This window comes from Bradyrhizobium sp. I1.14.4 (assembly GCF_050435825.1).
In the GTDB taxonomy this organism is placed as follows: domain Bacteria; phylum Pseudomonadota; class Alphaproteobacteria; order Rhizobiales; family Xanthobacteraceae; genus Bradyrhizobium.
Window position 1 is genome coordinate 110,397 of record NZ_JBNDLA010000006.1, and the last position, 228,819, is coordinate 339,215.

Annotated in this window: 206 protein-coding genes, 4 tRNA genes and 3 pseudogenes (2 of these 213 running past the window's edge); 86 read left to right on the forward strand and 127 right to left on the reverse strand. The window is 64.3% G+C overall.

Annotated features, from left to right (window positions below; translation table 11 throughout):
* Nucleotides 1-76, forward strand: partial view of a hypothetical protein gene (locus tag ABIB78_RS14805; RefSeq protein ID WP_429025581.1) — the end only. It extends 182 nt beyond the left edge of the window; the window shows 76 of its 258 coding nt (coding positions 183-258); its start codon lies beyond the left edge, outside the window; its stop codon occupies nt 74-76.
* A gap of 162 nt (nt 77-238) precedes the next feature.
* Here ABIB78_RS14805 and ABIB78_RS14810 read toward each other — a convergent pair whose 3' ends face one another.
* Together ABIB78_RS14810 and ABIB78_RS14815 are read right to left on the reverse strand one after the other, a co-directional pair.
* The gene (locus tag ABIB78_RS14810) at nt 239-493 is read right to left on the reverse strand and encodes a hypothetical protein (RefSeq protein ID WP_429025583.1); all 255 of its coding nucleotides are present in this window, start codon (nt 491-493) and stop codon (nt 239-241) included.
* 101 nt (nt 494-594) lie between these two features.
* The gene (locus ABIB78_RS14815) at nt 595-795 is read right to left on the reverse strand and encodes a DUF3072 domain-containing protein (protein WP_429025585.1); all 201 of its coding nucleotides are present in this window, start codon (nt 793-795) and stop codon (nt 595-597) included.
* A 61-nt stretch (nt 796-856) separates the two neighbouring features.
* Between ABIB78_RS14815 and ABIB78_RS14820 the strand changes: the two genes are divergently transcribed.
* Both ABIB78_RS14820 and ABIB78_RS14825 read left to right on the forward strand, forming a co-directional pair.
* Nucleotides 857-1,189: a hypothetical protein gene (locus ABIB78_RS14820; protein ID WP_429025587.1), complete on the forward strand. Its 333-nt coding sequence runs from the start codon at nt 857-859 to the stop codon at nt 1,187-1,189.
* 99 nt (nt 1,190-1,288) lie between these two features.
* Nucleotides 1,289-1,507: a hypothetical protein gene (locus tag ABIB78_RS14825; RefSeq protein ID WP_429025589.1), complete on the forward strand. Its 219-nt coding sequence runs from the start codon at nt 1,289-1,291 to the stop codon at nt 1,505-1,507.
* A 14-nt stretch (nt 1,508-1,521) separates the two neighbouring features.
* Here the strand turns inward: ABIB78_RS14825 and ABIB78_RS14830 are convergent, their stop codons facing one another.
* Nucleotides 1,522-3,510 (reverse strand): PAS domain S-box protein, encoded by a 1,989-nt coding sequence (locus tag ABIB78_RS14830; protein ID WP_429025592.1) that lies wholly within the window; start codon nt 3,508-3,510, stop codon nt 1,522-1,524.
* Nucleotides 3,511-3,785: 275 nt separating this feature from the next.
* Here ABIB78_RS14830 and ABIB78_RS14835 point away from each other — a divergent pair, with 275 nt between their 5' ends.
* The 5 genes from ABIB78_RS14835 (at nt 3,786) to ABIB78_RS14855 (ending at nt 15,864) form a co-directional block, all read left to right on the forward strand.
* The gene (locus ABIB78_RS14835) at nt 3,786-10,076 is read left to right on the forward strand and encodes a HAMP domain-containing protein (protein ID WP_429025593.1); all 6,291 of its coding nucleotides are present in this window, start codon (nt 3,786-3,788) and stop codon (nt 10,074-10,076) included.
* A 16-nt stretch (nt 10,077-10,092) separates the two neighbouring features.
* Nucleotides 10,093-11,586: a sensor histidine kinase gene (locus tag ABIB78_RS14840; protein WP_429026148.1), complete on the forward strand. Its 1,494-nt coding sequence runs from the start codon at nt 10,093-10,095 to the stop codon at nt 11,584-11,586.
* 85 nt (nt 11,587-11,671) lie between these two features.
* Entirely contained in the window at nt 11,672-12,829 is a 1,158-nt protein-coding gene (locus tag ABIB78_RS14845; protein WP_429025596.1) for an HlyD family secretion protein, read from the forward strand.
* Nucleotides 12,826-14,439 (forward strand): DHA2 family efflux MFS transporter permease subunit, encoded by a 1,614-nt coding sequence (locus tag ABIB78_RS14850; RefSeq protein WP_429025598.1) that lies wholly within the window; start codon nt 12,826-12,828, stop codon nt 14,437-14,439. Before ABIB78_RS14845 ends, ABIB78_RS14850 begins: the two co-directional genes overlap by 4 nt.
* An 81-nt stretch (nt 14,440-14,520) precedes the next feature.
* Nucleotides 14,521-15,864, forward strand: coding sequence for a PQQ-dependent sugar dehydrogenase (locus tag ABIB78_RS14855; protein ID WP_429025600.1), 1,344 nt, complete (start codon nt 14,521-14,523; stop codon nt 15,862-15,864).
* A 56-nt stretch (nt 15,865-15,920) separates the two neighbouring features.
* On the opposite strand, the gene ABIB78_RS14860 is transcribed toward ABIB78_RS14855, so the two are convergent.
* Nucleotides 15,921-16,178 (reverse strand): hypothetical protein, encoded by a 258-nt coding sequence (locus ABIB78_RS14860; RefSeq protein ID WP_429025602.1) that lies wholly within the window; start codon nt 16,176-16,178, stop codon nt 15,921-15,923.
* Between the two features lie 202 nt (nt 16,179-16,380).
* Here ABIB78_RS14860 and ABIB78_RS14865 point away from each other — a divergent pair, with 202 nt between their 5' ends.
* Entirely contained in the window at nt 16,381-17,199 is an 819-nt protein-coding gene (locus ABIB78_RS14865; RefSeq protein WP_429026150.1) for an aminoglycoside phosphotransferase family protein, read from the forward strand.
* A 13-nt stretch (nt 17,200-17,212) separates the two neighbouring features.
* On the opposite strand, the gene ABIB78_RS14870 is transcribed toward ABIB78_RS14865, so the two are convergent.
* Nucleotides 17,213-17,380 (reverse strand): hypothetical protein, encoded by a 168-nt coding sequence (locus ABIB78_RS14870; RefSeq protein WP_429025605.1) that lies wholly within the window; start codon nt 17,378-17,380, stop codon nt 17,213-17,215.
* An 83-nt stretch (nt 17,381-17,463) separates the two neighbouring features.
* Nucleotides 17,464-17,922: a winged helix-turn-helix transcriptional regulator gene (locus ABIB78_RS14875; protein WP_429025608.1), complete on the reverse strand. Its 459-nt coding sequence runs from the start codon at nt 17,920-17,922 to the stop codon at nt 17,464-17,466.
* Nucleotides 17,923-18,069: 147 nt separating this feature from the next.
* On the opposite strand from ABIB78_RS14875, the gene ABIB78_RS14880 reads away from it, so the two are divergent.
* A complete protein-coding gene (locus ABIB78_RS14880; protein ID WP_429025610.1) occupies nt 18,070-18,978 on the forward strand; it encodes an alpha/beta fold hydrolase in 909 nt (302 codons plus the stop codon).
* Nucleotides 18,979-19,067: 89 nt separating this feature from the next.
* On the opposite strand, the gene ABIB78_RS14885 is transcribed toward ABIB78_RS14880, so the two are convergent.
* The 6 genes from ABIB78_RS14885 to ABIB78_RS14910 all read right to left on the reverse strand — a co-directional run bounded on the left by ABIB78_RS14885 (nt 19,068) and on the right by ABIB78_RS14910 (nt 23,380).
* Nucleotides 19,068-19,700, reverse strand: coding sequence for an SGNH/GDSL hydrolase family protein (locus ABIB78_RS14885; protein WP_429025612.1), 633 nt, complete (start codon nt 19,698-19,700; stop codon nt 19,068-19,070).
* A gap of 807 nt (nt 19,701-20,507) precedes the next feature.
* Nucleotides 20,508-20,945 carry a DUF5658 family protein gene (locus tag ABIB78_RS14890; protein ID WP_429025614.1) on the reverse strand — a complete coding sequence of 146 codons (438 nt, stop codon included), beginning with the start codon at nt 20,943-20,945 and terminating at the stop codon, nt 20,508-20,510.
* Between the two features lie 1,016 nt (nt 20,946-21,961).
* Nucleotides 21,962-22,318 carry a hypothetical protein gene (locus ABIB78_RS14895; RefSeq protein WP_429025616.1) on the reverse strand — a complete coding sequence of 119 codons (357 nt, stop codon included), beginning with the start codon at nt 22,316-22,318 and terminating at the stop codon, nt 21,962-21,964.
* A 234-nt stretch (nt 22,319-22,552) separates the two neighbouring features.
* Complete coding sequence (locus ABIB78_RS14900; protein ID WP_429025618.1) at nt 22,553-22,735, reverse strand: hypothetical protein; 183 nt, start codon at nt 22,733-22,735, stop codon at nt 22,553-22,555.
* A 133-nt stretch (nt 22,736-22,868) separates the two neighbouring features.
* Entirely contained in the window at nt 22,869-23,129 is a 261-nt protein-coding gene (locus ABIB78_RS14905) for a hypothetical protein (protein WP_429025621.1), read from the reverse strand.
* Nucleotides 23,130-23,170: 41 nt separating this feature from the next.
* The gene (locus ABIB78_RS14910; RefSeq protein WP_429025623.1) at nt 23,171-23,380 is read right to left on the reverse strand and encodes a hypothetical protein; all 210 of its coding nucleotides are present in this window, start codon (nt 23,378-23,380) and stop codon (nt 23,171-23,173) included.
* A 1,022-nt stretch (nt 23,381-24,402) separates the two neighbouring features.
* Here ABIB78_RS14910 and ABIB78_RS14915 point away from each other — a divergent pair.
* Entirely contained in the window at nt 24,403-24,642 is a 240-nt protein-coding gene (locus tag ABIB78_RS14915; RefSeq protein WP_429025626.1) for a hypothetical protein, read from the forward strand.
* 125 nt (nt 24,643-24,767) lie between these two features.
* Here ABIB78_RS14915 and ABIB78_RS14920 read toward each other — a convergent pair.
* Together ABIB78_RS14920 and ABIB78_RS14925 are read right to left on the reverse strand one after the other, a co-directional pair.
* Nucleotides 24,768-24,857, reverse strand: a tRNA-Ser gene (locus ABIB78_RS14920).
* A 293-nt stretch (nt 24,858-25,150) separates the two neighbouring features.
* Complete coding sequence (locus ABIB78_RS14925; protein WP_429025628.1) at nt 25,151-25,330, reverse strand: hypothetical protein; 180 nt, start codon at nt 25,328-25,330, stop codon at nt 25,151-25,153.
* Between the two features lie 1,076 nt (nt 25,331-26,406).
* Between ABIB78_RS14925 and ABIB78_RS14930 the strand changes: the two genes are divergently transcribed.
* A complete protein-coding gene (locus ABIB78_RS14930) occupies nt 26,407-26,610 on the forward strand; it encodes a cold-shock protein (RefSeq protein WP_076865209.1) in 204 nt (67 codons plus the stop codon).
* Between the two features lie 1,250 nt (nt 26,611-27,860).
* The gene (locus ABIB78_RS14935) at nt 27,861-28,199 is read left to right on the forward strand and encodes a low molecular weight phosphatase family protein (protein WP_429025632.1); all 339 of its coding nucleotides are present in this window, start codon (nt 27,861-27,863) and stop codon (nt 28,197-28,199) included.
* A 106-nt stretch (nt 28,200-28,305) separates the two neighbouring features.
* On the opposite strand, the gene ABIB78_RS14940 is transcribed toward ABIB78_RS14935, so the two are convergent.
* Nucleotides 28,306-28,776 carry an NUDIX domain-containing protein gene (locus tag ABIB78_RS14940; RefSeq protein ID WP_429025635.1) on the reverse strand — a complete coding sequence of 157 codons (471 nt, stop codon included), beginning with the start codon at nt 28,774-28,776 and terminating at the stop codon, nt 28,306-28,308.
* A gap of 234 nt (nt 28,777-29,010) precedes the next feature.
* Between ABIB78_RS14940 and ABIB78_RS14945 the strand changes: the two genes are divergently transcribed.
* A complete protein-coding gene (locus ABIB78_RS14945; protein WP_429025638.1) occupies nt 29,011-30,261 on the forward strand; it encodes a matrixin family metalloprotease in 1,251 nt (416 codons plus the stop codon).
* Nucleotides 30,262-30,978: 717 nt separating this feature from the next.
* Nucleotides 30,979-31,887, forward strand: a complete 909-nt coding sequence (locus ABIB78_RS14950) for a septal ring lytic transglycosylase RlpA family protein (RefSeq protein ID WP_429025640.1) — start codon at nt 30,979-30,981, stop codon at nt 31,885-31,887.
* 18 nt (nt 31,888-31,905) lie between these two features.
* On the opposite strand, the gene ABIB78_RS14955 is transcribed toward ABIB78_RS14950, so the two are convergent.
* Nucleotides 31,906-32,841 (reverse strand): alpha/beta fold hydrolase, encoded by a 936-nt coding sequence (locus tag ABIB78_RS14955; RefSeq protein WP_429025642.1) that lies wholly within the window; start codon nt 32,839-32,841, stop codon nt 31,906-31,908.
* A 162-nt stretch (nt 32,842-33,003) separates the two neighbouring features.
* Between ABIB78_RS14955 and ABIB78_RS14960 the strand changes: the two genes are divergently transcribed.
* The 8 genes from ABIB78_RS14960 to ABIB78_RS14995 all read left to right on the forward strand — a co-directional run bounded on the left by ABIB78_RS14960 (nt 33,004) and on the right by ABIB78_RS14995 (nt 40,997).
* Nucleotides 33,004-34,263, forward strand: coding sequence for a D-alanyl-D-alanine carboxypeptidase family protein (locus ABIB78_RS14960; RefSeq protein ID WP_429025644.1), 1,260 nt, complete (start codon nt 33,004-33,006; stop codon nt 34,261-34,263).
* Between the two features lies 1 nt (nt 34,264).
* On the forward strand, nt 34,265-34,951 hold the full coding sequence (gene tmk / locus ABIB78_RS14965; protein ID WP_429025645.1) for a dTMP kinase: 687 nt from the start codon (nt 34,265-34,267) through the stop codon (nt 34,949-34,951).
* A complete protein-coding gene (locus tag ABIB78_RS14970) occupies nt 34,948-35,988 on the forward strand; it encodes a DNA polymerase III subunit delta' (protein ID WP_429025648.1) in 1,041 nt (346 codons plus the stop codon). Before tmk ends, ABIB78_RS14970 begins: the two co-directional genes overlap by 4 nt.
* Nucleotides 35,989-36,061: 73 nt before the next feature.
* Nucleotides 36,062-38,029, forward strand: a complete 1,968-nt coding sequence (gene metG / locus ABIB78_RS14975; protein ID WP_429025650.1) for a methionine--tRNA ligase — start codon at nt 36,062-36,064, stop codon at nt 38,027-38,029.
* Between the two features lie 14 nt (nt 38,030-38,043).
* On the forward strand, nt 38,044-38,835 hold the full coding sequence (locus ABIB78_RS14980) for a TatD family hydrolase (protein ID WP_429026153.1): 792 nt from the start codon (nt 38,044-38,046) through the stop codon (nt 38,833-38,835).
* Nucleotides 38,832-39,638, forward strand: a complete 807-nt coding sequence (locus tag ABIB78_RS14985) for an MBL fold metallo-hydrolase (protein ID WP_429025652.1) — start codon at nt 38,832-38,834, stop codon at nt 39,636-39,638. Before ABIB78_RS14980 ends, ABIB78_RS14985 begins: the two co-directional genes overlap by 4 nt.
* Nucleotides 39,639-39,787: 149 nt before the next feature.
* The gene (locus tag ABIB78_RS14990) at nt 39,788-40,546 is read left to right on the forward strand and encodes a nitroreductase family protein (protein WP_429025655.1); all 759 of its coding nucleotides are present in this window, start codon (nt 39,788-39,790) and stop codon (nt 40,544-40,546) included.
* Nucleotides 40,527-40,997: a MarR family winged helix-turn-helix transcriptional regulator gene (locus ABIB78_RS14995; protein ID WP_429025657.1), complete on the forward strand. Its 471-nt coding sequence runs from the start codon at nt 40,527-40,529 to the stop codon at nt 40,995-40,997. The genes ABIB78_RS14990 and ABIB78_RS14995 overlap by 20 nt, the downstream gene beginning before the upstream one ends.
* A gap of 10 nt (nt 40,998-41,007) precedes the next feature.
* Here ABIB78_RS14995 and ABIB78_RS15000 read toward each other — a convergent pair whose 3' ends face one another.
* The 3 genes from ABIB78_RS15000 to ABIB78_RS15010 are packed head-to-tail and all read right to left on the reverse strand — an operon-like array spanning nt 41,008 to nt 45,610.
* A complete protein-coding gene (locus ABIB78_RS15000; protein WP_429025659.1) occupies nt 41,008-42,657 on the reverse strand; it encodes an acyl-CoA synthetase in 1,650 nt (549 codons plus the stop codon).
* Between the two features lie 24 nt (nt 42,658-42,681).
* Nucleotides 42,682-44,568: a TRAP transporter large permease subunit gene (locus tag ABIB78_RS15005; RefSeq protein WP_429025661.1), complete on the reverse strand. Its 1,887-nt coding sequence runs from the start codon at nt 44,566-44,568 to the stop codon at nt 42,682-42,684.
* 22 nt (nt 44,569-44,590) lie between these two features.
* The gene (locus tag ABIB78_RS15010; RefSeq protein WP_429025663.1) at nt 44,591-45,610 is read right to left on the reverse strand and encodes a TRAP transporter substrate-binding protein; all 1,020 of its coding nucleotides are present in this window, start codon (nt 45,608-45,610) and stop codon (nt 44,591-44,593) included.
* Nucleotides 45,611-46,035: 425 nt separating this feature from the next.
* Here ABIB78_RS15010 and ABIB78_RS15015 point away from each other — a divergent pair, with 425 nt between their 5' ends.
* Nucleotides 46,036-47,283 carry a DUF763 domain-containing protein gene (locus tag ABIB78_RS15015; protein ID WP_429025665.1) on the forward strand — a complete coding sequence of 416 codons (1,248 nt, stop codon included), beginning with the start codon at nt 46,036-46,038 and terminating at the stop codon, nt 47,281-47,283.
* 20 nt (nt 47,284-47,303) lie between these two features.
* Here the strand turns inward: ABIB78_RS15015 and ABIB78_RS15020 are convergent.
* Nucleotides 47,304-47,462: pseudogene (locus tag ABIB78_RS15020) on the reverse strand (enoyl-CoA hydratase/isomerase family protein); the annotation flags it as partial.
* A 74-nt stretch (nt 47,463-47,536) separates the two neighbouring features.
* On the opposite strand from ABIB78_RS15020, the gene nthA reads away from it, so the two are divergent.
* From nthA to ABIB78_RS15035, 3 genes are read left to right on the forward strand one after another with little or no spacing between them, the layout of a single operon-like run.
* Nucleotides 47,537-48,166, forward strand: a complete 630-nt coding sequence (nthA, locus tag ABIB78_RS15025) for a nitrile hydratase subunit alpha (RefSeq protein WP_429025668.1) — start codon at nt 47,537-47,539, stop codon at nt 48,164-48,166.
* Nucleotides 48,163-48,822 carry a nitrile hydratase subunit beta gene (gene nthB, locus ABIB78_RS15030; protein ID WP_429025670.1) on the forward strand — a complete coding sequence of 220 codons (660 nt, stop codon included), beginning with the start codon at nt 48,163-48,165 and terminating at the stop codon, nt 48,820-48,822. The genes nthA and nthB overlap by 4 nt, the downstream gene beginning before the upstream one ends.
* The gene (locus ABIB78_RS15035; protein ID WP_429025672.1) at nt 48,822-49,196 is read left to right on the forward strand and encodes a nitrile hydratase accessory protein; all 375 of its coding nucleotides are present in this window, start codon (nt 48,822-48,824) and stop codon (nt 49,194-49,196) included. Before nthB ends, ABIB78_RS15035 begins: the two co-directional genes overlap by 1 nt.
* Nucleotides 49,197-49,536: 340 nt before the next feature.
* Here the strand turns inward: ABIB78_RS15035 and queC are convergent, their stop codons facing one another.
* Nucleotides 49,537-50,265: a 7-cyano-7-deazaguanine synthase QueC gene (gene queC, locus ABIB78_RS15040; RefSeq protein ID WP_429025673.1), complete on the reverse strand. Its 729-nt coding sequence runs from the start codon at nt 50,263-50,265 to the stop codon at nt 49,537-49,539.
* Nucleotides 50,266-50,431: 166 nt separating this feature from the next.
* Here queC and mazG point away from each other — a divergent pair, with 166 nt between their 5' ends.
* Entirely contained in the window at nt 50,432-51,286 is an 855-nt protein-coding gene (gene mazG, locus ABIB78_RS15045; protein ID WP_429025675.1) for a nucleoside triphosphate pyrophosphohydrolase, read from the forward strand.
* Between the two features lie 173 nt (nt 51,287-51,459).
* Here mazG and mgtE read toward each other — a convergent pair whose 3' ends face one another.
* The 8 genes from mgtE to dusB form a co-directional block, all read right to left on the reverse strand.
* Nucleotides 51,460-52,830, reverse strand: coding sequence for a magnesium transporter (gene mgtE / locus ABIB78_RS15050; protein WP_429025677.1), 1,371 nt, complete (start codon nt 52,828-52,830; stop codon nt 51,460-51,462).
* Between the two features lie 155 nt (nt 52,831-52,985).
* Nucleotides 52,986-54,368: a GTPase HflX gene (gene hflX, locus ABIB78_RS15055; RefSeq protein ID WP_429025680.1), complete on the reverse strand. Its 1,383-nt coding sequence runs from the start codon at nt 54,366-54,368 to the stop codon at nt 52,986-52,988.
* An 11-nt stretch (nt 54,369-54,379) separates the two neighbouring features.
* A complete protein-coding gene (gene hfq / locus ABIB78_RS15060; RefSeq protein ID WP_006020546.1) occupies nt 54,380-54,628 on the reverse strand; it encodes an RNA chaperone Hfq in 249 nt (82 codons plus the stop codon).
* A gap of 377 nt (nt 54,629-55,005) precedes the next feature.
* Nucleotides 55,006-56,376 (reverse strand): sigma-54-dependent transcriptional regulator, encoded by a 1,371-nt coding sequence (locus ABIB78_RS15065; protein ID WP_429025687.1) that lies wholly within the window; start codon nt 56,374-56,376, stop codon nt 55,006-55,008.
* A gap of 17 nt (nt 56,377-56,393) precedes the next feature.
* On the reverse strand, nt 56,394-58,841 hold the full coding sequence (locus ABIB78_RS15070; RefSeq protein WP_429025690.1) for an ATP-binding protein: 2,448 nt from the start codon (nt 58,839-58,841) through the stop codon (nt 56,394-56,396).
* 178 nt (nt 58,842-59,019) lie between these two features.
* The gene (gene ntrC, locus ABIB78_RS15075; protein ID WP_429025692.1) at nt 59,020-60,462 is read right to left on the reverse strand and encodes a nitrogen regulation protein NR(I); all 1,443 of its coding nucleotides are present in this window, start codon (nt 60,460-60,462) and stop codon (nt 59,020-59,022) included.
* A 9-nt stretch (nt 60,463-60,471) separates the two neighbouring features.
* Entirely contained in the window at nt 60,472-61,647 is a 1,176-nt protein-coding gene (locus ABIB78_RS15080; protein ID WP_429025694.1) for a two-component system sensor histidine kinase NtrB, read from the reverse strand.
* On the reverse strand, nt 61,644-62,645 hold the full coding sequence (gene dusB / locus ABIB78_RS15085; RefSeq protein ID WP_429025696.1) for a tRNA dihydrouridine synthase DusB: 1,002 nt from the start codon (nt 62,643-62,645) through the stop codon (nt 61,644-61,646). Before dusB ends, ABIB78_RS15080 begins: the two co-directional genes overlap by 4 nt.
* Before the next feature lie 285 nt (nt 62,646-62,930).
* Here dusB and ABIB78_RS15090 point away from each other — a divergent pair, with 285 nt between their 5' ends.
* From ABIB78_RS15090 to ABIB78_RS15100, 3 genes are all read left to right on the forward strand, one after another.
* Nucleotides 62,931-64,127, forward strand: coding sequence for a bifunctional 2-C-methyl-D-erythritol 4-phosphate cytidylyltransferase/2-C-methyl-D-erythritol 2,4-cyclodiphosphate synthase (locus ABIB78_RS15090; protein WP_429025699.1), 1,197 nt, complete (start codon nt 62,931-62,933; stop codon nt 64,125-64,127).
* Nucleotide 64,128: 1 nt separating this feature from the next.
* Entirely contained in the window at nt 64,129-64,728 is a 600-nt protein-coding gene (locus ABIB78_RS15095; RefSeq protein ID WP_429025701.1) for a CinA family protein, read from the forward strand.
* Between the two features lie 171 nt (nt 64,729-64,899).
* A complete protein-coding gene (locus ABIB78_RS15100; RefSeq protein ID WP_429025703.1) occupies nt 64,900-65,295 on the forward strand; it encodes a BA14K family protein in 396 nt (131 codons plus the stop codon).
* A gap of 162 nt (nt 65,296-65,457) precedes the next feature.
* Here the strand turns inward: ABIB78_RS15100 and ABIB78_RS15105 are convergent, their stop codons facing one another.
* From ABIB78_RS15105 to lipA, 3 genes are all read right to left on the reverse strand, one after another.
* Nucleotides 65,458-65,913, reverse strand: a complete 456-nt coding sequence (locus tag ABIB78_RS15105; RefSeq protein ID WP_429025705.1) for a type II toxin-antitoxin system RatA family toxin — start codon at nt 65,911-65,913, stop codon at nt 65,458-65,460.
* Complete coding sequence (locus tag ABIB78_RS15110; protein ID WP_429025706.1) at nt 65,913-66,452, reverse strand: DNA topology modulation protein; 540 nt, start codon at nt 66,450-66,452, stop codon at nt 65,913-65,915. Before ABIB78_RS15110 ends, ABIB78_RS15105 begins: the two co-directional genes overlap by 1 nt.
* Nucleotides 66,453-66,530: 78 nt before the next feature.
* Nucleotides 66,531-67,490 (reverse strand): lipoyl synthase, encoded by a 960-nt coding sequence (lipA, locus tag ABIB78_RS15115; protein WP_429025708.1) that lies wholly within the window; start codon nt 67,488-67,490, stop codon nt 66,531-66,533.
* Between the two features lie 189 nt (nt 67,491-67,679).
* Between lipA and ABIB78_RS15120 the strand changes: the two genes are divergently transcribed.
* Nucleotides 67,680-68,285: a DNA-3-methyladenine glycosylase gene (locus tag ABIB78_RS15120; protein ID WP_429025709.1), complete on the forward strand. Its 606-nt coding sequence runs from the start codon at nt 67,680-67,682 to the stop codon at nt 68,283-68,285.
* A 17-nt stretch (nt 68,286-68,302) separates the two neighbouring features.
* On the opposite strand, the gene ABIB78_RS15125 is transcribed toward ABIB78_RS15120, so the two are convergent.
* The 6 genes from ABIB78_RS15125 to ABIB78_RS15150 all read right to left on the reverse strand — a co-directional run bounded on the left by ABIB78_RS15125 (nt 68,303) and on the right by ABIB78_RS15150 (nt 75,240).
* Nucleotides 68,303-71,182 carry a valine--tRNA ligase gene (locus tag ABIB78_RS15125; RefSeq protein ID WP_429025712.1) on the reverse strand — a complete coding sequence of 960 codons (2,880 nt, stop codon included), beginning with the start codon at nt 71,180-71,182 and terminating at the stop codon, nt 68,303-68,305.
* 187 nt (nt 71,183-71,369) lie between these two features.
* Entirely contained in the window at nt 71,370-72,101 is a 732-nt protein-coding gene (locus ABIB78_RS15130) for a PopZ family protein (protein WP_429025715.1), read from the reverse strand.
* A 334-nt stretch (nt 72,102-72,435) separates the two neighbouring features.
* Nucleotides 72,436-73,839, reverse strand: a complete 1,404-nt coding sequence (locus ABIB78_RS15135; protein ID WP_429025717.1) for a TolC family outer membrane protein — start codon at nt 73,837-73,839, stop codon at nt 72,436-72,438.
* Between the two features lie 212 nt (nt 73,840-74,051).
* Complete coding sequence (locus ABIB78_RS15140; protein ID WP_429025719.1) at nt 74,052-74,717, reverse strand: protein-L-isoaspartate O-methyltransferase family protein; 666 nt, start codon at nt 74,715-74,717, stop codon at nt 74,052-74,054.
* A 135-nt stretch (nt 74,718-74,852) separates the two neighbouring features.
* Nucleotides 74,853-75,032 (reverse strand): hypothetical protein, encoded by a 180-nt coding sequence (locus ABIB78_RS15145; RefSeq protein ID WP_028331942.1) that lies wholly within the window; start codon nt 75,030-75,032, stop codon nt 74,853-74,855.
* 133 nt (nt 75,033-75,165) lie between these two features.
* Nucleotides 75,166-75,240 (reverse strand) — tRNA-Asn (locus ABIB78_RS15150).
* A gap of 273 nt (nt 75,241-75,513) precedes the next feature.
* On the opposite strand from ABIB78_RS15150, the gene ABIB78_RS15155 reads away from it, so the two are divergent.
* The gene (locus ABIB78_RS15155; protein ID WP_429025721.1) at nt 75,514-75,669 is read left to right on the forward strand and encodes a hypothetical protein; all 156 of its coding nucleotides are present in this window, start codon (nt 75,514-75,516) and stop codon (nt 75,667-75,669) included.
* A 224-nt stretch (nt 75,670-75,893) separates the two neighbouring features.
* The gene (locus tag ABIB78_RS15160; RefSeq protein WP_342711317.1) at nt 75,894-76,076 is read left to right on the forward strand and encodes a hypothetical protein; all 183 of its coding nucleotides are present in this window, start codon (nt 75,894-75,896) and stop codon (nt 76,074-76,076) included.
* A 43-nt stretch (nt 76,077-76,119) separates the two neighbouring features.
* Here the strand turns inward: ABIB78_RS15160 and ABIB78_RS15165 are convergent.
* The 6 genes from ABIB78_RS15165 to ABIB78_RS15190 form a co-directional block, all read right to left on the reverse strand.
* A tRNA-Cys gene (locus ABIB78_RS15165) sits at nt 76,120-76,193 on the reverse strand.
* Nucleotides 76,194-76,248: 55 nt separating this feature from the next.
* Complete coding sequence (locus ABIB78_RS15170; RefSeq protein ID WP_429025723.1) at nt 76,249-76,974, reverse strand: tRNA-uridine aminocarboxypropyltransferase; 726 nt, start codon at nt 76,972-76,974, stop codon at nt 76,249-76,251.
* 37 nt (nt 76,975-77,011) lie between these two features.
* A complete protein-coding gene (locus ABIB78_RS15175; RefSeq protein ID WP_429025725.1) occupies nt 77,012-80,116 on the reverse strand; it encodes an efflux RND transporter permease subunit in 3,105 nt (1,034 codons plus the stop codon).
* Entirely contained in the window at nt 80,113-83,241 is a 3,129-nt protein-coding gene (locus ABIB78_RS15180) for an efflux RND transporter permease subunit (RefSeq protein WP_429025727.1), read from the reverse strand. The genes ABIB78_RS15175 and ABIB78_RS15180 overlap by 4 nt, the downstream gene beginning before the upstream one ends.
* A gap of 48 nt (nt 83,242-83,289) precedes the next feature.
* Nucleotides 83,290-84,723: an efflux RND transporter periplasmic adaptor subunit gene (locus ABIB78_RS15185; RefSeq protein WP_429025728.1), complete on the reverse strand. Its 1,434-nt coding sequence runs from the start codon at nt 84,721-84,723 to the stop codon at nt 83,290-83,292.
* Entirely contained in the window at nt 84,713-86,182 is a 1,470-nt protein-coding gene (locus tag ABIB78_RS15190) for an efflux transporter outer membrane subunit (RefSeq protein ID WP_429026155.1), read from the reverse strand. Before ABIB78_RS15190 ends, ABIB78_RS15185 begins: the two co-directional genes overlap by 11 nt.
* A 604-nt stretch (nt 86,183-86,786) precedes the next feature.
* Here ABIB78_RS15190 and ABIB78_RS15195 point away from each other — a divergent pair.
* Nucleotides 86,787-87,821: a cysteine synthase A gene (locus tag ABIB78_RS15195; RefSeq protein ID WP_429025730.1), complete on the forward strand. Its 1,035-nt coding sequence runs from the start codon at nt 86,787-86,789 to the stop codon at nt 87,819-87,821.
* Between the two features lie 63 nt (nt 87,822-87,884).
* On the opposite strand, the gene ABIB78_RS15200 is transcribed toward ABIB78_RS15195, so the two are convergent.
* The 4 genes from ABIB78_RS15200 to ABIB78_RS15215 are packed head-to-tail and all read right to left on the reverse strand — an operon-like array spanning nt 87,885 to nt 92,399.
* A complete protein-coding gene (locus ABIB78_RS15200) occupies nt 87,885-88,625 on the reverse strand; it encodes an amino acid ABC transporter ATP-binding protein (protein WP_429025733.1) in 741 nt (246 codons plus the stop codon).
* A gap of 11 nt (nt 88,626-88,636) precedes the next feature.
* Nucleotides 88,637-90,157, reverse strand: coding sequence for an amino acid ABC transporter permease (locus tag ABIB78_RS15205; protein WP_429025735.1), 1,521 nt, complete (start codon nt 90,155-90,157; stop codon nt 88,637-88,639).
* Nucleotides 90,154-91,359: an amino acid ABC transporter permease gene (locus tag ABIB78_RS15210; RefSeq protein WP_429025738.1), complete on the reverse strand. Its 1,206-nt coding sequence runs from the start codon at nt 91,357-91,359 to the stop codon at nt 90,154-90,156. The genes ABIB78_RS15205 and ABIB78_RS15210 overlap by 4 nt, the downstream gene beginning before the upstream one ends.
* Before the next feature lie 23 nt (nt 91,360-91,382).
* Nucleotides 91,383-92,399 (reverse strand): amino acid ABC transporter substrate-binding protein, encoded by a 1,017-nt coding sequence (locus ABIB78_RS15215; protein WP_429025740.1) that lies wholly within the window; start codon nt 92,397-92,399, stop codon nt 91,383-91,385.
* Between the two features lie 335 nt (nt 92,400-92,734).
* On the opposite strand from ABIB78_RS15215, the gene metC reads away from it, so the two are divergent.
* The 5 genes from metC to ABIB78_RS15240 all read left to right on the forward strand — a co-directional run bounded on the left by metC (nt 92,735) and on the right by ABIB78_RS15240 (nt 98,538).
* Nucleotides 92,735-93,931: a cystathionine beta-lyase gene (gene metC, locus ABIB78_RS15220; protein WP_429025743.1), complete on the forward strand. Its 1,197-nt coding sequence runs from the start codon at nt 92,735-92,737 to the stop codon at nt 93,929-93,931.
* A gap of 284 nt (nt 93,932-94,215) precedes the next feature.
* Nucleotides 94,216-95,019: a Flp pilus assembly protein CpaB gene (gene cpaB, locus ABIB78_RS15225; protein ID WP_429025746.1), complete on the forward strand. Its 804-nt coding sequence runs from the start codon at nt 94,216-94,218 to the stop codon at nt 95,017-95,019.
* 13 nt (nt 95,020-95,032) lie between these two features.
* The gene (locus ABIB78_RS15230) at nt 95,033-96,502 is read left to right on the forward strand and encodes a type II and III secretion system protein family protein (protein WP_429025749.1); all 1,470 of its coding nucleotides are present in this window, start codon (nt 95,033-95,035) and stop codon (nt 96,500-96,502) included.
* 33 nt (nt 96,503-96,535) lie between these two features.
* On the forward strand, nt 96,536-97,273 hold the full coding sequence (locus tag ABIB78_RS15235) for a CpaD family pilus assembly protein (protein ID WP_429025752.1): 738 nt from the start codon (nt 96,536-96,538) through the stop codon (nt 97,271-97,273).
* Nucleotides 97,270-98,538, forward strand: coding sequence for an AAA family ATPase (locus tag ABIB78_RS15240; RefSeq protein WP_429025755.1), 1,269 nt, complete (start codon nt 97,270-97,272; stop codon nt 98,536-98,538). The genes ABIB78_RS15235 and ABIB78_RS15240 overlap by 4 nt, the downstream gene beginning before the upstream one ends.
* 27 nt (nt 98,539-98,565) lie before the next feature.
* Here the strand turns inward: ABIB78_RS15240 and ABIB78_RS15245 are convergent, their stop codons facing one another.
* Nucleotides 98,566-99,390, reverse strand: a complete 825-nt coding sequence (locus ABIB78_RS15245) for a tetratricopeptide repeat protein (RefSeq protein WP_429025757.1) — start codon at nt 99,388-99,390, stop codon at nt 98,566-98,568.
* A gap of 139 nt (nt 99,391-99,529) precedes the next feature.
* Nucleotides 99,530-99,775, reverse strand: a complete 246-nt coding sequence (locus tag ABIB78_RS15250; RefSeq protein ID WP_429025760.1) for a PilZ domain-containing protein — start codon at nt 99,773-99,775, stop codon at nt 99,530-99,532.
* Between the two features lie 254 nt (nt 99,776-100,029).
* Between ABIB78_RS15250 and ABIB78_RS15255 the strand changes: the two genes are divergently transcribed.
* Nucleotides 100,030-101,727: a Na/Pi cotransporter family protein gene (locus ABIB78_RS15255; RefSeq protein WP_429025762.1), complete on the forward strand. Its 1,698-nt coding sequence runs from the start codon at nt 100,030-100,032 to the stop codon at nt 101,725-101,727.
* Between the two features lie 49 nt (nt 101,728-101,776).
* Here the strand turns inward: ABIB78_RS15255 and ABIB78_RS15260 are convergent, their stop codons facing one another.
* The 7 genes from ABIB78_RS15260 to ABIB78_RS15290 all read right to left on the reverse strand — a co-directional run bounded on the left by ABIB78_RS15260 (nt 101,777) and on the right by ABIB78_RS15290 (nt 115,001).
* On the reverse strand, nt 101,777-103,579 hold the full coding sequence (locus ABIB78_RS15260; RefSeq protein ID WP_429025765.1) for a M23 family metallopeptidase: 1,803 nt from the start codon (nt 103,577-103,579) through the stop codon (nt 101,777-101,779).
* Nucleotides 103,580-103,778: 199 nt separating this feature from the next.
* Nucleotides 103,779-104,117 carry a lipid-A-disaccharide synthase N-terminal domain-containing protein gene (locus tag ABIB78_RS15265; RefSeq protein ID WP_429025766.1) on the reverse strand — a complete coding sequence of 113 codons (339 nt, stop codon included), beginning with the start codon at nt 104,115-104,117 and terminating at the stop codon, nt 103,779-103,781.
* Nucleotides 104,117-104,860 (reverse strand): glycosyltransferase family 2 protein, encoded by a 744-nt coding sequence (locus ABIB78_RS15270; protein WP_429025769.1) that lies wholly within the window; start codon nt 104,858-104,860, stop codon nt 104,117-104,119. Before ABIB78_RS15270 ends, ABIB78_RS15265 begins: the two co-directional genes overlap by 1 nt.
* A 66-nt stretch (nt 104,861-104,926) precedes the next feature.
* Nucleotides 104,927-105,772: a phosphatase PAP2 family protein gene (locus ABIB78_RS15275; RefSeq protein WP_429025772.1), complete on the reverse strand. Its 846-nt coding sequence runs from the start codon at nt 105,770-105,772 to the stop codon at nt 104,927-104,929.
* Nucleotide 105,773: 1 nt separating this feature from the next.
* A complete protein-coding gene (locus tag ABIB78_RS15280; RefSeq protein WP_429025775.1) occupies nt 105,774-107,516 on the reverse strand; it encodes an ArnT family glycosyltransferase in 1,743 nt (580 codons plus the stop codon).
* 82 nt (nt 107,517-107,598) lie between these two features.
* On the reverse strand, nt 107,599-109,797 hold the full coding sequence (pbpC, locus tag ABIB78_RS15285; protein WP_429025778.1) for a penicillin-binding protein 1C: 2,199 nt from the start codon (nt 109,795-109,797) through the stop codon (nt 107,599-107,601).
* The gene (locus ABIB78_RS15290; protein WP_429025781.1) at nt 109,794-115,001 is read right to left on the reverse strand and encodes an alpha-2-macroglobulin family protein; all 5,208 of its coding nucleotides are present in this window, start codon (nt 114,999-115,001) and stop codon (nt 109,794-109,796) included. Before ABIB78_RS15290 ends, pbpC begins: the two co-directional genes overlap by 4 nt.
* 289 nt (nt 115,002-115,290) lie before the next feature.
* Between ABIB78_RS15290 and ABIB78_RS15295 the strand changes: the two genes are divergently transcribed.
* The 4 genes from ABIB78_RS15295 (at nt 115,291) to ABIB78_RS15310 (ending at nt 117,635) form a co-directional block, all read left to right on the forward strand.
* Nucleotides 115,291-115,367: transfer RNA gene (locus tag ABIB78_RS15295), tRNA-Arg, on the forward strand.
* A gap of 180 nt (nt 115,368-115,547) precedes the next feature.
* Nucleotides 115,548-115,697, forward strand: coding sequence for a hypothetical protein (locus ABIB78_RS15300; RefSeq protein WP_429025783.1), 150 nt, complete (start codon nt 115,548-115,550; stop codon nt 115,695-115,697).
* Nucleotides 115,698-116,063: 366 nt separating this feature from the next.
* The gene (locus ABIB78_RS15305) at nt 116,064-116,534 is read left to right on the forward strand and encodes a DUF992 domain-containing protein (protein ID WP_429025785.1); all 471 of its coding nucleotides are present in this window, start codon (nt 116,064-116,066) and stop codon (nt 116,532-116,534) included.
* A gap of 627 nt (nt 116,535-117,161) precedes the next feature.
* Complete coding sequence (locus ABIB78_RS15310) at nt 117,162-117,635, forward strand: hypothetical protein (protein ID WP_429025787.1); 474 nt, start codon at nt 117,162-117,164, stop codon at nt 117,633-117,635.
* 95 nt (nt 117,636-117,730) lie between these two features.
* Here the strand turns inward: ABIB78_RS15310 and ABIB78_RS15315 are convergent, their stop codons facing one another.
* Complete coding sequence (locus ABIB78_RS15315) at nt 117,731-118,144, reverse strand: SRPBCC family protein (RefSeq protein ID WP_429025789.1); 414 nt, start codon at nt 118,142-118,144, stop codon at nt 117,731-117,733.
* Between the two features lie 273 nt (nt 118,145-118,417).
* Here ABIB78_RS15315 and ABIB78_RS15320 point away from each other — a divergent pair, with 273 nt between their 5' ends.
* Nucleotides 118,418-118,723 carry a hypothetical protein gene (locus tag ABIB78_RS15320; RefSeq protein ID WP_429025790.1) on the forward strand — a complete coding sequence of 102 codons (306 nt, stop codon included), beginning with the start codon at nt 118,418-118,420 and terminating at the stop codon, nt 118,721-118,723.
* 31 nt (nt 118,724-118,754) lie between these two features.
* Here the strand turns inward: ABIB78_RS15320 and ABIB78_RS15325 are convergent, their stop codons facing one another.
* The gene (locus tag ABIB78_RS15325) at nt 118,755-119,390 is read right to left on the reverse strand and encodes a 2-dehydro-3-deoxy-6-phosphogalactonate aldolase (protein WP_429025792.1); all 636 of its coding nucleotides are present in this window, start codon (nt 119,388-119,390) and stop codon (nt 118,755-118,757) included.
* On the reverse strand, nt 119,387-120,313 hold the full coding sequence (locus ABIB78_RS15330) for a 2-dehydro-3-deoxygalactonokinase (protein ID WP_429025794.1): 927 nt from the start codon (nt 120,311-120,313) through the stop codon (nt 119,387-119,389). The genes ABIB78_RS15325 and ABIB78_RS15330 overlap by 4 nt, the downstream gene beginning before the upstream one ends.
* Before the next feature lie 568 nt (nt 120,314-120,881).
* Between ABIB78_RS15330 and ABIB78_RS15335 the strand changes: the two genes are divergently transcribed.
* A complete protein-coding gene (locus ABIB78_RS15335; RefSeq protein ID WP_198964853.1) occupies nt 120,882-121,058 on the forward strand; it encodes a hypothetical protein in 177 nt (58 codons plus the stop codon).
* Between the two features lie 94 nt (nt 121,059-121,152).
* Here ABIB78_RS15335 and ABIB78_RS15340 read toward each other — a convergent pair whose 3' ends face one another.
* Together ABIB78_RS15340 and ABIB78_RS15345 are read right to left on the reverse strand one after the other, a co-directional pair.
* Nucleotides 121,153-121,458, reverse strand: coding sequence for a hypothetical protein (locus tag ABIB78_RS15340; RefSeq protein ID WP_429025796.1), 306 nt, complete (start codon nt 121,456-121,458; stop codon nt 121,153-121,155).
* 142 nt (nt 121,459-121,600) lie between these two features.
* Entirely contained in the window at nt 121,601-121,777 is a 177-nt protein-coding gene (locus tag ABIB78_RS15345; RefSeq protein WP_429025798.1) for a hypothetical protein, read from the reverse strand.
* A gap of 187 nt (nt 121,778-121,964) precedes the next feature.
* On the opposite strand from ABIB78_RS15345, the gene ABIB78_RS15350 reads away from it, so the two are divergent.
* Together ABIB78_RS15350 and ABIB78_RS15355 are read left to right on the forward strand one after the other, a co-directional pair.
* Nucleotides 121,965-122,186, forward strand: a complete 222-nt coding sequence (locus ABIB78_RS15350; RefSeq protein ID WP_429025800.1) for a hypothetical protein — start codon at nt 121,965-121,967, stop codon at nt 122,184-122,186.
* Nucleotides 122,187-122,392: 206 nt separating this feature from the next.
* Nucleotides 122,393-122,749, forward strand: coding sequence for a DUF6481 family protein (locus ABIB78_RS15355; RefSeq protein ID WP_429025801.1), 357 nt, complete (start codon nt 122,393-122,395; stop codon nt 122,747-122,749).
* A gap of 56 nt (nt 122,750-122,805) precedes the next feature.
* On the opposite strand, the gene ABIB78_RS15360 is transcribed toward ABIB78_RS15355, so the two are convergent.
* Nucleotides 122,806-123,039 carry a pentapeptide MXKDX repeat protein gene (locus ABIB78_RS15360; protein ID WP_429025803.1) on the reverse strand — a complete coding sequence of 78 codons (234 nt, stop codon included), beginning with the start codon at nt 123,037-123,039 and terminating at the stop codon, nt 122,806-122,808.
* Between the two features lie 323 nt (nt 123,040-123,362).
* Between ABIB78_RS15360 and dctP the strand changes: the two genes are divergently transcribed.
* Genes dctP through ABIB78_RS15375 form a run of 3 tightly spaced genes read left to right on the forward strand, consistent with a single transcriptional unit; the run spans nt 123,363 to nt 126,291 of the window.
* Nucleotides 123,363-124,385: a TRAP transporter substrate-binding protein DctP gene (gene dctP, locus ABIB78_RS15365; protein WP_429025804.1), complete on the forward strand. Its 1,023-nt coding sequence runs from the start codon at nt 123,363-123,365 to the stop codon at nt 124,383-124,385.
* A complete protein-coding gene (locus ABIB78_RS15370; RefSeq protein ID WP_429025806.1) occupies nt 124,382-124,936 on the forward strand; it encodes a TRAP transporter small permease in 555 nt (184 codons plus the stop codon). Before dctP ends, ABIB78_RS15370 begins: the two co-directional genes overlap by 4 nt.
* Nucleotides 124,933-126,291, forward strand: a complete 1,359-nt coding sequence (locus tag ABIB78_RS15375) for a TRAP transporter large permease (RefSeq protein ID WP_429025807.1) — start codon at nt 124,933-124,935, stop codon at nt 126,289-126,291. The genes ABIB78_RS15370 and ABIB78_RS15375 overlap by 4 nt, the downstream gene beginning before the upstream one ends.
* Nucleotides 126,292-126,318: 27 nt before the next feature.
* Here ABIB78_RS15375 and ABIB78_RS15380 read toward each other — a convergent pair whose 3' ends face one another.
* The gene (locus tag ABIB78_RS15380; RefSeq protein WP_429025809.1) at nt 126,319-126,456 is read right to left on the reverse strand and encodes a hypothetical protein; all 138 of its coding nucleotides are present in this window, start codon (nt 126,454-126,456) and stop codon (nt 126,319-126,321) included.
* A 117-nt stretch (nt 126,457-126,573) separates the two neighbouring features.
* On the opposite strand from ABIB78_RS15380, the gene ABIB78_RS15385 reads away from it, so the two are divergent.
* Nucleotides 126,574-126,750 carry a hypothetical protein gene (locus tag ABIB78_RS15385; RefSeq protein WP_429025811.1) on the forward strand — a complete coding sequence of 59 codons (177 nt, stop codon included), beginning with the start codon at nt 126,574-126,576 and terminating at the stop codon, nt 126,748-126,750.
* Here ABIB78_RS15385 and ABIB78_RS15390 read toward each other — a convergent pair.
* Entirely contained in the window at nt 126,747-127,595 is an 849-nt protein-coding gene (locus ABIB78_RS15390) for an SMP-30/gluconolactonase/LRE family protein (protein ID WP_429025814.1), read from the reverse strand. The genes ABIB78_RS15385 and ABIB78_RS15390 overlap by 4 nt on opposite strands.
* Before the next feature lie 300 nt (nt 127,596-127,895).
* Between ABIB78_RS15390 and ABIB78_RS15395 the strand changes: the two genes are divergently transcribed.
* Nucleotides 127,896-130,118, forward strand: coding sequence for a transglycosylase SLT domain-containing protein (locus tag ABIB78_RS15395; protein ID WP_429025816.1), 2,223 nt, complete (start codon nt 127,896-127,898; stop codon nt 130,116-130,118).
* A gap of 123 nt (nt 130,119-130,241) precedes the next feature.
* On the opposite strand, the gene ABIB78_RS15400 is transcribed toward ABIB78_RS15395, so the two are convergent.
* The 13 genes from ABIB78_RS15400 to eno form a co-directional block, all read right to left on the reverse strand.
* Nucleotides 130,242-131,210 (reverse strand): tripartite tricarboxylate transporter substrate binding protein BugD, encoded by a 969-nt coding sequence (locus ABIB78_RS15400; protein ID WP_429025818.1) that lies wholly within the window; start codon nt 131,208-131,210, stop codon nt 130,242-130,244.
* 79 nt (nt 131,211-131,289) lie between these two features.
* Nucleotides 131,290-132,531 (reverse strand): threonine synthase, encoded by a 1,242-nt coding sequence (locus ABIB78_RS15405; RefSeq protein ID WP_429025821.1) that lies wholly within the window; start codon nt 132,529-132,531, stop codon nt 131,290-131,292.
* Nucleotides 132,532-132,707: 176 nt separating this feature from the next.
* Nucleotides 132,708-134,129 (reverse strand): dihydrolipoyl dehydrogenase, encoded by a 1,422-nt coding sequence (lpdA, locus tag ABIB78_RS15410; protein WP_429025823.1) that lies wholly within the window; start codon nt 134,127-134,129, stop codon nt 132,708-132,710.
* Between the two features lie 18 nt (nt 134,130-134,147).
* Nucleotides 134,148-134,390, reverse strand: a complete 243-nt coding sequence (locus ABIB78_RS15415; RefSeq protein WP_429025825.1) for a hypothetical protein — start codon at nt 134,388-134,390, stop codon at nt 134,148-134,150.
* The gene (locus tag ABIB78_RS15420) at nt 134,391-134,567 is read right to left on the reverse strand and encodes a hypothetical protein (protein WP_429025827.1); all 177 of its coding nucleotides are present in this window, start codon (nt 134,565-134,567) and stop codon (nt 134,391-134,393) included.
* Nucleotides 134,568-134,579: 12 nt separating this feature from the next.
* Entirely contained in the window at nt 134,580-135,944 is a 1,365-nt protein-coding gene (locus ABIB78_RS15425) for a pyruvate dehydrogenase complex dihydrolipoamide acetyltransferase (protein WP_429025829.1), read from the reverse strand.
* A gap of 2 nt (nt 135,945-135,946) precedes the next feature.
* Complete coding sequence (locus ABIB78_RS15430; protein WP_024583574.1) at nt 135,947-136,252, reverse strand: DUF5076 domain-containing protein; 306 nt, start codon at nt 136,250-136,252, stop codon at nt 135,947-135,949.
* A gap of 5 nt (nt 136,253-136,257) precedes the next feature.
* Nucleotides 136,258-137,652, reverse strand: coding sequence for a pyruvate dehydrogenase complex E1 component subunit beta (locus ABIB78_RS15435; protein WP_429025832.1), 1,395 nt, complete (start codon nt 137,650-137,652; stop codon nt 136,258-136,260).
* 45 nt (nt 137,653-137,697) lie between these two features.
* Complete coding sequence (gene pdhA, locus ABIB78_RS15440) at nt 137,698-138,717, reverse strand: pyruvate dehydrogenase (acetyl-transferring) E1 component subunit alpha (protein WP_429025833.1); 1,020 nt, start codon at nt 138,715-138,717, stop codon at nt 137,698-137,700.
* A gap of 159 nt (nt 138,718-138,876) precedes the next feature.
* The gene (locus ABIB78_RS15445; protein WP_021079258.1) at nt 138,877-139,194 is read right to left on the reverse strand and encodes an FtsB family cell division protein; all 318 of its coding nucleotides are present in this window, start codon (nt 139,192-139,194) and stop codon (nt 138,877-138,879) included.
* A gap of 45 nt (nt 139,195-139,239) precedes the next feature.
* Nucleotides 139,240-139,791, reverse strand: a complete 552-nt coding sequence (locus tag ABIB78_RS15450; protein ID WP_429025836.1) for an NADPH-dependent FMN reductase — start codon at nt 139,789-139,791, stop codon at nt 139,240-139,242.
* A gap of 169 nt (nt 139,792-139,960) precedes the next feature.
* Nucleotides 139,961-141,097, reverse strand: coding sequence for a zinc-binding dehydrogenase (locus tag ABIB78_RS15455; protein WP_429025838.1), 1,137 nt, complete (start codon nt 141,095-141,097; stop codon nt 139,961-139,963).
* Between the two features lie 48 nt (nt 141,098-141,145).
* Nucleotides 141,146-142,429: a phosphopyruvate hydratase gene (eno, locus tag ABIB78_RS15460; RefSeq protein WP_429025840.1), complete on the reverse strand. Its 1,284-nt coding sequence runs from the start codon at nt 142,427-142,429 to the stop codon at nt 141,146-141,148.
* 121 nt (nt 142,430-142,550) lie between these two features.
* On the opposite strand from eno, the gene queF reads away from it, so the two are divergent.
* A complete protein-coding gene (gene queF, locus ABIB78_RS15465) occupies nt 142,551-143,027 on the forward strand; it encodes a preQ(1) synthase (protein WP_429025843.1) in 477 nt (158 codons plus the stop codon).
* A gap of 12 nt (nt 143,028-143,039) precedes the next feature.
* On the opposite strand, the gene ABIB78_RS15470 is transcribed toward queF, so the two are convergent.
* The gene (locus tag ABIB78_RS15470; RefSeq protein WP_429025846.1) at nt 143,040-144,248 is read right to left on the reverse strand and encodes an MFS transporter; all 1,209 of its coding nucleotides are present in this window, start codon (nt 144,246-144,248) and stop codon (nt 143,040-143,042) included.
* 16 nt (nt 144,249-144,264) lie between these two features.
* A complete protein-coding gene (gene kdsA, locus ABIB78_RS15475; protein WP_429025849.1) occupies nt 144,265-145,122 on the reverse strand; it encodes a 3-deoxy-8-phosphooctulonate synthase in 858 nt (285 codons plus the stop codon).
* Between the two features lie 281 nt (nt 145,123-145,403).
* Here kdsA and ABIB78_RS15480 point away from each other — a divergent pair, with 281 nt between their 5' ends.
* Nucleotides 145,404-145,739, forward strand: coding sequence for a PAAR domain-containing protein (locus ABIB78_RS15480; RefSeq protein ID WP_429025852.1), 336 nt, complete (start codon nt 145,404-145,406; stop codon nt 145,737-145,739).
* A gap of 157 nt (nt 145,740-145,896) precedes the next feature.
* Here the strand turns inward: ABIB78_RS15480 and ABIB78_RS15485 are convergent, their stop codons facing one another.
* A complete protein-coding gene (locus ABIB78_RS15485; RefSeq protein WP_429025853.1) occupies nt 145,897-146,223 on the reverse strand; it encodes an NIPSNAP family protein in 327 nt (108 codons plus the stop codon).
* A gap of 168 nt (nt 146,224-146,391) precedes the next feature.
* On the opposite strand from ABIB78_RS15485, the gene ABIB78_RS15490 reads away from it, so the two are divergent.
* The 3 genes from ABIB78_RS15490 (at nt 146,392) to ABIB78_RS15500 (ending at nt 149,307) form a co-directional block, all read left to right on the forward strand.
* A complete protein-coding gene (locus tag ABIB78_RS15490) occupies nt 146,392-147,066 on the forward strand; it encodes a response regulator transcription factor (RefSeq protein WP_429025855.1) in 675 nt (224 codons plus the stop codon).
* On the forward strand, nt 147,063-148,442 hold the full coding sequence (locus ABIB78_RS15495; protein WP_429025858.1) for a sensor histidine kinase: 1,380 nt from the start codon (nt 147,063-147,065) through the stop codon (nt 148,440-148,442). Before ABIB78_RS15490 ends, ABIB78_RS15495 begins: the two co-directional genes overlap by 4 nt.
* Nucleotides 148,443-148,641: 199 nt before the next feature.
* Nucleotides 148,642-149,307, forward strand: coding sequence for a class I SAM-dependent methyltransferase (locus tag ABIB78_RS15500; RefSeq protein ID WP_429025861.1), 666 nt, complete (start codon nt 148,642-148,644; stop codon nt 149,305-149,307).
* A 19-nt stretch (nt 149,308-149,326) separates the two neighbouring features.
* On the opposite strand, the gene ABIB78_RS15505 is transcribed toward ABIB78_RS15500, so the two are convergent.
* A complete protein-coding gene (locus tag ABIB78_RS15505) occupies nt 149,327-150,958 on the reverse strand; it encodes a CTP synthase (protein ID WP_429025863.1) in 1,632 nt (543 codons plus the stop codon).
* Between the two features lie 167 nt (nt 150,959-151,125).
* The gene (secG, locus tag ABIB78_RS15510; protein ID WP_429025866.1) at nt 151,126-151,515 is read right to left on the reverse strand and encodes a preprotein translocase subunit SecG; all 390 of its coding nucleotides are present in this window, start codon (nt 151,513-151,515) and stop codon (nt 151,126-151,128) included.
* 203 nt (nt 151,516-151,718) lie between these two features.
* On the opposite strand from secG, the gene ABIB78_RS15515 reads away from it, so the two are divergent.
* Together ABIB78_RS15515 and ABIB78_RS15520 are read left to right on the forward strand one after the other, a co-directional pair.
* Entirely contained in the window at nt 151,719-152,285 is a 567-nt protein-coding gene (locus ABIB78_RS15515) for a helix-turn-helix domain-containing protein (RefSeq protein ID WP_429025867.1), read from the forward strand.
* A gap of 3 nt (nt 152,286-152,288) precedes the next feature.
* Entirely contained in the window at nt 152,289-152,822 is a 534-nt protein-coding gene (locus ABIB78_RS15520; RefSeq protein WP_429025870.1) for a GNAT family N-acetyltransferase, read from the forward strand.
* Here ABIB78_RS15520 and tpiA read toward each other — a convergent pair.
* Nucleotides 152,819-153,571: a triose-phosphate isomerase gene (gene tpiA, locus ABIB78_RS15525; protein ID WP_429025873.1), complete on the reverse strand. Its 753-nt coding sequence runs from the start codon at nt 153,569-153,571 to the stop codon at nt 152,819-152,821. The two genes, ABIB78_RS15520 and tpiA, sit on opposite strands and share 4 nt — an antisense overlap.
* 240 nt (nt 153,572-153,811) lie before the next feature.
* Here tpiA and ABIB78_RS15530 point away from each other — a divergent pair, with 240 nt between their 5' ends.
* From ABIB78_RS15530 to ABIB78_RS15550, 5 genes are all read left to right on the forward strand, one after another.
* A complete protein-coding gene (locus ABIB78_RS15530) occupies nt 153,812-155,713 on the forward strand; it encodes a SurA N-terminal domain-containing protein (protein ID WP_429025876.1) in 1,902 nt (633 codons plus the stop codon).
* A gap of 70 nt (nt 155,714-155,783) precedes the next feature.
* Nucleotides 155,784-156,797, forward strand: a complete 1,014-nt coding sequence (trpD, locus tag ABIB78_RS15535) for an anthranilate phosphoribosyltransferase (RefSeq protein ID WP_429025877.1) — start codon at nt 155,784-155,786, stop codon at nt 156,795-156,797.
* Nucleotides 156,798-156,808: 11 nt separating this feature from the next.
* Nucleotides 156,809-157,630, forward strand: a complete 822-nt coding sequence (trpC, locus tag ABIB78_RS15540) for an indole-3-glycerol phosphate synthase TrpC (protein ID WP_429025878.1) — start codon at nt 156,809-156,811, stop codon at nt 157,628-157,630.
* 4 nt (nt 157,631-157,634) lie between these two features.
* Nucleotides 157,635-158,174 carry a cyclic pyranopterin monophosphate synthase MoaC gene (gene moaC / locus ABIB78_RS15545; protein WP_429025881.1) on the forward strand — a complete coding sequence of 180 codons (540 nt, stop codon included), beginning with the start codon at nt 157,635-157,637 and terminating at the stop codon, nt 158,172-158,174.
* A gap of 141 nt (nt 158,175-158,315) precedes the next feature.
* On the forward strand, nt 158,316-158,981 hold the full coding sequence (locus ABIB78_RS15550; protein ID WP_429025883.1) for a transposase: 666 nt from the start codon (nt 158,316-158,318) through the stop codon (nt 158,979-158,981).
* Nucleotides 158,982-159,242: 261 nt separating this feature from the next.
* On the opposite strand, the gene ABIB78_RS15555 is transcribed toward ABIB78_RS15550, so the two are convergent.
* Nucleotides 159,243-160,595 (reverse strand): S41 family peptidase, encoded by a 1,353-nt coding sequence (locus ABIB78_RS15555; protein WP_429025885.1) that lies wholly within the window; start codon nt 160,593-160,595, stop codon nt 159,243-159,245.
* A 183-nt stretch (nt 160,596-160,778) separates the two neighbouring features.
* Nucleotides 160,779-161,972, reverse strand: a complete 1,194-nt coding sequence (locus ABIB78_RS15560; protein WP_429025887.1) for an NADH:flavin oxidoreductase/NADH oxidase — start codon at nt 161,970-161,972, stop codon at nt 160,779-160,781.
* Between the two features lie 432 nt (nt 161,973-162,404).
* Between ABIB78_RS15560 and ABIB78_RS15565 the strand changes: the two are divergent.
* Nucleotides 162,405-162,587 (forward strand): annotated as a pseudogene (locus tag ABIB78_RS15565) (hypothetical protein); the annotation flags it as partial.
* Nucleotides 162,588-162,693: 106 nt separating this feature from the next.
* Here the strand turns inward: ABIB78_RS15565 and ABIB78_RS15570 are convergent.
* The 4 genes from ABIB78_RS15570 to ABIB78_RS15585 form a co-directional block, all read right to left on the reverse strand.
* Nucleotides 162,694-162,843, reverse strand: coding sequence for a hypothetical protein (locus tag ABIB78_RS15570; protein ID WP_429025889.1), 150 nt, complete (start codon nt 162,841-162,843; stop codon nt 162,694-162,696).
* Nucleotides 162,844-163,280: 437 nt separating this feature from the next.
* Complete coding sequence (locus ABIB78_RS15575) at nt 163,281-164,324, reverse strand: ABC transporter substrate-binding protein (protein WP_429025892.1); 1,044 nt, start codon at nt 164,322-164,324, stop codon at nt 163,281-163,283.
* A 232-nt stretch (nt 164,325-164,556) separates the two neighbouring features.
* Nucleotides 164,557-165,468 (reverse strand): amino acid ABC transporter substrate-binding protein, encoded by a 912-nt coding sequence (locus tag ABIB78_RS15580; protein WP_429025895.1) that lies wholly within the window; start codon nt 165,466-165,468, stop codon nt 164,557-164,559.
* Nucleotides 165,469-165,576: 108 nt separating this feature from the next.
* Nucleotides 165,577-166,512, reverse strand: a complete 936-nt coding sequence (locus tag ABIB78_RS15585; protein ID WP_429025898.1) for a DUF2380 domain-containing protein — start codon at nt 166,510-166,512, stop codon at nt 165,577-165,579.
* A 238-nt stretch (nt 166,513-166,750) separates the two neighbouring features.
* On the opposite strand from ABIB78_RS15585, the gene ABIB78_RS15590 reads away from it, so the two are divergent.
* A complete protein-coding gene (locus tag ABIB78_RS15590; protein WP_429025900.1) occupies nt 166,751-168,160 on the forward strand; it encodes a histidine kinase in 1,410 nt (469 codons plus the stop codon).
* Complete coding sequence (locus ABIB78_RS15595) at nt 168,157-168,819, forward strand: response regulator (protein WP_429025902.1); 663 nt, start codon at nt 168,157-168,159, stop codon at nt 168,817-168,819. Before ABIB78_RS15590 ends, ABIB78_RS15595 begins: the two co-directional genes overlap by 4 nt.
* A gap of 157 nt (nt 168,820-168,976) precedes the next feature.
* On the opposite strand, the gene ABIB78_RS15600 is transcribed toward ABIB78_RS15595, so the two are convergent.
* Both ABIB78_RS15600 and ABIB78_RS15605 read right to left on the reverse strand, forming a co-directional pair.
* Nucleotides 168,977-169,273, reverse strand: a complete 297-nt coding sequence (locus ABIB78_RS15600; protein WP_429025904.1) for a hypothetical protein — start codon at nt 169,271-169,273, stop codon at nt 168,977-168,979.
* A 231-nt stretch (nt 169,274-169,504) separates the two neighbouring features.
* Nucleotides 169,505-171,172: a winged helix-turn-helix domain-containing tetratricopeptide repeat protein gene (locus ABIB78_RS15605; protein WP_429025907.1), complete on the reverse strand. Its 1,668-nt coding sequence runs from the start codon at nt 171,170-171,172 to the stop codon at nt 169,505-169,507.
* Nucleotides 171,173-171,339: 167 nt separating this feature from the next.
* Between ABIB78_RS15605 and ABIB78_RS15610 the strand changes: the two genes are divergently transcribed.
* The 7 genes from ABIB78_RS15610 (at nt 171,340) to ABIB78_RS15640 (ending at nt 179,040) form a co-directional block, all read left to right on the forward strand.
* A complete protein-coding gene (locus ABIB78_RS15610; RefSeq protein ID WP_429025909.1) occupies nt 171,340-173,001 on the forward strand; it encodes an amidohydrolase in 1,662 nt (553 codons plus the stop codon).
* A gap of 1,194 nt (nt 173,002-174,195) precedes the next feature.
* A complete protein-coding gene (locus tag ABIB78_RS15615; RefSeq protein WP_429025911.1) occupies nt 174,196-174,348 on the forward strand; it encodes a hypothetical protein in 153 nt (50 codons plus the stop codon).
* Nucleotides 174,349-175,198: 850 nt separating this feature from the next.
* Nucleotides 175,199-175,825: an HAD family hydrolase gene (locus ABIB78_RS15620; protein ID WP_429026157.1), complete on the forward strand. Its 627-nt coding sequence runs from the start codon at nt 175,199-175,201 to the stop codon at nt 175,823-175,825.
* A 26-nt stretch (nt 175,826-175,851) separates the two neighbouring features.
* Nucleotides 175,852-177,063: a molybdopterin molybdotransferase MoeA gene (locus tag ABIB78_RS15625; protein WP_429025913.1), complete on the forward strand. Its 1,212-nt coding sequence runs from the start codon at nt 175,852-175,854 to the stop codon at nt 177,061-177,063.
* Between the two features lie 232 nt (nt 177,064-177,295).
* Nucleotides 177,296-178,000 carry a transcriptional repressor LexA gene (gene lexA, locus ABIB78_RS15630; protein WP_429025916.1) on the forward strand — a complete coding sequence of 235 codons (705 nt, stop codon included), beginning with the start codon at nt 177,296-177,298 and terminating at the stop codon, nt 177,998-178,000.
* 238 nt (nt 178,001-178,238) lie between these two features.
* A complete protein-coding gene (locus tag ABIB78_RS15635; protein ID WP_429025918.1) occupies nt 178,239-178,667 on the forward strand; it encodes a hypothetical protein in 429 nt (142 codons plus the stop codon).
* A 145-nt stretch (nt 178,668-178,812) separates the two neighbouring features.
* Nucleotides 178,813-179,040 (forward strand): hypothetical protein, encoded by a 228-nt coding sequence (locus ABIB78_RS15640; protein ID WP_429025920.1) that lies wholly within the window; start codon nt 178,813-178,815, stop codon nt 179,038-179,040.
* A 10-nt stretch (nt 179,041-179,050) separates the two neighbouring features.
* Here ABIB78_RS15640 and ABIB78_RS15645 read toward each other — a convergent pair whose 3' ends face one another.
* Nucleotides 179,051-181,336, reverse strand: a complete 2,286-nt coding sequence (locus ABIB78_RS15645; RefSeq protein ID WP_429025922.1) for a ComEC/Rec2 family competence protein — start codon at nt 181,334-181,336, stop codon at nt 179,051-179,053.
* 432 nt (nt 181,337-181,768) lie between these two features.
* Here ABIB78_RS15645 and ABIB78_RS15650 point away from each other — a divergent pair, with 432 nt between their 5' ends.
* Nucleotides 181,769-183,097: an MFS transporter gene (locus tag ABIB78_RS15650; protein ID WP_429025925.1), complete on the forward strand. Its 1,329-nt coding sequence runs from the start codon at nt 181,769-181,771 to the stop codon at nt 183,095-183,097.
* 236 nt (nt 183,098-183,333) lie between these two features.
* On the opposite strand, the gene ABIB78_RS15655 is transcribed toward ABIB78_RS15650, so the two are convergent.
* The 3 genes from ABIB78_RS15655 to ABIB78_RS15665 all read right to left on the reverse strand — a co-directional run bounded on the left by ABIB78_RS15655 (nt 183,334) and on the right by ABIB78_RS15665 (nt 186,136).
* Nucleotides 183,334-183,696 carry an SPW repeat protein gene (locus tag ABIB78_RS15655; protein ID WP_429025927.1) on the reverse strand — a complete coding sequence of 121 codons (363 nt, stop codon included), beginning with the start codon at nt 183,694-183,696 and terminating at the stop codon, nt 183,334-183,336.
* A gap of 330 nt (nt 183,697-184,026) precedes the next feature.
* Nucleotides 184,027-184,413 (reverse strand): YybH family protein, encoded by a 387-nt coding sequence (locus ABIB78_RS15660; RefSeq protein ID WP_429025930.1) that lies wholly within the window; start codon nt 184,411-184,413, stop codon nt 184,027-184,029.
* Nucleotides 184,414-184,456: 43 nt separating this feature from the next.
* Nucleotides 184,457-186,136, reverse strand: a complete 1,680-nt coding sequence (locus tag ABIB78_RS15665; protein WP_429025932.1) for a glutamine--tRNA ligase/YqeY domain fusion protein — start codon at nt 186,134-186,136, stop codon at nt 184,457-184,459.
* 165 nt (nt 186,137-186,301) lie between these two features.
* Here ABIB78_RS15665 and gltX point away from each other — a divergent pair, with 165 nt between their 5' ends.
* Nucleotides 186,302-187,723 (forward strand): glutamate--tRNA ligase, encoded by a 1,422-nt coding sequence (gene gltX / locus ABIB78_RS15670; RefSeq protein ID WP_429025935.1) that lies wholly within the window; start codon nt 186,302-186,304, stop codon nt 187,721-187,723.
* Nucleotides 187,724-187,883: 160 nt separating this feature from the next.
* A complete protein-coding gene (gene gltA / locus ABIB78_RS15675) occupies nt 187,884-189,185 on the forward strand; it encodes a citrate synthase (protein ID WP_429025937.1) in 1,302 nt (433 codons plus the stop codon).
* 30 nt (nt 189,186-189,215) lie between these two features.
* Here gltA and ABIB78_RS15680 read toward each other — a convergent pair whose 3' ends face one another.
* From ABIB78_RS15680 to lpxA, 5 genes are all read right to left on the reverse strand, one after another.
* Nucleotides 189,216-189,551: an ArsR/SmtB family transcription factor gene (locus ABIB78_RS15680; protein ID WP_429025940.1), complete on the reverse strand. Its 336-nt coding sequence runs from the start codon at nt 189,549-189,551 to the stop codon at nt 189,216-189,218.
* 5 nt (nt 189,552-189,556) lie between these two features.
* The gene (locus tag ABIB78_RS15685; protein WP_429025943.1) at nt 189,557-190,216 is read right to left on the reverse strand and encodes an SRPBCC family protein; all 660 of its coding nucleotides are present in this window, start codon (nt 190,214-190,216) and stop codon (nt 189,557-189,559) included.
* 114 nt (nt 190,217-190,330) lie between these two features.
* Nucleotides 190,331-191,509 (reverse strand): lipid-A-disaccharide synthase, encoded by a 1,179-nt coding sequence (gene lpxB / locus ABIB78_RS15690; RefSeq protein ID WP_429025946.1) that lies wholly within the window; start codon nt 191,507-191,509, stop codon nt 190,331-190,333.
* A complete protein-coding gene (locus ABIB78_RS15695) occupies nt 191,509-192,366 on the reverse strand; it encodes an LpxI family protein (protein ID WP_429025949.1) in 858 nt (285 codons plus the stop codon). Before ABIB78_RS15695 ends, lpxB begins: the two co-directional genes overlap by 1 nt.
* Before the next feature lie 19 nt (nt 192,367-192,385).
* On the reverse strand, nt 192,386-193,180 hold the full coding sequence (gene lpxA, locus ABIB78_RS15700) for an acyl-ACP--UDP-N-acetylglucosamine O-acyltransferase (RefSeq protein ID WP_429025951.1): 795 nt from the start codon (nt 193,178-193,180) through the stop codon (nt 192,386-192,388).
* Nucleotides 193,181-193,329: 149 nt separating this feature from the next.
* Here lpxA and ABIB78_RS15705 point away from each other — a divergent pair, with 149 nt between their 5' ends.
* A complete protein-coding gene (locus ABIB78_RS15705; protein ID WP_429025952.1) occupies nt 193,330-193,653 on the forward strand; it encodes a KTSC domain-containing protein in 324 nt (107 codons plus the stop codon).
* Nucleotides 193,654-193,674: 21 nt separating this feature from the next.
* Here the strand turns inward: ABIB78_RS15705 and fabZ are convergent, their stop codons facing one another.
* From fabZ to ABIB78_RS15770, 13 genes are all read right to left on the reverse strand, one after another.
* On the reverse strand, nt 193,675-194,133 hold the full coding sequence (gene fabZ, locus ABIB78_RS15710) for a 3-hydroxyacyl-ACP dehydratase FabZ (RefSeq protein ID WP_016841580.1): 459 nt from the start codon (nt 194,131-194,133) through the stop codon (nt 193,675-193,677).
* Nucleotides 194,133-195,194 carry a UDP-3-O-(3-hydroxymyristoyl)glucosamine N-acyltransferase gene (gene lpxD / locus ABIB78_RS15715; protein WP_429025957.1) on the reverse strand — a complete coding sequence of 354 codons (1,062 nt, stop codon included), beginning with the start codon at nt 195,192-195,194 and terminating at the stop codon, nt 194,133-194,135. Before lpxD ends, fabZ begins: the two co-directional genes overlap by 1 nt.
* A gap of 32 nt (nt 195,195-195,226) precedes the next feature.
* On the reverse strand, nt 195,227-197,770 hold the full coding sequence (gene bamA, locus ABIB78_RS15720; RefSeq protein WP_429026159.1) for an outer membrane protein assembly factor BamA: 2,544 nt from the start codon (nt 197,768-197,770) through the stop codon (nt 195,227-195,229).
* Nucleotides 197,771-197,942: 172 nt separating this feature from the next.
* Nucleotides 197,943-199,094: an RIP metalloprotease RseP gene (gene rseP / locus ABIB78_RS15725; protein ID WP_429025960.1), complete on the reverse strand. Its 1,152-nt coding sequence runs from the start codon at nt 199,092-199,094 to the stop codon at nt 197,943-197,945.
* Between the two features lie 45 nt (nt 199,095-199,139).
* The gene (gene dxr, locus ABIB78_RS15730; protein WP_429025962.1) at nt 199,140-200,366 is read right to left on the reverse strand and encodes a 1-deoxy-D-xylulose-5-phosphate reductoisomerase; all 1,227 of its coding nucleotides are present in this window, start codon (nt 200,364-200,366) and stop codon (nt 199,140-199,142) included.
* Between the two features lie 4 nt (nt 200,367-200,370).
* Entirely contained in the window at nt 200,371-201,237 is an 867-nt protein-coding gene (locus ABIB78_RS15735) for a phosphatidate cytidylyltransferase (protein WP_429025964.1), read from the reverse strand.
* On the reverse strand, nt 201,234-201,992 hold the full coding sequence (locus ABIB78_RS15740) for an isoprenyl transferase (RefSeq protein ID WP_429025966.1): 759 nt from the start codon (nt 201,990-201,992) through the stop codon (nt 201,234-201,236). Before ABIB78_RS15740 ends, ABIB78_RS15735 begins: the two co-directional genes overlap by 4 nt.
* Nucleotides 201,993-202,013: 21 nt before the next feature.
* A complete protein-coding gene (frr, locus tag ABIB78_RS15745) occupies nt 202,014-202,577 on the reverse strand; it encodes a ribosome recycling factor (protein ID WP_028334007.1) in 564 nt (187 codons plus the stop codon).
* A 52-nt stretch (nt 202,578-202,629) separates the two neighbouring features.
* The gene (pyrH, locus tag ABIB78_RS15750; RefSeq protein ID WP_429025967.1) at nt 202,630-203,346 is read right to left on the reverse strand and encodes a UMP kinase; all 717 of its coding nucleotides are present in this window, start codon (nt 203,344-203,346) and stop codon (nt 202,630-202,632) included.
* Nucleotides 203,347-203,416: 70 nt separating this feature from the next.
* Nucleotides 203,417-204,340 (reverse strand): translation elongation factor Ts, encoded by a 924-nt coding sequence (gene tsf / locus ABIB78_RS15755; RefSeq protein ID WP_429025969.1) that lies wholly within the window; start codon nt 204,338-204,340, stop codon nt 203,417-203,419.
* Nucleotides 204,341-204,467: 127 nt separating this feature from the next.
* Nucleotides 204,468-205,460 (reverse strand): 30S ribosomal protein S2, encoded by a 993-nt coding sequence (locus ABIB78_RS15760; protein WP_429025970.1) that lies wholly within the window; start codon nt 205,458-205,460, stop codon nt 204,468-204,470.
* A gap of 218 nt (nt 205,461-205,678) precedes the next feature.
* Entirely contained in the window at nt 205,679-209,200 is a 3,522-nt protein-coding gene (gene dnaE, locus ABIB78_RS15765; RefSeq protein ID WP_429025972.1) for a DNA polymerase III subunit alpha, read from the reverse strand.
* A 462-nt stretch (nt 209,201-209,662) separates the two neighbouring features.
* On the reverse strand, nt 209,663-210,397 hold the full coding sequence (locus ABIB78_RS15770) for an outer membrane protein (RefSeq protein WP_429025975.1): 735 nt from the start codon (nt 210,395-210,397) through the stop codon (nt 209,663-209,665).
* A 291-nt stretch (nt 210,398-210,688) separates the two neighbouring features.
* Between ABIB78_RS15770 and ABIB78_RS15775 the strand changes: the two genes are divergently transcribed.
* A complete protein-coding gene (locus tag ABIB78_RS15775; protein WP_429025978.1) occupies nt 210,689-210,985 on the forward strand; it encodes a DUF3551 domain-containing protein in 297 nt (98 codons plus the stop codon).
* A gap of 119 nt (nt 210,986-211,104) precedes the next feature.
* Complete coding sequence (locus ABIB78_RS15780) at nt 211,105-211,374, forward strand: DUF3551 domain-containing protein (protein WP_429025981.1); 270 nt, start codon at nt 211,105-211,107, stop codon at nt 211,372-211,374.
* Between the two features lie 100 nt (nt 211,375-211,474).
* Here ABIB78_RS15780 and ABIB78_RS15785 read toward each other — a convergent pair whose 3' ends face one another.
* The 10 genes from ABIB78_RS15785 to ABIB78_RS15830 form a co-directional block, all read right to left on the reverse strand.
* Nucleotides 211,475-212,173: an ABC transporter ATP-binding protein gene (locus ABIB78_RS15785; protein WP_429025983.1), complete on the reverse strand. Its 699-nt coding sequence runs from the start codon at nt 212,171-212,173 to the stop codon at nt 211,475-211,477.
* A gap of 9 nt (nt 212,174-212,182) precedes the next feature.
* Entirely contained in the window at nt 212,183-213,463 is a 1,281-nt protein-coding gene (locus tag ABIB78_RS15790) for a lipoprotein-releasing ABC transporter permease subunit (RefSeq protein ID WP_429025986.1), read from the reverse strand.
* 71 nt (nt 213,464-213,534) lie between these two features.
* The gene (proS, locus tag ABIB78_RS15795) at nt 213,535-214,854 is read right to left on the reverse strand and encodes a proline--tRNA ligase (protein WP_429025989.1); all 1,320 of its coding nucleotides are present in this window, start codon (nt 214,852-214,854) and stop codon (nt 213,535-213,537) included.
* Nucleotides 214,855-215,018: 164 nt separating this feature from the next.
* The gene (locus ABIB78_RS15800) at nt 215,019-216,611 is read right to left on the reverse strand and encodes a copper resistance CopC/CopD family protein (RefSeq protein WP_429025991.1); all 1,593 of its coding nucleotides are present in this window, start codon (nt 216,609-216,611) and stop codon (nt 215,019-215,021) included.
* A gap of 3 nt (nt 216,612-216,614) precedes the next feature.
* The gene (locus ABIB78_RS15805; protein ID WP_429025993.1) at nt 216,615-217,142 is read right to left on the reverse strand and encodes a YcnI family protein; all 528 of its coding nucleotides are present in this window, start codon (nt 217,140-217,142) and stop codon (nt 216,615-216,617) included.
* A 7-nt stretch (nt 217,143-217,149) separates the two neighbouring features.
* The gene (locus tag ABIB78_RS15810; RefSeq protein ID WP_429025995.1) at nt 217,150-217,677 is read right to left on the reverse strand and encodes a copper chaperone PCu(A)C; all 528 of its coding nucleotides are present in this window, start codon (nt 217,675-217,677) and stop codon (nt 217,150-217,152) included.
* A 33-nt stretch (nt 217,678-217,710) separates the two neighbouring features.
* Nucleotides 217,711-218,208 (reverse strand): TlpA family protein disulfide reductase, encoded by a 498-nt coding sequence (locus tag ABIB78_RS15815; protein WP_429025998.1) that lies wholly within the window; start codon nt 218,206-218,208, stop codon nt 217,711-217,713.
* Nucleotides 218,205-219,431: an exo-alpha-sialidase gene (locus ABIB78_RS15820; RefSeq protein WP_429026001.1), complete on the reverse strand. Its 1,227-nt coding sequence runs from the start codon at nt 219,429-219,431 to the stop codon at nt 218,205-218,207. Before ABIB78_RS15820 ends, ABIB78_RS15815 begins: the two co-directional genes overlap by 4 nt.
* A gap of 11 nt (nt 219,432-219,442) precedes the next feature.
* Complete coding sequence (locus ABIB78_RS15825; protein ID WP_429026004.1) at nt 219,443-221,842, reverse strand: TonB-dependent receptor family protein; 2,400 nt, start codon at nt 221,840-221,842, stop codon at nt 219,443-219,445.
* 84 nt (nt 221,843-221,926) lie between these two features.
* Nucleotides 221,927-222,298 carry a DUF2946 domain-containing protein gene (locus ABIB78_RS15830; protein WP_429026007.1) on the reverse strand — a complete coding sequence of 124 codons (372 nt, stop codon included), beginning with the start codon at nt 222,296-222,298 and terminating at the stop codon, nt 221,927-221,929.
* Nucleotides 222,299-222,777: 479 nt separating this feature from the next.
* Between ABIB78_RS15830 and ABIB78_RS15835 the strand changes: the two are divergent.
* The 4 genes and pseudogenes from ABIB78_RS15835 to ABIB78_RS15850 all read left to right on the forward strand — a co-directional run.
* Nucleotides 222,778-223,007, forward strand: a pseudogene (locus ABIB78_RS15835) (globin); the annotation flags it as partial.
* Between the two features lie 371 nt (nt 223,008-223,378).
* Nucleotides 223,379-224,413, forward strand: a complete 1,035-nt coding sequence (locus ABIB78_RS15840; protein ID WP_429026008.1) for a sugar ABC transporter substrate-binding protein — start codon at nt 223,379-223,381, stop codon at nt 224,411-224,413.
* A gap of 9 nt (nt 224,414-224,422) precedes the next feature.
* Complete coding sequence (locus ABIB78_RS15845) at nt 224,423-225,925, forward strand: sugar ABC transporter ATP-binding protein (protein WP_429026010.1); 1,503 nt, start codon at nt 224,423-224,425, stop codon at nt 225,923-225,925.
* Between the two features lie 12 nt (nt 225,926-225,937).
* On the forward strand, nt 225,938-226,972 hold the full coding sequence (locus ABIB78_RS15850; RefSeq protein WP_429026012.1) for an ABC transporter permease: 1,035 nt from the start codon (nt 225,938-225,940) through the stop codon (nt 226,970-226,972).
* A 921-nt stretch (nt 226,973-227,893) separates the two neighbouring features.
* Here ABIB78_RS15850 and ABIB78_RS15855 read toward each other — a convergent pair.
* The 3 genes from ABIB78_RS15855 to mtnK all read right to left on the reverse strand — a co-directional run.
* Entirely contained in the window at nt 227,894-228,121 is a 228-nt protein-coding gene (locus tag ABIB78_RS15855) for a hypothetical protein (RefSeq protein ID WP_429026015.1), read from the reverse strand.
* 174 nt (nt 228,122-228,295) lie between these two features.
* Nucleotides 228,296-228,472 (reverse strand): hypothetical protein, encoded by a 177-nt coding sequence (locus ABIB78_RS15860; RefSeq protein ID WP_429026017.1) that lies wholly within the window; start codon nt 228,470-228,472, stop codon nt 228,296-228,298.
* 134 nt (nt 228,473-228,606) lie between these two features.
* Nucleotides 228,607-228,819, reverse strand: the final stretch of a protein-coding gene (gene mtnK, locus ABIB78_RS15865; protein WP_429026019.1) for an S-methyl-5-thioribose kinase. It continues 1,092 nt past the right edge of the window; only the last 213 of its 1,305 coding nucleotides appear in the window; its start codon lies off the right edge, out of view; the stop codon is at nt 228,607-228,609.

Here is a 228,819-nt window from a genome sequence, read left to right on the forward strand (position 1 = left end):
GGCCGGTAACGCCATGCTGACGGTGCAAGCAACCAACGCGCTGCGGATGCTGTTCGTCCGCGCAAAATTGCTTTGAAGAAGAAATGGGCCGCCTTGGCCCTCCGAGGCGGCCCGAGATAGCAGCCGAAGCGCGTTGCGCATCTGGCCGACGCGTGTACCGCCGTTACCTTGTTTGCGGCCATAACGAACAGGGCCTTACGCAACAACCGCCGATTCGGCTGTAGCTGCCACGCAACAATCAGTGGCCGACGTCGTCGACCAGGCGGTCATACACAAGGGCAGAGCGCAGGTTCATCGTTGCGATCTTCAGATAGCCCGGCTCGCGCATGGCGTTGTTGAACATCATGATCGCCGTCTTCCAGTAACCGCGCTCGCGCTGATCCATATTCAGCGCGGACAGATAGTCCGCCGCATCGCCAACGGTTGCGAGCGTTCGCCCGTCCTTCAGCGCAATCGGGAACGCAAGCGGCGATCGCTTCTCCAACTCCAGCACGTCAGGCTCCCCCAAGGCAAAGCGGCAACAACAGGAACAGAACTAGCTGCGCCGCTATATCAAAGCCTTAAGAGGGTGTCCGGCCGGTTGGGGTCGGCGGTTCAGAAAGTGTCCGCCAGCGCGATCTCGGCCTTCAGGGCATCAATGCGTCGTTGCGCCTCCTCGGACGTCAGGTCACGCGCGTACTGGTTGGGCTGATAGGCCTCCTCGGCGAGGCTCCTCAACCGGAGCGCCTGGGCACGGGTCATCAGCCCGCTAAAGTGCTCCGCGACACCGCCAAATCTCACCGCTGCCATGCTCATCGCTCGCCTCGCTTCCTGGATCGTGACTTGACAATATGTTCTATTTTTGTTCTAACAAGCCATGGACAACAAAATCAATGAAATTCGTCGAAAGATCAGTACTTTGCGGGCCGAGATGACCCTCGTCGAGGCGTCAATTCGGGATCAGGTCAATCGCGACCTCGATTGCAGCGAAGCGTCATACCGGCTGATGGCGATGCGCGCTGAGGTAGCCAAGCTGATCGGTCGCTGGAAGGCTGCCGGCGGCGGCGACCCCCTCCCGACGGTTCGGGAGCGGCTGAGCCGAAGCTACGAGGAGCGCGACGGTCCTAAGGTCGGGTTGGACAAGGCGAGGCCGGTGCCAGCCAAGGTAATGCCAGGGTGTAAGCCGGCCAATCGATCGAACGGGAGCTGACGCCGTTTCCGGCCAAATCAGGTTTCAGGGCGGGAACCCGAGCCGCAGGATCTGCATTTTCTTGTGGTGAGAGCCAACACCATAGCATCGCCCAGCGCCATGATCGCCGATCCGACCGCGCCACCGCGGGCATCGATGAATGACGATCGCAGTCCGCTGCTGACGCTGATCTCCTGCATCAGCTGCAACAGGACGATGCGGCTCGAGAGCAGCCATCCGGGCAGCGAGGGCAGGGATATTCTTCAATACCGCTGCGAACAATGCAACCGCATCGAGCGGGTACAACTGGTCCGGCGAAGCTGGCCCGCGGAACGCTAGCCGTTCGGTTTGAACTAGGAGCCGGCTCTTGCTTTTGGTCGGGACGCAACGTCACCCGCCGCGGAATCGACCTCGCGAGAAACGTCTGCTGACGGGCTGCTCGTCGCGCCGCCGAAGCTTTGCCCCGTCAGCTTGGAGAGCTCACGGCCGAGCTCGTGAATGTGATACGGTTTGCGCAGCACCGGAAAGTCCGACATTACGTCACGCGCACTCTCGCTGTAGCCTGTCGTCAGCAGGATCGGCAGCGCGGGATTCCTGTCCCGGATCGCGCGTGCCAGCTTCAGCCCGTCCATCCGGCCGGGCATGACGATGTCACTGAACACCACATCGACCCCGTTGGCGTCGATTTCCGATAAGGCAGCCTCAGCGTTCGACGCCCAGCGCACGGCGTAGCCGAGCTGTTCGAGCAGGCCCGTGCTCGCATCGGCCACGGCGGGATTGTCCTCGATCAGCAGAACGGTGGCGGAGCCACGCGCGCTGGGGCCCGCGGCGGTGCGTTTTGCGGCCGCGGTCCCGCGCGGCAGATAGATGCTGACCGTCGTGCCCTTGCCAAGTGCGCTTGCGATCTCGACCCGGCCATCAGCCTGGTGCGCGAAACCGTGGACCTGGGACAGCCCGAGGCCGGTCCCTTTGCCGACCGGCTTGGTGGTGAAGAACGGATCGAACACCTTGCTCAGCACGTCGTTGGGAATGCCTTCACCGGTATCGGTCACGCTCACGGCCACCTCGGCTTTGGCGGGAACGTTGCGCACCGCGATGGTCAGCGTGCCGCCGTCCGTCATCGCATCCCGCGCATTGACCGCGAGGTTGATCAGCGCAGTCTCAAACTCGGTCGGGTCGACGAAAATCGGCCAGACGTCCGGCTGGACCTCCGTGCTGAGCTTGATCATGCCGCCGAGCGCGCAGGCCAGGACCTCGCGCACCGCGGTGATCCGGTCAGCGACGTTGACGGTCTGCGGATTGACGCTCTGACGCCGCGCGAAGGTAAGGAGCTGGCTGGTCAGCGATGCGGCGCGCTGAGACGCGGTTTCGATCGCGCCGAGCGCACGCTGGCCGCGCTCACTCGTCACCTCGCGTTTGATCCGGTCCAGATTGCCCGAAATGATCATCAGCAGGTTGTTGAAGTCATGCGCGACGCCGCCGGTCAACTGGCCCAGCGCATCCATCTTCTGGGATTCCGCAAGCTGGCGCTGCACCTGTTCAAGCTTCTGTTGCGCCTCGCGCCGTTCGGAAATGTCCCGCGTGATCTTGGCAAAGCCGACCAGGCTGCCATCGGCTTCGCGGATCGGATCGATCACGACGCTGGCCCAGAAGAACGAGCCATCCTTGCGGACCCGCCAGCCTTCCTCCTCGTAATGCCCAGTCTCTTCTGCGATCTTGAGCGCGCGGGCCGGCTTGCCCGCGGCCTGGTCGGCGGGCGTATAGAACCGCGAGAAGCTCTGGCCAATGATTTCGGCGGGCGAATAGCCCTTGATGCGCTCGCCGCCGGCATTCCAGTTGGCGACGATGCCGGCCGGCGTCAGCATATACAGCGCATAATCGGTGACGCTACTGACCAGCAGGCGGAACTGGCTTTCTCTTGGCTCGAGGTCGGCGCGCTCCTGCCGGCGCTCGGTGATGTCGCGAGTGGCCAGCGCGTAGCCCACGAGCTTGCGCTTCTCGTAGATCGGATCGATGACGATCGAAGCGTAGAATTGCGATCCGTCCTTGCGGACACACCAGCCCTCCGCCATGGCAGGCCTTTCCCTCCGCGCGATCTGTAACGCTTTCGCGGGAAAGCCCGATGCACGATCCTCCGCGGGATACAAGATCGAGAAGTGCTTGCCGAGGATCGCCTTGGCCGGATAGCCGGTGATGCGTTCGGCGCCCTTGTTCCAGTTGATCACCCGTCCATCGGGGGCGAGCATGCAGATGGCGTAGTCAATCGCACTTCCGGCCAACAGCCGAAAATTGCGCTCGCTCTCGAAAATACCTCGTTTGAGCTGATTTGATTTCTTAACCATCACAAACCCTGCAGCGCCCGAAACGTTTGGGGGAGCCCAAACGTTCCAGACGATCGTATGAGGACCAACCAAGACGAACGACCTACGCTGCTTCGCAAGAAAGTTCCGAAGGTTGTGGGAACCTTTGGTTCCATTCGCGATTAAGGTACTCGGTTTGCGTCACAAATCGCGCTTCTGGCGTTTTCCCGCTTGAATAGATCAAGGGCAGTCATTCTTATGGTCGCACTGGCTTTTCCGAGTCTTCGGATTCATGGCCAGCGTGTAGGGGAATTTACATGACCGATCTCGGTTCGCCGCCTCGTCCCCGTGCTGATACACGCCGCGCCCAATCATCGAACGGAAGCCTCGATTCCTCGCACGATCTGCTGCAGTCCCTGCAGGCAATGCGCGCCGGCGACTTCTCGGTTCGGATGCGCGGCGACTATCTTGGTATCGACGGAAAGATTGCCGACGCCTTCAACGAAATCGCAGCCGCCAACGAGCGGATGGCGCAGCAATTGGCGCGCGTCGGACAGGTGGTCGGCCGTGAGGGGCAGACCCGCCAGCGCGTCAATTTCGGCCTCGCCAGTGGCGCCTGGGCCGACATGGAGAGCTCGGTCAACACCCTGATCGACGATCTGCTGTGGCCGACCCGCGAGGTCACCCGCGCGGTCGCTGCGGTGGCGCAGGGCGACCTGCTGCAGACGGTGCAGCTCGACGTCGAGGGCAGGCCGCTGCGCGGCGAATTCCTGCAGTCGGCAAACATCGTCAACACGATGATCAAGCAGCTCTCGGTGTTCACCTCCGAGGTCACGCGCGTGGCGCGCGAAGTCGGCACCGAGGGCAAGCTCGGCGGCCAGGCCCAGGTGCCGGAAGTGACCGGCGTCTGGAAGGACCTGACCGAGAGCGTCAACTCGATGGCCAACAACCTGACCGGCCAGGTCCGCAACATCGCCGAGGTGACGATCGCGGTCGCCAACGGCGACTTGTCCAAGAAGATCACGGTCGACGTCCGCGGCGAGATCCTGCAGCTGAAGGAGGCCATCAACACGATGGTCGATCAGCTGCGTTCATTCGCATCGGAAGTGACGCGCGTGGCGCGCGAGGTCGGTACCGACGGCAAGCTCGGCGGTCAGGCGATCGTGCCCGGCGTCGCCGGGACCTGGAAGGACCTGACCGACTCGGTGAACGCGATGTGCGGCAACCTGACCGCCCAGGTCCGCAACATCGCCAACGTGACCACGGCCGTGGCGCGCGGCGACCTGTCGCGCAAGATCACGGTCGATGTCAGCGGCGAGATCCTCGAGCTGAAAGACACCATCAACACGATGGTGGACCAGCTCAATTCGTTTGCGTCGGAAGTGACGCGCGTGGCGCGCGAGGTCGGCACCGAAGGCAAGCTCGGCGGCCAGGCCCAGGTGCCCGGCGTGGCCGGTACCTGGAAGGACCTGACCGACAACGTCAACTTCATGGCGTCGAACCTGACCGCCCAGGTCCGCAACATCGCCGACGTCGCGACCGCGATCGCGGGCGGCGACCTGTCGAAGAAGATCACGGTGAACGTATCGGGCGAGATCCTTCAGCTGAAGGAAACGCTCAACACCATGGTCGACCAGCTCAACGCCTTCGCCTCCGAAGTTACGCGCGTGGCGCGCGAGGTCGGCACCGAAGGCAAGCTCGGCGGCCAGGCCAACGTGCTCGGCGTCGCCGGCACCTGGAAGGATTTGACCGATAACGTCAACTTCATGGCGTCGAACCTGACCGCCCAGGTCCGCAATATCGCCGGCGTCACCACCGCGGTCGCCAATGGCGACCTGTCGAAGAAGATCACGGTGGACGTGCGCGGCGAGATCCTCGAGCTGAAGGACACCATCAACACCATGGTGGACCAGCTCAACGCCTTCGCCGGCGAGGTGACGCGCGTGGCGCGCGAGGTCGGTACCGAAGGCAAGCTCGGAGGCCAGGCCGAGGTGCGCGGCGTGGCGGGCACCTGGAAGGATCTGACAGACAGCGTCAACTCGATGGCCTCGAACCTGACCGCGCAGGTCCGCAACATTGCCGAGGTCGCGACCGCGGTGGCGAAGGGCGACCTGTCGAAGAAGATCACGGTGAATGTGTCGGGCGAAATCCTTCAGCTGAAGGAAACGCTGAACACGATGGTGGACCAGCTCAACGCCTTCGCCGGCGAAGTGACGCGCGTGGCGCGCGAGGTCGGCACCGACGGCAAGCTCGGCGGCCAGGCCGAAGTGCCCGGCGTCGCCGGCACCTGGAAGGATCTGACCGACAGCGTCAATTCGATGGCCGGCAATCTCACGGCGCAGGTCCGTAACATCGCCGAAGTGGCGACTGCGATCGCCGGCGGCGACCTGTCGCGCAAGATCACGGTCGACGTCCGTGGCGAGATCCTTCAGCTGAAGGAAACGCTGAACACGATGGTCGACCAGCTCAACCGCTTCGCGGGCGAGGTGACGCGCGTGGCGCGCGAGGTCGGCACCGACGGCAGCCTCGGCGGCCAGGCCAACGTGCCGGGCGTCGCCGGCACCTGGAAGGACCTGACCGACAACGTCAACTCGATGGCCGGCAACTTGACCGCCCAGGTCCGCAACATTGCGGAAGTGACCACTGCGGTGGCTCGTGGTGATCTGTCGCGCAAGATCACCGTCGACGTGAAGGGCGAAATTCTCGAGCTGAAGAATACCATCAACACGATGGTCGACCAGCTCAACGCTTTCGCGGGCGAGGTGACGCGCGTGGCGCGCGAGGTCGGCACCGAAGGCAAGCTCGGCGGCCAGGCCGAAGTGCCCGGCGTCGCCGGCACCTGGAAAGACCTCACCGACAACGTCAACTTCATGGCGTCGAACCTGACCGCGCAGGTCCGCAACATCGCCGAGGTCGCGAGCGCGATCGCCGGCGGCGACCTCTCGAAGAAGATCACGGTGGACGTCCGCGGCGAGATTCTGCTGCTCAAGGACACCCTGAACACGATGGTCGAGCAGCTCCGCTCGTTCGCCGCCGAAGTGACGCGCGTGGCACGCGAAGTCGGCACCGAAGGGCGGCTGGGCGGCCAGGCCGTGGTGCCCGGCGTCGGTGGCACCTGGAAGGACCTCACCGACAACGTCAACCTGCTGGCCGCGAACCTGACCACGCAGGTTCGCAACATCGCCGAAGTCACCACCGCCGTGGCGCGCGGCGACCTGTCGCGCAAGATCACGGTCGACGTGAAGGGAGAAATCCTCGAGCTGAAGAACACCATCAACACGATGGTAGACCAGCTCAACGCCTTCGCCGGCGAGGTGACGCGCGTCGCGCGCGAAGTCGGCACCGAGGGAAAGCTCGGCGGCCAGGCCGAGGTGCGCGGCGTGGCCGGCACGTGGAAGGACCTTACCGACACCGTCAACGTCATGGCGGCAAACCTGACCGAGCAGGTGCGCGGCATCGTCAAGGTGGTGACCGCGGTCGCCAACGGCGATCTGAAGCAGAACCTGACGGTGAAGTCGAAGGGCGAGGTGGCCGCGCTCGCCGACACCATCAACAACATGACGGAGACACTTGCGACCTTCGCCGAACAGGTCACCAGCGTGGCGCGTGAAGTCGGCGTCGAGGGACGGCTCGGCGGTCAGGCCAACGTGCCCGGCACCGCCGGCACCTGGAAAGACTTGACCGGCAACGTCAACCTGCTGGCGGCCAACCTGACCTCCCAGGTACGCGCGATCGCGGAAGTGGCAACCGCGGTGACCAAGGGCGACCTGACGCGCTCGATCCAGGTCGACGTGCGCGGCGAGGTCGCGGAGCTCAAGGACAACATCAACACGATGATCGGCAACCTCCGTCTCACGACGGAGCGCAACACCGAGCAGGACTGGCTGAAGACCAATCTGGCGCGCTTCACCAACATGCTGCAGGGCCAGCGTGACCTCGCGACCGTCGGCCGCCTGTTGCTGACCGAGCTTGCGCCGCTGATCAACGCGCATATGGGCGTGATCTACCAGGTCGACAATCCCGAGAATGCGCAGCTGCGCCTGCTCTCAGCCTATGCCAGCGACAGCAGCAATCCGCATCCGCAAATCGTCCAGTTCGGCGAGGGATTGATCGGTCAATGCGCGCTCGACAAGCACCAACGCCTCGTCTCGGACATTCCCGGCGACGCGGTGCCGATCAATTCGGCATTGATGCGGATCATGCCGAAGAATCTCGTCGTATTCCCGGTGCAGTTCGAGAACCAGGTCAAGGCCGTGATCGAGCTGTCCTCGATCTCGTCGTTCACGACATCGCAAATCACCTTCCTCGAACAGCTGACTGACAGCATCGGCATCGTGCTCAACAGTATCGAGGCGACGATGCAGACCGAGGCGCTGCTCAAGCAGTCGCAACAACTCGCCGGCGAGTTGCAGACCCAGCAGAAGGAATTGCAGCAGACCAACGATCAGCTTGAGCAGAAGGCCCAGCAGCTCGCCGAACGCAACGTCGACGTCGAGCGCAAGAACCAGGAAATCGAGCAGGCGCGGCGCGCGCTGGAAGAGAAGGCGACCGAGCTATCGCTCACCTCGAAGTACAAATCCGAATTCCTCGCCAACATGTCGCACGAGCTGCGGACGCCGCTGAACTCGATCCTGATCCTGGGCCAGCAGCTCACCGAGAATCCGGACGGCAATTTGACCGGCAAGCAGGTCGAATTCGCCCGCACCATTCACGGCGCCGGCACCGACCTGTTGAACCTGATCAGCGATATTCTCGATCTCTCCAAGATCGAGTCCGGCACGGTGACGGTCGATGCCGAGGAAATTCTCACCTCGAGCCTGCTCGAGACCGTCGGACGGCCGTTCCGGCACGAGGCGGAGAACCGACATCTTTCCTTCAGCATCGATGTCGACGCCAATCTTGCGCGCAGCATGGTGACCGACTCCAAGCGGCTGCAGCAGGTGCTCAAGAATCTGCTGTCGAATGCCTTCAAGTTCACCGCGGATGGCGGCGTCAGCCTGACTGTATCGGCCGCGCTCGGCGGCTGGAGCGTGGAGCATCCGATCCTGAATGCAGCGCCCGCCGTCGTGGCGTTCGAAGTGTCGGACACCGGCATCGGCATTCCCCAGGACAAGCAGAAGCTGATCTTCGAGGCGTTCCAGCAGGCCGACGCCGGCACCAGCCGGAAATACGGCGGCACCGGTCTTGGTCTGGCCATCAGCCGTGAGCTGGCGAGCCTGCTCGGCGGCGAGATCCATCTGCGCAGCGCACCGGGCAGGGGCTCGACCTTCACGCTCTATCTGCCGCTGAAATATGCCGGACCGTCGGTGGCATTGCGCCCGCATGCTCAGCCGATACCAATGCCGCACACGGCGGCACCGTCGCTGCAGGCATCAGGCACGCAGGAGCGTGTGATCGAGCAGCTTCCGGACGACCGGCTCAATCTCGAGCCTGGCGACACCATCCTGCTGATCGTCGAGGACGACCCGCATTACGCGCGGGTCCTGATCGATCTGGCACGCGACAAGGGCTTCAAGGTTCTGGTCGCGAGCCGCGGCGCCGAGGCGCTTGATCTCGCCAAGCAGTTCCAGCCAAGCGCGGTCTCGCTCGACGTCTTCCTGCCCGACATGCTCGGTTGGACCGTGCTGAGCCAGCTCAAGCACAATCCGCTGACCCGTCACATTCCGGTTCAGATCATTACGCTCGACGAGGATCGGCAACATGCACTCGCACGCGGCGCCTTCTCCTTCGTCAACAAGCCGACCACGACCGAGGGCGTGAGCGCGGCGCTGTCGCAGATCAAGGAATATGCGAGGCCGCGTCGCAAGCGTCTCTTGATCGTCGAGGACAATGCGGCGGAGCAGCTCAGCATCACCGAATTGCTCGGGCATGGGGATATCGAGATCGTGACCAGCGGTACCGGGGCAGGGGCGCTGTCGACGCTGCGAGAAAATCCATGCGACTGCGTCGTGCTCGATCTGCGTTTGCCCGACATGAGTGGCTTTGAGGTGCTGGATCATATCCGCAAGGACGAGACGCTCTCCAATATTCCCGTTGTCGTGTTTACGGGCCGGGAACTTTCCGCTGAGGAAGACGCGGAACTGCACACGATGGCGCGCAGCATTGTCGTCAAAGGTGTGGAGTCGCCAGAACGCCTGCTCGACGAAACGTCACTGTTCCTGCACCGTGTGATCACGGAATTGCCGGTCGAAAAACAGAGGATGCTGGAGAAGCTCAATAGTTCCGATGAGGATCTTATTGGCAAGACCGCGCTCCTGGTCGACGACGACGCCCGCAACATCTTCGCGCTGTCGAGCGTGTTGGAGCGGCGAGGTATGAAGGTGTTGACTGCGACAACCGGTCACGAGGCGATCTCGCTGGTCGAATCCAATCCGAAGATCGCGATCGTGCTGATGGACATCATGATGCCGCAGATGGACGGTTACCAAACCATCGGCGCGATCCGGCAAAATCCCGCCTTCGCGCGGCTGCCGATCATCGCGCTCACAGCGAAAGCGATGAAGGGCGACCGGGAGAAATGCCTGGAAGCAGGCGCGTCCGACTATCTGGCGAAACCCGTGAACACAGAGCAACTGCTGCTGGCGATCCGCATGTGGCTGCACCGCTGATCGGCGATCGAACATGATGGACCACGAAAAGGTGAACATCCTTCTGGTCGATGACCAGCCGGCCAAGCTGCTGGCCTACGAAGTCATCCTGAAGGAATTGGGCGAGAATCTGGTCGCGGTATCATCGGGCCGCGATGCGCTGGAATTCCTGCTCAAGAACGAAGTCGCGGTCATCCTGGTCGACGTCTGCATGCCCGAGCTCGACGGCTTCGAGCTCGCGGCGATGATCCGCGAGCATCCGCGTTTCCAGAAGACCGCGATGATCTTCATCTCGGCAATCCAGGTCAGCGATATCGACCGGCTGCGGGGCTACGAGATGGGCGCGGTCGACTATGTTCCGGTGCCGGTCGTGCCCGAGGTGCTGCGCGCGAAGATCCGCGTGTTCGCCGAGCTCTACCGCAAGACGCGGCAACTCGAGCGCCTCAACGCCGAGCTCGAGGACCGCGTGCGCGCGCGCACCGCCGAACTCGAGCGGTCGACCACGCGGCTGGTCGAAAGCGAGGCGCGCCGCAGCATGGCGATTGCCGCGGGCAAGATGGGCTCGTGGGACTGGGATTGGGTCAACGGTGACTGGATGTGGGACGAGGGGCAATACAAGATCTTTGGCGTCGACCCGAAATCCTTCGCGCTAACTTCCGACAATATCCAGTCGATGTTTCATCCAGACGATGTCGAAGAACTGCGTCAAGCCTGGGTCGGCTTCGGCAACGGGCAGACCTCCTATGAAGCCGAATTCCGCATCATGCGGCCGGACGGCGAGGTGCGCTGGTGCGTCGGCACGGCCGCTGCCACCAGCGACAGAAACGGCAGCGTGGTGCGGGTGAGCGGCGTCACTATCGACATCACCGATCGCAAGAAGGCCGAGGAGCGGCAAAACCTGCTGACCCGCGAAGTCGATCATCGCGCCAAGAACGCCCTCGCGCTCGCGCAATCGATCGTGCGGCTGACCCGCGCGCAGAATGTGACTGCGTATGTACGTGCGGTCGAGGGCCGCATCACGGCGCTGGCGCGCGTCCACACCGTGCTGTCGCTGTCGAGCTGGCAGGGCGCCGAAATCCGGCGGCTGGTGACCGAGGAGATCGCACCTTATTCCGATGCGGGGCAGATCCAGATCGACGGCGGTGAGGTGCAGTTGCAGCCGGCCACCGCGCAGACGCTGGCGCTGGCGCTGCATGAGCTCGTCACCAATTCGGCCAAATATGGCAGCCTGTCGGTGCTGTCGGGCCGGCTCGCAATTACCTGGGAAGTGCACGACGACACACTGATCCTGGCCTGGGTGGAAACCGGCGGACCTGCGGTGACCAAGCCGAAGCAGAAAGGTTTCGGCACCAGGAGCGTCATTGCCAGCATCGAGACCCAGCTCGGCGGACGGGCTGACTTCGACTGGCGCACCGAGGGCCTGATCTGCCGGCTCACGGTTCCTCTCAAGCCACCTGTCGGAGAGACAACGGCCTACCGCGATCTGGCGACAGCTGAGCGCAAGCCTCTGCTCAGTTCCCGCGCCGTGTAGCGGCGATCTTTCGGGCAGGAACCAAGCCTCGTACGGAGCAATTAACAAGGGTTGATCGCTTCCGTTCGTAGCTTGAGGTGCTGCCGTGGATGCCCAAACTCAACGGCGCGGGCCGTCCGCGGAACAGCCGCGGCAGCCCGAGCGCGCTCCTGAACAAAAATCCCGGCCGGATTCCGCGTCCTCGTCGCAGCAAGCCACCGACAACAAGCGCTCGATGCGCGACCGGTTGCACGAGCATTGGATACTTGCGACTGCCGGCGCCTGTCTGCTGCTGCTCGCACTCGTCGGTGGCTTGAGCTACTGGCTCAACATCCGTCACTATGAATCGACCGATGACGCGTTCGTGGCGGCGCGCAGCTTTGCCGTAGCCACAAAGGTCGGCGGCTATGTCGTCGAGGTCCCCGTCACCGACAACCAGCACGTCAATGCCGGTGATCTCCTCGCGAGGATCGACGAGCGCGATTACAAGATCGCGGTCGATCAGGCCAGCGCGCAGGTCGCGGTCGCCGAAGCCAATATCGCCAACGTCCAGGCGCAGATCGACAGTCAGCAGGAGCAGATCAAGGAAGCCAGGGCGCAGCAGCAGCAGGCCGAGGCGCAATTGAAGTTTGCGCAGGAGGAGGCGGACCGCGCCCAAAACCTCGTCGAGAAGGGGGCAGGCACGGTGCAGCGGCAGCAGCAGACGCGCTCGGATCTCGACGCCCAACAGGCCAATGCCAGCCGCACCAGGACGGCAGTGACCGCGGCCGAGCTCGGCGTCAAGACGCTCGAGGCTCAGCTCAAGAGCAGCAAGGCGTCGCTGGAGCAGGCGCAAGCGCAGCTCGATCAGGCCAAACTGAACCTGCAATATACCCGCATTGTCGCGGCGCAGTCCGGACGCGTCGTCAAGCTGAGCGGCGCGGTCGGCACCTACGTCGCGCCGGCGCAGAGCGTCATGATGTTCGTTCCTGACGAGGTCTGGATCACCGCCAACTACAAGGAAACGCAGCTGGCGGACATGCGTCCGGGACAGCCGGTCGAGATCAGGATCGATGCGTATCCGGGGCGCAAGCTCACGGGCCACGTGGCGTCGGTTCAGCCGGGCTCGGGAACCGCGTTCAGCCTGCTGCCGGCAGAGAACGCGACCGGCAATTTCGTCAAGGTCGTGCAGCGCGTTCCCGTGAAGATCGTGGTCGACAACTGGCCGGCGGATGTGCCGGTTGGGCCGGGCATGTCGGTCGTGCCCTGGACCAGGGTGCGATGAGCGACGTCGCGGCAGGCGGCGGCACGTCCTGGTCGCCGGAGCGTTCGGCTGCCGGTGGACATAATCCCTATCTGATTGCCTTCGTCGTCTCGATCGCGACGTTCATGGAGGTGCTGGACACCACGATCGCCAACGTGGCCTTGCGCCATATCGCGGGCGGCCTGGCCGTCGGCATCGACGAGAGCACCTATGTCATCACCAGCTATCTCGTCGCCAACGCCATCGTGCTGTCGATCTCGGGCTGGCTGTCGACTGTGATCGGCCGCAAGCGGTTCTACATGATCTGCGTCGGCACGTTCGCGTTCGCCTCGCTGCTCTGCGGGCTTGCATGGAGCCTGCAGGCCCTGGTCCTGTTCCGGATCATCCAGGGCCTTGGCGGCGGCGGGATGGCGACGAGCGAGCAGGCGATCCTCGCCGACTCCTTTCCACCGGCCAAGCGTGGCCAGGCCTTCGCGATCTACGGCGTCGCAGTGGTGGTCGCTCCCGTGATCGGGCCGACGCTCGGCGGCTGGATCACCGACACCTATACCTGGCACTGGATCTTCCTGATCAACGTGCCGATGGGCCTGCTCTCGTTATTTCTGGTCGGGACCCTGGTCAAGGAGCCGTCCGGCGCCGAAGAGGAGCGCAAGGAACTACTGAAGGAGGGCCTGCACGTCGATTACATCGGCTTCGTGCTGGTCGCGATCGGGCTCGGCTCGCTTGAATTCGTGCTCGACGAGGGACAGCGCAACGACTGGTTCGGGTCCGACATGATCGTCGGCTTCGCGCTCGCTTCCGCAGCGTGCCTGATTGCGCTGATCCCGTGGGAATTGACGCGCAAGGATCCGATTGTCGACCTCCGCCTGTTGGGACGGCGCCAGTTCGGATCGTGCTTCCTGGTCATGCTGTGCACCGGTGCCGTCCTGATCTCGTCGACGCAGCTTTTGCCGCAGCTGTTGCAGACCGAGCTGAACTATACCGCGCTGCTTGCTGGACTCGCGCTGTCACCCGGCGGCATCGTCACGCTGATCTTGATGCCGGTGGTCGGCAATCTCGTCAGTCTCGTCCAGCCGAAATATCTGATCGCGATCGGCGGCTGCATCGTCGCGTTCTCGATGTGGCATCTGACGGGACTGACCGGCGACATCACCTATGGCTATGCCGCGCTCGCACGCATCTTCCTCTCCGCAGGACTCCCGTTCCTGTTCCTTCCGGTTACGACGGCGTCCTATGACGGTGTGCCGCCGGACAAAACCAACCAGGCGTCGGCGCTGATCAACGTCGCACGCAACATCGGAGGATCGATGGGGGTCGCGCTGGCCCAGACCGCGCTGGCCCAACGCCAGCAATTCCACCAGAGTCGGCTCGTCGAGCATGCGGCGCCCCCCGATATCGGGTATCAGCAAACCATCGACACGATGACGCGCTACTTCCAGGCGCAGGGTTCGAATGCATCAGACGCTGCGTCGCAAGCAATCGCCTGGGTCGGCCAGACCCTGCAGCAGCAGGTCGATCTTCTCGCCTATATCGACGTGTTCTGGATGCTCTCGATCATCGGCCTTGTCATGATCCCGCTGGCACTGATCATCAAGCCGGTCGATTTAACGGCGCCGCCCAAGGGGCATTAGAGCAGACGACATTGTGAACGCAGATAGCGGTCGAACCGCGCTATGAATTGCGTGGCTGAATGGACCTCACGCGAGGAGCATATGCTTAGGACAAAGCTTGTCGGCGCGAGTCTGTCCGTCGTCTTCCTCGCAGCAATCGGCATCACCCGATCGGGCGCCGAACCCGTATTGAAAGGTGCGGAGGCCTTTGGCGACTGGCAGCGCGACAAACCGGGCACGGTGCGCCTGATCACGCCGCAGGACTTGCCCAAACCGGGGGCCACGGCCTCTAGCAGCAACCCGCCGCGCGTCGTGCCGCGACCCGCATCGGCGGCGCCCCAGGTGCCGGCGGGGTTCAAGGTCGAGCTGTTTGCGAGCGGGCTCAGCGGGCCGCGGATCATCCGGACTGCACCCAACGGCGATATCTTCGTCGTGGAAACCAGCTCCAGCCGCATCCGTGTCCTGCGCAGCGACAACGGCGCCACCAAGTCCGCAACCAATGAAGTCTACGTAACCGGATTGAACCGCCCGTTCGGCGTCGCGTTCTATCCGAGCGGCGACCACCCACAATGGCTCTATGTCGCCAACACCGACGGCGTCGTGCGCTTTGCCTACCGCACCGGCGATCTCAAGGCGTCGGGTAAGCCCGAGACAATCGTCGCCCAGCTGCCACACGGCTACTACCATTTCACGCGTGACATCGTGTTCACCCCCGACGACAAGCGGATGCTGGTGTCGGTCGGCTCCGCTGGCAACGCCGGCGAGGGGCTAGGCCGGCCTCGGCAAGGCATTGAGGCCTGGAGCCGCGACCACGCGCTCGGCGCTGCCTGGGGCGCCGAGACCGATCGCGCCGCCGTGATCGCCTTCGATCCCGACGGCAAGAACCAGAAGCTGTTTGCCACCGGGATCCGCAACTGCGTCGGACTAGCAATCCAGCCTGGAAGCGGCACACCGTGGTGTTCGACCAACGAGCGCGACGGCCGCGGCGACGACCTCGTGCCAGACTACGTGACGCGAATTCGCGAAGGCGCGTTTTACGGCTGGCCCTGGTACTATATCGGTGCCAACGAGGACCCCGCGCATGCCGGCGAGCGGCCCGATCTGAAGGACAAGGTGACGGTTCCCGATGTGCTGTTGCAGGCTCACTCGGCGTCGCTTGGCCTGGCCTTCTACACCGGCAGCAGTTTTCCGTCAGAATATCGCGGCGATGCTTTTGCCGCCGAGCATGGCTCGTGGAATCGGTCGAAGCGCACCGGCTACAAGGTCATTCGCATCAAGCTGAAGGACGGTGTGCCGACCGGTGAATACGAGGATTTCGTCACCGGCTTTGTCATCGGCGACAATGTGGTCTGGGGCCGTCCGGTCGGCGTGACAGTGGCGCGCGACGGCGCACTGCTGGTCTCCGAAGACGGCAACGGCACGATCTGGCGCGTCAGCCACGAGTAACCGTCCGGTCTCGCTGGCCTGGGCGCCGGGCCGATGAGCGGGCCGGGGCGGCGGCGCTATCCTAGTCCGTCCTTGAGGCCGTATTCCTCGTAGATGGTCAGGGGATTGGTGTCGGGAAATAATCGGCACTTGGCTTGCGCAAGGTGCAGCGTGACGGCTCCGGCCTCGCATCTCGCGGTCAGGAGTTTCCGGACATCCTCCATATGCGCGCGCGGTTGATGCTTTGACGGGAGCTGTTCAAGGGCAACCAGCGCCGTGGCCAGGGCCTCCGTCACCACCCATTCGTCGTGTCCGGTAATTCCCTTTCGCGGCATCGCCACATCCTCCGTAGCACCGGCTGTGACATTGTAACGCGAGAAGGGTGGGGGCTGTCATCAGCCAACATGGGCAGGTCGGCAGGGAACTGATTGGCGCGGCCCTGCCACGATGCGCCGCAGGGAACCATCGTGGCAGCGCGCGGAAGCAATGATTAGAACCACGAGTCGCGTTTCCTCATCCCCCAGTCGGTCCGCCCAAATGTTCACCTCCTATCTCTCGGCCTGGAGCCTCATCCCCGACGGCGACCCGATCGTGACGCACGCCGCGCGGTTACTGCCGGTGCGGCGGCACGGCGAGCCGGCAATGCTCAAGCTCTCGCACGGGCCGGACGAACGCCTCGGCGCCGTCGTGATGGAGTGGTGGGACGGAGACGGTGCGGCGCGCGTTCTTGCCCGTGACGGCGACGCACTCCTGCTCGAAAGGGCGACGGGATCGGCTTCGCTCGGCGAGATGGCGCGAACCGGCCGGGACGACGAGGCCTGCAGAATTCTCTGTGCAACCGCGGATCGGCTGCACGCCCGGAGAGTGAAACCGCGGCCGGATTTGACGCCGCTGGCGCACTGGTTTCGCGAGCTTTGGCCCGTGGCCCCGGTGCATGGCGGCATCCTGAACCGATCGGCTGAAATTGCTGAAACTCTGCTGGGCGATCAGCGCGAGATCGTGGTGCTGCATGGCGACCTGCATCATGATAACGTGCTCGACTTCGGTGCGCGCGGCTGGCTCGCGATTGATCCAAAGCATCTCGTCGGCGAGCGCGGCTTCGACTTCGCTAACATCTTCACCAATCCGGATCTTGCGGACCCGATGCGGCCGGTCGCGACCGAGCCCGGACGCTTTGCGCGGCGTCTCGACATCGTCGTGGAAGCAGCACGGCTCGATCGCCGGCGCCTGTTGTCATGGATTGTCGCTTGGACCGGCTTGTCGGCAGCGTGGTTCCTGGGCGACGACGATCCGCTCGCCGAAATCGACCTGCAGATTGCTAACCTTGCCGCGGCCGAACTCGACCGAACCGCGTAGGGGCGCGCAACGACTACGCCGCCGCGGCACTGGCTCCAGTCAGCGACACACTCAAAATCCGCCACTTCGATATATCGAAGAAGTAGGCGGCCTTGATGCGCGCGGAGGCGGGGTCCGGCGCCTGAATAACCGTGTGGAATTTCCGCGTCCCATCGCTCAGCGAAATCCGGAATGTCTGCATTGGTCGAACCTCCACGCGCGGATGCTGCGGCACGGAGCGTTAACATCTGGTAGCTGTCGACGGCGCGCGCGCACGCTCGCTTCTCACTCAGGTGAAGCCGGCGGCAACCGCACCATCGTGTCTTCCGCGCCGACGACGCGTCCGTCCTGCGCTCTCAGCTCGAGCCGCCGCACTGGCAGACCATTCTTGCGGTCCACCAGGAGCACGTGGGCCTCGTCGGGTTCGAAGAAGAAATCCTCACCCCACTGCCGGAGCGCGACAAGGAGAGGGAACAGCCCGCGTCCCTTTTCGGTCAACACATATTCCTGGTAGGGGCTGCCGTCGGCTGCGGGCACCGTCTCCATGATCCCGTGTGCCAGGAGATTGCGGAGCCGGGCCGCGAGGATGTTCTTGGCAAGCCCGAGGCTCTTCTGAAACTCGCCGAACCGGCGCAGCCCGTCAAACGCATCGCGGACGATCAGAAGCGACCACCAGTCGCCGATCGCATCCAGCGGCCGGGCGACGCCGCACACCGAGTCCCTGTGGCTCACTCTCTTGGCCATCGCGATTCGCCTGACGCTCCTCATCACGCGGGTCGATCGACCCGATGGCGCGGGTGGAGGGAGCGCCGTGTATTCGATATATCGGTTGCAAAGTAAAACCTCAAGCGATACACGATGGTTTCAAATTAAAACCACGAGAGGGCTGCCGTGATCCAAGCCGACGCCACGTTCGACGGCACCTTTCCTTTCGCGCCCCATTTCAGCGCGGCTCCAGGCTTCCAGATGCACTATGTCGACGAAGGTCCGCGGGGCGGCGATGTGGTGCTTTGCCTGCACGGTGAACCGACCTGGGGCTATCTGTTCCGCCACCTGGTGCCGATCCTGTGCGCGACGCACCGCGTGGTCGTTCCGGATCACATGGGCTTTGGTAAGAGCGCGACACCGGCGCATCGCAGCTATTGGCTGCAGGACCATGTCGACAATCTCGAAGCGCTGGTCCGCGCGCTTGATCTCGGCAACATCACCCTGGTCATGCATGATTTCGGCGGTCCGGTCGGCATGGGGTTCGCGGCCCGGCATCCGGATCGCATCCGCCGCATCATCTCGGCCAATGGGCCGACACCGTTCGGGCAGAGCGATCTGTTTGAGCGCGTCACGGCAAATGCGCAGGCCTCACCCTGGTTTCAATGGATTGCTAAAGCCGAGGCGGGCGGCGACCTCGAGCCGGTTCTTGGACAGCTCGGCTTCAACATCCTGAGCACGCTCAAACTCAACGGCTTCGAGAACAACGCCGTCATCACCGATGCCTGGCTCGCGCCCTTCGCGCGTCCGGCCGACTGCCTCGGCGCGATCGGATGGGCCAAGGGCTTTGCGACCGGCGCGCATGCGTTCGAGACGCCCGATCCCGTCGCCGACCGCTCGATCCGCAGCAAGCCGGCGCTCGCCATCTGGGGTGAAGCGGACCGTACGCTGCGCGCAGAGCATTTCCTGCCGCTGTTTTCCGCGATCTTCCCGGCGGCACCGGTCAAGCGCCTTGCCGGTGTCGGGCATTACTGCTTCGAGGACGCCCCGGCAGAAATCGGCGGCCTGATCGCGGAGTTCATCCGGCAGACCTGAGTGTTCGATCGAATGCCACGGGCAGGGCAGAACAGACGATCAAACGTTGCTGCATTGCGGGTCGTGCAGCCCGGTTTGGCCCTCGCAGATTACATCGTGCATTCTGCCGAGATTGCCGCCTCGAGTGCTGGCACCCAGGCTCCGTAGCCGGCAGCGGTGAAGTGAATGCCGTCGGGCATCTTCGCGCCAGGTGGCAAAAGCGGGTCAATGAGCCGAATGCCACCCGCAACTGCGGACGCCTCGATCGCCTGATTGGTCACTGCGTCGGCTGCGACGGCGATGGCCACCAACGGTCGCATCGACAGCGGCTTGACGGTCTCGACGAGGTCGGCGAAGTCGCGTTGTGCCTTTGGCGATCCTGCGTCGTTCGCGCCCACCGCGAGGACGAGCAAGAACGCGTCTTGATCGTCGAGCAGGCGCCGGGCAAGCTGCTTCGCCTCCCGGATGGTCTGGCCGCCGACGCCGGCATTGATGATCGGACGACCGCAAAGCTGCCGCGGCAGCGGAGCCATTTCAGTCACGCTGTCGCCAAGCACAACGATCGGAGCCGGCGCGTCGGCGAGCGCTGCGCGTATCATGAATTCGCGCACCGCCGCATGATCGTGAAAGGCGTGCTGAGACATTTCACCGAAGCGGTTGCGCATCCTTTGCAGCTCCGCAAAAGAAGCGACAAAACCAACCAGAAAAATAATGGCCAAAACCCACGGAAGCGCGCGACGCATTGCTTCTCAGAGGTACCATCGCGGCTGAAGTCCGAGCAATACTCAGAAACAATCGCGTCGTGTCGCCGCGATCACTTTCTGCGGATCGCGCTTCCGAGGGAGGTTACCGGATACGGTGGCGCGCAGCCCGTTACCTCTGTTACGCCGTCTGGCCCAGTCCATAGCTCGTCCTGGTGAGCCTCACAGACTCAACCGGTGTCGTCGCAGAGGGATGCACCGCGGTTCGCTCATCGCATGAGCCCGAATAGTTCTTTGACCTCGCTCAACCGCAACTTGGTGCCGGCCGGCATGTGCTTGAGGAGCATGTGCCTGGTGCCGATCCTATTGCGTCGGTCGTCATCCTGCTCCGCGTTGATATGTCTGCATGTCGGCGGCAAACTCCCGCGTCGGCTTCGCCGAGGTTTGTTCTAAAAAAGCGCAACGCCGCCCGTTTCAAAATACATACGGACGGCGCTGGCTCTAGCCCCAGGAAGGTGTGCAAAATCCTGACGAATATGGGTCTGCACGATGTGGGCCAAAGGTTCATGACAATATGCCCGTATGACTACGGTGCTCCGTGGGAGCGCAAGCACGCAATCTCGCGCTGCCGCACCTTCCCGGTGTTCTATTTGCCACTTTATTCCCGAGTACACGGCGGCCTCGGGCAAGGCGGGAACGGCTCCGGCGCTCACGACATCACGCCGGAGCCGTTCGACGAGTCAAGCAGCCGAGAACGGCTTTTAGCTCGGGACGCTTCGGCTGAAGTTGATCGCCTCGCCCATCAGTCCAGCCTGATGTCGACGCGGGTGGGCGGCGATTGCGATTGCGTCAGTGTGTGCTGGCGATGATGAGGAGATTGTTCAGCACCGGCGTACAGCAGAACGCCACCACGATAGCGATGTTGTAAGGATTGTTGCTGCGCCAAAGCAACCACATCATCATATAGGTCAAACCTAGCTTCGGAATAAGCCACCAAGAGCCGAGCCACGTCTGAGCAATGTGCATGAACGGGTTCAACTCGCCGAGACCGAGATTTAGGATCGTGTTTGTGGTGTAGAGGTCGGCGACTCCGAGAAGCAGAACGGAAAGCACCAGGAATGTCTTAGCCAAGTAGCGTCGCCCTAAAATGATTTCGTAAGCGAAGGCGATGGCCTCGTGGTCGTTTTGCTCAAACCAAGCCCGCGCGGCCTCGTTGGTTGCGAAGACCTTCAGGTGCTGCGGGTCGCCAACGACCTTGCTCTTATCGGTAAAAATCCAGACTTTCATCGCATCATCTCGAATAACTCCCTGACCTCGCTCGACCGTAGCTTAATGCCGGCCGGCAGGTGATCCAAGAGCTTGTGCCGGGTGTCGGCCGCGATCCGCCGCAAAACTGGCGGACGACCTCCGGCGGGATCTCTCGAGCGGCTTTCGCGTGATGGGCATCCAAAAAGATGGATTTCCAAGCTACGCTGCAGATCAGCCGGAGACGCCTTTCGCAAAATAGACCAGCACGGTCTTGAAGCCGGCGTTGCGGTCAACGGGGCCGGCACAGCATCTGAGGAAACCAGCGGGCTTTGTGCGCCAAGGCATGCGCGATGATCGCGCCGATCGCCTGCGATGAGAAGCGGCTAGGGATTGGCCCAAGCTATCGAGGAGACCGCCACGAATTGGTCAATTCGCTCCCAAGTGGGCGGGACCGTCGCTCCGTTGGGCGCGAAGCGGCGATCCCTTATCGCGCGATGTGCATGGTCGTCGGTGTGTGGGCGGCGGCCAATCCGCACGACTAGGGATATAGTAAATACGCAGATGCCCGCGGCAATTGCCATTCTGAACTAGCTCTAACTAACAGATCTAGCGGCAGTCAGCCCCTGTGGCGCAAAAGTAGTAGCGCGCCGCAGCACCGCGAATTTCGGTGGATCAAATTCCGGAAATGGTCGTAGCTTGGGCGCACTGGAGGTTGGCCGCCCCAATCTCCGGAGCCGCGTTAGCCCCAGCTCACAGCCCCCCGAGCTGGGGCGACGGCGTGGCAGATGTCTAAAGGCCGCGAGTAAGCTAACGGCGAGAACTAGACGGATCACTCTCCCCTCCAATGAATGGAAATTGGTGCGCAACCAGAGGGAGCGTAAAGGCCTGGGACCAATTTAGAAGATACCCCAATATTGCCAGGAAGGGCGAGCGGCACAATCGCGCCCCAAATGGCGCCCAATGTAAGCAGCGTTATTCATCACTCAAGCTTGCCGCTTTCGAGGCTTTTGTCGTCGAGTGCTTCGGCGGCTGCGTGGCCGTCCGCCATCGCTTCATCACCCTTGCTGATCAGACATTCCGAAGGACACGCTCTCTCTCACGCGACGCCGCCGCGGCCGCACGCCCGGTCGCTGGTCCATCGCCGCCGCCACCCCGTGCGCTTGTTCGGTGATCCGCTGTTCAAGAGCGGCAATGGTCATCTTGATATTGTCTCTCCGCTCGATCAGAGACCTCGCCAGCATCGGATATTTGGGGTCGGATCGGTCCGAAATACTGACGCGTTTTTCTTCGGCCGCGATGTCGGATTCGATCAGTTCAAGGGTGCCGACAAGATCAGCCAGTATCTTACTGACTGCCGCGACCTGTCGTATTTCGCTTGCGCGAGCTGTCTCAAAGCGAGGCTGGATATTCATTTGCTTGCTCCGAATGTCTGAGGTCGGCACACAAGGAATAGCTGGCGCCGAACCGTTCACGCACGCATCGCAAGTTGCCTGCCAATGTCGGCCCGTAGGAACACGGTCGTGCCAGTCGCCGGGGTTAAGTCGGTTGCGCGGTCGGTGGATGGATGGAGCGCGAAAGCTGTCCCGGGTGGGGGTAGCTGCTTTCAACGAAAGGCGGGCAGGCTCCGCGGAGTTAGGAACAGCGCGCTAGCGCGGCTGGCCCGTATTTTCCTGCCACTTCGCCGAGTGCTCAGAAATCCACTTCGTCGCGTCGTGTTCTGTGACAAAGCCCTTGATGACTTCCGTTTCGCCATCGGGCCACAGAATATCGATCGTCCAGCCGGTGCCGGGGTTTTTGCAAGCCATGAAGGCTGGTCGCTGTTCGATCATTCGGTGAGTATGCGCCGCCGGTGGCCAGCTACAAGCCAGTGATCCTGCCACACTTCGCTTTTTGGCCAGCAATCCTATTGGGGCTTGAATCCCGATCTCAGGCCGATCCTTTCGTGGTCGGGAGCTCCGGTAGTCATCCCTCGATAATGAGGCGACCCAGGAACGCATTGCAGGCCCGCTCGGCTTCATCGAACGTGCCGAAGGGCGATCCGGACACTTGAGCCGCCGGCATATTCAGAAAGTCTGGGCGATATGACGCAACAAAACCGGGCTCTCCATGCAAGCCAGGTCCGCTTCGGCTCTCGCTGGTGATAACGAATGAATAGTCGTCGCTGCTTGCGATCCAAATTTCCAGATCGTCAGCAGTATCCACGCGGCGAAAGTGCAGGGCCATTTCACCCTCCACCAGGCAGAGGTCCGCTTGGTCCTCCGCGGTCATCCAGATGGACGCTTGACCTGCTTTTGTCGGGCTGCTTCAGCCTCCCGCGCCAACCGTTCCGCCCTCAGGCGTTCTCGATTATCATCGAACACTTTTTGCGCTTTGGCGTAATCGGTCAAAGCTTCCTTCGCCTTGACCGCTTTGAATACCTTGTGAGCTTCGCGTTCTGCAGCTGTCGGTGCCCGTCGGTTTCGGTCGTTAATCATTGTTGACCTCCCATTTGGGCTTGGCGAGTTAACGCATAGATATGGTTTTCGATCCTGTCGTCTAGCGGGCAACTTGAGGCCAAGGTCAACGGCGGCTCTTTCCTGGCCTGGAGTCAAGAAGATCCGGCAGCGGTGGCAGTTGGGGACGCGGATCGAGGCTCGGCTCTGTGGCGTTCGCCCCGGACCTTGTTGCCGGCGGCTGATCACAAGGCCAACTAGGCCGACCACTACCAGCACCGCTCCTGCCGAGCATCAGCCAGTGTGGTAACTCCAGCCATCCTATCGCGGTCTTGACCGTATCCAATCTACTTCTTCACCTTGAGCCCGATCTCGACCAAGCGGCGGATGGCTTCGGACAGGTTCGGGACTGGCTTTTGCTTCGCCCGCCAGCTTTCGACTGCGTCGATCATCTCCTGAGTGAAATCGATGATCTTCTCAATTGGGTGTGCTTCTCGACGACCTTTCATTTCGCCTATGTCAAATGATCAGCCGAGGGAAACCGCAAACTTTCTCCTCGGCCCTTAACCCGAGCAAAACCCCGCCGGTTCATGCTGGCCGCCTTTGTTTGGCGGACAGCCGGCGGTGGCGGCCCCTTCAATGGCGATGATGCCCCCAACCATAGTGGTGGCCGCGGCCCCAGCCGTAATGATGCCCACGACCGCCGCGATGGCCCCATCCATGGCCATGGCCGCCTTTGACCTGAATGACAGTATCGGTGCCGCCGAGCGCGTTCGGCGTTGCGGAGGGTAGGGCGGACGCCGCTCCTGCCGCAGCAAGGCTACCGAGGGCAGTGAGTGCAATAAGTGCAGATTTGAGTTTCATGAGGCGTCTTTCCTTTGGCGTTATGAAGGCGCCACACCGTAAGAACTCCAATGTGAACCTGGGATGAGTGGTGTGGTCAAAGCTAGAGGACTGTTGCTTCCCGAAACTCAGCATCAAGTGCGCGTGAGATGTAAGGCCGTTCACATTTGAAAGGCGCGATTTGATCTAACCACGGCGCAGCCAGTGTCGGGAGAATCGCGATGCTATTGTCCAGCAGCCAGAATTGGGGTGGAACAAGCGCCAAGCTGGCCGTGGCCCTTCTCGTCACGCTCGTGCTTGGTTTTGCGCTCGTTCACTATGTGGAATGGTCGTCGAACGCTCGTTTTGCGGAATTCATAGACGTGGCCGACGCTTCAGCTCCGATTCTGCCTCACAAGGGGCGCACGGGCTGCGAGCAGGGTAACAAATCACTGCCTTCGGAGCTTCAACCGCTCAACTGACCCGGTTGGTGGCTAACAGATTGAGGTCGGCCGCCCGCCGATTTCTGCCGGCGGGCTTTCATTGTGCAGTGATCTGTGCGCTCAGGCGGTGAAATCGAAGTTTTTACAGCGTTTTCAATTGGTTTTGGCGGAAGGGGTGGGATTCGAACCCACGGTACCCTTGCGGGCACGCCGGTTTTCAAGACCGGTGCCTTAAACCACTCGGCCACCCTTCCAAACCTACAATTTCAAGTACTTAGCGGCAGGGTCGAAGAGAACGAACCGCGAAATTGCCACCCGATTGGCACCTAACGCGCCAGCGCCGCATTGAGCGCCGCCGCCGCCTTGCCGTCGTCGTTCCTAAACAAGTGGGCGTAGACACGCAAGGTGATGTCCGGCTTTGCGTGGCCGAGACGCTTGAGGTGGTGACAATAATCGCGCCGATCGCACGCGGAGAGAAGCCGCTAGCAATCGCGGCGGTGACCGCTTGATCAACAAGGGATTGGTCAAGGCGTGGAATTAAACGCCATCACGCGGCGGCATCGACGGTCGCAATTACACTGCGCATGTCGCAGGCTAGCTGGCGGTAGTGTGCCCCCAAGCGCAGATAAAGCTCTCGCTTGCCTCCATCCGCCTCCCGGCCGGCGATCAAATCGCATTCCATGGCGAGACTCTCAAATCGTTCCAGCTTGGCCAGCAGAGCAGTCATAGCGGTGGTCCCCTGAACGCTTACTGAGGGACCAACCACGCTACACCTTTGGATTAGTTCTCGATGAACATCGTTATTGAACAGAACTATTTTTGTTGTCGGGACCGGAACGGCTCTTTCGCGCGGCGGATAGTCCGTTTGGGCCATGGTTCTTCGGCCCCGGAGGGTGCAAACTTTGAGCCATCAGGATTTTGCACCACCTTCCTGGGCCCAGAGCCAATGGCCGCCCGCACGCATTTTAAGCGGGAGCTGCTCTGCCGATGAACTGAACGGCCCGTTGCAGCATCCCGCTCCCGCGCACGGAGGGCCCGGGCCCGTCAATGGACAAACGACCGATACCCATCGGTGAACAAATCATCACCATCGTCTTGCTGGTGATCTTCGCGCTCGTGATTTGGTACGGCGCGATGATCTGAGACTGGTCGCCCGAAGCGATGCGGAAATTGCTGCTTTTCTGCGGGGGGCGCCGAAGGTGCTTGGGGGTGGCGTCGTTTCAGGCCGCCCAGGCGATGCTATGATGGCGGAGAGCCTGTGGCGGCTCTCATTGTTCCGGTTTCAACGGCTTGGGCCAACTAGGGGCTTGCTTGTCTTGAAAGGGGACGCCGCCGGTCTCAGAAATACACGCCCGGCGGCGTTTTCTTCCTAAACTGGGACGCTGAAATCCCCAGCACAGTTTAGATTGCAGGGCCTATGCCATAGAGGTTCACGCTGGCGGCATTTGGCGGCAAGTCGTAAAGACAAACCCAGCCTTGCTGCATTGCCACTCACTGCCGAGCGCAGAACTCGATACTTGGTGAGGAGCGGCCATCGCCAACAGCACGGCGGCCCCGGCCAGCAAATTTACGACAACCAGCATGCGTACATTGCGAGTCCACGCTGAGTTCATCATGGCCGTCGCTCCTTCTGGATGAAGGAAAGCTAGGCCGGGTTTGTTTCGAGACCACTTCACGGCTTGCGCAAAATGGTTTCGTCGACAGGTGGTCGGGAGCGAACCGCCCAATTATGCTGCTGGTTCCGCTTGCGATGCACCGCGCTAGCGCTAGGCTGCCTATCTTACTTCAAGCGGGAGAGACGACGTGGCTACAGGTACTGTTAAGTGGTTTAATCCAACCAAAGGATACGGATTCATCCAGCCCGACAATGGCGGCAAAGACGTATTCGTGCACATCTCGGCCGTAGAAAAGGCCGGTCTCAGCAGCCTCAACGAAGGCGCCAAGGTGAGTTACGAAGAGAGGGAAAACCGGGGCAAGACCTCTGCGGAAAATCTGAGAGTCGGCTAACGACGGTCGGAGGCAATTCCCCGCCGGTATTTACCGCCCGGCGGGTCTTTCTTTGATGACGGCGCCCGTCAAAGCCGCAGGCGGAAAACTGGCTAGGAGCCAATCACCAACGGCGATATCCGCGGTGATACCCGTAACCCCGATGCACGCCATAGCCATAGCGGCGAACACCGTAGCCGTACCGTCGGTAGACGGGCGCGGTGCGGACACAACCGCGAGGGCCGCAGACCACGGCGACGTTCTCGACGTTTGAAGCGGCGGAAAGTGGGGCAGCCGGCATAGCGGACGCTGTTCCTCCCGCGGCAAGGCTACCGAGTGCCGCAAGTCCAACAAGTGCAAATTTGAGCTTCATGGTTTCCCTCCTCTGGCATTCTAGGGCGTCGCGCACAGTAGGAGGGTCAAAGTGAACCGGGGATGAGCGACTAGGGATGGCGCCGCGTCGGGCCTCTAAGTTGGCGGGCGACTATATCGCCTTTGATGACGACAAAAACTTCGCTCGCGCGCATGCTTTGCGAACGGGCGAGGTTGATTCGGCCATGGAGCTGGAAGCCCTAGTATCGCTGATGGGACTAGGCGTTTGCGCCTTGCTGCTCATTGCCTTCTGGGGGCTTACGTCCCGCTAACACGAAAAACATGTGCCGCCAGGCTCGAAATACATTGTCCCGGCGGCGCCATTTCAGCTGACCCGCAATCCCCAGCGCCGAAAAGATTAGCGGGGCCTACGCGACGCGCGTATGACGTGATTCACAACTCAATGAGGAGAGGTTAGGCCGGGTTTGTATCCAGCCTTCACGGCTTCGGAAAATGGTTTCGGCGATGGATCAACGAGATGCTGCGCAATGGCTGCGTTGTGTCTATCTTTGGCACCGCAATTGGCACCCAACTGAACAAAACGGGCACGGACCCTCGAGTTACCAGCGGACCCGAACGCATCGAAAAACATCAACAAGACAGGATTGTCGCGGACGGTCGGGGGCTGGGAGGACAGCGAAAACTGTATCTCAAGACCGGTGCCTTAAACTACTCGGCCACCCTTCCGGATCAATCGGATCAGGCCCTTACCGTAGGGCGACGCCGAACGCAACGCGAACTTGGCAACGAAACCGGCGCCGGTTGGTCATTTTCCCGATACGCGAGCCCAAAGGGGCCGATTTGATCGGGGATGCCGGCTCGGCTTTCTGCCCGACGCCAACGAACCGGCGCCGCAAATCAATCGCACATGCGCGCAACGCCGTTGACCGCGAGGGCCGATGTTGGTCATCATGATGCCCATGAAGCGCGTCCTGTTCCTTTGCACCGGCAACTACTACCGAAGCCGATATGCGGAAGAGCTGTTCAACCATCTCGCAAAGGCCAAACAGCTGGCGTGGCGCGCATCCTCCAAAGGCGCGGCCGAGCGAGGCTCGCCCGACAATGTCGGGCCCATGTCAGCCTTCGCTGATGACCGTCTCCGCGCAGGGGGTATCGTTCCGGAGGGTGCAACGCGCTTTCCGCAGCCATGTTCGCTGGCCGACTTCGACGACATCGACCTCGTGATCGCGCTCAAGGAAATCGAGCACCGTCCGCTGATCGAGGGGCGGTTCCCCTAGGTCGCCGACAGGGTGACGTATTGGCACGTGGACGATACCGACGTGGCCCATCCTTCAGTGGCGCTGGCGATGCTCGACGATCGCGTCCGCGAACTGGTTGCGTCCCTCAGGTAACCGGTTCGCGCTTCAGGAATATCTCGAGCGCGTACTCCGCCGGGCGCGCAAGCATGCCGCTGATACGTTCGAGGTCGTCCATGGCGACAATCTCGAGATGGCCCTCAGTCACCGTCAGCTGATCGATGGGCACGTCTCGCGCGAGGAACACCTCGCCGTGCAGGGTGCCGTTCGGTGTCAAATGATCCGTTCCGGAATACTGGCCGATCAGTTCAAAGCGCTCGGGCGGCAAATAGTAGCCGATCTCCTCATGGATTTCGCGAACGACGCACTCAAGGAAGGACTCCGTTCCCTCTCGCCGACCACCAAAGAGACTGATCTTCCCGGCATCGGAGACGTGCGGAAGATCATCGCGTAGCTGCATGAGCAAGCGACCGTCGGTGCTGATGAGAAGCGCAGATGTTCCCTGTCTCACGCGGTGGCTCATCCGTGAACCTTCTTCCTCGGGCAGGCCTGGATCCATATGATCTCACGCTCATGATGTTGTTGGGTCCAGACTCCTTGACGTCATTGGGCGCCAAGCCAGGCTGGAAAGCTCGGATAATACTGTCAAGATGAGAAGCGCGAGCATGGCCAGAATCGACAATCGTCGGTAGAATTATGCATTGGGCAGTGGTTGATTTAGTGCGTTTCCTTGGCAATGAATGGGACTTTCCCTCAAGCCACGGAGCATTATTGAGCCAGGGGCATTGGATAGATGACTGATTACGTTCTCGAAGGCTTCAAATGGGGCTCCAGCGCACTTGGCACGACCTCCGGTGAGATTGATTGGAGCTTCGCAACAGCCAACTTCACTGGCCAATTCATTCAGTTCGATAGCTTCCTGACCGGGATGTTCCAGACCGAGATCAGGCAGGCATTCGACAGATGGGAAGCGGCAGCCAATATCGACTTTCATGAAGTATCCGACGCCGCAGCGAATCAAATACGCCTTGGACTGAGCCACATCGATGGTCCGAACAATATCGTTGGCCAGGAACAGAGCTCGTATTGGAGCGGCTCGGAGATTGCCGCTGACATCACCTTCGACATGGATGAGGGCTGGCATCTCGTCAATGGTGAGCTTGTCAGCAACGGCGGAGCCTCATTCTACCTCGTTGCGCTCCACGAGATCGGACATAGCCTTGGACTGGATCACTACAATGTCAGTCCGGCGGTCATGAACGCGGTCATAAATCCTGCGGTCGCCGACCTCACTCAGTCGGATATCGACGGTGTGCGTGCACTTTACGGGGTGCTTCCCGGCATCGCCGTTTCGACCGCCGCCCAGCTCGCCGACGGACGTCTGGATTTCCTGCAATACAACTCGTCCGGACACCTCACGAGTACATTCCTGACGCAGCAATCGTTTTGGAAGGTCGTCGGCAATGTCGATTTTGCCTCGAACGGAAATCCAGACGTTATCACCCAGTCCAATGGCCAAATTGACCTGCTCAACTTCAGTGCCGGTCAGCTATCAAGTTCGCTGCTGATGACCGGGAGCTATTGGGACGTCAAAGGCGCCGGTTTGTTCAGCGGAGCCGCGAAGGCCGAATTCGTCACGCAGTCGTCGAACGGTCAGATTGACTTCCTGGGTTTCAACAATGTGGGCACGCTCACCACGAGTGCGCTAACGGGCCAGGCATTCTGGAATGTCGTTGGGGTTGCAGACGTCAATGGAGACGGCCACGCCGACGTCGTAACGCAGTCTTCGTCGGGCGCGATCAATCTACTCTACTTCGACAATTTCAAGTTTGTTGCGAGTAACCTGCTACCGGGCAGCTATGACCCGGTTCTCGATGTCGCCGACATGAAGAACGGCTCGGCGATTCTTCTGACTGAGAGCGCATCAGGAATAATGACCGAACTGGTCTTCGACGGCATCCACGTCTCAAGTACGCATCTATTGGATGCCACCGGCCTTACCCTTGTTCATGCGGCAAACGCGGCCGGCCATTTCTTTACCTGATCTTTACCTGAGAATTCGTCGGCGGCCTTGCGCGGCGCGCGCCTCAAACGCGTTCAGCCGAAAGCGAACGCCAGCAGGCTCGAGCACAGCAGCACGAGGCTTGCTGCGGTCAGGGTCAGAAATCCGTCGGAGACCAAATCGTGATTACGCATGACACACCTGCCTTGACCCGATGCTCATCCGAATTGATTAAAGCTTTCCGAACATTCTCTCCTGGAAAGAGGTGACGCGTCTTTCCGCCTTCAACGGACTGTCAGGCCCGATACCGATAGCCTTCCACGGCATGCGCCAAGAAGATCGCCGCACTCACCAGGCCCATCACCGCTGTAACCGTCTCGATCATCGCAAACTTCCCTTGCGCCCCACGTCGAGAGAGAACGATTGCAGCCTTGCACAGTCAAAAAGATTCAATTGTTGGAATCCAAGATGCGCCCCAACTGATGATTTGCTGCAACAGTGTGTCTGATAGCGGGACAGGCGGGGGCGTTCTGCGCGGGCGAGGGTCCGTAGAACGACGGAGCAGGTGCAACAGACCATTCACCAAGACGCCACCGCCCGACGGCTCTCCCCATTTCCGCCGTGTTCCGGTTGCGATATCTTCAAGCTGTGGTGCGGAGGTGGGCCGCACAGTGACGAAAGCGACCCCGACGTCTCGGAGTAGGCGCGGGTCCGGCAGAATGGTACTTGGGGCAGATGGGGATTAGACGGCCAGATTCGATGATCCGGACGGCGCGCGGCGCCGTTGCGGTGGCGACATGCCTCGTCCTCGCCAATTGCGCCTCCTCCAACAAGTTCGCCAGCCGGGTCGACCCCAAATACGGCGTGTCGTCGAGCCCGCGCGTCGTGGCGCTCGGCGACCCCGTGCCGAAGGGCGGTGGGACCTACCGCATCGGCAAGCCCTATGTCGTCGCCGGCCGCACCTATGTGCCGGAGGAGAACGAAGACTACCGCGCCGAGGGCATGGCGTCCTGGTACGGCGACGATTTCCATGGCCGCCTGACCGCCAATGGCGAGGTGTTCGACATGGGCTCGCTCACGGCCGCCCATCCGACCCTACCGATGCCGAGTTACGCGCGCGTCACCAATCTTAGCAACGGCCGATCACTCGTCGTGCGGGTCAACGACCGCGGCCCGTACCACGGCAACCGCCTCATAGACGTCTCGAACAAAGCTGCCGAACTGCTTGATTTCAAAGGAAATGGTGTCGCCCGCGTCCGTGTCGAATATGTCGGCCGGGCGCCGCTCGAAGGCTCGGACGACCGGCAACTGATGGCGACCTTGCGCACCGGCACGCCGGCGCCGTCACCGTCCATGGTGCGGGTCGCTTCCGCACGGCCGTTCGTGCCCGAGATGTCGTCCTCGGCGGGCCGGATCCGTGGCGACGTTCCGCTGCCCGAGGGACGGCCTTATAGCCTCGGCAACACCCAGGCCGACTATGCCTCGGTCAGCGCCACCTCCGAAATGTCGGCCTCGAGCCGGCCGCACCGCCGCGCCCTGAACAACCCGCGCGAAGTCTCCTACGAGAGTGACGCGCGCTACGCCGCAACCCCGAGCCCGGCGGCGGCCTATGTGCCGATCGACGCGCGGGGACCCGCCGAAGTCCTGAGCGGGCGCGGGCTCTACTGAATCAGGCACTTCTTCCGATTATTTCAGAAACGCGATCAGCGCCGCGTTGACTTCATCGGGCCGCTCCTGCTGGATCCAGTGGCCCGCCCCCTCGATAGTCAGCTTCTGCTGCAGGTTCGGCAGCACGCGCTCCATGTCCGCAACCCGCTTGGCACCGATCAATCCGGCAATCACTGAATCATTCGAGCCGGCAATGAACAGCGAAGGCTGATGGATCTGCGCGTCCTGCCAAGGCGCGGTCAGCTCCCAATTGCGGTCGAGATTGCGGTACCAGTTCAAGCCACCGCGGAAGCCAGACTGCCGGTAGCCCTCGGCGAATTCGGCGATGTCGGCCTCGGTCAGCCATGCCGGCAACGGCATTCCGGCCGGCAGCTTGTCGAGGAAGCCCTTGGCCTCGTCGACGAACATCGAACTCGGATCGGAGACGCCGCGCCCCAGCACGAGCCGCATGGTATGGGCGATTTCCCGCTCGAACTCCGCCTCCGCCACGCCGGGTGGCTGGAAGTACTGCCAGTAGAAATTGGTGATGCCGTTGTCGCGCAGAGTCTCGAGCGGACGCCCGCGGCCGCGGAAGGGCGGCGGCACGCTGAGGCCGGCAACCTTCGTGAAGATATCGGGGCGGAACAGGGCCGCGTGCCAGGCGACCGGCGCGCCCCAGTCATGGCCGACGATCGCAGCCTGCTGCTCGCCGAGCGCGGCAACCAGTGCGACCATGTCGCCGACGGTATCGAAGATCGTGTACGCGCCCACGTCGGCCGGTGCGCCGGTCCGGCCGAAGCCGCGCATATCGGGGGCGACGACCCGAAAGCCCGCTGTGGCCAGCGCGGCGATCTGGTGCCGCCATGAGTAAGACAGTTCCGGCCAGCCGTGACAGAGAACGACAAGCGGGCCTTGGCCGGCCTCGCGCACTAACATGTCGATGCCGCTGGCGGAGACGGTACGGGTGGATGACATTCGCGTTTCCGCCTTGTTTGCCGGTTCTGCTGTCGTTAGCTGGTTCCAAGGATACGAACGTTCAACGCAGCCGGCAATCCAGCCGGCCGTATACAAGCGCTGAAACCTCAGTTGTTTGCGATACTTCCAGCTGTTAGAACGCAGCCTTTCAGGACATCGCCGATGGCAGCCCAGACCGCAGTTTCCCGCACGTTCGCCGCTCGCGCCGGGCGCTGCTGGCGAAGCCTGGTCGCGGCCGCGGTCGCACTTGCCATCGGCTGCGGCGGGGTGGTCTATGCCGCCAACAACAGCGTCCAGGGTGCCAAGAAGGAAGAGGGCGGGTTCGACGGCGATGCGCCGACCGCGATCCTGATCGAGGCCACCAGCGGCAGCGTGCTGTTCGAGAAGAACGCCGACGAGCTCCGCGCACCCTCCAGCATGATGAAGCTGATGACCGCCGAAGTGGTGTTCGATGCCATCAAGAAGGGCGACATCAAGCTGTCAGACGAGTACCGGATCAGCGAGAACGCCTGGCGGCGGGGCGGTGCGCCGTCCGGGACCTCCACGATGTTTGCCGCGATCAACAGCAAGGTCTCGGTCGACGATCTCCTGCATGGCGCGATCATCCCGAGCGGCAACGATGCCTGCATCGCGCTCGCCGAAGGCATTGCCGGCAACGAGCATATCTTCGCGGCCGACTTCATGACCAAGCGCGCCCGCGAGCTCGGCATGACGAAGTCGACTTTCGGCAATTCCAACGGGCTGCCAGACCCGGCCAACAAGATGACGGTGCGGGAACTCGCAATGCTGGCGCGCCACATCATCCTGACCTACCCGGACAGGTACAAGCTGTTCGGCGAGAAGGAATTCACCTGGAACAAGATCCGTCAGCAGAACCGCAATCCGCTGCTGAATGCTTTGCCTGGCGCTGACGGCCTAAAGACCGGCTACACCAAGGAAGGCGGATACGGCATGGTCGGCTCGGCTGTGCAGAACGACACAAGGCTGATCGTCGTGGTCAATGGCCTCGAGGATTCCGAAGACCGCGCGACCGAAGCCAAGAAAATGCTGGAATGGGGGTTCCGCAGCTTCGAGACCCGGATATTGATCGCAGCCAACCAGCCGGTCGGCTACGCCCGGGTGTTTGGCGGTGAAAGCCGCTCGGTCAAGCTCGTCAGCCCCGATCCGATCAAGGTGATGGTGTCGAAGAACGGCAACGACAAGCTGCTCGCGCGCGTCATCTATAGCGGCCCGGTCAGGGCGCCGATCACGGCCGGTCAGAAGATTGGCGTGGTGAGAGTTTGGCGCGGCGCCAATGTCGCGATGGAAGCTCCGGTGTTCGCGGCGGATGCCGTCAGCACGGGTTCGACGATGCGCCGTGCGCTGGACGGCGCCCAGGAACTCGTCATCGGCATGTTCCGCGCAGGGGTCGAGAAGCTCTGACATGGCGGAAGCAGCAGTCCAACGGCCGAGCCTGCGCGGTCGCTTCATCACCTTTGAGGGCGGCGAGGGGGCGGGGAAATCGACCCAGATCCGCAAGCTCGCCGAACGGCTCGATACCGCCAAGCTGCGCGCGATCGTGACCCGCGAGCCCGGCGGCTCGCCGGGCGCCGAGATCATCCGTCACGTCGTATTGTCGGGGATGGGCAAGCTGCTCGGTCCGGAGGCCGAAACCCTGCTGTTTGCCGCCGCGCGCGACGATCATGTCCGCACCGTGATCCTGCCGGCGCTCAATCAGGGCATCTGGGTGCTGTGCGATCGCTTCTTCGATTCCACGCGCGCCTATCAGGGCCAGCTCGGGCAGGTGCCGACCGGCCTCGTCAACGCCATGCAGCGTGTGACCATTGGCGATCTGAAGCCCGATCTGACCTTCATCCTCGATGTGCCGGTCGAGGTTGGACTGCAACGCGCCGCCGTGCGCCGCGGCAGCGCGACGGCCGATCGGTTCGAGGCCGAGGGCATCAAGTTCCATCAGGATCTGCGTGATGCATACCGCCGGATCGCGGCCGAAGACCCTGAACGCTGCGTCCTGATCGACGCCACAGCGGATCCGGATGCGGTTGCGGCCACGATATGGGCCGCGCTGCGCGAACATCTGCGCGCGACGCTCACGGCGGCCGGTACCGCATGAGCGCGCGCAAGGTCGAACGGGAGAGCGCCGCGCGCCACCCGCGCGAAACGCCCGATCTGTTCGGGCATCGCGAGGCGGAGACCGCCTTGCTCGATGCCTATCGCAGCGGCCGAATTCCGCACGCCTGGCTGGTCGGCGGCGCGCAGGGCATCGGCAAGGCGACGCTGGCCTATCGCATGGCGCGGTTCGTGCTGGCGTACCGCAATCCGAAGTCGTCCCAGGTGCAGCAGGCGCCGACGCTGCGGGTCGATCCTTCCGATCCGGTGGCGCGGCAAATCGCGGCGGGCGCCCACGGTGGTCTCCTGGTGCTGGAGCGCGGCCTCAACGACCGCGGGGTGATGCGCACCGTGATCACGGTCGACGAGACGCGGGAGACGATCTCGTTCTTCGGCTCAACGGCCGCGGTCGACGGCTGGCGCGTCTGCATCGTCGACACCGTCGACGAGCTCAATCCCAATGCCGCGAATGCGCTGCTGAAAATCCTCGAGGAGCCGCCGCAGCAATCGCTGTTCCTCTTGGTGAGCCACGCGCCGTCGCGGGTGCTGCCAACCATTCTGTCCCGCTGCCGCAAATTGCTGCTGCGGCCGTTGGAAACGAGCGACGTTATGCGCGCAGCCGCGGCGGCAACCGATATCGAGGCTGACGACCCGGCGCTGACGGAAGCCGCGTCAGCATCCGAAGGCAGCGTCGGGCGGGCGCTATCGCTGTTCGGCGGCGACGCGCTGAAACTGCAGCAACGCACGGCCGCGCTGCTCGCGACGCTTCCAAGCGTCGATCCGCGCGAGTTGCATGCGCTGGGCGATGCGCTCGGCACCAGCGACCGCGTCGCGCTCGCCGCTTTCATCGACGGCATCGATCGCTGGATGAGCGAGCGCATGCGCACCGGCGACGCCAATGCCAATCTGCCGCGCCTTGCACGGCTGGCGGAGGTATGGGAAAAGATCGTCCGCGCCGCGCGCGATACCGAGGCCTACAATCTGGAGCGCAAGCCGCTGGTTTTCTCGGTGTTTTCGATGCTCGCGGACGCGACCCGATAGACGCTTCGTGTGAAAGCACATCTGTCTGACAACACTCCCGACAATCTCGTTTCGATCTGCAAAGGATTCCGTGGTGGCGACCGCTAAGAAGAAATCGTCAAAGAAAGCCAAGAAGACGAAGAAGGCATCGCCCGCTCGCGCGACCAGTAAAGCCACGGCGAAGTCGCGCGCGGCCAAGAAGGCTGAGCGCGTCACCAGGACGGCAAAGAAGGCTGCCAAGGCCAAGACGGGAGCCAAGGGCGCCAAGAAATCGGCTGCCAAGAAGGCCGCCAAAAAGTCCGTCAAGAAGGTTGTGAAGAAGGCCGCCAAGAAGGTTGCCGCGAAAGCCACCAAGGCTCCGCCGAAGAAGGTAGTTGCTGCGGCCGTCGCACCGGTTGCAAAGAGGCCCGCTCCTCCCAAGCCTCCGGCTGCCGAGAAGGTCTCGAAGGCGGCAACGGTTCGCGCGCCGAAGCAATCCAAGGCCGCGACAGCGCCTGCATCCATTTCCGCGCCCGCCACAGACCGCCGCAACGTCTACTACATCACGACCGCCATCGCTTATCCGAATGGCCAGCCGCATATCGGCCACGCCTATGAGGCGATCGCGACCGATGCACTGGCGCGCTTCCAGCGGCTCGACGGCAAGGACGTGTTCTTCCTGACCGGCACCGACGAGCATGGGCAGAAGATGATCCAGACCGCGCAGGGCGAGGGGCTGACGCCGGACGCGCTCGCGACCCGCAACGCCGCGCGCTTCAAGGAGATGGACGAGCGGCTCAACGTCTCGTTCGACCGCTTCATCCGTACCTCGGAGCCTGCGCACCACAAGTCGGTGCAAGCGATCTGGCGCCGCATGCAGGAGAACGGCGACATCTATATCGACGCCTATGCCGGCTGGTACTCGGTGCGCGACGAGGCCTATTACGCTGAAGATGAGACCGTCGTCGGCGAGGACAATGTCCGCCGCGGCCCACAGGGCACGCCGGTCGAATGGGTCGAGGAGAAGAGCTATTTCTTCAAGCTCTCGGCCTATCAGGACAGACTGTTGCATCTCTATGAGAGCCAGCCCGATTTCGTCGGCCCGGATTCGCGCCGCAACGAAGTGATGAGTTTCGTGCGGGGCGGACTGAAGGATCTCTCGATCTCGCGCACCACCTTCGACTGGGGCGTCAAGGTCCCGAACGATCCCGAGCACGTGATGTATGTCTGGGTCGATGCGCTGACCAACTACATCACCGGCGTCGGCTACCCCGACGAGAGCGATGCGCGCTGGCGCTACTGGCCGGCCGACGTGCACATCATCGGCAAGGATATCATCCGCTTCCACGCGGTGTATTGGCCGGCCTTCCTGATGTCGGCCGGCATTCCCTTGCAGAAGCGGGTCTATGCGCACGGTTTCCTGTTCAGCAGGGGCGAGAAGATGTCGAAGTCGGTCGGCAACGTGGTCGATCCCTTCAATCTGGCCAACCAGTATGGGGTCGACCAGGTGCGCTACTTCTTCCTGCGCGAGGTGCCGTTCGGCCAGGATGGCAACTACAACCATGAGGCCATCGTCGCGCGCATCAATGCCGACCTCGCCAATGATTTCGGCAATCTCGCGCAACGCTCCCTGTCGATGATCGCCAAACAACTCGGCGGCCTGCTGCCGGAACCCGGCGAATTCAGCGAGAACGACAGAGCGATCCTGGCGCAGGCCGACGCCATGCTGGAGACCTCGCGGACCGCGATGGCGACGCAGCAGATCCATCAATGGCTCAACACCGTCTGGGCCGTGGTCGCTGAGGCCAACCGCTACTTTGCGGGCGAGGCGCCGTGGGCCTTGGCGAAGACCGATCCGATCAGACAGAAGACGGTGCTCTATGTCACCGCCGAAGTCGTGCGTCAGATCGCGATCATGGCGCAGGCCGTGATGCCGGAATCCTGTGGCAAGATGCTCGACAGCCTCGGCATCCCAGCGGATGCGCGCAGCTTTGCCACCATCGCCGAGCGGATCAGACCGGGTACGGTTCTGCCGGCGCCCGTCGGCGTGTTTCCGCGCTACGTGGAACCGAAGTCCGAGTGAGCGGTTCGAAATTCATGCTGGTCGACAGTCACTGCCATCTGGACTTCGCTGACTTCGCCGACGATCTCGACGGGATCGTCGGACGCGCCGAAGCGGCCGGCATCGGCCGCATGGTCACGATTTCGACCCGGGTGAGGCGGCTCGGCGGCCTGCTTGCAATCACGGAGCGCTTTCCCGACGTCTACTGTTCGGTCGGCACCCATCCGCATCATGCCGATGAAGAGGACGGCATCCCGGCCAGCGAACTGATCGAGCTGACGAAGCATCCGAAGGTCGTGGCGCTTGGCGAGGCGGGGCTCGACTATTTCTATGAGCATGGTTCGCGCGAGGCCCAGGAGCGCGGCTTTCGCGCCCATGTCGCCGCGGCGCGCGAAACCGGCCTGCCGCTGGTCATCCACACCAGGGAAGCCGACGAGGATTGCGGCCGCATCCTGGAGGAAGAAGTCGCGAAGGGCCCGTTCAAGGCCGTGCTGCATTGCTACACCGGCGGCCGCGAGCTCGCGATGAAGGCGATCTCGCTCGGGCTGTCGATCTCGTTCACAGGCATCCTGACCTTCAAGAAATCTGACACCCTGCGCGCGCTGGCGGCCGAGCTGCCGGCCGACCGCATCATGGTCGAGACCGACGCGCCGTATCTTGCGCCCGGAAAATTCCGCGGCAAGCGCAACGAGCCGTCCTATGTCGTTGAGGTCGCCAGGGTGCTTGCCGAAACCCGCGGTGTCTCCCTGGAGGAGATCTCGCGGCAGACCACTGAAAACTTCTTCCGGCTGTTCTCCAAGGTGCCGGCGCCGAGGAATACTGCATGACGCTGACACTGACCGTCCTGGGCTGCGGCTCATCCGCCGGCGTGCCGCGCCCGGCGCTCGGCTGGGGCGCCTGCGATCCCAACAATCCCAAAAACCGCCGCCGCCGCTGCTCGATCATGGCGGAACGCGCGATGGAGCACGGCACGACGCGGGTCGTGATCGATACCTCGCCCGACCTTCGCGAGCAGCTGATCGACGCCGATGTCGAACATATCGATGCGGTGTTCCTGACGCACGAGCATGCCGACCAGACCCACGGCATCGACGATTTGCGCTCGGTCGTGCTGCACCAGCGCCGCCGCATCCCGGTCTACTTCAACCAGTCGACCGCCAAGGATATCATGGCGCGGTTCTCCTATTGCTTCATCTCGCCGGAAGGCAGTGACTATCCGCCGATCCTCACACGGCATTCGATCGAGGCCGGCGACAGCCACACGGTCCAAGGGAAGGGCGGCCCGCTGAAGCTCGAGGCCTTCCTGGTGCAACATGGCCAGATTCCGGCGCTCGGCTACCGCATCGGCGATGCCGCTTACACGCCGGATCTGCACGACATACCCGAGGAGAGCTGGCCGGCGCTTGAAGGTCTCGATCTCTGGATCGTCGACGGCCTGCGCTACGCGCCGCATCCCAGTCATTTCAGCGTCGCCGATGCGCTGTCGTGGATCGAGCGCTTCAAGCCGAAGCGCGCCGTCATCACCAACATGCATTCCGACCTCGACTACGAGGTGCTGCGGCAGAGCTTGCCGGCCGGCGTGATCCCGGCCTATGACGGCATGCGGCTAACGCTCGATCGGGCAGGCTGAAAACTCAATAGTCGTGAGCTAGTCGGACCTGTCGCGCCTACCGCGCGCGGGTTCCGCTCGTCAGGATGATCGACCGACACTGCAATCGGCCATTGACCTTTTGCGCATTGTCGATATCGTTATGATCATAACGATATCGGGAGGCCTCAATGGCGGAAGCTGTGGCAGTGCGGGATTACACCGACCGCACGCGATATGACGCGCTGATGGACGTCGTGAAGAACCGGCTGACGACCCGGGCATTCGACTCCAGCTACGTGATGCCGTCGGAGCATTACGACATGATCCTGGAGGCGGCGCGCCATGCGCCGTCGGGCGCGAATGCCCAGCCTTGGCACTTCATTGCCGTCACCGATCAGGATCTGAAGAACAGGATCACGGAATATTTCCGCGAGGAGCAGGTCGCACGCGCCCGGCTCAAGATGAAATTTCCAACGCCCGATTATCGCGGCCTCGCATCCGCCCCCGGCTTCATCGTCGTCGCCAGCGACTTCCGCTGGGTCAAGGCGTTTCCCGTGCTCAACGACGGCTCCGAACTCGACAAGATGTACAAGGAGAATGCCGAGCGCATTCTGCTGCAGAGCGTGGCGGCCGCGACGATGTCGGCGCATCTCGCCGCAGCTGCCCTCGGCTATAACGTCTGGTGGGTGACCGCGATCGGGCAGGAGAAGGCGCAGCAGGCGATGAAGCCGCTGCTCGGTATCCCCGATGAATTATCCGTGCTCGACATCATGTGCTTCGGCCCGCCGGCCAAGCCGCCGTACAAGCGCTGGAAGAAGAGCCTGGCCGATATCAGCAACTGGAACAGGTTCGATGCCTCGCATTTCATGACCGAAGCCCAGATCGACGAATGGGTTTCGACCACGCGCCACAGGGTGATGTACCGGGATGCAGAGAACGTCGACTAAGAAGGCGGCGGCGCCAGCCAGGCGCCTTGCCACGGGCTACAGGCTGGAAGATCAGATCGGCTTCCTGCTGCGCCGGGCCTATCAGCGCGCCTCGTCCAATCTCGTCGACCGGATCGGATCCTACGACCTGACGGCCCCGCAATACGCCACGCTGGCCCGGCTCTACGAGCGCGGGGCACTGTCGCAGAACCTGCTCGGCCGCCTCGTCGCGATGGAGCCAGCCAACATCCGCGACGTCGTGCTGCGGCTGAAGAAGCGGCGCCTGGTGGCGACCCGGCGGGACCCGACCGACAAGCGGCTGATCCTGATCGATCTGACCGCGGCCGGCACAGGGCTGCTCGAGCAGTTGATCCCAATCGAGATCGAATGCACCGCGACGACGCTGGCGCCGCTCAAGGCCGACCAGAAACGGCTGCTGTACGAACTGCTCGGCCGCCTTGCGGAGGGCTGAGCGCCGTCGCTCAGGCCGAAATCGCCTTTGCCGACCCAACCTCGTTGCGCAGCAGGAATTTCTGGATCTTGCCGGTCGACGTCTTCGGGATCACGCCGAACACCACTGATTTCGGCGTCTTGAAGCCCGACATGTGCTCGCGGCAATAGGCGACGATCTCGGCCTCGGTCGCCTTGGCGCCGTCCTTCAGCTCGATGAAGGCGCAGGGCACTTCGCCCCATTTCGGGTCGGGCTTTGCCACCACCGCCGCGAACAGCACCGCCGGGTGCTTGTAGAGGATGTCCTCGACCTCGACGGAGGAGACGTTCTCGCCGCCGGAGATGATGATGTCCTTGGAGCGGTCCTTGATGATGACGTAGCCGTGCGCGTCGAGCACGCCGAGATCGCCGGTGTGAAACCAGCCGCCGGCGAACGCTTCCTGCGTCGCCTTCTCGTTCTTCAGGTAGCCCTTCATCACGATGTTGCCGCGGAACATGACTTCGCCGATGGTCTCGCCGTCGCGCGGCACCTCGCGCATGGTCTCGGGGTCGAGCACCGTGACGCCTTCCTGCAACGGATAGGACACGCCCTGACGCCGCTTCAGCTGCGCGCGCTGGTCGGCCGACAGTTCGTCCCAGCCCGGCTGCTCGGCGCAGACCGAGGCGGGGCCATAGACCTCGGTCAGCCCGTAGACATGGGTCAGCTTGATGCCGATGCGCTCGGCGCCTTCGAGCACCGCAACCGGCGGCGCCGCGCCCGCGATCAGACCGACGACCGGCTTCGCCTTGCCGCTCTTCGGCGCATCGGGCGCGTTGATCAGCGTGTTGTAGACGATCGGCGCGCCGCACATGTGGGTGACGCCGTGCTTGGGGATCAGCTCGAAGATCTTCGCCGGATCGACCTTGCGCAGGCAGACATTGACGCCGGCGGTCGCTGCGATCGTCCAGGGAAAGCACCAGCCGTTGCAGTGGAACATCGGCAGCGTCCAGAGATAGACCGGATGCTGGCCGAGATTGCCGGCGAGGATATTGCTGACGGCGTTGAGATAGGCGCCGCGGTGATGGGTGACGACGCCCTTGGGATTGCCTGTTGTGCCGGACGTGTAGCTCAGCGCGATCGCATCCCATTCGTCGGCCGGCGGCCGCTCCACGAAAGCAGGATCACCTGAGGCGACCGCCGCCTCGTACTCGATCTCGCCGATCCGCTTGCCGCCGCTGAAGGCGGCGTCATCGACGTCGATCACGAGCGGCTTTGGGCCCTTCATCAGGATCAAGGCTTCCGCGATCACACCGGAAAATTCGGGATCGACCAGGATGATCCTGGCGCCGCCATGGTCGAGTTGGAACGCAATCGACGCCGCATCGAGGCGGATGTTCAGCGCGTTCAGCACTGCGCCGGTCATCGGCACCGCAAAGTGCAGCTCGTTCATCGCCGGGATGTTCGGCAGCATCGCCGCGACCGTGTCGCCATGGCCGATGCCATGGCCGGCGAGATAGGACGCAAAGCGCTTGCAGCGCTCGTAGGTCTGCTTCCAGGTGAAGCTGCGGCCCTCATAGACCGCGCTGAGATGGTCGGGATAGACGGCGGCCGAGCGCGCCAGGAAGCTCAGCGGCGTCAGGGGCACGTAATTGGCGGGCGTCTTGTCGAGCCCGATCGAGTACTGGTTTTGAGCTGCACTCATGGCTCTATCCCATCCGCAAGGTGCTTAGAGGAAACCGATCGATATCCAGGGGAAGATGGCGACGATGATCAGGCCGATCAACAGCGCCAGCATGTAACCCCAGATCGGCCGGATACCCTCGGCCGGATCGACGCGCCCGATGGCGCAGGCGGCATAATAGCCGACGCCGAACGGCGGCGCGAACAATCCGATCCCCATCGCCAGGATGATGATCATGGCGTAGTGCACCTCGTGGACGCCGACCTGGTGCGCAATCGGAAACAGCAGCGGCCCGAACAGCACGATGGCCGGAATGCCCTCCAGCACGCTGCCGAGGATCACGAAGGCCAGGATCGAGACCGCAATAAAGGTCGCCGAACCGCCGGGCAGCCCGGTCATCGACGCCGCCAGCGCCCGCGAGAAGCCGGACTGGGTCAGGCCCCAGGCCATGCCGGTGGCGGTGCCGATGATGAACAGGATCGCGCCCGACAGGCAGGCCGTGTCGATCAGCATCGGCAACAGCCGCCGCCAGTTGAACTTGCGGTAGATCAAGAGGCCAATGACGAAGGCATAGACGATGCCGATCGTCGAGACCTCGGTGGCGGTCGCGATGCCTTCGACCACGGCGTAGCGGATCACGAAGGGCAGGGCCAATGCGGGCAGGGCGAACACGAACGCCTTGCCGATCTCGTTGCCCGTGGCGCGCTGCACGTGGCTCAAGTTCTCGCCGCGGTAGCGCCACCACACCAGCCCCGACAGCGTGATTGCCAGCACCACACCCGGCAGCAGACCGCCGGTGAACAGCGCCGAGATCGAGACGCCGGTGACCGAGCCGATCGTGATCAGCACAAGGCTCGGTGGAATGGTTTCGGTCTGTGCGCCGGTGGCGGCGAGCAGGGCGACCAGATCGCCCGGCTTGGCGCCGCGCTCCTTCATTTCCGGGAACAGCACGGGTGCGACGGCGGCCATGTCGGCGGCCTTCGATCCGGAGATGCCGGACACCAGGTACATGGCGCCGACCAGCACGTAATGCAGGCCGCCGCGGACGTGCCCGAGCAGGCTCGCCAGGAACGCGACCATCGCGCGCGCCATGCCGGTCATCTCGATCAGGAGGCCGAGGAAAACGAACAGCGGCACCGACAGCAGGATCAGATGGCTCATGCCCTCGTCCATCCGGCCGACCAGCACCATCAGCGGCGTCCGCGTCGTCAGCGCCAGATAGCCGAAGATCGCCATGCCGAAGGCAAAGCCGATCGGCACGCCGGCGAACACGCAGAAGCCGACCACACCGACGAAGAAGATGATCAGATTGAGATTGCCGAGCGGCCGCAGCATCGGCTGCGCCAGCCAGAACACCCCGATCAAGGCAGCCACTGTGAGCGCGGCCAGCAGGAACGTCTTGAAGTCGCCGACCCGCGCCAGCCGCAGCAGGGCGAACAGCGCCATCAGGCAGGTGCCGACCGGCAGCGCCGCCGCACGCCAGGTGTTGGAGATCTGCAGTGCCGGCGTCGTGATGAAGCTTTCCTCGTAGGCGTATTCATAGGCCGGCCGCACGATCAGGATCAGGAACGCCAGCGCGGCGCAGGTCGCGACCACGTCGAGATAAGCCCACAGCCTCGGTCCAGCGCTTGCGACCAGCGCCGTCATCCGCATGTGCTCGCCGCGGCGGAACGCCACCGCCGATCCCAGCATGGCAAGCCACAGAAACAGGATCGACGCCAGTTCGTCCGACCAGATCAGCGGCGCATGGAGCACGTAGCGCGACACCACGCCGGCGAACAGGATGACGACCTCGGCGACCACAAGGATCGCCGCCGGGATTTCCACGAGCAATCCAAGCGCAGCGTCGACGGAACCGAGAACAGAGCGGCGGCGAGGGGGCTGTGACGCCGCCTCGCCGGCCACGGCCGGCGTCATCTCGACATGAGCCATGGCAAGCCTCCCGCTTGATCGATCAGGACAGTTTGCCGACGGACTTCTCGAGCAGCTCCCAGGCCTTCTCGCCGTACTTGCCCTTCCACTCGGCGTAGAATCCGGCGGCGCGGAGCTTGTCGCGGAACGGCCCGACCTCGGGCTGGTTGAAGACGAGGCCCTTGCCCGTGAGCTCCTGCTTCACGGTGGCGTTCAGCTTCTCGGTGTCCTCACGCTCCTTCACCGCCGCCGCATTGACGTTCTTGGCGACGATGGTCTTGATATCGTCCGGCAGCGCCGCCCAGGCGCGACGGTTCATCAGGAACCAGAAGCCGTCCCACATGTGGTTGGTGAGCGAACAGTATTTCTGCACCTCGTACAGTTTCGCAGCCGAGATCAGCGCCAGCGGGTTCTCCTGGCCCTCGACAATCTTGGTCTGCAGCGCCGAATAGACCTCGCTGAAATTGATCGAGGCGGGCGAGGCATCGAACGCCTTGAACATCGAGGTCCACAGCGGCGACACCGGAACGCGGATCTTGAAGCCCTTGAGATCGTCAGGACCGGTGATCGGCTTGGTCGACGACGTGGTCTGGCGGAAGCCGTTGTCCCAGATCTTCTCCATGACCTCGAGGCCGGCCTTGTTGATCTCGCCGCGCACATAGGCGCCGAGCTCGCCGTCCATGGCCTTCCAGACCGTGGGATAATCCGGGAATGCGAAACCGATGCCGTTGATCGAGGCTGCCGGCACCAGGGTCGCCAGGATCAGGCCGGACAGCGTGAAGAACTCGACGCCGCCGGAGCGCACCTGGCTCAGCATGTCCGTATCGGAACCGAGCTGGCTGTTCGGGAACACCTGCAGGTCAAATCGGCCGTTGGTCTCGGTCTTGATCGCCGCGGCCATCTCGCGAGCGCGCGCCACGAACGGATGCGACTCCGGCAGGTTGTTGGCGAACTTGTAAGAGAACTCGGCCGACTGGGCGCGCGCGACATACGGCGCGCCAATTCCGCCGAGGACGGCGGAAGCGGCGGAGACCTTCAGCAGCGTGCGTCGTGAAAAGCTCATTGGTTGCTCCCTCAAGAGGCTTGTTGTTGTTCTGAGATGCCATCCTATAAGGACCTGATGCGGCGGGGTCACCAGCGATCTCTGCACAGCTGGGGCTTATTGCAGCGTCCGTACGCCGCGGCAATATCGGCTTTCTGGCGAGATGCGTGCGGCTGGATTGCCGTGCCGTCCGGACCAGCCGGACGCATGATCGAATGAGCTCGGGACCGACGCCAAGCTGCGGGTCGGTGCGAAGATTTCCAACTAAATATCTGATCTAATTGTAGATATAAATATTCCATAATATACCTTATGCGAATTGCGGATATCGGCGTCCGGATCACTTGACGACGGTGCTCGCGGATTTGCCTGATAGTCTGCCCCCGACTCAGCGACGCCGGATCGAGGCTTGATCGAAGGCTTCTTGATCCAAGGTTTGGAGACCGATGGCACGACGTACTGGCAGCGCCGATCTGCCCCTGCATGGTGGACGCGTGCCGCCGTGGCTGGCGGAGCGCATGGCGACGCTGGGGGCGATCGTCACGCAGGCCGTGGTCCATCATTACGGCCGTGACGCGTTCCTGCAGCGGCTCTCGCATCCGTTCTGGTTCCAGTCGTTCGGCGCCGTGATGGGTATGGACTGGCACTCGTCGGGCATCACCACGAGCGTCGTCGGCGCGCTCAAGCGCGGGCTCGCGCCGCTGCAGGACGAACTCGGCATCTACGTCTGCGGCGGCCGCGGCAGGCACTCGCGGCGCACGCCGGACGAACTGTCGGCGTTGGGCGAACGGACCGGCTTCGACGGCGTTGCCCTCACCCGCGCCAGCCGTCTGGTCGCCAAGGTCGACAGCGCCGCGGTCCAGGACGGTTTCGAGCTCTATCTGCACGGCTTCTTCGTCACCGCGGACGGCAAATGGACCGTGGTCCAGCAAGGCATGAACGATCACAAGCGGCAGGCGCGACGTTATCACTGGCATTCGGAGGGGCTTCGCAGCTTTGTCGACGAGCCGCACAGCGCGATCGACGGTCCATCGCAGGGCGAGATCGTCAATCTCACCGACCACCGCGCGGACGCTTCGCGCCAGGCTCAGCTCGATTTGCTCGCCGCGCTCGGTCCCGATGGCGTCGCGCGTGAATATGCCGAACTGACCGAGAAAGTGGAGGCGCAGGGCGATCTCTTGCACCTGATCATGCCTGATCATCACGATGTGCGCTCGAGCGATGTCTTCATCCGCCGCCTGCACGGCACCCTCGCCGCCGTGGCGGAGCGCGGGCCGCTTGATTTCCCTGAGTTGCTGCTCACGCCTGGCGTCGGCGCCCGCACCGTGGAGTCGCTCGCCATGGTCGCCGAAGTCGTCCACGGTACGCCGTACCGTTTCCATGATCCGGCGCGGTTCTCGCTCGCGCATGGCGGCAAGGACCGTCATCCGTTTCCGGTGCCGATCAAGGTCTACGATGAGACCATCGGCGTGCTGAAATCGGCGGTACGGCAGGCCAAGCTCGGCCGCGACGAGGAGTTGCAGGCGCTGAAGCGGCTGGATGACCAGGCCCGCAGGCTGGAGCTGACCGCAACCGGGCCGTCCTTCGATGCCTACGTCGCCAACGAGCGCGCGCGTTCGCCTGACCTCGACGGCCGCTCGGTGTTCGGTTGGGAGGCTGACCTCGCCGGCCGCGACGGCGTCACCAAACGCTAGGCGGCGCATGTTCGATCTGCCGAGGTTTCGCCGTCGTCCTCGAAACTGCGCGCCGCATCGGTCAGGTGCCGCAGCGCCGCCGGCGACAGCGCGTTGATACCGTCGCCGCGGTCGAACCGCACCACGGCGATGCGGCCCTCCGGTCCGAGGCCCTTCTCAATTGCCACATCGTCAACCACGCATACCTCCCTGCTCGCATTGTTGTGTACTGCTTGCCTCGACATGGCACGGCCGTTTCGCCTATTCTGTGGACATGAGCGAACATGATCATCACCACCACGATCACGACCATTCCGAACTGTCGGACACAGAGCTGCGCGTCCGCGCGCTGGAATCGATCCTGACCGAGAAGGGTTATGTCGAGCCGGCTGCACTCGATGCCATCGTGCAGGCCTATGAGACGAAGATCGGGCCGCATAACGGCGCCCGGGTCGTCGCCAAGGCCTGGACTGACCCCGCTTTCAAGAAGGCGCTGCTCGAGGACGCCAGCAAGGCGGTCGGCACCCTCGGCCATGTCAGCCGGGTCGGCGACCATCTGGTCGCGATCGAGAACACGCCCGGCCGTCACAACATGGTCGTCTGCACATTGTGCTCCTGTTACCCTTGGGAGATGCTCGGCCTGCCGCCGGTCTGGTACAAGGCCTCGCCGTATCGCTCGCGCGCGGTCAAGGATCCGCGCGGCGTGCTCGCCGATTTCGGCGTGAGCCTGCCGAAGGAGACGGAAATCCGGGTCTGGGATTCGACCGCCGAGACTCGCTTTCTGGTGCTGCCGATGCGGCCCGAAGGCACCGAGGGCTGGAGCGAACAACAGCTTGCCGAACTCGTGACGCGCGATTCCATGATCGGCACCGGCTTTCCCCGGAAACCGGGAGCTCCATCGTGAACGGCGTCCACGACATGGGCGGCATGGACGGGTTCGGCAAGGTCGAGCCCGAGCTGAACGAGCCGATGTTCCACGAAGAATGGGAATCGCGCGTGCTCGCCATGGTCCGTGCGATGGGCGCGGCCGGCGCCTTCAACATCGACGCATCGCGCTTCTATCGCGAGACCCTGCCCCCGCAGGTCTATCTGTCGAGCTCCTACTACAGGAAATGGCTGCTCGGACTGGAAGCGCTGCTGCTCGACAAGGGCTTCATCTCGCAGGACGACGTCGCTGCCGGACATTCCGTCGCGCCGGCGAAGTCGCTCAAGCACGGCAAGTTCTCCGTGGCCGATGTCGAGCGCATCATGGTGCGCGGCAAGTTCGGCCGCGCAGCACCGGCGGCCGCGAAATTCAAGACCGGCGATCGTGTGCGGGCGAAGAACATTCATCCCGCCACGCACACGCGGCTGCCGCGCTACGTGCGTGGTCATGTCGGGGTGGTCGAGCGTGATCATGGCTGTCACGTCTTCCCCGACACGGTGGCGAACGACGCTGGCGAGCATCCGCAATGGCTGTACACCGTCGTGTTCGACGGACGCGAGCTGTGGGGACCGGACTCCGATCCGACCATCAAGGTCTCGATCGACGCGTTCGAGCCGTATCTGGAGGCCGTGTGATGGATGCAGCCACCGCACGCGCCACCAGCGCCGTCTCCAGCATTCCCCGCGACCAGGACGGCCCGGTGTTCCGCGCGCCCTGGGAAGCGCAGGCCTTCGCGATGGCGTTGAGCCTGCATGACCGCGGCGTGTTCACCTGGAGCGAATGGGCGGCCGCCCTCGCCGATCAGATCAAGCGCGCGCAGGCGGCCGGCGATCCCGACACCGGCGAAACCTATTACCAGCATTGGCTGGCGACGCTCGAACACCTCGTCGCCACCAAGGGCGTCACGACACCAGAGACGCTGCACCGCTACCGCGACGCCTGGGACCGCGCCGCCGACCGTACCCCGCACGGCAACCCGATCGCGCTGACGGCGGGGGATTTTGGGTAGCGGTCCGCTCTTCTCGTCGTCATTGGCATGCTCAAACAGCTGGTTCAGTGTCATCACCCGCGCATGCGGGTGATCCAGTATTCCAGAGACAGGAGTGCTGGAGCCGAGAAGCCGCAGCGTACCGGGTTGCCCGGTCGAGCCTCGCCTGCACTATTTCTGAATAATAGAAGACTACCGCTGATTTGCCCGACGCGTCAAGTTTCAGTGTCGAACGCCGGCGGCCGCCAGCACCTTTGCATGGGGTTGTTTTCGATATTTTGGTAGAGCCCCTGCGGAGGGCTATCAGCCCACGTTCCATGCCCGCAAGCGGCAGAGGGAGCGCAGCTCCGATGCGGAAACGTCAGCCGCTGGCGCGATCGCCCTGCGCGACATATTCCCGCCAGCCCTTGGCCCGCAGGCTGCACGCCGGGCATTCGCCGCAGCCATAGCCCCAATCGTGCTGCGCGCCGCGTTCGCCGAGATAGCAGGTGTGCGAGTGCTCGCGGATCAGATCGACCAGCCCTGCCCCGCCGAGCTCATGCGCGAGCCGCCAGGTCTCGGCCTTGCCGAGCCACATCAGCGGCGTGTGCAACTCGAAATCCCTGGCCATGCCGAGGTTGAGCGCGGACTGCAGCGCCCTAATGGTCTCGTCACGGCAATCCGGGTAGCCGGAATAGTCGGTCTCGCACATGCCGCCGATGATGTGACGGATGCCGCGCCGGTAGGCCAGCGCTGCGGCGAAAGTGAGGAACACCAGGTTGCGGCCGGGCACGAAGGTGTTTGGCAGCCCGTCGGCCCCCATTTCGATGGCGACGTCGCGGGTCAGCGCGGTGTCGGAGATTTCAGACAGCGTCGGGATCGCAAGCGTATGGCTGTCGCCGAGTTTCGCCGACCAGTCCGGCCGCATGTCCTTGATCCCGGCCAGCAGGCGGTCGCGGCAGTTCAGTTCGACGGCATGGCGCTGGCCATAGGAGAAGCCGAGCATTTCGACGCGCGCAAAGCGCGACAAAGCCCAGGCGAGGCAAGTGGTGGAGTCCTGGCCGCCGGAAAACAGCACCAGCGCGGTGTCGGAATTGATCGGTTCGCTCATGAGAGGCGATTTAGCACCCCGGATGCGATTTGGCATCCCGGATGCGATTTGGCATCCTATGACGTCGTGGCCAATCGGTGGACGGCACCGTGATTTTGGCGCGTTTCGCTGGGATAGGAAGGGTCGATTTGGCATAAAGCCATAACCCTTCATGTTCCGGTGCTCCATGACCCCTTCCCGCGACATTTCCCGCCTGATCGAGATCATGGCCGCGCTGCGCACGCCGGTGACCGGCTGTCCGTGGGACCTCGAGCAGGATTTCGCGACCATCGCGCCCTACACGATCGAGGAAGCGTATGAGGTGGCGGATGCGATCACGCGCGGCGATCTCGACGATTTGCGCGAGGAGCTTGGCGACCTCCTGCTCCAGGTGGTCTATCACGCCCGGATGGCGGAGGAGCAGAACGCCTTTGCGTTCGGCGACGTGGTCGAGGCGATCACGAGGAAGCTGATCCGCCGTCATCCGCACGTCTTTGCCGACAAGGACGGCAACATCCAGCCCGCCGGCGTCAAGAGCGCCTGGGAGCGCATCAAGGCCGAGGAGAAGGCCGAGCGCGCGGCGCGGCGGGCGCCGGAGGACACCACGCACACATCGCTGCTTGCCAGCGTGAAGGCGGGCCTCCCTGCCCTGACGCGTGCGATGGAATTGCAGCGCAAGGCGTCCACGGTCGGCTTCGACTGGAACGACCCGCGCGCCGTGCTCGCCAAGATCCGCGAGGAAGCCGACGAGATCGAGGCCGCGCTCGACCGCAACGACAAGCAGGAGATCGCGGAGGAAACCGGCGACCTGATGTTCGCGCTGGTCAACCTCGCCCGCCACGTCGACGCCGATCCGGAAACGGCGCTGCGCGCGACCAACGCCAAGTTCGAGCGGCGGTTTGCGTATATCGAGAAAGCGCTTGCGGCGAAGGGACGATCGCTCGATGGCGCGACGCTGGAAGAGATGGACGCGTTGTGGAACGAGGCGAAGACCGCAAACGCTGCCGTCGTCCCTGCGAAAGCAGGGACCCATACCGCGTGATCTAGCGGTTGGCCGACGGTGCCAGTACAGTGCAACTCATAACCATCCACAGTTGCGATGAAGAACTGCGACCGAGCTCAAACATGATGATCGGTGACTATGGGTCCCTGCTCTCGCAGGGACGACAGCGAATATGCGGAAACGATCGCGCCAAAAACGCGGAGCCCTTCTGTTTACAACAGCGTGCCGTGCAGGATGACGGCAGCAACGCCGAAATAGATCACGAGGCCGGTGACGTCGACCAGCGTCGCGACGAACGGCGCGGATGCGCTGGCCGGATCGAAGCCGATGCGCTTGAGAATGAACGGCAGCATCGATCCGGACAGCGAGCCGAAAGTGACGATGCCGACCAGGGCGGCACCGACGGTCGCAGCCACAAGTACCCAATGCGGACCGTAGTCGAACAGGCCGAGGGTCTGCCAGAGGGTGATTCGGATAATGCCGATCAGGCCGAGAATGGCGCCGAGCACGAGACCTGTCGGCAGTTCGCGCATGGCGACACGCCACCAGTCGCGCAGCCGCACCTCGTGCAACGCCAGCGAGCGGATCAAGAGCGAGGTCGCCTGTGAGCCGGAATTGCCGCCGGAGCTCATGATCAACGGGATGAAGAGCGTCAGGACGATCGCCTTCTCGAGCTCGCTCTGGTACGACTGCATCGCGGTCGCGGTCAGCATTTCCGACAGGAACAGCGCACACAGCCAGCCGCCGCGCTTCTTGATCATTTCGAGGAAGCCGATCCGCAGATACGGCTCGTCGATTGCTTCCATGCCGCCGAACTTCTGGGCGTCCTCGGTGGATTCCTCGACGATGGCGTCGATGACGTCGTCGACCGTGACGATACCGAGGATATGGCCCGGACCGTCGACCACCGCGACCGCGAGCAGATCGTAGCGCGAGATCAGCCGCGCCGCCTCCATGCGGTCGGCCTCCGGCGAGATCATCAGCGGCTTTCGCGCCGGCGCCGCGGTCAGGACGCTGGCGTGCGGATCGCCGGAGATCAGGCGGCGCAGCGGCACGGCCTGGATCAGGGTCTTCTTGACCGGGTCGATCACGAAGATCGAGTAGACGGTCTCGCGGGTGCGCTCGACCATCCGGATGTGATGCAGGACCTCGGCGATGGTCCAATTCGAGGGCACGCTGACGAATTCGGTCGTCATGATGCTGCCGGCGCTGCGCTCGGGATAGGCTAGCAGCCCGGAGATGACATTGCGGGTATCCGGATTGAGGCCGTTCAGCAGCGTGGTGCGCAGCGGCTCGACCAGTTCCTTGAAGATGTCGGCGGCGCGGTCGTCGGAGACGCCTGACAGCAGCGACACCGCCGCGTCCTTCGGCAGCTCGGCCAGTATCTCGCAGGTGTTGTCGAGCCCTGGCAGGTCGAGCACCTCGATCGCCTTCTCGGCGGGCAGCGATTGCAGCAGCTTCGCGGCGTCCGCCGGCTCCCGGGCGTTGAGGGCATCGACGATCTCGGGCGCCCGCGCATGGGCAAGATCACCGTTCTGGCCGGCGAGCGTCTCGTTCGTGTTGGCTTCGCGGGTGTCCTGCATCGATCGGCCTCGGCTTTGCGTCCAGCAGCGCAATGAACCAAGGCGGCCCGGATTTCAAACAGAAAGTGCGGCGGCACGTCGCAGGCGCACTGGAGTGAGGCCGCGTCACGGCACCGTCATATTTCGGGAGATTGCAAGGCGCCCCGCGTGCCGGCTTACGCCTCGTGGGGCACTGCGGCGAACCGGCTCACCACGATGTCGCGCTTGGTCTCGTCGACCCGCACCGTCATGTCGAAGCGCTCGCCGTGCAGCTCCTTGTTCAGCACCTCGGCATTGCGGTGCAGCCAGCTGATGCCGGCGCCGTCGGAGGCGTCGATCGAAAGCTGCAGCGTCAAGCGCTTGGCCGCGAGGCGATCCTCGATCGCAGCGAGCAGCACGTCGATCCCCTCGCCTGTGACGGCCGAGACCAGGAAGCAGGGCCGCTCCGGCGGACGGCGCGCGGCGATGTTGCGCAGATTATCCCGCTCCTCGGGATCGAAGCGGTCGATCTTGTTCCAGACCTCGATGATGCGCTGGCCGCCATCGGCTTCGGGATCGATCCCGAGCTGGCGCAGCACGCCCTCGACGTCGCGCTCCTGCGCTTCGGCATCTTCATGCGAGATGTCGCGGACGTGCAGGATGATGTCGCCCTCCAAAACCTCCTCCAGCGTGGCGCGGAACGCGGCCACAAGCTGGGTCGGCAGATTGGAGATGAAGCCGACCGTGTCCGACAGCATCGCCTTGCCGCCATGCGGCAGGTTGAGCGCGCGCAGGGTCGGGTCGAGCGTCGCAAACAGCATGTCGGCGGCCTGCACGTCGGCGCGGGTCAGGCGGTTGAACAGGGTCGATTTGCCGGCATTGGTGTAACCGACCAGCGCCACCACGCGGTACGGCACGCGCTGGCGGCCGGCGCGATGCAGCCGCCGCGTCGCCTGCACCTTCTTCAGTTCGCCTTCGAGCTTGGTGATGCGGTCGCCGATCAGGCGGCGGTCGGCTTCGATCTGGGTTTCGCCGGGACCGCCCATGAAGCCGAAGCCGCCACGCTGGCGCTCGAGATGGGTCCAGGACCGCACCAGGCGGCTGCGCTGGTAATTGAGATGGGCAAGCTCGACCTGCAACGCGCCTTCCTTGGTCTTGGCGCGGCGGCCGAAGATTTCCAGGATCAAGCCGGTGCGGTCGAGCACCTTGGTGCTCCAGGCCTTCTCGAGATTGCGCTGCTGGATCGGCGACAGCGCGCAATCCATCACCACGAGCTCAACCTCGTTGCTGGCGACGAGGCCGTTGATCTCCTCGACCTTGCCTTTGCCGAGATAGGTCGCGGGCCGGATCTGGCTGATCGGCGCGATGACGGATTCCACCACGCTGAGGTCGATCGCACCGGCGAGGCCGGCGGCCTCATCGATCCGCGCTTCGTAGTCGCGGACAGAGGAATCCCTTTGCGCATCGCCGTCGCCACGGCGCGTGCGCAAATACGGGCCGATGACGATCACCCGCCCGGTGCTGCCGTTCCCCGCCGACCGCGGACGGTCGGCGCCCCCTTCACGATTGAAGGGTTCCAATCAGGTCACTCTCAAGCCGGTGCGTCCTCACCACCTTCGAACAGCTGAATCGGAGCTCCGGGCATGATGGTCGAGATCGCGTGCTTGTAGACCAGCTGCGAGTGACCGTCGCGCCGCAGCAGCAAGCAAAAATTGTCGAACCATGTGACAATGCCCTGCAGCTTTACTCCGTTGACCAGAAATATCGTCAGTGGCGTCTTGGTTTTACGAACGTGATTAAGGAAGGTGTCTTGTAGATTTTGTGCGCGGTCTGCCGCCATTGTTTTTGTCCCGCAAGCTTGTGCTTCTTTTTATTGAACCGGTTGTTGCTCTCTGACGGAGCCTCCTCCGGCTGCCCACCTGCGCTGAGATCCCCCTCTGGCAGGCGTAGCGGTAGGATTAGAGGCTACGCGCGGTTTTTAGGCAAGCCGGTTCGCGGTGCAGTCGGTAGGAACACGGTGGCAATTCTAAGAAAGGGCGGGCAAAGAGACGAATATTCTCGTGGAGAGTGGATAAATCCCCGGTTGTACCCGCCCCGCCTCGCCGGCCCACCCACCCCGTCCCGAGAGCTGGGCCCGGCTTCCCGGCGGGTTAATCGCCGGGGTTTCGTTCCAGGCTGCCGGCCGATCGCCGGCCGGGGGTGTGCCGCCCCCGAGCGTCAACCAACCCCGAGTGCCTTCAGCTTGCGATGCAGCGCCGAGCGCTCCATGCCGACGAACTCCGCGGTGCGCGAGATGTTGCCGGAGAAGCGGCTGATCTGGGCGATCAGATAGTCGCGCTCGAACACCTCGCGCGCCTCGCGCAGCGGCAGGCCCATGATGTGCTCGCCATTGTTGGAGGTCGGCATAGCCGGCACCATCGAGCCGACGTCCTGCGGCAGCATGTCGGCGGTGATGATCACCTCCGGCCCGCCGCCGGCCAGGATCATCACGCGCTCCACGTTGTTGCGGAGCTGGCGGACGTTGCCGGGCCAGACATGCGACTGCAGCACGGCCATCGCGTCCTGCCCGATCTGCCGCTTCGGCAGGCCGGTGGCAGCCGAGATCTGGTCCATGAAATAGTCGATCAGCTCGGGGATGTCCTCGCGGCGCTCTGACAGCGGCGGCACCCGGATCGGCACCACCGAGAGGCGATGATAGAGGTCCTCGCGGAAACGGCCCGCGCCGATCTCCTCCTCGAGATTGCGCGCCGTCGAGGAGATGATGCGGACGTCGACATGGACCTTGCCGGTGCCGCCCTGGCGCTGGAAGGTCTGATCGACGAGGACACGCAGGATCTTGTTCTGCGTCTCGCGCGGCATGTCCGAGATCTCGTCGATGAACAGCGTGCCGCCATGCGCCTCCTCGAGCGCGCCGGCCTTGCGCTGCTGCTCGCCGTTCGCCCCCTCGATGCCGAACAGCTCGACCTCCATGCGTTCCGGCGTGATCGCCGCCGCATTGATCACCACGAACGGTCCCTCGGCGCGTCCGGAGGCGTTGTGCAGCATGCGTGCGGCGAGTTCCTTGCCGGAGCCGGAGGGACCAACGATCAGGATGCGGCTGTTCGCCTTGGCGGCGCGGTCGATGGTCTGGCGCAGCTGGTTCATGCAGGCCGAGCGGCCGGTCAGAACACTCGCCGCCGGAGCCAATTGCTTGAGCTCTTTCACTTCGCGGCGGAGCCGCGAGGTCTCCAGCGCCCGGGTCGCGACCAGGATCAGCCGGTCCGACTTGAAGGGCTTCTCGATGAAGTCGTAGGCGCCACGCTTGATCGCGGCGACCGCGGTTTCGATGTTGCCGTGGCCAGAGATCATCACGACCGGCAGATCGGCATTGTCCTTCTTGATCTGCTCGAGCAGCTGCAGGCCGTCGAGCTTGGAGCCCTGCAGCCAGATGTCGAGGAAGACCAGGTTCGGCCGGCGGTTGGCGATCTCGGCGAGCGCGGAATCGCTGTCGCGTGCGGTGCGCGTGGAAAAGCCCTCATCGTCCAGAATACCCGCAACGAGGTCGCGAATGTCAGCTTCGTCGTCGACAATCAGAATGTCACTTGCCATGGGTTACACCTGCGTTGTCAGTCGCTCGTCGCGGCTTTGAATTTTGGCTGTTGCGCATTTGGCTCTTGATTATTTGGTTCGGGATTATCGGATTCTTGGATTTTCGGTTCATTGTTGGTCGCCTGTGCCGGGCGGTTGGTCGGCTCCTCCGGCGGATTTATTTCACTGTCGGGTTCGGTCCTTTCCGGTTTCACGTCCGGCTTTTGGTCCTTGCTCTCGGGCTTGTTCTCAGGCTTGGCCGCCTGGCCCGTCACGGCAAAGCGCAGCCGCATCCAGGCACCGCGCTGGCCGTCGCGGAAATCGGAGGCATCCTTGAGCTCGATGCGGCCGCCATGGTCCTCCAGAACGCGGCCGACGATCGCAAGTCCAAGCCCGGTGCCCTTCGCCCGCGTCGTGACATAGGGCTCGAGCAGGCGCGCACGGGCGACCTTGGGCAGGCCGATGCCGTTGTCGACGACGTCGATCAGGATGTCGTCGTTCTCGCGCTGCGCCACGACGTCGATGTGGCCCTTGCCGAGCTCCTCCCGCGGGACCTGCTCGATCGCCTCGGTCGCGTTCTTGATGATGTTGGTCAGCGCCTGCGAGATCAGCCGGCGGTCGAACTGCGCGGGCAGCGGCGATTGCTTGATGTCGGCCTCGATGTCGAGATCGGGATGGGCGACCTTCATCAGGAACACCGCCTGGCGCACTACGTCGGCCACGTCCTCACCTTCCATGACGGGTTTGGGCATCCGCGCGAAGCGTGAGAATTCGTCCACCATCCGCCTGATGTCGTCGACCTGACGCACGATGGTATCGGTGCACTGCTCGAAGATCGACTTGTCCTTCTCTTCGGTGATGGTCTTGCCGAACTTGCGGCGGATGCGCTCGGCGGAGAGCTGGATCGGGGTCAGCGGGTTCTTGATCTCGTGGGCAATGCGGCGGGCGACGTCGCCCCAGGCCGAGGTACGCTGCGCCGACACCAGCTCGGTGATGTCGTCGAGCGTGATGATGTAGCTGTCGCGCGACTGGCTGGTCTGCTCGGCCGACACGCGAACCGACAAATTGCGCTCATTGCCGTCGCGCAGAATCGTGACCTGCCCCTGCACCAGGCGCTGCGTTCCCTCCCGCGCGGTCTTCATCATCTCGTCGAGCTCGGGCAGCACGTCGGAGAGCGGATGGCCGAGCGTCTCCGACTCGGCATGCCCGATCAGCTTCTCGGCCGAGCGGTTGAGCACGCCGATGGTGCCTGAGGCGTCAACCCCGATGATGCCGGCGCTCGCCGACGACAGCACCGCTTCGATGAAGCGGCGGCGGCTGTCGATGGTCTCGCTGGCGTCGACCAGCTCGTTGCGCTGGGTGCGCAGCTCCTGCGTCATCTTGTTGAAGATTTCGCCGAGCAGCGCGAGGTCGCTTGCCGATTTGTGGACCGGCACCTGGACATTGAGGTTACCGGTCGAGACCTCGCTCGCCGCGCCCATCAGCTGGCGGATCGGCGCCACCAGCCCGTTGGCGAAGTTGAGGCCGATCAGCACCGAAGCCATCAGGATGGTCAGCGCGATCACCGCGAACATCAGTGCGAATGCCACCTGGATGCCGAGCCGGCGGGTCTCGAGCTGGGCATACTCGGCGGCGCTGGTCTGGGTCTGCTTAAGCTGGGCGACCACGGCCGGATCGAGCAGACGCGCAACGTACAGGAACATGTCGTCATAGGCCCGCAGGCGGACCACGGAGGCGACGTAGTTTTCAGGGAAGACCGAGATCTTCGGCTCGGTCTCGTTGATGTCCTTGAGGATGTCGGGCGGCGGCGCTTCATAGTTGAAGCGAACGCCGGTTTCCGCGCTGGCGACGATCTTGCCGTCCTTGTCCATCAGCACCGCAACTGGGAGGTTGCGCGACTCTGCGCCGGCCGTCATCAGCTGCAGGAACGTCATGCGATCCTGATCGTAGAGCGGCCGCGCATGGGCGAGATCATTGGCCATCGCCAGCGTGTCGCCGTTGATGAGTTGCGCGTGCTCCTGCATGTAGGCGCTGGCGATCGTCAGCGAGTTCTGGATCACTTGCTTGGTGGGACCCGAGAACAGCCGGTCGAGGCCGCGCTCGATGGTGACGTTGGCGACGATCGACACCAGCACGGCGGGCAGCACCGCGATCACCGAGAACAGGCCGACGATCTGTACATGCAGCCGTGCCGCCGCCCGGCCCCGCCGCCTCGCCTGCACCATCTGCCAGACTTCCCGGACGATGATGCCGACCAGCAGCAGGATCGTGCCGGCGTTGATCATCAGGAAGGAGCGGACCACCTCGGAGGTGGGCTCGATCGGGGTCAGGCCGGTCAGAACCACGAAGGTGAGGAAGGCGGACAGCAGCGCGATCGCCACGGCAAACGGCGCCAGCCAGCGCCGCAGCGGAAAGCCCCGAGCCTCTGCGTTGGGTTCGGCCGGTGACGCGTGTAACGTTGAAGCGGTGGTGTCTGCGCTGGTCATACCGGCAATTGAGCTGAGAGCGATCGCCCGCTGGAATTGCGAACTGATGCAATCATATCACAATGTTGCCGAATTGCGACATTTCCGCGGCGCAAACCGCAGTGCGGCGCCGTGTCCTCAAAACCATTCGTGACTATCAATAATGGTAGCGAGGCCCTCGCCCCGGCCCGTCAGCCCCTTACCCGCCGCTCCGGTAGACCTGGATATCGAGGTCGCGGATCTTCTTGCGCAGCGTATTGCGGTTCAATCCGAGCAGGTCGGCGGCCCGGATCTGGTTGCCGCGGGTCGCTGCCAGCGCGGCGGTCAACAGCGGGATCTCGATCTCCTTGAGAATGCGGTGGTAGAGGCCCGGCGGCGGCACGCCGTTCGGGAAGCCGGAGAAGTGCGAGGACAGATAGGCCTCGACCGCGCCGCCGAGATTGTCGACGCCGACGGTCGCGGTGCTGCCCGAGCTGACCGCCGGCGGCGCCAGCTCGCCGTCGATGACCGAGGCGGTGATGACATCCTGCGGGTAAAGCGCGGCGAGCCGCCGGGCGAGGTTTTCCAGCTCGCGGACGTTGCCCGGCCAGCGGTGCTGCTTGAGCCGCTCCAGCGCCTGGGCGTCGAGCTTCTTCGGCGGCAGGCCGTCCTTCTCGGCGAGCGAGAAGAAGTGCCGGATCAAGTCGGGCAGATCCTCGATCCGCTCGCGCAGCGGCGGCAGCCGCAGCGGCACCACGTTGAGGCGAAAGAACAGGTCCTCGCGGAACAGGCCCTGCTGGATCAGGATGCGCAAATCCTTGTTGGAGGCCGCGACGATACGCACGTCGGTCTTGATCGGGGTGCGGCCGCCGACGGTGGTGTATTCGCCCTGCTGCAACACGCGGAGCAGACGGGTCTGCGCCTCCATCGGCATGTCGCCGATCTCGTCGAGGAACAGCGTGCCGCCCTCGGCCTGCTCGAAGCGGCCGGATGCGCGGGTGTTGGCGCCGGTGAACGCGCCGCGCTCATGGCCGAACAATTCGGACTCGATGAGGTCGCGCGGGATCGCCGCCATGTTGACCGCGACGAACGGGCCGTTGCGGCGCCGGCCATAGTCGTGCAATGCGCGGGCGACCAGCTCCTTGCCGGTGCCTGACTCACCCGAGATCATCACGGTGAGGTCGGTCTGCATCAGCCGCGCCAGCACGCGATAGATTTCCTGCATTGCCGGCGAGCGGCCGACCAGCGGGATCGAGTCGAACTCGCCGTCGTCGGCCGCACTGGAGACGCGCTCCTTCGGCTCGGCCAGCGCGCGGCCGACGATGGTGATCAGCTCCTTCAGGTCGAACGGCTTCGGCAGGTATTCGTAGGCGCCGCGCTCGGAGGCGCGGATCGCGGTCATGAAGGTGTTCTGCGCGCTCATGACGATGACCGGCAGATTCGGCCGCATCTTCTTGATCCGCGGCAGCAGGTCGAACGCGTTCTCGTCCGGCATCACGACGTCGGTGATGACGAGATCGCCCTCGCCCTGGCTGACCCAGCGCCACAGCGTGGCGGCGTTGCCGGTCAGGCGCACCTCGTAGCCAGCGCGCGACAGCGCCTGGTTCAGGACGGTCCGGATGGCGGTGTCGTCGTCAGCGACAAGTATGCTACCTGCAGGCATTGGTGTTCCTCATCGTGCATCCTGAGAGGCAGGCGAGGACGTACCCGGAACGTCATCGCGGTTGCTCTGGTCGTGTTGCTTGGCGGCGCTGTACATCGGCATCAGCACACGGAAGGTGGTTTTGCGCGGCTGCGACTCGCATTCGATGATGCCGCCGTGATCGCCGACGATCTTGGCGACCAGCGCGAGGCCGAGCCCGCTGCCGGTCTGCTTGGTGGTGACGAAGGGATCGAACAGGTTCGGAAGCAGGTCTTCCGGCACGCCTGAGCCATTGTCCCTGACGCAGAACTCCAGCGGCAGCGAGACCCGCGATTTCTTGCCGGGTACCGACAGCCGCACGCCCGGCCGGAACGCCGTGGTGAGGTGGATCTCCGCATCGGTACCGAGATCGGCGACCGCTTCGGCTGCGTTCTTCACGAGATTGAGGAACACCTGGATCAGCTGGTCCTGGTTGGCGAGCACCGGCGGCAGCGACGGATCGTAGTCCTCGATGAAGCGGACGTTGCGGGCGAAGCCGGACTGCGCCAGCCGCTTCACATGGTCGAGCACGGAATGGATGTTGACCGGGCCGCGCGCCACTGGACGGTCGTCGCCGAACACTTCCATCCGGTCGACCAGCGTCACGATGCGGTCCGCTTCGTCGCAGATCAACCGCGTCAGCAGCCGGTCCTCGGAGGACGCCTGCTGCTCCAGGAGCTGCGCGGCGCCCCGAATGCCCGACAGCGGATTCTTGATCTCATGGGCGAGCATTGCGGCCAGCGCGATCACCGATCGCGCCGCGCTGCGGTGGGTGAGCTGGCGGTCCATCTTGTCGGCGATGGTGCGTTCCTGCAGCATCACCACGATATGCCCGGGCCGCTCGGTCAGCGGCGCGACGTGCAGGTCGACCTGGCGATCGCCGCCGATCCGCGGCGTGCCGAGATCGACCTTGTATTCGTTGACCGGCGAGCCGCTCGCCCGCACCTGCTCGATCAGCGCCAGCAGCGGGCTGCCGAACGGCACCAGCTCCTTGAGGGACTGCCGGCGCAGGAACTGGGTCGAGATCTCGAAGAAGGACTCGGCTGCGATATTGGCATCGACGATCCGGCCGTCGGGCGCGACCAGCAGCACCGGATTGGGCAGCGCGTTGAGGATGGCCTCGCCGTCGGTGGGCACGGGCCGTCGAAATTCCATGGCTGACGTCATGCGGCAGCACTCCAGGCAAAATCGTCGTAGGCGTCCTCGAGCGCGCGATGCACGCTGGACGGCTCCTCCGAGGTCAGGATCGCTTGCCGCCAGGCCTTCAATGTTGCCGCCGGCGCGCAGCTATGGGCCGCAGCGGTCTCCAGCCCCCAGCCGAGATGCTTGCGCGCATGCTTGAGCCCGACACGCAGGCCGTAATGGCTGCAGACCTCGTCATAAAGCGCGCGAACATGCTTGAGCTGCTCCGCCAGCGACGGCGCGGCCTCGGCGACCCCGGTCTCCAGGCGGCGTCCGATCTGGCCGGGCAGCCAGGGCTGCCCCTGCGCGCCACGGCCGATCATGACGGCGTCCGCGCCCGACATCTCCAGCGCGCCGACAGCCTTGTCGAACGAGGTGATGTCGCCGTTGACCACGACCGGGATCGTGACGGCATCCTTGACCGCGCGCACGGCGTTCCAATTCGCCTCGCCCTTGTAGAACTGGCAGCGGGTGCGGCCATGCACGGTGATCATCTGCACGCCTGACGCCTCGGCGCGGCGCGCCAGCTCGGGCGCATTGAGCGAGCGGTCGTCCCAGCCGAGCCGCATCTTCAGCGTCACCGGCACCCTGACCGCCGACAGCGTCGCCTCGATCAGCGTGACCGCGTGGTCCAGATCGCGCATCAGGGCCGAGCCGGACTGGCCGCCGGTCACGTGTCGTGCCGGGCAGCCCATGTTGATGTCGATGATGTCGGCGCCGGCGCCTTCGGCGATCCGCGCACCCTCCGCCATCCAGCGGGTCTCGCAGCCCGCGAGCTGGACCACGTGCGGCCCGATCCCGGCTGCCTCGCAACGCAGCTCCGACATCGGCTTGCCGTTCACCAGATCGTCGCTGGCGGTCATCTCGGAAACCACCAGTCCGGCGCCCAAGCGAGCGGCGAGTCGACGGAAAGGCGCGTCGGTGATCCCGGACATGGGCGCGAGGAGAACCCGGTTAGCGACAGCAATATCGCCTATCTTCAATGGGTTACGAGGATTACTTTGCACGCCGGTCACAGCCGTCTCGTCGTTCTGTCAGCCACGCCATTGCGGCCGACGTCGTCTATTCTGCGCACAATTCTTGTGCAGTCAAGGTTCATGCCTACGGTTTAGACATTTCTAGCACCTACACAGTTGCACTGCAACAAAATCTGCTTTTCCCACAGTCATCGGCAAACGCTCTGTTTTTGCGCAGCCGTCATGCTAAGGGCTGTGCGCGGCGATCCTCGCCGCCCCCCTCATCCCCGATTCGTCTATCACTGGTTCAAAATGCCGAAGTCTGAGCGTACCGCAGCTATCCTTGTCGCAGCCGGCCGTGGACTGCGCGCCGGCGCAGGCGGACCGAAGCAATACCGGACGATCGGCGGACAGACGGTGATCTACCGCGCCATGGAGGCGTTCTCCGGACATCCGGATGTCCTTGCAGTGCAGCCAGTGGTCAATCCGGACGACGCCGCGCTGTTCCGTGAGGCCGTTGCCGGCTTGCGCCATCAACCGCCAACATCAGGCGGTGCGACCCGGCAGGCCTCGGTCCATGCCGGGCTCGAGGCGCTCGCAAGCGAGAAGCCCGACATTGTTTTGATCCACGATGCCGCGCGCCCCTTCGTCACGTCGGCCGTGATCTCGCGCGCGATCGCCGCGGCCGGCCGGACCGGCGCTGCGATCCCCGTGATTCCCGTCACCGACACGATCAAGCTCACCGGCGATACCGGCGACGTCGAGGCGACACCGGAGCGCGCGCGCTTGCGGATCGCGCAGACGCCACAGGCTTTTCGTTTCGACGTAATATTGGAGGCGCATCGTCGCGCTGCGCGCGAGGGCCGCAGCGATTTCACGGACGATGCCGCGCTTGCTGAATGGGCGGGATTGACGGTTGCGACGTTTGAAGGCGATCCTGCCAACATGAAACTGACCACACCCGAAGACTTCGTGCGCGAGGAAGCGCGGCTCGCAAGCCAGCTCGGCGACATCAGGACCGGCACCGGCTACGACGTGCACGCCTTTGGCGATGGCGATCATGTCATGATCTGCGGCGTACGCGTGCCGCACACGAGAGGATTCTTGGCCCATTCCGACGGCGATGTCGGGCTGCACGCGCTGGTCGACGCGATCCTCGGCGCACTGGCCGATGGCGACATCGGATCGCATTTCCCGCCGAGCGACGCCAAGTGGAAGGGCGCCTCCTCCGACCAGTTCCTGAAATATGCCGTCGAGCGCGTCACCGCGCGCGGCGGACGGATTGCCAATCTCGAAGTGACGCTGATCTGCGAGCGCCCGAAGATCGGCCCGCTGCGCGACACCATGCGGGCGAAGATCGCCGAGATCTCCGGCGTTCACATTTCGCGCGTCGCGGTCAAGGCTACCACCAGCGAGCGGCTCGGCTTCACCGGCCGCGAGGAAGGCATCGCGGCCACCGCGAGCGCCACAGTCCGCCTCCCTTGGGATGAAAAAGGCTGGAGTGCCTGACATGGGCGGCAGCGACGCTCGTGCCCTCTCCCGCTCGCTGCTCGACCTGTGCCGGATGCGCAAGCTGACCATCGCGACCGCCGAATCCTGCACCGGCGGCCTGGTCGCGGGCGCGCTCACCGATATCCCCGGCTCTTCCGACGTCATCGATCGCGGCTTCGTCACCTATTCGAACGAGGCCAAGCGGGTGATGCTCGGCGTCAAGGCGGCGACGCTGGAGACGTTCGGCGCCGTCAGCAAGGAAACCGCGACCGCGATGGCGATCGGCGCACTGGAAAAGGCCGGCGTCGACCTTGCGGTCTCGATCACCGGCATCGCGGGCCCTGGCGGCGCGACGCCCGGCAAGCCGGTCGGCCTGGTGCATTTCGCCGTCGCCGCGCGCGACGGCCGCATCATTCATCGTGAGCAGCGATTTGGCGCGATCGGCCGCAGCACGGTGCGGCAGCGCTCCGTGGTCGAAGCGCTGCGCATGTTGATGGAGCTCGCGCGCCCGCCGCAGGCCGCAAAGCCCCGCCGCGAGACCGCCAGCCGGTTGCGGCCACGAGTGGCGCGTTCGCCGCGAAGCCACGCCGCGAAACGGCGGCGGCCGCCGCGCGGATAGGTCTACTCAAGTCGAATCGCGCGAAGCCCAACGTCGCACTACCCTGTGTCAATTGCGACCCAGTGCCACCTATCTCAGGTGGAACCTTGACGTCGCTTCGCCGCTTTATGTTGTTCCAACTCTGCCGTTTCAATTGTTCTTCGAACGGCAAAATCCCACAACAAGGAGAAAATGATGAAGTTGGGAGCTTTGGTCGTGGCCGCAGTCACCGCTGGCGCCATGACGCTGACGACTGTTGCCCCCTCGTTCGCCGCACCGCTCGCGCCCGCGCGGTTGCAGGACCAGCCCACTTCCGTCGAGCATGTGCAGTACCGTCACTGGCACGGCGGCCCACGTTACGGCTACCGTGGCGGTTATCGCGGCGGCTATTATGGCGATCGCTACCGCGGTGGAAACGGCGCTGCGATCATCGGCGGACTTGCAGCCGGCGCGATCATTGGTGGCGCGATCGCAGCAAGCCAGGCAAAGGCCAATAACGACGCCTATTGCTCCCAGCGTTTCCGCTCCTACGACCCGGCTTCGGGCACCTACATCGCGTCCGGCGGCGTGCGTCGTTCCTGCCCGTAATCGAGCATCGCTTCCGTCATGGCCGGGCTTGTCCCGGCCATCCACGTCTTTCCATCTACACCGGCGACGAAGACGTGGATGCCCGGCACAAGGCCGGGCATGACGAATGGAGAGAGTGACCTTAGTTTTGGATAGTCGCACCTGTGGTCAGGTCGAGGAGACCTAAGGCTTACCGTAGACCTGGTCCGCGCGCTTCTCGAACGCGTGGGCAAACCGCCCGAAAGCCGCGTCGAACACCGAGCCCATCAGCATCGCCAGCATCCGGCTCTTGAATTCGTAATTCAGGAAGAAGCCGACATCGCATTCGGCCTCCGACTTCGGCTCAAACGTCCAGCGGTTCTCCAGATTGCTGAACGGGCCGCGCAGATATTCAACAAAGATCGTCAGATTGGGCCGATCAAGCGTCACCTTGCTGGTAAAGGTTTCCCGCACCAGCTTGAAGGAGACCGTCATGTCGGCCACCACGACCTCAGTGCCATCGTCCTTGGGTGTACGCTGGCGGATCCTGAGCGCCTGGCACAGCGGCACGAATTCCGGATAGCGCTCGACGTCGGCAACCAGGTCGAACATTTGAGGTGCGGTGTGGCGGACCCGCCGCTTGCTTGAGAATCGTGGCATCAGTGGATACTCGCACGGTTTTGCTGCAGTGCGAGGCTCTTCAGATAATCGTCCGCCTGGGTCCGATCGGTGAAGCAGACCAGCGATTGATCGGGGCGCAGTCCTGAAAAGTATTCGATCAGCTTCGGCCGCTGCTGCTGGCGATAGGTCCAGACATAACGGAAGAATTCCAGATCGATCTTCTCCGGGCAGCCTTCCGCCATCTCGGGGCGGACCTGGCCATGGCTGCCGGCAATGCGCCCCAGGATTCCGAGCATGCAGGTCGACCGCGGCAGGTCAAACCAGATGATCGTATCGGAGAGCTCACGGCGCAGTTCACCTGCACCGCTGCTCATGTAGTTCCCATCCATGATCCAGCGTGGCTCTCGCGCTGCTTTGATCATGCGGCGCTCGAATACGTCCTGGCCGGACGCGACCCAGCCCGGCTTCCAGAACAGCGCGTCGATCGAGACGGTCGGGATGCCCGTCACGGCGGACAGCCGCCGCGCAAAGGTCGACTTCCCGGATCCCGACGATCCCATCACCAGAACGCGCTGCATTGGTCCAGTCCAAAGCTCGATCAAGGCTCGATCAAGCAACGGCGCGTGATGGCGCCGGCTTACCGCCGCTTGCAAAATCTAGCGGCCGCGCGCCGTGCGTGCCGCCTGCAGTTTCGCAAAATCCTCGCCCGCATGATGCGACGAGCGTGTCAGCGGGCTCGCCGACACCATCAGAAATCCCTTGGTGTAGGCGACCCGCTCGTAGCCCGCGAATTCGTCCGGCGTCACATAGCGCATCACGGCGTGATGCTTGCGTGTCGGCTGCAGGTACTGGCCGATGGTCAGGAAGTCGACTTCGGCCGAGCGCAGATCGTCCATCACCTGAAGCACCTCGTGCCGCTCCTCGCCGAGGCCGACCATGATGCCCGACTTGGTGAAGATGGTCATATCCATCTCCTTGACCCGCTGCAGCAGCCGGATCGAATGGAAATAGCGGGCGCCGGGACGGACCGTCAGATAGCGCGACGGCACGGTTTCCAGATTGTGGTTGAAGACGTCGGGCTTGGCCGCGACCACGCGCTCGAGCGCGCCGTCCTTGCGCAGGAAGTCCGGCGTCAGGATCTCGATCGTGGTGGTCGGGCAGCGCGCGCGGATGGCGCGGATCGTCTGCGCAAAATGCTCGGCGCCGCCATCGGCGAGATCGTCGCGATCCACCGAGGTGATCACGACATGGCTCAGGCCCAGTTTCGCGGTCGCCTCCGCAACATATTCCGGCTCGCTCGCCTCGAGCGCGCCGGGCATGCCGGTCTTGACGTTGCAGAACGCACAGGCGCGGGTGCAGGTATCGCCCATGATCATGAAGGTGGCGTGCTTCTTGTCCCAGCACTCACCGATGTTGGGGCAGCCCGCCTCCTCGCACACCGTGACGAGGCCGTTCTCCTTCACGATCCGGCGCGTATCCGCATAGCCGCGCGTGTTCGGCGCGCGAACCCGGATCCAGTCCGGCTTCGGCGGCGAGGCGGCATCCGGCCGGTTCACCTTTTCGGGGTGACGCGGGCGGAGCTGAGTGGTGGAGATGGTGTCGACGATGGTGACCATTTGTGCCTGCAAGTCGCGAGAGCATGATCCGGAAAAGTAGAGGCCGGTTTTCCGAAGAAATCATGCTCCCATACCAAAGGGCTTAGCTAATCGGTGTTGGCGCGGCTCGCAACCCGCGCCGCGACCCTAGCAGATCAGCCCAGATATTGGCAGTCTTGCGGTCCGTTCCATGCCGATTCCCACCTCAAAATGGCTCAAAAACCCCGATCGACCCGTGCGACCGCGCCGCGCCTCGGCAAGGCGCTGAAGCGCTCCTTCTTCGATCGCAGCGTCCACGAGGTCGCGCCCGACCTGATCGGCACGACCTTCCTGGTCGGCGGCGTCGGCGGCATCATCACCGAGGTCGAGGCCTATCACCACACCGAACCGGCGGCCCACTCGTTCAACGGACCGACCCCGCGCAACCGGGTGATGTTCGGCCCGCCGGGCTTCTCCTATGTCTACCGCTCCTACGGCATCCACTGGTGCGTCAACTTCGTCTGCGAGGGGCCGGGCTCGGCCAGCGCCGTCTTGATCCGCGCGCTCGAGCCGACCCATGGGCTCGCCGCGATGCGGCGGCGGCGCGGTCTGGAAGACGAACGCGCATTGTGCTCGGGGCCCGGCAAGCTCTGCGAGGCGATGGGCATCACCATCGCGCACAGCGAATTGCCGCTCGATCGCCCGCCGATCTCGCTCCATGCGCGGACCGAAACGCCCAACATCGTCACCGGCATCCGGATCGGCATCACAAAGGCGGTCGAGCTGCCTTGGCGCTACGGGCTGAAGGGATCGAAATTCCTCAGCAAGCGGTTTTGAGCGCCACGCTGCAACCGTTATGACGCCTTCTTCAGCCGCTCGATCGCCTCGAGGATCTTGGCCCGGCGCTCCATCGCGGCCTCGCGCTTTTCCTTCTCTTCCTCGACGAGCTCTTCCGGTGCGTTGGCGACGAATTTCTCGTTGGAGAGTTTGGCGTCGACCCGCTTGATGTCGGCGTCGGCCTTGCCGAGCTCCTTCTCCAGCCGCGCCCGTTCGGCCGCGAGATCGATCACGCCCTTCAGCGGCAGCGCGACGACTTCACCGCGGACGAGAAGCTGCATCGCCCCTTCCGGCGCAGCGTCCGCGAAGGAGATGTCCGACAGCCGCGCGAGGCGCTTGATGGTGTCGTTCCAGCGCTGCGCGCGGTCCCGGGTCTCGTCGGAGTTGGTCACGATCACGAGCGGCGTCAGCGTCGACGGCGGAATGTTCATTTCCGCCTTCACCGAACGCATAGCAGTGACGAGATCCACCACCCACCCGATCTCGGCTTCGGCTGCGGGGTCGCTGAACTCGTCCGCGTCGAGCGCAGCAATGACCGGCGGAATGATCGGATCGACCACTGGACCTGCGGTCGCGATTGCGGCCAGCTGCTCGCCGGTCACGCCCGATTTGCGCGGCCAGGAGGCCAACACCAGGAGGCCATCGCGCTTTGCGGTCACGGCCCACAGCTCTTCGGTGATGAAGGGCATGAACGGGTGCAGCAGCTTGAGGATCTCGTCCCGCGCCCAGGCGATCATGGCGCGGGTCTCGGCTTTCGCCGCGCCCTCCTCGCCCATCAGCACGGGCTTTGCCAGTTCGAGATACCAGTCGCAGAACACGTTCCACACGAAGCGGTAGATCGCGCCCGCGGCATCGTTGAAGCGGTGATCCTCGATCGTCTCGGTCACCTCGCGGGTGACGCGCGAGGTTTCGTGCGCGATCCAGCGGTTCAACGTTTCCTTCAACGTTTCTTTGGCGCCCTTCGGATCGAAACCATCCGGCTTCACGCACTCGTTCATCTCGGCGAAGCGGCAGGCGTTCCAGAACTTGGTCGCAAAATTGCGGTTGGTCTCGACCAGATGCGGCGACAGGCGGATGTCGTGGCCCTGCGCCGCCTCGCGGGTCAGCGCGAAGCGCAGCGCGTCGGCGCCGTATTCGTCGATCACGCCGAGCGGATCGATGACGTTGCCCTTCGACTTCGACATCTTCGCGCCCTTCTCGTCACGGACGAGGCGGTGGATGTAGACGGTCGAGAACGGCGCTTCCTTCATGAAGTGGAGGCCCATCATCATCATGCGGGCGACCCAGAAGAAGATGATGTCGAAGCCCGTGACCAGCGTGTTGGTCGGGTAGTAGCGCGCGACCTCCGGGGTGTCGTCCGGCCAGCCCAGCGTCGAGAACGGCCACAGCGCCGACGAGAACCAGGTGTCGAGCACGTCTTCGTCACGCGTGATGAAGCCCTCGCGCTTGGCGGGGTCGACCGCCATGTCGTGGCCCTGCTCCGGCGTGATGACTTCCTGCTCGACATAGTAGCCGAGCGCGTTGCCGACTGCCTCTTCCTCGATCTCGGCCACGAACACCTTGCCGTCGGGTCCGTACCAGGCCGGAATCTGATGGCCCCACCAGAGCTGGCGCGAGATGCACCAGGGTTGGATGTTCTCCATCCACTCGAAATAGGTCTTTTCCCAGTTCTTCGGCACGAAGGTGGTTTCGCCCGAGCGCACCGCAGCGATTGCCGGCTGCGCCAGTGTCTTGGCGTCGACATACCACTGGTCGGTGAGATACGGCTCGATCACGACGCCGGAGCGGTCGCCATGCGGCACCATGTGGGTATTGGGCTCGATCCGCTCGAGGAAGCCGAACTCCTCCAGCCGCGCCACGATCTTCTTGCGCGCGGCGAAGCGCTCGATCCCCTGAAACTCTGCCGCGAACTCGCCGGCGCCCGTCGGCAAGCCGCGCAGATAGTCCTCGTTGTCGACCAGGCTGAGGCAGCCTTCCTGGTCGAGCACGCTGATCTGCGGCAGGCCGTGGCGCTTGCCGATCTCGAAGTCGTTGAAGTCGTGCGCCGGCGTCACCTTGACCGCGCCCGAGCCCTTTTCCGGATCGGAATAGTCGTCCGCAACGATCGGAATCCTGCGCCCGACCAGCGGCAGGATGACGTGCTGGCCGACGAGATCGGTGTAGCGCTCGTCGTCCGGATGCACCGCGACCGCGGTGTCGCCCAGCATCGTCTCGGGTCGCGTCGTCGCGACCACGATGAACGACTTGGGATCTTCGGGGCTGAAGCTGCGGCCATCGAGCGGATAGCGCAGGTACCAGAGATGGCCCTTGACCTCGACCTGCTGCACTTCGAGATCGGAGATCGCGGTGAGCAGCTTCGGGTCCCAGTTGACCAGGCGCTTGTCCTTGTAGATCAGGCCCTGGCGGTGCAGTTCGACGAACACCTTGACGACGGCGCGCGACAGGCCCTCGTCCATCGTGAAGCGCTCGCGCGACCAGTCGCAGGACGCGCCGAGGCGCTTGAGCTGGTTGACGATGGTACCGCCGCTCTCGGCCTTCCACTGCCAGACCCGCTCGAGGAATTTGGCGCGTCCCATGTCGCGCCGTCCCGGCTCCTGCCGTTCCATCAGCTGACGCTCGACCACCATCTGGGTGGCGATACCGGCATGGTCGGTGCCGGGCTGCCACAGCACGTCACGGCCGCGCATCCGCTCGAAGCGGCACAGGATGTCCTGCAGCGTGTTGTTGAGCGCGTGGCCCATGTGCAGCGAGCCGGTCACGTTCGGCGGCGGGATCACGATGGTGAAAGGCGCGGCATCCCTGCGCTCAGGCCGGCCGGCCTTGAACGCGCCGCTCTCCTCCCAGATCTGGGCCATCCGGAGCTCGATATCGGCGGGCTGGTAGTTTTTCTCGATCATGACAATGCGCTGTGGACCATGGGGAAAGGCTAGAAAGCCGCCGGAGCGCACCAAGTCAACCGGACCGGCACGTCAAAACGGCGTTTAGGGCATTTGGGGAGCTGAATGGGGGCCGCCAGGCCACTGCGGCCGGGGGCACAACCGCCCGGCCCGGAGCTCTCGCCCACGGCGCTAGCGCCCGGTGGAGCTACCGCCCACGGGATACCCGTTCGATCTCGGCCTTGACGATCCGCTCGACCAGGCCCGGCAGGTTGTCGTCCAGCCAGGACTTCAGCATCGGTCGCAGCATTTCCTTGACCAGATCCTCCAGCGTCCGGGCATTGCTGCTCAGCACGGTGTTGGCCAGCGAGTTGAAGGCGGACTCGACCGCCCGCATCGTGGTTCCCGAGATGATCTGCTGCATCGGCGCGGTCTCGATCGGCGGCTGTTCCCGGATCGGCTCTCGAACCGTCTCCCGGCTCCGGGCCTCCGTGAACTCGACATCGTCCTGCGGCTCGACCTTGCGGAACGACGGCGTTGCCGCCGCCGCGGGGGCCGGGTCCGGCAGCGCCATGTCGTCGGTGAGCTCGAACACATCGGCTTCGGGTTGCGGCGACGGCCTGATCTCGGCCGCGGGTGTCGCCTCGTCGAGGCTAGCCAAGAGCGAATCGATGTCGTCCTGACTGTTGCTGGCCGGCGCGGGCGACGGTGATTTCGGCGCGGGCGCGGCCTTCGCGGCCGGTGGCGCCGCGGGCGGCGGGCTCTTCATCGCGGGCTTGGCTGCTGGTGGTGGCGGCTCGATCTTCGGCGGCGGCGGTGCAGCGGCAACCGCAGGCTTCTCTGACACGGCCGGCTTCGCTTCGTCGTCGGCAATGATGCGACGGATCGACGCCAGGATCTCCTCCATCGAGGGCTCTTGGACCTTCGCAGGTTGCGTCATCTCCGACTCCACATCGAAACGATTTTACATCAAGCCCGAGAGGATTCGCCGGTTCCGATGATGCGGGCGGAGATTTTCGTTGCTCCCGCCCGACTTGTCCCCAGATCAAGCCCGCCCGAGGCTTTGTGCAAGCTTCGTGTCGCCCAATGCAGCGTGATCATAGGTGGCGTCGCACCTGTCATCACGCTACTGCGGCGCGCCGCGAATCGCCTTGCTGCCCGACAAAACGGTATGTCAGGCCAATTATCGATTGCAAGCAAACGCGCCTGTTTGTGGTCCTGATTAACTCAGGACCACAAACATGGCGCGACAAGCGACGATGACGTGAAGGTGTTTAGCGGCCGTCGGGCGTGCGTACGCCGGCCCAGTTGTCACGAACCTGCTGATAATGCACGCTGGGATCGTAGACATTGGTCGAAAGGCCCATCACCTGCGGCGACAACCGGCCGATGTAGTTCAGCACATTGTAGGACGCGACGACGCGATCGTGCTGCGCAGTGACGAGCGAGTTGCGGGCATTGACCAGCGCCTGCTGCGCATTGAGCACGTCGAGCGTGGTGCGCTGCCCGGCCTTGGCCTCTTCACGCACGCCGTTCAGCGCGATCTCGGACGCGGCCACCTGTGCCTGCGCCGACGCCACCTGCGACTTGCCCGCGACCAATTGGCCCCATGCCGTGACGACATTGGCGCGTGCCTGATCCCGGGTCTGTTCCAGAACGAGGCGCTGCTGCGAGAGCGATTCCTTCGACTGGCGGATCAGCGAGTATTCCGTGCCGCCCTGGTAGATCGGCACCGACAGCTGGACCGCGGCCCCCGCACTGAACGCGCGCTGCGTGATCATGGTCTGCTCGTATTGCTGCTGCGCTGACGCCTGCAGCGTGAGCGACGGGAACAGCGCGCCTTCGGCGACCTTGACCTGCAGGAAGTTGATATCGACGCCGAACATTGCCGAGGTGACGTTCGGGTTCTGGGTCAGAGCCAGTTCGACGGCAGACGCGAGCGTCGTCGGCAGGAACCGGTCGACCGGTGAGCCCGGCGCGAGATTCTGCGGCTCGTTGCCGATGATGCGGCGGTAGTTCGACCGCGTCGTCGTGAGCTGCGATTCCGCGGTCAATTGCTGGGTTCTGCCGGCCGCGAGCTGCGCCTCGGATTGCGCGACGTCGGTGCGTGTCACTTCGCCGACATTGAAGCGGTCCTGGGTCTGCTTCAACGTCTGCTCGAGCACGCGCGTATTGCTGCGCTGAACTTCGACGATCGCGGCGTCGCGGAGATAGTCCATATAGATCGTCGCCGCGCTCAGGAGCACGGTCTGCTCCAGCACGCGCAAGGCCTCGCGCGCCGAGGATACCTGGCTTTCAGCCTGGCGCACCTTGGGGGCGTTTTGCGCATTGAACAGCGACTGGTTAACCGTGAGACCCGCACTGCGCGGCGCGTTGGCGCCATGGATATCGGTGCGCAGGACTGCGGTCGGTGTACCGCCCTGGGTCGTAAGCGTGTCGGTGTACTGATACCCCGCGCTCGCCGTCAGTGCGACTTTCGGGCGATAACCCGAGAGCGCCTGCGGAACGTTTTCGTCGGTTGACCGCACCTGCGCGCGCTGCGCGTTCAGCTGGGGATTGTTCTGATATGACCGCACCAGCGCGGACTCGATCGTTTCGGCCAGTGCGGGCACAGGGCCCAACTCAGCCAATAGAAGGACGGCAGTCGCAGCCGCGGTGACAACCTTCACCCCACGCATCCCCGGAAATCCAATCATTGTAGTCGCCGATTCCATGACAAACGGGCCCGGCGTCGCTTCAGACGAAGTGAGTCCGGCCTCACCTTAGTCCGCAGCTAAGGGCAACGGAACTACCCAGCAACGGAACTCGGTGGAAACTCTTCACATGGGGCAAACGGGCCACACTTCTGATTCGGAACGGGATTTTATCTGCTGACGCAGCGCGGTAACGGTCAGAAGACGAAGGCGGGATGCTGTTCGAATCCGGGCAGCACGGGGGCCGTGGCGTCGAACAGCTCGCGATGTCCGAAATCCCCGTGGGAGTGAGTCACAAGGGTGGCGCGCGGCGGCCGGGCCAGGCCGAACACCCCGACCAGCCGGCCCCCCTCCTTGAGCTGGCCAAACAGCCCGGTCGGAACAATCTCGGTCGCGCCATTGAGGACGATGACGTCAAAGGGCGCGCCCGTGGCATCGCCGTCGGCGGCCGCCGCGGTCTTCACGGTCACATTCTGGATGCCGAGCTGGGCCAACACTGCGGTCGCCTTTGCGGCCAGCGCCGGGTCGCTCTCGGTCGCGCTGACCTGGGCGGCAAAGCGCGCCACGATGGCCGCGGCATAGCCGGTTGCGCAGCCGACGACCAGGACGCGGTCGGTGGCCTTGATCTCGGCGGCCTGCAGCATCCTGGCGAGCAGCGCCGGCGTGATCAGGCAGCGCTTGGCCGCGCCGCCCTCAGTCACATCGAGATCAAGGTCCAGATAGGCCAGCGCCTGCTTGCCGGCCGGCACGAAAACCTCGCGCGGCACGGTCAGCATGGCATCGAGAATACGATCATCGGTCACGTCGCTCGGACGCACCTGACCATCGACCATGTACTGGCGCGCGGTCGAAAAACCGGTCATTGGCGGGACCCTGCAAGTCGCGGCATTGCCGCTGGAGAAGCTAGAACAGGGCCATCTTTTGGAACAAGCTCCGCCAAAACGCAACACGCCGTTGGCGTGCAAGACGCGCTCCCAAAACGCGCTCCATGGTGCGGTCTATTCGATCGTGACGGCGAGCCGGCCGATCAGGCGGGCCACCTCATCGAGATGCTCGGAATCATGTTCCTCGACGGCCTTTGCGAGCCGGCGAACGCATTCGTCATCACTGATATCAGGAGCATCATTCGGAACAAGCGTCGGCTGCGGCATCGACAGGTCGATCAAGTTAATGGTCATCAAAAATCACCTCTCAAGACCCGGCAAGACGAAGTGTCGACGGCTATTGAGTCGATTTGACGACGTCTTTGGCCTACCCGCAGCGGACCACGGGCTTGTGAACGGCGATGAGGGGCGTTGATGGGGCCAGAACTGGCTCCCCGGGCTGGATTCGAACCAGCGACCATTCGATTAACAGTCGAATGCTCTACCGCTGAGCTACCGAGGAATAGGCGAACATCTGTTCGCGAGCGGGCAGCGTATAACAAAGCCTTTCGGCCTTGCAAAGAACCAAATGGGCTCCGCCGCCAAACTTTAACGGGGCCGGGAAGCCGCTGCGGCACAAGGGTTTACCTCCGTCCTGCCGGGCTACGTGCCGGGATACGCTTGCCCGGCAGCGTGTCTGCTTCGGCTTGGAGACGGCGGCGGCGATCGCGCCATACGGCGATTCCCTATCGGACAGAATGCAGAGCGCCCCGCTATCACGTGGGCGATGGCGGCGATGAACAGCGCGGTCGCCGCAATCGAGGCGACCGTCCGCACGTGGCTCCAGAAGGTCCCGCCGCGCCCAACGCTGTCCCGCTGGCGTGCGATCGGCGACAATCCTGCAATCGTTGCCTTCATTGTCACGCCTCCCCAAAACTCCTGCGATATTTGACGGCCATAAATACCGCCGGGAAGTCCGGACGAGTTTTTCGAGAGATGTGATTTGTCTCACACGAGGTGCGGCCGAGCCGACCTAGGTTCCCGAAAAAAGAGGTCATCAGCGATTTATTAACTAAAGCGGGCGCCATCGTTCTTTTCATAAAATTCGAACGAATCGCTCAATCCGGACCGAAGACAGTTTTGCGACCATAGCGCGCTCGGACCTCGGAGAGCGCGATGAGCGAAGTCGAATTTGATCTGCTGCTGGACGCCGTGCGAACGGCGATCGCGCCTATTGCTCAGGAGGATTTCGTGGCTCAACCGTCGCCCCGCATTCAGCCGCCGCCGCGCGCCGCCAATGACAACCAGGCGCCGTGGCCGCTGATTCCGTTTCCTGAAGGTTGGTACGCCACGAGCTAACGCGGCTTCTCATGTATTGGCTGCAAGCCATTGATGAGATGAGTGGAGGCCACGACCAGAATTGAACTGGTGTACACGGTTTTGCAGACCGTTGCGTAACCACTCCGCCACGTGGCCCCTTGCGGCGCACTTCATATACGCCCTCTCCGCGATAGGCAACCAAGCCGCACAGCTAACGCCGGCGCTTCCGGAAATCCCGCTTCTTCGGTTTTGGCGCCAATTCCGGCATTTCGGACTGAACTTCCCGGAATCTCGTCAGCATCCGCTCGAAACTATCAATCAACGTTGCGGCAATATCCGGCCGCTTCTCCAGTCCCGCCAGTAGGATCGCGGTCGCCTCGATGGTGGACAGGCCGTCGCGTCGCGGTTCCCGGCGCAGCTTGCCATAGCGCGAGGGCCGTTTCGGTCCGAGAATCACCCGCTGGCACTTCAGCATCCAGGCATTGCGCCACCACAGCGCCTTGGCCTGGCTCCAGGTGCCGTCGAGCAGCACGATGCCCTCGATGTCGGAGAGGATCGCGCGCTGATGCGGCTCAAGCTCACCCTTGCGGTTGATCGCGACGATTTCGGCATCGGTATCGAGGTCTTCGACCTTGGCCGAGCCGAGATAGAGCACCGCCCAGCGCGATGGATCGGCCACCGGCCGGCCGAGCGCCTTGGCAAGACTCGGCCAGGACAGGCCGATCCGGAACACGGCGTTCTCGAAATGCCGCGCGGTCAGCCGCGCGGTGCCGAGCGCCCTGTCCTGCTCCTGCGGATGCTGCAGGATCAGAAGCCGGATGCGGCTTTCGATCGGCGTGACGCTGTCGCAGACGCACAGCGGCAGCGGCTTGCCGCAATGCGGGCACTCCGCGATCTCGGCGGCAACTTCGGTCTTTGCTTCGGTCGGTTCGGACATCGCTTCGCTATACGCGCGCGGAGCCGTGCAATTCAACCTATTCCGCCGGGGCGTGCACGCCTGACGGCGCCGAGCGCTGACGCAGCCGGTCGATCAGGAGATAGATCACCGGCGTGGTGTAGAGCGTCAGGATCTGCGAGACGAACAGGCCGCCGATGATGGTGATGCCGAGCGGCCGGCGCAGTTCGGTGCCCGGGCCGGTGGCGATGACCAGCGGAATGCCGGCGAACAGCGCGGCCATGGTCGTCATCAGGATCGGGCGGAAGCGCGCCCGGCACGCCTCGAAGATCGCATCCCGCGACGACAGGCCCTGATGCCGCTCGGCCTCGAGCGCGAAGTCGACCATCATGATGCCGTTCTTCTTGACGATGCCGATCAGCAGGATGATGCCGACGAAGGCGATCACCGTCAGCGGCGTGTTGGTCACCTGCAGCGCCAGCAAGGCGCCGAGGCCGGCCGATGGCAGCGTCGAGATGATCGTGATCGGATGCGCCAGGCTCTCATAGAGCACGCCGAGCACGATATACATCGCGACCAGCGCGCCGAGGATCAGGAGCGGCTGCCGCCCGCTGGTCTTGTTGAAGTCGCCTGCATTGCCGTCGAAGCTGCCGCGAATACCCTCGGGCATGTGCAGCTCGTCGACCGCCTGCTGGATGTTCGTGGTCGCGACCTCCAAGGGCACGTCCGGCAGCAGATTGAACGACACCGTGGTCGAGGGGAAGCCGCCGGAGTGATAGACCGCGAGCGCCGACAATCCGCGCTGGTAGTGCACCAGCGCCGATAGCGGCACCTGTACGTCATTGGCCCCTGCGACATAGATGCGATCGAGATTCGACGGGTCGCTCTGGAATTTCGGATCGATCTCGAGCACCACCATGTACTGGTTGCGCTGGGTGTAGATGATCGAGATCTGCCGCTGCGAGAAGGCGTTGTTGAGCGCGTTGTCGATGTCCTGCACCCGGACGCCGAGGCTGGAGGCGATCTTGCGGTCGATCACGAGGTTGAGCTGCAGCCCGCCGGGATCGCGGTCGGACGAGACGTCCGTGATGCCCTCCACCGTCTCCATGCGCTTGGCCACGATCGGCGCCCATTTCTGCAACAGATCGAGATCGGTCGAGGCGAGCGTGTACTGGTAGTCGGAGTCGCTCTGCCGGCCGCCGGTACGGATATCTTGGGCGGCGAACATGAACAGGCGGATGCCCGGCACCATGAACAGGTTGCGGCGCAGCCGGTCGATCACCTGTGTAGTCGAAAGCCCTCCCCGCTCCCCCGGCGGCTTCAGGCTGATGAACATGGTGCCGCGGTTGGAGGTGGCGCCGCCCGGGCCGCCGCCGGAACCGACCGACGAGCCGATGCCGGCGACCGCGGGATCGGCCATCACGATGTCGGCGAGCCGCTGCTGCAGGGAGAGCATCGCCTGGAACGAGATATCCGCCGAGGCCCGCGTCGAGCCGATGACAAAGCCGCTGTCGTCGGTCGGGAAATAGCCCTTCGGCGTCTTGATGTAGAGCGTCACCGTCAGCGCGACGGTGGCGAAGAACACCACCAGGGTCAGGAAGGGATAGCCGAGCACGATCCGCAGCGTCGACGTGTAGAACGCCACAACCCGCGACAGCGTGCCCTCGATGGCGCGGTCATACCAGGTGGCGTGATCCGAGGTCGCCTCCTTGATGTAATGTGCGCAGATCATCGGCGTGATCGTCAGCGACACCACGGTCGACACGATGATTGCAAACGTCAGGGTCAGCGAGAATTCGCGCAACAGCCGGCCGACGATGCCGTCCATGAAGATCAGCGGCGTAAAAGCCGCGATCAGCGACAGCGAGATCGAGAGCACTGTGAAGCCGATCTGCTTGGCGCCCTCGACCGCGGCCGGATATGGCGCCATGCCCTGCTCGAGATTGCGGTACATGTTCTCGATCATCACGATGGCGTCGTCGACCACAAAGCCGACGGAGATCGCGAGCGCCATCAGCGACAGATTGTCGATCGAGAAGCCGGCGAGCCACATCCCGGCGCAGGTGCCAGTCAGTGCCAGCGGCACCGAGACGCCGGCGGCAATCGTCGGCACGACCCGGCGCAGAAACACGAACACCACGACCATGACCAGCACGGCGGTCGCTAGCAGCGTGAACTGCATGTCCTCGACGCTGGCGCGAATCGTGCCGGTGCGATCGACCAGGGTCGATATCTCGACGCCGGCCGGGATCCACTTCTTCAGTTCCGGCAGCAGCCTGCGAACGCCGTCGACGGTATCGATGACGTTGGCGTCGCCCTGTTTCGTGATCTGGATCAACACCGCCGGCTGCTTGTTGAACCAGGCAATCGAGCGCGAATTGCGGACGGAGTCCTCGACCTCGGCGACGTCGGAGAGGCGGACAAAATTGCCGTTCTTGCTCTTGATGACGATGTCGCGGAATTCGGCTGCGGTGCGCATCTGCTTGTTGATCGAAAGCGTTTCGCTCAGCCGGTCGCCATTGAAGATGCCGACGGGACCCAAAGGATTGGCATTGATGATCGCGAGCCGGACGTCGTCCGTCGCGATTCCGGCATTCGCCAGCGACACCGGATTGAGCGCGATGCGCACGGCCGGCTGGTCGGCGCCGCTGACCGTCACCTCGCCGACCCCCGGCACCTGCGAGATGCGCTGCGCCAGCACGGTGTCGGCGACGTCGTACATCGCGCTGGTCGAGATCGTCTTCGAGGTCAGTGCCAGTACGAACACGGGTGCTGCGGCCGGATTGGCCTTACGGAATCTCGGCAGCGACGGCAGGTCGCTCGGCAGATCGGCGAGCGACGCGTTGATCGCGGCCTGCACGTCGCGCGCGGCGCGGTCGATGTTGCGGCCGATCGAGAACTGCACCTGGATGCTGGTGATGCCGAGCGAACTCGTCGAGGTGATCTGGTCGACGCCCGAAATGGTGCCGAGCTTGCGCTCCAGCGGCGCGGCGACGGTCGCGGCCATCACCGAGGGATCGGCACCAGGCCGGGACGCCGACACCCGGATGGTCGGGAAGTCGACATTCGGGACCGACGACACCGGCAGAAACTCGTAGGCGACGATCCCGACCAGGAGCAGCCCGATCGCCAGCAGCGTGGTGCCCACCGGCCGGCGGATAAAGGGCTCCGAGATCGAGATCACTGCATGCCCTCGGTGGCGCCCGCGATCGGCGGACCGCTGGGACCTGGCTCGGGCACTGCCCGCTCGATCCGGCGATTGAGCCGATCGAGCGCGAGATAGATCACCGGCGTGGTGTAGAGCGTCAGCAACTGGCTCAGCAGCAGGCCGCCGATGATCGAGATGCCAAGCGGGAAGCGCAGCTCGGCGCCGGTGCCGCTTTCGATCGCGAGCGGCAGCGCGCCGAACAGCGCCGCCAATGTCGTCATCATGATCGGCCGGAAGCGCAACAGGCAGGCCTGCACAATGGCGTCATAGGACGACATGCCCTTGTGACGCTCGGCCTCGAGCGCGAAGTCGATCATCATGATCGCGTTCTTCTTGACGATGCCCATCAACAGAATGATGCCGATCAGGCCGATCACCGAGAGGTCCTGCCCGCACAGCATCAGGGCGAGGATGGCGCCGACGCCGGCCGAGGGCAGCGTCGACAGGATGGTGATCGGATGGATGTAGCTCTCGTAGAGCACGCCGAGCACGATGTAGATCGTGATGATCGCGGCCAGGATCAGCCAGGGCTGTCCGGCGAGTGAGCGCGCGAATTCGGCGGCATCGCCGGAATAGATGCCGACGATGCTGCCAGGCATCCCGATCCGGGTCTCGATCGCCTTCACCGCCTCGACCGCATCGCCGAGCGCCTCGCCCGGCGCCAGGTTGAAGCTGAGCGAGACCGACGGGAATTGCGCCTGGTGCGAAATCGCGAGCGGAGCCGTGGTACGGACCAGCGTCGCCACCGCCGACAGCGGCACCTGCGCGCCATTGGCACCCGGCAGATAGAGCTTGTCGAGGATCGACGGGTCACGCTGATACATCGGCAGCGCCTCGAGCACCACGCGGTACTGGTTGGCCTGGCCGTAGATCGTCGAGATTTGCCGCTGCGCAAAGGCATCGTTCAGCGTATCGGTGACGCCCTGCAAATTGACGCCGAGCTGGCCGGCGCGCTGGCGGTTGATGTCGAGCGCCGCGCGCAGGCCCCCGTCCTGTGCCTCCGACGAGACATCGCGGAAGATCGGGTCGCGCCGCATCTCGGCGACAAGCTTCTGCGCCCATTGCGAGACCTCGGCGGCATCGGTCGCGGTCAGCGTGTACTGGTATTGCGAACGGCTCGACTGGGTCGAGATCTGCACGTCCTGCACCGGCTGGAAGTAGACGGTCATGCCGGGCACCGTCGCGATCTTCTGCTTGAGCCGCTCGATCACCTTGACGACGCCCTCGCGCCGCTGGTCGAGCGGCTTCAGCGTCATCACCAGGCGGCCGACATTGGTGGTCGGATTGACCGAGCCCGAGCCGATCACCGAGACCACACCGACCACGTCTGGATCGGCCTTGATGATGTCGGCGACTGCGCCTTGCCGCCGCTGCATCTCGGCGAACGAAACGTCGGGTCCGGCCTCGGTCACCGCCGTGATCGATGAGGTGTCCTGCAACGGCAGAAAGCCCTTCGGCGCCAGCACATACATGATCAGCGTCAGCGCGATGGTCGCGAACGTCACCAAGAGCGTAGCGCGCTGGCGCTGCAGCACCCAGAGCAGCGACCGATGGTAGAACTCCACCATCCGATCGATGAAGCGGCTGACCGCGGCAAGGCCCGGGACCGCCATCTCCTCATGGATGTTCTTGAGCAGCCGCGAGCACATCATCGGCGTCAGGGTCAGCGAGACGATCGCCGAGGTCACGACCGCGATCGTCAGCGTCAGCGCGAACTCGCGGAACATGCGGCCGACCAGGCCGGACATGAACAACAGCGGGATGAACACCGCGATCAGCGACACCGTCAGCGAGATCACCGTGAAGCCGATTTCGCTGGCGCCTCTCAGCGAGGCCTCCATCACCGTCTCGCCGTCTTCCATGTGGCGGACGATGTTCTCGATCATCACGATGGCGTCGTCGACCACGAAGCCGGTTCCGATGGTCAACGCCATCAGCGACAGATTGTCGAGGCTGAAGCCGGCGAAATACATGATGCCGAAGCTCGTGATCAGCGACAGCGGCAGTGCGACGCCGGCGATCAGGGTCGCGCGCAGCGACCGCAGGAACAACAGCACCACGAGCGTCACCAGCACCACGCTCAGGATCAGCGTGAACTGCACGTCGTGGACCGAGGCGCGGATCGTCACGGTGCGGTCGGAAACGATGGTCAGCTTGACGCCGGCCGGGACCGCCCGTTGCAGCCGCGGGATTTCGGCGCGGATCTGCTTGACGACGTCGATGACGTTGGCGCCGGGCTGGCGCTGGATATCGATGATGACGGCCGGCGTGCCCTGGTACCAGCCGCCGGTGCGGTCGTTCTCGAGCCCGTCGACGATCTGCGCGACGTCGCCGATCGTGACCGGTGAGCCGTTGCGGTAGGCAATGATGATCGGCCGGTAGGCGTCGGCCGCGGCGATCTGGTCGTTGGCGGCGATGGTGTAGGACTGCTGGGCGCCGTCGAGCGATCCTTTCGGCCCCGACACGTTGGCGCCGGCGATCGCGTTGCGCAAATCCTCCATCGCGATGCCATAGGCCGCAAGCCGGGCAAGGTCAGCCTGCACGCGTACCGCCGGCTTCAGGCCGCCGAGGATCGAGACCCGGCCGACGCCGGAAATCTGGCTCAGCCGTTGGCCCAGGATGGTGTCGGCGAGATCGCTCATCGCCCGCAGCGAGATCGTGTCCGAAGTCAGCGCCAAGGTCATGACCGGCGCGTCCGCCGGGTTCACCTTGGCGTAGACAGGCGGATACGGCAGCGTCTTCGGCAAAATGCCGGCGGCGGCATTGATGGCGGCCTGCACGTCCTGCGTGGCGCCGTCGATGTCGCGGTTGAGATCGAACTGCAGCGATATCTGGCTGACGCCGAACGAGCTGGTCGAGTTCATCGACGACAGCGACGGGATCTGCCCGAGCTGCCGCTCCAACGGGGCCGTGATCAGCGAGGCGACCACGTCAGGGCTCGCGCCCGGCAATTGCGTCGTCACCTGCACGGTCGGAAAGTCGACCTGCGGCAGCGCCGAGACCGGGAGCGCCCAATAGCCGAGCGCGCCGCCGATCATCAGCGCGATGCCGAGCAGCGAGGTGGCGATCGGCCGGCGGATGAACGGTTCGGAGACGCTCATGGTTGCGTGCTCGCTGTAAGGTCGGACATTACGAGGTCAGGATGCCTGTCATGGCTGCGCCTTCGGCGCGCCGCCCGACGGTTCGCCCCCTGCCGCCGGCGCCGGCCCGGTCTGCCCCTTCTGATCGCCCTCGCTGTGGTCGCGCCGGCCGCGATGCTCGCCGTTCTTGGCCTGCCCGTCCTGCTTGCCGCTCTGACCCTCGCCTTGCGCCCCGCGCTTGCCGTCGGGATTGCGGCTGCGCTTGCGTGGCGCGAGATCGGCGGCCGGCGGCCCGTCGTCCTTGCCGACCACGACCTTCGAGCCGTCGGCGAGATTGGCGAAGCCCGTCGTCACGACGCGGTCCGACGTGGTCAGGCCGCCGGCGATGACGGCCTCATGCTCGTTCTGCTGCGTGACCGTAACCGGCTTGGCGGTGACGACGTCGCCCTCGCCTATCACGTAGCTGAAGGTGCCGGCGGGACCGCGCTGCACCGCCGAGGTCGGCACCACGATGGCCTGCGGCAGCGTCTCGACCTTGAGGCGCACATTGACGAACTGGCCGGGCCAGAGCTGGTAGCTGGCATTCGGGAGTTCGGCCTTCAGCTTCAGCGTGCCGGTGGTCGGATCGACCTGATTGTCGATGCCGGTCAGCTTGCCGGTGTCGATCACGGTGATGCCGTCATTGCCGAACACGTCGACCGCGAGCTGTCCCTTCGCCGCCGCGGCGTTCACCCGCATGATCTGCTGCTGCGGCAGGCTGAACCACACCGCGATCGGCTGCAGCTGGGTCAGGATCACGAGCCCGGTGGTGTCCGAGGCGTGGATGATGTTGCCCTGGTCGACCTGTCGCAGACCGGCGCGCCCCGCAATCGGCGCAACGATCTTGGTGTAGCTCAGCGTCGCCGCCGCGTTGTCGATCGCGGCCTGGTCGGCCTTGATCAGCGCCTCCTGCTGCGCGACCAGCGCGCGCTGCGTGTCGGCCTGCTGCTTGGAGCCGGCATTGCTGGCGGCAAGCTGCTCATAGCGGGCGAGGTCGAGCTTCTGGTTGGCAAGCAGCGCGACGTCCTGCGCCTTCTTGGCGACGGCCTGATCGTATTGCGCCTGATAGATCGCGGAATCGATCTCGCCCAGCACGTCGTCCTTCTTGACGTCCTGGCCCTCGACGAAATTCACCTTGAGCAGCTTGCCGTCGACCTGCGAACGGACGGTGACCGTGTTCAGCGCCTTCACCGAGCCGACGCCGTCGAGATAGACCGGCACGTCCTGCACGTGCGGGGTCGCTGCAAGCACCGGCACCGGCAGATCCGGCCGCCCGTTTGCACCGCGCCCGCCGCCTCCCCCTTGCTTGGGCTGGAAGGCGAGCCAGCCGAGATAGCCGAGCCCGCCAAGGATCACCAGGGTGATGAGCAGCGACACCATGCGCCCAAGCAGGCGCGAGGCCAGGCTCCGCTTGCGCGGCGCAGTGCTTTTCTTATCGTCCGTCGAGTCGGGCTTAAAGAGCATCGACCGGTCTTTCCACTTTCGGCTCCCAGCCGCCCCCCAAGGCCTGATACAGGCTCACGATCGCCAATAGCCGGGCGAGCTGGGCCTGGGAATAAGCATCTTCCGCCTGGAACAGGGTCAGCTGCGTATTTAGCACAGTTACGATGTCGGCGGTGCCGGCCTTGAGCTGCTGCTCGGCAAGGTCGAAGGCGCGCCGCGACGACGACAGCACGTCGCGCTGCAGCTGCAGCCGCAGCGCGGTCTCGCGAATAGCGACCAGCGCGTTGTCGACATCGGTGAACGACTGCACCACCGTCTTGCGATAGGTCTGCAGCAGCTCATCCTGCCGCGCCTTCGCATTCTCGAAATTGCCGAGGATCCTCCCGCCGTCGAAGATCGGCTGGGTCATGCCGCCGACCAGGTTGAAGAAGGCCGCATGCGGCTGGAACAGCGAGACCAGCGCCTGGCTCTGGTAGCCGCCGGTCCCGGTCAGCTGGATGCTCGGGAAGAACTGCGCCCGCGCGCTGCCGACGTTGGCAGTGGCGGATGCGAGCTGCGCCTCCTGGCGCCGGATATCGGGACGCTGGGTCAGCAATTCGGACGGCAGGCCCGGCGTGACACGGGGGATAACAACGGAGTCGAGCGAGCCGCCGGCGACGCGCACGCTCTCCGGGGGCCGCGATACCAGCACCGCGAGCGCATTGATATTCTGGTCGAGCGTCTGCCGCAGCGGCGGCACCAGAGCGCGCTGGTTGGCGAGCACGCTCTCCTGCTGCGCGACGTCGAGATCCGAGCTGGTGCCGGCCTTGAAGCGCTCCTTGATCGCATTGAGGATGCGCTCGGCGCTGGCAATGTTGCGCTGCGCGGTGCGCAGCCGGTCCTGGGTGGCGAGCACCGTGAAATAGGCGTTGGCGACGCTCGCGAACGTGGTCAGCGCCACCACCTCGCGGTCGAACCGGTTGGCGACGGCGGTTTCCTCCGCCGCCTGCGCGGCGTCACGGTTCTGGCCCCAGAAGTCGAGCTGATAGCTCGCACTCAGCGAGGCGCTGTAATTCACCACCTCGCGCCCGCCATTGGTGAGGCCGCTGGCGCTCGAGCCGGAGGTGCGCGAGTAGGTTTCCGATCCATTGAGACTGAGGGTCGGCAGCAGCGCCGCGCCGGCCTGCCGCGCCAGCGCGTCGGCCTGGCGGAAGCGCGCCACAGCCGCCGCGATATCGAGGTTGACGGTCTGCGCCTCCTCCATCAGCTGCGTCAGCTCCTTTGAGCGGAAGCCGCGCCACCAGTCGAGGGTCGGAAGCGCATCGCCGGGCCGGCCCAGACGCGCGGCCTTGTAGCCCTGCGGCACGTCGAGCGCCGGATCGGGGATGTCCTGGGTCAGGATGCAGCCGGCGGAGCCCGCGACCAGGCCGAGCGCAACGAGCGCGCGCCCCGCGAGCCGCCGCGCGCGGACGGCGAGGCCGATCCCGCCTCCAGGCACCATCACGGACGCGGGCTGGGTCACACCCGTTCTCCGCCGGAGCCAGACTTCGCCCATGGCGCACGAACGACGCGTTCAGCGATGGTCTGGGTGACGTTCACGGGGTAATGCTTTCAATGGAACCTGGCTGTCCCATCCTACCCTTGGGACGATGGGGCGGACAGCCCTGTCACGATTGCGCGACGTCGCATCGCGAGTGATTCGTGGCTACCGTGAATGCCGACTTTTCCCTATTTTTACGGCATTTCCGCGCATTTCAGACCCTGCCGGGCGTCACCATTCTTACAAAGATTTCATGGGGATTTCTCGGCCCCTGTTGCACCGAATCCGCAAGAAGCGCCGATCTCACGGTGCCGCACACCCCGCCGTCAGGTCTTGAATTGGTCTGCCGTACACAACTGACGCAAAACCGCAGACCGCAGGATGATTCTGCCAGGCGGCCCGACCGCAGCAAAACACCGTTCTCCCAGAGCCCGCTGCATCCGCGCTCGCGAGGTCAAGCGTGCCAGAACCGCCATTTGCCGCAGCGCAAAAGCCCTTCCCTTTTTCGATCAGCACACTAGGTTCGCGGCAAGCAAGACACAGACCGGCAAAGAAATTCCCCGACATGACATTCAACGAAGACGTCATCGAAGCGATCGGCAACACGCCGCTCATCAAGCTGAAGCGCGCATCCGAGCTGACCGGCTGCACCATTCTCGGCAAGGCCGAATTCATGAATCCGGGCCAGTCGGTGAAGGATCGCGCCGGCAAATGGATGATCCTGGAGGCCGAGAAGCGCGGCGATCTGAAGCCCGGTGGCCTGGTGGTCGAATCGACCGCCGGCAATACCGGGATCGGGCTGGCCGTCGTGGCGAGTGCGCGCGGCTACCGCACCCTGATCGTCATTCCGGAGACGCAGAGCCAGGAAAAGAAGGACATGCTGCGGCTGTGCGGGGCCGAACTCGTCGAGGCGCCGGCGCTGCCCTTCTCCAACCCGAACAACTATCAGCATCTCGGCAAGCGTCTCGCCGAGACGCTTCGCAAGACCGAACCGAACGGCGTGCTGTTCGCCGACCAGTGGAACAACCTCGACAATCCGAAGGCGCATTACGACTCGACCGGACCGGAAATCTGGCAGCAGACCAACGGCAAGATCGATGGCTTCATCTGCTCGGTCGGTACCGGCGGCACGCTCGCCGGCATCAGCCGCTACCTGAAGGAAAAGAACAAGGACGTCGTCACCGCCTGCGCCGATCCGCACGGCTTCGCGATGTACGAACTGTTCAAGCACGGCCAGGTCAAATCGACGCCCGGCGACTCGATCACCGAAGGCATCGGACTCGGACGCAAGACATCGGTTATCGAGACGGCGAACGTCGACGATGCGTTCCTGATTTCCGACGAGGAAGCCGTGACCATCATCTATGAGCTGCTGGAGCACGAAGGCCTGTGCCTCGGCGGCTCGACCGGCATCAACATCGCGGGCGCGATCCAGCTCGCCAAGCAGCTCGGCCCCGGCAAGACCATCGTCACCATTCTCTGCGACTCCGGCAACCGCTATCAGTCCAAGCTGTTCAACCCGGCCTTCATGCGTTCGAAGAACCTGCCGGTCCCGGAATGGCTGGAAAAGCGCAGCAAGATCGAGCTGCCGTTCGTTTAGGAAGCGAATGGTGAGTGGCGAATAGCGAGAAGCTCTATTCGCCTTTCGCTACGCCCTGCTCGTTCATCGCAAAATCTGACTCAAGAACAGCTTTGACCGCGCGTGCTGCGGGTTGGCGAAGAATTCCTGCGGCGTGTTCGACTCGATAATCTGGCCGGCGTCCATGAACACGACGCGATTGGCGACCTCGCGCGCGAAACCCATTTCGTGGGTCACGACCAGCATGGTCATGCCTTCCCTGGCGAGATCGACCATGGTGTCGAGCACCTCCTTGACCATTTCCGGGTCGAGTGCCGAGGTCGGCTCGTCGAACAGCATCACCTTCGGGTTCATGGACAGCGCGCGGGCGATCGCGACGCGCTGCTGCTGGCCGCCGGACATCTGGCCGGGAAACTTATTGGCCTGATGCGGGATCTTGACGCGCTCGAGGAACTTCATCGCTGTCGCCTCCGCATCCTTCTTCGGGATGTTGCGCACCCAGATCGGCGCCAGCGTGCAATTGTCGAGCACGGTGAGATGCGGGAACAGGTTGAAACTCTGGAACACCATGCCGACCTCGCGGCGCACCTCGTCGACGCGGCGCAGGTTCGGGCCGAGGTCGATACCGTCGACCACGATCTCGCCCTCCTGGAATTCCTCCAGCGCGTTGATGCAGCGGATCAGGGTCGACTTGCCCGAGCCGGACGGGCCGCAGATCACGATGCGCTCGCCCTTGCCGACCTCGAGGTTGATGTCGCGCAACACATGGAAGTCGCCGTACCATTTGTTGAGAGCGGAAATGTTGACGATCGGGGTTGTGGACATGGTGACCTTGTTCAGTGGCGGCGGTGAGCGTTGAGCCGGTTTTCGACGAACAGCGAGTAGCGCGACATTCCAAAGCAGAACACGAAGTAGATCATTCCGGCAAACGCAAAGCCGGTAAAGGCCGTGGTCGGCGTCGACCAGGTCGGGTCCGAGAACGATGCCCGCAGAGAACCTAACAGATCGAACAGCGCCACGATCGACACCAGCGAGGTGTCCTTGAACAGCGAGATGAAGCTGTTGACGATACCGGGAATGACGTAGCGCAGCGCCTGCGGCAGTACGATCAGCGACGTCGTCTTCCACCAGGACAGACCGAGCGCCGATGCGGCCTCCGCCTGCCCGCGCGCCACCGCCGCGAGCCCGCCCCTGATCACCTCGGCCATATAGGCGCCGGTAAAGATCGCCACGCCGATCAGGGCACGCAACAGGCCGTCGACGGCGAAATTGCCCGGAACGAACAGCGGTAGCATGTAGGTGGCGAAGAACAGCACCGTGATCAACGGCACGCCGCGCCAGAATTCGATGAAGGCGATCGAGAAGATCCGGATCAGCGGGATGGTCGAGCGGCGGCCGAGCGCGAGCGCAATCCCGATCGGCATCGAGGCGACGATCCCGGTGATCGCGATCACCAGCGTCACCAGGAGGCCGCCCCACAGTCGCGTGTCGACGATGGGAAAGCCACCGCGATCGAGCCCCATCAGCCTGATGCCAACCGCTATCCCGACAAACGTCAGCAGGCTCACGATCAGCGCCCTGCGACCGGTGCGCACGCCGCCTCCGAGCACAAACAGCACGGCGGAGACGATCACCGCGGTAACGAGGAAGTCGCCCCAGACCGGCAGCGACGAGGCCTGCAACTGATCGCGTAGCCAGGTCAACGGAAAGATCAACCAATGGATCAGAACGCCGACCAGGACGAGCACCTCACCCAATACCCACAGCAGCGGGGCGATCGCCGAACTTTTGCTGAGATTGACCAGCAGATCGCCGGCGCCGCCGATGCTCTGCTCGAACAGCTGCAACAAGCCGGCAGTCCAGCTCACGCCGAAGCCTGCGATGCCGCCGCCATGCAGCAGGAAGAACGCCACCGCCGGAAACGCAAAGAAGAACAGGCCGGAGTTCAGCCCCTTGGCCGGCAGGCGCGGCATCAGCAGGGGCAGCAACAGCGCGGCGCCGAGCGCATATGTCAGATTGACGCGCCAGCGCTGGGCTTCCGGATAGAAGCCATAGATCAGCTGCGTCAGCTTGGCCTGAATATAGGGCCAGCAGGCGCCAACCTCGTGGCCTGCCTTTTCGGCGAGGCAGGCGGTGCGATCCTTGCCGGTCCAGACCGCGTCGACCAGCAGGAACTTGACCGCCGGGACAACGATGTACCAGGCCAGCAATAACCCGAGGATCGTGAGCAGGATGTTGCCCGGCGAATTCAACAGCCGCGTTCGCAGGAAGCCGATGAAGCCGGTCGTCTTCGCCGGCGCCGCACGCTCGGCGACCAGATCCTGCCGGACAAAGGACGAGGCGGAGATATCCGTCATGCCGCCATGCTCCGGTTGATGCGCCAGCCATAGATGCTCATCAGCGCGCTCGTCGTCAGCGAGAGCAGCAGATAGACGCCCATCGTCATGGCGATGATCTCGATCGCCTGCCCGGTCTGGCTCACCGCTGTGCCGGCGAACACCGAGACAAGATCTGGATAGCCGATCGCCACCGCCAGCGACGAATTCTTGGTGAGATTGAGGTACTGGCTGGTCAGCGGCGGCACGATGACGCGCATCGCCTGCGGCACCACGATCAGCCGCAGCGCAGCGGCGCGGCTGAGGCCGAGCGACGAGCCCGCCTCCATCTGTCCCTTGTGGACCGACATGACGCCGGCGCGGACGATCTCGGCAATGAAGGCCCCCGTGTAGGTCGACAACGCGACCGTCAGCGCAACGAATTCGGGGATGATCCGCGCGCCGCCGGCGAAGTTGAAGCCTTTCAGCTGCGGCAGTTCGAAGTTCAACGGCCAGCCGAAGACCAGCATCGAGACCAGCGGCAGCCCCACCAGGCCCCCCAGCGCATAGGGCCAGATCCGGATCATCTGCCCGCGCTCGAACAGGGCGCGCCGCGCGTAGTGCCGCAAGCCCAGCGTTACGACGATGCCGATCGCAAGCGCCGCCAGGAACGGATAGAGCCCCGGCTCGCTGACCGGCTGCGGCACGATCACGCCGCGATTGTTGAGGAAGAACGTACTGAAGATCGAGATGCTCTGCCGCGGCGCCGGCAGCGCCGCGAGCACTGCGAGATACCAGAACAGGATCTGGAACAAGAGCGGCAAGTTCCGGACGATCTCGACATAGATGCCGCCGATCCGCGACAGCAGCCAGTTCGGCGACAACCGGCACAGCGCCACGATGAAGCCGATCACGGTAGCGAAGACAACGCCGATCACCGAGACCAGGATCGTGTTCAACAAGCCGACGAAGAACACCCGCCAGTAGGTGTCGGAGTTGTTGTAGGCGATCAGGCTCTGATTGACGTCAAAGCCCGCATTGTAATTGAGGAAGCCGAAGCCCGACGCAATGTGCTGGGTTTCCAGGTTTGTGCGCGCATTCGCCACGATCTCATAGGCGATCCAGGCCACGATCGCGGCGAAGGCAATCTGGGCGGCCAATCCGTTCCAGCCGGTCTTGCCGCCAAGCGCACGCTTCAGCCTAAGGGCAAGTTGCAATGGTGGTTTGCGGGGCCCGATGCTCATCGCGGCAGCCGATGGCCGATCGATCAGCGGATCGGCGGCGCGTACTGGATCCCGCCCTTGTTCCAGAGATTGTTGACGCCACGGGCGATGCCGAGCGGCGAGCCGGTGCCGACATTGCGCTCGAATGTCTCGCCGTAATTGCCGACCGCCTTCACGATCCGCACCACCCAATCCTTGGTGAGGCCGAGCTGTTCGCCCAGATTGCCGTCGGTGCCGAGCACTCGCTTCATCTCCGGCTTGTCCGATTTGAGCATCGTGTCGACATTCTTCTGGGTGATGCCGAGTTCCTCGGCATTGATCATCGCAAACAGCGTCCACTTCACGATGTCGAACCACTGGTCGTCGCCATGGCGCACCATTGGCCCCAGCGGCTCCTTGGAAATGATTTCCGGGAGCACGATGTGATCGGCGGGGTTCGCGAGCTTCAAACGGCTGGCATAGAGCCCCGAGGCGTCGTCGGTGAAGACGTCGCAGCGTCCCGATTCATAGGCTTTGACGGCCTCGTCAATGCTGCCGAACGCGATCACCTCGTACTTCATGTTGTTGCCCTTGAAGAAGTCGGCGAGGTTCTGCTCCGTCGTGGTGCCGGTCTGCACGCAGACCGACGCGCTGTTCAATTCGAGCGCCGAATTGACCTTGAGCGACTTCTTCACCATGAAGCCCTGCCCGTCATAATAGGTCACGCCGGTGAAATTGGCGCCGAGCGAGGTATCGCGCGACACCGTCCAGGTAGTGTTGCGCGACAGCACGTCGATCTCGCCGGACTGCAGCGCGGTGAAGCGATCCTTCGCCGACAGCGGCACGAACTTGACCTTGATCGGGTCGTCGAGCACCACGGCAGCAATGGCCCGGCACACGTCGACGTCGATCCCGGTCCAATTGCCCTTGTCGTCCGGTGATGAAAAGCCAGGCAGGCCCTGGCTGACGCCGCAGGACAGCTGACCCCGGTCCTTGATCGTCTTGAGGGTTTGCGCCGAGGCCGCCTGGACCGACAGGACGGCGGCAGCGGCAAGGATGACAGCCAAGGATACGCATTTCATGGGCAGGGCCTTTCGGGGTCGTCCGTTGGACGTTGCTTTGTGATCGCCTCGCGTTCACGGGCCATCCCAATGATCCCCTGCAGCAAAAAATGCCGATCTGACCGGTAGTTTGACGTGCAAACCGGCCAGGCAACGGATCGTAGGTCGCGGCAGGCCCCTCAACGTGCGGCGACTGGTAGTTGCGGCGCATCACATAGCGACTGACGAGCCGGGTCAAGGGGTTGACGCATGTCTTCTACCTCTTGTTAGTAACACGTCCCGGCGCAGCCCTGTCTTCCCGACGCGGTACGGCTGCGGCAAGAAGTCTAACGTCTAAAGTCTAACGGCAGCGCCCCATGACCTCCTTCGACGGCTCCACACCCTCCCGCCCGCAGGACGCCGCGACCCGGCTGGTCACGGCCGGCCGCGACACCAAGGCCCAGAAGGGCTTCGTCAATCCGCCGGTATTTCACGGCTCCACCGTGCTCTATCCGACCGCGGAGGATCTTCACGCCCACCGCGCCGAATTTACCTATGGCCGCCACGGCAGCCCGACCACGCGGGCGCTGCAGGACGTGCTGATGGCGCTGGAAGGCCCCCAATGTGCCGGCATCGGCCTCGCCCCGTCGGGACTGGCCGCGATCAGCACCACGCTGCTCGCCGTACTGAAGACCGGTGATCACCTGCTGGTGTGCGATAACGCCTACCGGCCGACCCGCAACTTCTGCGACAACATGCTCAAGCGCTACGGCATCGAGACCAGCTATTTCGATCCGCTGATCGGTGCCGGCATCGAGACGCTGTTCAAGCCGAACACCCGCGCGGTGCTGCTCGAGGCGCCGGGTTCGCAATCCTTCGAGATGCCCGACATGCGCGCGATGTCGGCCGTGGCGCACGCCCGCGGCGCGCTGATGATCGACGACAACACCTGGGCTACGGCGCTCTATCACCGCTCGCTCGAACAGGGCGTCGACATCAGCATGCAGGCCGGCACCAAATATGTCGGCGGCCACTCCGACATCATGTTCGGCACCATAGCGGCGAATGCAAAGGCCTGGCCGCTGGTTCAGGAGGCGATCCGGCTGCTCGGCGTTTGCGCCGGCCCCGACGACGTCTATCTCGCCTTGCGCGGGCTTCGTACGCTGTCGGTGCGGCTCGCGCAGCACCACCGCTCCGGGATCGAGATCGCGCGCTGGCTTGCGGCGCGGCCCGAGGTCGCGCGCGTGCTGCACCCTGCCCTCGAAACCGATCCGGGGCACGCGATCTGGAAACGCGACTTCACCGGCGCCTCCGGCCTGTTCAGCATCGTGCTGAAGCCTGTGCCGCAGACCGCGGTCGATGCGATGCTGAACGCGCTCACGCTGTTCGGCATGGGCTTTTCCTGGGGCGGCTTCGAGAGCCTCGCCATCCCGTTCGACTGCAGCGATTATCGCACCGCGACCAAATGGTCGCCGGGCGGTCCGACCCTGCGGCTGCATATCGGGCTCGAGAACCTCGACGACCTCAAGGCCGATCTCGACCGCGGATTTGCGGCGTTGAACGCCGCGCTCTGATGGTCCGGCGCCGGCGGCACGTTAGACGGCATTAACCACGACCGACCTGCCATGAAGCTGCGTCGCGACCAACGTCGCATGCGTTGAGCACGCACGATCTCCGGGATTCTGCGGAGATACGACGGCGCCGATAACTCGCCGTTCACCATCCCCACCAATCCCTTAATTGTCCGGACCTTCCATCAAGTTCCCTTATACTTTTACGGCCGTAGTGATGCTCCCGGGAAGGGCTGTCAGTGCCGCGAGGACGTGACTGCCCGGCGCAAGGGCATTCAGACAATCGCATGAAGACGGCACGCATCGTGGTCCTCGGCATCGCCGGCGTCGCAGGCCTCGCGGCCATGTATCTGGCGAGCGTTGGCGATCGCAAACCGGCGCCGGTCGCGCCGCCCGTGGCGCAGTTGCCGACCGTCGAGGTGCTGGTAGCGAGGTCCGACATCGGGCTCGGTCAGTCGGTCAAGGCCGAAGACGTGCAATGGCAGCGCTGGCCGGTTGAAACCGCGAGCAGCGCGTTCATCCGCCACGACACGAATGCCGACGCCATGAACGACGTCATCGGCTCGATCGCACGCGCTCCCTTCATCGTCGGCGAACCGATCCGCGAGCAAAAACTGGTCAAGGCCAATGGAAGCGGCTTCATGGCCGCGATCCTGCCCTCCGGCATGCGCGCGATCTCCACGGAAATCTCGCCGGAGACCGCCGCCGGCGGCTTCATCCTGCCGAACGACCGCGTCGATGTAATCCTGTCGCGACGCGACAAGAATCCCGATCAGCTACAGGGTAGCCGCGACATCATCACCACCGAAATACTGCTGTCCAACGTCCGCGTGCTGGCGATCGACCAGGCGCCGAAAGAAAAGGACGGCAACAACTCCCTCGTCGGCAAGACCGTCACCCTCGAGCTCAAGCCCGAACAGGCCGAGACGCTCGCGCGCGCCCGGCAGAGCGGCACGCTGGCGCTGGCGCTGCGCAGCATCGCGGACGTCAACGAGAACATCGACGAGACCAGAGACCATGCCCCGAAGCGGGGAGAGAGCATCAAGGTGGTGCGTTTCGGCATCCCGAGCTCTCAGACGACACAGAAGTGATGGGGGCTTCGATATGACAACGGCTGCAAAACAACTGGCGACGCGGACCACACTGATCCGCTCGCTGTCATTCTCGGCGGTCACCGCCCTGATGCTGATCCCTGCCCTCGCCAGTGCAGCCGATCCCGACAAGAACGCGGACGTCGCGGTGACGAGCAGCATTGCCGCCAAGACGCGCTTCGTCTCGCTCGGCGTCGGCAAGTCGGTGGTGGTCGACCTGCCGCGCGAGGCCAAGGACGTTCTGGTCGCCGACCCCAAGATCGCCAACGCGGTGATCCGCTCGGCGCAGCGCGCCTATATCATCGGCGCGGCGGTCGGACAGACCAATGTGGTGTTCTTCGACGCCGACGGCAACCAGGTTGCCTCCTACGACATCGCAATCAAGCGCGACCTCAACGGGATGCGCGCCGCGCTCAAGCAGATGCTGCCGGGAGTCCAGATCGAGGGTGTCGGCGAGAGCGTGGTGCTGACCGGCACGGTGGCGAGCCCGGTCGAGGCACAACAGGCCGGGGACGTCGCCGCAAAACTGGTCGGCGGCGCCGACAAGGTCGTCAACTCCATCGTGGTGCGCGGCCGCGACCAGGTGATGCTGAAAGTCACCGTCGCCGAAGTGCGCCGGGATGTCGTCAAGCAGCTCGGCGTCGATCTCAGCGCCAACATGAACTACGGCACCGCCGCGGTGGTCTTCAACAACACCAACGCCTTCACCGCCAACAACGGACCGCTCGCCCCCGGCAACGTGCTGACCGGCGCGGCCCTGAACAAGCTCGGTGTGCCGACCGTCACCGCGACGCTGCGCGCGATGGAAAGCGCGGGCGTTGTGAAGACGCTGGCCGAACCCAACCTGACGGCGATCTCCGGCGAGTCCGCGACCTTTGTGTCAGGCGGCGAGTTTCCAATTCCGACCGGCGTCACCTGCCAAACGACAACGTCGGGCACGATCGGGAATTGCGTGCAGACCGTCAGCTTCAAGAAGTTCGGCATCTCGCTCAACTTCACCCCGGTGGTGCTGTCCGAGGGACGCATCAGCCTGAAGGTGATGACCGAGGTTTCCGAAGTCTCGATGGACAACGCGTTGACCGGCGGCCAGGGCGGCACGACGATTCCCTCGATCAAGACCCGCCGCGCCGACACCACGCTGGAAGTGCCCTCCGGCGGCTCGATCGCGATGGCGGGATTGATCCAGGAGCAAACCAAGCAGGCCGTCAACGGCATGCCGGGTGTCGATCAGATCCCGGTCCTCGGACAGTTGTTCCGGAGCCAGGACTTCGTCAACAACGAGACCGAGCTCATGGTGATCGTGACGCCCTATGTGGTGCGCGCCGTCGCGCAGAAGGAATTGTCGCGTCCCGATGACGGCTTTGCCCCGGCCTCCGATGCGCAGTCGGCGCTGCTGGCACGGGTCAATCGCATCTACGGCGTTGCCGCCCGTGCCGAGCCGATCGGCGCCACGCCGATCAATTTCGGCTTCATCATCGACTGAGGCACGGACCTGAAGGGGTTGGGGGATCCTATGATGACACGCAACACACAAGCCGGTCATGTGAAGACGCTGTCGCTGTTCGGCGCCCTCGTCAGCACCGCGATCGCGCTCGGCGGCTGCAATCTGACGGGCGATGTCGTCACCGGCACGGTGCCCGACGACTACCGGCAACGGCATCCGATCGCGGTCACCGAGGGTGAGCAGTCGATCGTCGTGTTCGTGGGCCGCGCCCGCGGCAATCTCACTGAAACGCAGCGCGACGACGTCATGGGGCTGGCCCGGACCTGGCGCCGCGAAGGCACCGGCGCGATCGCGATCGACGTACCGGCCGACACCTCGAACGCGCGCTCGGCGCAGGCGGTGTACCAGGAGATCCGCGGCGTGCTGGCGTCGATGGGCGTGCCCGCCCACGCCATCACCAGGCGCTCCTATCGCGTGGATGATCCGCGCGCGCTTCCGACCATTCGCCTCAGCTATCCGAAGATGGCTGCAGTCGCTGGCCCCTGCGGCTTGTGGCCGAGCGACCTTGGTCCCTCGATCTACAATCCGGGCTACAACGAGAACAAGCAGTACGACAATTTCGGCTGTGCCTCGCAGCGCAACCTTGCCGCGATGGTCGCCAATCCGTCCGACCTCGTACAGCCGCGGACCGAAACCGCAGCCTACACGCCGCGCCGTTCGGTCGCGTTTCAGAAATACAGCAAGGGTGAGTCGACCGCGACCACCTACCCCGAAGCCGATAGAGCCAAGCTGAGCGACGCCGCGAGATGACCGAACAACAAGACGAGCCGCAGCACGCCAACGACCACATCGCGCCGGCGCCACGGATTTCAGTGCAGGCCTTCTGCGCCAGCGCTGCGACCGCCACGACGGCGCGCGCCGCGGCCGAAGACCGCCGGCTCGCCAAGGCTCACCTCTCCGTCCATATGGGCGGCATCGCTGCGGCAATCGACGCCTATCACAAGGCGCCGACACCCAACGTCATCATGCTGGAGAGCGAGCCGGACATTGATTTGCTCGCCGGTCTCGACGAGCTCGCCACGGTCTGCGATCCCGGCACCCGCGTCGTCGTGCTCGGCACGCCCGGCGAGACTGCACCGTATCGCGAATTGGTCCGGCGCGGTGTCAACGACTATGTCATCGGGCCGGTCAAGGTGCTCGACATCGTGCGCTCGATCTGCGGCCTGTTCTCGTCCTCGGAAGCGGTCTCTGTGGGCCGCCTGATCGCGGTTGCGGGCGCCAAGGGCGGTGTCGGCGCCTCGACCATCGCCCACAATGTCGCCTGGACCATCGCGCGCGACCTCGGACTGGATTCGGTCGTCGTCGATCTCGACCTCGCCTTCGGCACCGCCGGCCTCGACTACAACCAGGACCCGGTCCAGGGTATCGCCAACGCAGTGTATGCGCCCGAGCGTCCGGACAGCGCCTTCATGGAGCGCCTGCTCGCAAGATGCGGCGATCATCTCAGCCTGCTGGCGGCCCCGGCCACCCTCGATCAGGTCTACGATTTCGGCGCCGAAGCGTTCGATGCCATCTTCGATACGATGCGCATGACCACATCCTGCATCGTGCTTGACGTTCCCCATCAATGGACCGCCTGGACCAAGCGCGTGCTGGTCGGCGCCGACGATATCCTGATCGTCGCCGAGCCAGACCTCGCCAACATGCGCAACACCAAGAACATGCTGAACATGCTGAAGACCGCGCGTCCCAACGACCGGCCGCCGCTGTACTGCCTGAACCAGGTCGGCATGCCGAAGCGCCCCGAGATCGAGGTCAAGGAGTTCGCCAAGAGCATCGAGAGCCAGCCGATCGCCGCCATTCCGTTCGATTGCCGGCTGTTCGGTGAAGCCGCCAACAATGGTCAGATGATCGCGGAAGTCTCCGCGCGTCACCGCACCACAAGGACCTTCCTGCAGATCGCGCAACGCCTGACCGGCCGCCCCGATCTCGCGGAGGCGCGGGAGTCGTTCCTGTCGCCGATCCTCAAGAAGTTGCAGTCGCGCCGGAACGATGGGCGTCGGGCCGCCGGCTAGCTTTCCCGACGTTCGCTTAAAAGCACACTAGTCGTGGCGGCTGGCCGCGACCGGGATTTTGTCCGCATCGGTCCGGCTGGCATCCCTGCGCGCCAATAGCCGCTTCAGCGCGGCGACATTGGCTGAGCCCTGCTCCGGCGGCAAATCGGCCTTCATGATGGTTTCGGCCTCGGACTGACGGCCCTGCAGGCCGACCACGACGGCGAGATTGGTTCGCACCCGCATGTCGTCGGGCGCGCGCTCCCGGGCGCGGCGCAGCGTCTCCTCGGCCTTCGGCAGGTCCTTCGACAGCAGATAGGACAGGCCGAGATTGGAGAGCACTGACGGATCGTCGGGCACGATCTTCAGCGCGCTCGCATAATACTGCCGGGCCTCGTCGTGACGGTCGAGCTGATCGAGTACGGCACCCTGCACCGACAGGATGCGCCAGTCTGGATCTTCCGGGCTGTGGGCGCGCCCAAGCACGTCGAATGCCTGCTGGAAATTGCCGTTGTCGGCGAGCGCCCGTCCGTAGCCCGCGAGCAGTGCCTTGTTGCTGGGTTGCCCCAGCACGGCCTGCTCCATCACAGCGACGGCCTGCGCCCGCTGGCCGGTGGCGCGCAGCGCCCGGGCGTATTTCAGGGCGGCGTCGGTGTCTTTTGGATTGGCGCGGACGCGCTCGTGGTAGGTAGCGATGTCGCGCCGGGGATCGGCCGGAGCCGGCGTCGACTCTGCCGTATCGCCCAACGACCCCGTGATGTCGGATGGCCCCGAGGTCTGACAGGCGGACAACCCGATCAGCAGAATCGCAGCAGATACCGTGCCGGCGAGATGGCGCGCGCGGCCCGGAGCTCGGGTTGGTTTCTCAGACATCAAGGAGACTCGGAACAGCGAAGGTTCCGGGATGCTCACAGCTTAACCCTAAGTTCCGGTTAAGGATGCCATCACGTCGCCGTCATCCGGCCCAAAAGCGGTTCTAGGCGCGTCACGGCGAGCCATCTTGGTAGCCGGATCAGTCGACGAACTGGGCGCCGAACTCGTGCCCGATTTGCCAGGCCAGCCGGCAATGACGCGGACTTCCGGTCGAGAGAATGATGGTGAATTCCGGCGGAATCTCCAGATACTCGGCGATCACCTTGACACCGCCGGCCGAAATATCGGTGATCATGCAATCGCGCGGCAACGAACCCGTGCCCAACTGAATTTTAGCGACGCTCCGGCACGCGCGGCGTTCGCTCTTGCGGCGATTCATAAACATTCTGATCCCCAAGCCTTTCTGTCGTTCCTACCGTCATAGCTGGGAAAGATTGGGAACTGCCTAGCGGAACCAATCGCAATTGATCGGAAGCGTTGGAGATTCATTTACCGGGCGCGTCTTGCCCCGGCCGTCGTCTTTCGTCGTAGCTCATTTCCCGCCAAGCCGGTTCCAATGGGAACAAAAAGGGTTGCTATCAGATCGTTTGGCGATAGCGTGAGCCCTTCGACTCGAATTTGCCGGGATACCCAGGAAGTATGGGAAGCCTAGTTCTGCTTGATCTGATGGGGGGCGTCGCCCTGCTGCTGTGGGGCCTGCACATGGTCCACAGCGGGATTCTGCGTGCCTTTGGGCCTGATCTGCGGCTGTTGCTGGCGAGGGCGCTGAACAACCGGTTCACCGCCCTTGGCGCCGGCCTCGGTCTGACCGCCCTGCTCCAGAGCTCGACCGCGACCGCCCTGATCACCAGTTCCTTTGCCGCCGAGGAGATCGTCAGCCTGGTGCCGGCGCTCGCGATCATGCTCGGCGCCAATATCGGCACCACGCTGATCGTGCAGGTGCTGTCGTTCAACGTTGCAGCCGTGGCGCCGGTGCTGTTCATCACAGGCCTCGTCGCATTCCGCAACGGACCGCGCTCGCGGATCAAGGATCTCGGCCGCGTCTCGATCGGCCTTGGCCTGATGCTGCTCGCGCTGCACATCCTGCTCGACACGATGGCGCCGGCCGAGAATGCCCCGGGCGTGCGCGTGTTCCTGGGCGCGATCACCGGCGATCCCGTGCTCTGCATCCTGATCGGCGCCGTCGTCACCTGGCTGATCCATTCCAGCGTCGCCAGCGTGCTGCTGGTGATGTCGCTGGCCTATTCGCAGTTCATCTCTCCTCATGCCGCGTTCGCGCTCGTGCTCGGCGCCAACCTCGGCAGCGCCATCAATCCATTGCTGGAAGGCGCGCGGCGCGACAATCCGGCGAGCTACAGGCTGCCGGTCGGCAACATCGTCAACCGCGTCGTGGGCATCCTGCTGGTGGCGCCGTTCCTGCGCCCGATCACCGAGACCATCTACGCCTGGCAGCCCGATCTCGCCAAGGCGACCGCGCTGTTCCACATTGCCTTCAACGTTGCGACTGCGCTGCTGTTTATCGGCGTGCTCGACCACATGGCGCGGCTGCTCGAGCGTCTGCTGCCCAAGCGTGCGCAGGAGACCGATCCGTCACGGCCGCGCTATCTCGACGAGAGCGCGCTGGAAACGCCGTCGCTCGCGCTGGCCGATGCCGCGCGCGAGGTGCTGCATATGGGCGACCACACCGAGGCGATGCTGCGCAAGGTGATGACGGCGATGCTGACCAACGATCGTGCCCTGGTCGACCAGGTGTCGAAGATGGACAACACCGTCGACCGGCTGAACGAGGCGATCAAGCTTTACGTCACGAAACTCACCCGCGGCAGCCTGGATGAGCGCGAGGGCCAGCGTGCCATGGAGATCGTCGCGTTCGCGATCAATCTCGAGCACATCGGCGACATCGTCGACAAGAATCTGAGCGAGCTCGCGACCAAGAAGATCAAGCACCGCCTGCAATTTTCTGCCGAAGGCGCCGAAGAGCTGTCGGCGTTCCACAAGCGCACGATCGACTCGCTGCGGATCGCGTTCGGCGTGTTCATGTCGGGCGACGCCAACGAGGCGCGCAAGCTGCTCACCGAGAAGGCGGCGCTGCGCGCGGCTGAATTGGCCGCCGTCGAACGCCATCTGGAGCGCCTGCGCGAAGGCAGGCCCGAGACCATCGAGACGACGTCGCTGCATCTCGACGTGCTGCGCGACCTTCGCCGCATCCATTCGCACATCTGCTCGGTCGCCTATCCCGTGCTCGATGCCGCCGGCGAGACCGCCGCCGATCGCGAGAGCACCATGGAGACGACAGACGTTGCGGCGCCCGTGCCTTCGAGCTCTCCGGGCTCCTGACCCCGGCAAGGCCCTCCGCGGCGACATGGCGCGATGCGACCTGCGCTCGCTATGTCGGCGGCCGATGTTCGGAGCCGAAACGCCGCTGTGGAAGCGCGGAGACGGCAGCGAGTTGGTTGATGCTGTCACGCTGGCGATCGAAGGCCCCAAGCAGATCCCCTTGCAGCAGCCGGCCACCTGACAGCTTCATCCGAAGCGGATCGACGTTGCGGCCGTTGATCCGCACCTCGTAATAGAGATGCGGTCCGGTCGAGAGCCCGGTCGATCCGACAAAGGCGATCGTCTCGCCCTGGCGAACGCGGTCTCCGATCTTCAGCCCGGACGGGAAGCTCGCGACATGGGCATAGGTCGTCTCATAGCCGCGGTCGTGACGCACGCGGATATATTTCCCGTACCCGCGTTCGTACCCTTCGATCTCGACAACGCCAGCGCCCGCGGCCGCTACGGGCGAGCCATAGGGCGCTGCATAATCGACGCCCTCATGGAAGCGGCGGTCGCCGAGGATCGGATGAATGCGCCAACCAAACCCGTCGCCGAGGCGCCCGCTTATGACCGGCTTGCGCAACAGAAACTTGGTGATGGACCGGCCACCCTCATCATAGAAATCGGAGCTGCCATCGTCCGGCGCCGCGAAGCGATAGTATCGGCGCGTCTGCCCGCCCGCCGTCAAGTCAATGAAGACCAGCTCCGGCTGGCTAATTTCGTTGGGCGCATAGATGATCTCAGCCACATCGGCGTCGCCGAGAGGCTCGTCGAGGTGGAAATCGCGTCCACAAAGCCGCATGAGCTCTGCAACGATCCCCTCGTCGACGTGATTGGAACGTGCAAGCGCGTTAAGTCCATCCCGTAGCGTTTCGCCGGGGACGGAGTGTGTGTCGACCGACTCACGCAGCAAACTCTCGCTCCGCACGGCAATATCAGGCTGTTCCGGCACGATCGCCTGGTATTGGCCGCTATCGGCACGACCGACGGCGGCCACGCTGGAGTCTGCCCGTTCGATCGACACTCTGGCGACATGGCCGCGTGACGAACCGATGTCTCCGTTCTGTTCGATGATCGTGATTTTCTCGCCACCAGACAGCGTCTCTTGACCGCCTGGCGTCGGGAAAGCGGCAAGGATCGCCGGCGCATCCTCCGCAGCCGCGGCCAACGCCCGCAGAATGGCGGACAGCGTGTCCCCGCTCCTGGCGATGACGACATGTCGATGGTGACGAGAGGACGGAGGAGACTTCGGAAGGTTGGTGACATTGACGGCCTCACCGATCGGCAAAGGCGGATGCGGCACCTCTTCTTCATCGGTAGCATAGGCGCTGGTGCCACCCGGCAGCCCGCGGCGTGACGGACCCGCCCGTATGATGGCTGGCAACTCCGGCAGCGAACTCACTCGCTGCTCGTCCTTACCGTCTCGCGATGCTTCGCGGAGATAGTCCTGCTGTGGCTCTGGATCGATCTCCGCGAGCCGCGCTGATACGCGGGTAAATCGACGGACCGAACCGGCGTCGCTCAGTTGCTCAATCTTGAGCGCAGAGGGATTGCCGTGCGAGCCGCCCCTCCGATCCAGACGGTCGCCGCGCCGCGCCTCGTCAACCACTTGTCCCGTGAATCGCGGAATCGAAACGACCGGCGAGACTGCGAATCGCGTGTGATAGCCGAATGCTCCGCGAAGCGCACCGCCAAGGAGAGCGACCGCTGCGGCGCCAATCAGAACCGTCCCCGCCATCCAGCGGATACTGATTGCTCGCCGGTCCGGCAGCTCGCGCTCGGCGGTCAGCGGCGGCTCGTCAAGCGACGGGACTTCACGGCCGCTCGATGGATAACCACCCGCTTTCGTCGCTTCGCCACGGCTGGTCATCAACGCCCCTCATCCCTTGGGGCACGGTCTCGGGATGCCGCCACGCCCACGGCAAACCGTAGATGCCATACGCCTTGGGGCGATTGTTTGACCGTCGTTCAGATTCCGTCGCAATCGATGCCGCGCTGAGCCCGATGCCGGGATCGGTCGAGATTCCCGAGGCCCGGAATACCGCTCGCCGCACTGACGACGGTGAGGATCAGCTGTCGAGCGTCTTCGACGCGCGTCCGCGGTTCTTCACGATCAGCATGATGTTGCGGATGTAGATCAGCGTGGCGAGGCCCTGCCCGATGATGATGACTGGCTCGCGCTTGGCGAGGCCGTAGATCAGCGTCATCAGACCGCCGCCCATCGAGAAGAACCAGAACGCCATCGGCACCACGCTCTGGCCGGCGCGTTCGCTGGAAATCCACTGCACCAGGAAGCGCGCGGTGAAGAACAATTGCGCGATCAGGCCGAACGCCAGCCAGAAGTCGAACTTGGCTATGAACACGTCGTAGAGATAGGCGCTCAACGCCTGGCCGTACTGAATCAGCATTACTTCACCTCGGTGACGACCGGCGTTGGCTTCTTGCGGCGGATCAGCCACCACACGCCGGCGAGATCCATGATCCCGATCCAGAGCCGGTCGAAGAATCCATAATTCGACACGCCGGAGTGGCGCGGGCGGTCAACGACGTCGACATAGGCAATCGCCAGCCCCTCGCGGCGAACCAGCGCTGGAAGGAATCGATGCAGCCCGTCGAAATAGGGCATCGCCAAAAACACCTCGCGCGGAAACGCCTTCAAGCCGCACCCGGTGTCGCGGGTGCCGTCGCGCAGGATGATGCCACGCACCGCATTGGCGATGCGCGACTGCAGCTTCTTGAAACCGGTGTCCTTGCGCCCCACGCGCTGGCCTGCGGCGAGGCCGACGCGTCCATTGCCGCTCTCGATCGCGGCGATCAGGTCCGGCAGGAAGGCCGGATTGTTCTGGCCGTCACCATCGAGCGTCGCCACGATCGTACCGCGCGCCACGCGCACGCCGCTGCGTACGGCCGCCGACTGCCCCGAGGAGACGGCGTGGCGAAGTTGCCGGAGATTCGGCCGCTGCGCCATGATCGCGCTCAGCCTTTCGCCCGTGGCATCCGTCGAGCCATCATTGACGTAGACGATCTCGTAGGCCCAGCGTCCGTCGAGTGCAGCCGCGATCTCGGCGACCAGCGGCGCGATATTATCCGCCTCGTTGCGCACAGGCACGACGATGGAAACGGCGACCGGCGTCTGGTCGGAAGCAGGCAAATCGGCACTCGTGGTTGGCGTTGAAGCGGCTGGAACCCGCCCGATCCGGCCATCGGGCGACCGCTTTTATGGGGCGAAGGCGCTCCTCGCAACCCTTTTGAGGCGCCCTTCCGACGGTCCCGACAACGCCATCACGGTGCCATCGCGATCAATGGCGAAACCAAGGCGGCGGGCGGCGAACCAGTAACGCACGATCATTGCGCCGATCACGCCGACCAGCGCGCCGGCCACCACGTCGCTCGGATGGTGGGCCAGCAGCACGAGCCGCGTTGCGGCGATGACCAGCGCATAGACCAGCATCGCGATCCGCGCCCGCGGCCACACCGTCGATACGGCGAAGGCCAATGCGAACGACGTGATCGCATGTCCCGACGGAAAGCTCGCATAGGCCTCGGTGCCGGCGAAGTGCTGGAAGTTGAACGCATTGGCCTTGCCGCCCACAAATGGCCGCCCACGGCCGACGATCCACTTGATCAGTTCACCGACAGCGACCGAGAACACGACCGACAGGAACAGGTATTGCAGCCTCGTTCCGAGGCCGAGCAAGGTGGCGCGCGGCACGCCGCGCAGCGCAGGTGCAGCCAACGCGACCACAATCAGCAACAGGCCAAGTGCGCACAGCACATACTCGTCCTTGCCGAAATCAGTGAGCATCTTCACCCACCACAGGCTCGGCGTGCCGCGTGGCGGCATCACGCTGATCTCGGTAACGTCGAACGCGTACATCAGCGTGATAATCACGGCGCCGACGATGACGACGAGCAAAAGCATGTGGCGCGCGGAGCGGCGCGCCGCTTCGGCCCGGCGCGAATGCGACGGCGACCGCACGAGCTGGGCAAAGGACAGCCAGACCAGCGTCAGCAATCGTCCGAAATAGTTGGCGGATTCCGCGGTGGCTGGCGGTGCCGACATGTCATTCCGTTCCTTCGGAACGGAAGATCGCGATCGAGATCGCCTTGCCCTGCGAGATGTTGTAGCCCTCGACCCGCACCGGCGCGTTGTAGCGCAGGCCGATCGCCTCGGCGCGCTGCACGAAGGCACGTTCCGAGCGCTGTTCGACCAGCGCAAAGCGGCAGGAGCCCTGCCCCAGGAAATCGGCAGCGCCCGATCCGTCGGTGAGCAGCGTCGAGGTATCGGTCATGAACACCAGGCTCGGCTCGTGGAAGCCGGCAGCGGCCGCCTTCGGACCGACACAGGTCACGTTGCGCAATGCGCGCGCGACCTCCTGGCTCGGAAACACGGTGGTGAGCCGCGGCAGCACCACGCCATAGGTGCCGCTGGCCATCAGCGCCGCGGCGATCACCGCATTGAGCAGCGAGCGCTCGGCGCGGCTGTCCTCGAACATCCACCACGCGATCAGGCCGAACACCATCGCCACGGCGAACAACGGCCAGGCCGGAAACACCGGCTGATGGATCGCCTTGATGGCGCCGACGATCACAAGGACTGCGCCGAACGCGGGGATAGCGAACCACCAAGCGGCGCCGCGCACCAGCCAGGAGCGCGACAGCATGCGCCGCTCCAGCACGCCCACGGTCAGGATCGCAATCGCCGGATAGAGAGGCAGCACATAATGCGGCAGCTTGGTCAGCACGGCCTCGAACACGATCCAGGACGGGATCAGCCAAGCCAGCAGGAACTGCGCGCCGGGTTCGCGCCGCGCACGCCATATCGCCGGCGCCGCCATGCCGGCGAGCGGTGCGCCGGGCCAGAATGTGATCCAGAACAGCAGCAGATAGAGCCCGGGCGGCGCGCCGTGGGATTCCTGGGCTCCGAGCTTGCTCAGCATGTCGCCGCCGACCGAGTCGGCAAAAAACGTGTCGCCGGCACGCAGGAAGATCAGCACGAACCACGGTAGCACCAGCACCAGGGTCCACATCAGGCCCCAGACCGGGCGCATGCGCCAGAACCAAGCCGCCGATCGATCGAGAATCGCAAGCCCCGCTATTGCGAGGCCGACGAACATCAGGATCAGCGGCCCCTTGAGCAGGATGCCGACCGCCAGCGCGGTCCAAAAGATCGCTGGTGGCCACCACGACGGGTGCGCCGGGTCCTCGCCGCGCTGCCAGGACAGATAGACCCGCGCCATCGCGCCCATCGCCGCGACCACGGTCAGCAGCAACATCGCGTCGGTCTTGGCGAGCCGCGCCTCGACCCCGAGCAGCACGCAGCTTGCCATCATCAAGGCGGCCAGCACCGCCCCCTGTCGCGTCACGAATGCAAGCGCCGTCCAATAGGTCAGCAAAACGGCGCCGATGGCGCCGATCAGGGACGGCAGGCGGTAGACCCAGATGCGGACCTGGGCCCGCGGCACCCCGAGCGCGGAGATCGTCTTCAGCGCCGCCGCCTGCATCCAGTAGATGCCGACCGGTTTCTTGTAGCGAACGTCGTCCTGAAAGCGGATGTCGACGAAGTCGCCGCTCTCGACCATCTGCTTGGTCGCCTGGGCAAATCGCACCTCGTCGCGGTCGATCGGCGGGATGGCGAAGAAGCCCGGCAGGAACAACACCAGGCAGGTCAGCGTCAGGAACAGGATCGAACGCCATTGGCTGGCCGTTGCGAATTCGAACGCCATGAACAGCCTGCGGCTCGAATGCGCAGGCTTTACAGACTGTTGCCCTGCTCCGAAGCGCCGGGGTTGGAGGCTATCCACCATGGGTTTCGCATACGATGAAACCGCAGCGCAAACAACTGTGCTGTTCCGCTTTCCAACCGCGCCGCTCCGCTTTCTCGTGCGATCATTGCACGCGGATCACAACGGTATCCGCAGCCCCCGTGGCGTCGATCACGGTGAGCCGTGCGAAGCCCGGCCCGGGCGGGTCGATCAGGCGCTGGCGCCGGCTGTCGATGTCCCCGGCTGAGACACCATTCACGAGCACCGTCAGCGGCAGTACCCCGCCGGCGACCTTGACCGGCATCGCCGCGTTGCGGCCGCCCTCGGATTGATCGACATCGATGCGTGAGCCGTTCAGCGGAAACTGGATGTGCGGGGCCTGGTCGTTGCCGGTGCGGATCAGTTCGCCGAGCGGCCGGAACCGGCGCAGCGGCGGCGGCAGTTTTGCGTTGGAGGCGACCAGCACGCCGCGCGGCGGCTTCGACAATGCCGCGGGGATTTTGCCGGTGCGCGCAAAGGCGTCGAACAGGATGGGCGCCGCGGCCGTGCGGCCGACCAGACCCGGCACCGGCGCGCCGTCCGGACGGCCGACCCAGACCCCGATCGTGATGCGGCCGTCGAAGCCGACCGACCAGGCATCGCGATAGCCGTAGCTGGTGCCGGTCTTGAACGCGATCCTGCTGTGCACGCCGTTCTCCGGCGGCGGCGTGCCGAGCAGGACATTGCCGACCTGCCAGGCCGCGGCCTGATCCATCAGCCGCATCGTGTCGCGGCCGTCATTCGCCTGCACGATCTCGCGCAGCGGTTTTGTCGCACCGAGCCGCGCCAATCCGGAATAGAGCTGGGCGAGATCCTGCAGCGTGATGCCGACGCCGCCGAGCCCCATCGCAAGGCCCGGCGCCTCGTCCTTCGGCAGCACGAGATTGGTGCCGGCCTGCTTCAGCCGCGACGACAGCCTGCTCGCGCCGACCCGGTCGAGCAGCGCGATCGCCGGCACGTTCAGCGACAATTGCAGCGCCTTGCGAATCGGCACCGTGCCCTGGAACGTCATGTCGAAGTTTTCCGGCGCGTAGGAACCGAAGCGGATCGGCCGATCCTCGATCAGACTGTCGGGATGGACAAAGCCATCCTCGAAGGCGAGGCCGTAGATGAACGGCTTCAGCGTCGAGCCCGGCGAGCGCACTGCGCGCGTCATGTCGACCTGCCCGGCGCGCCGGTCGTCGAAATAGTCCGCCGAGCCGACGCGCGCGAGCACGTCGCCCGTCTCATTGTCGACCACGACGATAGCGACCGAGACGTCAGGCCCCTGCGCAACGGCGCGGTCGCGTGCCAGCGCCTCCAGGTTCCGTTGCAGCGTGGCATCGAGCGTCAGCTTGATGACGGGCGCATCCTTCATCGTCGCGATCGCCTGATCGGACGAATGCGGCGCCAGGATCGGGATCTGCTTGCGCATCTTCGGCACCGCCGCAGCCCTCGCCTGCGCGGCGTCTTCCTTCGACACCACGGCATCCTCGACCATGCGATCGAGCACGCGATCGCGTGCGGCATGGGCGGCTTCGGGGTACCGGTCAAGCCGCCGCCGCTCCGGCGACTGCGGCAGCGCCACCAGCAGCGCGGCTTCTGCGAGCGAGAGCCGCTTCGGCTCCTTGCCGAAATAGGCGATCGAGGCGGCGCGTACGCCCTCGAGATTGCCGCCGAAAGGCGCCAGCGCGAGATAGAGATCGAGGATCTGGTCCTTCGAGAGCTGTTGCTCCAGTTCAACCGCGCGCACCATCTGCCGCAGCTTCGCGTAGACCGAGCGCTGGTGGCGCGGCTCGATCAGCCGCGCCAGCTGCATCGTGATCGTCGAACCGCCCGACACGATATGGCCGCTTGTGAGCAGCTGGAATCCGGCCCGCGACAGCGCCAGCGGATCGACGCCGTGATGCTCGTAGAAGCGCTTGTCCTCATAGGCGAACAGGAGCTTCAGATAGCCGGGATCGACTAATGTCTTCGCGTCGACCGGCAGCCGCCAGCGTCCATCCGCCATCGCGTAGGCGCGCAACAGTTTTCCATTTCGATCGACGACCGTGGTCGAGACCTGCTCGGCCTTGTCGAGCGGCAGTGGCCCGAGCGAGACGACCCAGGCGGCGAACGCGCCGGTGATCGCAACGAATAAGCCGACCACGCAAACTGCGAACCGCAGAATGCGCCGCTTGCTACTCGCGTCACGGTCGGGCTTGACCCGGCCATCCGCGACTTTCGCTCCGCTTGGCGAGCCTGTCGATCCCCGGGTCAAGCCCGGGGATGACGAAGAGAGTTCTGGGCGCACATCTTCACTCATTTCGCCGGCTTCACCTCGACTGAGCCGGTGCCGCTGCGGCCGTAGCGCGAGGGATTGTACATGTCCTCGACATAGGCCTGCGGCAGCACGTACTTGCCCGGCGACACCGCGCGCACGACATAGGCGACCGTGAACACCGACTTGTCGTTGGCGCCGCGATCGATTGCCGCCGTGAAGCGGTCGTCGCGGAACTCGGCGTTCTTCGGCTCGACACCATCCTCGATCCACTCCAGCGTGCCGGAATCGCCTGACGACACCAGGTTCGGGTTGTCGATCTCGAGCCCGGCCGGCAGATAGTCGGCGACCATGATGTGACCGAATTCCGGCTTGGCTTCCGTGACTTTCAGGACAACCGCGAAGCGGTCATTCTGTTTTGCCTTGGTGACGTCGGCCGGCTTGCCGTCGAGCGTGAAATAGTTGCGCTCGATCTTGAAGCCGTTGGAGGCCGCCGGCTCCGGCGTCACCGGCGAGCCCGACACCGAAATCACCGCCTGCACCGGCGCATCGCCGGTATTGGTGATCTTGAGCGGCTGGCCCGTCATCTCCTCGGCCTTGTAGCTGCGATAGACCGCTGTCTTGACCGGCTGGCCGTTGATGTCGAGCGCCAGCGTCTCCTTGGCGAGCGCGCGCGCCGCCAGCACCATCCACGCATTCTCCTGCGTCGAGGTGTAGGGCGACAGCCCTCGCGCCGCTTCCACCCGTAGCACCGCCTGCGTCAGCGTCGTGCGCGGCGCATTGCCCTCGCCCGCGAGCGAGACCAGCGCAGCAGCGTCGCGCAGTGACGAACCGTAATCGACCCGGCCGAACTCGATCACCGGCTTGGGGTTCAGCGCATCGAGCGCGGCGCCATAGACGCGCTCGGCCCTCGCCTTGTCGCCGACCAGCGCCAGCGCCGCGGCCAGCTGCGCCTTGGAGATCGGCGTCGCCAGATTGTTCAGCTTGGTGTCGGCGAGATAGCGCAAGTCACCGATCGGCGCCGCGCCGTTGCGCGCGAGCACGTAGAGGCCGTAGGCCAGATCGCGGCCGCCGTCCTTCTCCGGCTCGTTGGCATTCACCACCGAATTCCTGACGCGGTCGAGTGCGTTCTTGAACAGCACGTCCGGCACCGCAAATCCCTTTTCCCGGGCCCGGGTCAGGAAGTCGGTGACGTAGGCGTCGAGCCAGGCGTCGTCGCCGCCCGCCGACCACAGGCCGAACGAACCATTTGAGCCTTGTCGCGCCAGGAGCCGCTCGATCGCATCGCGGATGCGCTGGTCGACCGCGGTGTCCATCGCGAGATGGGCGCCGGCGGCGAGATCGTTGACATAGAGCAGCGGCAATGCGCGGCTGGTGATCTGCTCGGAGCAGCCATAGGGGTAGCGATCGAGCGCCTTCAGGATGCTCGCCGCATCGAGCGCGGTCGACAGGCTCGCCGAGATCGAGACGCTGCCGGTGCCCGGGACGAGATCGGAGAACATGTCCGAGGTCAGCGTCAGGCTCTCGCCCTTCGCCAGCGTGCGGATCGAGCGGCGCGCCAGCACTTGCGTCGCGGGCTTGACGTCGAGCGGATAGTGCCGCTCCAGCGTCAGCCCGTTCGGCCCTGAAATGTCGACGTCGAAGTCGGCTCGCCCGGCGCCGCCGGCCTCCAGACCAAGCGACAGCGAGGTGCGCTGCTTGGCGGCGAGCTTCACGGTCGTGGTCGGGTTGCCCGAGGCCTTGATCGGGCCGCTCGCCTTGACGATGACGGCATAATCGCCGGCCGCACCTTCGACATTGTCGATATCCATGCTGATCGTGCCCTTGTCACCGGTCAGCAGGAAACGTGGCAACGTCGCCGTCACCACCACGGGATCGCGCACGATCACATCAACATTGGCACGGCCGACCTTGGTTGCACTCCACGCCACCGCCATCACCCGCGCGGTGCCGGCGAATTCGGGGATGTCGAAGCTCACTTCGGCGGAGCCGTCGGGGCCGACCGTGACGATGCCGGAATAGAGCGCCAGCGGCTTCTGTGTGGGCGGCGAGCCCTGCAACTCGGCACCGGCGGCATCGCCGCCGCTCCTGATCTGGCCGCGTGTCCCCTGCATACCGTCGATCAGCTGGCCGTAGAGGTCGCGGATCTCTGCGGTCAGGCGGCGCTGGCCGAGATAGTAGTCGTCCGGCGCCGGCGGCTTGTAGTTGGTCAGGTTGAGAATGCCGACATCGACCGCGGCCAGCACCACCTCGGCGTCCTCGCCGGGGTTGAGCCCGCCGAGCTTGACCGGGATCTTCAGCGTCGAGCCGGGCCGCACCAATGCGGGCGGCGAAAGCTCGACGGCAAGCGTGCGCGCCTTCTTGTCGATGCCGAACCATTTCAGCCCGATCGCGCGGCCGGGCATGCGCCCGGCGGCGGCATCAAGCGGCCGGCGCAGCGTCGCCATCACATAGGCGCCGGTGCCCCAGTCCTTGCCGACCGGGAGCTTGACCTGCTGGGTGCCCTCCTTGACGTCGACGCTTTGGGTCGTCAGCAGGCGGTCGCCGAGCACATAGACCGTGAGCTTGCCTGATGTGCGCGCGTTGACCGACACTGTCATGGTGTCGCCGGATTGATATTCCGGCTTGTCGATCGAGGTTTCGAGCAGGTCGGGCGTATCGGCACTGCCGTCCGAATACCAGCCGACGTCGAACTGCACTGAGGTCACGGGACCGTCGGCGTCGGTCGATTTCACGTCGAGCCGGTAGCGGCCGGGCGGCGGCTGGAAGCTCAGGCGCATCGGCTTGGCGGCCGCGAGGTTGACGTCGCCATCGGCAACGCGGCGGGTCGACTTGACCGGCTCATACTGCCAGGACGAGTTCTGCCGGTACCACTGGTAACGCGACTCCAGCTTCAACAGCTCGTAGCGCAGCCCGCTGCGCGGCAGCTGCTTGCCGTCGGGAGCGACGAACACGACGTCGAACTCAGCCTTGTCGCCCTCGGCCACGCTCTTGTCGCCGAACAGCGGCTTGACGCCGATCAGCGAGGCCGCCGGCGCCACCGGCAGCACGATCTTGCGCTCGACCGAACGGCCGCCGGTCTCCGCCATGCGGATGAATATCTGGGCCTCCTGCGGCCGGGTCGAGGCCGGGACCTTGTCAAGTTTCACCGGGAAGGTCGCCGCGCCATTGGCATCGGCCTCCGGCAGGTCCTCGATCGGGGTCCGCTCGTTGCTTGCGGTCTGCTCGTCGTCGACGCCGAACTGGTAGCCGGCATAGCCAGGCCGGCCGCCCGCCGCCGGCGCGACCAGCATGTCGCCTTCGAGCTGCAGGCCCGAGGCCGGCGCGCCATAGAGGAAACGGCCGCTGACCTGAAGTTCCACTGGAACTTCAGCGTTGATCATCTTCTCCTTGCTGGTCAGATCGAATTCGATCCGCTCGGGGATGTAATCCTCGACCATGAAGGTGGTCTCGCCGACCGCCGGACCCTTGGGGTCGGTGAAGACGCGGGCCCGCCAGGTACCCGTCGGCACCGCGGAGTTCAGCGCTACCGCCAGCATGCGGCCGCCGGCGCCCTGGTCGGGCAGCACGGTGCGGCGGAATTCGACGCCGTCGGGGCGCTCGATCACCATGGTCAGCGGCGTCCCGGTCAGGGCATTGCCTTGCCCGTCACGCAGCAGCGCGGTCAAATAGACTGTCTCGTTGGAGCGGTAGACGCCACGCTCGGCGTAGACGAAGGCGTCCGCGCCGGCCGGGATCGCCCGGCCCGCGACGCCACGGTCGGTGAGGTCGAAGGCGTTGCTCTTCAGGCTCAGGAAGGCGTAGTCGGCCTTCTCGCTTGCGACCGTAAGCAGAGCCGGCGACAGCCCGCCCTCGCCGCGCGCCAACCCTTGCTCGAACAGCACGTGGCCGGCCGCATCGGTGTTGCGGGTGGCGAGAATCTCGTTGTTACGGGCGACCAGCTTTACTTCGGCGTTGGCGACCGGTTCGGTCGAAGCCAGCGAATTGACGAAGACGTGGATACCGTCATTGCCGGAGAAGGCCGACAGCCCCATGTCCGAGACGATGAACCATTGCGTCGCCAGCGTGCCATCGTCATCGCTGCCCGGCCCCTTGGCTGCGGCGGTCATGACGTAGACACCGGGCTGCAAATCGCCCAGCGCCTGGTCGACCGGAAACGCGGTGACGACGTCCTGGTTCAGCGTGGTCGCGGTCGCAAGCTCACCGGACCACACCTTGACGCCGCGCTGGCCGCCGAGGTCGGAGAGCTGGTAGCGGCTCAGCGTGCTCTGGAAGTCGCTATCGATCACCGTGTTGATCAGGTTGCGGTCGCCGATCCGGAAGACGTCGACGGTGACCGCCGGCGTGTTGACGCTGACCACCGGGATACCGCGCTGTCCGGTCCGCGGCAGCACATAGGCGCGCCCCGTAAACCGCACGAACGGCTTGCGGTCGCGGACATAGATGTTGAACTCGGCCGATTTCGGCAGGGTCTCCTTGACCGTCGATGGCAGGCCGGCGCGCAGATTGATGTTGTAGCGCTCGCCGTGCTTCAGCCCGTCGACGCAGAGTTGCTGGCCCTCCGCCGACAATGCCGGCTTGTCGGTGCCGGCCTGCGCCAGGAACGGCGCGAAGTCGACGCGCTTGGCCAGCTCCTCGGAGAACTGGAAGCAGGCCCGCGGCGAGGCCGAATCGGAATCGACGGTATAATCGAGCAGCCGGAAGCCATGCTCATCGCGCATCTTCTCATACTGGCCCCGGACATCGGCCACCTCGCGCATGTCGAGCGACAGCCGCAACGCGTCCAGCGCCGGACGCCACAGCTTGCGCTCCGCGAGAGCCTTGCCCAGCACGGCCAGCCCGTCGGCCTCCTCGCCCGGATTGCCGGCACGCTGGTAGGCGATGTAGGCCGCGGTGGAGGCGCGCTCCATCAGGAATGTTTGCTCGCTGGAGCTGGCCGACCGAATCTGGAAGACGGTCTTGGCGAGCCGCAGCCAGTTGGCACTGTCCTCCGGCGTGGTCGCCGCGATCTGGCCGAGGATCTGCAGGCCGCCGCGGAAATCATTGCGCTTGAAAGCGGCGTCCGCATCCGTGCGCAAGGTCGCGGCCGATTTGTTGACCGCGCCGGCCTCGCTCTTGATCTGGGCCTCCAGCTTGATCGCGGAATCGGCGAGATCGTCACGCTTGAAGGCCTTGTCCGCGGCCTGGGCGTTCACGAGCCCGAGCGCCAGCGTGGCGCAGATCGCGGCGGCACGAATCAATCCGATCATGATGGAGCTCCTGAACGCCCCGCGGTCGAGCGCCGCATTGGGGCTAAAAAATGCGCGAAAAGGTGACGGAGTGAAGGCGTTGACATGAACGCACGAAAACGTCGCAGATCGCATTGCCGACATTCCTTCGACCAGCCCCGGCGGCAGCATCGTGCCGGCTCGGCAGGCTGGACAGGCCACCGCAGGGCGGGACCCCTGCTCGCCTTTGTCGTCCGGCCCCAGAAATCGGTTCGGACGGACTTGGCGGAAGGGCGGATTTTTCATATTGCGGGTGCTACAAGGCGGCCACGGTCCCGTAGCTCAACTGGATAGAGTAGCGGATTTCTACTCCGCGGGTTGCAGGTTCGAATCCTGCCGGGATCGCCACTCCATTCCTCCTTCAATGAAACCATTTTCCGCGCGCCGCGAAGCCAGCCGGAAACAAACCCGGCGTAGCGTCCCATCATTGGACCAAGGGGATTCGGTCATGTGGGATTTCATCAACGAATTGTATCGGGATTTTTGCCTGGCTCGCCTGCAGGAGATGCGGAAGCTGGAGCATCACGGTTGACCGGGCGGATCGTGAACAACGATCAGCCCTTGGCCGGCGCCATCCTGACCGCGATCGTGATCGCGGCAGTGGTCTGGGCGACAATTGGACCTCCGCCCGGGCACAAGAAGATCGGCAACCAACACCAGTCGATCGCCAGACGCTAGGGCCCGTATGACTACGGTGGCTTCGAACCTTTGAGCCGGGCTTGCAGACAGACCATGACTGGGATTGCGGCCCCAGATTGGAACAGGGCGCCGCCGGGACGGTGCATTTCGAGCCCGGCGGCGTAGTTTTCGCGGACAGCCCGACTGCCTGTGATCCGAATGGCCCGGCGTCAGTGCCAGGACGGGTCCCTGCTTTTCGCCCTGTTGCCTCTGGTGCTCGGAAGTTGACCTTGCCCGAGCAAGCCATTTCGACGTAGCGCCCGCGAAGGTCGACTACGGCGGCAGCCAAACCCAAGTTCTAAGGCTCTCTTAACCACGCGCGAAGGACGCGTGCGAGGTCGTGGGCCGATTTCGCTTCCATGCGCGTTGTACATCACCATGCGTACAACGGGTCATTCGATCGTCTCCGCTGCATGTGGCGCGGCAGTTCTCGTCACACCCATCGCAACGGCTGATGCACAGCAGGTGCAGGCCGGAACGCTTGAGTGTCGTGGCGGGCCCGATACCGGTTTCATTGTGGGCCCGGTGACCAATCTCGATTGCGTGCTGCATGTCGATAGCGCGCCGGACAGTCGCTACGTCGCGGCGATTCGCAACCTCGGCGTTTTCATCGGCGATCAGGACGTCGCATTGACCTGGAAGGTAATGGCGCCGGTGCCGTGGCTCGGCCTCGACGATCTCGCCGGTGGTTACGCGCATGCCGGCGACGCTGGCGTCAATGTTCTTGTCGGCGGCACGAATACTCCGATCGCGCTGCATCCGTTGAACGAGCAGAACGCCCCTTCAACTCCGCCCGTGAAAGTCGAGAACCTCGAGATTCGGCCGGTGGATCGCTGACCGCTAAGCGCAGCCTGGTGGTGGCCGGAGGAAAGCCCGCGCGGTCGCCGAAATGCACAACGCCGCCCGCTTGAAATAGATGCGGACGGCGCTGGCGCTAGCCCCAGGAAGGTGATGCAAAATCCTGACGGATCCAACTCTGCACACTTTGTGCCAACGGCGCATGTCCCAAATTGGCTATCACGGCGGCGGGCCGCCCGGCCTCGATCTCGCTTGTCCCGGATTGCAGCGGTTCGCAAATCGGTGGCGCCGAATGGCAATCGATGACTGGCAGCAGGTTGAGCTGCAGATTGTCCGGCACGACGTTCCGCGCGCAAAATGCACAACGCCGCCCGCTTGAAAGACACGCGGACGGCGTTGGCTCAAGCCCCGAATGGTGCAACATCCTAGCGAATCCGGTCGCACATCCGCGGCCAACGATCATGGCCCAAATGGGCTATTTGACTGCAGAGAAACGCAGGTAGGTTAAGCACCGAGGCGCCGGTGTCGGTGCCTCACGACCAAAGTGTCAACTTGGCCTCGGCGTGGCCCACGCGCTGAGGCCTATCTTTTTTGAAGTCACGGTCTGCTCTGAAATCACGCCCCGTTCTTTATCATTCAGCGCACGAACCGCTTCCGTAGTTCTCCGTGCGTGAACAAAGTTCCGGCTACGCTCGAGATGCCGGACGCATTCTATTCGTGACGTTGCGGGTTCCAGTTCTCGCAACGACCTTCGGCGGCGTGCTTCGTGATATCTTAATGCAGAGTTGTTCCCTCAAGGAGATTGTGAGCGTTCGCGTTGTTCGTCGATATTTTGGGATCGATATGGAAGACTCCGTCCAAATCCGTTGCACACGCTGCAAGAACGTCTTTCGCGATCGAGCCAAGCGGCTGCAGAACGGTTATTCGCGTCAGTGCCCAAGCTGCGAGATCGTCCTTTTCTTCGACGAGGACTCGCACGATTCAAATATCAAGCGCGCGATGCGAACGGCGCGGCGCGCCCGCAAGGAGCTGCGTGAAAGCGAGGGCGTCAGCCCGAGAAAGCCCGCAGCCGTTCCACGGCAGTACGGCGGCCGCTCGGCATCGAACTCACGGGGAACCGAAGAAGAGGACGGCGATTGAGTTTTGGCGCTGCCGGCAGCTCGACTAACCGCCCAAGCCAACAGAGGACGAGGCACGGTCGAGCCATTGGCGCGTCGAGTCCTCCCGTCGCCGGATCAGGACCGCCGCTTTGCTTCGACGTAGCGCTTGAAATTATCCAGAATCGCCTGCCAGCCACCGCGCTGTTGCTCGACCGAATGGGTGCCCTCGCTGTCGAAGCTGACCTGCACCTTGACGCCGTCGGCCTCCGGCGTGAATGCGACCTGCGCGGTACGATCGCCGAACGAATATTCGAGCAGCCGGGGTTCCTCGACCTTGGTGTACGTGCCGGCGAAATCGAACCCCATGCTGCCGTCCTTGGCCTCCATCCGCGACGAGAAGGCGCCGCCGGCGCGCAGGTCAGCGGTCGCTGCAGTGGTGTGCCAATCGTCAGAAGCCGCATTCCACTGCTTGATGTCGTCAGGCGTGGTGTAGGCGCGCCAGATATCCGCGATCGGGGCAGCAATCGTCGTTTCGACGGCAATCTTCATGTGCGCTCCATTGTCCTTGCTGAGATAGTTTTGCTGAAATAGGCGGATCTGCCCCTGGAGCCCAACCGCGCGCTGTACCGCGGGTCACTCTACCCGAGCGGTTCGCTGTGATCCACAAATGGCTCCGGCAGATGACGACACCTGCCCGGGCCGCCTGCAATAGGGGGAGGCCCGGGACGCCATTCAACGAACCAGATGGTGTGCGGCCGCCACAAGAATTTCGTCAGGAATGACCGTGTATGGAAGGAGGGTCCAACGCCCGGAGAGGACATCATGCGGAACCTGAACACTGTCCTGAGCAAGCTGAACGACCGCCTGCTGCGGCTGGAGGGTGAACTGTTCGTGCTGCGATCAATCGCCCGCGCCGCCCTCACCGCCGGTGACGAGTCCGCCGTCCGCACCCGCAAACTGCTCGAAGGCGCCAAGCTCGCGCTATCAGACGAAGCGGAGCGGCCACTGGACGCCGCGACCGGGAAATACGTCGCCGCCGCGATCGCCATGGTCGGGGAACTGCTTGAGAATCCCCGCGAGGCGGCGCCGCTGTTCAGGGTGATCGACGGCGGCAAGCGCGACGATTAGCGCGCTGCCGGGAGCCACGCACCGAACCTAGCTAGCCTGCGCCCTGTACGGCCTTGTCATATGCCTCGATCGTCACCTTTGCCCTGACCGCGATATCCGCGGCCGTCGTACCCGGCTTGTAGAGGCTGCTGCCGAGACCGAAGGCGCGGATGCCTGCCTTCACGTATTCCGCGAAATTCTGGTCCGAGACGCCGCCAACGGCGGCGATCATCACGTCGGGCGGCAGCACGGCACGGATCGCAGTAATGCCGGAGGCGCCGAGCACGCTCGCCGGAAAGAATTTCAGGCTCGACGCCCCCGCGTGTGCGGCGAGCAGCGCTTCGGTCGGCGAGAACACGCCAGGCATCGTGACCATCGCATGGTGCCTTGCACGGGCCAGCACGTCGACATCGACGTTCGGGGACACCATGAGGCGGCCGCCGGCGTCATGGAGACGATCGACGTCCGCCGCGGTCAGCACCGTGCCGGCACCGATCAGGACATCCGCAGGCGCCCGCTTCGCCGCGATCTCGATCGAACGGAACGGCTCGGGCGAGTTCAGCGGAATCTCGATCGCCGTCATGCCCGCCGCGATCAGCTCGCTCACAATGCCGCCGGCCTCGTCCGGCATGACGCCGCGCAGGATCGCGACCAGCGGACGCTTCATCGGCGGAAATGGAATGCTCATGCGATCCCTCCATTCTTCCAGATCGCCGCTGCTGCGCCGGCAAGGCCGCGGCGAACCGCCTCCTCCGCGTCCATGACACTGAGCGGGATCGAAAGACGTTCGAGTGCGATTTGATAGAGCCGCTGCAACCGGCCCGATGCGATCAGCGTAACCGGCGTTGCTGGCTCCCGCTGCGCAAGGCCCGCCGCCAGCTCAACCCCGATCAACGTGCCCGAAATCGTCTCACGCGCCGCCCGGGCGCTGCCGCCAAACAGCAGCTGCCGCGAGCGCACACGAAACAGCAGATTGGCTGATAGCGCCGGTGCGGCAAACGCCTCCGCGACGGCCGCGCGGAACGCATCGCCATCGATCGCCTCGTCCGCGCCGGTGACGGCGTGTGACAGGATGGTGTCGCGCGCGACCGCGCTGAACAGCTCCCCAGTCATGAACGTCGCAAAGCGTTCGACCGTTCCGCCGCGCAGGCGCACCCATTTGGAATGCGTACCCGGCATGCAGACCTCGGCCGCATGTGCCGCATCCAGGCCGAGCGCGCCGAGCAACTGGGTTTCCTCGCCACGCATCACGTCGGGTGCCGCGACATCGCGCTGCGCAATCCCAGGCAGGATGCGGATATCGCGCGCTTGCCCGCTGACCACGACGGCGCCCTTCAGGATATCGGAGAGATGCGCGGGCGTGTCGACATAGCCGGCCTCGACCCAGCCCTGCCGCGCGCCCGCCATGCCGCAGATCACGACCGGCAGATCAGCTGGCACGCCCAGCGCGTCGAGGTGCGATTGCAGGACGGATGCAAAGCCGGTCTTGGCGGCCGCAGGCATGCCTTGGTCGCTGCGGCGTTCCCCGAGCACCTGGCCGCCAGCGTTCATCAGCCAGAGCCGGAAGCTGCTGGTGCCCCAATCGACCGCGACAAAGGAAGAACCGCTCATCGCGCTCTGTTCCACGCTCCCAGTTTCCGGCGCGACGACGGCGCCGCTACCCGGACGCGATAAAGGCGTTCATCTCGCCGCGCAAGGCGGCCCGTTGGCGTAATGCCTCGAGGCCTCACTCGCAACCGTGGGTGCGCGGATCGATTACCGCGCGCCCTTCAGCGTACAGGAGGTCGTGCAGGTCGTTACGTTGCCGCGGTCACACTTGATGCAGGCGTTAACGCACTGATCCATGACCTTGGGATTGTACTGACTATAGAGATTGGCCGCGCAGCTGTTGGTCGATCCTGTGACCTCCGGGTCGGACCAGCAACCGGACAGTAAAAATGCTGCGGCACTCAAAATGGCGACCTTGCACATAAGGCCTCCTGCCACGCTCTCACCGAGTAACCTTGCAAGTAACCTTGATAGGTTAGGTTAAATTCCGGTTTCAATTGCGACCTTATCCGGAAGCAGTATTGCTTATCCACCGGACATTTCCCCAAGGTCCGGGCCCACACCGGCAAAGCCGTCAGGCGTCCCCGCCTGGCGGCTTTGTTGCCCAGCAATGCACAAGGATACCGACAAGATGGCCCGAAAGCCGCGGTGGTCGTTCAAGGAGGACCGACGACTGATGGAACTGGCACGCTCCTCAAAGTCGCTCGAGGAGGTCGTGAAGGCGACCGGCCGCTCGCCGGAGCGCATCAAGAAGATGGCGATGCGCCTCGGCCTGTCGATCAAGCCGCGTAGCGCCACCAAGAAATAACTTGAATTGCGGCCGCCGCGGCGATTCCGCCAGAGCGTTTTCGAACGAGGTGAGCCCGGCTTCGCGTCAAGGAAAACGCGGCAGAAACAAGAAGCTAGGGTTCCGGCGGACAATCGTCCTTCGCCCTTACCGGGATCGCCGTGACTTCCCCCTCCGCCTTGACTTCGCCTTCAGCCTTGACTGCGCCTTCAGCCTTGGCCTCGAGCTCAGTCCCGGTCGCACGGCTGCAGGTTGTCAGCACGAAAGCTACCCGGCTGCATTGCCAGTCCGGCCCGAGCGCTGCACTGGACACCGGTTCGGGCGACGCCAGCGTCAGGGATAGATACGTTACCAAAACGGCACCCGCCGCGCCTGCAGCAGCCAGCGCCGCGCCCTTTCCGGACCACAGCTTTGACATCATGGCCTTGGTTCCTGCCGATCTCAGGGAGTCGATCAGGCATCCCGCCTGTCCGCGCGTGACCGAAATCACAGCCGGGAACAAACAGTTCAGCCCGAGCCTTTGGGGTTGATGTGGGATTGATATTGCACTGCCGCAAGACGGGTCAGCGCGCCGGCTCGATCACGTTGCAGTTGGTCCGGCCCGACATCAGGCAGTCCTGCATCTTGCTGGCGGCCGTCAGGTCATGCGCAAGCCAGAGCCCGACCGCGAGCATGATCACCGCGACCAGCAGCCCGATCAGCGCACCCCTGCGGCTTCCTCCGTCTTCGGATTTGCTCATGCCTGCTTCGGTTCCCGATTGCCGTCGCCCGCATCATGACCGTTTGCACGGTTGCGTGCGATCAATTCTGCAACAGTCGCACAACGAAATGCGCATCCGTAGCCATCCGCGCCGCAATTCCATTGCGGGCTTCCACGACTCGCGAAAGACTACCCGCTGAAGTGGAGCGCGTGTGCGGGGCGTGCCGGTGAGCGAACAGGAAGCGACCTACGACTATCAGCGTTACAGGCAGCTGCTCTCGGAAGCTGTCGACGAGACCAGCAGGCTGCGGCTGATCGGCCTGTTGATTAGCGAAAAGGCCCGCGACAGGCTGGAAGTCCAGCGCGCCTCGGATCGGAGTGCGATGACCGCCGAGACGGTTGCCAAGGTGCTGGGCAACGGCCGGCGCGAGCAGTTTCAGCGCGGGTAGATTTTTCGGCGGATTCGGTGACCAACCACTCACCACGCCGGTGGCCAGGCGGGAACGACTACCGTCATCGGCCTTTTGCTGTGCGCTCATATCTCCCTTGCTCCACAGCCCTCCGTTCGCCACTGGCGTTTTCGCCGCCATTCGCTTATTGAAGCGGCGAACCCAACCCCATCCATCACCCGAACAGAAAGCAGCAGGCTTCCTCTATGAGTGGCTTCAAGCAACCGGGTTTTGCCGACCGCCAAAAAGCGGCCCTGCAGGCGCGGCAAAACCTTCTCAACAAGTTTCGCGCCCAGCCGGGTGCCGATGATCCCGCTGTGCAGGCACGTGCCGAGGAGCGTGCGGCGATCGCCGAGCGTCGCGCCAAGGCCAAGGAAGTCCGTGAAGCCGAAAGGGCCGAGCAAAAGCGCCGCGAGGAAGAGACCGCCGCGGCCGAGGCCGCACGGATCGCGCGCGAGAAAGACGATGAAGCCGCAAGACTGGCCGCGCTCGAGGCCGAACAGAAGGCCAAGCGCGACGCCCGCTACGCGGCGCGCAAGGAGCGCGGCAAGAAGAAGCGCTGAGGCGCAACCAGGCCCGCCACGATGGCGGGCCTGCGGACGGCGATTGATGGCGGCAGTCAGTTCTTCTTCATGCCGTCGTCTTTCTTCATCATCGCGCCGCCGTCCTTCTTCATGGCGTCGTCCTTCTTCATCATGCCATCGTCTTTCTTCATGGCATCCTTGGACATCGTGTCCTGCTTCTTCATCGCGTCATCCTTGCCCATCTTGTCCTGAGCAAAGGCGGCGGGAGCCAGCGCCAGGCTAAACGAGAGCAGCACGGCGGAAAGGCCGAGGCGGGTCTTGGTGGTCATTTTATGATCCCTTGTGTGGTCGAATATGAGCGCGACGACTTGCCGCCCTCTACTCGACGCACTTGCACCGCCCGTTGTTACCCCCAATAACAAATTCTTGAAGCATCGCAGCGCGCGCCCGACGGTTCGTCGCGCCAGGGTTGCGCGGCGACGCTGCCTCGGCAGTGTGCGCCGCAGCAATGGCAAGACTTGCGGCGCTGTATCGGCTCGCACTATCAGGGCGCCTCGAACTATCAGACTAGAGAATATTCACGCGAAGACCGGCTAAGCTAAAGCTTCGCGCCGGCCCAACAGCCACTCAAGAAGCTCTTCAGGGGAGAACCATGCTCACACGCCGCCACGTCCTCGCTTCCGCCCTCGCCGCACCCGCCGTCCTGCGGATGGGTATCGGGACCGCGCACGCCGCGACCACGCTGAAGATCTCGCACCAGTTCCCCGGCGGCACCATCGACAAGGGCGACTTCCGCGACAGGATGTGCCGGATGTTCGCAGCCGAGGTTGCCAAGCGCTCGGGCGGCGACCTCATCGCCGAGGTCTATCCGAACTCGTCGCTGATCAAGACCAACGCGCAGTTCTCGGCGATGCGCAAGGGCGCGCTCGATCTCAGCCTCTACCCGATGCCCTATGCCGGCGGCGAATTGCCGGAGACCAATATCGGCCTGATGCCGGGCCTGGTGACGACCTACGACCAGGGCCTGCGCTGGAAGAGGGAACCGGTCGGCAAGGCCTTGAGCGACTTCCTGGCCGACAAGGGCATTGTGCTGATCTCCTGGGTCTGGCAGGCCGGCGGCGTCGCCAGCCGCTCCAAGGCGATCGTGGCGCCCGAGGACGCCAAGGGCCTGAAGGTGCGTGGCGGCTCGCGCGAGATGGACATGGTGCTGCAGACCGCCGGCGCCGCCGTGCTGTCGGTGCCATCCAACGAGATCTACGCCGCGATGCAGACCGGCGCCTGCGATGCCGGCATCACCTCCTCCACCAGCCTGATCTCGTTCCGCCTCGAGGAGGTCGCGAAGTCGCTGACCTCGGGCGCCGGCGCCTCCTACTGGTTCATGCTGGAGCCGCTGATGATGTCAAAGGCGATCTTCGACAAGCTGCCGAAGAACCAGCAGGACATCATCGTCGCGGTCGGCGCCGAGCTCGAGGCCTTCGGCCGCAAGGGTGCGCAGGATGACGACGTCGAGGTCACCAGGGTCTACGAGAAGGCCGGCGCCAAGGTCAGCGCGCTCGATGCCACCGTCGTCGGCAAGTGGCGCGACATCGCGCGCGACACCGCCTGGAAGGACTACGCTGCCAAAACGGCGACGGCCGCCAACCTGCTGAAGCTCGCAAGCGACGTTGCCGCATGATGCATGGTCCGGTCGCGGATCAAGCCGAAACCGCAAGCACGACCACGGGCAATACAACCGTGGCCATGCTTGGGCGCGCTGTGTCCGTCTGCAACAGCATCATCGTGGTGTTCGCCGCGCTCGCCTTGATCGCGGCCTGCGTGATCCTGAGCTACAGCGTGCTCGGCCGCGCCCTGTTCCACAGTCCGAACTACTGGCAAGACGAGGCCGCCGTATTCCTGCTGGTCGGCGCGACCTTCATGACCTCGGCCTATGTGCAAAGCCAGCGAGGCCATGTCAGCATCGAGGCGTTCGTCGGCATGCTCTCGGCGCGCGCCAACAGCATCAGGCTGTGGCTGGTCGATGTCGTGAGCTTCGCGTTCTGCACCTTCTTTGCCTGGAAATCCTGGACCCTGGCGCACGAAGCCTATGTCGATGGCCAGGTGTCCAACTCGATGTGGTCGCCGCCGCTCGCGATTCCCTACGGACTGATGGCGCTGGGCATGACGCTGCTCTGCGTGCAGCTCTTTTTGCAAATCATCATTCCGCTGACCGATGGCGCACGCCGATGACCGTGTTTGGTATTGGCATCTCCTACGGGCTTGCCACCCTGTTCGCGATGTTCTCCGGCATGCCGATCGCGTTTGCGCTCGGCGCAGTTGCCGTCGTGTTCATGGCGATCTACATGCCGGCGGCCTCGCTCGACACGGTAACGCAGAACGTCTACGAGGAGATGGCCTCGATCACGCTGCTGTCGATCCCGCTGTTCATCCTGAAGGGTGCGGCGATCGGCAAATCGCGCGCCGGCCAGGATCTCTATTCGGCGCTGCATGCCTGGCTGCACCGCGTGCCCGGCGGCCTCGGCGTCGCCAACGTGTTTGCCTGCGCCCTGTTTGCGGCGATGGCCGGCTCCTCGCCCGCGACCTGCTCGGCGATCGGCTCGGCCGGCATCCCGGAGATGCGCAAGCGCGGCTACTCCGGCGGCTTTGCGGCGGGCATCATCGCCGCCGGCGGCACGCTCGGCATCCTGCTCCCGCCCTCGATCACGATGATCCTGTTCGCCGTTGCGGCGGAGAAATCACTCGGGCGACTGTTTCTCGCCGGCATCGGCCCCGGACTGCTGTTGGTGTCGTTGTTCGGCTTCTACGCCGTGTTCCGTTTCCGCAAGGAATACGCGACGGCGCGCGCCGTCTATGACGCGACCGGCAAGGACGCCGCGATCCTGCAGCGCGACGAGTTCACCATGGCCGAACGCTTCAGCGCGCTGCCGCGCGTGATCCCGTTCGTGCTGCTGCTGACCGGCGTGATGATCGCGCTCTATGGCGGCTATGCCACGCCGTCGGAAACCGCCGGCCTCGGCGGCCTGCTGGCGCTCGGACTGATCGCCGTGATCTACAGCGTGTGGAAGCCAAGCGACCTGTCGCCGATCCTGAAATCGACCATCCGCGAATCCACCATGCTGATGCTGATCATCGGCATGTCGCTGCTCTATTCGTACGTGATGAGCTACCTGCACATCTCGCAGTCGGCGGCGGAAGCGATCGTTGCAATGCACCTGCCGCGCTGGGAGCTGCTGTTCGCGATTCTCGTGATGGTGATCGTGCTCGGCTTCTTCCTGCCGCCGGTCTCGATCATCCTGATGACTGCGCCGATCATCCTGCCGCCACTTCGCGCGGCCGAGTTCGACATCATCTGGTTTGGCGTCGTCATGACCATCGTGATGGAGATGGGCCTGATCCACCCGCCGGTCGGCCTCAACATCTTCGTCATCCGCAACGTCGCGCCCGACATTCCCCTGAGCGAGGTGATCTGGGGCACGCTGCCGTTCGTGCTCCTGATGATGTTCGCGGTGTTGATGCTCTGCTTCTTCCCGGAGATCTCGACCTGGCTGCCAAATCTGGTGATGGGGCCGGACGGCGGGCGCTAGGACGTCTTGAGCGAGACGGCAACCCGGTCAGGCGGCTTCCTGCTCTCTTGCCGCCAGGGCCTTTTCGATCCGACGCACCATCAATGTTGTCGGGCGCCCCTCGCGCTGCAGCCGGCGAAGCTCGTTCCACAGCCTGATGATTTCGCGGTCTCGCTCGGCGTCCATGGCGGCATTCTCCCGGGCGCCTCAATATGAACGAAACAAGAACGGCCTTCAAGACGAAATATGCCATCACCGATCTTGGAACCAGCGTGGCGCGGCACGATTGGATTCTTCATGAAAATGGCCAAGGCAATTCGCAAGCAGGCGCAAACCGCGGAGCGGGTCGCAACCGCGACGGCCGACGCAATTGTCGCCAACCAGATGCGCTCCCTCGCCCGCGCCTTCAGGAGCCAGGCCGATATCCTGAAGAAGAAAGAGAAGAAAAAGAAGAAGTCCCGGCCCACGGATGACGGCTAGGGATAGCCGTCCCCCGGCGTATCGACCTCGATCACATCGATCCGCGACACCGATTTGCCCTTCCGCAGTTCCTCGTAGGACGTCTCCGCACTCAGGCAGAACAGCGTCCTGCGGTCCGCGCCACCGAGCGCACAGGCGAGCGCGCGGCGACCGGGCACCGTGATGCGCTCACGCTCCACACCATTGCGATCGATCCGGACGAAAGCAGCTTCCGTGAAGGATGCAGCCCAGACCGCCCCGTCGCGATCGAGGCAGATGCCGTCGGGATCGTTGACGCGACCGAGCTGCCCGCGGAGGCTCAGGCCGCCGTCCGGCGCGATGTCGTAGTCGGCGAGACCAGCGCCATGCATCTCGGCGACGACGAGCCGGCGATGGTCGGAGGAGACGGCGATGCCGTTGGGAAAGCGCAAGCCGTCCGCGACGACGCGGGCCCCACCGTCGGGCGTCACGAGGATGATCCGGCTGACGCCGCCGCGGCCCTCGGGCGGCGGCAGATTGAAGCCGAGACCGCCGACATAGGCGCGCCCCTGCCCGTCGACGATCATATCGTCGATCGTGCCGATCGCGACTTCAGAGAGGTCGGCATAGAGCGACAGACCCCCATCGGAAAACCGCAGCAGCCGTTTCCTGAACATCGTCAGCACGACGACATCGTCATCAGGCAACACGCCGAGACCGCACGGCGTGTCGTCGGTCACTGCAGCGTGCTCGTGCAATTCGCCCGACAGACTGACGCTGAGCAATGTCCGCGCCATGCAGTCGACGAACCAGAGCCGCCCGCGATGCCAGCGCGGGCCCTCGAAATAGCGGCCGCCGTTATGCATGGTCGTGAGGCGAGCCGTCATGACGCATCGGCCGGCGATAAGTGATCTGTCAGAAACATCGGCAGCCCCCGCGGCGCGCTTTCAACGACGATACATCTCGGGGAGAACCGATCAAAGTGGGGTGCCGTATGTCCGCTGCCGCCCGTAAAACCCCGGTTCCCATGGGTTCCACACGCCTTAATCCATATTTCGCCGCGTTTTCCCTGTTGAGTTGCAGCAGCATTAACACTCGAGACTCGAGGGTAGTGATAATCTGCGGCGGTGTGCCGCCGTATGACGCGTTCTGCTTGTGCCTGATGGTTTCTCAGGGGGGACCAGGGAATGAACCGTTGCCTACGTCCGCTGGCGTGCTTCGCCACCGCCGCAGCACTCGCGCTGCTTCCGGTCCAGGCGACCGCCAAGCCGCATCATCAGCACCAGGCCAAGAGCGGCCACGGAGACAAAAAAGCGCACGGCGCCAAAGCCGCGCGCGAGGGCGCCTCCGGCAAGCGCCGGCACGCCAGGCACGGCGCCGACAAACGCAAATCAGCGAAGGCCAAGTCCGCTCCGTCCAAATCGGTTGAAACCACAAAGACGCCCGAGCCGGAGAAAACCGCCGCGCCGCAACTGTCGGACGATCTCGCCGCGGTCAGGGATGCGATCCTGGCCGCGCGCCGAGGCAAGACCAGCGACGCGACTGACATCCAGGCGAAGATCACCGACCCGGCCGGACAAAAGCTCGTCGAGTGGTGTCTCCTGCGCCACTCCGAGTCGAATGCGCCGTTCAGCCGCTACGCGGCATTCGTCACGGCTAATCCGGACTGGCCAAGCGTCACGCTGTTGCGCCGGCGCGCTGAAGCGCGGCTGTGGCAGGAGCGGAGCGATCCGGCCACGGTGCACGGCTTCACCCTCGATCAGCCGATCAGCGCCAAGGGCAAGTTCGCGCTCGCCCGCACGCTGCTGGCCGAAGGCGACCGCGACGGCGCCACACGGCTGGTGCGCGAGGCATGGCGCTCGGAAGAATTGTTGGACCGTACCGAGAGCGACGCCTACGACGCATTCAAGGATCTGCTCACGCGCGACGATCATCGCGCGCGCATGGACAAGCGGATCGGCGCCAAGGACCTCGCCGGCGCCAGGCGCGCGGCGCAGCGGATCGGCAGCGACGAGCTCGCAATCGTGAAAGCGTGCGGCGCGGTTCGCGGGCAATCGAGCAAGGCAGAGGACGCGCTCAACGACGTGCCGGCCGATGCCCGCAGCAATCTCGGCTACACGCTGTGCCGCATCCAGTGGCTGCTTGCGAAGAACAGGATCGATGACGCGGCGCGCGTGACGATTGCGGCGGCGCCCGAGACGATGGCGCAGCAGGACACCGACCAGTGGTGGCGCGAGCGGCGCATCCTCGCCCGCAAGCTGCTCGACCAGGGCGAGTACCAGGCGGCCTACGACGTGGTGCGGCCTGCGGCGCCGCCGGACAACCCCTATTACCGCTCCGACATGCACTTCATGCGCGGCTGGATCGCCTTGCGCTATCTCAACGATGCCAAGACCGCTGCGGCGCACTTCGCGCATATCGACGAGGGCCAGACCAACCCGACGGTGCTGGCGCGCGCCGCCTATTGGCGCGGCCGCGCCGCCGAGGCACTCGGCAACACCGCGGCGATGCGGGCCGACTACCAGGCCGCGGCACGCTACCCGACCGCCTATTACGGTCAGCTCGCGCTGGCCAAGCTCGGCCGTGACGGCGTCGAGCTGCACGCGCCCTCGCCCGCGGCCAGCGCCGGCAGCATGGCGGCCGACGAGCGCGTGCGTGCCGCCGACATGCTCTACGCGATCGGCGAACCCGATATCGTGCTCTATTTCGCCGCCGACCTCGCGGAAGAAAGCGCCGATGTCGGGATGCTCGAGGCGCTCGGCGAGCTCACCGGCCGCCACAATGATGCCCGCGCCATGCTGCAGATCGGCAAGATCGCGCTGGCGCGGGGCTTTGCCTTCGACCATTACGCCTTCCCGGTCATCGGCATTCCCAAGCACACCCCGATCGCCCCCGATATCGGGCGCAGCATGACCTACTCGATCGCGCGCACCGAAAGCGCGTTCGACCAGCGCGACAAGTCGGCGGCCAACGCCGTCGGCCTGATGCAGGTGACGCCCGAAGCCGGCCGCGACACCGCCAAGCGCTTCGGCGTCAGCTATGACTGGAGCAGGATGGTGTCCGATCCGATCTACAACACCCAGATGGGCGCCGCCGAATTGAGTGCGCTGCTGGCGGAATATCATGGCTGCCACATCATGACGTTTGCCGGCTACAACGCCGGCCGCGGTCGCGTCCGCGACTGGATCAAGGCCTATGGCGACCCGCGCGACCCCAAGGTCGATCCGGTCGACTGGGTGGAGCGGATCCCGATCTCGGAGACACGCAACTACGTCCAGCGGGTGATGGAGAATTTTGCGGTCTACCGGGCGCGGTTCGACGACGCAGCCACGGCGTTGGCGAAGAACGGCGAGCGCGTCGTGACGCAGGAGAGCAACGCGGCGCCGATTGAGGCAATGCCGCCGCAATAATGCAGCGTCGTCCCGGCGAAGGCCGGGACTACCGTTGTAAGTTGTTCGCAAATCGTTGAGCCGATTGCCCCTTACGTCGGCCGCGGCGTGTGGTTCCCGGCCTTCGCCGGGACGACGCCGCCTTCAATCCACCTTCACATTGGCGGCCTTGATCATCGGCCACCATTTTGCAATCTCCGCCTTCTGCCAAGCGCCGAGTGCGTCCGGTGTCAGCTGGTCCTTCGGCGGCATCTGCAAGCCGAGATTTTCGAGCTGCTTCTGCACAGCCGGATCGGCCATCGCCTCGATTGCAGCGCCGTTGAGCTTGGCCACGATTTCCTTCGGCGTACCCTTCGGCACCCAGAGGCCGGACCACAGCGTCATGTGGAAGCCCGGCAAGCCGGCCTCGTCAACGGTCGGAACTTCCGGTGCATTTGCGACCCGCTTGGAATCGGTGACTGCGTAGGCGCGGATGTTGCCGGCGCGGACCTGATTGATCGAGTTCGAGGTCTGGTCGACTATGATGTCAATCTGGCCGGCGACGAGGTCGTTCAGCGCCGGCCCGGTGCCGCGATACGGCACGTATTGCAGCTTGATGCCGGAGACGTTCTCGAAATAGAGCCCGGCGATGTGGCTGCCGCTGCCGGCCCCCGCAGTGCCCGCGGTCGGCGGCGCCGGCCGCGACTTCAGCCACTCCAGCAGCTCCTTCAGCGATTTCGCCGGCACCGCATTCTTGCTGACGACGATCATCGGATTGCTCGGCAGCAGCACCACCGGCTCGAGGTCCATGACGAGGTCGTAACCGAGCTTGTAGATCGCGCCGTTCGCGACATGGGTGCCGAGATGGCCGAACGAGATGGTGTAACCATCCGGCGCCGCGCGCACCGCGCGGCCGACGCCGATCGAGCCGCCCGCTCCGGTGACGTTCTCGATCAGCAGCACCTCACCGAGCGATTGTTTCATGCGCTCGCCGAGAATGCGCGCCATCGCATCCGAAGGGCCGCCGGCCGCGAACGGCACCACGATGGTGATCGGGTGCGAGGGATAGGTTTCGGCGGCAACGATCCCCGTGAACGCCAACATCGTCAACACGGCCAGAACCAGCTTCCGCATCACGCTCTCCCTCGATCTTCTTGTTTCCAATTATTTTTGAAGGGCCACCTTTCGACAAGATGGCCCTTCGGATGACGCGTCAGAACTGCGAGAAGTCGATCGGCTTGTGCCGGTCCAGCGTGCGGGTGATCGGCGGCAGCGGGTACTTCAGGCCGCTGGCGCAATTGAACAGCATCACGCGGTCGCTCTTGCTGACGCGGCCGTCGGCAAGACTCTCCTTGTAGGCGGCATAGGTCGCGGCGCCCTCCGGGCACAGCAGCAGCCCCTCCTCGCGCGCGACCTCGTTGAGGGCGGCACTGATCTTGTCGTCGTCGACCGCGATCGCAAATCCCTTGCTCTCGCGCACCGCGCGCAAGATGAGGAAGTCGCCGATCGCCTGCGGCACGCGGATGCCGGAGGCGATGGTGTGAGCGTCCTCCCAGCGTGCCGCGTGCTCGGTGCCGGCCATATAGGCCCGCACCATCGGCGCGCAGCCGGAGGCCTGCACTGCCACCATGCGGGGACGCTTGCTGCCGATGAAGCCGATCTTCTCGAGCTCGTCGAACGCCTTCCACATGCCGATCAGGCCGGTGCCGCCGCCGGTCGGATAGAAGATCACGTCGGGCACGTCCCAGCCGAGCTGCTCGGCAAGCTCGAGGCCCATCGTCTTCTTGCCCTCGATTCGGTACGGCTCCTTCAGGGTCGAGGTATCGAACCAGCCGACTTTTGCCTTCCCCTCGCCGACGATCTTGCCGCAGTCGTCGATGTAGCCGTTGACGCGGTAGACGGTGGCGCCCTGCAGCTCGATCTCGCTGACATTCACCTCCGGCGTATCGGCCGGGCAGAAGATCGTGGTCTTGATGCCGCACGAAGTGGCGTAGGCCGCCAGCGCCGCGCCGGCATTGCCGTTGGTCGGCATCGCCATGTGCTTGATGCCGAGCGCCTTGCCCATCGATACCGCCATCACGAGGCCGCGCGCCTTGAACGAGCCTGTCGGCAGCCGCCCCTCGTCCTTGACGATGATCTCGCCGCCGCCAAGCTTGGCACCAAGCCTCGGCAGCCGGATCAGCGGCGTCGTGACCTCGCCGAGACTGACGATGTCCTTGCATTTGCGCACCGGCAGCAGCTCGCGGTAGCGCCACAGGTCGGCCGGGCGCTGCGCCAGCGCATCCTTCGTGAGCGCCTTCTTCACCCCGGCGAGGTCGTAGCGCACCAGAAGCGGCTTGCCGGCCTTGGAGAGATTGTGCACCTGGTCGGCGGCGTAATGATCGCCCTCCATCGCGCATTCCAGATGGGTCACGAAGGTCGGGCGTTCGATGGAGAGGTTTTCGTTGTCTTTCACTGGCTCTGGTCTTTCTTGTTCTTAGGTTCACTCATATCAGACCCTCACCCTGAGGTGGCCGCTTCCTAGCGGCCCTCGAAGGGCGACGAGCCCTGCTGCTTGATCTCGGCCGTGCACCCTTCGAGGCTCGCGTTCCGCGAGCACCTCAGGACTTCTACCTGCGACGTCTGCAAACGTCAGATGTTCAGCACGCGCCCGTAGGCGTCGAGCACCGCTTCCTTCATCATTTCCGACAGGGTCGGATGCGGGAATACGGTGTGCATCAATTCCTCTTCCGTGGTCTCCAGATTCATCGCCACGACATAGCCCTGGATCAGCTCGGTGACCTCGGCGCCGATCATGTGCGCGCCGAGCAGCTGCCCGGTCTTCTTGTCGAAAATCACCTTGACCAGACCCTGGTCCTCGCCGAGCGCGATCGCCTTGCCGTTGCCGACGAACGGGAAGCGGCCGACGCGGATCTCGCGGCCGCCTTCCTTGGCCATGGCTTCGGTAAGGCCGACGGAGGCGACCTGCGGGTTGCAGTAGGTGCAGCCCGGGATCATCAGCTTGTCCATCGGATGCGGATGCAGGCCCTTGATCGCCTCGATGCAGATCACGCCCTCGTGCTCGGCCTTGTGCGCGAGCATCGGTGGTCCCGCGACATCGCCGATCGCATAGATTCCGGGGATATTGGTCTTGCCGAGACCGTCGATCACGATACAGCCGCGGTCGGTTTTGACGCCGAGCTTCTCCAGCCCGAGATTCTCGATATTGCCGACCACGCCGACCGCCGAGATCACGCGCTCGAACTCCTTGGTCTGCGGCTGGCCCTTGCCGTCGTCGATGGTCGCGACCACGCTGTCGGCCTTCTTCTCCAGTTTTGTCACTTTGGTCGAGGACATGATCTTGATGCCCATCTTCTCGAAACGCTTCCGCGCAAGCCCTGCGATCTCGGCGTCCTCGACCGGCAGGATCTGCGGCAGCACCTCGACCACGGTGACGTCGGCGCCCATGGTGTGGAAGAACGAGGCGAACTCGATACCGATCGCACCGGAACCAACCACCAGCAGCGATTTCGGCATCCGCTCCGGCACCATCGCCTCGAAATAGGTCCAGATCAGCTTCTTGTCGGGCTCGAGCCCGGGCAGCACGCGCGGCCGCGCGCCGGTCGCGACGATGATGTGCTTGGCCTGATAGGTGCCCTCACCGCTCGCGCCCTTCGGCGCCTCGACCGCGGACTTCTTCACCGTGATCTTGCCGGGCGCGTCGATCGTGGCATCGCCCCAGATCACCGTGACCTTGTTCTTCTTCATCAGGAAGCCGACGCCGTCATTGAGGCGCTTCGAGACGCCGCGCGAGCGCTGCACCACCGCCTTCGGATCGAACGAGACGTTGTCGGCCGACAGTCCGTAATCCTTGGCGTGCTGCATGTAGTGATAGATCTCGGCCGAGCGCAGCAAGGCCTTGGTCGGGATGCAGCCCCAGTTCAGGCAGATGCCGCCGAGATAGGATTTCTCCACGATCGCGGTCTTGAAGCCGAGCTGCGCGGCGCGGATCGCCGTCACGTAGCCGCCGGGGCCGGAGCCGATGATGATGACGTCGAAGGATGTGTCGGCCATGGCGGCTCCCGTTCAAACTCAATTTGTGGCGCCGCGGGCGCGGCTTCTTGCGATCAATGACCTGACCAGCCATTCGAGCCCGATCACCACGGCCATGATGGCCAGGGCCGTCAGCACGATCGGCTCGGCGATGTTCCGCGCCAGTTGTTCGCCGGCGAAGAACGCGGAGTGCAGAGAATCCAACCCGACCGGGTTGAGCACCAGCACGGCCGAGAGCAGCAGCGAGATCCAGGGCCAGCGCGTGCGAGCCGTGCCGGCCATTCATCTGTACTCCTGCCATACCGCACCGAGGAACACGGACCACGCCAGCGCCAGCACGCCCGCGCCGATCATCATGATCCTGAACTGGAACGTCGATATCAGGTCGCGGTTGACCGCGACGAGCAACGCGACGGCGACGGCGGCGAGCAGAACGTACGGACCTGACATCGCGTACATGGCTGATGCCCGTCACACCATCATCATCACGGGGTTTTCGATCAGCTGCTTGAAAGCGCCGATCAGCTCCGCGCCGAGCGCGCCGTCGATCGCGCGATGATCGCATGACAAGGTGACGCTCATCATGTGCGCGATCTCGATCTTGCCGCCGCGGACCACCGGACGCTCCTCAGAGGTACCGACCGCGAGGATCGAGGCGTGCGGCGGATTGATCACGGCGGTGAAGTGGTTGATGCCGTACATGCCGAGGTTGGAGACCGCGGTGGTGCCGCCCTGATATTCTTCCGGCTTCAGCTTGCGGGCCCGGGCGCGCGCGGCAAAATCCTTCATCTCGTTCGAGATGGTCGACAGCGTCTTGCTCTCGGCCGTGCGGATGATCGGCGTGATCAGGCCGCCCGGCATCGCCACCGCGACGCCGACATCGGAATGCTTGTGCTTGAGCATGCCGCCTTCGGTCCAGCTGACGTTGCAGTTCGGGATCTTCTGCAGCGCCACCGCCATCGCCTTGATGACGAAGTCGTTGACCGATATCTTGTAGAGCGGCTTCTTCTCCTTGTCCTTCGGTGCCGATGCGTTGATCTCCTCGCGCGCGGCGAGCAGCTTGCCGATGTCGCAGTCTATGGTGAGATAGAAGTGCGGGACGTTCTGCACCGAGGCGGTGAGACGCTGCGCGATGGTGCGGCGCATGCCGTCATGCGGCACAACTTCGTAGGAGCCCGGCTCGAACAGCGCGAGGATCTGCTTGTCCGACATTGACGGCGCGATGCTCGGCCCCGCGGCGGGCGTGGCTGCCGGCGCCTTCAGGCCCTTCCCGGACTTGGCCTCGTCGACGTCGCGCGCGATGACCCGACCGTGCGGACCGGTGCCGGTGATACGGACGAGATCGATGCCGGCTTCCTTGGCGAGCCGGCGCGCCAGCGGCGAGGAAAACACGCGGGCGTGGCCATTGGCCTGCGCGGCCGGCGCAGCAGCCTGCGGCGCCGCGGCGGGCGCTGCGGCCGGCTTCGGCGCGGGCGCAGCCGCCGGCGCGGGAACCGCAGCAGGCGCAGCCTGGGCGGTGGGCTTCGGTGCCTCGGTGGGCTTGGCCGCCGGTGCCGCGCCCGCTCCGGCGCTGGCTGCCGCCTTCACATCCTCGCCGTCGCCGGCCATGACCGCGATGACGTCGTTGACCGGCACGTCCTGCGTACCTTCAGGCACCAGGATCTTGGCGATCGTGCCCTCATCGACCGCCTCGACCTCCATCGTCGCCTTATCGGTCTCGATCTCCGCGATCACATCGCCGGACTTGACCTTGTCGCCCTCTTTCTTGAGCCACTTGGCGAGATTGCCCTTTTCCATCGTCGGCGACAGCGCGGGCATGAGAATATTGATCGGCATTGTCAGTGACCTTGTTGCGACCGCGGTTTGGTTTGGCCCATGTCGGTCGGCCGGGCGATTTCGGCTTCGAACATCTCGACGATGCGCGCGAGCGCCTCGTCTTCGGTGTATTCGCTTTCGCGCGAATAGGCGCGCGCGGCATGGCGGGCAATATCGACGAGCATCAGCCCCCACATGTCCGGTTCCTCGAAGGCGCGCTGGAACGCGATCGACAGGCCACCGTCGACGACAAAGGCGCGCAGCACCTCGATGGCGTCGTCGCGGCCCATCACATCAGGCGGCAGCGGCTGCTCCTTGGGACCGGCCATCGGCGTTACCGGTAGGACACGGCCTTGGCGGCCGCGACCACCTCGGCGACGGATGGCAGAGCGAGCTTTTCCAGATTGGCGGCATAAGGCATCGGCACGTCCTTGCCGGAGACGCGCGCGACCGGCGCATCCAGATAGTCGAAGGCGTGCTCCATGATGCGCGCCGCGACCTCCGAGCCGACGCCGCTCTGCTGCCAGCCCTCCTCCACCGTGACGGCACGGCCGGTCTTCTTCACCGAGTTGATGATGGTCTCGGTATCCATCGGACGGATGGTGCGGAGATCGACGACCTCGGCCTCGATGCCTTCCTTGGCGAGCTCATCGGCAGCCTTCAGCGCATAGGACATGCCCATCGCCCAGGAGACGATGGTGACGTCCTTGCCGGCGCGAGCAATCCGCGCCTTGCCGATCGGCACCACGAAATCGGCAAGCTTCGGCACCTCGCCGGTGTGGCCGTACAGCACCTCGTTCTCGAGGAAGATCACCGGATTGGGATCGCGGATCGCGGCCTTGAGCAGGCCCTTGTAGTCGGCGGCCGAATACGGCGCGACCACCTTGAGGCCCGGCACCTGCGAATACCAGGCCGCGTAATCCTGGCTGTGCTGGGCGGCGACGCGCGCGGCGGCGCCGTTCGGTCCGCGGAACACGATCGAGCAGCCCATCTGGCCGCCGGACATATAGAGCGTCTTGGCGGCGGAGTTGATGATCTGGTCGATCGCCTGCATGGCGAAGTTGAAGGTCATGAACTCGACGATCGGCTTTAAGCCCGCCATCGCCGCGCCGACACCGACGCCGGCAAAGCCGTGCTCGGTGATCGGCGTGTCGATCACGCGCCGGGCGCCGAATTCCTGCAACAGGCCCTGTGTCACCTTGTAGGCGCCCTGATACTCCGCGACCTCCTCGCCCATGATGAAGACGTCGCCGTCGCGCCGCATCTCCTCGGCCATCGCATCGCGCAGCGCTTCGCGAATGGTCTGGGTGACCATCTCGGTGCCGGCGGGGATTTCCGGATCGGGCAGCGGCTCGCTGGCGGGCGCGGCCGGCGCCTTCGCGGCGGGCTGCGGCGCTTCCGCTTTAGCTTCAGCAGGCGTGGCGTCGGCGGCCTTCGGCAGCGGCGCCGGAGCGGCCGGTGCCTTGGCGAGGTCGGCGGCGCTTTCGCCGTCGGCCAGGATGGTGGCGATCGGCGTGTTCACCGCGACGTCGGCGGTGCCTTCCGGAATCAGGATCTTGCCGAGCGTGCCCTCGTCGGTTGCCTCCACCTCCATGGTCGCCTTGTCGGTCTCGATCTCGGCGATGACGTCACCGGACTTGATGGTCTCGCCTTCCTTCTTCAGCCATTTGGCGAGGTTGCCCTTCTCCATGGTGGGCGACAGCGCAGGCATCAGCACTTGAATGGGCATATCGGCTCCCGAAATCGGTCTTGAAATTAGTCTGCGCGGGTGGGATCAGCGGTAGATGTCGGTGTAGAGCTCGGACGGATCGGGCTCCGGATCGTGCTGCGCGAAGTCGGCGGCCTGGTTGACGATCTCGCGCACCTCGGCGTCGATCGCCTTCAGATCCTGCTCGCTCACGCCTGATGCCAGCAAGCGGTTGCGCACCTGCTCGATCGGGTCCTGGTCGTGGCGGACCTTCTCGACCTCCTCGCGCGTGCGGTACTTCGCGGGATCGGACATCGAGTGGCCCCGGTAACGGTAGGTCTGCATCTCCAGGATGATCGGACCATTGCCGCCGCGGCACCAGGCCGTGGCCTCGTCGGCGGCAGCCTTGACCGCGCGCACGTCCATGCCATCGACCTGCCGGCCGGGAATGTTGAAGGAGGCGCCGCGCTTGGAGAAGTCCTGCTGCGCCGATGCGCGCGACACCGAAGTGCCCATCGCATAGCGATTGTTCTCGATGACATAGATCACCGGCAGCTTCCACAGCTCCGCCATGTTGAAGCTTTCGTAGACCTGGCCCTGGTTGGCCGCGCCGTCGCCGAAATAGGTCACGCTGACGGCATCGTTACCGCGATAGCGGTTGGCGAAGGCGAGGCCGGTGCCGAGCGACACCTGCGCGCCCACGATGCCGTGACCGCCGTAGAAATGCTTCTCCTTGCTGAACATGTGCATGGAGCCGCCCTTCCCCCTGGAATAGCCGCCGCGGCGTCCGGTCAATTCAGCCATCACGCCCTTGGCTTCCATTTCGCAAGCCAGCATGTGGCCGTGGTCCCGGTAGCCCGTTATGACCTCGTCGCCCGGTTTCAGTGCCATCTGCATGCCGACCACGACGGCTTCCTGGCCGATATAGAGATGGCAGAAGCCGCCGATCGCACCCATGCCGTAAAGTTGACCAGCCTTCTCCTCGAAGCGCCGGATCTGCAGCATGTCCCGCAGTGCCTTGAGCTCCTGCTCCTTGGTGAATTCGGGGGGAGAGCCGGCCTTCTCCTGCCCTGATTCTTTTGCGACGCTTTTCTTGGGTGCGGCCATGGCAATTCCGGGTGAGAGAAGTCGAAGAACCCTCTCTAACCCAACTCAAATCGCCTTGGAAGGATTGCGTTCGCCGGATGGAATTTTGCTATGCCGCACTGCAGCGCGGCGCGACACTTTTGTGATAGCGCGTGAGTGTTTTTGAAATTTGAGAACGCGTCAGTTCGACTTGTTGATCCGAACGAGATCCCGCGGATTGGCGTAGTCGAGTTGGAAGCGCGCACGCTCGTCCAGCATGTCGGGATCGACCCGATCCGACCGCAACAGCGATACCCGCTGTTCACCCTCGGCCCGCTCCTTCTTCAATCGCGCTAGCTCCGAGGTCAGCGCGATGATTTCCTGGTCGAGCTCCTGCCGCGCGTTCAGGCCGTATTTGCCGGTGTAGGCGTTGACGCCGAAATAGCCGACCATCAGCGCCGCCAGCGTGTAGAGGGCGAGTCCGGTCAGAATCGATTTGAGGCGCGTGCGGGAGACCATGGCCGCGAAGATGCGGCCATGGCGGTTAATGAACGCTAAACTTGATCAGCGGTTCTGCTTTTCAATAAAGGCCGCGAAGGCGTCGAGGTATTGTTGCAGCACGCCTTTGAGCGACTCCTTGGTCAGCTCGGCATTGTCGTCGAAGGCGTCGCCGACGCCGTTCAGGTAGATTTCCGGCTGCTGTAGGATCGGCCCCGAGATGCCCGGCAGGATGTTCTGCAGGTGCTTCGCGGCGCTGACGCCACCGAGCGGCCCCGGCGAATTGGAGATGATGCCGGTCGGCTTGCCGTTGAAGGAGCTCTTGCCGTAGGGCCGCGAGCCGACGTCGATCGCATTCTTCAGCACGCCCGGGATCGAGCGGTTGTATTCGGGGGTCACGAACAGCACGCCGTTCGACTTCTGCAACTTGTCGCGGAAGGCGAGCCAGTCCGCCGGCGGCGCTGCCTCGAGGTCCTGGTTGAAGAACGAAATGCCCTGCAGCGTCGTGACGTCGAGCTTCAGCGAAGCGGGCGCGAGCTTGGCCAGCGCATTCGCGATCTTGAGCGAGAAGCTCTGCTTGCGGATGCTGCCGACGATGGTGACGATGTTATAGGCCATAGCAAATTCCCCTCGGGTTCGCGTGAAACTCGTGGACGTCACCTACGGGCACGCCGAGAAAGATGCAAGTGCATGGATTGGGCAATTCCGGAAACGCAGCGTTTCCCGGAATTGGTCTATACAAAGCAAAAAGGCCATCCCGAGCGGGACGGCCCCTTCGCTTCAATCCTCACGCCTTGTTCGGGTTGATCAGGAATTTCTCGCCGGTCGCGCGCTTGCCGTAGACGGCGATGTTGTCGAGCTGCAGGGTCTCGTGCAACGAGACCACCTTGGTATAGTGACTGGCGAAGGTCGTCTTCAACTCGGCCACCACGCGCTGGCGCAGCTTGTTGCCGGCCTCCGGACCGATCTTCATCAGGAACGGGAACAGCAGCCAGCCGCCGACGCCCCAGGCCATGCCGAAGCCGCGCGGCAGTTCGATCGAGCGGGTGTCGAGGCTGCCATAGACGTAGACCTGCTTGTGCACATTCGAGCCGTAGCGGCTGTAGGCCTTGGCGGTCTTGTTGATCGCGGTCTCCATCGCGACCAGGATTTGGCCCGCGAGCTTGCCGCCGCCGATCGCATCGAAGGCGATGGTCGCGCCGGTCTCGACCAGCGCGCCGGTGAGCTTGTCCATGAAATCGGGCGCGGTGGAGTCGACGACATGCTTGGCGCTGATCTCGTGCAGGATATCGGCCTGCTCCTTGTTGCGCACGATGTTGACGAGGCCGATGCCGTCCTTGATGCAGATCTTGTTGAGCATCTGGCCGAGGTTGGATGCGGCCGCCGTGTGCACCAGCGCCTTGTGGCCCTCGCGCCGCATCGTCTCGGTCATGCCGAGCGCGGTCAGCGGATTGACGAAGCAGGACGCGCCTTCCGCCGGCGTGGTACCGTCGGGCAGCGGCAGGCATTCATTGACGCGCAGCGTGCGGTATTGCGCATACATCGCGCCGCCGATCATCGCGACGGTGCGGCCCATCAGCGCTTTCGCGGCGTCCGACGAGCCGGTCCGGATCACAACGCCGGCACCCTCATTGCCCACCGGCATGGACTCGTCGAGCCGTGCGGCGAGGCCAGGCAACGCGGCTTCCGGCACGCGCGCGGTCACCACAGGCAATTCCCTGCTGCCGGACACCTTTGCTGCGGCCATGTCGGCCGGCCCGATCAGGAGACCGAGGTCGGATGGGTTGATCGGGGTCGCCTCGACCCGGACCACGACCTCGTCGGGACCGGGCTCGGGGGTCGGGACATTGACCAGCGACAATTCCAGTTCGCCATCCTTCTTGAGCAGCGAACGCAGCTGCAGACCGCTCTTGCCGTCACTCATCCCGACCTCCCTTTTTTGCGTCTTGTTCAGTCCCGATCAGTTGGGGCGCTAGGCTAGCGCCTTCAAGGCCGCCCTGCCCGCGTATTTCGCCTGCGTGCCGAGCTGCTGCTCGATGCGCAGCAGCTGGTTGTACTTGGCGGTGCGGTCGGAGCGCGCCAGCGAGCCGGTCTTGATCTGCCCGCAATTGGTGGCGACCGCGAGGTCGGCGATCGTGGCGTCCTCGGTCTCGCCGGAGCGATGCGACATCACCGCGGTGTAGCCGGCCTTGTAGGCCATCTCGATCGCCGCGAGCGTCTCGGTCAGCGTGCCGATCTGGTTGACCTTGACCAGGATCGAATTGGCGCGGCCGTTCTTGATGCCGTCGGCAAGCCGCGTGACGTTGGTGACGAACAGATCGTCGCCGACCAGCTGGCACTTCTTGCCGATCGCATCCGTCAGCTCCTTCCAGCCGTCCATGTCGTCTTCCGACATGCCGTCCTCGATGGTGACGATCGGATAGCGGCCGACGAGATCGGCGAGATACTTCACCTGCTCCGAACGCGAACGGGTCTTGTTCTCGCCGCCGTAGACGTAAGCTCCCTCCTTGAAGAATTCGGTGGAGGCGCAGTCGAGGCCGAGCACGACGTCGTCGCCCGCCTTGTAGCCGGCCTTGCCGATCGCGTTCATGACGAACTCGAGCGCGGCGTCGGCCGACGGCAGGTTCGGCGCGAAGCCGCCCTCGTCGCCGACATTGGTGTTGTGGCCGGCCTTCTTCAGTTCGCCGCGCAGCGTGTGGAAGATTTCCGAACCACAGCGCAGCGCTTCGGCAAATGACGTGGCGCCGACCGGCAGGATCATGAATTCCTGGAAGTCGATCGGATTGTCGGCATGCACGCCGCCATTGATGATGTTCATCATCGGCACCGGCAGCGTCCGCGCCGAGGTGCCGCCGACATAACGATACAGCGGCATGTCGAAGGACTCCGCTGCAGCCTTGGCGCAGGCCAGCGACACGCCGAGGATGGCGTTGGCGCCGAGCCGGCTCTTGTTCGGCGTGCCGTCGAGATCGATCATGATCTGGTCGATCGCGACCTGCTCCTCGACCGCCTGGTCGCTGAGCGCCTCGAAGATCTCGCCATTGACGGCGGCAACCGCCTTTTCCACGCCCTTGCCGAGATAGCGCGACTTGTCACCGTCGCGCAGTTCCACCGCCTCATGCGCGCCGGTGGACGCGCCCGACGGCACCGCCGCGCGGCCGATTGACCCATCCTCCAGCACCACATCGACCTCGACCGTGGGGTTGCCGCGGCTGTCCAGGATTTCGCGGCCAATGATGTCGACGATGTCAGTCATGAGAACCTCTTATGGCAGTGAGGGGGTCGGATGGCGGTGCTTCTAGCGCAATGCATCGAGGGGGAAAAGGCCGGGTGACGGACGCCTGATCATAGGCTAGGAGACCCCACGGAGACCCCGAATGGCGAAGAAATCCAGCAAATCAACGACCTCCCCCGGCCTGCAACTCGGCCGTGCGGTGGAATGGCCCGACGCGCCGGAAAAGGCGCAGCTCGAGCGCGTGCCCAACCCGCAAGCTGGGACCGATTATCTGGTACGCTTCACGGTGCCGGAATTCACCTCGATCTGCCCGGTGACGGGCCAACCGGATTTCGCGCATCTGGTGATCGACTATGTGCCCGGCCGCTGGTTGCTGGAATCCAAGTCGCTGAAACTGTTTGCCGCGAGCTTCCGCAACCATGGCGCATTCCATGAGGACTGCACTGTCATGATCGGCCGGCGGATCGCCGACGAGATCAAGCCGAAATGGCTGCGGATCGGCGGCTACTGGTATCCGCGCGGCGGCATCCCGATCGACGTGTTCTTCCAGACCGGCCGGCTACCGAAGGGCGTCTGGGTTCCCGACCAGGGCGTCGCGACTTATCGCGGGCGGGGCTGAAGCAGGCCCTCCTCACGGCTCGACGTCAGGCCGCGCCGCGGCGTCGGCCGGCCGCGTCTGCCTTAGGAATTTTGCGCAGACAAAGCCGAGCACGATCATCACGGCGGCGGCCGAGACCAGCGTTGCCGTCTTGCCGGCATGCTGCAGCCCAAAACCGTAGGCAACCGGGCCGACGGTCTGGCCCATGAAGAAGAAGAACGAGTGCAGCGACAGCGCGGTGGCGCGCGCCTCGACCGACAGCTCGCTGGCAAACACCTGCAGGCAGCCGTGAATCATGTAGAAGCCGAGGCCCATCACCAGGAGACTCGCCATCTGCAGCTTCCAGTGCAGCCCGAAGGCCGCGCCTGCGAGTTGCATGCCGACCAGCGTTGCACCGACGATCATCATTCCTCGCACACCGATCCACGGCAGCAGGCGCGACACGGTCAGCGTGTAGAGCAATCCGCCGATCGCAAAGCCCGCGATCACGATGCCCGCGATCGACAGCGAGGTCTCGCCGAGCTCGAACAGGAACGCGGCGATGAAGGGAAACAGCCCGAGCACGCAGCAGCCTTCGATGAAGACCGCCGAATAGCAGATGCGGGCGTTCGGGTTGGTGAAGATGGTGCGATAGCCGTGACGCAGCGCCTTCAGGCTGGTGCGCGGCGGACGGTTCAGCTCAGCGCCGCGGAAGCCGGCCGCAACCGCAAGCGCGACGATGATCACGAGGCCGCCGAGCACCGCGAGCACGCCGCGCCAGCCGAGCAAGTCGCCGATCAGGCCGGAAGCCGTGGCGCCAAGCAGATTGCCCGTCATCGAGCCCGCGAGCGTGCGCCCGATCGCGAGCTGCCGCTTGTCGGGACCGACGAGATCGCTGGTCAGCGACAGCGCCACCGGAAACACGCCGCCCGAGCCGATGCCGGCGAGAATACGGGTGACGAACAGCATCGGAAACGAGGTCGAGAGCGCACCGAGAATGTTGGCCGCGCCGAGCAGCACCAGGCAGATCGTCATCAGCCGCGCCTTGCCGAACAAATCGGCGGCGGCGCCGACCGCCGGCTGCACCGCTGCAAAGGTGAAGGCGAACACCGCGGCGAAGCTCGCCGCGGTCGCGATGCTGACGCCAAAGTCCTCCGCGACATGCGGCAGCACCGGATCGAGTGCACGCACCGACAGGCTCGCCGCGAAGGTCGCCAGCGTGATGACGTTGAGGGCCGGCGGCATGCCGCGGGTTGCGGTCATGTCGTTGTCCGCCCCGTCAGACTGACGTCTTGGCGAGCGCGTCGAACTGCATCAGCCGCTTGACGAGGGATTCGAAATCGCGGAGCGGCACCATGTTTGGGCCATCGGACGGCGCGCGATCTGGATCCGGATGGGTCTCGATGAAGACGCCGGCAACCCCGACCGCGACCGCGGCGCGCGCCAGCACCGGCACGAATTCGCGTTCGCCGCCCGACGAGGTGCCCTTGCCGCCCGGCTGCTGCACCGAATGGGTGGCGTCGAAGATCACAGGCGCGCCGGTGGTGCGCGAAAGGATTGGCAGCGCGCGCATGTCGGAGACCAGCGTGTTGTAGCCGAACGACGCGCCGCGCTCGGTGACCAGCACATTGGCGTTGCCGGCGCCGGTGATCTTGCTGACCACGTTCGCCATGTCCCACGGCGCCAAAAACTGCCCCTTCTTGACGTTGACGACCTTGCCGGTCGCCGCTGCCGCCAGCAGCAGATCGGTCTGCCGGCACAGGAAGGCCGGGATCTGCAGCACGTCGACCGCCTGCGCCACGTCGGCGCACTGGCCAGGTTCATGCACGTCGGTCAGCACGGGTAAGCCGAGCGAGGAACGGATCTCGGCGAAGATCGGCAGCGCCTGCGCAAGCCCGATGCCGCGCGCCGCCGACGCACTGGTGCGGTTCGCCTTGTCGAACGAGGTCTTGTAGACCAGACCGATTTTCAGCCGGGCCGCAATCTCCTTCAGCGCGGACGCCACTTCAAGCGCGTGCGCGCGGCTCTCGAGTTGGCAGGGACCTGCGATGATCTGTAAGGGTAAGGCATTGCCGAATTTGGCCGATCCGACGGCTACGATCGGCGCGGCGGCGTGCGCGGAAACCTGATTGGTCAAAATGCTGCATCCTTTTGCGGGCGACCATGCAATCCCGCGCGGGAGGGATCAAGCCATACCGCACGATGAGGGGGTTGCGCTGACGCCGTGGGTCCGCCGTGCTATCACAATCCTGTCCCAACCGCCCCTATAGAGCGTTTTCGAGCGAAGTGGGTACCGGTTCGCGTGAAGAAAACGTGTCAAAACAAAATCTAGAGCCCCGTTCCGATTCAATCGGAACGGAAAAGGCTCTAGACTGGCGCGGAACAGATTCCCAAGACCAGATTTTCGTGAGGAACGAAATGCGCATCTCGCTTGCGATCGGAGCCGGGGCCGCCTTGGCAGCGATGTCGGGGCTCGCGCACGGTCAGGCCAGCAGCCAGCCCGGCGTCGTCACCAGCGGCGCCACCGGCGTCACCGTCGACGGCAAGCCGGCGGCGCGCAGCGGCGACACCACCAGCAATGGCGGCCCGCTCGTCGAAGGCGTGCCCAACGTCCTGATCAACGGCAAGCCCGCGGTCGTGATCGGTGACCGCACCCATTGCGGCGGCAAGGCGACCTCCGGCAGCCATGGCGTCTTCATCAACGGCAAGCCGATGGTCCGCGAAGGCGATCAGACCTCCGGCTGCGCGCAATAAACGGCTACGGCACTCTCCTTCCCCTCATGGTGAGGAGCGCGGAACGCGCGTCTCGAACCATGAGGCCTCAGATGGCGCCTAGATCCTTCGAGACGTCCGCTGCGCGGCCTCCTCAGGACGAGGGGAAGAAATCGTTGGCGCGCGCCACTGCGCAGCGTCACTTGACCGATGAAAATGCGGTCGGCACCAAGAGCTGGTTGACGATGTTGAGAACGATCTGGCCGTCCTCTTCGGTCTTGGCGCGTGCGCTGATCCAATCCGGATCGGTCTGGAACGCGGTCCACTTCTTCTCGCGCTCGGCGAGCGATTCCCACGCCAAGAGATAGGTCAGTTCCTGGTTGGATTCGCCGACCAGCGTCGTGAAAAAGCCGGCCTGCCTGATGCCGTGCTTCTCCCACAGCTTCAGCGTGACGGTCTCGAAGCGCTTGAGCAGCGCCGGCAGCCGGCCCGGCAGGCAGCGATACACGCGAGTCTCGTAGATCATTGGCGGTCCTCCCAGATTTGTTGCGCCGGCGGTTATAGCCAGCCGGTTCCGGACTGTCTTGAGGGGTGACAACATGGCACCCCTGCTCGCGGCAGGCGGCCATTTCCGCAATGTTGTTGCAATGTGACTTGCCCTAGAACCGTCCGATGAGGGCAGGACCAAGAGCACATGCGGATACTGCTGGTTGAAGACGAGGCCGAAATGGCGGCGGCGCTGTCGCAGGCGCTGAAGAGCTACGACATGGTCGTCGATCATGTGCCGACCCTTGCCGAGGCCGAGGAGGCGATTTCCGCCGATGTGCACGGCGCGGTCCTGCTCGACCGCCAGCTTCCCGACGGCGACGGCCTCTCGCTGATCCCGAAGCTGCGCGCCAAGGCGGACGGCGTTCCGATCATCGTGCTGACCGCGCGCGGCGATCTCGCCGACCGCATCACCGGTCTCGACAGCGGCGCCGACGACTATCTGGCCAAGCCCTTCGCGGTCGAGGAGTTGCTGGCGCGGCTGCGCGCCGTGCTGCGCCGACCTGCCGGTCTGCAGCTCGAGATCATCAAGGCCGGCCGGATGGCGTTCGATTGCAGTCATCGCGAGGCCAGCGTCGACGGCCACCCGCTCGACCTGCCGCGGCGCGAGCTCCTGGTGCTGGAGACGCTGCTGCGCCGCATGGGCCGCACCGTGCTGCGCGCGACCCTCGAGGAAGCCGTCTACAATTTCGAGGACGAGATCCAGTCGAACGCGCTCGACGCCCATGTCTCGCGTCTCAGGCGCAAGCTCGCCGACACCAACGCCGGCGTCGAGATCCACAGCATCCGCGGCGTCGGCTACCTCTTGAAGCAGACGTCATGAGCGAACAGGCCGATCACTATTGCCTGCGCTCGCAACTGAGCTGGCGCCTCGTCGCGCTGCAGGCGCTGCTGCTGGCGATGCTAATCGTTTGCCTGATCGCCGCATTGTGCGCCTCCGGCGTCCTGGTCGTTCCGCGAGACGAGGATCACGTCATCGACATCGTGCGACGGGCGGTCGTACGTGACGCACAGGGCGGCCTGATGCTACGCCCGACGGCGGAGCTGCAGGAGCTTCGCGACAGCACGCCCGACCTCTGGTTCCTGGTGCGCGACCGCCAGGGACATTCATTGTCAGAAGGCACGGTACCGCCCGAATTTTCCAGGATCGGCGACGCGCTCGACCAGATCAGCCAGGCGCGGCTCGGCTGGCAAATGTTCGAGGACGATCCGCGCAAGCCTCCGGCGCGCATGAAGCGCGTCAATTCCGATGCCGGCCCGGTCCAGGTACTCACCGCCACGCAGGGGCCGATGTCCAGCGTCAAGACCGCGCTCGCCACGACACTGGCCTTCCTCGCCGTCGCCCTGCCCGGCCTGATGCTGATGGCGGCCGCGACCTTCGTGGCGACGCCGATCGTGGTGCGGCGCGCCTTCGCGGGCCTCGATACCACCGCTGACGAAGCGCGCCGGATCGATTTCCGCCAGCGCGGCAGCCGGCTGTCGGCGGACCATCTGCCGCTCGAGGTCGCGCCGCTGGTCACCGCAATCAACGATGCGCTGAAGCGGCTCGACGAAGGCTATTCCCGGCATCAGCGCTTCGTCGCCGACGCGGCGCATGAATTGCGCACCCCGATCGCGATCCTCAACACGCGGCTGGAGTCGCTGCCCGCAGGCCCTGAGAAAACCCGCCTGCTCGAGGACGCGGCACGGCTTGCGACATTGGCCGAGCAGCTGCTCGACATCCAGCGCTTCGACCAGTGCCGTAATCCGTTTGGGCGCGTCGATCTCGTCGAGGTCGCGCGCAACGTCGCTGCCGACCTCGCCCCGCTCGCGATCGCGGCCGGCTACGAACTGTCGCTCGATCCCGCAACCGATCGCGTTGAAACGCTTGGCGACCGCGCCGCGCTGGAGCGCGCGCTGACCAATCTCGTGCAGAACGCCATCCAGCATGGCGGCCGCCGCGGCACCGTCACCATTCATGTCGGCAGCGCCGCGACGATCGATGTCACTGATGAAGGCGACGGCATTCCGCAGGACCAGCGCACGCGGATCTTCGATCCGTTCTATCGGCTCGCGCCGCTCGACCGCGGCGCCGGCCTCGGACTCAACATGGTGCGCGAGATCGCAAGGCTGCATGGCGGTCACGTCTCCGTGCTCGACGGACCGAAAGGCGGCGCGTGCTTCCGTCTCACATTACCGCCGGCACCGTTGGTGTCGTGATGCGAGAGCGTTTCCGAGCGAAGCCGGCACCCGTTCGCGTGAAGAAAACGCGTCAAAACCAAAGTCCGGAGCCCGTTCCGATTCAATCGGAACGGGCTCTAGCAACGTCGCGCAATGTTGTCGCAATGCAGCTCCCGCAAACAAGGCATCACGCTTCGCAATCGAGTCGAAGCGGGACGACACTTTGTTGGAAATCCCAATGTCACATGATCTTCTCTCTTTCTTCACGGCGTGGATGGCGGCCCCCGGCCGCGTCGGCGCCATCGCGCCGTCGGGCGCAGCGCTCGCCGAACTGATCACGCGCGACATCACCGCCGACACCGGCCCGGTGCTTGAGCTCGGTCCGGGAACGGGCGCCTTCACCTACCAACTGTTGAAGCGCGGCGTGCGCCAGCAGGATCTCACCCTGATCGAGTACGGCTCGGATTTCATGCGGCTGTTGCAGATCCGTTTTCCCGGCGCGCGCGTGCTGTGGATGGACGCCGCGCGACTGGCCTCGGAACGGCTCTACAACGGCGCGCCGGTCGGCGCCGTCGTCAGCGGACTGCCGCTGCTCAACATGTCGCCGCGCAAGGTCATCTCGATTGTCAGCGGCGCATTCAGCTACATGCGCCCCGGCGGCGCGTTCTATCAATTCACCTACGGCATGCGCTGCCCGGTGCCGCGGCCGATCCTCGACCGGCTCGGCCTGCGTGCCACGCTGGTCGATCGCGCGCTGCTCAACGTGCCGCCCGCCGCGGTCTACCGCCTGACGCGACGCCCGCAGTACAGACTGATGACGCGTGACGTCACGCCGGCAGCAGATGCAGGCGTTTCACCGATCAAGAAGGAACGCCGGGCCAGCGAGGACTGCGCCGCCGTGTGACGGCGCAGCTTATGGCGGCTTACACCAGCCGGCTCTGCTTCGCTGCCGCCTGGATGAAGGACGCGAACAGCGGATGCGGCTCGAACGGCCGCGACTTCAGCTCGGGGTGGAACTGGACACCGATGAACCAGGGATGGTCCTCGTACTCGACGATCTCCGGTAGCACGCCGTCGGGCGACATGCCGGAGAAGCGCAGGCCGTGCTGCTCGAGGCGGTCCTTGTAGGCGGTGTTGACCTCGTAGCGATGGCGGTGCCGCTCGGAAATCTCGGTCGCGCCGCCATAGACCTGCGAGACGCGGCTGCCGCGGTTCAGCGCCGCGGGATAGGCACCGAGCCGCATCGTGCCGCCGAGGTCACCGCTCTGGGTGCGCTTCTCGAGTTCGTTGCCGCGCAGCCATTCCGTCATCAGGCCGACCAGCGGCTCCTTGGTCGGGCCGAACTCGGTCGAATTGGCCTCCTCGATGCCGACCAGATTGCGCGCCGCCTCGATCACCGCCATCTGCATGCCGAAGCAGATGCCGAAATACGGCACGTCACGCTCGCGCGCGAACTGCGCCGCGCGAATCTTGCCCTCGGCGCCGCGCTGGCCGAAGCCGCCGGGCACCAGGATGCCGTTGACGTGCTCGAGGAACGGCGCCGGGTCCTCGTTCTCGAACACCTCGCTCTCGATCCAGTCGAGATTGACCTTCACCTTGTTGGCGATGCCGCCGTGCGACAGCGCCTCGATCAGCGATTTGTAGGCGTCCTTCATGCCGGTGTACTTGCCGACGATCGCGATCGTCACCGCGCCTTCCGGATTGCGGACGCGCTCGTTGATGACGTTCCAGCTCTGCAGCGCCGGCGGAATCTTGGCTGTGATGCCGAACGCGGCCAGCACCTCGTCGTCGAGGCCGGCGGCGTGATAGGCCTCCGGCACGGCGTAGATGTTGTCGACGTCGCGGGCCTCGATCACGGCGCTCTCGCGCACGTTACAGAACAGGCCGAGCTTGCGCCGCTCTTCCTTGGGGATTTCGCGGTCGGTGCGGCACAGCAGGATGTCCGGCTGAATGCCGATCGAGCGCAGCTCCTTCACGGAATGCTGCGTCGGTTTCGTCTTGAGTTCGCCGGCACTTGGAATGTACGGCAGAAGCGTCAGGTGAATGTAGACCGCGTGATCGCGCGGCAGCTCGTTCTTGAGCTGGCGGATCGCCTCGAAGAACGGCAGTCCCTCGATGTCGCCGACGGTGCCGCCGATCTCGACCAGCACGAAATCGTACTCGTCGTTGCCATCAAGCACGAATTCCTTGATCGCGTTGGTGACGTGCGGGACCACCTGGATGGTGGCGCCGAGATAATCGCCGCGGCGCTCCTTGGTGATGATGTCCTGGTAGATGCGCCCGGTCGTGATGTTGTCGGCCTTGGTGGCCGGCCGACCGGTGAAGCGCTCGTAATGGCCGAGATCGAGATCGGTCTCGGCACCGTCGTCGGTCACGAACACTTCGCCGTGCTGATACGGCGACATCGTTCCGGGATCGAGATTGAGATAGGGATCGAGCTTGCGAAGGCGGACCTTGTAGCCCCGGGCCTGCAGCAACGCGCCGAGCGCCGCTGATGCCAGACCTTTTCCGAGCGAGGAGACCACGCCGCCGGTGATGAATATGTACCGCGCCATGGGACTTTACCTTTAATCCGGCTCCGGCGATTCGCAAAACGAATCAGCTGTTCCCGGCAAACAATTCACCGGGCTGTGGGTTATGTTAAATTGGAAGCGATTTCAGAGCAGTAGTGGGGATTTCTGATGCAGGACGCCAGCGGGGCATCCTGCATGGCCACCCTGCTTTATTGCGACCGCGGGGCCTGCGGGCCGCTCGGGGCCTGCTGGCCCTGCTGCTCGTCGGCCTTCTTCAGCGAATCGAGGATGCCGCCGGAGGTCGGCGCATTGATCGGCGCGCCGCCGGCCGGCTGCGTCTGCGCCGGTGCACCGGTGCCGATGATCGAGCTCGGCTTGCGGTCGTAGCCCGCATACCAGGACAGGAACAGGCTGGTCAGGAAGAAGCCGGCGGCGAGGATCGCGGTGGTCCGCGACAATAGATTGGCGGTGCCGCGGCTCGACATGAAGCCGGCGCCGCCACCCATGCCAAGGCCACCGCCTTCGGATTTCTGCAGCAGCACGGCACCGATCATGACGGCGACGATCATGAGATGGATAATGATAACGACAGTCTGCATCGCAAGCCTTCCGTCATAAGCCGCCAAGCGGCCAGACAAACGGCGCTATCGGCTTTGCGGGTTTCGTGAAGTCGCGCCCTGTTACACGATTGGACCGGGCATTGTCACCCCCGAGATAGTCGCAGCGGCGATGATCTCAAGCAGCGTCGACTGCCTCCATCCGAGCCTTGATCGGAACCGGCCTTTTCCATTATAATAGACATATGGATACTTTGATAGACGACCTGAGCCAGCGCCTGGCACAGCGAATCAGGCTGGAGCGTGACGGCCGGGGCTGGTCGCTGGCCGACCTTGCCGACCGTTCCGGCGTCTCGAAGGCGACGATCAGTAAGATCGAGCGCGCCGAGGTCAGCCCGACCGCGGTCGTGCTGGTGCGGCTCGCCTCAGCCTTCGACCTCACCTTGGCCGGACTGATGTTGCGCGCCGAAGGCCAGGGCGAACGGCTGTCGCGCGCCGCCGCGCAACCGGTCTGGCGCGATCCGGAAACCGGCTATCTGCGCCGCCAGGTGTTCAGCCGCCCCGATCATCCGGTCGAACTGGTGCGGGTCGAGCTGCCGCCAAGGCAGACCGTGACCCTGCCCGCCTCGTCCTACGCCCATATCCGCCAGCTGGTCTGGGTCTTGAGCGGGAGCCTCGTCATCACCGAAGGCGGAACGCGCCACGTGCTCGACGCCGGCGATTGCCTCGGCTTCGGCCCGCCGGCCGAGACGACCTTCGCCAACGAGACCAACGTCGGGGGCACGTACGTGGTCGCCCTGGCCCGGAGCTGATGCATGTCGCAGTTTGCCATCAAGCCGCTCGACGATGTACCTGAGATTCGCAGCGCGCTCGGCGAGCTGTTGGTCGAAACCGTCGCCAGCGGCGGCTCCGTCAGCTTCATGCATCCGCTGTCGCCGGATGACGCCGACGCGTTCTGGCAAGATTCGCTTGGCGCCGCCGCGCGCGGCGAACGAGTTGTGCTCGGCGCGTTCGCTGGCACTGATCTGATCGGCACCGTGACGCTGCTGCTCAAGCTGCCACCGAACCAGCCGCATCGGGCGGAGATCGCCAAGATGATGACGCGCCTCACCCACCGCAATCGCGGCGTCGCCACGGCGTTGCTGCGCGCCGCCGAACAGCTTGCGATCGACCACGGGCGCACGCTGCTGGTGCTCGACACCGCCGTCGAGGACGGTGCCGCGCCACTTTACCAGAAGCAGGGATTTCAGCTCAGCGGCATCATCCCGGATTACGCACTGAAGCCGCATGGCGGCCTCACCGGGACGATGATCTACTGGAAGCGGATCGGCGCCGCCGCGTCCGCTTAACAGCCGGCCGCGATCGCGAGGAAGTCCGACGCCTTCAGGCTCGCGCCGCCGACCAGCGCGCCGTTGACGTTGGCGACGGCCATCAGTTCGGCGGCGTTCGACGGCTTCACCGAGCCGCCATAGAGGATCCTGATCCGGTTTCCTTCCCCCTTGAAGCGATCGGTGAGCTGACCTCGAATAAACCGATGAACTTCCTCGACATCCCCAGCCGTCGGGGTCAGGCCGGTGCCGATCGCCCAGACCGGCTCATAGGCCACCACCAGATTGGCCGCGGTCGAGCCGTCGGGCAGCGAGCCCGCAAGCTGGGTGCCGCAGACATCGAGCGTCTTGCCGGCATCGCGCTGCTCGCGCGTTTCGCCGATGCAGACGATCGCGGTCAGCCCGGCGCGCCAGACGGCCTCCGCCTTTTGCCGAATCAAGGCGTCGGTCTCGCCATGGTCGGCACGCCGCTCGGAATGGCCGACGATGATGGCGACCGCGCCGAGATCCCCAAACATTTCCGCCGCGAGATCGCCGGTGTGGGCGCCCGATGGCTTCGGATGGCAATCTTGGGCGCCGACGGCGACCTTCGAGCCGCGCGCCCTGTCGGCGAAGGCCGCAACCAGCGTGGCCGGCGGACAGACCAGCAGATCGGCCTTCCCGGCGACATCGCCGGCGCCGGCCAGCATCGCGTCGAACTCGGCAGAAGAGGATTTCAGGCCGTTCATTTTCCAGTTGCCGGCGATCAGCGGCCGGATGGCGTCGGTCATATCGGATGTCCCATCGTTCAAGCGTATCCCTCGGCTATCAGAGCCGGGCGGCGACTTCCAGAGTACGGCTTCGCGCCTGCCGTGCGACGCTTCCGCCCGCGCGCCCGAGGTTGCGGGGGGACACGAGCCACTTTATAAGCGTTTTCAATTCGGTGACGCCCTGCTGCTGGACCAAAAGTCCCGACTTTTAGTCCCACTTGGGCACGATCCGGTTCCCCTCCTGTAAAACAAGTTGGACCCATGCTTCGAGGAATGCGGAAAGCCTCATCAAACTGGCTCGGCAAGACGATTATGGCCGTGGTGATGGGCGTTTTGATCGTCAGTTTCGGAATTTGGGGCATTGCCGACATTTTCAAGGGGTTTGGCCAATCGACCTTCGCCAAGGTCGGCGGGACCGAGATTTCGGCCGAGCAGTTCCGCCAGATCTATACCGACCGCCTGCAGCAGCTCGGCCGCCAGTTCGGCCGACCGCTGACCCCGGACCAGGCGCGCGCCTTCGGGATCGACCGCCAGGTGCTGCAGCAGACGCTCGCGGAAGCCGCGATGGACGAGGAAGCGCGCCGCATGGGCCTCAACCAGTCCAACGCCGAGGTGCTGCGCACGATCTACAACGATCCGAACTTCAAGGGCCTCAACAACCAGTTCGATCCGCAGCGCTTCCAGTCCGTGATCCGCAACTTTGGCTATACTGAAGGCCGCTTCATCGCCGAGCAGCGCCGTGTCGGCCTCAGGCGACAAATCGCCGGCACCATCTCGGCCGGGATCGAACCGACCAAATCGATGGTCGAGGCACTGACCCGCTTCCAGAACGAGCAGCGCTCGATCGACTATGTCACGCTCGGCGCCGCGCAGGCCGGCACCATCGATCCGCCCTCACCTGAGGCGCTGGCCGCCTATTTCGAGGACCACAAGGTCCAGTTCCGCGCGCCCGAATATCGCAAGATCGCCTTCGTCGCGATCACGCCCGAGGAAATCGGCAAGTGGGAAACGGTGTCGGACGAGGATGCCAGGAAAATCTTCGACGAGCGGAAAGACCGGCTCAGCACGCCGGAGAAGCGCGAGGTCTCGCAGATCGTGTTTCCGGATGCCGGTGAGGCGCAGGCCGCCCGCGGGCGCATCACCTCGGGCACCTCGTTCGACGACATCGCCAAGGAGCGCAACCTCAATTTGGCCGACGTCAATCTGGGCCTGGTCGCAAAGTCCGCGATCCTCGATCCGGCCGTCGGCGATGCCGCATTCTCCCTGCCCGCAGGCGAAGTCAGCCAGCCGGTCCAGGGCCGCTTCGGCGTCGCGCTGGTCAAGGTCGGCAAGATCGAGCCCGGTGTGACCCCGAGCTATGAGAACCTTGCGCAGCAAGTAAAGAACGAGATCGCCTCCGAGCGCGCCCGCACCAAGGTCGCCGAGCTGCGCGACAAGATGGAAGACGAGCGCGGCGGCGGCTCCAGCGTCATCGAGGCGGCGCAGAAGCTGAAACTGACCCCCATCACGATCGACGCGATCGATCGCTCGGGGCGTCTGCCGAACGGCCAGGTCGCCACCAACATCCCGCGCGGCCTCGACGTGGTGTCGCAGGCGTTCAACAGCGACGTCGGCGTCGACAACGACCCGATCCAGTTTAACAACAGCTATGTCTGGTACGACGTGCTCGGCATCACGCCATCGCGCGAGCGCCCCCTCGACGAGGTGCGGGACCAGGTCGAAGCCAAGTGGCGGGAGGACCAGATCTCCGCCAAGCTGCGCGCCAAGGCGAACGAGATCGTCCAGAAGCTCGACAGCGGCGCCAAGCTCGCCGACGAGGCCGCTGCTGCCGGCGTCAAGGTCGAGACCGCCGCGAACTTCCGCCGCGAGGCATCGCTGCCCGCCGTGCCGGCCGGGGTGATTGCGGCCGCGTTCCGCGCCGCCAAGGACGGCGACGGACAGACGTCTGCCGCCGGCGGCAGCCAGTGGGTGGTCTTCCGCGTCACCGATGTGACGGTGCCCCCGGTCGACTTCGCCTCCAACGAGGTCAAGCAGCTCACCGAGGCGCTGCGGCGCTCGTTGAGCGACGAGCAGGTCGCGCAATATGTCACGAGGATCGAGTCCGACATCGGCGTGACCGTCAACCAGGCAGCCTTCGCGCAGGTGACAGGCGCAAATAATTGAGCATGATCGGGACAGCGCGACGACGCGCTGCGCGGCGATCAAGCTCCAACAACAGACCCTGAGCCAGCGAATGGACGACCTGAAATCGATCATCGGAAAAGTCGCCACCGGCGCCACGCTGACGCGTGAAGAGGCGGCGTCCGCCTTCGACAGCATGATGTCGGGCGAAGCCACGCCCTCGCAGATGGGCGGGCTGTTGATGGCGCTGCGGGTGCGCGGCGAGACCGTCGAGGAGATCACCGGCGCGGTCAGCGCAATGCGCGGCAAGATGCTGCCGGTCCGGGCGCCGGCGGAGGCCGTCGACATCGTCGGCACCGGCGGCGACGGCTCCGGCTCGGTCAACGTCTCGACCTGCGCCGCCTTCATCGTGGCCGGCGCCGGCGTGCCCGTCGCCAAGCACGGCAATCGCGCACTGTCGTCGCGCTCGGGCTCGGCCGACGTGCTGGCTTCGCTCGGGGTCAAGATCGACCTCACGCCGGAGCGCGTCGGACGCTGCGTCTCGGAGGCCGGCATCGGCTTCATGTTCGCGCCCGCGCATCATCCGGCGATGAAGAATGTCGGCCCGACCCGGGTCGAGCTCGCCACCCGCACCATCTTCAACCTGCTCGGGCCGCTGTCGAACCCGGCCGGCGTCAAGCGGCAGATGGTCGGCGTGTTCTCGCGGCAATGGGTGCAGCCGCTGGCGCAGGTGCTGAAGAATCTCGGCTCGGACAAGGTCTGGGTCGTGCACGGCTCCGATGGCCTCGACGAGATCACCCTCACCGGTCCGACCTTCGTTGCCACGCTGGAGAGCGGCGAGATCAGGACGTTCGAGGTGACGCCGGAGGATGCCGGCCTCGGCTGCGTCGGCGGCGAGGCGCTGAAGGGCGGCGATGCCGATGCCAACGCGATCGCGCTCACGAGCGTGCTTCAGGGCAAGCCGAGCGCCTATCGCGACGTCGCCTTGCTCAACGCCGCCGCCGCACTGCTCGTTGCCGGCCGCGCCAAGGATCTGAAGGAAGGCGTTGCGATCGGCGCCCAGTCGCTCGACAGCGGCGCGGCTGCTGCGCGGCTGAAGCATCTGGTCGCGGTTTCCAACGGCTGAGAGCGCGAATCATGTCCGACATCCTGACCAAGATCGAGGCTTACAAGCGCGAGGAGATCGCCGCCGCCAAGCGCGCGCGGCCGCTCTCCGATGTCGAGGCGCAGGCGAAATCGGCCTCGGCCCCGCGCGGCTTCGTCCGCGCCCTCAAGGACCAGCATGCGCGCGGCAATTACGCGCTGATCGCGGAAGTGAAGAAGGCCTCGCCCTCGAAGGGGCTGATCCGGGCCGACTTCGATCCGCCGGTTCTTGCGAAGGCCTATGAGGCCGGCGGCGCGGCGTGCCTGTCGGTGCTGACCGATGCGCCCTCGTTCCAGGGCCATCTCGACTTCATGGTCGCGGCCCGCGCGGCGACCAATCTGCCGGTGCTGCGCAAGGATTTCATGTTCGACACCTACCAGGTGGCGGAGGCGCGCGCCCATGGCGCCGACTGCATCCTGATCATCATGGCCGCGCTCGACGATACGGCGGCCGCGGAGATCGAGGACGCCGCGCTCGGCCACGGCATGGATGTGCTGATCGAGATCCACGACCGCGCTGAGCTCGACCGCGCCTTGAAGCTGCGCTCGCCGATGATCGGCGTCAACAACCGCAACCTGCGCACCTTCGAGACCACGCTCGCGACCAGCGAGGCGCTGGCGCCGCTGATCCCGCGCGACCGCCTGATGGTCGGCGAGAGCGGTATCTTCACGCCTGACGATCTGGCCCGTCTCGAACGCGTCGGGATGTCGAGCTTCCTGGTCGGCGAGAGCCTGATGCGCCAGCAGGACGTCACTGCGGCCACCCGCGCCTTGCTGACGCGCCAGGCCGCATCGCGCGCCACCGGCGCGCGCTGACGCGATGGCGCGGAAGACCAAACCCAGGACCGAAGCGAAGACCAAGGCCGAGCCATCGGGCTCCGGTGCCGCCCTCACCCATATCGATGCCAGGGGCGACGCCCGCATGGTCGACGTCTCGGCCAAGCCTGCGACCGAACGGACCGCCATCGCCGAAGGCCGCGTCCTGATGAGCAAGGCAACGCTCGCGCTGATCTCTTCCGGCCAGGCCAAGAAGGGCGACGTGCTGGCGACCGCGCGGATCGCGGGCATCATGGCCGCCAAGCGGACCTCGGAATTGATCCCGCTCTGCCATCCGCTGGCACTGGCCAAGGTCACGATCGATATCGCAACCGAGGCCAAGCTGCCCGGCTGCATCGTCCGCGCCACCGTCAAGGTGACCGGGCCGACCGGCGTCGAGATGGAGGCGCTGACCGCGGTTTCGGTGGCGTGCCTGACGATCTACGACATGATCAAGGCGGTCGAGCGCGGCGCGCGCATCGAAGGCATTCATCTCATCGAGAAGATCGGCGGCAAGTCCGGGCACTATCGTGCCGGCGAGTGATCCGACCGATGCGCGGGACGGCCTTTCGCGCAACTTCACAACGCCGGCGCTGCGTAAGCGCCCTGGTTCGGCAGCGAATTACGGAATTACGGTGACAGTGCACTCAATTGACTTCCGACGTTATCGCAACCATGGTGCCGTATGGCCCGCCTCGCCCGTGTCGTCGTCCCCGATCATCCGCACCATGTCACCCAGCGCGGCAATGGCCGCGCGCGGACCTTCTTCGGCGATGATGATTATGCGCTGTACCGCGATCTGCTTGCCGAGAATTGCCGCAGCGCCGGGGTCGAGGTCTGGTCATGGTGCCTGATGCCGAACCACGTGCACCTGATCCTGGTGCCGTCCGATCCCGACGGGCTGCGCCGCGCGCTGGCGCGGGTTCATCGCAGCTATGCCGGCATCATCCAGGCGCGGCGCAAACGCAGCGGACATTTCTGGCAGGGCCGGTTCGGCGCCGTCGCCATGGACGAGCCACATCTCGCGGCGGCGCTGCGCTACGTCGCGCTCAACCCGGTGCGGGCGCGGCTGGTGCAGCGGGCGCAGGACTGGCGGTGGTCGAGCACGCGCGCGCATTTGCGCGGCAAAGATGACGGCGTCACCGCGCTGAAGCCTGTCAGGGATCGCTTTCCCCGCTTCGCCGATCTGCTCGCAAGCGAGCCGGAGGTCGATCTGTTCGAGCGCCTGCGCGCCGCCGAGAGTATCGGCCGGCCGCTCGGCGACGATCGCTTCCTGGCCCGCCTCCAGCGCTTGACCGGACGCGCCCTCAAGCCAGGCAAACGCGGGCCGAAGCCGTCGAGGTCGGAATAGGTGAGTTAAGTGCACTGTCACCGTAATTCGGCCCCGTAATTCGGCCCAGGCCGACCCTGGCGCTGGCTTCCCCGGAAGTCGGGAGCCCGAGGGGGCGCCTATACGATTTCGGAATATTGGAAAAATACCCTGAAATTGCCCGACGTGTCAAATTGCCTGGTCGAGCGCCAGCCACCACCGGCTACTTTGCATGGGGTTGTTTTCGATATTTTGGCAGCTGCGTAGCCCGGATGGCTCCATCCGGGCTCCATGCGTCAGGTATCAGTTCGGCACCGGCCGCTTCTGCACGGCCTTGGTGTCGGCGTTCTTGGCGTCGGCGTTCACGGTGACGCCGCGCAGCTGATTGAACGCCGCGGCCAGCGCCTTGTCGTTCTTCTCGTCCGGCGGCACGTAGGACTGCGAGCCGGTCTGCTCGCCGCCCTCGGCTGCAAGATGGCCGCGCATCTTGGCCTCGCTCATGATCTCGGAGCGGGTCTTGAACTCGTCGGGCACGTCCTGCAGCACCTCGATGTCGGGCTTGATGCCGAGTGCCTGGATCGAATGGCCGGACGGCGTGAAATAGCGCGCCGTGGTCAGCGCCAGCGCACCATTGCCGGTGCCGAGCGGAATGATGGTCTGCACCGAGCCCTTGCCGAACGAGCGGGTGCCGATCAGGGTCGCGCGCTTGTGGTCGTGCAGCGCGCCGGCGACGATCTCGGAGGCCGATGCCGAGCCGCCGTTGATCATCACGACCAGCGGCTTGCCCTTGGTCATGTCGCCGCCATGGGCGGTGAAGCGCTGGGTTTCTTCCGGATTGCGGCCGCGGGTCGAGACCACCTCGCCGCGCGGCATCAGCGTCGAGGTCACCGAGACCGCCTGGTCGAGCAGGCCGCCCGGATTGTTGCGGAGGTCGACGACATAGCCGGCGAGCTTGTCCTGCGGCACCTGCTTCTGAATCTCGCCGATCGCCTTGCGCAGGCCCTCGGTGGTCTGCTCGTTGAACGAGGTGATCCTGATATAGCCGATGTCGCCGCCCTCGACGTGATACTTCACCGGGCGGACCCGGATGATCTCTCTGACGATCGAGACCTCGATCGGCTTGTCGGCGTCCTTGCGGATGATCTTCAGCCGGATCGAGCTGTTGGGCGCGCCCTTCATCTTGTTGACGGCCTGGTCGAGCGTCATGCCCTGGATCTGGTCATCGTCGATCGAGGTGATCACGTCGCCGGACATGATGCCGGCGCGCGAGGCCGGCGTATCGTCGATCGGCGCCACCACCTTGACGAAGCCGTCCTCCATCGTGACCTCGATGCCGAGCCCGCCGAACTCGCCATGCGTGGTCTCCTGCATCTCCGCCCAGCCCTTCTCGTTCATGTAGCGGGAGTGCGGATCGAGCGAGGAGATCATGCCGTTGATCGCCCCTTCGACGAGTTTGGAGTCCTCGGGCTTCTCGACGTAGTCGCTCTTGACCTTCTCGAACACCTCGCCGAACAGATTGAGCTGCGAATAGGTGTTGTCGGAATGCGCGGCGGCATTGGCGACGGCGAACAGATGCGCCCCCTGCGGTGAGGCCACGAGCAGGGTGAGACACGCGCCCGCAACCGTCCCGAGGAAGAAGCCAACATGTTTGCGCATTATCCGTGATCCCTTCGCTATCGGCCGGCAACGTTTCGCAACATTCGGCCCGCCTCACCCCGACGCGGGGCACCACACAACGGCTTTTTGGTCGGATCAAGGCCGCCTTGCCACCGGACCATTACGGTCCTGTCACGATGCCTTGGCCAGCCCCAAATCAGCCTTCCAAATCAGCCTTCCAAGTCAGCCCCGTGTCAGCTCCCGGTCGGCCTCTGGGCCACCCTCCCGCAACCCGTTCTGCCAGGTCGAGGGCTGGGTCCCGAATCCGCGCTTGGCCCGCGTGCCGAGCCAATAGCCAAACTGCGGAGGAACATTGCGGAACGGCCCTTCAACCCCGAGCTTTAGCGCGGCATCCATCGGCCAGTTCGGGTTATTGAGGATTTCCCGGCCGACCGCGATCAAATCTGCTTGTTTATCACGCAGAATTTTTTCGGCCTGGTCACCGTGGATGATCAGGCCGACCGCCATGGTCATGATATCGGCATGGCTCCGAACATATTCCGCAAGCGGCACCTGATAGTTGTACTTGATCTCCTTGCCCAGGATCGGCGCCATCTCGCTGATTCCGCCCGACGAGCAGTCGATCACATCGACGCCCTTAGCCTTCAGGATCTTCGCCAGCCGCGCGCTCTGCTCCGGGCCCCAGCCGGCATTGTCCTCGACCGACAGCCGCACGAACAGCGGCTTGTGATCCGGCCAGTCCGCCCGCACGGCCTCCGTCACCTCGATCAGGAACCGCATCCGGTTCGATTCGGAGCCGCCATAGTCGTCGCTGCGCCGGTTGGAGCGCTCGGAGAGGAATTCGTGCACCAGATAGCCATGGGCGCCGTGCAGCTCGAGCACCTCGAACCCGGCCTGATGCGCACGCCGCGCCGCCTGCCCCCAGTCCGCGACCAGGTCCTTCACCTCATGCGTCGCCAGCGCCCGCGGCACCGGCCAGCGTTCACTATGGGCGATCGCGCTCGGCGCCACCGGCGTCCAGGTGTCCCAATCCTCGATCTCGGCAGTGCGCGCGAGCGGGCGATCGCCCTCCCAGGGGCGGCTCGCGCGCGCCTTGCGGCCGGAATGGCCGAGCTGGATGCCGGCAACGGCGTTTTGCTGCTTGATGAAGCTGACGAGGCGGCCGAGCGGCGCGATGAACTTGTCGTCCCAGATGCCGAGATCCCCGATCGTCCCGCAGCCGCGCCGCTCGACCTTGGTCGATTCGACGATCACGAGGCCGGCGCCGCCGGCGGCGAACTTGCCGGCATTCATCAGATGCCAGTCGGTCGGAAAGCCCTTCTCGGCGGAATACTGGTGCATCGGCGGCACCACGATGCGGTTCTTCAGCGTGACGCCGCGGATGGTCATCGGCGAAAACAGCAGCTTGTCGGACATCGCTTCCTCATATGACGTCGTTACCCGGCGCGCGGGACCGACATTGGCCGATCTTGTGGTTGGTGCCGACGATATACGCACCGCGCGATGGTCGATAGAGGCCCGGAAATTTCTGTTCCATTGCAACGAATTTTTGCGCGCGGAGGAAATGATGATCGCGCTGCGTGTTGTCCCCCGGCAACCGAGGAGGACACACCCATGAAAATCCGCACAAGCGCACTGCTCATAGCCGGTGTCATGGTAACCGGCCCGATGCTGGCTCAACACGCGGCGGCCCAGAACCTGCCTAACCAGAACCTGCAAAACGAGGCCGACAAGGGCGCCAAGACCCGCAACTCCGGTGAATCCGGCTACGTCGGTGATCAGGACAGACCCGGCGCGGCGGCAACGCCTCCGGGACGCCCTGATACCGCCGGTTCCACGGATGCCGCGACATCTCCAAGCGCCCAGAATTCCGGGACCGGGATCAGCGGCGCACCGGGCAACAAGAACGGGCCGTCTGCAAAGCAAGGTACGGTAGGCTCAAATTCGCAGAACCTGCATGTTCGGGAACAGGATCCGTCAAACGTCAAGGGATTGCCCGGCAACAAGAGCGGCCCGCCTGCAAAGCGCTAGGCCAGGCGCCGCGTTATCAAGCGATCGTCGAGACGGCGCCGGCGGAGCTCGATGAGCCAGATCGGCGCCGGCTTGAATCGGGCCGTTGATCGAAACTGTTTTGACCTTATTGGGCCGGCTTCCGGTTCGCCGACAGGTCGGTCGGGCAGCTTGTTCCGCATTCGATCGACTTCGTCTGGTCGGCGACGCGCCAGACGAGCAGCGCGACCAGGACAATGATGGTGACGGTGAGCTTGGCCAATGCGTCGTGATTCAATTTCAGCTCCGGACGGCAATCGACATTAACGATAAAAATCTGCAGCAGGCGAATGCGACGCCATCACCTTGGGAGCTTGGAGGTGGGTGCCGTCGACGAGCCCCCGCAGTCGGCGGCTGACGTCATCATGGTACGGTCTTGGCGGTGCCTGCAACCTCATCGGTCTGCATGGCAGCAACGCTTAGCGGGCTGCGACTGCGCCGGAACATTGTTAGCCTGTGTGCCGTTCGGCGGCTGTCCTCTGATCATTGCCCCAGAGGCACACACACCTCCTGCTGCCCCAGCCGTCACGCTGGGGTCGTAAAATGTTGAAGTTCCGCGCGGACCGGAATTGGTTGACCGGAAGCGCAGCGGTCTCCGGGAACTGCACGCGATGACCGCGCAGTTCCTGCCCGCTCACCACTTAGCCCATATGGGCTACATCCTCATCGCGACTGTCATATCCGCGCGAGTCGCGCCGCGCCCGCTGCGATCGCTTCGTTGAAACTTGTATCCCAGAATTTTCCGACCTCTGCGCGCGCATCGAGCACCCCGAGCTTGAGGAAAGTGTCGGCGACCTTCTGGTGGGTCTCCGGCACATCAGGCGTCACGCCGGCGAGCGAGAAGTCGTCGCTGCGACGAGCGAACTGGTCGAGAATGTCCTGCAATGGCAGATGGGTTTCAGCCACCTGCGCGGCCGCATAGACCGGAAAGTTCTTGTTGGCGAACGCATAGGCGCGCTGGATCCGCAGCAGCAGATCGCTCACGGCCGCGTGGCGCAGCGGATCGTCGACTGCCTTTGGATTGGCGTAGATCGGGAAATTGCCCGAGAGATAGCCGGCGCCGGTCTTGAGCAGGCGCGCGCCCTGCTTGGCGATGGCGAGTTGGCCGTTATAGCCGTAGATCGACCAGGCATCGAGCTTGCCGGAGGCGAATGCCGAGTATCCGTCCGACGGCGTGAGATTGATGGCCTCGATATCGCCAAATGCGATCCCGGCCTCCTCGAGCTGCTTGGCGAGGAAGTAATGCGCCGTGGTCGCGCGCACATAGCCGACGCGCTTTCCCTTGAGGTCGGCAATCGAATGGATCGGCGCATCCTTCGCCGCCACCGTGACCTGGATGTTGAGATCCTCATGGGTGACGGCGATGAAGCGCACCTTGGCGTTTTGGCGCGCGGCGAACATCGCGGGGATCTCGCTGCCCGAGCCGATGTCGAGCGCATCGCCGTTCAAGGCCTCGATGTGGAGCACCCCGTTGTTGAGCTCCTTCCACTCGATCCTGTAAGGCGTCTTGTCCTCGCCCGCCGCCTGCAACAGCGGACGCCAGCCGCCCTTGTAATAGGCGACACGCAGCGCGACGCCGCCGAGATCGGCGCCACCGCCCGCCCCAGTTTCCGCGCGCGCACCGCCGGCAATCAAGCTTCCGGCGAGCACGCCGAGCGCGGAACGTCGAGAAAGAGAAAATGGCGTGGTCACCGGCTTGAGCTCCTGATCAGCAGTCACAATTGCTGCAAGCTTAGGAGAAAACCCGCCGATGTATATGAGACGCTATTTCGTTTTTCGCCGCGCGCGCGAAAAGCCGTTCCAAGGATTGGCGGCTTGGCGCGGAAAACCGCATCCGACGACAAAAACGTAGAAACGCAGCCCGCATGAGCGAAGCGATATACAGGGACCGCTCCGTCGGCGCCCACAATGCCGCCCCGTATGTCGCTTGGGCCATGCGGGCTACCTATCGCTATTTCCCGACCTCGTACGCATCAGGATCGAAGCTCGAGCTCGGATGGGCGAATGCGTTGCGCAACGCCGGCGAGATCGGGACGTTGTAATTGATGCCGTTTGGCGGCGTCGGCGCTTCCAGCCACTTCTTGTAGATCACCTCGATCTCCGGGCTCTTATAGAGCTCCGCCGTGGCGCGGTCGGCGAGCACCTTGAACGGCGCGTCCTCCCTGCGCAGCATGATGCCGAAGGGCTCCGCCTTCGAAAAGGCCTCTTCGCTGATCATGTAGTGCGAAGGCTCTTTCGATCGCGCGATCGCCACAGCGAGCTGGACGTCGTCGAGCGCGTAGGCCTGGGCGCGATCGGTCTCCAGCATCAAAAACGCCTCGGCCTGGTCCTTGGCCGGCTGAACGTTGATGCCGAGCTTGCGTTCGGTGTTGACCTTGATGAGCTGCGTGAGGTTCACCGAGCCGGCAACGGCGGTGACCGATTTCCCCTTGAGGTCGTCGATGGTGTTGATGCCGGAGGATTTTTTGGCGGCAAATCGCGTCGCGCTCAGGAAGTGCGAGTTGGTGAAGGTGACCTGCTTCTGGCGCTCGGCGCTGTTGGTGGTCGCCGAGCAGTGCAGATCGATCGTGCCGTTCACCATCAGCGGGATGCGGTTCGACGAGGTCACCGGGAGGTAGTCGACGGCGATGTCGGGCATACCCAACTCCTTCTTCACGGCATCGACGATCCTGAGGCAGATATCGAGCGCAAAACCGATCGGCCGCTGATTGTCGTCGAGATAGCTGAAGGGAACCGAGGCTTCCTGAAAGCCGAGCGTGACCTTCTTCGTCTCCTTGATCTTCTGCAGCGTGCCCGACTGCTCTTCGGCGGCCGCGGGGCCCGCGGCGAGCGTGACAGCGAAGAGGATGGCGGGCAAACGCATCGGCGACTCCTGTGCGATGATCAGACGGCGGTGATAGCCCACGCACAAGCCCGGCGATAGATGACGACGTGTCTATCAGCTATCGCGCCTTGCTATCGTTCGCCGAGACTAGCGCTGCGCACCGTCCTCGAGCAGGCGGTCGCCGACCAGGCGGACCGCGCCGCGGGTCCAGGAATAATCGGCGCCCATCCGCAGGCCGCTGTCGCCGCGCGAGACGACCGCGCCGCTGCGGGCGTCCCGCACCTGGAAGCCGACCGTGTATTCGGTCCGGCTGACCCGCCTGATCACGCCGATCAGCGATTGATCGGCGCCGAGCTTCTGGGCAATCGCGGCTTCGCAGCCATCGCAGTCGCGCAGCGCGCGAGTCATGACGGGCTCCGCGGTCGCGCCTGCGGTATCGACCAGGCGGTAGCGGCCCGACTGGGCAAGCTGGTCACGCACGCCCCTGGTCACGTCGGCCAGAGTGGCCGCATCGGAGCCGACAACGCCGGACGCGGCTGCCGCGGTGGCGTCCTCGAGCTCGAACGCGAACACCGCAAGCGCGATCGGCGCGGCAGTGGCGGGCTGTGCCGGCGGCAGCGCGGCGGCAAGCGCGCCGCGCACCTCGCGCGATACGAACATCCGCGCATGGTCCCATGCCTCGTCATTGTCGCCGCGAAACGTGTAGAGCTTTTCGTACAGCACACGGCTCGCTTCGGCATCAATGACCGCCACCTTGGCCCACTGGATCAGCGTGCTCATCTTCTGCACGCCGCCGATCACCTTGATCCGGGCCTCGCCCACGGGCGCCGTGGGCGCTACCAGGCGATAGCGCGGCTCCGCAGCGACGTCGGCGCGCAATGCAGCCATGAACGCATCCAGCCGCTTCTGATGCGCGGCAGTCTGATCGATCGCCTCGCCCGAGGTATCCACATAGCTGAAATCATCGATGCTGACCCCAAGCGGGGATGCTACCGCCGCGCCGGTTTCGGCGCGTAGCGGACAAGGTCCGGCCAGAAGGCCGACCAACGCGAGGGCGTGCAAGACGAGGCGGGACTGACGCATGATCGATGCCTTTCGGGTGCTGGTACGGGCGGCTCGGTCGCAGTCTGGGCCGGCTGGCCTCCGCGCCGCAGCGGAGCGCCTCCCGGCCGGTGCCGGGAAAATTTCACGACGGTGGTCCGCGCCCAAAGAACGCCCCTGGCGGCGCTTCTCGACGCTCAAGTTCTGCCGTTTAATGGGCGTGACGGCCCTGCCCGCGACCGGGTGCCGAGGCTCGTCTGCGACCTCCGAGGATACGCCAATGTGGAATTGGTCCGGAAGCGATCTGAAGCTGCGGCTGACGTTGCGTGTGGCCGCCGTGTCGACGCTCTGCTTTGCAGCCATCTCCGGCTACTTCCTGATCGACTCCGACCGCTCAGTGCGCGCCAGGATCGCTGCCGTTGCCGACGTCGCCGCCAAGACGCTGGAGCTGCAGCAGAGCAAGATCCAGTGGCTGAACAACACGCGTTCCGAATTTCCGGATCTCGACAGTGTTGCCGCCTCGGTCATGACGCCGGGTCTGTGCCTCGCATTTCGCAGCAATAGCGGCGAGATCAGCCAACGCTTCTGCGGTGGCGCGCAGACCGACAAGGCGGCCCCGCCGCTGGCCTTTGCGGCGCTCTATCGCCGCCTGTTCGATCCCGGCCGCGAGGCCGTGCGCCCGGTGGTTTCGCGCGGCAACGCAATCGGCGAGGCTGTAGCCTGGATCGATCCGGCCGTGCCGACGGCCGAGGCCTGGCACGACGCCGGCCGGCTGATGGCGGTGTTCATGATCGCGCTGCCGCTGCTGTGCGCCCTGGTCTATGCGGCGCTGGCGCGCGCGCTGCGTCCGACGCGGCTGATCCGCGACGGCCTTGAGCGGATCGCCGCAGGCGACCTCACCGCGCGCCTGCCGCCGTTCGACCTCGCCGAATTGTCGGCGATCGGCGACGTCTTCAATCACCTCGCCGAGCGCCTCGCCGCCGCGCTCTCCGACCGCAACGCGCTGACGCAAAAGCTGATCCTGGTGCAGGACGATGAGCGCCGGCATCTCGCACGCGAGCTGCACGACGAGTTCGGGCAGTCGCTGGCGGCGATCCGTGCGCTCGCCGCCTCGGCGCGCCTGACCGCGGCCCAGGATTGCCCACCCCTGCTCGCCGAATGCGACGGCATCGCGCGGACCGCGACCGACATGATGGAGGCGTTGCGCGGCGCCCTCTTCAGGTTGCGCCCACCCGATATCGACGAACTCGGACTCGCGGCCAGCCTGGAGGGCCTGATCGCCGGCTGGAACGGCCGCAGCCGGGGACAGCCGAGGTTCGAGATCGCCATATCGGGATCGTTCGAGCGTATCCCCGCCTCCACCGGCGCCAACCTCTACCGCATCGTGCAGGAGGCGCTCACCAACGCAGCCAAGCACGCCGGCGCCACGCGCGTCATGCTGCGGCTTGAGATGCGCGAGACGGCGCCTAGTGGCGGCGACGGCGAAATCGCGCTCGCGATCGACGACGATGGCCGGCCCGGCGATCTCCCGGTCAAGACGGGCATGGGCCTGCTCGGCATGCGCGAGCGGGTCGCTGCGCTGGGCGGGCGGCTCAGCTTCGAGGCCGGACAGTCCAACGGCTCTTCGCTCCGCGTCATCGTTCCCGTCGCAGTCAGCCCGGACGCCACACCCGTGGAGCGCGCGGCATGAGCAATACGGCGCGAACCATCCTGCTGGTCGACGACCACGCCGTGGTTCGGGAGGGCTACCGGTCGATGCTGCAGAAACAGCCGGGCCTCTCCGTCGTCGCCGAAGCCTCCGACGGCGTCGAGGCCTACCGCCTCTACAAGGAGGCCGGGCCCGACCTCGTCATCATGGATCTGTCGATGCCCGGCATCGGCGGCATCGAGGCAATCCGGCGCCTCAGGCAGTGGGACAAGCGCGCAAAAATCCTGGTGTTCACCATGCACCAGAACGCGGCGTTTGCCGTGCAGGCGATCCGCGCCGGCGCGAGCGGCTATGTCACCAAGACCAGCCCGCCGGAGACGCTGCTGCATGCCGTGATGGATGTGCTGTCGGGCAAGATCGCGATCAGTCCGGATATCGACCACGAGCTCGCGCTCAGCCGCCTCGCCGGCGAGACCGCAGCCGCCGACCTCCTGACCGCGCGGGAGTTCGAGGTGTTGCGCATGCTGCTCGCGGAGAAGACCACCGAGGAAATCGCCGAGACACTGCACCTCAGCCCCAAGACAGTCGCGAACCTGCATTCCATGATCAAGGACAAGCTCGGCGTCGGCACGGATATCGAGTTGGTCCGCCTCGCGCTGCGGCAGGGCATCCTGACGCAGATCGATCTGGGCGAACGGTGAGCCCGCGGCGGCGCCGGTTAGCCAGGCATGTAATCATCATGAACCGAGGTTCGTAAGCGGGCTCGACCGATCTCCGCTCTCCGGCGTATTGCAGACTCAAACCGGACATCACCTCAGGTCCGAAAGGGGGCCATCAGCAGATAGCCCGATAGCTAGGTCATCGACCCAAGATGCGAGCGATTTCGGAGGGGTGGAGCAGTACAAGTGCTCCATGGACAACAGCCAACCGGCCTTCAGCAAATGCTTCATCGGGGTCGCAGAGGTCACGCAGATGGCCCGCCAGACGGTGAATTGCTTCGTTTGCTCGACGAAGAAAAGTCACTGAATTCTCGTCATCATAATGCGCGCAAGCGAATATGGTCATCCCCGAGATTCCGACCGCAAGGAGCATTAATTGCTTGGAGCGTTTTGCCGCATGCATCCGATTCGTTAGATCAGCCAGTGCATCTTCCATCATCCTTGCTCCGATAGAGGAAGTTGAGAGGAAAAGGACTATAGCAGCGTAGAATTCGGCCGTTTTGGGTCAAACGCGGAAGTCGGCGGGCCTTCCGCCGAAATCCGCTAGTCCCCGGTGAGCAGTCATCCGCAGGCCGCGCGATGAGGTCCGAAAGGGACCAGAAGCGGAAGCCGTGCGCCAAGCGTAGCCCGTCGCAGTCCACCAGTCTCCCCTCAGGCCTCTTGCTCATCATTCCGGCATTCCGGCCTTGCGCAGCCCGCTCTTAAACCGCAGGTGAAATTTCAGGAACGCGGCGTTGCCGTCGGGCAGGTAGTCCCATTGCGCGACCGTCCGGGTGCGGGTGCTTTCCAGGGCGAGGTACTGGGCCAGCGTCGCGCCTGCTTCTGTGTCGCGGCCCGTCAAAGCAAGTTCGGAGGTCAATGCCGCAAGAATAGGCGGCGTTTGCGGCGATGCGGCTGCGGCGCGGCGCAGCCACATCAAGGCTTCCTCATCCTGCTCCAGCATGAAGTAGGCCCACCCCTTCATCAGCAGGAAAGTCGACGTCTGCGGGTCGCGCGGACTCAGACGGATCCCGCGGTCGGCGTATTCGAGCATCTTGTCCGGATGGGCGAGAAAGAAGTGCTGAAGGGCCAAAATCCGGTATGCACCCGCATAGGTCGGATTGAGCGCCAGACAGCGCTCGGCCTCGGCAACACCGTCCGGGACGCGGTGTTGCCCCTCCAGCGCCGTGGCCTTTGCGCAATGGGCAGCGTAGTAGTCGGGATCAATGTCCATCGCGCGGCTCAGTAAGCCCTTCGCCCGATCGAGATCGGCTTGAGGGTTGGGGCTTTGAACCCGTGACACGCGCATGCCGTAAAACGTCGCAAGCTGGACCAGCGCGCGAACGTTGCGAGCATCGATAGTCAATGCCCGCTCGCACCATTCGTAGCCTGGCATCCCTGCACCGCCGGGGCGGTACGTGGCCGCCTCGCACTGCATCGCCAAATCTTCGGCGTCCAGGTTCGATGCACTTGTAGCTCTCGAGCGGCGGGACTCTGCCTGAACTAGTTCGCCATGAAGGGTGCTCGCCAGGCGCGTGACGATTTCGTCCTGCGTCCGGAGAATATCGGCGCGATCGACATCGAAGCGGTCCGACCAAAGCGTTTTCAGGGTCTGGGTGTCTTTCAGGCTGGCGTTGATGCGCACCGATCCCGCACTGCGCAGCACGCTGCCTTCCAGCGCATATCGCACGTCCAAATCGGCACCCAACTGCTTGATGTCCGCCGGCTTGCCCTTGAGGGTAAGCGCGCTGCTTGCCGCGATGACGGTCGCGCCGCGCAACCGCGACAATGCGGTGGTCAATTCGGAGGTGATGATGTCACCGAGATAATCCTGCGACGGGTCGGCGTTCAAATTGGCAAACGGCAGCACGATCAGGGACAGGCGCGGCAGCTCGGCGGTGTGTCGCGTCCCGGTCGCGGCGTAGAGGCTCGCCGCGGCGAGCGAGAGGAGGCCGGCCAGCAGTGCCATTCGCCCCCGTTTGTGAAAGACGTTTCCCTTCACCGGAATCATCTCGGGCGCCAGTTGTTCCGGTGAATCGTCGCCCTCCTGTGTCACGGGTCCCGTAAAGATGTAGCCGCGCTTCGGCACGGTCTTGATGGCCGTCTGTTCGGTGTCTCCGAGCGCCACCCGTGCTTCGCTGATGCAGCGCGTCAGGGAATCCTCGGTCACGATTACGTTGGGCCAGATCTTGGACAAGAGTTCGTCCTTGGTAACAAGGCGGCCGGCGTGAATAATCAGATGCTGCAGCAAGGCAAAGCTCTTCGGCCGCAAGGCTATTTCGATATCACCACGGCGCAGGCATCCCTGCGATACATCGAGCGTGAATTCGCCTACCTTGTACCGGTCCGTCGACATTCGGATTCCCGTCTTTCCGGCGAACACGGCGCCAGCAGCGCCCAATCTTACCTATTTCGGCGTTGTGTCGGCAATTTTTCAGCGTTCCTTCGGGACGCGAAAGCCCTCCCGAGCGTCAAATGACGCAATCGGCGCGCCGCCGGCGATTAGTCCGACCGGGGGAGCACATGAACCGACCGCGCGTCACAAGGCTGAAGTCCTACCTCATCGCCGGGGCCGGCGTGGCGTTCCTGACCTCGGGCGCGATCGCCGCCCCTCAGCTAGTCCTGGTCAATGCCAAGGTCTTCACGGCGGATCCGGCTTTGCCATACGCGCAGGCTCTGGCGATCGAGGATGGTCGCATTCTCGCCGTTGGAAACAATGAGCAGGTTCGCGGGCTAATCGGGCCCAAAACCCGGATCATTGATGTTGGCGGCCGCCTTGTCACGCCGGGTTTGGTCGAGGCGCACGTCCATCTTGGCAACGAGCTACCCACGCCGCCACTGGCCATGCCGAACCTGCCCTTTCCCGGTCCGACTGCGGAGCAGGCACTGGCCGCAGTGGAGCAGGCAGCCAAAACGCGCACCGATTGGATCTGCGCCTATGTCGGCCCCCTGGTCGCGCGGGACCAGCGCAACTGGCGCAAGGCGCTCGACATAGTGGCGCCGAACACACCCGTGTTCCTCAAGGGATTCTGGGGACACACCAGCATCGTCAACAGCGAGGGGTTGCGTAGGCTGGGCATCACCGAAACCATCACCGATCCGCTGGGCGGCTGGTGGGGCCGGGACGAAAGCGGTCGCCTCGACGGGCGGGCCTACGAGGCCGCAGAGACGATCACGCCGCGCATACGACCGCTTACGCCGGAATACCTAGCCACGGTCTTCGGCGCCGCGCAGCAGCGTTATGCCCGTTGGGGCGTCACCTCCATCCACCTGATGAATAACGACAAGTCGCTGGACGTGACCTTGGCCGGCCTTGCGGCGGCAAAACCAACGCAGAAATGGACGGTCTATTCCTGGGGCGCCTGGCAAACGCCGGCCGAGCGCATTCCGGACGCATGGGCAGTGATCGACGCTGCCGTGAAACAAGCGCCGGCCAAGGTGCGTGTGGAAGGACCGAAGTGGATACTGGACGGCACCCCGATCGAACAGAACTCGTTTCAGCGCAACGCCTACAGCACTCGGTCAGACTGGCGCGGCCGATCGAACTTCACCGACGCGCAGCTACGCGAGATTCTGACGCTTGCTTTGGAACGGCCGACGCAAATGGCGTTGCATGTTGTCGGCGACGCCGAGACCGACCGGATGCTGAAGATGATGGAACAGCTCGCGCCGGCTTCCGCCTGGCGGGCGAAGCGAGTTCGCATCGAACACGGCGACGGCATTCAGCCGGACATGATCGAAAAAGTGGTGCAGCTCGGCCTCGTCGTGATCCAAAATCCGACCCACCTCGCAGGGCCGATGCCCGGTGAATCGCTGGCAAGCGAACACATGTTACTGAAGAGCTTTATTGCCGCCGGCATTCCCCTCGCGCTTGGGTCCGACGGTGGTCCGAAGGAACAAAACCCCTTTCTCAATCTGATGCTGGCAACATCGCATCTGGGCGAACCCACCGAGGCGTTGACGCGCGAAGCCGCGCTGACGGCCTACACTGCCGGCGGCGCCTATGTTGACGGCCAGGATCAGCGCAAAGGGCGCATCGCGCCGGGTCTGGCCGCAGATCTCGCGGTGCTGTCCCAGGATGTATTGATCATTCCAACGCCGCAACTACCCGCAACGACCAGTTTGTTGACGCTCGTCGATGGCGAGGTAATTTTCGCAGATCCAATGTTCACGTCGTCTAACTAGTCCCCCTTGCTTTCTGTCAACGGACTGACTTCTTCAACAAATCGGTCATTCGGGTCGATCTCGTCAGGCTCGCCCATGTCCGCGCTGGGTCAAACTCGGAAGGCGGAGCGCGCAACCCTGAGGTCCGCTTCACCCCCGACGCCGGACTTTCGATAACCAGCGGGGCACTTCTTAAAAAGGGGCCATCAACGGACGCGGTTGATATCCACGGAGGGCAGCGGACCCTGGCGCGCACGAGATCCATATCGTGATGTCGCTCTGCAGTTGTCTCGCAAGAGCGAGATTGAACGAGATTTGCTCGAGGCGGCTGGAACAGATCGATATCGGTTGCGTTCGCAAAAAGTGCCAAAAGATGCACTGCAAATGGAGTACAACCATGCGCCCAGCCACCTTCGGATTGGCTCTCAGTCTAATCGCCGCTGGTCTAATTCTGCTACCTGTTGAATCCGATGCACGACCCCGCGGTCGGGCGGGCGGATTTCACGCGGGCGGATTTCACGGCGGGGTCCACCCCGGAGTGAGGCCCGGCTGGCACGGCGGTGGCACCCGATGGGCGGGTGGTCGTTACTACCGTGGAGGCTATTACGGCAGAGGTTGGGGATATCCCGCAGCCGCAGGCGTGGCGGCCGGAGCCGCACTCGGGGCAGCAGCTGCCTACGGCTCCTGCTATCAAACTCAGCCCGTCTGGAACGGTTACACGTATGTCCAGCAAAGCGTGAGAGTTTGCTAGGCACCAAATCCGGAAACGGAATTTCGCTGCTGGTCTCTGTTGAGCCCGGGCTGCCCGGACTCGAGCCGTTGCGATCGGCCCGGGTTAGGTCCGGGACCGAAACGCTCTGCGCGTGGCCCCGTTGAATCGGCGGCTCAAAGAAAGGCCCCAGCGAGGGGGTACACGCTGAGGCCAGAGCAACTTGGTCAGGCCATCCTAGACCTCGCCCCGACGCTTTCCTCTGCTCCTTCGGAGTACCGGAATCATACGGGTCCGACGACGTGAAACCTTATTCGTCCCACATCCGTATCCGTGCATGTCAGGATTTTGCCGTCCCTCCTGGGGCTAGAACCAACGCCGTCCGTCGTATTTCAAAGCGGGCGGCGTTGCGTATTTCTGGCCTGGAACAGGACGAAGCTCCGACGTGCCCGCGCCGCTGACATTCGTGCAAGTTCCCTGACAGGAACCGGAACGGATACCAACCCATGTTAGTTGGACAGCATGATCTTGATGGATGGAGCGTCATCGCCGTGAGCCGAAAAACCTTGCAGGCACGTTCAGAGCAGGCGCTCGTCGTTATCATTCTCAGTACCGGCGCGCTCATCGCTTACCTCGGCCTGGCGCTTTCCAGATTGTGAGGCTGCGCGGCAGGACCTGCGCCAAATCCGGTGTCGCCCCTGCCACTGATTTGCCCGACGGCGCAAGCCCCCTTCGCAAAAATATTTCGGTTTATCAGCACACCCAACTCAGTGTATGGTTTGCCCGTCTCACCCGATCGAGGGGCGCTTCGCGGTCGTCACGAACGCGGCGTGAGATGCGGTGGACGCCGAGTGCGCAACTGACGAGTGCGAACGAGGCGGACGGTGAAGTCGTGTGGTCCTGACGCCCTAGCGGCCGGTGTCTCCCCGCAAAACGCGCAAGCGTTTTTGCGGAGACGGTGACAAGCAAGCCCAGTCTCGCCGGGGAGAGCACGAAGTAAGCCGTAGCCCATCGCGCAGGGAAAGCCGGACTGCTCCGGTTACACCTGTGGTCCTACCCCCGTGCTTTTTGTTGCACGGGACCCATGGGTGCAATCGGCACCCGGCTTTCCCTGCGCCCTCTTCAAGGAGGGCGGAACGAACAGCAAAGCTCGGGCAAATCATGTCGCGAGAACGTCGATGTGTGACTCACGGATCGTGCAACAAATTCGGTGCCGTCCCGGCGAAGGCCCGGGGACCCATAACCGCCGAAGGTGATTGTTGCGCGACGCTGGGGCCACAGCCGTCTTCTACAACACGACCCTGTGGTTATGGATCCCTCCGGGAGAAGCCGCGGCTTCTCCAATCAAGCATCGGCGTCTCTGGAATACTGGATCACACGCATGCGCGGGTGATGACACCGCGTGAGAATGGACCAAGCCGGAGCCAACATCAGCACCGTCGTCGCATGCCTGCCGCACAAATCGAGGACATTGCCGCCCGCCCGCAATTTTCGTACACGGTTTCCGCAATGACCTCGCAACTCTCTCCCCATTCCGTCGACGTGCTGCTGTTCGATATCGGCCGCGTCGTGATCGACATCAACTTCGAGAAGGTGATGGCGCACTGGGCGCAGCATGCCGGCTGCGCGCCGGCCGACCTCGCCACGCGCTTTGTCGTCGACGACAGCTTCAGGCATCACGAGATCGGCCGGATCGACGACGCCGCGTTCTTCGAAAACCTGCGCCAGACGCTCGGCATCAACATCACGGACGCGCAGTTCCTCGAAGGCTGGAACGCGATCTTCACCGGCGAGATGCCGGGAATCGCCCCCCTGCTCGCGGCGGCTGCCAGGCGGATGCCGCTCTACGCCTTCTCCAACACCAATCCAGCCCACGTCGCGCATTTCTCCGCCAGCCATGCCGAGTTGCTCAGCCATTTCCGGACTGTCTTCCTGTCATCGAGCATCGGCTTCCGGAAACCCGACGCCGAGGCCTACGATCATGTGGTAAAAGCGATCGGCGTGCCGGCGTCGCGGATCCTGTTCTTCGACGACCTGGCCGCCAATATCGAGGGTGCGCGGGCGCGCGGCCTTCATGCCATCCACGTGACATCGACGGATGACGTGGCAAGGGCGTTGACCGCACTTGGTATTTAAACTTTTCGAATGAAGGAGCTCTGAGCGTGGCCCTGATGCCGGTTGCCGATGCCCTGTCCGCCGTCCTCGCCGGCGCCGAGCCCCTGCCGGAGGAGATGGTCGCGCTCGATGCCGCCTACCACCGCACCCTGGCGCATGACCTCGCCGCGCTCCGCACCCAGCCGCCACAGCCGATGTCGGCGATGGACGGCTACGCCGTGCGCGCCGCCGATGCGGCCGATCTCAAGGCCCGGCTCAAGGTGATCGGCGAAGTCGCGGCCGGCCGGCCGTTCGAGCGGACGGTCGGTGCCGGCGAAGCGGTGCGGATCTTCACCGGCGGCGTGATCCCCAATGGCGCCGACGCCGTCATCATCCAGGAAGACACCAGGGTCGACGGCGACCACATCGCGATCACGGAAGCCGCAACCGCCGGGCGGCACATCCGCCCCGCCGGCGTCGACTTCCGTGAGGGCGACGTGCTGCTCGCCGCCGGCAGCCGCCTCTCCGACCGCGCGCTGTCGCTGGCGGCTGCCATGAACTATCCGGAGCTCGTGGTGCACCGCCGTGCGAAGGTCGCGGTGCTGGCGACCGGCGACGAGCTCGTGATGCCGGGCTCGAAGCCCGGCCCGGGCCAGATCGTCTATTCCAACGGTTATGCGCTGCGGGCGCTGGCGCGCGCCGAAGGCGCCGAGACCATCGACCTCGGGGTTGCCGCCGACACGGTGGAAGCGACCACCGCCGGCATCCGCCGGGCGCGAGAGACCGGTGCCGACGTCCTGATCACCACCGGCGGTGCCTCGGTCGGCGACCACGATCTGGTCAAGCGGTCGCTGGAGGCCGAGGGCGTCGACATGGCGTTCTGGCGGATTGCGATGCGGCCGGGCAAACCGATGATGCATGGCCGGCTCGGCGCGATGCGGGTAATCGGCCTGCCCGGCAATCCGGTATCCTCCTATGTCTGCGCCTTCCTGTTTCTGGTGCCGTTGATTCGGGCGCTGAGCGGCCGGAAAGCGATTCATCATGTCCGCGTCACCGCCCTGCTCGGCCGCGACCTCGCCGCCAACGACCAGCGCGAGGACTACCTGCGTGCGCGTCTCGAGGAGCGCGAAGACGGTACGCTGATCGCAACCCCCGTGGTGCAGCAGGACTCTTCGCTGCTCGGGAATCTCGCTGCGGCACGGGCACTTCTCGTGCGTCCGCCGTTTGCGCCTGCCGCTGCCAAGGGCAGCGAATGCAAGATCCTGACGCTGCCCGAATAGGGTTTTCGCCCCCCGCCGATTGTGCGTGGCCGAGCGCGTTCACCGGAAATTAAGTGGTTGCGGAACACATATCGAACATATAGTGTCCGTTCATGATTTGTTTCGAGTACTAGTGTCTACAAAATGGGAGGCCGCGAGGGAGCGCTTGTAATGAGCACCGTGCTCCTGAGGTCAGGCCCCACCTGAAAAGTCTCGGAATCGAACGACGCTATCAACCGGGGGAATACTCGAGATGCTCACGCGCAAACAGTACGAACTTCTGCGTTTCATCAATGAACGTCTGAAAGAGGCCGGTGTGCCGCCCTCCTTCGACGAGATGAAGGATGCGCTCGACCTGCGCTCGAAGTCCGGTATCCACCGCCTGATCACTGCGCTGGAGGAGCGCGGCTTCATCCGCCGCCTGCCCAACCGCGCCCGTGCCATTGAAGTCATCAAGCTGCCCGAACTGTCGGCCGGCGGCAGCAACGGCCGCCGCGGCTTCACGCCAAGCGTTATCGAAGGCACCCTCGGCAAGCGCACCAGCACGCCGCCGACCGCCGAGGACGACGGCAACCGTCCGGTCGCGGTCCCGGTGATGGGCCGGATCGCCGCCGGTACGCCGATAGAGGCGTTGCAGACGCGCAGCCACACCATCAGCGTGCCGCCCGACATGCTCGGCTCCGGCGAGCATTATGCGCTGGAAGTGCGCGGTGACTCGATGGTCGACGCCGGCATCCTCGACGGTGACATGGCGCTGATCCAGCGCAACGACGTCGCCAACACCGGCGACATCGTGGTGGCGCTGATCGACGAGGAGGAAGCCACCCTGAAGCGCTTCCGCCGCCGCGGCGCATCGATTGCGCTGGAGCCGGCCAACACCGCCTATGAAGTGCGCATCCTGCCGCCGAACCGGGTGCGCATCCAGGGCAAGCTGATCGGTCTTTATCGCAAATACTGACGGCGGCAAGGAACGAGCAACACGTCGGATCGTTCCTTGAAGGATAGCGTAGCGTGCGGCCTGCCGGATGCGCTCCGATACCTCTCACGCAGCGTCGCGTGTTTGTGATCGGGACGTTCTGCGGCAAGTCGTACAATCGCCCAGAAACGAGCAGATACTCGTTCGCTATCGTCCACTCTGGTAGAGGCCTATGCCTCAGGGAGAGGCACGGGTCGCTACCTCAATGAGGAGCCATCCGATGTGTGACTATAGTCTGCACGCCGTGGCATCGCGCCCCGCCATTGTCGGAGAGACGCTGATCACCACGACTTTTCGCGGGACGTCGACCCGCGGCTTTGCTTCGGAGAATGATCCCACCGTCGCGGTCTGCATGCTGCCGGGCACCGAGCTCGCTTTCGCCGAGAACGTTCGCTACGACAGCCGCTGGATCTGGACCAAGACGCTGAACTATCGCGTCGGCGTGTTCAACGAAGTCGAGCCCGACGTGCCCGATCGCCATCATGACGCGGTCGAATTTCCCGACGGCAGCCATGTGCTGGTGACCCAGCTCGTCGAGGGACAGCGCGTCAGCGTGCTGCAATTGCCGGCGCTGCATCCGGCGGTCGAGCACAAGCCGAAGGTTGTGGAGCGGCGGCCCTCCGCATTCGCATCGCTGTTTTTGGGTTGAACGCATCGTCGCCGCGGAATGAGCCGTTCGGCGGCGAGTGACCTAAGCGATTTCGAGCGACCCCGGATTTCGGGTTCCGGGGCGCAGCAGGAGATTTGCGTCGGCGGACGCCTTGGCGCATCATCGTGCACGGAGGACGTGCGCGGTGGTCGATAAGGTCACATGGCAAAAAGCTGGTCGCGTCACGGAGCCGGGCCGCTACATGTTCCGGTTCGGCTGGCTGACGGTGACGGCTGACGACCTGAAGGTCTGGGAGCAGTTTCCCGAGGCTTCCTTCACCCTCGTCAAGAAGCCCGACGCTGGCCCCGATTCCGACGAGTACCATCTCGGCCTGTTCGAGCTGCCTTCCGGCCCCCCACCCGACAACGGCTAATCTTCGCCCTCTAATCTTCGCCCTGCAGATCAGTCTCGGCGGGCGTCGCGTCGACAGCGGACCGCGGCGCGGCGGCAGGCGCGCGCAGCGTCGTCTCGCTCTCGCCGTCGCCGGGAATCGCCGGCGACCACGGCCGGTCGATCCCGCCGGGCTTGACCGCATCGACGGCGTAGCCGTCCCTGATCCGCCGTAGCACCAGCGCGCCGTGGCGGCGCAGCCGCTCGGCATCGATCACGGACGCCGCGCAGCCCAGCGGCGCCGGCCGCGCAGTCACGATCAGCGCCGCGCGCTCGCAATCGTCGGCCAGCGCTTCCGGCCGCGTTGCCAAGGCCACGAAGCCGCCGCCGGCGCCCAGGGTCACGCAGCCACTTGCATCGCAGGAGACGCCCTCGCCGAGCGACGCATCCGTGGCCGTGCGCGCGTCGGCGTCGGCCGCCAGCCATTCCTTCACGAGAAAGGCATCCTTCGCGCTGTGCATCAGATGCAGCCGTCCGTCGCCGCCGCGTACCGCGACGTTGCGGCCGTCGGCGGAGACCAGCACGTCCGGCTGCGGTAACCGCACCGCCCAGACCGAGGCGACCACCAGCAGCACCGCGCCCAACCACCGCAGCGGCGTACGCAATAGCCCGAGCAGGATGATGCCGGCGCTTGCGACGATCAGCGGGCCGATGCCGAACGCCGCCATCCGGCCGACCGCGCCAGGGAGCGCGGCGACCCATTGCGTCACCATGATCATCCAGTCGATGCCGAATCCCATGATCGCCCAGAACACGCCGTCGAAGCCGAACGGCATGGCGACGAGCCCAAGCAGACCGGCCGGCATCACGACCGCCGACACCACCGGCATCGCCGCGAGGTTCGCGAGCAGCCCGTAGGGCGTCACGCGATGGAAATGGAACGCGGCGTAGGGCGTCGTCGCGAAGCCCGCCACCAGCGAGGCCAGCATCAGCGTGGTGAGCTCACGCCCACCCCACAGCGCAACCCGCGCGGTCGCCGAATGGTCGGGCGACGCCAACAGGTTCGGCAGCCCGATCTGCACCAGCGCTACCAGCCCAAGCGTCGCAGCAAACGACATCTGGAAGCTCGGATGCACCAGCGCTTCCGGTGCGATCGCGAGCACAATCAGTGCCGCCACCGCCAGCGTGCGGAAAGTGATCGCGCGGCGGTCGACGATCACGGCGATCAGCACCACGGCCGTCATGAAGAACGACCGCTGGGTCGCGACCTCCGCCCCCGACAGCAGGAGATAGAACGCCGCGGCGACCAGCGCGGCCGCCGCCGCCCATTTCTTGATCGGGTGTCCCGCCGTCAGCGCCGGAAACAGCGCAAGCAGCGCGCGCACCGCAAAGAACACCACGCCCGCGACGACGGCCATGTGGTAGCCGGAGATCGACAGTACATGGCCCAGCCCCGAAATGAACATCGCGTCGTTGACAGGCGTCGAGATCGCGTCGCGCCGGCCGGTCAGCAGCGCAGTTGCGATCGCGCGCTGATCGCCGTCGAGCGTGGTGCGGATGCGCGCATCGATGGCGTCGCGCAGGCCCTGCATGAAGGCGGCATAGCGCAGCGCAAGGCCACCGGTCGCCGGCGGATCCCGGGTCTTGACCGCGCCCATCACGAAGCCGGAAGCACCGATGGCCTGGAAATAGAGATCGCGGCCGAAATCATAGGAGCCCGGACGCTGCGGCCCGAGCGGCGGCATCAGGCGCGCCTTCAATTCGACGAAGCTGCCGACCTCGGGCGCGGTGCCCTTCTTCACCGAGAGCCGGACGCGCTCGAGCTTCGTATTGTCGCGCGGGCTCTCCATTGAGACCACGCGCAGCACGAAGCGATCGGTCTTCTCGCGGATATCGCGCGTCTCGACGAAGCCGGTCAGCGCCACGGAGAACATCGGCCGCGCCAACATCCCATGCGCGATCCGCGCCGTCTTCCATGTCGCCATCGCAAAGCCCGCGGCGACCGCGGCCAGCATGACAATGGCGGGAAACACCCTGTGCCGCCGCAGCAGCAGCGCCAGCAGGCAGAGCAAAATTGCGACGGCGGCCGCAACCGACAGCATCGGCTCGTGCTCGGCCGCAAAATAGAACGCAATGCCGGTGCCGAACGCCACCGGCACCCAGGGCAACAGGCGACCTGCGCCCGCCTCCGCGCGCGCCCATTGCCGCAAGGTCTCGACGAAAGGCCGCCAGATGCTGGCGCGCACCGGGACATAGCCGCCGACCGGCGCAGCCGCACGCGGCGGCCACGTCCCCGCATATCCGCGTTTGCCGCCAGGCGTCGTGCCCTGCTCCGCCATTCCGCTTGCGATCCCTGCCGGCCGCGAAGCTACTGGAAGCTGTGACCTCACCGCTAGCGGAACGGATGCAGAATACGGACCGGCAAGGCCGGATACCTGGATCGTCCTGCGCCTCGCCTGCCCCGCGCCGGGCCACGGCTACCGCCTGCGTCAAATCGATTGAGCCGAAAGTCTCATTAGGTAGCGATCCCATTGGGATTAGACTGCGCTGATGCCTCCACTCCTGGACAGACAGGGATGAGGCAGTGACGGCTCGCGGCGCTTGAAGGCCGCTGGAGCTCTTCTCAGGTGGCCCACAACTCCCCTGAGACCAGGCGCTGCGGACGAACTCGCAAATCTCGCCTGTAACGCCGTGCACCATGCGCACTCCGCGAGCGGATAGATCGCTGAAAAAACGCGAGCGGTAGCGTTTGCATTTGATAGGAGCGACACATGGCAATTCAAGCACCGAGCGATTTTCGTCGCGTGATTGTCGCGGCGTCAGTGGGAAACATCATTGAATGGTACGACTTCTATATCTTTGGCAGCCTGGCCGCAGTTCTGTCGGTCAAGTTCTTTGAACAATCCCACCCCGTCGCAGCCCTGCTGAGCACGATCGCGCTGTTCACTGCGGGATTCCTGATCCGTCCGCTGGGGGCCTTCCTGTTCGGATGGATGGGCGATCGGGTCGGCCGCAAGTATACATTCCTCATTACGCTGAGCGGAATGGGCCTGGGAACGGGAGCGATCGGACTGATCCCGACTTATCAGTCGATCGGCCTGACAGCCGCATTCGTTCTGTTCGGCTTGCGGATGATCCAGGGTCTATGCTTGGGCGGCGAATATGGCGGCGCCATCACCTACGTCGCCGAGCATGTTCCGGACGACAGCCGCGGCTACTACACGGGCTGGCTACAAACTTCGCCGACGCTCGGGATCGTGGTGTCGCTGGCCGTGATCGTTCTGACCCGGACCTGGGCCGGCAATCAGGCCTTTGACGAATGGGCGTGGCGCGTTCCGTTCCTGGTCTCGTTCCTGCTGGTGGCCATCGCCATCTACATCCGCCTCCAGCTCCAGGAGACGCCGATTTTCCAGGAGATCAAGGCACGTGGACAGATGACCAGGAATCCCTGGCGGGAAGCTTTCCTCAGCGCCAACATCAAGTACATCCTGATCGCGATCGTCGTCCTGATTGGACAGGGCGTGGTCTGGTACAGCGGTCAATTCTGGGCACTGTACTTCCTGCAGCAGGTCTCCAAGGTCGATGCGATTACCTCGGCCTACATCGTGGGAGCCGCACTGCTGATCGCGACGCCGAGCCTGATCTTCTTTGGTTGGCTATCGGATCAGATCGGCCGCAAATCCGTGATCCTCGGAGGAATGCTGCTTGCCGCGATCACCTACTATCCGCTGTATCTGTGGCTCGGGATGGTCACGCAGCCGGGACACATCAACTATCCGGTCGCCGTCTTCATCATCTTCATCCTCGTCTGCTACGTCGGGATGGTGTACGGGCCGGTGGGCGCGTTCCTGGCGGAGTTCTTCCCGGCCAGGATCAGGTACACCTCGGTCTCAGTGCCGTATCATATCGGCAATGGTTGGGGCGGCGGATTGGTGCCGTTCATCACATCAGCCGCCTTCGCAGCGACCGGCAACATTGGCTACGCACTGATCTACCCGATTGTCGTTCCAGCGGTGTGCTTCGTGATCGCCCTCTTTATCATGCCGGAGACACGCAAGACCCGAATTTGGGAGCAGATCGAGGCGAAAGCCGCATCGTGACGGAGTCACCCTGCTGAGGGGCGACTACCCCTGCAGTAGGAGCCATGGCCGCCTTCCAGCAAGTGCGGGACGACGCTTCTGAATCGTCCCGTACTCGCCGTCTCTGGCGTGATTTCTCTGCAGAACCTGCATCCGCGTTACGTCGACGCGCATGGAGGGGATCCTGCTCCACGCAATTCCGACCTCTCCGGCCGCCTGTGGTTGGCGGTCAGGCCAACGTCTCAGTCGGCTCCCTCTCAGCCAGCTCCGTGATGCCAGCGATCGTGCCACCAGGCGGCGAATTCACGATCCATCGTCAGCTCCCAGCAGGCGAGCACAATCACGACGATGCCGGCGAGCACGCTGCTCGTCGTGACCGATCCCGGTTCGTAGCTGAACGTCCAGGGTGCCAACACCAGAGCCAACCCCATCAGCATCTCACCCCATTCCTCCAGATAGGACGGAATGATGAATGCCTCCAAGGCAAACAGCACGACGCCCAATCCGAGCGCGATGGAGATCCAGAGAGCTGCTCCGGAGAAGCCCAGTGCAAACGGCGACGCGACCAGCCAGACGCCCACCAACAGGCTGGCAGCATCCTGCCAGTGTTGAATGCGCATAATCCTCACCTCCCTCTTCCGAAGATGTAGTGCGGCGGGGACAAAAAAGCATCCGTCCGACCTGCGATGTGTTGCCGCTGCTGATCCGCAGGCCGACGACGATGCTGCCGTCCGTCCGCCCGCCCGGAAGCCGCTCGCCGCAGCCTGCGACCTTGGTCCCTCCTCGCGACGCAGCGCGATCCAGATAGCCTCCAAGTTGGTGCAAGATCGCTTGGATGAGCGGCCGCCGCGACCCGCACGACGCCCGGCCCCGCGCACTGCCTACACACTCTCCCTGACGACGAGGGCCTGCCCGCCCTCGACTTTTTGTGTCACGTTTCAGCGCGAAGCCTAGATCAATGGCGTCTGCGACGAGACGTGATGACAGGCGATCTTCCAGTCGCCGTCCTCGCGCGCGATCACCCAGGTGATCTTGACGGCAAGCGGGAGCGCATCGCCGTCGAGGAAAAAGGATGCGATAGCAGCCATGTTGACGAGATCGGCATTTACCCGCCCGGTCCTGACATCGCTGAACTCAACGCGCGGCGCGCGCCAGCGCGGCAGGCCGGCAAAGTAGGCTTTGACGCCCTCGCGGCCGCGATACAGGGCCGGATTCGAGCCGAAGAAGAACGCGTGCTCCGAATAGAGCGCAGCAAGCGCGGCAGCATCAAGTTTGCTGAAACGCGCGGACCATCGCCCGATGATGGCGGAGGCGATCTCGTCGGCTTCATCTGGCATCGATCGCCTCCGTCTTGTCCGCGCCGACTGTTCCAATCCTTGGCTAACCCTTGCCGCCGACTTCCTTGGCGAAGGTGTCGCGCAGGCCGATGGTGCGGTTGAATACCAGCCTGTCCGGCGTCGAATCCGCATCGCGCACGAAATAGCCCTGCCGCTCGAACTGCATCACGTTGGGCGAATTGCTCTCGGCGATCGCAGGTTCGACCCGCGCATCGGTCAGCACTTCCAGCGACTGCGGGTTGAGGTCGGTGGCGAAATTGGCCGCGTCCGGGCTCGGGTTGGCGAACAGCTGATTGTAGATGCGGATCTCGGCCGGCTTCGACTGCGCCGCCGGCAACCAGTGCATCGTCGCCTTCACCTTGCGGCCGTCGGGCGCGTTGCCGCCCTTGGTCGCGGGATCGTAGGTCGCGCGGAGCTCGACGATCTCGCCCGCGTCATTCTTCACCACGCCCGTGCACTTGATGAAGTAGGCGTAGCGCAGCCGCACCTCAGTGCCGGGTGAGAGGCGGAAGAACTTCTTCGGCGGGTTCTCCATGAAGTCGTCGCGCTCGATATGGAGCTCGCGGCCGAACGCGATCTTGCGGGTGCCGGCGTCCGGATTGTCGGGATGGTTGATCGCCTCGATCTCCTCGACCTGCCCTTCCGGATAGTTCTCGATCACGACCTTGAGCGGCCGCAACACGGCCATCCGGCGCAACGCGGTGCGGTTCAGCTCCTCACGGATGCAGAATTCGAGCATGCCGACATCGACCACGCTGTTGGCCTTGGCGACACCGATGCGCTTGATGAATTCGCGCACCGCAGCCGGCGGCACGCCGCGCCGCTTCAGACCGGCGATGGTCGGCATGCGCGGATCGTCCCAGCCCGAGACATGGCCGTCCCGGACGAGCTGCGTCAGCACCCGCTTGGACAGCAGCGTGTAGGTCAGGTTGAGCCGAGCCATTTCGTACTGGCGCGGCTTCGAGGGCACCGGCAGCTTGTCGAGCAGCCACTCATAGAGCGGGCGGTGATCCTCGAACTCCAGCGTACAAATCGAATGGGTGATGCCCTCGATCGCGTCCGACTGGCCGTGCGCGTAGTCGTAGCTCGGATAGATCGACCATTTGTCGCCGGTGCGCGGATGGTGGGCGTGCAGGATGCGGTACAGCACGGGATCGCGCAGGTTGATGTTGCCGGCCGCCATGTCGATCTTGGCGCGGAGCACGCGGGCGCCGTTCGAGAACTCCCCGGCCTTCATGCGGCGGAACAGGTCGAGGTTCTCCTCGACCGAGCGGTCGCGGAACGGCGAGTTCTTGCCGGGCTCCGTCAGCGTGCCGCGGGACAGCCGGATCTCGTCCTGCGACTGATCGTCGACATAGGCATGGCCGTCCTTGATCAGGCCCTCGGCCCAATCGTAGAGGCGTTCGAAATAATCCGACGCAAAGAAGAGGTTTTTGCCCCAATCGTAGCCGAGCCAATGGACGTCGGCTTGAATGGAGTCGATGTATTCCTGCTCCTCCTTGGTCGGATTGGTGTCGTCGAAGCGCAAATTGCACTGGCCGCCGAACTCCTGCGCGATGCCGAAATTCAGGGCAATCGACTTGGCGTGGCCGATATGCAGGTAGCCGTTCGGCTCCGGCGGGAAGCGGGTCACGATCCGGTTGTGCTTGTGGGAGGAGAGATCGGCCTGGACGATGTCGCGGATGAAGTCGCGCCCTGCCTCTGCCGTCGTGTCAGTCGTCATCAAAGGGTTCCCTGGAGGAGTCAGCTCAACCTTCTGCCAAATTCGTGCCGTCCGGCCAAGCCTGGTTTCAAGCCTGGTTTGACGGGCAAAAGGTGAACCGGGGCTTTAGTTATGTCCGGTTCCTGTTATACACCAGCGCCGTTCACGCATACGTCTCGCTCGATCATGACCAATTCCGTCGTTACCCGCTTCGCCCCCTCGCCGACCGGCTTCCTCCACATCGGAGGTGCCCGCACCGCGCTGTTCAACTGGCTCTATGCCAGGAAGCTCGGCGGCAAGATGCTGCTCCGGATCGAGGACACCGACCGCGAACGCTCCACCAAGGAGGCGATCGACGCCATCCTGGACGGCCTGAAATGGCTCGAGCTCGATTGGGACGACGACGTCATCTACCAGTTCAGCCGCGCCGCCCGCCATCGCGAGGCCGCCGAGGGCCTGCTCGCCGCCGGGCGGGCCTATTACTGCTACGCCACGCCCGAGGAGCTGGCCGCGATGCGCGAGAAGGCGCGCGCCGAGGGCCGCACCCGCCTCTATGACGGCATGTGGCGCGACCGCGATCCGGCCACCGCGCCTGGTGGCGTCAAGCCGACCATCCGCCTGAAGGCACCGCAGACCGGGGAGACCGTGATCGAGGATCAGGTTCAGGGCCGCGTGGTCTGGCAGAACGAGAACCTCGACGACCTCGTCCTGCTGCGCGGTGACGGCACCCCGACCTACATGCTCGCGGTCGTGGTCGACGACCACGATATGGGCGTCACTCACATCATCCGGGGCGACGACCACCTGATCAACGCCGCGCGTCAGAAGCAGATCTACGACGCGCTGGAGTGGGAGATGCCGAGCATGTCCCACATTCCGCTGATCCACGGTCCTGACGGCTCGAAACTGTCGAAGCGCCACGGCGCGCTCGGCGTCGATGCCTACCGCGCCCTCGGATATCTGCCCGCCGCCCTGCGCAACTACCTCGTCCGGCTCGGCTGGAGCCATGGCGATCAGGAGATATTCTCGACCCAGGAGATGATCGACGCGTTCGATCTCTCGGGCATCGGCCGCTCTGCGGCACGGTTCGATTTCGCCAAGCTGGAGAACCTCAACGGTCACTATATCCGGAATAGCGACGATCAATCCCTCGTGACCCAGTTCGAGAGCGTGCTGGATTATGTTCCCGAAGGCGCCGCGCTGAAGCCCAAGCTCAACGACACCACCCGTGCGCAATTGCTGCGCGCGATGCCGAGCCTGAAGGAGCGCGCCAAGACGCTGATCGAGCTGATCTCGGGCGCCTACTTCATCTTCGCCGATCGCCCGCTCGAGCTCGATCCGAAGGCGGCGGCGCTGCTGACGCCGGAAACGCGCGCGTTGATCGGCCGGCTACGCGGCGCACTGGAAGCCGTGAACGACTGGACCGCGGAGACCACCGAGACCGCCATGCGGAATTTCGCCGAGCAGAACGACCTGAAACTCGGCGCCGTCGCCCAGCCGCTGCGGGTGGCGCTGACGGGACGTACAACGTCGCCGGGCATATTCGACGTGCTGGCCGTCCTGGGACGCCAGGAGTGCCTTGCCCGTCTTGCCGATCAGGCGGCGTGATCCTGCATGGACCCCCTCCAGGGTCCATCTTGCAGCGCACATTGCAATGAGCTACCCAATCCCGGACGCTTTCTCCACAAGCCGTTCCGCCCCGCCATGGGCCGCAAATTAGCGACTGGGCAAGGTCGGTTTTCGCAACGATTTCATCGGGGATATCACGATGGACGCAAAATCCAGCAAGACAGCCACACTCACCATCGGCAACAAGAACTACGATTTCCCGATCCTGAGCGGCACGGTTGGGCCGGATGTCATCGACATCGGTAAGCTCTACGGCCAGGCCGGGGTGTTCACCTACGACCCCGGCTTCACGTCGACCGGCAGCTGCCAGTCGAAGATCACCTACATCGACGGCGATGCCGGCGTTCTCGAATACCGCGGCTATCCGATCGAGCAGCTCGCCGAGCACGGCGACTTCCTCGAGACCTGCTACCTGCTGCTCTACGGGGAGCTTCCGACCCCGGCCCAGAAGAAGGACTTCGACTATCGCGTGATCCATCACACGATGGTGCACGAGCAGATGGCGCGGTTCTTCCAGGGCTTCCGCCGCGACGCTCATCCGATGGCGATCATGGTTGCCGCCGTCGGTGCGCTCGCCGCGTTCTACCACGACTCCACCGACATCAACGATACGCGGCAGCGGATGATCGCCTCGATGCGGATGATCGCGAAGGTGCCAACGCTGGCGGCGATGGCGTACAAATACACCATCGGCCAGCCCTTCGTGTATCCGAAGAACTCGCTTTCGTTTGCCGAGAACTTCCTCAACATGTGCTTCGCGGTGCCCTGCGAGGACTACAAGATCAATCCGGTGCTGGCCGACGCGCTGGACAAGATCTTCATCCTGCACGCCGACCACGAGCAGAACGCCTCGACCTCGACGGTCCGCATCGCCGGCTCCTCGGGCGCCAACCCGTTTGCCTGCATCGCGGCCGGCATCGCCTGCCTGTGGGGCCCGGCGCATGGCGGCGCCAACGAGGCCGCGCTCAACATGCTCTACGGCATCGGCAAGGTCGAAAACATTCCGGACTTCATCGCCAAGGTGAAGGACAAGAACAGCGAAGTTCGCCTGATGGGCTTCGGTCACCGGGTCTACAAGAACTACGATCCGCGCGCCAAGATCATGCAGAAGATGTGTCACGCGGTGCTGAAAGAGACCAGCCACGGCGACGATCCGATGCTCAAGGTCGCGATGGAGCTCGAGAAGATCGCGCTCAGCGATCCCTACTTCATCGATCGCAAGCTCTACCCGAATGTCGACTTCTATTCGGGTATCACGCTCAAGGCGATGGGCTTCCCGGTTTCGATGTTCACTGTGCTGTTCGCGGTCGCCCGCACCGTCGGCTGGATCAGCCAGTGGAGCGAGATGATCGAGGACCCGCAGCAGAAGATCGGCCGTCCGCGCCAGCTCTACACCGGTGTCGCGCGCCGCGACTATGTGCAGATCGACAAGCGCAAGTAAGCTGTCCTAAGGGAATCCGAGACGGCGCCATCAGTCCCGATGGCGCCGTTTTCGTTTGCCCCGCGCGACCTCGGTCGCGAGCGCATCGAGGCGTGGCAGCCAGAACGCCCTGAACCGGTCGAGCCAGTCGTCCACCTCGCGCAGCCGCCCCGACTCCACGGCATAGATGCGCCGGGTGCCGTCGGCACGCACTGATGCGAAACCGGCTTCCCGCAAGATCCGCAGCTGTTGCGAGACCGCCGACTGGGTGATGCCGAACTCGCGCCGCATGACGGCGACGACGTCGCCCGAGCTGTGCTCGCCGGTCGCCAGCAGCTCCAGGATGCGCCGGCGGACGGGATCGCCGAGGATGTCGAAGGCGTGCAAGGTCGCTAGCCTCCGCCGCCCGGCTCGGGCTCGCCGCAATAGGCTGCCGTGGTATTTGCGGCCGATCTCCGCGCGGCAGCCTCCTCAGTGCCCGCCGCGATCGAGGCTCTGCACCAGCCCTCGCTGGTCCGGCGGATGAATTCCTTGCCGTCGTCGGTGGCTGGCCACGCCGACGCGGCCGCGCGGTCGAAGGCCTCGCCGGGCGGCATGGCCAGATAGAGCGCGAGCCCGAGCAGCGCGAGATCCCAGCCGACGCCGACCGCGCCGGGTCCGTAGCGATCCCAGAAATCGCCTTCGATCAGCGAGAGGTGTTCCAGGTCCAGGCGCGTGGCGTCAGGGCCATTCTCGGCGAGCGTCACGGTAACCCAGCTGACGGTGCCCATGGACTCCCACGTGACGGCAAGCCGGCGCGGCGGCTCGCACGTCGTGATTTCGCCGCCCGCGTGGCCTTGGAACTGATAGCGGCCACCAAGCTTCAGGTCGCCTGAGATCGGCAGGAACCAGCGCGGAATGCGCTCGGGATTGGTCAACACATCCCACAGATCGTCGATGTCGGTATCGTAGCTGCGGGTCGCGATCACTGCCCGCGCCGGTTTGCCATCGCGTTCCCGGACGACGACTTCGCGAACGACGGCTCCGACATAAGCGACTGGATTGATCTTCATGAGAGCGCTCCCCTTCAATATTAGACAAAGCTAATATTAGCGCAACCTAACTCTTCCGAGCAAGCAGAACCGTTTCGGCGGTAAGTCGCCGCGAACGACACCATGATCGACCGGCTAGCTCGGCCGCCGGCCCATCTCCGCCAGCACGATATCCGCGGCGCGGACGCTTGGCGGCTGATTACCGGTCGACATCTTGCCATCCATCGTCGCGAACGCCACGAGCTGCCGCAGACGCTCGGGCGAATCCGCTAATACCTCGGCCAGCGCCGCTGAGAGCTTGTCCGGCGTGCAGTCCTCTTGCAGGAACTCGGGGATGATATCGCTGCCGATCACGAGATTGGCGAGGATCACCGACGACACCCGGATGGCACGGCGGAGGATGAACGCCTCGGCAGCGCCGACGCGATAGGCCGTCACCATCGGAATCCCTGACAGCGCGAGCTCCAGCGTCACCGTGCCCGACTTTGCCAGCGCCGCGCGTGCCACGCGGAACGCTGCGCGTTTCTCCGTCTCGCCGATCGCGAGCCGCGGCGCGACGGGCCACGACGCGACGCCTTCGCGCACCATCGCCTCGAGATGCGGCATGGTGGGAAGCACGAGCTCGAACGACGTTTGTTTGTTGAGCTGGCCGAGCGCCGCACCGAACGGCGCCAGATGATGCCTGATCTCGCTGCGCCGGCTTCCGGGCAACACCAGCAACACCGGCGGCCGCGTGTCGCGCCGCTTCTGCTCCTCCTCATTCGGCCGCAGCGAGGCGAGATGCTCGGTCAGGGGATGGCCGACATAGCTGCACGGCGGTCCCTGCAGCTTGCGATATTCCTCCGGCTCGAACGGCAACAGCGCGAGCACGTGATCGACATAGCTTCGCATCGCGCGCGCCCTGCCCGGCCGCCAGGCCCAGACCGATGGCGACACGTAGTCGACGATCGGAATGTCCGGATTGCGCGCGCGAACACGGCGGGCGACGCGATGCGTGAAGTCAGGGCTGTCGATGATGACGAGCATATCAGGCGGAGCGGCGAGCACGGCATCGGCTGTGCGGCGGATCAATTGCAGGATTTTCGGCAATTGCCTCACGACGGCGGCAAGGCCTATGATCGAGAGCTCTTCGATCGGAAACAGCGGATCGATGCCCTCGCTGGTCATCTCCCGGCCGCCGACGCCGGAAAACTGCACGGCATCGCCGAGGCGCTGGCGCAGCACCTTCATCAGCGCCGCGCCGAGCCGGTCGCCGGATTCCTCGGTCGCGACGAGGAAGATCTTGCGGCCGTTGCTGGGACTGCGCGCCTGCATCAATCCGCCAGTCCGATGACAAACAGCCCTTTGGCGTCGGCCGCCTCGATCAGTGCCTGCGGCTCGGCGGCCAGCGTATTGCCGGCGATCACGGCGATTCCTGCGATACCCGCCGCTGCCGCGCCCTCGACCGTCCGCGGACCAATGGTCGGCAGATCGAAGCGCAGGTCCTGCCCGCGCTTCGGCGCCTTCACCAGTACGCCGCGGCCGGCCTTGGCGCGGATACGCCCCTCGGCACGCAGCCGCGCCACGCGCGCGAGCAGACCATCGGTTCCCTCGATGTCCTCGACCGCAACCACGTGACCGTCGATCACCACCGCCGCCTGGCCGATGTCGAACGGGCCGAGCGCCTCGAGCACGCCGCGTCCGCGCGCGATATCGGCCAGTGCAGCGCTGTCCGGCGTCGTGCGCGTCACGGCGCCCTCAGGCATCAGGAGATCGGGCGCGACATCCTTGATCCCGACCATGCGGAATCCCTGCTGCTCGAGGATGCGGCCGACGCTCGACAGCAAATGATCGTCGCCGCCGCGAAACGCGCGCACGACATGGCCAAGCAGGCGCAGCGTGCCCCAGTCGAGCCGAATCTCCGACAGCGCGGGACGCACCAAGGTGCCGATGAAGATCAGGTCGCGGCAGCCCTCATCGCGGAACAGCCGGGTCGCCCGCCCGAGCTGGCCAACCGAGATCCAGCGGTGACGAAACCGCTGCGCGCGCGCGGGATCGCAGGCGCCGCGCAGCGCGAACAGCACAGGCGTGATGCCGCGCGCGGCGAGCTGATCGGCAACCGCGAACGGCATCGCGCCGCCGCCGGCGATCACGCCGACCGGCGAGGAAAGCGAGGGAGCCGCTGACGTCATGCTGGCGGCCATCCCCTGCTCAGTTGGTATCGGCGGGAAGGCAGAGCGGCCGGAGCTTGCCGCCCTCGATGAAGGCGAGGATGTCCGCGATCGCGGGATCCTCGCTCGCGAGCGGCTGCACGGAGGCAAGCCGTTCGGCGAAGATGCCGGGGCCGTGGAACAGCTTTTGATAGAACGCACGCACTGTCGCCAGCCGTGCCTTGGTGAACTGGCGCCGCCGCATGCCGATAATGTTGAGCCCTTCGAGAACCGCGTACTGACCGTTGGCGAGTCCGAACGGGATGATGTCGCCGCGCACGCCGCAGACGCCACCGATCATCACCTGCGGACCGACGCGGGTGAACTGGTGCACCGCCGACAGGCCGCCGATATAGACGAAGTCGCCGATCTCGCAGTGGCCGCCCAGCGTTGCCGACGTCGCGAAGATCACGCCGTTGCCGACCACGCAGTCATGACCGACATGACTGTTGTTCATGAAGAAGCCGCGATCGCCGACGCGGGTGAGCCCGCCGCCCTTGACGGTGCCGACGTTCATCGTCACGCCCTCGCGGATCGTGCAGGCTTCGCCGACTTCGAGACGGGTCGGCTCGCCGCGATAGCTGAGATCCTGTGGCGGCCCCCCGAGTGCGGCAAACGGCGAGATGATGCAGCCGGCGCCAATCTTCGTATGCCCGCTGATCGTGACATGCGCGATCAGCTTGCAGTTCTCGCCGAGCACGACATTGGGGCCGATGATGCAATACTGACCGATCTCGGTGCCGGCCCCGATCACAGCGCCATCGGCAATCCGCGCAGTGGGGTCGATCATGCTCATGTCGTTTCGATCCGGAATTCGTTAATGGCGCCAAGGTGCTATCAAGGCGCTATGCTGTCGATTTGGGCGGTCGTTAGCGCGACTTTGCCCGCCCTGTCCAGTGACGTATCATGACGGCCTGTTGCAAACGAGAAGGTCGCAACCGATCCATGGTCCGGGCCGCCGCGTTGATCCTCAGCCTGATCTCTCTGCCAATCGGCGCGGAGACGGTCGATCTCGGCAACAGCACGACCGTCGATCTCTCGACCTTCGAATGCCGCGACATCAATCGCAGCACCATCGTCCAGCGGGTCTGCTACAGCGCGGGCGAGCGCACACTGCTGGTCGCGGTCAGGGGCAGCTACCAGCACTATTGCGGCGTGCCCGTCGAAACCTTCGACGCGTTGATGAATGCGCCGTCGATGGGTGTCTTCCTCAATCGCGTGCTGCGGATCGCGGGCGCTGACGGCCGATACGGCTGCAGAACGTCGTGACCTCGGCGTCTCGCAAACACATTAGTCCGTCAGCATCGCACCGACATCGGCCTCGGCAACGACCTGGCCGTTGACCTTGGCATCGCCGTGAAACCACCACATCGTCTTGCGGCGGCCGAGCGAGCGCATGTGGTACTCGATGGTGTCGCCGGGCATCACCGGCTTCCTGAACTTGCACTTGTCGATGGTGAGGAAGTACACCGCGCGCGGCTTCTCGGTGCCCTCGACAGATTTAATGCCGATCACGCCGGCGGTCTGGGCCATCGCCTCGATCATCATCACGCCGGGGTAAACCGGGCGATCCGGGAAATGCCCCTGGAACGGCGGCTCGTTGAAGGTGACGTTCTTGATGCCGATGCCGCTATAATCGGTGCGGATCTTGATCACCCGGTCGATCAGCAGCATCGGAAAGCGATGCGGGAGCGTCTTCAGGATATCATTGATATCCACGAGCTCGAATTTGACCGGTGCCTCCTCCATCACTCCTGTTCCTTGCCTTTGGCCTCATTGTCGCGCACCAGGCGCTCCACCGCGATGATTTCCCTGAACCACTGCTTGGTCGGCTTGGCGAAATGCCCGCCCCAGCGGCCGTTGGCGGGGATGTCGTCCTTGACCGCACTCATCGCCGTCACCTGGGCGCCATCGCCGATCTTGAGGTGGTTGTTGATGCCCACCTTGGCGCCGAGCGCGACATTGTCGCCGATCGTCAGGCTGCCGGCGAGCCCGATCTGGGCCGCGAGCAAGCAGTGCCGGCCGATGGTCACATTGTGGCCGATCTGGACCTGGTTGTCGATTTTGGTGCCCTCGCCGATCACGGTGTCACGCAGGGAACCGCGATCGATGGTCGAGGCGGCGCCGACCTCGACATTGTTCTGGATCACCACACGGCCGGTCTGCGGCACCTTCACGTGCCCTGCCGGACCGAAGAAGATGAAGCCGTAGCCGTCCTGGCCGATATTGCAGCCGGGGTGGATCAGCACGTTGTTGCCGATCAGCGCGAACTGGATGGTGGTCTTGGCGCCGACATTGCAGTCGCGGCCGATCTTGACGTCGGCGCCGATCACCGCGCCGGCGCCGATGATGGTGCCGGCACCGATCTCGACCCGCGGGCCGATCACGACCAGCGGATCGACAATGACGCCGTCCTCGAGGCGTGCGGTGGGATCGATGATCGCCGACGGCGCGATGCCCTCAGTGTCGAACCAGGACTGCGGCCGCAGCGCATCGGCGTGCCATTCGCGGGCGAGCTCGACGAAGGCTATGAACGGCTTCGCGGCCCGCAGCACCGCAGTGCCCTTCGGCACCTGCGCCTCGAAGCGCGGGCTGACCAGGCACGCGCCGGCCTTGGTCGCAGCGAGCTGGTCGGCATATTTGAGATTGTCGAAGAACGCGAGATGCATCGGACCGGCCTCGTCGAGCGAGGCCAGCCCCCTGATCTTAAGCGCGCCCCTCGCGGGGTCGACCAGTTGCGCCTTCGTCAGCGCGGCTATGTCAGCCAGCGATAACGAAGGAGGACTTTTGAAGAAGATCGGCTGCGCCATTCCATCCGTCGCAGTCCGGTCGGGTAACGGTCTTAGAAAGTGGTACCGCCGCCAAACCGGAATTCTTGCACGCGGTCATACGCGCCCTTGGTCAGCGGCACCGCGTAATCGAAGCGCAGCGGGCCGAACGGCGACTGCCAGATCAAACCGACACCGACCGAGGTCCGGACGACCTTGCTGTCGTCGTAACTCAGACCAAGGCACGTACCCGGAGACGGCGGATTGTTCGTCGGCTTGATACAGCCAGGCTGGTTGACTTCGCCGGTTGCCGCCCACGAGGTCGGGCCCTTGTAGTCGTACAGGCCGCCGGCGTCGGCATAGACCGCGCCCTTGAGCCCGACTTCCTTCGGCAGGAACCAGAACGGCATCTGCAGTTCCGCCGACACGCCCCAGTACTTGGTGCCGCCGATCGCGTCCATGGTACCGTACGGGTTGATGTCACGCGGACCGATACCGTTCGGCGCGAAGCCGCGGACCAGGTTCGGGCCCATCTGGAAGTGATCGAGCATGCGCAGATCGTCGCTACCGAGCTTGTTCAGGATGCCGCCCTGCGCATGGATCACGCCGACGATGTCCGAGACCAACGGGGTGTAGTACTTCGCGTCGATCGCGCTCTTGATGTAGCTGACATCGCCGCCGACGCCGGCGAAATCCTGCTTGAAGTCGACGATCAGACCGTCGGTCGGGTTCTTGTTGTTGTCGAGGGTGTTGTAGTTCAGCGTGTAGCCCAGCGCCGAGGTCAGGGTCTTGCCGCCCGCCAACTCCTTGCGCACCGGCAGCGAGGCTTCGCCGTCATAGAAGCAGCCCAGACCATTGGTCGACACCAAGCTGATCCCGTTCAGGTTCGCATAGGCCGGGCTCGGGTTGAACGCGGGATTGGGCGTTACACCGTCAGCGAGGAATGGCACGTTGTTACAGTTGTTCAGCGCCGACGGCAGGGTGATTTCCTGCTGGTAGATCGAGTAGCGCAGCTGCAGCGACAGGTCTTCCCGCAGGCTGAAGCCGAGCCGCGGGCTGAAGCCCAGCGTCTTGGTGCCGTAGGCAATATAGCTGTTGGACAACTGCTGGCGCTGATAGAGGTCGAGGCCGAGCGCGACGCGGTAGTCGAGCAGATAGGGCTCGACAAACGACAGCGAGTAGCCGCGGGCGTACTGGCCGTAGGTCACCGACGCCTTCGCGAACAGGCCGCGGCCGAGCAGGTTACGCTCGGAGACGCTGACCTCGGCCAGCGCGCCGTCGGTGGTCGAGTAGCCGCCCGACACCGAGAAGTCGCCGGTTGACTTCTCTTCGAGATCGACGATCAGGATGACGCGATCGCTGGAGGAGCCGGGCTCCGTGGTAATCTTCACCGTCTTGAAGAAGTCGAGGTTCTTCAGCCGGCGCTCGGCGCGATCGACCAGCGCACGGTTGTAGGCATCGCCTTCCGAGATATCGAATTCGCGGCGGATCACGTAGTCGCGCGTGCGGCTGTTGCCGCGGATGTTGATGCGCTCGATATAGGTGCGCGGGCCTTCGTCGATCGCAAAGGTGATCGACACCGTGTGATTATCGAAGTTGCGATCACCACGCGGCCGGACCACCGCGAACGCGTAGCCGCGGCGCGATGCCTCGATCTGCATTTCCTCGACCGACTTCTCCAGCGCCTCAGCGTTGTAGAGCGAGCCGACATTGACGCGCGAGTACGAGCGCAGCGCGTCCGGATTGAGCGTTGCGATCGACGAGGTGTAGTTGACGGACGCGACGCGATACTGCTGGCCTTCGTCGATCTTGAAGGTAACCAGGAAGCCCTTCTTGTCGGGATCGTATTCGGTCAGCGCGGCCACGACCTGGACGTCGGCATAGCCGTTCTTGAGGTAGAAGCGGCGCAGCAAGTCGCGGTCGGCCTCGACCCGGTCGGGGTCATAAACGTCGTTGCCACCGAGGAAGCTCAGGATGTTCGATTCGCGGGTCTTGATGACGTCGCGCAGACGGGACGCCGAATAGGCATTGTTGCCGATGAACTCGATCGACCGCACGCCGGTCTTCACGCCTTCATTGACCTCGAAGATCAGGTCGACGCGGTTGTTCGGTTGCTCGATGACCTGCGGATTGACCCGCACGTCGTAGCGGCCGGAGCGACGGTAGATTTCGGCGATGCGCAAGGCATCCGACTGGACCATCGGGCGCGAGAACGTGCCGCGCGGCTTGGACTGGACTTCGGCGGTGAGCTGCTCGTCCTTGATCTTCTTGTTGCCCTCGAAAGCAACGCGGCCGATCACCGGGTTCTCGACCACGACCACGACAAGGCGCCCGCCCCGCTGGTCAATGTGGACGTCCTGAAACAGGCCGGTCTCGATCAGCGCTTTCAGACCGTCGTCGATCTGGGCCTGAGCCAGCCGACCGCCCGGCCCGGGATGGAAGTAGGAGCGGATGGTTTCGATTTCGACGCGGCGGTTCCCCTCCACCGTGATCGAATCGATAGTTTGCGCATACGCAGGCGCAGAGACAGCTACGGCCGCCAAGGTGGCAGCCACCGGCACGGCGAACATGACCAAGGCGGCGAACAGGCCCCCCCTCACTCGCATTCCAAACATCATGCGCAACGCGCCCTTATCTAACATTGCCGGACCGTTCCCCAACGACCCGACAGATTCCCAACCTGCTCAGCTTGTAACCAAATTTGCCAAGGCGGCAAACTTACTACAGCCGAACATTTCCATTTTCATACCAATACGTTGCCCATCGGCAACGCCACAAAAAAGCCCCGTTTCAGGACCCGGCGATCCTGAGGATGTCGTTGTAGGTCGCAAACACCATCAGCATCAGAACCAGACCCAGTCCGATTCGGAAACCCACCTCCTGCGTCCGCTCCGAAAGCGGGCGGCCACGGAGCGCCTCGGCGCTGTAGAACAGAAGGTGCCCGCCATCCAAAAGCGGGATCGGAAACAGGTTTAAGAGGCCAATCGAGACCGACAGGATGGCGCAAAGATTGACCACGAACTGGAACCCGGCGCTCGCGGCCTGCCCCGACAGCTTTGCGATTCCAATGACCCCGCTCACCTCACCCGGATTGCCGGTTCCCACGAACAACGACCCCAGGAACTTGAACGTGCTGGCAATGATGTACCAGACCTGCTCGACGCCGATCTTCAGGGCTTCCAGCACACCGACCGAGGCGCTGGTTGCTTCACCGACCTGAGCCTTGTGCTCGATTCCGAGCACGCCGATTCGGTGCGCATTGCCGAAGGGATCCTTGACCTCCTTCAGCGCCGGTGCCGCCTTGAGCGAGACGATCGCACCATCCCGCTTCACCTTAAATCCAAGCTCTGAGCCAGCATTCGAAGCTACGATCCGCTGCATGTCGGCGAAGCTCTGGATCGCGCTTCCGTCGATATCCACGACGACATCGCCGACCTTGAAACCTGCGTTCGCGGCGACGCTCTCGGCGACCAGGCCGTCGACCCGGGCGATCGTGCTCGGCTTGCCGTAATAGAGCGCCATCCCCGCGAAAATCAGGGCGCCGAGGATGAAATTCGCGATCGGGCCGGCCGCGACGATGGCGGTCCGCTTTCCGACCGACTTGTGATGGAAGCTGCCTTCGCGCTCCTCCGCCGTCATCGCGTCGAGCGTCTCCGTCGACGGCGTCGATGCCTCGCTGTCGTCACCGAAGAATTTGACGTAGCCGCCGAGCGGAATTGCCGAGATCTTCCAGCGCGTGCCATGCCGGTCATTGAAGCCGGCAAGCTCCGGCCCGAAGCCGAGCGAGAACGTCAGAACCTTCACGCCGGCCCAGCGCGCAATCAGGAAGTGGCCGAGCTCGTGAAAGAAAACGACGATGGTCAGGACGAAGAGAAAGGGAACGATATAACCGAGGAGCCCATGGCTCAACGCATTGATACTATGAAGAAAATACTCCGGCATTCGATTTTCCCTCGACAAGAGCCATCAGGCTCCGTCCCCAATCCTCTAGGTTGCCTTTAAGGCAATTTGAGGCAATAGGGCGGCAGCTTTATTTCGCGCGATATGGTCAACGGAAATCGCATCATCCGCCGACTGCAGTGCTGGCTGATTCCCGGACCTGATCCAATCGTTCATCGTCGCCTCGACCAGCCGGGCGATCGCGCCGAACTTGATCTTGCCGGCGATAAACGCTCCGACCGCGATCTCGTTGGCCGCGTTATAGACCGTCGTTGCGCCGTGCCCCATGCGCAGCGCTTCGTAAGCCAGCCGCAGCCCCGGGAAGCGCTCGAAATCCGGTGCCTCGAAGGTGAGCTGTCCGATCTTGGCGAGATCGAGCTTGGCGGACGGGCCGACGACACGGTCGGGCCAGCCGAGGCAATGTGCGATCGGAATCCGCATGTCGGGCGTACCGAGCTGGGCCACCACCGAGCGATCGGAGAACTCGACCATCCCGTGGATGATCGACTGCGGGTGCACCAGCACGTCGATCTCGTCGGGCGCCAAAGCGAACAGGTAGGACGCCTCGATCACCTCGAGGCCCTTGTTCATCATCGACGCGGAATCGATCGTGATCTTCTGCCCCATGCTCCAGTTGGGATGCTTCAGCGCCTGTTCCAGCGTCGCCTGCTCGATGTCGGCGGGAGCCCAGGTGCGGAACGGTCCGCCGGACGCGGTGATGATGACCCGCGTCAGTTCCTCGCGATTGCCGGAAGCCAGCGCCTGGAACAGCGCATTGTGCTCGGAGTCCGCTGGTAGGATGCAGGCGCCGGCCTTCTTGGCGCGCTCCATGAAGATATCACCGGCGCAGACCAGGCACTCCTTGTTGGCGAGCGCGACGGTGGCGCCGCGATCGACCGCGGCGAGCGCGGGCTTCAGTCCGGCCGCGCCGCTGACCGCCGCCATCACCCAATCGGCCGGCCGCGCGGCCGCCTCGATAATCGCGCGCTCCCCGGCCCCGCATTCAATCCGGGTTCCGGCCAGCGCATCCTTCAGCTCTGAAAGCTTCGCCGGATCGGCAATGGCGGCGAACCGCGCGTCGAATTCCTTGGCCAGCTTGGCGAGGCCCTCGACATTGCTGTTCGCGGTCAGCGCCTCGACCCGGTAACGGTCGCGCGCGCCACGCAGCAGATCCATCGTGCTGTCGCCGATCGAGCCGGTGGCACCGAGGACGGTCACGGTCCGCACGGCGGACGCCGCCACGGCCTTGTTGTTACGCAACGGAACTGCGCTCATCTCATCACCAAACCATAAGACCGCGCCCGACGCCATCGGCGCCACCACGGAGAAAGCCGAAAATCGCCGCCACAATGACGGCCGCGACAAATCCATCCAGGCGGTCCAAGAGGCCGCCATGACCGGGAATGATGTGGCTCGAATCCTTCACACCGAACCGCCGCTTTACCGCGGATTCGAACAGGTCGCCGAGTTGCGAGACCATCGACAACACGGCGCCGAGCATGAGCAGCGGTCCCGTCGACCCGATCTCGCCCGTCGACCCGATCTCGAAGGCGGCAAAGCCGGCAGCGACGAGCAGGCTCGCCACGAAGCCGCCGACCGCGCCAGCCCATGTCTTCTTCGGACTGACCCGCGCCCAAAGCTTCGGCCCGCCGATGTTGCGGCCCGCGAAATAGCCGCCGATATCGGTGACCCATACGATCAGCAACACGAACATCAGCGCGGCAAAGCCCTTCGCCGGATCGAGGCGCAGCATGACCGATGCGATCTCGGCCCCTGCGGCATAGAGCAATCCCGCAATTGCCCAGTTGCGCCGCGCGCCCGACGTCAGCGCCACAGCGACTGCACCGATCGCGAGGATAGCCAGGGCCGCATCGACGCGGCCGGCCATCAGGCAAAGCCCGGCAAGCAGCAGCGCGACCACACCGGGCACCACGACACGGAGTTCGCGTCCGAACCCGGTGACCATGAGCCATTCCGCAAGCAAACCGATCGCCGCCAGCGTCACCAACAGCGACCAGGCGATGCCACCCAGATAGGCCAGTGCGATCGCAACCGGCGCCAGTACCAGCGCCGCAACCACGCGCATCACGAGGTTGCGCGATCCCTGCTCGCTCGCTGCCGGCGGCGCGGCTTCGCCCTCGGTCACGAGCCGGTTTTCGCGGCGAGGCCGCCGAACCGGCGCTCGCGCTTGCCGTATTCCGCAATCGCTCCTTCGAGCGCCGCCTTGTCGAAATCCGGCCAGTGAATCGGCACGAACACCAATTCGCTGTAGGCAGCCTGCCACATCAGGAAGTTCGACAGCCGCTGCTCGCCGCTGGTGCGGATGATCAGGTCCGGATCCGGAATGTCGGGCGCATCGAGATATTGCCCGAGCGTGTCGGCATCGATGGAGTTGGCGTCGCGCTTGCCTTCGGCGACCTCGCGCGCAAGACGCCGCGCCGCCGCGGCGATCTCCGCCCGCGAACCGTAGTTGAAGGCAACAACGAGGTTGAGGCTGTCGTTGTTCCTCGTCAGCTCCTCGGCCTCGTTGAGCAGCGCGCAGATGTCGGCGTCGAGCCCGTCACGCTGGCCGATCACGCGCACCCGCACGCCGTCACGATGCAGCGTGGCCAGATCGTTGCGGATGAAGCGGCGCAGCAGGCTGAACAGATCGCCGATCTCGCTGGCCGGCCGCGACCAGTTTTCCGAGCTGAAAGAAAAGATCGTGAGATAGACGATGCCGAGTTCATGGGCCGCACGTACCACGCGGCGCAGCGCCTCGACGCCGCGGCGATGGCCCTCGACGCGCGGCAGGCCGCGCGAAGCGGCCCAGCGCCCGTTGCCGTCCATGATAACAGCCACATGCAGCGGACTGCCGGAGCGATCCGGTCCGTCAGTTGCTGGGGCGGCGGCGTTCGACATCGGCTCGTTCCCGTAGCGCCTTCAGACTGTCAGGATTTCCTTTTCCTTGGCGGCGAGCAGTTGATCGACTTCGGCGATCACGCCGTCGGTCGCCTTCTGCACCTCGTTCGACAGGCGCTCCTGATCGTCTTCGGAGATCTCGTGATTCTTCTCGAGCTTCTTGATCACATCGAGGCCGTCGCGGCGCACGTGGCGTACGGCGACCTTGGCCGCTTCCGCGTATTTGTGCGCAACCTTGACGAGCTCCTTGCGGCGCTCCTCGTTGAGTTCGGGAATTCGCAAGCGCAGCACCTGTCCTTCGGTTGCCGGCGACAGGCCGAGGTTGGAATCGACGATCGCCTTCTCCACGGCCTTCACCATCGTCTTGTCCCAGACCTGCACCGAGAGCAGGCGCGGCTCGGGCACGCTGATGGTCGCAACCTGGTTCAGCGGCATATGCGAGCCGTAAGCCTCGACCTGGACCGGCTCCAGCATGGAGGCCGCGGCGCGGCCGGTACGCAGACCGCCGAGCTCGTGCTTGAGCGATTGTGTGGCGCCCTGCATGCGGCGCTTCACGTCGTTGATGTCAAAACCAGCTGCGGCCATGACGCTTCTCCCTTCACTTGAAACCGGCTGTCGACGCCCGGAGGCGCGGCAATCAGCCGGCGACGACCGTGCCGTGTCCGGTACCGCGCAGAATCGCACCGATCGAACCGGGCTCTGCGATCGAGAACACGATGATAGGCAGCGACGTCTCGCGGGCAAGCGCGAAAGCGGTCGCGTCCATAACCTTGTAGCCGCCCTCGATCGCCTGCGAGTGGGTCAGGCGGTCGAAGCGCTTGGCTTTAGGGTCCTTCTTCGGATCGGCGCTGTAAACGCCGTCGACATTGGTGGCTTTCAGCACCGCCTGGGCGCCGATCTCGGCCGCGCGCAGCACGGCGGTGGTATCGGTAGTGAAGAACGGGTTGCCTGTTCCTCCGCCGAGCAGGACGATACGCCCCTCGGCGAGATATTTGTGCGTCGCAGCACGGGTGAACAGCTCGGAAATCTCGGGCATCACGAATGCCGACAGGGTCCGCGCCGGGGTCCCCTTGCGCTCGATCGCCGCCTCGAGCGCGAGGCAATTCATGATGGTTGCAAGCATGCCCATGGTGTCGCCGGTCGGCCTGGACACGCCGCGCGAGGAGACCTCGACGCCGCGGACGATGTTGCCGCCGCCGATCACGACAGCGACCTCGATGCCGAGCTTGCGGGCCGCGATCAGATCGTCGGCGACACGGTCGACCGTCGGTTGATCGATACCGAACCCGTGGGAGCCGGCCAGATATTCGCCGGACAGCTTGATCACCACGCGACGATAGATCGGCTCAGCCATGATGCGATCGCTTTCTTATCCCGCGCAGGCAGGGCCTCCGGCGCTTGCGCCGGACGCCTGGTGTCAGCGGTTACTTCTTGCCGCTGGCGGCCGCGACTTCGGCGGCGAAATCGCTTTCCTGCTTCTCGATTCCCTCACCGAGAGCATAGTTCACAAAGCCAGCGATTTTGATCGGCCCGCCGACCTTACCCTCAGCTTCCTTCACCGCCTGGGCAACCGACTTGCCGCTGTCGTGGATGAAGGCCTGATCCAGGAGGCAGACCTCCTTGTAATAGGTCTTCAGGCCGGAATCGACGATCTTCTCGATGACGTTCTCCGGCTTGCCCTGCTGGCGGTACTTGTCGGCGAGCACGTCCTTCTCGCGCTTGACGGTCTCCGGATCGAGGCCGGCCGGATCGAGCGCAAGCGGCTTCGCCGCGGCCACGTGCATGGCGAGCTGGCGGCCGAGCACTGCGAGCTCGTCGGTCTTGCCGGCGGACTCCAGCGCCACGATCACGCCGATCTTGCCGGCGCCTTCGACCACGGCGTTGTGGACATAGCTCGATACCACGCCCTTGCTCACCTCGAGCGAGGTGGCGCGGCGCAGCGTCATGTTCTCGCCGATGGTCGCGATGGCATCGGAGATCGCGGTCTCGACGGTGACGTCGCCGACCTTGGCCGCCTTGATGGTCTCGACGTCGGCACCGTTGTGCAGCGCGACCTGGGCGATCATCTTGACCAGCCCCTGGAACTGCTCGTTGCGCGCAACGAAATCGGTCTCGGAATTGACCTCGACCAGCACGCCCTTGGTGCCGGAGGTCAGTGCGCCGATCAGGCCCTCGGCCGCCACGCGGCCGGCCTTCTTCGCGGCCTTGGACAGGCCCTTCTTGCGCAGCCAATCCTGTGCGGTCTGCATGTCGCCGTTGTTCTCGGTCAGCGCCGCCTTGCAATCCATCATGCCCGCGCCGGTCGACTCGCGGAGCTCCTTGACCATCGCTGCTGTGATCGTTGCCATCGTTCAATGCCCTTCTTGCCTGTACAGAAACCGCGGCGCCCGATGGCGCCGCTGTCAGCGACAGGGAAATCGTTGTTCGTGGAATAGAAGCGGCGGCCGGGCGAGACCCGGCCGCGCCGCGTAACTGTTATTCCGCTTCGGCGAGCGTCTTGGCCTGGGCGACCCAGGCGTCGGCACGGCTCGGCAGACCGACTTCTTCGCCGATCTTGTGCGCGGTGTCGTGATCGAGCTCGGCGAGCTGCCAGTAGTGGAAGATGCCGAGGTCGTTGAGCTTCTTCTCGATCGCACCGGACACGCCGGTGAGCTTCTTCAGGTTATCGGCGGTGCCGCGCGGGCCGGCCAGCCCCTGGAAGCCGGACGGCGCAGCCGCCGGGAGTTCTTCCTGCACGGGCGCAGCCGACGCACCGATATCGATTCCGGAATCGCCCTGGGCGCGCGAGATACCGTCGATGGCGGCGCGTGCCACGAGATCGCAGTACAGCGAGATCGCGCGGCCGGCGTCGTCATTGCCCGGCACCACATAGGTGATGCCCTTGGGGTCCGAGTTGGTATCGACGATCGCCGCGACCGGGATATTGAGCCGCTGGGCTTCCTGGATCGCGATGTCTTCCTTGTTGGTGTCGATCACGAAGATCATGTCGGGAAGACCGCCCATGTCCTTGATGCCGCCGAGCGAACGGTCGAGCTTGTCACGCTCGCGCTGCAGCGTCAGCCGCTCCTTCTTGGTGTAGGAGCTGGCATCGCCCGACGACAGCACGTCGTCGAGATGACGCAGGCGCTTGATCGAGGCCGAGATCGTCTTCCAGTTGGTCAGCGTGCCGCCGAGCCAGCGCGAGTTGACGAAGTACTGCGCCGAACGCTTGGCCGCATCGGCAACGCCGTCCTGCGCCGAGCGCTTGGTGCCGACGAACAGGATGCGGCCGCCCTTGGCGACGGTATCGCTGACCGCCTGCAGGGCACGGTGCAGCATCGGCACGGTCTGCGCGAGGTCGATGATGTGGATGTTGTTGCGGGCGCCGAAGATGTAATCCTGCATCTTCGGGTTCCAGCGGTGGGATTGGTGACCAAAGTGAACGCCAGCTTCCAAAAGCTGACGCATATTGAATTCGGGCAGCGACATAGATCAAATTCTCCGGTTGGTTCCTCCGGAAACGTGTGAGCAAACGCGCCTGAATGGCCCGGTTGCCACCGGACGGCCTTTAAGAGCCATGTTTCCGTGTGAGATGGCGCGGTATATAGCGCGATTTGCGCCAGAAGCAAGGAAATACGGCCGGTTACGCCGGCCGGATGGACCCAAATCGTGCCGAAACGGCCCCGTTTGGCGGCCCCGAGCCCCCTTTACAGCGTCTGCACATCGACCACGCCCGCGACGGCCTTGATCGCGCCGGCGATCTGCGGCGAGACCTTGTAGCGGCCGGGCAGCTTCATCTCGACCTCGGTTTCGAGGTCCAGCATCATCACCAGCGAGACGTCGCCATCGGCGCCCGCGGCGGCCGGCGGCGCGGCGGCCGGCTTCAACGCCGGGCCCTTTGCGAGGCCGCCCGGGGCCGGAGCGGCATCCGGCATGTTGAGCCGGCGGGCGATCGAGTCCAGCGGCTTGGTGTCGCGCACGAATATCCGCAGGCCCTTTTGCGTCTTGGCGGCGGCGTGATCCAGCGGCTCGGCGTGCAGCACCCTCGCCCGCACGTCCTCGCCCTGCAGTTCGGCGCCGAGTTGCAACAGCACGGCCGCTCCTGGTTCGAGCACGTCGCGGTACTGCGCGAGTCCTTCCGAGAACAGCACCGCCTCGAAATGGCCGGTCGGGTCCGACAGGCCCATGATGCCCATCTTGTTGCCGGTCTTGGTGCGACGCTCCATCCGCGACACCACCGTTGCCGCGACCTTGCCGGCCGTCGCACCCGTCTTCACCGCGCGGGAGAATTCCGCCCAGGATTGCACGCGGAGCCGCTTCAGCGCGGTCGCGTAGTCGTCAAGCGGATGGCCCGACAGGAAGAAGCCGATCGCGTCATATTCACGCCGCAGCCGGTCGGCGGGCAGCCACGGCTCGATCTGCGGCAGCATGATGCTGGGCGCATCCGCGGCGCCGCCGAACATGTCGTTCTGGCCCGAGGTCGCCGCCTCGTGGCTGCGCTGGCAGGCGGCGAGGATCGCATCGGCGCCCGCGAACACGCGCGCGCGGTTCGACTCCAGCGTGTCGAAGGCGCCGGCCGCGGCAAGGCTCTCGATGATCCGCTTGTTGACGGCGCGCGGGTTCACCCGCGCGGCGAAATCGGCGAGCGAGGTGAAGGCGCCCTTCTTGTTGCGCTCCTCGATGATCTGCTCCACGGCCTGGATGCCGACGCCCTTCAGCGCGGCGAGTGCGTAGTAGATCGTGTTCTCGGAGACCTCGAAGGTCGGGCCGGAGCGATTGATGTTGGGCGCCTCGACCTTGATGCCGAGCCGCTGCGCCTCGGAACGGAATTCGGAGAGCTTGTCGGTGTTGTTGAGTTCGAGCGTCATCGACGCCGCGAGGAACTCGACCGGGTAATGCGCCTTCATATAGGCGGTGTGGTACGACACCAGCGCATAGGCCGCCGCGTGGCTCTTGTTGAAGCCGTAGTCGGCGAACTTGGCGAGCAGCTCGAAGATCGTCTCGGCCTGGCCCTTCGCGACGCCGTTCTTCATCGCGCCGGCGACGAAGACGTCGCGCTGCTTGTCCATCTCGGCGCGGATCTTCTTGCCCATCGCGCGGCGCAGCAGGTCGGCCTGGCCGAGCGAGTAGCCCGCCATCTGCTGCGCGATCTGCATCACCTGTTCCTGATAGATGATGACTCCGAACGTCTCCTTCAGGATCGGCTCCAGGATCGGATGCAGATATTCCGACTCCTCGTCGCCGTGCTTGCGCGCGCAATAGGTCGGGATGTTCGCCATTGGGCCGGGGCGATACAGCGCCACCAGCGCGATGATGTCCTCGAAACGGTCCGGCCGCATGTCGATCAGCGCGCGCCGCATGCCCTGGCTTTCCACCTGGAAGACGCCGACGACATCGCCACGCGCCAGCATCTGATAGCTTGGCGCATCGTCGATCGGCAGCGTCGCGAGATCGACGTGAACGTCGCGCTGCTTGAGCAGCTTCACTGCGACGTCGAGCACGGTCAGCGTCTTCAGGCCGAGGAAGTCGAACTTCACGAGGCCCGCCGGCTCGACCCATTTCATGTTGAACTGGGTCACCGGCATGTCGGATTTCGGATCGCGGTAGAGCGGCACCAGCTCGCTCAGCGGCCGGTCGCCGATTACGATACCGGCAGCGTGGGTCGAGGCGTGACGGGTCAGACCCTCGAGGCGCTGCGCGATGTCGAACGCACGCGCCACCACCGGATCCTCGTCGCGGAACGCCTGCAGCTTCGGCTCGCCCTCGATCGCCTGCGCCAGCGTCACCGGTGCTGCGGGATTCTGCGGCACCAGCTTGGTCAGCTTGTCCACCTGCCCATACGGCATCTGCAGCACGCGCCCGACGTCGCGCAGCACGCCGCGCGCCTGCAGCGTGCCGAAGGTGATGATCTGCGCCACCTGGTCGCGGCCGTAGCGCTCCTGCACGTACTGGATCACCTCGCCGCGGCGGTCCTGGCAGAAGTCGATGTCGAAGTCCGGCATCGATACGCGTTCGGGATTGAGGAAGCGCTCGAACAGCAAAGCGAATCGCATCGGATCGAGGTCGGTGATGGTGAGCACCCAGGCGACCAGCGAGCCCGCGCCGGAGCCGCGGCCCGGTCCGACAGGAATGCCCTGCGCCTTCGCCCACTTGATGAAGTCCGACACGATCAGGAAGTAGCCCGCGTATTTCATGCGGGTGATGACGTCGAGCTCGAAAGCGAGGCGCTTGCTGTAGTCCTCTTCCGTCATGTCCGGCGAGAGACCGTGCACCCGCAGGCGATTTGCGAGTCCCTCCTCGGCCTGGCGCTTCAGCTCGGCGGCCTCGTCGGCGGCAGCATCGGCGCTGGCGGCGGCACCGACGGTGAAGAACGGCAGGATCGGCTTGCGGGTCTTCGGCCGGAACGAGCAGCGCTCGGCGATCTCCACCGTCGAGGCCAGCGCCTCCGGAATATCGGCGAACAGCACCGCCATCTCTGCGCGCGTCTTGAAACGGTGATCCGGGGTCAGTTGCTCGCGGTTGGTCTCCGCAATCAGATGGCCGCCGGCGATGCACAGCAGCGCGTCATGCGATTCATAGTCGTCATTGCTGGCGAAATACGGCTCGTTGGTCGCAACCAGCGGCAAGCCCTTGCCGTAGGCGAGGTCGATCAGGCCGCTCTCGGTGCGGCGTTCCTTGTCGGCGCCATGGCGCTGCAATTCGATGTAGAGCCGATCGCCGAACAGGCTGCCCAAACGTTCGCAGCGGGTGGTCGCCAGCGCCGCCTGCTCGGCACGCAGCGCCAGCGCGATCGGCCCGTCGGGGCCGCCGGTCAGCGCGATCAGATCCTCGGCGTCGTCGGTGAGCCAATCGAACTTGATGTGCGGGGTCTGGTTGACTGGGGTCTCCAGAAACGCCCGCGAGTTCAGCCGCATCAGGCTGCGGTAGCCGCGCTCGCGCGCTGCCAGCAGCACGATTCGCGCAGGCGCCGTTGCCAATATGCTTCGCGCATTGGGATCGACGTCGCCGAAATCCACCGCCAGCTCGCAGCCGACGATCGGCTGGATGCCGTAACCGGCCATCTTGTCGGAGAATTCCAGCGCCCCGAACATGTTGTCGGTATCGGTGAGCGCCAGCGCCGGCTGGCGGTCGGCCTTCGCGAGCTCGCCGAGCTTGGCGATCTTGATCGAGCCCTTCAGCAGCGAATAGGCGGAATGAACGTGAAGATGAACGAATCCGGCATTCGGCATGGCTGCTCGGGATATCTAAAGTCAGGGATGGCGCGAGTGCCAAAGCCTGAGCTCAAAAACCTCAGACCCGACTCGCATTCCAATCGTGGGGCCTGGGCCCCGCCAAGTCCACGCCGAACGCGGCGTGGCAGCAGGTCATCCCGGTTTTCCCCAGGGGCAAGCTAGCCCCCTGTCCCCGCGGGTGCATTTTCAGAACTGGGTGATCAGCTGTGCCCAAACCGCGATCATCCCGACGAACAGCGTGATCGATGCCAGCGCTGCAGCTTCCTGCACGAAAATCTTCAACATGGCGCTCTCCCCGAACTGGAACGTATGCAGAACATTGTTCCTTTTTTGTTCTTGGAGTCAAGCTAGCCGGGAAGAGCGCGTCCTGCCTTCATGGCCGATGGTTAATCGGCCTAGCCAACAAAAAACCCCGGGCCGAGGCCCGGGGTTTTCGATGCGCTTGAACTAAGCGAACGATCAGTAACGCGCGATGACCGGGCCACCGAACTTGTAGTTCAGACGGCCGAGGACCATGTCGGTGTCGCCACCGGTGTGGAAGCCAGCCACAGCAGTACCAGCCGGGGTGACGAAGGTCGCGCCGTGGGTGTCTTCGAAGATGTGGTTGTATTCGACGCCGAGCGACCAGCCCTGCGAGAAGGCAAACTCGAGGCCAACACCGACCGTCGGGCTCCAACGGGTGTCGAAGCCGGTCTCGGACGCCAGCGCCCCGCCGGGGAACAGGAACTGATAGTTGCGATCAGTGACCGCAGCACCGCCCTTGGCGTAGAGCAGAACGTTGTTCCAAGCGTAGCCGATCTGGCCGGTGAACAGGCCGAACGCGTCGGTCTTCGAACGGACAACGCCGCCCGCGACGAAGTTGTTCGCGCTGCTGCCGGTCAGGTCAGCCCAGTTACCCTGAGCTTCGAGACCGAACACCCAGCCGCCGGTCTGCCAGCGGTAGCCGATCTGACCACCGACGGTGCCGCCGTTGGCATCGTAGCTGCCGGCCTGGCCGAAACCATCAACCGAACGGTTGTCGTGGCTCTGGGCCCAACCGCCGTTGATACCAATGTAGAAACCGGTCCAATCATAGACAGTGGCGACCATCGGAGGCGGCGCCTTGGTGTAAGGGCGAGCCGCGAGGTCAGCCGCGGAAGCAGCGGTCGCGCTGAGCGCGATCAGGCTGGCGGTGACAAGCAAAATCTTCTTCATTTTCCCGTTCCAACTTTTTCTACAGGCCCCCAAGGCCGCGAGACACCGTCATAGCAGCCCGGAGCGGAATTGCTGTAACTTCGCTGCAACAGGCAGGGCCAAACGACTTCGCTCAAATTGTAAGTTAATACTGTATTACAAGCGCTTTCTGGAACTTTTGCCACATAGTTGCCGCAGAATTTTCACAATTCAAATCTGCGTGCGCAGCTGCCCGTATTCGTGTTGACCCGGACCGGCTTGTCCGATTTGGATCGTCGCCGGGATCGAATCTGCGCAGCAAAAGGAATGCACATGCGGACGATGATTTTTGCCGCTGTGGCGTCTGTGGTCGCACTCGCCACTCAGGGTGCAGAGCCCGCGCACGCCGTCGGCGTGCGCTACCCGTTCTGCATTCAGGGCGACCGCTATCCCGGTCTGAGCAACTGCTCGTATCCGTCCTACGAGGCGTGCCTGGCCACCGCCTCTGGCATCGGGCAGAATTGCATCGCCAATCCCTATTATGCCGGCGACAACGACCCGCGCTCCTATCTTCATGTCTCTCCGCGGGATCGCCGTGAGGGCAATTTCTTCGACCTCTTCATCCACTGACCGCCCGACGCGGCGCGACCGGCGCGGGAATGTGAGTTGATGCGCGCCCGCACGCGGGGGCCTATTGGCGCGGACGCTCAGCGTCAGCCGTACTGGCGCCTGATCAATTGGAGATTCTGATGCGCAGCCTGATTCTGGCACTACTGGCCCTGGGTACCGTCGCAAGCGCGCCAGCCAGCGCCCAGAAATACGATTCGACCTCGCCGGTCTGCAAAACCAACTACCGCTGGGGCGGTGAGGATACCGACTGCGGCTACACGTCGATGGAGCAATGCCGCGCATCGGCATCCGGCCTCGCGGCGATCTGCATCAACAACCCCTACTATGCCGGGCCGCCGATCGATCGTCGGCCGACGGCGCCTGGCCGACGGCCTCGCCCGGCTTACTGAGGGCAAGCCTTTTCCGTTCGATTGAAGCAGACGGAAACGCCTTCAAGTTCCTTGCCTTGACGCGTTTTCTTGACGCGAACCATTACCCTCTTCGCGCGCTCTATTCGAGCTCGACGATCTGCCCGTTCGAGAGCGACACCCGGCGATCCATCCGCGCGGCGAGATCCAGATTGTGAGTCGCGATCAGCATCGCAACCCGGGTCGCCTTGACGAGTTGCATCAGCGCGTTGAAGACGTGGTCGGCCGTGCCCGGATCGAGATTTCCGGTCGGCTCGTCCGCAAGCAGCACACGCGGAGCGTTGGCAACCGCGCGCGCGATCGCCACGCGTTGCTGTTCGCCGCCCGAGAGTTCGGCGGGACGATGGGAGATGCGATCGCCGAGCCCGAGATAGGACAGGATTTCCGTCGATCGTTTCACGGTTTCGGAGCGCTTGAGGCCGCGAATCATCTGCGGCAGCATGACGTTCTCGAGCGCCGAGAACTCCGGCAGCAGCCGGTGCGATTGATAGACGAAACCGATATCGGAACGGCGAATCTGCGTGCGATCGACATCGGACATCTGCGAGGTCGGCGTACCCGCGACATAGACCTCGCCGTCATCGGGGCTTTCCAGCAGGCCCGCGATGTGAAGCAACGTCGACTTGCCCGCTCCCGACGGCGCCACCAGCGCCACCGATTGACCGGGCCACAGCGCAAGCTTGGCGCCGTTCAGGACCGTCAGCGTCGCTTCGCCCTGCCGGTATTCCCGCTTGATGTCATGAAGATAGACGACCGGTACGTCTTCCGCCCCCTCCGCCATGTGCGCTCCTTACTCGTACCGGAGCGCATCGACCGGATCGAGGCGCGCGGCGCGCCACGACGGGTAGAGCGTCGCCAGGAAAGACAGCGTCAGCGCCATGATCACGACGGCGAGCGTCTCGCCGAAATCGACCTCAGCCGGCAGCTTGGAGAGGAAGTACAGCTCGGGCGAGAACAGCTCGGTGTTGGTGAGCCATGACAGGAACTGCCTGATGGATTCGATGTTCAGGCAGATCAGCATGCCGACCGCGAATCCGGTCAATGTTCCGACCACGCCGATCGACGCACCGGTAATCAGAAAGATCCGCATGATCGAGCCTTGCGACGCGCCCATGGTGCGCAGGATCGCGATGTCCTGGCCCTTGTCCTTCACCAGCATGATCAGCCCGGAGACGATGTTGAGCGCAGCAACCAGCACGATCATGGTCAGGATCAGGAACATCACGTTGCGTTCGACCTGCAGCGCGTTGAAGAAGGTCGAATTGCGCTGCCGCCAGTCGACCAGGAAGACCGGCCGGCCGGCCGCCTCCGTCACGAGCTTGCGATAGGTGTCGATCCTGTCCGGATTGGTGGTGAACACCTCGATCGAGGACACGTCGTTGTTGCGGTTGAAATAGGCCTGCGCCTCGGCAAGCGGCATGAACACGAAGGTCGAATCGTATTCCGACATGCCGATCTCGAACACCGCCGTGATCTTGTACGGCTTGATGCGCGGCGTGGTGCCCATCGGCGTCACCGCGCCCTTCGGCGAGACCAGCGTGATCATGTCACCGGCGTGCAGCGAGAGCTGATCGGCAAGCCGGCGACCGATCGCAACCCCCTGCCCCTCGTCAAAGCCCTCGAGCGAGCCCTGCTTCACGTTCTTGGCGATCGAGGTGAGATTGTTGAGATCGTCGGCGCGGATTCCCCGGATGAAGACGCCAGCCGCGTTGAACGGCGATGATCCCAGCCCCTGCCCGTCCACGACCGGCGCGGCCAGGCGGATGCCCTGGACCTGGCTGATGCGGTCGGCGACGTCCTTCCAGTCGGTCAGCGGCGATTCCAGCGGCTGCACCAGAAGGTGGCCGTTGAGGCCGAGGATCTTGTCGAGCAGTTCCTTGCGGAAGCCGTTCATGACGGCCATCACCACGATCAGCGTGGCAACGCCGAGCATGATGCCGAGGAACGAAAAGCCGGCGATGACCGAGATGAACCCTTCCTTGCGGCGAGCGCGCAGATAGCGTCCGGACAGCAGCCATTCGAATGGCGCAAAAGGCGGGGTGCGGACTGGCTCGTTCATGGTCTCATCCATCTGTCGATAATCCCATGATTCGGACCAAATGTGGCCGGATTACCCCGCCGATAGCGCGGTGTGAATAAACTTTAACCTGCGAGCTTCGCGACGACGTCGGCGGGACTCATATTGTCGCGCGAACCGTCGCTGCGACGCTTCACCTCGACCTTGCCGTCCGCAAGCCCCTTCGGTCCGACGAGAATCTGCCAGGGGATGCCGATCAGATCGGCCGCGGCGAACTTGGCGCCGGCACGCTGATCGGTGTCATCGTAGAGCACGTCGACGCCCTTCGCCGAGAGCTCGCGATAGAGCTGCTCGCAGGCGCCATCGACCGCCGCGTCGCCCTGCTTGAGGTTGAGGATCGCGGCGCGGAACGGCGCGACTGCTTCGGGCCATTTGATACCGGCGTCATCGTGACAGGCCTCGATGATCGCGCCGACCAGACGCGACACGCCGACGCCGTAGGAGCCGCCATGGATCGGCACGTCGACGCCATCGGGACCGGCTACCATCGCCTTCATGGTGTCGGAATATTTGGTGCCGAAATAGAAGATCTGCCCGACCTCGATGCCGCGGGTGTTCAGTCGCTTTGCTTCAGGCACTTCCTGTTCGAAGCGCGCAGCCTCGTGGACGTCCTCGGTCGCAGCATAGGCCGAGGTCCACTGCTTGATGATCGGCGTGAGATCGCCGTCATAATCGACGTCCTCGCCCGGCACCGGCAGGTCCAGCACATCTCGATTGATGTAGACGCCGGACTCGCCGGTCTCCGCCAGCACGATGAATTCATGGCTGAGGTCGCCGCCGATCGGGCCGGTCTCGGCCCGCATCGGGATCGCCTTCAGGCCCATCCGCGCAAAGGTGCGCAAATAGGCGACGAACATCTTGTTGTAGGAGCGCCGCGCACCGGCCTCGTCGAGGTCGAATGAATAGGCGTCCTTCATCAGGAATTCGCGGCCGCGCATCACGCCGAAGCGCGGACGCTGTTCGTCGCGGAACTTCCACTGGATATGGTAGAGGTTGAGCGGCAGATTCTTGTAGGACTTGATGTAAGAGCGGAAAATCTCCGTGATCATTTCCTCGTTGGTCGGCCCGTACAAAAGCTCGCGCTTGTGACGATCGAGAATGCGCAGCATCTCCGGACCATAGGCGTCGTAGCGGCCGCTTTCACGCCAGAGATCGGCGAGCTGCAGCGTCGGCATCAGGAGTTCGAGCGCACCCGCGCGGTCCTGCTCCTCGCGAACGATCTGCTCGATCTTCTTCAGCACCCGGAAGCCAAGCGGCAGCCAGGCATAGATGCCGGCCGCCTCCTGCCGCATCATGCCCGCGCGCAGCATCAGCCGATGCGAGACGATCTCCGCCTCTTTCGGGTTTTCTTTCAGGATGGGCAGGAAAAACCGCGACAATCGCATGGCGTTACTCGGGAATCAGGAAAGCGTGGGAAGAGCTGCAGTGAAACCGGATCGGGTGTGAAAACACAAGGCCGCCAAATAAGAAAGACCCTTCAAATCAGGCGATTTTCGGCCATTTGAACGAAATGCGTCCCGCCGAAGTGCCGAGCACGCTGACCGCGGCTTTACCTGACCTCGAAATCGTCTTCCACCGTCACTTTCCTGAAATCGGTCACCAGGGCATCGATCTGCATGTGCCAGCGGCCCGGGATCGTCAGCGGCACCTTGCGCACGTGCCAATAGCCGTCGGGAGCGAGCGCGGCGGCGCGTTCCATCGGCTCGACGCCACGCTCGGGCAGGCTCAGCGTCAACGTCGCCTCCTTGGCGGTGAACGGGCTGGCATCGCCGTTCATCAGCTGCAGCACAAAGTCGTTCTGCCCAACCTTGCCCGGCGCGATCAGCACCTGGAACATCGCGGCATCGGTGTGAATGTGGACCGCCAGCGGAACATCGGTCGACATCGCCAGCACGCGCGGCGGCGGCGTGAAGCGCCATAGTGCGACGAGACCGAGGACGGCGATCATCAGCACGAACTCGAGCGCGATCGAGCGCTGCAGCGGCCGCGTCCGGTGGAATTCGCGCGCGATGGCCGGCGTGAAGACCAGGCGGTTCAGCGCAGCGAGGCCAACCAGCAGCAGCACCAGCAAAAGTTTCGCGACGAGGATGTTGCCGTATCCGGTGTCGATCAGCGCGCGAAAACTCTCGAGCTGAACGACCGCGAGCGCCAGGCCCGACAGGGCGATCATTGCGACGACCGGCACCGCAAGCGTCGAAAACTGCCGCAGCACCCGGAGCAGCGAATCCTTGCGCTGCCAGGCAAGCACCGCCAGCGGTGCCAGCGCGCCCATCCAAAACGCCAGGCCAACGCCATGGATGAACAATGCGGTCCGCGTCAGCCATTGCGGAGAGGCGGTGGCGGCGTGTCCGCTGACCGCGAACGACAACCCGACACAGATCATTGCGATCGCGGTGCGGATCCACGCCGCGCTGAACGACGGGCTACGCCAGGCAATCGCCGCGATCAACATCGCCGCAATCGCTAGCAGCAGAGCCGGAAACAGGCTTGTGCCGGCGGCACTGGCCCATGCTGCCCATGTCAGGATGCCCGAGAGCGGCAGGCTCAAGAGGTCGACGCCCTGCAAGCCAAGCGAGGCGATCGCGCCGACAAGGCCGATCTTCAGCGACCACATGATCAGCCGCTCGCCTGCCGGGCCCTGCCCGATCCAGGCGGCAAAGAACACTCCGCCGACGCCGGCAAACAGCCCCAGATAGAGTCCGAGCCGCGCCAGCCAGATCAGCAAATGGAGCACGCCGTCGCCAGCTGGCGCCGCAGAGCCGGTGACGACGCCGATCGAGAACAGCAACGAGCCGGCGACCGGATGACCATCCTGCGACACCACGCGATAGCTGACCACCTGCGTGCCCTGCGGAAGGCCCGCCGGCAGCGTCACCACCACCGACTCATCGGCGGCGCGGATCGCGACGTCGCGCGGCTTGCCCGCGGCGTCGAGCAGGCTGACCGCGGTCGGCGCCACCGCTTCGTTGAAGCGCAGCACCACCGTCTTCGGCGCTTCCGTCAGCACGCTGCCGTCCGCCGGCTCAGTGCCGATCAGGACGGCATGCGCTTGGGCCGAGGTTGCAAGGCACAGCGCCACGAGCAGCGCGGCAAGACTTTTGAGCACAAGACTTGCGATCACAAGACCTGCGACCCGCCGCATGGCTTACGACTTCGGCAGCAGCTTGACGCCGGGCGCCGGCGTCTTGCTGCCATGGTCGTGCCCGCCGCCCTGCCCGTCGGGTGGGATATCGATCCAGCGGCTGACGCCCTGCTCGCATTCCTGCACGACGGGAAAATACAGCGTGGTGTTGGACTTCAACGTATCGGTGAGAAACGTCTGCATCACGAACTCGTCGTAGTTCTGGTCGGAGAGCTTACCACCGCTCCAGGCCACTTCCTTCACGCCCTCGGAGAGCTTGGCACCGTGATAGTCGTATTCGGCGGCGTATTTGCCGGTGACCATATCGAGAGTCCAGCCGGGCTTCGGCATCGGCTTCACCCCGATCACGCCTTCCGGAATCTGCACGCGGACCTTGATCGTCGCCGATCCCGCGCAGCCATGCGGCACGGCGAACACCGCCTTGTAGTACGAACCGACCGCCGCCTGCTTTCCTTCAAGCGTGACATGGGCGATCGCCGGCGATGCTGCGAACAGCGCCGCCGTGGCTATCAGGAGCGTGTATGATCGCATGGCTCCCTCACATCTTCTTCATGTCCATGTGACCGGAATGGTCACCATGACCGGAATGATCGCCGCCCCCCGGAGCCTGCGCGCCGACAGCCTGCACATCCAGCGAGACCGAGACCTTGCCGGCCTTCTCGAACTCGAGCGTGACCGGCATCTTGTCGCCCTGCTTCAACGGGTTCTTCAGGTCGAACATCATCAGGTGATAGCCGCCGGGCGCAAGCTTCACCGTCTTGCCCGGCTCGATGGTCAGTCCCTTGTCGAGCGCACGCATCTTCATCACGCCGTTGTCCATCGACATCTCGTGGACTTCGATCTTGCCGGCGACATCGCCAGAGCCGGAAATCAGCCGATCGGGCGACGTCCCCCTGTTCTCGATCGTCAGATAGGCGCCGCCGATCTTGGCACCGTTCGGCGTCGCCCGCGTCCACGCCTGCGTGATCACGAGGTCGCCGGCCTTGACGTCCTCGGCGCGCGCAGACGTAGCCACGAGTGCAGCGGTCAGCGCTGTGAGAGCGAGGATGCGGGAGAGCATCTTCATTGGGTGGATTCCTTTCAGGTTGAAGTTGCAGTGTTATCGGATTGTTGCTGCCTGAGCGTCAGACCATTTGTTCAGATCGGCAATTTCAGCCGATCCTTCGATCGTCGTGATCGTGCCGTCACGGGCAAGCAGCATGGTTCGCGGGATATCGCCTTGCCAGGCCGGATCGATCTCAAATCTCAACCGCTCGGCAAAGCCGTCGCCAAAAATCCAGTTTTCGGCCGACCCGAGCCCGGCATGATCCAGCATCGATCGCGTCGCCTCCGGAAGGTTAGGAACCAGATCCGCGCTGATCGTGACGACGTCGATATCAGGATGATCCTTCATGAACTGGCCGAGTTGCGGCAGCTCGACCTTGCATGGTCCACAGGTAACACCCCAGAAATGCACCAGGGTCGGATGACCGGCATGCGCATGCAGCAGCTTTTGCCAGCTGCCGCGTTCGAACGGCTTTGGCGCGCCCTCGCCCGCCGTCAGTGCGGATGGCAGCGTTGCGAGCAGGACAAGAGCAGCGAGCAACTGACGTTTCATGGTTCGCCCTCGATCGCTTGAAAATGGTAGCCGTCGGCCTTGGTCATCCACGACAGGTAGGTTTGCCGGCTGTCCGAGACGAGCAGCGGATGGTCGGAGCTGTCGGCGGTGTCGGCGATATCAGCGGGCTTCGACCATGTCGCTCCGTCGTCGTGCGATGTCATCAGATTGATCGATGTCTTCTGCCCGTCGAACTCCTTCCAGGCCATCACAAGCCCCTGCGGCCCAGCGATGATCTGCGGCCGTGACGGGCTTCGGTTCGGCTGACCGACCGGAAGCGGATTGGAAAAGGTTTTCCCGTCGTCGCGCGACCGTGCGTAGAACAATCCCTTGCGCGCCTTGCCGTTGGTGTACCACGTCACATGGTAGGTTCCTGCGGGCGAAATGGTCAGGCTGGGACCATGGTGCGGACATGCCGCGATCTGCCAGTCGTCGCGGCTCACGCGATGCACCTCGCCAGGGGTGGCCAGATCGGTGAATGTGACGATCGCGTGGTCGCGCACGCCACCTTCAAAGATGTTCCGAAACACGACCACCGGATGGCCTGCGCCATTGAACGCCAGGCCGAGACGGCAGCACTCGCAGGTGTTGTCCGTGGCAAGCTGCGCGTCCGAATAGGTCGCGCCACCGTCCCTCGAGGTCGCAAAGAACAATCCGGCGCCGTCATATTTCTGACCACGCTGCTGTGCCGGCACACGGTTGCGCTTGTCGAGCCAGGCCGCGAACACGGCGCCGGCAGGATCGAAGCCGATCGCCTCGAACCGCTGGCTTTCATTGTTCGCGGTGATCGGTTTCGGCGGATCAAAGCTGCGCCCGCCATCGGTCGAGCGCGTGGTCAACACCTGCCCGTTGAAGGCCTGATCGCGGAAGATCGAGAAGGCCAACGCGATCTCCCCCTTCCGATTGACCGCAAGCTTCGGCCGTGCGTCCGGCCCCCAATCCAGATTAAGTCGCTCCCGGGTGACCTGCACCGGCGTGGAAAAACTCTTGCCCTGATCCCTTGAGCTCGCGACCGAGATCTCGTCTCCGGCCATCCATGCCAACCACAACGTGCCATCCGGCCCAAAGGCGGGAGTGACCTTGGTCGCGCAGCGCAGGAGGGTGTCTTCGCAGGCCGCTTCGGAGGCGTGCTGGTGGCTCATCTGTGCGATGGCAGGGTTCGGCGAGGCTGCAAGCAGGAGCGTTGCCAGCACCGTCAGAGCCGCGGGTTTGCGATATGTCATCGATGCGCTCCTCACTTGAACGCAATCTTCATGCCCGCCACGAAAGCACGTGGCGATCCGGCATAGATCGAGTTGGTCGTGTTCGCCAGTACGCTCGCGGGATTTTGAATGCCCGCCGCGGTCACCGAATTTGCAATGTTGTTCGCCGACGCCACGTAGGTCCGATCGAAGACGTTCCTGACCTCGACGTACAGATTCAGCGACTTGAATGAATCGGAGACGAGATCGGTCTTGTAGTGCAGGTTGAGGTTGACGAGTTCGTAGCCGGGCGCCCTCAAGAGGTTGGCGTTGTCCATAAAGAAGCTGTCCTTCCACTGGACTTCGACGAACCCGCCGAGTCCCTGGAACGGACCCGACAACTGGTCGTAGCCCAGCCGCGTCGTGAGCTCGTTCGGCGAAATGCCGGGGATCTTGTTGCCGGCGCGATTGAAGCTGAACACCGTGCCGTTCGTTATGTTCTCGACGTATTCCGTGTAGACCTCGTCGAGATAGGTATAGGCGGCCGAGAACCGCCAGCCCGGCAGGAATTTCCAGTCGGCGGCCAATTCAACACCACGATGCTCCGACCGCGGCGCATTGAACGTGTAGGAGATGCCCGCGAGCGGCGTTGCCTGGGAGACCAGTTCGTCCCGGAAAAACTCATAGAACCCGGTGACGCTCACCTTGACCGCATTGTTCGGCGTCCAGTCGGTTCCGACGTCGTAACCGAGGTTCTTTTGCGTCCGCAGCTGGGTGTTGTTGCCAGAGGTGCCGTCCGGCAGGACGAACAGGTTGCTGACCTGCGGTGTGCCATATCCCGTTGCCACGCGCCCGCGGAATTGCCACTCGCCGTTCAACCGGTAGAGCAACGCAAGCTCGGGTGCGGTGTTCTGGAATTGCCGATCCGCAGTCGTGATCGCCGTGGTCGTAGCGCCGGCCGCACCGGTGTAGCTATAAGCAGTGTTTCGACCTGTGAGATTGGTGGTCTCCCAGCCGATACCCGCGACAGCCGTCAGCGCGGGGGTGAGCTTGAGTTCCTCGCGTGCACGAAGACCGTAATTCGTCGTCGTGCTGAACAGATTGCTGGACAGGCTTCCAAGCGTCGCATTTCCGCCTGGCATCACATTACGCGTGTCGCTCGAGGCCGTAAGCGTGTTGTAGAAGCCGCCGAAATAGGCCGTCGAATCCATCCCGAAGAGTTCGCCGCGTCTGACGACGTCGCTCATGTAGTTGTAGGACGGGAAGTCGCCGATCGCGCTGGTTGATCCCGTCGGCTGGCTGATATTGCGGTCGTCGAAGACAAACTGGTTTCGCCAGGTGGTCTGGTTGTCGAAATCGTGCTCCCAGCGGCCGCCGACGATGGTACGGCGGTCGTCGCGCCCGAGGCCCGCCTGGACGGCGGTTTCCTTGTCGGTCCCTGCCGCCGCATTGAATCCGTTGTTGAACAAATTCACGGTCCCGCATCCCGGCGCGGCGGTCGCGCCGGTCGTGCAGCCCTGCTGGAACGGGTTCTGGTAGAATTGATTGAGCGACGAGCGGATCGGCAGTCGGGCGGTGAGGTCGTTGTTGATGAGCTTCACCGTGAAACGGTCGTCCGGCGTGACCTGCAGGGTGCCGAGGAAATTGACGGTCTGGGTATTAAACCAGCTGTTGCCGATATAGCCGTCGCCGCGTGCGTCGCTCGCGAACAGCGAGCCCTCGAAATTGCCGACCTTCTTGCCCGCGGTGAGATAGTTGTTGAGGTAGCCGAAGCTGCCGCCATCGACGCCATACTCGACACCGTCAATCGTGCCGCCCGGCCGGGTCCGGAAATTCAACGCACCGCCGGTCGCGTAATTGCCGTAGAGCGCCGATGAGGGCCCACGGACCACATCGATCGCGCCATAGGCGTGCGGATCGATCAGATCGCTACGCGACAGACCGTCGGGCTGGGTGACCGGGAAACCGTCATCGAAGATGACGAGGTTGCGAATGCCGAAGCCGTTCCGCGCATTCGATCCCCGAATCGAAATGCCGAAATCACGTGGCCCGTTGCCCTGCTTGATCGAGATACCGGGACTGTCCCGCAACACGTCCGCGACGGAGAACGACGGTCGGTTGTCGAACTGGCTGCGGTCGATGGTCGTCTGCGTTTGGCCGGCGGGCGCCCGGTTCAAACCGTCGCGGGTCGCTCCAGGCGTCTCCCCCGTCCTCTCGCTGCGTGCTGGGGCCGCGGCCGCGGTCGGCGCTGCCGCCAGCTTCGGTGGCCGCCGGGCGGATACCGCTCGAGCGCGCGGCTTGGGCGCTGCCGGCTTGGCTCGCGTTGCCGTCTTGGGCGCCTCGACCGTGACGGAAGGCAGCACCGTCTGGGCCTTCGCCCAGCAGGTGATGGTGGAAAAGGCCGCGCCCAGCATGAGCGCACTGACCCCGCCCCGCGGTTGAAACCGAAACATGGATGAATCCTGACACCGGCCCTTCGGCCGGCTTGCTCAAGGGCACTCACCGGCGCGGGACGCGCACCGGCAGCGAGAACGTCGTCAGGAAAACAGCGGTGGCGCGCGGGCTTGTGCAGAGAGGCCGGCCCGCGAACGACCGAGCTCGGAGGCGAAATCGTGCCAGGCGATCCGGCTCGGCTGGCGTTCGACGGCTTGAGCCGCGATCTGCGGACTATCAACCGGCGCACCGGTCTGCAGCACGCTGCACGCGGAGCAACAGCCGTCATGGGCATCATGACCGGTCTGGTCGCCCTGGCTGGCTCCGGCGCCGGCATTGCCGTGGCAGATGGCGGCGGCCGCAAGCGGATCGGACGCGACAAGGCTCGCCGCCCAGCAGGCCCCGATCGGTGCAAAAATCTGCACCAGCAGGGCAACCAGGACTATGGGCAGAAAATTCTTCAGCCGCCGGCGCATCGCAAAACCCATCCGACACGGAACTAACCACCATAGCCGTCGGAAGTCGAGATCGCGGACACACCCGGCTTCTTCCGGCCGACGGAAATGACCGAGCGCGACACCTGCGTCACGGCCGCTTCGCGGCCCGTCGTATCCCCTTACCCCGTCACGTGTTTTCCGTCCGTTTCCGCAACCGGCAGTGGCACCATCCCAATCATTTCGCAAATTGCTCGAAATTTGAACAATCGTTGCCGAAAATGGTGACAAGCCTGGAAAGATGGTCTACCAATTCGGCCTCAGGCCAGCCGCGAGGTTAGTCCTGGTGGTCCAAGTCTCGGGAGGAGCCCGACGCGCACAAGCAGCGTCACCCCATCAATCAAGATCAAATCGAATTTTTGGGGCAAATAGGGTCGACACAATTTTTAGAGCAGGGCTTGGAGCCCTGCTCTTTTTTTATGTGATGATCGCAATCCGCTATGACGTCATCGTCCAATCCAATCGAACGCAGCTTTGAACTCGCAGCCGAGGCTCGCGATGATCTGACACCGCTCGTCTATCGTCGCTTGGTTCGCGAACATCCCGAGGCACAGGCGATGTTTCGCAACGAGGGCGCGAGCCGGTGAAAGGCTCGATGCTGCAGCTGGCGATCGAAGCCATCCTCGATTCGCGGGCGAACGCCGCGGACATTTTCGCCTGATCGAATCGGAGGTCTTCTCGCACGACGCGCGCGCGATCAGCAAAAGTGGGGACCGGTTTTTGCGCCCGATCGCGCGCTAATCTTATGAATCGGCGCATGATCTGATCGCCGAACCGCACACACTTCGGCGGATCATGCGCTGGAACGCCGCGCGAACTGTTCGTCGCATTCTTCGCCGTGATCGCGGACTGCTTGCGCGACATTCTCGGCGAGAAATGGTCTGCGGACATCGATGTTGCGTGGCACAACCTCCTCCGCGACATCGAAGCCATCGTGCTGCAGCAGAAACATCTCGTGGACGACAGGGCGTAGCGTCTCCGTTCCGATTGTGACACACTCCCTTTATCCGCGGCGCGTGCAACTGACGCCGACGGAGAGAAAAAACGAAGAGGGAGCAAACAATGCCAGGAATCGACAAGGGGATGGACAAGGCGTCGACGACGCGGCGCGATCTTCTGCAAATGGCGGCAGCAGGCGGTGCTGCAGCCGGCCTGTTCGGCGGAATGGGCGTGACGTCCGCGCTCGCGGCCGAAATGGGGCGTTCGGAAAAGCCGCTGAAGGCCGCATTCTCCAACGCCGGACTGCAGGCGACGTGGTGCGCGCAAGGCAAACAGGCCGCCGAGTTTTGGGGCAAGCTGTTCAACGTCGAGGTCACCTGGTTCGACGGCCAGCTCGACGCAGTCAAGCAGCGTGCCGCGATCGACAACATGGCCTCGCAGAAATGGGATTTCGTCGCCATCCAGGCGTTCGGCATCGGCACGCTGACCCAGCCGGTGCAGAAGATGATCGACGCCGGCACCCCCGTGATCGACATGGATACGCTGATTGCTCCGCTCGATCAGATCAACGTCCATTCGTTCCTCGCCCCCGACAACGAGTTCATGGGCGCCTCGGTGACGCAGGCGCTGTGCAACGCGATCGGCGGCAAGGGCAAGGTCATCATGACCCAGGGCGCGCTCGGCCACACCGGCGCGCAGGGCCGCGCCAAGGGCTTCAACTCGGTCATCAAGCAGTTCCCCAACATCGAGGTGCTGGATACCCAGCCCGCCGACTGGGACGTCTCCAAGACCGCCCGGCTCTGGGAAACCTATCTGACGAAATATTCGCAGATCGACGCCGCGTTCTTCCACAATGACGACATGGCGCTCGCGGCCTACAACATCATGAAGGCGCGCAACCGCACCAACATCCTGATCGGCGGCGTCGACGCCATGCCGCCGGCGATCCAGGCGGTCAGCGAAGGCCGCATGTTCGCAACCGTCCGCAATCCGTCCTGCCGCATCCATGGCGGCGCGATCGTTGCGGGTGTCGCCGCCGTGGTCGGCGGCGAGAAGAGCGGCCAGGGCATTCCGAAAAACGTCGTGACCGATGGTCCTGTCGTGACCAAGGCCAACGCCGCCGGCATGCAATGGATGGAGGATCACTTCCTGATCTGAGCGGCCCTCATGTCGCAGGGACGCTCCCCGATCCTCGAGTTGAACCAGATCACGAAGGCCTTCGGCGGTGTCGAAGCCCTTCGTGGGGTCGACTTCGCGCTGCGCGCCGGCGAGATCCATGGTCTCGTCGGCGAGAACGGCGCTGGCAAAAGCACACTGATGAAGATCATCGCCGGCGTGCATCCGGAGTTCTCCGGCCGCTTCACGCTGGACGGCAAGGAAACCCGCTTCCGCTCCACCCGCGACGCGCATGCCGCGGGCATCGGCATGGTGCATCAGGAGCTCAGCGTCGCGCCTGACCTCACCGTCGCCGAGAATGTGTTCCTCGGCAACCAGCCGACCAACCGCCTCGGCGTCGTGCAATGGCGGCGGATGGCACGCGAGGCCGGCGAGCAGCTGTCCCGGTTTGGCATCGACGTCGATCCGATGACGCGGCTCGGCGACCTGCCGATCGGGTTGCAGCAGCTGATCGAGATCGCCCGCGTGCTGTTCTCCGGCGCGCGCATCATCATCCTGGACGAGCCGACCTCCGCCCTCTCCCCGCCCGAGGTCGAGCGTCTCTTTGCGACGCTGCACAGGCTCCGTGACGAAGGCACCAGCATCGTCTTCATCTCGCATTTCATCGAGGACATCCTGCGGGTCTCCGACGTGGTGACCGTGTTCCGCAACGGACGGAAGATCGCCGAGACCGCGTCCGCAGACACCACCAAGGGGGCGCTGATCGAGGCCATGATCGGCCGCGGCGGCGAAGCGCTGGAGCACAGCTACACCGACGACCTCATGCTCCCGCAGTCGGGCGCCGGCTCGGTGGTGCTGAAGGTCGATCAGCTCTCGCTCCGCCGCAGCCTGCAGGACGTCTCGTTCGAGGCCCGCTCCGGCGAGGTGCTCGGTATCTACGGCTTCATGGGCTGCGGACAATTGGAGCTGTCGCGCATCCTGTTCGGCAAGCTCCGGCCGGACGGCGGAACGCTTGTTGTCGATGGCGCAGCGAAGATCTTCCGCAGCACCGCGGCGGCGCGGCGGGCCGGCGTCGCGCTGGTGCCGGAGAGCCGCCGTGCCATGCTGTTCCATCAGGAGCCGGTCTACAAGAACATCTCGATCAGCATCCTCGATCGGATCTCGGCGCTGCTGCTCAAGCCGGTGCGCGAGCGTGCAATCGCCCAGCGCCAGGTCGAGCAGTTGCAGATCAGGCCGCCGGTGGTCGGCCTCGATCTCGGCATGCTTTCCGGCGGCAACCAGCAGAAGGTCGCGTTGGCGAAATGGCTCGCTTACCCGCCGCGCCTCTTGGTGCTGTGCGAGCCGACCCGCGGCATGGACGTCGGCGCCAAGAACGACGTGATCAATATCGTGCGCGATCTCCGCGCCAGGGGACTGGCGATCATCGTGCTGTCGAGCGAGCCGGAGACGGTGCTGTCGCTGGCCGACCGGATCCTGGTGCTCAAGCGCGGCGCGGTGGTGCGTGAATTCGCAGGCGAAGCGGTCAGCAAGGATCGGCTGCTGGAGGCCGCGTGATGGAGAGGCATGATGGCGAGCAGTGACAGCGCGACGAGGCCTGCGGATCACAAGCGGCCGCGCGGGCTGGCGCCGTTCCTGCGCTCGCAGATGCGCAACATCGCACCGTTCCTGACGCTGATCTTCCTCAGCGGCTTCTTCGCGATCGCAAGTCCGTCGTTTGCGACCATCGACAATCTCGGCAACATCCTCACGCAGGTGTCGGTCACCGGCATCATCGCGGTCGGCCTCACCTTCGTGATCCTGTGCGCCGAGATCGATCTGTCGATCGCCAGCATCGCCAACGTCACCGGCATTGCGGTGGCGTACTTCACGCTGCAGGAATCCTACGTCAACATCGCCAACGTCCCGATGCCGGGTCTGGTCGCGATCCTGCTGGCGCTGGCGCTGTGCGCGCTGCTCGGCCTCGTCAACGCGCTGGGGCTGACCATGATCGGCATCCCCTCCTTCATCATGACGCTGGCCATGATGCAGATCGCGGCCGGCGTCTCGGCGCTGCTGGTACGCGGGCAGATCGCCTACAAGGTGCCGCCGCTGATTACGACGCTCGGCTCGGGCTCGATCGGCGGCATCCCCTGGATCGTGATCGTCGCCGCGGTGATGCTGCTCGGCGGGCATCTGGTGCTGACCTACACGCGGTTCGGCCGCTACGTCTACATGGTCGGCGGCAACCGCGAGGCCGCGGAATTTGCCGGCCTCAACGTCAAGCTCATCCTCGGCAGCGTGATGGTGATCTCGGCGGTCTGCTCGGGGATCGGCGGCATGCTCGGCGTCGCGCATTTCGGCAGCGCGCAGCAGAACGAGTTCGACACTTACCTGCTGGATTCGATAGCAGCCGTGGTGGTCGGCGGCACCAGCCTGTTCGGCGGCCGCGGCGGCATCGGCAACACCATCGTCGGCCTGTTCGTGCTCGGCGTGCTCAACAACGGCCTCGACCACGTCAATATCGACAGCTTCCTGAAGATCCTGATCCGCGGCCTGATCCTGCTCGCGGCGCTGATCATCAATGTGTATGCGCAGCGGCTGCGGGAGCAGGCGGCGGAGTGAGTTCTGATTCAACTGTCAGACAGCTTGTTCGGTGTCATCACCCGCGCATGCGGTGATCCAGTATTCCAGAGACAGCAGTGCTTGAGCCGAGAGGCCGCGGCGTACTGAATCGCCCGCCGGAGCCTGTCATCGGGCGCGCATTCGCGCGACCCGGTGGTGAGCGACGACAGGTATGGGTGGGGCTCAGCTCCGCGTTCTCGCGACATGAATCGTCCGAGTCTTGCTCTTCGTTCCGCCCTCTGAAAGCAGAGGGCGCAGGGAAAGCCGGGCGCCGATCGCACCCATGGGCCCCGTGCAATTGTAGAAAGCACGGGGGTAGGACCACAGGTGTAACCGGAGCAACCCGGCTTTCCCTGCGCGATGGGCTACGGCTTACTTCGTGCTCTCCCCGGCGAGACTTGGCTTGTTTGTCACCGTCTCGCGAAGATGCTTCGCATCTCGCGGGAGACACCTGCCACTAGGGCGTCGGGACCACACGACTTCACCGTCCGCTTCATGCGCACTCGTCAGTTGCGCAATCGGCGTCCACCGCATCTCACGCCGCGTTCGTGACGACCGCGAAGCGCCCCTCGATCGGGTGAGACGGGAAGACCATACACTGAGTTGAACTTCTGATAAAGCGAAATATTTTTGCGAAGGGAGCTTGCGCCGTCGGGCAAATCAGTGGCATGGGCGCCTTCGGCCAACTAGAGCATGATCCGGAAAAGTGCGAAGCGGTTTTCCGAAAAGATCATGCTTTGACAACAAGCTAGAGCGCGATGACGATTCAACCTAATCTCATCGCGCTCTAGGCCGTGTACTTTCCGGGCAGAGCGGACATGGTCCGCCCGTCCATTACAGGCGGCGTCGGGCCAAGAAGAGACATGGCTCTAGCAGATGGCGGGGCTAGATAACGGGCAACGCCAGAGACATTCGTCCAACTCAGATGGCAGCTCCGGCCAGCAAGAAAGCGCCGCCAAGCGCGACCATCACAAGTCCAGGCCAATTCGATTTGATGCCGAAGCCGCTACCCGGTCTTTCAGGTTCCAGCGTGTCACGCCCGGAGCGAAGCCACCTTCCACCGCTGAATCGGCCTCGCCAGATTGGCTGATACGCCATCTGGAGCACGCCGCCAAAAACAAGGAGCATACCAAGCCATATGAGGGTCATGCTCTCCTCCCGCACCAGTGAACGCCAACGGGTTGCTCCGCCGGGAACGGTGGTCCGGACGCTGTTCTCGGAATTAGAACGACCTTGAAAGCCGCCGGACGCGCCAGCGCCGCACGTAGGCTGGGGATCACGCCATCCGAGGCTCTCAGGCTACGTCGACCATAAGCATCCTGCTCAGTCTTCGTCCGGCTCGCGCACGACCGGCGGTTCGTCGGTTCGGTTCTCTTCGTCGCCTCGCTCTTCGTCCTCTTCGTCGTCATCAGGATCTCGGGGTGGCATCGTGTTGCCCATAATCGCGAAAACACGCCGGTCGATCCTGGTGGGAACTAGCTCGGGGATTTGTAGGGTCATGTTGTTGCTCCTCGGGTGTGACCCTGGGGCACTTTACCCCATTTTCGGAGGGCAGACACGGAATTGGCGGGATGAAAGCTGAAGGCCCCATTCCGAGCCCCGAGCCCGCATCTTAACCTCCCCTAAGCCCCCAACTATCTCGCAAATTCCGGCTGCCAGTGGCGCAGTTCGCGCGCGGCGTAGGTCACCGCCCCGATCGTCGTGTAGGACGCGGCCTCCAGCATCATGTTGCGCGCGAGCTTGAGGCTGCGTGCCTCACAAATCGCGCGCTGCTTGGCGTCCGCGATCCACTCGAAATCGATGTTGTGCGCGAGGCCCAGGATGCGCCGGATGGTCTTGGCCGCCGC

Coding starts and splice junctions, on each gene's coding strand:
- eno (WP_429025840.1), bottom strand. CDS start 142,429: ATGACTGACATCGTCGACATCATTGGCCGCGAAATCCTGGACAGCCGC.
- tsf (WP_429025969.1), bottom strand. CDS start 204,340: ATGGCAACGATCACAGCAGCGATGGTCAAGGAGCTCCGCGAGTCGACC.
- ABIB78_RS14995 (WP_429025657.1), top strand. CDS start 40,527: ATGCAGAGAACGTCGACTAAGAAGGCGGCGGCGCCAGCCAGGCGCCTT.
- ABIB78_RS15275 (WP_429025772.1), bottom strand. CDS start 105,772: ATGTCGGCACCGCCAGCCACCGCGGAATCCGCCAACTATTTCGGACGA.
- ABIB78_RS15355 (WP_429025801.1), top strand. CDS start 122,393: ATGAGTGGCTTCAAGCAACCGGGTTTTGCCGACCGCCAAAAAGCGGCC.
- ABIB78_RS15215 (WP_429025740.1), bottom strand. CDS start 92,399: ATGAAATGCGTATCCTTGGCTGTCATCCTTGCCGCTGCCGCCGTCCTG.
- ABIB78_RS15595 (WP_429025902.1), top strand. CDS start 168,157: ATGAGCAATACGGCGCGAACCATCCTGCTGGTCGACGACCACGCCGTG.
- ABIB78_RS15280 (WP_429025775.1), bottom strand. CDS start 107,516: ATGGTGGATAGCCTCCAACCCCGGCGCTTCGGAGCAGGGCAACAGTCT.
- ABIB78_RS15190 (WP_429026155.1), bottom strand. CDS start 86,182: ATGGTGCCTGGAGGCGGGATCGGCCTCGCCGTCCGCGCGCGGCGGCTC.
- ABIB78_RS14960 (WP_429025644.1), top strand. CDS start 33,004: ATGGCAGCCCAGACCGCAGTTTCCCGCACGTTCGCCGCTCGCGCCGGG.
- ABIB78_RS15445 (WP_021079258.1), bottom strand. CDS start 139,194: ATGGTCTCCCGCACGCGCCTCAAATCGATTCTGACCGGACTCGCCCTC.
- ABIB78_RS14860 (WP_429025602.1), bottom strand. CDS start 16,178: ATGCCGCGAAAGGGAATTACCGGACACGACGAATGGGTGGTGACGGAG.
- ABIB78_RS15560 (WP_429025887.1), bottom strand. CDS start 161,972: ATGTCCGACAAGCTGCTGTTTTCGCCGATGACCATCCGCGGCGTCACG.
- ABIB78_RS15065 (WP_429025687.1), bottom strand. CDS start 56,376: ATGGCAAGTGACATTCTGATTGTCGACGACGAAGCTGACATTCGCGAC.
- gltA (WP_429025937.1), top strand. CDS start 187,884: ATGGACGCAAAATCCAGCAAGACAGCCACACTCACCATCGGCAACAAG.
- ABIB78_RS15140 (WP_429025719.1), bottom strand. CDS start 74,717: ATGACCGGTTTTTCGACCGCGCGCCAGTACATGGTCGATGGTCAGGTG.
- ABIB78_RS15645 (WP_429025922.1), bottom strand. CDS start 181,336: ATGGCGGAGCAGGGCACGACGCCTGGCGGCAAACGCGGATATGCGGGG.
- ABIB78_RS15635 (WP_429025918.1), top strand. CDS start 178,239: ATGTGTGACTATAGTCTGCACGCCGTGGCATCGCGCCCCGCCATTGTC.
- ABIB78_RS15685 (WP_429025943.1), bottom strand. CDS start 190,216: ATGAAGATCAATCCAGTCGCTTATGTCGGAGCCGTCGTTCGCGAAGTC.
- ABIB78_RS15600 (WP_429025904.1), bottom strand. CDS start 169,273: ATGGAAGATGCACTGGCTGATCTAACGAATCGGATGCATGCGGCAAAA.
- ABIB78_RS15145 (WP_028331942.1), bottom strand. CDS start 75,032: ATGACCATTAACTTGATCGACCTGTCGATGCCGCAGCCGACGCTTGTT.
- ABIB78_RS14820 (WP_429025587.1), top strand. CDS start 857: ATGGACAACAAAATCAATGAAATTCGTCGAAAGATCAGTACTTTGCGG.
- ABIB78_RS15255 (WP_429025762.1), top strand. CDS start 100,030: ATGGGAAGCCTAGTTCTGCTTGATCTGATGGGGGGCGTCGCCCTGCTG.
- ABIB78_RS15660 (WP_429025930.1), bottom strand. CDS start 184,413: ATGCCAGATGAAGCCGACGAGATCGCCTCCGCCATCATCGGGCGATGG.
- ABIB78_RS14885 (WP_429025612.1), bottom strand. CDS start 19,700: ATGCGTCGCGCGCTTCCGTGGGTTTTGGCCATTATTTTTCTGGTTGGT.
- pyrH (WP_429025967.1), bottom strand. CDS start 203,346: ATGGCTGAGCCGATCTATCGTCGCGTGGTGATCAAGCTGTCCGGCGAA.
- ABIB78_RS15480 (WP_429025852.1), top strand. CDS start 145,404: ATGCGCATCTCGCTTGCGATCGGAGCCGGGGCCGCCTTGGCAGCGATG.
- ABIB78_RS14935 (WP_429025632.1), top strand. CDS start 27,861: ATGTTGGTCATCATGATGCCCATGAAGCGCGTCCTGTTCCTTTGCACC.
- moaC (WP_429025881.1), top strand. CDS start 157,635: ATGGCGCGGAAGACCAAACCCAGGACCGAAGCGAAGACCAAGGCCGAG.
- cpaB (WP_429025746.1), top strand. CDS start 94,216: ATGAAGACGGCACGCATCGTGGTCCTCGGCATCGCCGGCGTCGCAGGC.
- ABIB78_RS15830 (WP_429026007.1), bottom strand. CDS start 222,298: ATGCGCCGGCGGCTGAAGAATTTTCTGCCCATAGTCCTGGTTGCCCTG.
- lpxA (WP_429025951.1), bottom strand. CDS start 193,180: ATGAGCATGATCGACCCCACTGCGCGGATTGCCGATGGCGCTGTGATC.
- ABIB78_RS15170 (WP_429025723.1), bottom strand. CDS start 76,974: ATGTCCGAACCGACCGAAGCAAAGACCGAAGTTGCCGCCGAGATCGCG.
- ABIB78_RS15080 (WP_429025694.1), bottom strand. CDS start 61,647: ATGACGTCAGCCATGGAATTTCGACGGCCCGTGCCCACCGACGGCGAG.
- lpxD (WP_429025957.1), bottom strand. CDS start 195,194: ATGGCGCAGCCGATCTTCTTCAAAAGTCCTCCTTCGTTATCGCTGGCT.
- ABIB78_RS15325 (WP_429025792.1), bottom strand. CDS start 119,390: ATGAGCATTCCATTTCCGCCGATGAAGCGTCCGCTGGTCGCGATCCTG.
- ABIB78_RS15770 (WP_429025975.1), bottom strand. CDS start 210,397: ATGAAGAAGATTTTGCTTGTCACCGCCAGCCTGATCGCGCTCAGCGCG.
- ABIB78_RS15740 (WP_429025966.1), bottom strand. CDS start 201,992: ATGTCGAACGCCGCCGCCCCAGCAACTGACGGACCGGATCGCTCCGGC.
- ABIB78_RS15260 (WP_429025765.1), bottom strand. CDS start 103,579: ATGACCAGCCGTGGCGAAGCGACGAAAGCGGGTGGTTATCCATCGAGC.
- queF (WP_429025843.1), top strand. CDS start 142,551: ATGGCGAAGAAATCCAGCAAATCAACGACCTCCCCCGGCCTGCAACTC.
- ABIB78_RS14955 (WP_429025642.1), bottom strand. CDS start 32,841: ATGTCATCCACCCGTACCGTCTCCGCCAGCGGCATCGACATGTTAGTG.
- proS (WP_429025989.1), bottom strand. CDS start 214,854: ATGCGATTGTCGCGGTTTTTCCTGCCCATCCTGAAAGAAAACCCGAAA.
- ABIB78_RS14830 (WP_429025592.1), bottom strand. CDS start 3,510: ATGGTTAAGAAATCAAATCAGCTCAAACGAGGTATTTTCGAGAGCGAG.
- ABIB78_RS15200 (WP_429025733.1), bottom strand. CDS start 88,625: ATGTCCACAACCCCGATCGTCAACATTTCCGCTCTCAACAAATGGTAC.
- trpC (WP_429025878.1), top strand. CDS start 156,809: ATGTCCGACATCCTGACCAAGATCGAGGCTTACAAGCGCGAGGAGATC.
- ABIB78_RS14945 (WP_429025638.1), top strand. CDS start 29,011: ATGACTGATTACGTTCTCGAAGGCTTCAAATGGGGCTCCAGCGCACTT.
- ABIB78_RS15000 (WP_429025659.1), bottom strand. CDS start 42,657: ATGAGTGCAGCTCAAAACCAGTACTCGATCGGGCTCGACAAGACGCCC.
- ABIB78_RS15520 (WP_429025870.1), top strand. CDS start 152,289: ATGTCGCAGTTTGCCATCAAGCCGCTCGACGATGTACCTGAGATTCGC.
- ABIB78_RS15825 (WP_429026004.1), bottom strand. CDS start 221,842: ATGTTTCGGTTTCAACCGCGGGGCGGGGTCAGTGCGCTCATGCTGGGC.
- ABIB78_RS14915 (WP_429025626.1), top strand. CDS start 24,403: ATGCTATTGTCCAGCAGCCAGAATTGGGGTGGAACAAGCGCCAAGCTG.
- ABIB78_RS15120 (WP_429025709.1), top strand. CDS start 67,680: ATGGCTCAAAAACCCCGATCGACCCGTGCGACCGCGCCGCGCCTCGGC.
- ABIB78_RS15110 (WP_429025706.1), bottom strand. CDS start 66,452: ATGCAGCGCGTTCTGGTGATGGGATCGTCGGGATCCGGGAAGTCGACC.
- ABIB78_RS15155 (WP_429025721.1), top strand. CDS start 75,514: ATGAACAGCGCGGTCGCCGCAATCGAGGCGACCGTCCGCACGTGGCTC.
- ABIB78_RS15790 (WP_429025986.1), bottom strand. CDS start 213,463: ATGGATGAGACCATGAACGAGCCAGTCCGCACCCCGCCTTTTGCGCCA.
- ABIB78_RS15610 (WP_429025909.1), top strand. CDS start 171,340: ATGAACCGACCGCGCGTCACAAGGCTGAAGTCCTACCTCATCGCCGGG.
- ABIB78_RS15555 (WP_429025885.1), bottom strand. CDS start 160,595: ATGCGCAAACATGTTGGCTTCTTCCTCGGGACGGTTGCGGGCGCGTGT.
- ABIB78_RS15335 (WP_198964853.1), top strand. CDS start 120,882: ATGGCCCGAAAGCCGCGGTGGTCGTTCAAGGAGGACCGACGACTGATG.
- ABIB78_RS15760 (WP_429025970.1), bottom strand. CDS start 205,460: ATGTCGCTGCCCGAATTCAATATGCGTCAGCTTTTGGAAGCTGGCGTT.
- ABIB78_RS15070 (WP_429025690.1), bottom strand. CDS start 58,841: ATGACCAGCGCAGACACCACCGCTTCAACGTTACACGCGTCACCGGCC.
- ABIB78_RS15265 (WP_429025766.1), bottom strand. CDS start 104,117: ATGCTGATTCAGTACGGCCAGGCGTTGAGCGCCTATCTCTACGACGTG.
- ABIB78_RS15430 (WP_024583574.1), bottom strand. CDS start 136,252: ATGGCCGGTCCCAAGGAGCAGCCGCTGCCGCCTGATGTGATGGGCCGC.
- ABIB78_RS15775 (WP_429025978.1), top strand. CDS start 210,689: ATGCGGACGATGATTTTTGCCGCTGTGGCGTCTGTGGTCGCACTCGCC.
- tpiA (WP_429025873.1), bottom strand. CDS start 153,571: ATGACCGACGCCATCCGGCCGCTGATCGCCGGCAACTGGAAAATGAAC.
- ABIB78_RS15100 (WP_429025703.1), top strand. CDS start 64,900: ATGATGAAGTTGGGAGCTTTGGTCGTGGCCGCAGTCACCGCTGGCGCC.
- ABIB78_RS15330 (WP_429025794.1), bottom strand. CDS start 120,313: ATGAGCGGTTCTTCCTTTGTCGCGGTCGATTGGGGCACCAGCAGCTTC.
- ABIB78_RS14890 (WP_429025614.1), bottom strand. CDS start 20,945: ATGAAAGTCTGGATTTTTACCGATAAGAGCAAGGTCGTTGGCGACCCG.
- ABIB78_RS15010 (WP_429025663.1), bottom strand. CDS start 45,610: ATGAGCTTTTCACGACGCACGCTGCTGAAGGTCTCCGCCGCTTCCGCC.
- ABIB78_RS15180 (WP_429025727.1), bottom strand. CDS start 83,241: ATGAGCGTCTCCGAACCGTTCATCCGCCGGCCGATCGCCACCTCGCTG.
- ABIB78_RS15370 (WP_429025806.1), top strand. CDS start 124,382: ATGATGCATGGTCCGGTCGCGGATCAAGCCGAAACCGCAAGCACGACC.
- ABIB78_RS15860 (WP_429026017.1), bottom strand. CDS start 228,472: ATGACCCTACAAATCCCCGAGCTAGTTCCCACCAGGATCGACCGGCGT.
- ABIB78_RS15805 (WP_429025993.1), bottom strand. CDS start 217,142: ATGCGATCATACACGCTCCTGATAGCCACGGCGGCGCTGTTCGCAGCA.
- ntrC (WP_429025692.1), bottom strand. CDS start 60,462: ATGCCTGCAGGTAGCATACTTGTCGCTGACGACGACACCGCCATCCGG.
- ABIB78_RS14940 (WP_429025635.1), bottom strand. CDS start 28,776: ATGGATCCAGGCCTGCCCGAGGAAGAAGGTTCACGGATGAGCCACCGC.
- ABIB78_RS15320 (WP_429025790.1), top strand. CDS start 118,418: ATGCGGAACCTGAACACTGTCCTGAGCAAGCTGAACGACCGCCTGCTG.
- ABIB78_RS15855 (WP_429026015.1), bottom strand. CDS start 228,121: ATGACCCTCATATGGCTTGGTATGCTCCTTGTTTTTGGCGGCGTGCTC.
- hfq (WP_006020546.1), bottom strand. CDS start 54,628: ATGGCGGCAGACCGCGCACAAAATCTACAAGACACCTTCCTTAATCAC.
- ABIB78_RS15005 (WP_429025661.1), bottom strand. CDS start 44,568: ATGGCTCATGTCGAGATGACGCCGGCCGTGGCCGGCGAGGCGGCGTCA.
- tmk (WP_429025645.1), top strand. CDS start 34,265: ATGGCGGAAGCAGCAGTCCAACGGCCGAGCCTGCGCGGTCGCTTCATC.
- dctP (WP_429025804.1), top strand. CDS start 123,363: ATGCTCACACGCCGCCACGTCCTCGCTTCCGCCCTCGCCGCACCCGCC.
- ABIB78_RS15205 (WP_429025735.1), bottom strand. CDS start 90,157: ATGACGGATATCTCCGCCTCGTCCTTTGTCCGGCAGGATCTGGTCGCC.
- ABIB78_RS15435 (WP_429025832.1), bottom strand. CDS start 137,652: ATGCCCATTCAAGTGCTGATGCCTGCGCTGTCGCCCACCATGGAGAAG.
- dxr (WP_429025962.1), bottom strand. CDS start 200,366: ATGAGCGCAGTTCCGTTGCGTAACAACAAGGCCGTGGCGGCGTCCGCC.
- lpdA (WP_429025823.1), bottom strand. CDS start 134,129: ATGGCCGACACATCCTTCGACGTCATCATCATCGGCTCCGGCCCCGGC.
- lipA (WP_429025708.1), bottom strand. CDS start 67,490: ATGGTCACCATCGTCGACACCATCTCCACCACTCAGCTCCGCCCGCGT.
- ABIB78_RS15650 (WP_429025925.1), top strand. CDS start 181,769: ATGGCAATTCAAGCACCGAGCGATTTTCGTCGCGTGATTGTCGCGGCG.
- ABIB78_RS15530 (WP_429025876.1), top strand. CDS start 153,812: ATGCTTCGAGGAATGCGGAAAGCCTCATCAAACTGGCTCGGCAAGACG.
- ABIB78_RS14840 (WP_429026148.1), top strand. CDS start 10,093: ATGGACCACGAAAAGGTGAACATCCTTCTGGTCGATGACCAGCCGGCC.
- ABIB78_RS15195 (WP_429025730.1), top strand. CDS start 86,787: ATGACATTCAACGAAGACGTCATCGAAGCGATCGGCAACACGCCGCTC.
- ABIB78_RS15290 (WP_429025781.1), bottom strand. CDS start 115,001: ATGATCGGATTGATTCGTGCCGCCGCGATCTGCGCCACGCTGGCGCTC.
- ABIB78_RS15210 (WP_429025738.1), bottom strand. CDS start 91,359: ATGAGCATCGGGCCCCGCAAACCACCATTGCAACTTGCCCTTAGGCTG.
- ABIB78_RS15385 (WP_429025811.1), top strand. CDS start 126,574: ATGGCCAAGGCAATTCGCAAGCAGGCGCAAACCGCGGAGCGGGTCGCA.
- ABIB78_RS15455 (WP_429025838.1), bottom strand. CDS start 141,097: ATGAGTGACGGCAAGAGCGGTCTGCAGCTGCGTTCGCTGCTCAAGAAG.
- ABIB78_RS14985 (WP_429025652.1), top strand. CDS start 38,832: ATGACGCTGACACTGACCGTCCTGGGCTGCGGCTCATCCGCCGGCGTG.
- ABIB78_RS15850 (WP_429026012.1), top strand. CDS start 225,938: ATGGCGAGCAGTGACAGCGCGACGAGGCCTGCGGATCACAAGCGGCCG.
- ABIB78_RS14870 (WP_429025605.1), bottom strand. CDS start 17,380: ATGCAGACATTCCGGATTTCGCTGAGCGATGGGACGCGGAAATTCCAC.
- ABIB78_RS15235 (WP_429025752.1), top strand. CDS start 96,536: ATGACACGCAACACACAAGCCGGTCATGTGAAGACGCTGTCGCTGTTC.
- trpD (WP_429025877.1), top strand. CDS start 155,784: ATGGACGACCTGAAATCGATCATCGGAAAAGTCGCCACCGGCGCCACG.
- ABIB78_RS15585 (WP_429025898.1), bottom strand. CDS start 166,512: ATGCGTCAGTCCCGCCTCGTCTTGCACGCCCTCGCGTTGGTCGGCCTT.
- ABIB78_RS14875 (WP_429025608.1), bottom strand. CDS start 17,922: ATGGCCAAGAGAGTGAGCCACAGGGACTCGGTGTGCGGCGTCGCCCGG.
- ABIB78_RS15620 (WP_429026157.1), top strand. CDS start 175,199: ATGACCTCGCAACTCTCTCCCCATTCCGTCGACGTGCTGCTGTTCGAT.
- ABIB78_RS15250 (WP_429025760.1), bottom strand. CDS start 99,775: ATGTTTATGAATCGCCGCAAGAGCGAACGCCGCGCGTGCCGGAGCGTC.
- ABIB78_RS15425 (WP_429025829.1), bottom strand. CDS start 135,944: ATGCCGATCAATATTCTCATGCCCGCGCTGTCGCCGACGATGGAAAAG.
- ABIB78_RS15400 (WP_429025818.1), bottom strand. CDS start 131,210: ATGCGGAAGCTGGTTCTGGCCGTGTTGACGATGTTGGCGTTCACGGGG.
- ABIB78_RS15590 (WP_429025900.1), top strand. CDS start 166,751: ATGTGGAATTGGTCCGGAAGCGATCTGAAGCTGCGGCTGACGTTGCGT.
- ABIB78_RS15450 (WP_429025836.1), bottom strand. CDS start 139,791: ATGGCCTATAACATCGTCACCATCGTCGGCAGCATCCGCAAGCAGAGC.
- nthA (WP_429025668.1), top strand. CDS start 47,537: ATGAGCGAACATGATCATCACCACCACGATCACGACCATTCCGAACTG.
- ABIB78_RS15390 (WP_429025814.1), bottom strand. CDS start 127,595: ATGACGGCTCGCCTCACGACCATGCATAACGGCGGCCGCTATTTCGAG.
- ABIB78_RS15315 (WP_429025789.1), bottom strand. CDS start 118,144: ATGAAGATTGCCGTCGAAACGACGATTGCTGCCCCGATCGCGGATATC.
- mazG (WP_429025675.1), top strand. CDS start 50,432: ATGACCCCTTCCCGCGACATTTCCCGCCTGATCGAGATCATGGCCGCG.
- ABIB78_RS15360 (WP_429025803.1), bottom strand. CDS start 123,039: ATGACCACCAAGACCCGCCTCGGCCTTTCCGCCGTGCTGCTCTCGTTT.
- ABIB78_RS15655 (WP_429025927.1), bottom strand. CDS start 183,696: ATGCGCATTCAACACTGGCAGGATGCTGCCAGCCTGTTGGTGGGCGTC.
- ABIB78_RS14850 (WP_429025598.1), top strand. CDS start 12,826: ATGAGCGACGTCGCGGCAGGCGGCGGCACGTCCTGGTCGCCGGAGCGT.
- ABIB78_RS15580 (WP_429025895.1), bottom strand. CDS start 165,468: ATGCGTTTGCCCGCCATCCTCTTCGCTGTCACGCTCGCCGCGGGCCCC.
- ABIB78_RS15705 (WP_429025952.1), top strand. CDS start 193,330: ATGGTCCGGGCCGCCGCGTTGATCCTCAGCCTGATCTCTCTGCCAATC.
- ABIB78_RS15245 (WP_429025757.1), bottom strand. CDS start 99,390: ATGTCTGAGAAACCAACCCGAGCTCCGGGCCGCGCGCGCCATCTCGCC.
- ABIB78_RS15375 (WP_429025807.1), top strand. CDS start 124,933: ATGACCGTGTTTGGTATTGGCATCTCCTACGGGCTTGCCACCCTGTTC.
- ABIB78_RS14990 (WP_429025655.1), top strand. CDS start 39,788: ATGGCGGAAGCTGTGGCAGTGCGGGATTACACCGACCGCACGCGATAT.
- ABIB78_RS14825 (WP_429025589.1), top strand. CDS start 1,289: ATGATCGCCGATCCGACCGCGCCACCGCGGGCATCGATGAATGACGAT.
- ABIB78_RS15090 (WP_429025699.1), top strand. CDS start 62,931: ATGCCGAAGTCTGAGCGTACCGCAGCTATCCTTGTCGCAGCCGGCCGT.
- ABIB78_RS15380 (WP_429025809.1), bottom strand. CDS start 126,456: ATGGACGCCGAGCGAGACCGCGAAATCATCAGGCTGTGGAACGAGCTT.
- ABIB78_RS15105 (WP_429025705.1), bottom strand. CDS start 65,913: ATGCCACGATTCTCAAGCAAGCGGCGGGTCCGCCACACCGCACCTCAA.
- ABIB78_RS14900 (WP_429025618.1), bottom strand. CDS start 22,735: ATGATCGAACAGCGACCAGCCTTCATGGCTTGCAAAAACCCCGGCACC.
- ABIB78_RS15420 (WP_429025827.1), bottom strand. CDS start 134,567: ATGTACGCGATGTCAGGTCCGTACGTTCTGCTCGCCGCCGTCGCCGTC.
- lexA (WP_429025916.1), top strand. CDS start 177,296: ATGCTCACGCGCAAACAGTACGAACTTCTGCGTTTCATCAATGAACGT.
- ABIB78_RS15840 (WP_429026008.1), top strand. CDS start 223,379: ATGCCAGGAATCGACAAGGGGATGGACAAGGCGTCGACGACGCGGCGC.
- pdhA (WP_429025833.1), bottom strand. CDS start 138,717: ATGGCCGCACCCAAGAAAAGCGTCGCAAAAGAATCAGGGCAGGAGAAG.
- ABIB78_RS15665 (WP_429025932.1), bottom strand. CDS start 186,136: ATGACGACTGACACGACGGCAGAGGCAGGGCGCGACTTCATCCGCGAC.
- mgtE (WP_429025677.1), bottom strand. CDS start 52,830: ATGCAGGACACCCGCGAAGCCAACACGAACGAGACGCTCGCCGGCCAG.
- ABIB78_RS14910 (WP_429025623.1), bottom strand. CDS start 23,380: ATGATTAACGACCGAAACCGACGGGCACCGACAGCTGCAGAACGCGAA.
- ABIB78_RS14815 (WP_429025585.1), bottom strand. CDS start 795: ATGAGCATGGCAGCGGTGAGATTTGGCGGTGTCGCGGAGCACTTTAGC.
- ABIB78_RS14970 (WP_429025648.1), top strand. CDS start 34,948: ATGAGCGCGCGCAAGGTCGAACGGGAGAGCGCCGCGCGCCACCCGCGC.
- ABIB78_RS15845 (WP_429026010.1), top strand. CDS start 224,423: ATGTCGCAGGGACGCTCCCCGATCCTCGAGTTGAACCAGATCACGAAG.
- ABIB78_RS15035 (WP_429025672.1), top strand. CDS start 48,822: ATGGATGCAGCCACCGCACGCGCCACCAGCGCCGTCTCCAGCATTCCC.
- ABIB78_RS15820 (WP_429026001.1), bottom strand. CDS start 219,431: ATGACATATCGCAAACCCGCGGCTCTGACGGTGCTGGCAACGCTCCTG.
- ABIB78_RS14980 (WP_429026153.1), top strand. CDS start 38,044: ATGCTGGTCGACAGTCACTGCCATCTGGACTTCGCTGACTTCGCCGAC.
- ABIB78_RS14905 (WP_429025621.1), bottom strand. CDS start 23,129: ATGGCCCTGCACTTTCGCCGCGTGGATACTGCTGACGATCTGGAAATT.
- dnaE (WP_429025972.1), bottom strand. CDS start 209,200: ATGCCGAATGCCGGATTCGTTCATCTTCACGTTCATTCCGCCTATTCG.
- ABIB78_RS15615 (WP_429025911.1), top strand. CDS start 174,196: ATGTTAGTTGGACAGCATGATCTTGATGGATGGAGCGTCATCGCCGTG.
- bamA (WP_429026159.1), bottom strand. CDS start 197,770: ATGATGTTTGGAATGCGAGTGAGGGGGGGCCTGTTCGCCGCCTTGGTC.
- ABIB78_RS15810 (WP_429025995.1), bottom strand. CDS start 217,677: ATGAAGATGCTCTCCCGCATCCTCGCTCTCACAGCGCTGACCGCTGCA.
- ABIB78_RS15470 (WP_429025846.1), bottom strand. CDS start 144,248: ATGACCGCAACCCGCGGCATGCCGCCGGCCCTCAACGTCATCACGCTG.
- rseP (WP_429025960.1), bottom strand. CDS start 199,094: ATGCCGGAGTATTTTCTTCATAGTATCAATGCGTTGAGCCATGGGCTC.
- ABIB78_RS15550 (WP_429025883.1), top strand. CDS start 158,316: ATGGCCCGCCTCGCCCGTGTCGTCGTCCCCGATCATCCGCACCATGTC.
- ABIB78_RS15230 (WP_429025749.1), top strand. CDS start 95,033: ATGACAACGGCTGCAAAACAACTGGCGACGCGGACCACACTGATCCGC.
- ABIB78_RS15785 (WP_429025983.1), bottom strand. CDS start 212,173: ATGGCGGAGGGGGCGGAAGACGTACCGGTCGTCTATCTTCATGACATC.
- fabZ (WP_016841580.1), bottom strand. CDS start 194,133: ATGGAGGAGGCACCGGTCAAATTCGAGCTCGTGGATATCAATGATATC.
- ABIB78_RS14950 (WP_429025640.1), top strand. CDS start 30,979: ATGATCCGGACGGCGCGCGGCGCCGTTGCGGTGGCGACATGCCTCGTC.
- ABIB78_RS14855 (WP_429025600.1), top strand. CDS start 14,521: ATGCTTAGGACAAAGCTTGTCGGCGCGAGTCTGTCCGTCGTCTTCCTC.
- ABIB78_RS15135 (WP_429025717.1), bottom strand. CDS start 73,839: ATGCGTGGGGTGAAGGTTGTCACCGCGGCTGCGACTGCCGTCCTTCTA.
- ABIB78_RS15495 (WP_429025858.1), top strand. CDS start 147,063: ATGAGCGAACAGGCCGATCACTATTGCCTGCGCTCGCAACTGAGCTGG.
- ABIB78_RS15800 (WP_429025991.1), bottom strand. CDS start 216,611: ATGCGGCGGGTCGCAGGTCTTGTGATCGCAAGTCTTGTGCTCAAAAGT.
- ABIB78_RS14835 (WP_429025593.1), top strand. CDS start 3,786: ATGACCGATCTCGGTTCGCCGCCTCGTCCCCGTGCTGATACACGCCGC.
- ABIB78_RS15415 (WP_429025825.1), bottom strand. CDS start 134,390: ATGGCCGGCACGGCTCGCACGCGCTGGCCCTGGATCTCGCTGCTGCTC.
- queC (WP_429025673.1), bottom strand. CDS start 50,265: ATGAGCGAACCGATCAATTCCGACACCGCGCTGGTGCTGTTTTCCGGC.
- ABIB78_RS15185 (WP_429025728.1), bottom strand. CDS start 84,723: ATGCTCTTTAAGCCCGACTCGACGGACGATAAGAAAAGCACTGCGCCG.
- ABIB78_RS15485 (WP_429025853.1), bottom strand. CDS start 146,223: ATGATCTACGAGACTCGCGTGTATCGCTGCCTGCCGGGCCGGCTGCCG.
- ABIB78_RS15015 (WP_429025665.1), top strand. CDS start 46,036: ATGGCACGACGTACTGGCAGCGCCGATCTGCCCCTGCATGGTGGACGC.
- ABIB78_RS15505 (WP_429025863.1), bottom strand. CDS start 150,958: ATGGCGCGGTACATATTCATCACCGGCGGCGTGGTCTCCTCGCTCGGA.
- ABIB78_RS15130 (WP_429025715.1), bottom strand. CDS start 72,101: ATGACGCAACCTGCGAAGGTCCAAGAGCCCTCGATGGAGGAGATCCTG.
- ABIB78_RS15345 (WP_429025798.1), bottom strand. CDS start 121,777: ATGAGCAAATCCGAAGACGGAGGAAGCCGCAGGGGTGCGCTGATCGGG.
- frr (WP_028334007.1), bottom strand. CDS start 202,577: ATGGCCGCAGCTGGTTTTGACATCAACGACGTGAAGCGCCGCATGCAG.
- ABIB78_RS15095 (WP_429025701.1), top strand. CDS start 64,129: ATGGGCGGCAGCGACGCTCGTGCCCTCTCCCGCTCGCTGCTCGACCTG.
- pbpC (WP_429025778.1), bottom strand. CDS start 109,797: ATGAGTGAAGATGTGCGCCCAGAACTCTCTTCGTCATCCCCGGGCTTG.
- ABIB78_RS15160 (WP_342711317.1), top strand. CDS start 75,894: ATGAGCGAAGTCGAATTTGATCTGCTGCTGGACGCCGTGCGAACGGCG.
- ABIB78_RS15780 (WP_429025981.1), top strand. CDS start 211,105: ATGCGCAGCCTGATTCTGGCACTACTGGCCCTGGGTACCGTCGCAAGC.
- ABIB78_RS15340 (WP_429025796.1), bottom strand. CDS start 121,458: ATGATGTCAAAGCTGTGGTCCGGAAAGGGCGCGGCGCTGGCTGCTGCA.
- ABIB78_RS14865 (WP_429026150.1), top strand. CDS start 16,381: ATGTTCACCTCCTATCTCTCGGCCTGGAGCCTCATCCCCGACGGCGAC.
- ABIB78_RS15395 (WP_429025816.1), top strand. CDS start 127,896: ATGAACCGTTGCCTACGTCCGCTGGCGTGCTTCGCCACCGCCGCAGCA.
- ABIB78_RS14925 (WP_429025628.1), bottom strand. CDS start 25,330: ATGACTGCTCTGCTGGCCAAGCTGGAACGATTTGAGAGTCTCGCCATG.
- ABIB78_RS15605 (WP_429025907.1), bottom strand. CDS start 171,172: ATGTCGACGGACCGGTACAAGGTAGGCGAATTCACGCTCGATGTATCG.
- ABIB78_RS15500 (WP_429025861.1), top strand. CDS start 148,642: ATGTCACATGATCTTCTCTCTTTCTTCACGGCGTGGATGGCGGCCCCC.
- ABIB78_RS15125 (WP_429025712.1), bottom strand. CDS start 71,182: ATGATCGAGAAAAACTACCAGCCCGCCGATATCGAGCTCCGGATGGCC.
- metC (WP_429025743.1), top strand. CDS start 92,735: ATGACCTCCTTCGACGGCTCCACACCCTCCCGCCCGCAGGACGCCGCG.
- ABIB78_RS15240 (WP_429025755.1), top strand. CDS start 97,270: ATGACCGAACAACAAGACGAGCCGCAGCACGCCAACGACCACATCGCG.
- ABIB78_RS15515 (WP_429025867.1), top strand. CDS start 151,719: ATGGATACTTTGATAGACGACCTGAGCCAGCGCCTGGCACAGCGAATC.
- lpxB (WP_429025946.1), bottom strand. CDS start 191,509: ATGCAGGCGCGCAGTCCCAGCAACGGCCGCAAGATCTTCCTCGTCGCG.
- ABIB78_RS15695 (WP_429025949.1), bottom strand. CDS start 192,366: ATGACGTCAGCGGCTCCCTCGCTTTCCTCGCCGGTCGGCGTGATCGCC.
- ABIB78_RS14895 (WP_429025616.1), bottom strand. CDS start 22,318: ATGAATATCCAGCCTCGCTTTGAGACAGCTCGCGCAAGCGAAATACGA.
- secG (WP_429025866.1), bottom strand. CDS start 151,515: ATGCAGACTGTCGTTATCATTATCCATCTCATGATCGTCGCCGTCATG.
- ABIB78_RS15490 (WP_429025855.1), top strand. CDS start 146,392: ATGCGGATACTGCTGGTTGAAGACGAGGCCGAAATGGCGGCGGCGCTG.
- ABIB78_RS15815 (WP_429025998.1), bottom strand. CDS start 218,208: ATGAAACGTCAGTTGCTCGCTGCTCTTGTCCTGCTCGCAACGCTGCCA.
- gltX (WP_429025935.1), top strand. CDS start 186,302: ATGACCAATTCCGTCGTTACCCGCTTCGCCCCCTCGCCGACCGGCTTC.